Below are 225948 nucleotides of genomic sequence, written 5' to 3'. Positions count from 1 at the left end.
GCGGCATCGGTCTTCACGCCGCTGTGGCGGGCGGTCGGCACCGTCGGAGCCTGGATCACCGGCACCGATCCCGCGCCCGTCGACGTTGCGACAGGTAGCGACCTGGAGTGGGCGTGGCAGTTCCACGCCGGCGCGCTCGTGATCGGCGTGGGCGCGGGCCTGCTGTGGGGCGTCGTCGCGGTGCGCTCCGGCGACCGGGGCGCGGCGGGCGTCGACCGCGCCGCCCGCGTTCTGCGCGCGATCGCGACCGGCGTGCTGGCCGTCGCGATGCTGCTCTACGGCCTGGCGAAGGTGATCCCCGCGCAGATGGGCCACATGAACCTGCCCGCGTACCAGCTGCAGGCCGTGGGCGACACCGAGCCCTTCTCCCTGCTCTGGGGCTACATGGCCGCGTCCACGCCCTACACAGTGGTCACGGGAGCGATCGAACTCACCGCCGGCCTGCTGCTGATCGTGCCCCGCACCCGCCTCGCCGGGGCGTTGCTCTCGATCGTCGCGCTGACGCAGATCGTGCTGCTCAACGTCTTCTACGACGTGCCGGTCAAGCTGCTCGCCGCCGAGCTGCTGGTGATCGCGCTGGTCCTGGTTTTCCCGCACCGCCGGGAGCTGCTGCGCGCCGTGCTCCCCGCCGCGGCCTCGCCCGCCCGGCGGACGGGCACTGTCGTGGCCGGCGTGCTGGCCGCCGTCCTCATCGCCGCGACCGTCGCCGGGAACCTCGCGCGGGTCGACACCATGAACACGCCGCGCGATCCGCGCGACGGGGTGTGGCGGGCCGTCACGCTCACCGTCGACGGTGCGCCCGCCCTCGCGGCGGGCGAGACCGGCCCCGTCTGGACCTCGATCGCGATCACGCTCCGCGGCACCGCGGACCGTCCGGCGCAGGGCTCCGCACAGGACAGCCTCGTCACGCAGGCGCCCGACGGTGCCGTCACCGCCTGGGGCCTGCGCGCGGACGGGGACCGGTTCACGGTGCGCGCCGGCGCCGGGGCCGAGCCCGTCGAGCTGCAGGTCACGACGGTGCCCGACGGCCTGCGCGTGGCGGGCACCGTCGACGGTAGGCGGCTCGAGGCGCAGTACGAGCGGCGCGAGCTGGACCGCCGCTCCGACATCCGTTTCGTGCAGGCCCCCTTCGATCGCACACGCCCACGGCTGTAGTGGCACAGTGGTCTTCCATGGAGCTACGCATCTTCGTCGAACCCCAGCAGGGAGCCACCTACGCCGACCAGCTCGCCGTGGCGCGGACCGCGGAGGCCGCCGGATTCGGCGCCTTCTTCCGGTCGGACCACTACGTCGCGATGAACGTCGACGGGGCGCCCGGCCCCACCGACTCGTGGATCACGCTCGGCGCGATCGGCCGCGAGACCTCCACCATCCGGCTCGGCACGCTGGTCACGTCCGCCACGTTCCGGTTCCCCGGGCCGCTGGCGATCTCCGTCGCGCAGGTCGACGAGATGTCGGGCGGGCGCGTGGAGCTGGGCCTCGGTGCGGGCTGGTTCGAGGAGGAGCACGCCGCCTACGCGATCCCCTTCCCCGACGTGAAGGAGCGCTTCGCGCGTTTCGAGGAGACCCTGGAGATCGTCACCGGTCTCTGGGAGGCACAGGGCCCCTACACCTTCCGCGGCGAGCACTTCTCCCTGGTCGACTCCCCCGCACTGCCCAAGCCGGCGCAGGCGCACGTGCCGATCGTCCTGGGCGGGGCCGGCAAGAAGCGCAGCGCCGCCCTGGCCGCGCGGTTCGCCGACGAGTACAACACGCCCTTCGTGCCGGTCGAGGAGGCCGCCGCGGTGTGGGCGCGCGTCGACGCCGCGGCGACCGCCGCGGGCCGGGATCCGCAGTCGATCATCAAGTCCGCCGCACAGGTCGTCTGCGGCGGTTCCGACGAGGCCACCGTCGCGCGTCGGGCCGCGACGATCGGCCGTGAGCTGCCCGAGCTGCGCGAGAACGGGCTCACCGGCTCCGCGTCGGAGATCGTCGACAAGCTGGGTACCTTCGCCGAGGCCGGTGCCTCGCGGGTGTACCTGCAGGTGCTCGACCAGAGCGACCTCGACCACGTGGAGTGGATCGGCGCCGAGGTGCTGCCGCAGGTCGCCGGCCTGTAGGTGTCAGTGGGTGCGGCTACCGTCGCGCCATGATCGACGACACCGCGTTCGAGACCCCGGACGACGACCCCCTCACCGCTCGCGACACCGACCTGTGGCCCGGCGGGGTGGCCCTGCTGTACCTGGACCGCCCGTCGGGAACGCTCACTCCGGCGCAGACCGCCTTCGTACTCGGCAACGACGAGGAACTCATCGAGCAGCTGATGCTCGGCGAGGAGGACGAGGCCGCGCAGTGGGCGTACGACGCGTACCGCATTCGACTCGGTGATCCCGACCCCGACCTGGTCGCGGCGAGCCGAGACGGTGAGGAAGGGCTCGAGGAGTCCTGCCTCGAACACGCCAGGATCGCCACGATGGACGCGCAGGCGAAGCGGTATGCGCTGAACCATCTCCGCAGCCATCCGCAGGGTCCGCCTGAGTACTCGATCCTCCCGGCGATGGAGCAGGTGCAGAATGCGGCCGAGGCGGTCCACGCCCCGTACTGGAGCTGTGCCCGCTGTCAGGAGCTCGCCGACCCGTGCCCGGGGCACGTCGCGACGGTGGCGGTGGCGGAGGCGGCCCGCGACGCGGCCGTGGCGGCGATGCGTGCCGAAGTGCTCGCCGCCTTCGACGCCTTCACCACTGCGGGGCAGTCTCCCGCGATAGCGAATCGTTCCCGCGATCACGGTGGTGATCGCGGGAACGATTGAGAGTCGCGGGACGCGAGTTCCGTCGGGAATGGGTTCCGCCGAGAACCCGGCGGCGCAGGTCAGGCGTTCGCAGCCAGCAGGTTGGTGGCGGTGCGGCGGGCCAGGGCCATCGTGGTGATCATCGGGTTCACGCCGGAGCAGGTGGGCATGCCGCTGGCGTCGGCGATCCACACACCGCGCGTGTCGTGCAGCTCGCCCGACGGGTTCGCCACGGAGGTCGCGGGATCCGCACCCAGCGGGGCGCTGCACATCTGATGGGCACTGAACACCGGGGTGCCGCCGGGTCCGATCGGGATCGCATTGACCTGCTCGATGAAGGCGTCCAGGTCCTCGCCGCGCTGCCACGGCGCGAACCGCTGCCCGGCCACGTAGATCAGCCGGGCACCGGCGGCCTCCTGCATTCGGATGGACGCGGCGATGCCCTCGCGGAAGTGCTTGCGGTCCAGCTCGTCGTCGAACGGGTAGGCGTGCACCGCCTCGCCGCTCTCGTCGATGGTCACGGTGCCGGTGCCGCGGTCCTTGACCAGCACCACCCAGTCGGCGCGATTGCGGTACTGGACCGTCAGCTCCTTGTGCGCCGCTCCGCCGAGCCAGGGCACCACACTGTTGAACAGGCCCGGCAGGTGCTGCACGCTCTCGATGAGGAAGCCGTAACCCGAATCGGCATCGGCGAACTCGTTCATCACACCCGCCATCGCCGGCCCGAACCAGGGGTCCTGCGGCTCGTCGTAGACGCCGCTGACGAGCGTCGCGGGGTGCAGCCTCAGGCTCTGCCCGACGGCGGGCCCGCCGATACCGGAGCGCAGCAGCAGCGCGGGTGATTCCAGGCTCCCCGCGGAGACCACGACGGTGGGCGCCTCGATGCGGACCGGGATCTGCTGTCCCGTCACCGGATCCGTGTAGGTGCCCTCGACGCCGGTGGCGGCGCGGGCACCGTCGGGGCCGGTGGTGGTGACGACCGAGACCCGCGTGTTCGGCAGGAGGCGGGCGCCCGCGTCGGAGGCGTCCTGGAGGTAGGTGCGCATCGTGCCCTGCTTGGCGCCGGTCTGATCGCCCATGCCGCTGTACGCGCTGCGGACCGGGTCGAACCGGTCGGGGGCCACGTTGAGGTCGACCTTCCGGTACGAGTAGCCCAGGCCCGCGGCGCCTTCCGAGAGCCGCTCGTGCGGCTGGTTCTGCAGCGCGACGTCCTCGTTGCAGCCGAGCCGGGCGAAGACGGCGTTCAGGTGCTCGTCGAACTCGGGGCCGAGGGCGTCGTCGAGGCCGGCGCCCGCCCACTCCTTGCGGACGGTCTCCGGGGTCTTGAGCGAGTTGGACCAGTTCACGGTGCTGCCGCCGCCGACGGTGGCGCCCGCGGCGAGCATGACGTTGCCGTCGGCGGAGGGGAAGAAGCCGCCGCGCAGGAACAGCGTCTGATAGGCGAAGAGCTCGTTCTGCACGAAGTCGGACTCGTTGCGGTAGGAACCGCCCTCGACCACGATCACGTTCTTGCCGGCGCGGGCCAGCTCGGCGGCCGCGACGCCGCCGCCGGAACCCGAGCCGACGATCACCGCGTCGGCGGTGAGGGTCTCGCCGACCGTCGCCGTGATGGCGGTGATCGTCTTCGGCGTCTCGGGCGGGTTGGAGACGGGGCCGGGGTAGCCCATGCCGGCCCACAGCGGGTTGCGACCCTGCTCGTCCATGAGGCCGTAGGCGATCATCGTCGAGAGCTGGCACAGGCTCGCGACGGCGAGGCCGGACTCCGGGGTGATGCCGCCGAGGTTCGCGATGATCACCTCGCGGACGGCCTGCGGCTGGTTCTTCAGGCCCACGAGGGCCGCGGTGTCGAGCAGCTGCGCGAGGCCGGCGAGGCCCTCCTCGGGCAGGTGCGAGAGCAGGTACTGCTCTACCGCGGCGTCGACCATCAGGTCGCTGCCCTTGACGGCCCAGAAGCCGGTCGGATCGTCCTCGCGGGGCACCGAGGCGACGAAGGTGTCGACCACGGCGGTGAGCGTCTTGCGCTGGCGCGCATCGAATTCGAAGATCATGATGGGGTCCTTTCGGGATGAGTGGTCGTGGGTCGGCGCGCGCTCAGGGCAGCTGCATCGACTTGGTCTCGAGGTAGTCGTCGAGGCCCCACGCGCCGAACTCCCGGCCATTGCCCGACTGTTTGTAGCCCCCGAACGGGGCGTTGATGTTGAAGGCACCGTCGTTGATCTGGACCTGCCCGGCCCGGATGCGCCGCCCCACCGCGACCGCGCGTTCCTGATCGGCGGAGAAGACCGCGGCGTTGAGGCCGTACGGGGTGTCGTTGGCGAGCTCGATCGCCTCGTCCTCGGTGTCGTAGGCCTGGATCACGAGGACGGGACCGAAGATCTCCTCGCGGACGATCGCCATGTCGGCGTCGACGTCGGTGAACACCGTCGGGCGCACGAAGTAGCCGCGGTCCAGGCCGTCCGGCGGGGTCGGGCCGCCGGCGACCAGCCGCGCACCGTCGGCGATGCCCTTCTCGATGTACCCGACCACCCGGTCCCGCTGCTGCGCGGAGACGAGCGGGCCGAGGACGGTGTCGGGCTCGAAGGGCCCGCCGACCTTGATCTGCTCGACGCCGGCGGCGGCGATGGCCTCGACCTGCGCCATCGCGGCGCGGGGCACGATCATGCGGGTCAGGGCGATGCAGGTCTGGCCGGAGTTGAGGAAGCAGCCGTTGAGCCCGGCGGAGACCGCCTCGACCAGGTCGGCATCGTCGAGGACGACGAGCGGGGACTTGCCGCCGAGCTCGAGGGCGACCTTCTTGATGGTCTGCGCCGCGACCGCGCCGATGCGGCGGCCGGCGCCGGTGGAGCCGGTGAGCGAGACCATGTCGACCTCCGGGTGGCCGACGAGCGCCTCGCCGACGACCTGCCCGGCGCCGGTCACGACGTTGAAGACGCCCTTCGGCAGGCCGAGCTGATCGAAGATCTCCGCCAGCACGAAGGCGGTGAGCGGCGCGACCTCGCTGGGCTTGAGCACCACGGTGCAGCCCGCGGCCAGGGCCGGCGCGACCTTGGCGACCACCTGGTGCAGCGGGTAGTTCCACGGCGTGATCGCCACGACCACGCCGATCGGCTCGCGCACGACCAGCGAGTTGTAGACCGTCTCCTCGAAGGCGTACGTGCTCGCGATCTCCGCGACCGAGACGAGCGACTGCACCGGCAGGCCCGCCTGCACCACGTTGCTGTACGCGAAGGGCATGCCCACCTCCTGGCTGACCAGGGTGGCGATCTCGGTCTGCCGGGCCTGGAGGGCGCGGGCGGCGCCGAGCAGGAAGTCGATCCGCTCCGCGAGCGGGGTCGCGGACCAGCCCGGGAAGGCGGCGCGGGCGGCGGCGACCGCGGCGTCGGCATCGTCGGCGGTACCGGCGGAAACCTGCGCGATGACCTCCTCGGTGGTCGCGTCGAGGACGTCGATGGTCTCGGTGCCGGCGGACGCGCGCCACTGGCCGTCGATGTAGTGGCTGGTGCGGTCGATCATCGGTGGTTCTCCTACTCGCGGGGATGTGATGTCCGTACCGACGACTCTCCGATGTGACGGTGGTCATATTCTTGGAGCCATGAGCAAGGTTCCGGCCGTCCTTTGTTCCCGCGGACAAATCGCCTGATGACAGACCTCAGTCCCCCGGCGCTGCGATGGCTCACCGATTTCGCGCGCGCCGCCGAGAACGAGGAGGCACTGGACCGGATGGTCCGCGAGGTGGACGCCGCGATCATCGCGGCCCTACCGGACCTGGCGGAACCGGTGCTCCGCGGCGAGCTGGACGCCAGCACGCGCGCGCACTGGCGCGGGGTGCTCGGCACGGCGCTGCGGGAGCAGCTCACCGTCGCCCCGACCGACGAGACGCACGACCTCGCCCGCACGATGGCCCGACGGGGCTTCCCCGTGACCGACCTCATCGCGGTGTATCGCGTGGGGCAGAACGAGGCCTGGAACGTGCTCATCGCGGCACTCGGCAGCGGTATCACCGATCTGGAGGTGCGCGCCGAGGTCCTGTTGTACTTCTGGCCGCGGGTGACCCACTGGCTCGACATCTCGATCGAGGCGATGATCTCGACCTTCACCGCGGAGCGGGAGCAGTGGCAGCAGGGCGCGCTCGCGCGGCGGACCGCCACCATCGACGCCCTCCTCGCCGGGCGGGCCGTCGACGTGGCGGAAGCGACTGCGGCGCTCGGGTATCCGCTCGCGCGTCCGCACGTCGCGTACTCGGTCTGGGTGGACGAGGACGTCCCGGAAGCCGAGGTGCACCGGCTCCTGGAGCGGTCGGCGCAGGCCGTGCACCGGGCTGTGGGCGGCGAGCACCAGTTGACCCAGCGCAGCGGGGCGCGGTCGCTGCGGTGCTGGAGCGCGGGGGCGGAACTCGCGCCCCTCGTCGAGCTGCCCGCGCTGCCCGACGGTGTGCGGTGCGCCGTCGGTACGCCCCACCCGGGTCCGGCGGGCTTCCGCCGTAGCCACGACGAGGCCGCCGCCGCACTGGCCGTCGGCTTCCGGACGGGCCGGCCGCGGGTCGCTTACCGGGACGTCGAGCTGGCGTGTCTGGTCAGCGGCGACGCAGGTCCCGCGGGGGTGGCGACGCTCGTCGACCGCGAGTTGGGTGCGCTGGCCGAACCCGGCGACGGCGCGGCGCGGCTGCGGGAGACACTCCTCGCCTACCTCGAAGCGGGCGGCGATGCCCGCGCCACCGGGAAGGCACTCACGCTGCACCCGAACACCGTGCGGTATCGCGTGCGGCAAGCGGAATCACTGCTGGGGCATCCGATCGACGAACGGCGCGTCTACGTGGAGCTGGCCCTGCACGCGGTGCAGGTGTTCGGGCCTAGTCCGGGAGCAGAGCGCCCTTGAGGTAGGCGGCGGCACCGAGGTGCTGCGCGCAGTCGTCGACGATGCTCACCAGGCGGACCGCGACGGTGACCGGCGGATCCCAGGCTTCGTCGATGACGCGAGTCAATTCCGCCGGTGTGACGCTCGCGAGGTAGCGGGTCGCCATGGCGTCGACGTCGCGGAAGTAGCCGATGAGCAGTGCGTCGCTGCCGTGCACCTGCGCGGCCTCGGCGCGACTGTGACCGTAGCCCGTGGACTCCGGCGGCAGATCGAGGCCGAAACGGCCGTACCAGTCGTTCGCCGTCCAGACCTCCTCGACGCCGGCGATCGGGGCCAGCTGCGCGTCGATGACCCGCGCGCTGTGCCACACCAGCCAGGTGATCGTGTTGGCGTCCGGGACGATCCGACGGTTCGCGATGTCCGGGTCGAGACCGTCCGTCACCTCCTCCGCGTGCTCGCGGATGCGGGCGAACGAGTCGATCAGCAGGTCGCGTGCAGCGGTTCCGTCCATATGTCCGACGGTACGCCGATGCCGCGGCGAGCCGGCCGACTAGGAACCCACGAGAAGGAGAAGGCAGAAGCCCAGGATGAGGAATAACAGCCCCACACAGACCGCCAGAATCACGATCTGCGCGACTTTGAGGCCGTTGACCGGCGGCGGGGGCGGCGGAGTGAAGCTGAATCGGCCCGGCGTCCCGGTGCCGTTCGGGGCGGCGTAGAAGACGGTGACCGTCTGCCCCGCAGTCACGCGGAGCGGAATGCTCGCCGTACCGAACCGCGCACCGACCACCGCACTGCCCGGCGTGCCGGTGAACGCCGCGTATGTCCCGAGCTGCACGCTGAGGACGTGATCGCCCGCCGTGACGGGGAGGATCGATTCTCCCCAGTCAGACATCCGGGCGACGCTGTCCACGAAGGCGCTGACGCTCACGCCGTTCTCGTACTTGATGAACGCGTTCGCCGAACTGCCCGGCACGCAGATCAAACGGATCCATCCCTGCGCAGGTACTGCTGGCAACGCCACATCCACTCCTTCGCCCTCGGCACCGTTCGGTGCGATGGGAACAGGGTGACGCGAACCTCTTTCGCAGCGCTTACCGCGCGCTGAACGTCGCCGCGCCCGAGGGGGAGGTGGCGCGGCGACGTTCCGTGCAGATCAGCCCAGGGAGCGGCCGAGCTGGCGCGCGAGCACCGCGGCGAACTCGGCCGGGTCGGCGACGGCGCCGCCCTCCGCGAGGACGGCGGTCCCGTAGAGGATCTCCGCCGCGTCGCGGAGGTCGTCCGCGGGCTCACCGTCGCCGACCTTCTCACGCAGCGCGAGCACGAGCGCGTTGTCCGGGTTCAGCTCCAGCGTGCGGCGAGTGCGCGGCACCTCCTGGCCGCTGGCCCGGTACATCTGCTCGAGCTGCGGCGTCAGATCGAACTCGCCGCCCACGAGGCACGCGGGCGAGGTGGTCAGTCGCGAGGTGAGCCGCACGCCGGAGACCTTGTCCTCCAGCGTCTTCGCCAGCCACGCGGTGAGCGGCTCGAAGCCCTCCGCCTCCGGCGTCTCGTCGCCGAGGTCCGCCTCCCCCTTGGCGACGGAGACGAACCGCTTACCGTCGAACTCCGCGCCCGTGGTCCACAGCTCGTCGACCTGATCGGTGAGGAGCAGCACCTCGAAGCCCTTGGCGGCGAAGGCCTCCAGGTGCGGGGACGACTCCAGCTGGCGGCGGGACTCGCCTGCGGCGTAGTAGATGACGTCCTGCCCCTCCGGCATGCGGGAGACGTAGTCCGCCAGGCCCGTGGTGCCCTCCTCGCTGAACGTCGACGTGAACGACGCTGCCTTGAGCAGGGTTTCGCGGTTGTCCTGGTCGTCGAGCAGCCCCTCCTTGAGGACGGCACCGAAGGCCGTCCAGAAGGTGTCGTACTTCTCCCGCTCGTTCTCGCGCATCGCGGTGACGGTCTGCAGAACACGCTTGACGAGGCGCTTGCGGATCATCACGAGGTGCCGGTCGTTCTGCAGGATCTCCCGGGAGACGTTGAGCGAGAGGTCCTGTGCGTCCACGACGCCGGTGATGAATCGCAGGTACGGGGGCAGCAGCGCCTCGCAGTGATCCATGATGAACACCCGCTTGACGTAGAGCGCGGGGCCCGGCTTGGTGTTGCGGTAGAACATGTCGAAGGGCGGCATCGTCGGGATGAAGAGCAGCGCCTGGTACTCGAAGGTGCCCTCGGCGCGGACCGCGATCGTCTCGAGCGGCTCGTCGAAGGCGTGGCTGATGTGCCGGTAGAAGTCGGCGTACTCCTCGTCGGAGACCTCGTCCTTCGGGCGGGCCCACAGCGCCTGCATGGAGTTGAGGGTCTCCGGCCCGGACGGTGCGGCGTCGTCGGCCTCGTCGCCGTCGGTGTCCGCGGCCTCGGCGGCGGGGAGGATCAGGCGGATCGGGAAGGCGATGAAGTCGCTGTAGCGCCGGACCACTGTGCGGAGCACGTGCTCGGAGGCGTAGTCGTGGAGGCTGTCGTCGCCGTCCGCGGCGCGCAGGTGCAGGGTGATCGTCGTGCCGTGCTGCGCGGGCACCTCGTCACCCGTCAGGTCGGTGACGGTGTAGGTGCCGTGGCCCTCGGACTCCCAGCGCGTGGCGGTGTCCTCGCCGGCCTTGCGGGTGACGAGGGTGACGCGGTCGGCGACCATGAACGCCGAGTAGAAGCCGATGCCGAACTGGCCGATGAGCTCCGCCGACGCGCCCTGCTCCTTGGCCTGTTTCGCGGCCTCGAGCTTGCGCTTGAGCTCGCCGGTGCCGGACTTGGCCAGGGTGCCGATGAGGTCGACGACGTCGGCGCGGCTCATGCCGATGCCGTTGTCCGCGATGGTCAGCGTGCGGGCCTCGGCGTCGGGGCGCAGCTCGATGTGCAGATCGGAGGCGTCCGCGTCGAGATCCTTGTCCTGGTAGGCCTCCAGCCGCAGCTTGTCCAGCGCGTCCGAGGCGTTGGAGATCAGCTCGCGGAGGAAGACGTCCTTCTCCGAGTACACCGAGTGGATCATCAGCGACAGCAGCTGATCGGTCTCGGCCTGGAACTGAAGGGTCTCTGCGGTCACGTCGTCGCCTTTCTTGTCACTGACGTCTAGAGCATCAATTCTGCCAACCTGCTGAATGCCGCCGTACACCGGTCGGGGGAGCAGCGGGCCAGCCAGCGGCGCGGCTGGGCCACGCGGCGAACGCGGACTCCCGGTCGTCCCGCAGGTCAGCCCTGCACCGTCGGGAGCACGATCATCGAGGCGAGGTTGACGTCTGCGGGGAGCGATGCGCTCCACGCCACCGCGTCGCCGATCGCGGAGGCCGGGATCGGCGGGTTCTCGACGGCGTACCGCCGCAGGATCTCTGCAGCGTCCGCGTCCGTGACTCCGGCGGCGAGTTCCGATTCGACCATGCCGGGCTCGATGAGGCGCACCCGGACGCCGCGCGGCCCGAACTCGTCGCGGAGATGCCGAGCAAGGTGTGCGACGGCCGCCTTGGTAGCGTTGTAGACCGAATAGCCGGGGAGGACCATGTGGGCGCCGATGGAGCCGATCAGGATCAGATCCGCCGGCCCGGACTCGGCGGCGGCCGTGAGGTCGTCGATAGTGGCACGCGCGGTCGCGAGGAGACCGGAGATGTTCGTGGAGACCATCCGATCCCAGTCGTCCACCTCCGCGGTATCGAACGCAGCCGGGAGCATGGCGCCGGCGTTGGCCACCACCAGGTCGAAGGCGCCCACCTCCTCGCGGAGATGGGCGATCGCGGACGTCAGAGAGGCGCGGTCGGTGACGTCGGCGACCGCGTGCGCCGCACCCGTCACCGTGGCGACGGCGGCGAGGCGATCGGCGCGGCGGCCGATGAGCGCCGCCCTGGCGCCGGCGGCGGTCAGGGATGCGGCGGTGGCGGCACCGATGCCACTGCCGGCGCCGGTGATGAGTGCTGTGCGATCAGTCAACGAGGTCATGCCGATCACGGTGCCCGGCGGCGAGCCCGGGTGACAGGCCCCGCGACTGGGGGTAGTCGCACTATCTGGCTGGACCAGGGCGTATGAGTACCGTGGGTCGGGTGGAAGGCAATCTGCTCGGTGAGTTTCTCCGCGCGCGTCGCGAACGGGTGGACCCCGCGACGCTCGGCCTGCGGACGATGGGCGTACGGCGGACACCCGGACTCCGTCGCGAAGAGGTCGCCGCGCAAGCTGGCATCAGCGTCGAATACCTCGTCCGGCTCGAACGCGGGCGGGACCGCCGCCCATCGCCCGCAGTGGTGGCAGCACTCGCGGACGTGCTGCGACTCGATCCCGACGGCGCGGCGCACCTCGCGCAACTCGCCGATCTCCCCGACGGACGCGGCGGCGAGATCGTCGACGAGATGTCCGATGTGGTCCGCCGCCTGCTCGATACGTGGCCGAACCCCACCATCGTCACCAATTCGCTGCTCGACCTGATCGGCACGAACGCGGCCGGCGAGAACCTGCATCGCGGCATCGGACTCGAGGTGGGCGACAACATGGTGCGCTCGCTGTTCCTCGACCCGCGGGCGCCAGAGGTGTACCTGGACTACGACACCGTCGCCCGCGAGAGCGTGGGCAATCTGCGTGCATGGTCCGGACCGAACCCGTCGAATCCCCGCCTCATCGCCCTCGTCGGCGAACTCTCGGTCCGCAGTACACACTTCGCCCGCCTCTGGGGCGAGGGCGAGGTGCAGACGAAGACCAATGGCACCAAGACCATCGCGCACCCGGACCTCGGGGTGCTGGAGCTGGAGTGGACCACACTCGAAGTGGCCGCGGCCCCAGGACAGTTCGTAGTCGCGTATCAGCAGACGACTTCCGCCGCAGCGGGCGACTCCGCTCGCCCCGCGCACTCCGGCGGGGAGCGGCGATACGTCTAGGGTGCTCCCGCAACGTTCCGAGAATCGGGTTCTGCGGCGCGGCAAGGACGAATTTCGCCGCGAGGCATCGGAAAACCCGACTTTCGGAGACGGGGCGGGCCCGGCACCGTCGAAACGACGATGCCGGGCCCGGAATTCCTAGCCGGGTGGCTGGACTTAGAAGTCCATGCCGCCCATGCCGCCGGTCGGATCGACCGGGGCACCGGCCTTCTCCGGCTTGTCGGCGACGACGGCCTCGGTGGTGAGGAACAGCGCCGCGATCGAGGCTGCGTTCTGCAGCGCCGAGCGGGTGACCTTCACCGGGTCGTTGATGCCGGCCGCCAGCAGGTCCTCGTACACACCGGTGGCGGCGTTGAGGCCGGTGCCGGCGGGCGAGTTGCGGACCTTCTCGGCGACGACACCGGGCTCGAGGCCGGCATTGACGGCGATCTGCTTGACGGGAGCGTCCAGCGCGACCTTGACGATGTTCGCGCCGGTGGCCTCGTCACCCTCGAGAGCGAGGCTGTCGAAGACGGTGCCCGACTGCGCGAGAGCAGCGCCACCACCGGCGACGATGCCCTCCTCGACGGCGGCCTTGGCGTTGCGCACGGCATCCTCGATGCGGTGCTTGCGCTCCTTGAGCTCGACCTCGGTGGCGGCACCGGCCTTGATGACGGCGACGCCGCCGGCCAGCTTCGCGAGGCGCTCCTGCAGCTTCTCCCGGTCGTAGTCCGAGTCGCTGTTGTCGATCTCGGCGCGGATCTGCGAAACGCGGCCCTCGATCTGCTCCTTGGAACCGGCACCGTCGACGATGGTGGTCTCGTCCTTGGTGACGACGACCTGGCGCGCCTGGCCCAGGACCTCGAGGCCGGCGGTGTCGAGCGACAGGCCGATCTCCTCGGAGATGACCTGGCCACCGGTGAGGATGGCCATGTCCTGCAGCATCGCCTTGCGACGATCGCCGAAGCCGGGGGCCTTGATGGCGACCGACTTGAAGGTGCCGCGGATCTTGTTGACGATGAGCGTCGACAGGGCCTCGCCCTCGACGTCCTCGGCGATGATCGCGAGCGGCTTGCCCGACTGGATGACCTTCTCCAGCAGCGGCAGCAGGTCCTTCACGGTCGAGATCTTGCCCGAGACGAGCAGCACGTAGGCGTCCTCGAGCACGGCCTCCTGACGCTCGGCGTCGGTGGCGAAGTAGCCCGAGATGAAGCCCTTGTCGAAGCGCATGCCCTCGGTGAGCTCCAGCTGGAGACCGAAGGTGTTGCTCTCCTCGACGGTGATGACGCCTTCCTTGCCGACCTTGTCCATGGCCTCGGCGATCAGCTCGCCGATGGCGGGGTCGCCGGCCGAGATGCCCGCGGTAGCAGCGATCTGCTCCTTGGTCTCGACCTCCTTGGCGGCCTTCAGCAGGTGCTCGGAGACGGCCTCGACGGCCTTCTCGATGCCCCGCTTGAGGCCCAGCGGGTTCGCGCCCGCGGCCACGTTGCGCAGGCCCTCGCGCACGAGCGCCTGGGCCAGAACGGTGGCGGTGGTGGTGCCGTCGCCCGCGACGTCGTCGGTCTTCTTGGCGACCTCCTTGACGAGCTCGGCGCCGATCTTCTCGTAGGGATCCTCGAGCTCGATCTCCTTGGCGATGGAAACACCGTCGTTGGTGATCGTGGGGGCGCCCCACTTCTTCTCCAGCACGACGTTGCGGCCCTTGGGGCCGAGCGTCACCTTGACGGCGTCGGCGAGGGCGTTCAGGCCCCGCTCGAGGCCGCGGCGGGCCTCTTCGTCGAACGCGATGATCTTGGCCATTGCGAAGTGATTCCTCCAGATAGGGGCCGGTTCGGCCCGTACTTTGGACACGTCTTCTAGGTCGATTCGATGCCCGCGACGGACGACCCGGCGTGTCACCTGCGCGGGTTGCGCACAGGGCCCGGTCTCACCTCTTCGACCTAGCACTCACGTAATCCGAGTGCTAAGTCGTTTCTAGCACTCGGCAGGGTCGAGTGCAAGGTCGTTCGCCGCTGGCTGCACGGACCTTTCCTACCCCTGGGTAGGATCCGGTCATGGCAACCCCCGTTCTGGAGTCGAGCGTCGTGATCGACGCGCCCGTGGAGAAGGTCTGGTCGGTCGTGTCCGACCTCGAGGCGATGGGCCGTCGCAGCCCGCAATGCAAGAAGGTGTTCGTGTTCGGCGGCCCGCTCAAGGTGGGCACCCGCATGCTGAACATCAACCGTCAGGGGTGGAAGGTCTGGCCGACCAACACCCAGGTCACCGAGTTCACGCCGAACGAGCGCGTCGCGTTCCGGGTGGCGGAGAACCACACGATCTGGAGCTTCACCCTGGTGCCCGACGGCGACAAGACCACCGTCGTCGAGCGCCGCGAGGCCGCGGGCGGGAAGACCACCGCCGTGAGCAGCATCCTCGTCGGAGCCCTTCTCGGCGGTAACGAGGACTTCGAGCGCGGCCTGCTGGTCGGCATGAAGCAGACCCTCTCGCACATCAAGACCGAGTCCGAGGCGAAGTAGCCTCCCCGAGACCGACGAAGGGGCGCACCCGGCGGGTGCGCCCCTTCTCGTTTCCGTGGATCAGGTGTTGTTCTTGAGGATCAGGTAGGCGGCACCGATCCCCTGGATCGCCTGCTGACGCTGGTCCACGACCACCTCCGCCACGTACCTGCCGACCGCGACCACGCACCAGGTGTTCTTCCGCGTCGAGCCCTCATAGGTCGCGTAGGTCAGGCACAGCGCGCCGGGCGCACCCTTCACCTTCTCCTCCTCGACCTTGGTGAACGCCTTGCGGTTCTCGTCCGCGAACTCGTCGATGACGTGCTGCGCGCCCTTCTCGTCCTTGGCCCGGTAGACGGTGCTGGCACCGCTGCCCACCACGTCGACGCCCGCGTCGGCGAAGGTCTTCGCGGAGCGGGCGACGTCGGTCTGCCGCAACACGGCGGACCGCGCGGGCACCGCGAACCCGCCCTCGCCCTGCGACGGGGCCAAGGTCAGCTTCGCGACGCCCTCCGGGTCGCGCTGCAGAGTGCTCACCTTGTCGAGCGGCGTCGGTTGGAAACCGTCGAGCGCCTTGGTCTGCCGGTCGAAGAAGGTGCGCAGCTGGTCCACGGACAGGTCGCCGAAGGCGCCGATCACGAACTGCTTGTACGCCAGGAAGGCGACGGTCGCCGTGCCCGCGTAGGGGTAGGTCTGGGTGTAGGCGATCGCCGCGTCGTAGCCGGGGACCCTCGTCGCCACCTTCGCCGGTTCGTCCTTGCCCGCCGAATCCTTCTCCGCCGCAAGGAGCCCCGCACCGACGACCGCGGACGCGTCGCCGGCGTTCGCCATCCGCAGCAGAGCGACGGTCTCGCCCCGCTGCTTCTTGTTCGCGTCGTACTTCGTCCCCTGCGCGGTGTCGCCCGCGCCGACCGAGACCCAGACCTCGGGCTTGACGCCCACGGCGTCGGCGGCGGCCTGCCCGAACAGGTTCTTCACGCCGCGCTGGATCGACTCCCGCGCGCCCGTGTTCACGTCGCCGCGGAAGTGCATCGTCTGGTCGATCTCGTAGAGGTACGGGACGACCTCCGACATCCGATAGCCCTCCAGCGCCTCCCCGTCGCTCTGGGACGTCGGCCCGATGGTGCGCGCCGTGGTCGCGAACGAGCCGGTCTCGGGTTTGGGCACGCCGGAGGGGTCCGCGACGGGGGTGCCCGCCACCGTCGACGAACACCCCGCCAGGAACAGGGACGCGGCCGCGAGCGCCGCCAGAGACTTCTTCATCGTTCTCCTCATTTCGCGTCCCGCAGGACCAGATACGCCGCGCCGATCCCCTGCACCGCCAGCCGACGCTGCGACGAGGATATCTCCGTCATGTACCGCCCCACGGCGATCGCGCACCAGGTGGCCCTGGAGTTCGAGCCCTCGTACGGCGCATAGGTCAGGCAGGTCGCGCCCGGCGCTCCCGTCACCTTCTCCGTCTCCACCTCCGTGAACGCCTTGCTGTTCTCGTCGAGGAATTCGGCCAGGACGTGCTGCGCCCCCTCCGCGTCGCGAGCCCGGTAGACGGTGCTCCCGCCGACCCCGAGCACGTCGACGCCCGCAGCGGCGAAGGTCTTCTCCGACCGTGTGACATCCGTCTGGCCGAGCAGGGCGGTCCGGGCGGGGAGGGCGTACCCGCCGTCGCCCTGGGCCGGTGCGAGCGTCAGTCGTGCGACGCCCTCGGCGTCGCGCTGAAGCGTGGTCACCTTCTCCACGGGCGTCGGACGGAACCCGTCGAGCGCCGTGGTCTGTCGATCGAAGTACGTCCGGATCTGGTCGACCGAGAAAGTGCCCTGGACGCCGATCACGTACTGCTTGTACGCCAGGAAAGCACTCCTGAAGTCGCCTGTGAACGGGTAACTCTCGGTGTAGGCGACGGCCGCGTCGTACCCCGGGATCCGGGCCTCGACCTTGTCCACGCCCTCGCCCGTCACTGCCCTCTCGACGGCACGCAGGCCCGGGCCCACGACGGCGCGGGCGTCGTCCGGGCTCGCCATCCGCATGACCGCCACCTGCGCACGGTTCTCGCGGGCCTTGGCGTCGTACTTGGCCCCCTGCACCAGCGACGTCGCCGCGACCGTGACCCAGACCTCGGGCTTCGTGCCGATGACGTCCGCGGCGGCCTTGCCGAAGGCCAGGCCGACGCCCTCCCGGATCGAGGCGCGCGCGGTCGATTTCACCTGCCCCCGGTAGTGCATCGCGGGATCGATCCCGTCGATGCGCGGGATCGTCTCCGCCATCCGGAAGCCCTCAAGAGCCTCCCCGTCGGCCTGGGCCGTCGGGCCGAGGGTGCGCACCGTGGTCCCGAACGAGCCGGTCTCGGGCTTCGGTACGGCGGCGGGATCGGCGACGGGGGTACCGACCACCGTCGTCGAGCATCCCGCCAGAAGAAGGGACGCCGCCGCGAGCGCCGCCAGAGGGTTCGGCCCCGCTTTCATTTCGCCTGCTGCAGGATCAGGTACGAGGCGCCGATCGCCTGCTTGGCCCGCGCGTCCTGGCCGTCGGTCACCTCGGCCAGGTACCGGCCGACGGGCACCACGCAGTAGGTCCTGGTGTCCTTCGAGCTCGTGTAGGTGGGGTACGTCAGGCAACGGCCGCCGGGTACCCCGCGGACCGACGTCTCGGTCGCGCCGGCGTGCATGCTCCGGGTCTGGTCGATGAAACGCCCCGCGAGCAGCGTCGCTCCGGCCGCGTCGCGGGCGCGGGTGACCGTGTTGCCGGCGTTGGCGATGTAGTCCACCCCGGCATCGGCGAAGTCCTTCACCGCGGCGGCGACGTCGGTTTGGGCGTTGATGATGGCCCGGGCCTTGAAGGTGGCCTGATAGACCGTGGGGCTCTCCTCGGCGAGCGTGTACTGCAGCAGGTCGTCGTGGTCGCGCGTGAGGGTGGAGAACTTGTCGGCGGGCGTCGGGACGAAACCCTTGAGGGCGGCGAGCTGCAGATCGAAGAACTTCGCGATCTGCTCGACGGGTCCCCGCGTGTACGCGGCGAGGACGAATCGTCCACTCGCCAGGACCCCGACGATGGACTTCGACCCCCCGTAGGTCTTCGAGTAGGCCTTCGCCGCGGCGTATCGCGGGACCTCGACGGTCTGCTTCGGCGTCGGCGCGGCGCTTCCGCTGCTCTTGTCCTCCGCGAGGACCGCGGGCGATGCGGCGGCGGCCCGCGCGGCGGCCTCGTCCTTGAACCGGAACAGGCCCAGGACCAGGTTGTTGCCCAGCCCCGCAGCGTCGGAGCCGGGCGCCCGGTCCGAGGTCGAGGTGTACACCCCCACCTCGTGGTCGGCGAGCGCGACGCCGACCCCTTCGCCGTACACCGACTTGACGACCGGCGACATCCGCCCGACGCCCGGCGTCCTGCCGTAGCGGACGGCACCGTCGATCTCCGTCGCGAGCGGGATGATCTCCATCATCCGGAAGCCCTCGGCGGCGATCTGCACCTTCTCCGTCATCGGTGCGATCTGGCGCGGGGCGGTCGCGTAGGACCCCGTGTCCGGCTTGGGCACGCCCGACGGGTCGGCGACCGGCGAGCCCGGCACCGTCGTCGAACAGCCCGCGAGCAGCAGCGCGGCCCCCGCCACGCTCAGCGACCTACGCAGCATGGATTGCCTCCTCCAGAGTTCACCTAAGTGAACCACGACCCGCTCGCAGCACACTTAAGCCGCGCTAGGGTGAGCCGATGACCGAGCGCAGCCTGCGGGAGACCGTCGAGAACCTCATGGACAGGGCCAGGTCGGACCTGGCGGAACTGGTGGCGCACCCGTCCGTGCACGACTCCCCCGAGTTCGGCGCCGAGCCCAACACGGCCTCGGCGGCGTGGGTGGCGAAGGCCTTCGCGGACGCGGGGATCGCGGGGATCGAGCAGGTCACCACGTCGGACGGGTCCATCGCGATCGTCGGGCACACGCCCGCCCCCGAAGGCGCCCCGACGGTGCTGCTCTACAGCCACCACGACGTGCAGCCGCCCGGCCCGCGCGAGGCCTGGGACTCCGATCCGTTCACGCTCACCACCCGCCCCGGCGCCGACGGCTCGGAGCGCTGGTACGGCCGCGGATCCGCCGACTGCAAGGGCAACCTCGTCGCGCATCTCACCGCGCTCCGGGCGGTCCGCGGCGCGGACGGCTCCTTCCCCGTGGGCGTGCGGATCATCATCGAGGGCTCCGAGGAGGGCGGCGGCGCGGGCCTCGACGACCTCGTCGCCGAGCGACCGGAACTGGCGCAGGCGGACCTCATCGTCATCGGCGACACCGGCAACGTCGCCGTCGGCCGCCCGACGCTGACCACCTCGCTGCGCGGCGTCGCGAGCGTGCGCGTCGAGCTCGGCACCGGCACCTCCGACCTCCACTCCGGTGCCTTCGGCGGCGCCGCCCCCGACGCCCTCGCCGCCCTGATCGCGCTGCTCGCGACCCTGCGCGACGGCTTCGGCAACACCACGATCGACGGACTCGACAACTCCGCGCGGTGGGCCGGCGAGCCCTACGATCCGGCCCAGTTCGCCGCCGACGCCGCGATCTACGACGACACCGCGATCCTCGGGTCCGGCACCATCGCCGACCAGCTGTGGGCACGGCCCGCGGTCACCGTCATCGGCCTCGACGCACCCGCGACCGCTACCGCCGCCGCCGCGATCCAGCCCCGCGCCGCCGCTCTGCTGAATCTGCGGGTTCCGCCCGGCACCGACCCGCACCGGGCGGGCGAGCTCCTCGTCGCGCACCTGCGGAGCCACGCCCCGTGGGGTGCGCACGTGGACGCCGTCGTCGAATCCGTGGGCGAGCCCTTCGCCGCCGAGACCACGGGCCCCGCCTACCGGGTGCTGCAGGAAGCGCTCGTCGAGGCCTACGACGGTGCGGAGGTCGCCTTCAGCGGCCAGGGCGGCTCGATCCCGCTCTGCACGCAGCTGCGCAGGGCCGCCCCGCAGGCCGAGATCGCGCTCCTCGGCGTCGAGGAGCCGCAGTGCCGGATCCACGCGCCCAACGAGTCCGTCGATCCCGCTGAGCTGCGGCGCACCGCGCTCGCCGAGGCGCTGCTGCTCAGCCGGCTGGGCACCGCGTGAGATCCGTCGACGAGCACCGCGCGGCCGTCGCCGCGCTGGTCCCGCGGCAGCGGGTCGTCGACCTGCCGCCCGAGGGCGCCGTCGGCCTCACCCTCGCGCGCGATGTGGTCGCGCCGCTGTCGCTCCCGCCGTTCACCAACTCCGCGATGGACGGCTACGCGGTGCACGCCGCCGACGCCGCGGCCGGCGCCGTGCTGCCCGTCGCCTTCGACGTGCCCGCCGGCCGGACCGACGTGCCCCCGCTCCCGCCCGGTTCCGCGTGCCGCATCATGACCGGCGCGCCCGTGCCCGACGGCGCCGACGCCGTCGTCCCCGTCGAGCGGACCGACGCCGGTATCGACCGGGTCCGGATCGACGAGGCGCCCGAGCCCGGCCGGTTCTTCCGCGCCGCGGGCAGCGACATCGAGACCGGAGAGGTCGCACTGCGCGGCGGGGAGACCGTGGGCCCGGCCGTCGTCGGGCTGGCGGCGGCCCTGGGCCTGACGGCGGTGCCCGTCTTCGCGCCGCCGCACGTCGCCGTGCTGTCGACCGGCTCCGAGCTGGTGGAACCCGGTACGCCGCTGCGACCGGGGCAGATCTACGAGTCGAACGCTCCGATGCTCGCGAGCGCGATCCGGGAGGCCGGGGCGACCGCGGAGGTGCTGCGCTTCGTCGCCGACCACCCCGACGCGCTGCTGGGCCGCCTCGCCGAGCGGGTGGCCGCCGGCGGCGTCGACCTCGTCGTGACCAGCGGCGGCGTCAGCGCCGGCGCCTACGAGGTGGTCAAGGAGGCCCTGGCCTCGCGCGGTGTCGACTTCGTCAAGGTCGCGATGCAGCCGGGCATGCCGCAGGGCTGCGGCACCGTCGGATTCGACGACGGCGCGCGGGTCCCGTTCGTGACCTTCCCCGGCAACCCGGTGAGCGCCCTGGTCTCCTTCGAGGTGTTCCTACGGCCGGCGCTGCGCGCCGCGATGGGGCTGCCGGACCGCCCGCGACGCACCGCACGGCTCGCCGAGCCCGTCGCCTCGATCCCGGGGAAGCGCCAGTACCTGCGCGGACTCGTCGCCGAGAAGGACGACGGTACCGATTCGGTCTCGGTTCTCGGCGGTCCGGGTTCGCACTACCTACGATGGCTGTCACAGGCGAATTGCCTGCTGGACGTGCCCGCCGAGGTCGAGCATCTGGCCGCGGGCGCCCCGGTGGACTTGATCGTCCTGGATGGCACTCACTAGGAGGCACCACATGATCACCCAGTACGCCGACGCACTCATCGCAGCTTCCTTCACCCCCGACAAGGTCGGGTGGATCGGATGGATCGTCATCGGCGGCCTCGCCGGCTGGATCGCCAGCAAGTTCATGGGCACCGACAAGCAGATGGGCTTCATCCTCAACGTCGTGGTCGGCATCATCGGCGGCGTCGCCGGTGGTTTCATCCTCACCAAGCTGGGGATCGACGTGAAGGGCGGCGGCTACTGGTTCACCTTCTTCACAGCGGTCGCGGGCGCGTGCATCCTGCTGTTCATCGTGAAGCTGGTCACCGGACGCAAGGGATAGCACCGTCGGGTGACAGAATGTCCCCCGACATGAGCACTGCATCGAAGGGACGTTAGGTGGCGCGCCGACCTCGCACGCCGGTCGACGGGCATCTGACCGAGCACTCCACCGGTATCGAGCACATCGCCGAGCTGATCCGGCACACCGTTCCGCCGCTGCACCCCGCGGGGACCCCGTTCATCGCGGGTTCCCTCGGGGTCGCGGCGGTGGGCTATCGCAGGAGCTGGATCCGGGTGCCCGCCCTGCTCACCGCGGCGGCGTGCGCCGGCTTCTTCCGGCACCCCGCCCGCGTGGTGCCCACCACCGAGGGCGCCGCGGTGGCCCCCGCCGACGGCGAGGTGACCCTCGTCGACGAGCACGTGCCGCCGCGCGAGCTCGGCCTGGGCGATCAGCCGCTGCCCCGGGTGTCGATCTTCCTCTCGGTCTTCGACGCGCACGTGCAGCGCGCGCCACTCGCCGGGGTCGTCGATTCCGTGGTGCACACCGACGGCAAGTTCCTTCCGGCCGACCTCCCCGACGCCAGCGACCGGAACGAGCGCACCTCGGTGCGCCTCGCGACCGAGCACGGGCCGGTGGGCGTCGTGCAGATCGCCGGCCTCGTGGCGCGGCGCATCCGCACCGACTGCGCGCCCGGCGACAGCCTGGAGCTCGGCGAGACGTACGGCATCATCCGCTTCGGCTCCCGGGTCGACACCTACTTCCCCGCCGGCACCGAGCTGACCGTCTACAGCGGACAGCGCGCGGTCGCCGCCGAGACCGTGATCGCGCGCCTGCCGTGACCGAGTCCCCCGGCGTCCAGCACCGCCCCGTCGGCGTCATGATCCTGCCGTCGATGCTGACGGTGGCCGCGCTCTGCGCGGGTCTGACGGGCGTGCGGTTCGCCGCGGACGGCAAGGTCGACCTGGCGATCATGCTGGTCGTCATCGCCGCGATCCTCGACGGCCTCGACGGCCGCGTGGCGCGCCTGCTGGGCGCCTCCACCCGGATCGGCGCCGAACTCGACTCGCTCGCCGACGCCATCAACTTCGGCGTCACCCCCGCACTGATCCTCTACTTCGTGTGCTTCCCCGGCTCGCCCGCCGGATGGATCGTGGCGCTGCTGTACGTCGTGGCGATGGTGCTGCGGCTGGCCCGGTTCAACACGCTCGCCGCCGACCCGACGGCCCCCGCGTACACCAAGGACTTCTTCGTCGGCGTCCCCGCGCCCGCCGGGGCGCTACTGGTGATGGCACCGCTGGCCGCCCAGCAGGAGTGGGGCGACGGCTGGTGGGTGAGCACGCCGATGGTCGCGGTGTGGACGCTGTTCGTCGCCGCGCTCACCGTCTCCCGCATCCCGACCTCCAGCTTCAAGACCATGACGGTGCAGCCCGCGAAGGCGGCCGGCGTACTCGTGGCGGTGGCCGGCCTTGCGGCGCTGATCCTCACCTACCCGTACATCGCGCTGCTCCTGGTGATCGCGATCTACCTGCTGCACATCCCCTTCGCCTGGCGGTCCAAGCGGTGGGTGACCGCGCGGCCGGAGGCCTGGGACCGCAAGCCCGCGGAGCGCCGTGCGATGCGGCGCGAGCAGCGCCGGCCGGTGCGGCCGCACCGTCGCGCCGCGACCGCCGGCCGCGGCGGTCGTCGCACCGCCGCCCGGCTCGGCCTGCGCCGGCCGACCCGCGAGGACTGACCGGCTCCCGCCGCACCCCGCCGCCGGGCGGTGCAGCGAACTAGTGTGGATCGGGTGTCGAACCTCTCGCTCACCGTCCGCCTGCAGACCTCTGCCCTCGAGGCGCGGCGAGGCATCGTCCGCATCCACCCCGAGGCCCTCGCGGCGCTCGGCCTGCGCGAGTGGGACGGCGTCGAACTGCTCGGCGCGCGCCGCACGGCCGCGGTCGTCGCCGCCGCGCCCGCCGGTTCCGCCCCGGGGATCGCGCTCCTCGACGAGCTGACGATCGCCAACTGCGGCCTCCGCGAGGACGCGACCGTCGTGATCGCGCCCGCCACCGTCTACGGCGCCAAGCGTGTCCTGTTGCGCGGCAGCGCGCTGACCCGCAATGCGCTCGACGGCGCCGCCCTGCGGCAGGCGTTGCTCGGCAAGGTGATGATGCCCGGCGACAGCGTCTCGCTGCTGCCGCGCGATCTCGGTCCCGGCACGTCGACCGCGGAGGCGGTGCAGCAGCTGTCGCGGCTCGTCGGGATCACCTGGACGAACGAGCTGCTCACGGTGGTCGCGGTCGAACCCTCGCAGGGGCCGGTCTCGGTGCAGCCGAACTCCGCGGTGCTCTGGGCCGACGATCAGGGCGCAGCCGTGCCCGCCGCCGCTCCGGTGGGCTCGTCGTCCGGCGCCGCGTCCGGCGCCGCGGTCGTGACCTTCACGGAGGAGGTGCCCGACGTGGAGACCCCGGCCGTGCGGCCCGTCGGGGACCTGGTCGGCGCCGACGGTGCGGTCCGGCGGCTCACCGAGTGGCTCTCGTTGGCCCTCGACGAGCCGGAGCTCCTCGAGAAGCTGGGCGCGCCCGCCCGCCTCGGCGTGCTCATCACCGGCCCGACCGGCGGCGGCAAGGCCACCGTCGCGCGGTCCGTCGTGGCTCCGCGGCCCCTCGTCGAGCTCGACGGTGCCCTGACCGGCGCGCTCGAGCCGCAGGCGCGGCTGGAGCGGGTGCGCGATGCGGTGGCCCGCGTGCGGGAACACGTCGATGGTTCCGGTGCGGCGCTGCTGGTGCGCGATGTGGAGGCGCTGCTGCCCGCCACCCGCGAGCCGGTGTCGACGATGATCCTCGACGAGCTGCGGCGGGCCGTCGCCACGCCGCGGGTCGCACTGCTCGCGACCACCTCGGCGCCCGGCGAGCTCGACTCGCGGTTGCGCGAGCCCGACCTGGCCGAGCGCACGGTCACCGTCGACCTGCCGGATGCCAAGGAGCGCGAGCAGCTCCTGGAGCTGCTCCTGCGGGAGGCTCCGACCTCGGAGCTGGACCTGCACGAGGTCGCCCTGCGGGCGCCCGGTTTCGTGGCCGCCGACCTCGCGGCGCTGTGCCGCGAGGGTGCGCTACGGGCCGCGGCGCGGGTCGTCGGGACCGACGAGCGGATCGCCATCACCCAGCCCGACCTGCTCGGCGCGCTCGGCGTGATCCGGCCGGTGTCGCGGTCGGCCACGGAGGAGGTCTCCGTCGGGTCAGTCACCCTCGACGACGTGGGTGACATGGTCGAGACCAAGCAGGCCCTCACCGAGACGGTGCTGTGGCCGCTGCGCCACCCCGACACCTTCGCGCGACTGGGCGTCGAGCCGCCGCGCGGCGTGCTGCTCTACGGCCCGCCCGGCTGCGGCAAGACCTTCGTCGTGCGGGCGCTCGCCGCGTCGGGCCAACTGTCGGTGCACGCGGTCAAGGGCGCCGAGCTGATGAACAAGTGGGTCGGCGAGTCGGAGAAGGCCGTCCGCGACCTGTTCGCCCGGGCCCGCGGCAGCGCACCGTCGCTGATCTTCCTCGACGAGGTGGACGCGCTGGCCCCGCGGCGCGGGCAGTCGAGCGACTCAGGGGTGGGCGACAAGGTCGTCGCCGCGCTGCTCACCGAGCTCGACGGTGCCGAGCCCCTGCGCGACGTGGTGGTGCTGGGCGCGACGAACCGCCCCGACCTCGTGGACCCCGCGCTGCTGCGGCCCGGCCGGTTGGAGCGGCTGATCTTCGTGCCGCCGCCGGACGCCGAGGCGCGCGCGGAGATCCTGCGGACCAGCTCGCGGTCGATCCCGCTGGCCGACGACGTAGACCTCCCGGCGCTGGCCGAGCAGTTGGACGGCTATTCCGCCGCGGACTGCAGCGCGCTGCTGCGCGAGGCCGCGCTCACCGCGATGCGGCGCGACCTGGACGCGGCGACCGTCACCGCGGCGGACGTCGAGGCGGCGCGGAAGGCGGTACGGCCGTCGCTGGATCCCGCGCAGGTCGCGGATCTGCAGGCCTACGCGGACCGTCGGGCGACCTAGATCTTGCTGACGGAGTAGAAGACGGCGTTGGGGACGGCGCCGGCCTGGACGGAACTCACCGTGACGACGTAGCCCTTGCCGGAGAACTGTGCGGACTGCGAGGCGTTGTCGGGGGCGCCGGCCCCCGCACCCAGCGCGGTGAACCCGGCGTCGGCCAGCTTCTTCTTCGCGGTGTCGTATCCGCCGTCGCCCGCCTGCACGGTCACGTTGAAGACGGTGACGCCGCCCTGCGAGCGCTCCCCCGCGTCGATGAGGTTGCCGTCGACGATCGGCACCTCGTTCTTCGGGAAGGTGGCGGGGAGGGTGACCGACGCGGCCGGAGTGTCCGCGCCGCCGTCGTCGCAGCCCGCGGCGCCGAGGGCGAGCGCCCCCGCCGCAAGAAGGGCGAACGCGCCCCGGGCGAAGCGCCCCCGCGAAGTGGTCGGACGATCCGTCGACTGGTCCATGCAGCTCCCGACATGCCTACCGGTAGAATTCGACAAGAACGACACCCCGCTCATGAAGGACGGAGTGCCCTTGCTTGTCATCCTTGTCTGTTTGTCACTGGCGACCTTAGCCGCACCCATCGTGGTCGGACGCTTCGGCGCGCGCGGATTCCTGGCGCTCGCGCTGGCCCCGGCCGCTGCGCTGGTCTGGATCATCACCGTCTGGCCGGTCTCCGGCGAGCCCGACCGCACGGAATCGCTGCAATGGATCCCGGCGCTGAACATGAACGTCGACCTGCGGCTCACACCGCTCGCCGCGATCATGTCCGTCCTGGTGCTCGGTGTCGGCGCCGTCATCCTGGTCTACTGCGCCGGCTACTTCACCGGCGTCACCAACACCCGCAAGCTCCCGACCTTCGCGGCCGAGCTGGTCGCCTTCATGGCCGTCATGTTCGGCCTCGTGGTCAGCGACAACATGCTGGTGATGTACGTCTTCTGGGAGCTCACCTCGGTGCTGAGCTTCCTGCTCGTCGGCTATTACGCCGAGCGCGCCACGAGCCGTCGCGCCGCGACGCAGGCGCTGCTGGTCACCACGCTCGGCGGCCTCGCGATGCTGGTCGGCATCATCGAGCTGGGCGAGCACTACGGCACCTACCTGTTCTCCGAGGTCATCGCCCGCGCGGTCGGCGATCCGTCGACGATCTCCATCGGCGTCGAGGTGGGCGTCGTGCTCATCCTCATCGGCGCGATCAGCAAGTCGGCGATCGTGCCCTTCCACTTCTGGCTGCCGGGCGCCATGGCCGCGCCGACGCCCGTCTCCGGCTACCTGCACGCGGCGGCGATGGTCAAGGCCGGTGTCTTCCTGGTCGCGCTGCTCGCGCCGGCCTTCGCGCACCTCACGTCGTGGCGGGTGATCGTGCTGGGCCTCGGCATCCTCACGATGATCCTGGCCGGCTGGCGCGCCCTGCGGGAGTTCGACCTCAAGCTGATCCTGGCCTTCGGCACCGTCAGCCAGCTCGGCATGATGATGGTGCTCGTCGGCACGGGCGAGCGCAACGTCGCGCTCGCGGGGATGACGATGCTCACCGCGCACGCCCTGTTCAAGGCGACGCTGTTCATGGTGGTCGGCATCATCGACCACGCCACCGGTACACGTGACATCCGGCGACTGGCCCGCCTCGGCGACCGGCAGCCCGTGCTCGCGGTGATCGCGGCGCTGGCCGCGGCGTCGATGGCCGGCATCCCGCCGCTGTACGGCTTCGTCGGCAAGGAGGCGGCACTCGAGACGATGCTGCACGCCTCGCTGCCGTCGCCGCTCCCGGTGGTGCTGCTCGTGGGGCTGTGCGTCGGTTCGGCGTTGACGATGGCCTACAGCATCCGCTTCCTCTGGGGCGCCTTCGGCCGCAAAGGGCAGATCAAAGCCACCAGCGCGGTCGAGAACATGCACGGGATCAGCCCCCTCTTCCTGGCCGGTCCCGCGCTGCTCGCCGGGCTCAGCCTGATCGACGGGATCTTCTCGCCGTGGCTCGACCACGTGCTCGCCGAGTACCCGGACCAGTCCTTCCCGCCGGCGGAGGACCCGTACCACCTCGCACTGTGGCACGGCTTCACGCTGCCCCTGCTGCTGACCGCGCTGATCATCGCGACGGGCATCGTCATCGCGCAGCCGCACAGCCCGTTCTCGCGGCTGCGCCGGCGCAACAGCGTGCTGCTCGGCAACGCGGACCGGCTCTACGACGCCACGCTGCGCGGCGCCGACGTGCTGTCGCTGCGCATGACGCAGAGCACCCAGCGCGGTTCGCTGCCGCTCACCCAGGGCACGATCCTGCTCACGCTGGTGCTGCTGCCGGTGCTGGTCCTCGCCTTCGGCACGCGCGCACGGCCCGACCTGCGGGTCGAGGCCTCGCCGCTGTTCCTCGCGATCTCGGTGCTGATGTGCGCCGCGGCGCTCACCGCTGTCGTCTTGCGCAACCGCCTGGCGACGGTGCTCGTCGTCGGCGTCACCGGGTACGGCACGGGCGTGATCTTCGCGATCTACGGCGCCCCCGACCTGGCGCTCACCCAGTTCCTCGTGGAGACCCTGACGCTGGTGGTCTTCGTGCTGGTGCTGCGCAAGCTGCCCGCCGAGGCGCCCATCACCGGCAGTCGCCCGACGCGCGTGGCCCGTGCCCTGCTCGGCATCGCGGTCGCGGCGATGGTGGTCGTGGTGGCGATCGCCGTGCGCGCCGCCAGGGTGGCCGCGCCCGTCGCGGAACGTCTGCCGGAGCAGGCCTACAAGTTCGGCTACGGCCACAACACGGTGAACGTGATCCTGGTCGACGTCCGTGCCTGGGACACCTTCGGTGAGATCTCGGTGCTGCTGGTCGCGGCGACGGGCGTCGCCTCGCTCGTCTTCCGCAACCGTCGCTTCGGCTCGGCGCCGCGGGTGAGCGCCGCTGCAGCGGCCGCGGCCGACGCGGCACCGGGCACCACGTGGCTGCGGGGCAGCGCGCTCCGCGATCCCCGGCACCGCTCGCTGGTCCTCGAGATCACGTCGCGCCTGGCCTTCCCCACGATCATGGTGGTTTCGATCTACTTCTTCTTCGCCGGCCACAACGCGCCGGGCGGCGGCTTCGCCGGCGGCCTGACCGCGGGCCTCGCACTCGTGCTGCGCTACCTCGCGGGCGGCCGGTACGAGATCGGCGAGGCCCTCCCGCTCGACGCGGGCCGGATCCTCGGCACCGGCCTGCTGCTCGCGGCGGGCGGCACCATCGTCTCGCTGCTCGCGGGCGCACCGGCGATGTCGTCGGTCGCCTTCGAATTCACCCTGCCGGTCTTCGGTGACGTCAAGGTGGTGACTGCGCTGATCTTCGACGCCGGCGTGTACCTCATCGTCGTGGGCCTGGTCCTCGACGTCCTGCGCAGCCTGGGCGCGCGACTCGATCTGGAGGGATCCCCCGCCGACATGACCTCGCCCCTGCCGGTTCAGTCGGGGGGTGGCGCGCGATGATCGTCGACATCGGTCTCTTCGCCGCGATCGCCGTCATGGTCGCCACCGGCGTGTACCTGCTGCTCGATCGCAGCCTCACCCGCATGCTGATGGGCATCATCCTGTTCGGCAACGCGGTGAATCTGCTGCTGCTCGCGCTGTCGTCCCCACCCGGGAACCCGCCCATCGTCGGGTACTTCTCGGAGGGCCGGCTCACCGACGCGGATCCCCTCGCGCAGGCGATGATCCTCACCGCCATCGTCATCACGATGGGCATGGCGGCGTTCATCCTCGCGCTCGCCTACCGCTCCTTCACCATCAACACCGACGACGAGGTCGACGACGATCCCGAGGACACGAAGGTCCTCGAGCGCGACGTGGACATCGCGGCCGACGATCCCGACTACGACGCCTCGGACGATCCGATCACGGGCGCACCGTCGGCCCTGGGCGACGCCTACGGCCCCGACGGCGAGTTGCTGTCCGCCGAGGAGCTCAAGCAGGCCCGCGTCGACGTCGTGGACACGGGGGCGCTGCCGCTGCCGAGTGTGCCCCGGGAGAAGCAGCTCCCGCCGAGCGAATCCGACGAGCGAGGGGGCGAGCGATGACCGAATCGACGATGCTCGCCCTGATCCCGCTGCCGACGGTGCTGCCGATCGTGGCGGCGGCCATCACGATGGTGATGGGCCGGCACCCGCGATTGCAGCGCCTGATCTCGTTGTTCTCGCTCACCGCCATCGTCGCGGTCGCGGCGCTGATGCTCTACTACACCGACCGGCACGGCACCGTCGCGCTGCACGTCGGCGGGTGGGGCGATCGCGACGGCAAGGGCAGTCCGCTCGGCGTCACCCTGGTCGCCGACCAGTTGGCGGCGCTGATGGTGCTGGTCTCCGCGATCGTGCTGCTCGGCGTCCTCGTGTACTCGGTGGGCCAGGGCATCCGGGACGGCGACGAGCACCAGCCCGTCTCGATCTTCTACCCCACCTACCTGATCCTCGCGGCGGGCGTGTGCAACGCCTTCCTCGCGGGCGATCTGTTCAACCTGTTCGTCTCCTTCGAGATGCTGCTCGCCGCGAGCTTCGTCCTGCTGACCGTGGGCGGCAGTGCCGACCGCATCCGGGCGGGCGTGTCGTACGTGATGGTCTCGATGGTCTCCTCGGTGATCTTCCTGCTGGGCATCGCCTACGCCTACTTCGCGACCGGCACGCTGAACCTCGCGGACATGGCGATCAGGCTGCAGGACCTGCCGTCCGGCACGCGCACCACGTTGTTCGCGGTGCTGCTGGTGGCCTTCGGGATCAAGGCGGCGGTCTTCCCGCTGTCGACCTGGCTGCCGGACTCCTACCCGACGGCGCCCGCGCCGGTCACCGCGGTCTTCGCGGGCCTGCTCACCAAGGTCGGCGTGTACGCGATCATCCGCGCGCACACGCTGCTCTTCCCGGGCGGTGCCCTCGACGACGTGCTCATGATCGCCGGCCTGCTCACGATGATCGTCGGCATCCTGGGCGCGATCGCGCAGACCGACATCAAGCGGCTGCTCTCGTTCACGCTGGTCAGCCACATCGGCTACATGATCTTCGGCATCGCGCTCTCGACGCCGCTGGGCCTGAGCTCGACGATCTACTACGTGGTGCACCACATCCTCGTGCAGACGACACTGTTCCTCGTGGTGGGCCTCATCGAGCGGCAGGCGGGCGCGGCCTCGCTGCGCCGCCTCGGCGGCCTCGCCGCGGCCAGCCCGGTGCTCGCCATCCTGTTCTTCCTCCCCGCGCTGAACCTAGGTGGCATCCCGCCCTTCTCGGGCTTCGTCGGCAAGGTCGGCCTCATCGAGGCGGGCGTACGGCAGGGTTCGGTCCTGGCGTGGGTGCTGGTCGCCGGCAGCGTGATCACCAGCCTGCTCACCCTGTACGCGGTGATCCGCGTGTGGACGAAGGCCTTCTGGCGCCCCCGTTCGGACGCCCCGGAGGGCGAGCTGGCCGTCGCGCATCCGGAGGCCCTGCTCGACGACGCCGACGTCATCGAGTTCGCCGATCGGGAGGATCCGGGGCGGATGCCGGTGAGCATGGTGGCGCCCACCGCCGGTCTGTTGGGCGTGGGCCTGGTCCTCGCGATCTTCGCGGGGCCGATGTTCACCGTCACCGACCGCGCCGCCGAACAGCTCCTCGGCCGGGCCGACTACATCGAGGCCGTGCTCGGCCCGGAGGCCGTCTCCCGACTGCAACCGCCCGACGGCGGCCCCGCCACCGTCGGCCCCCAGAACCGTCAGGGAGGCGCTCATGGCTAGGCGACTCGTGACGCGGATCCTGCCCGACCTGCGCGACGGTCGCGCCGTGGCGGTCAAGGTCGGCCAACTGATCTGGCTCGACGCGGTGTGGGTCATGCTGTGGGGCAGCGTGACCTGGGGCAACATCGCGGGCGGCCTGCTCGTGGGCCTCGCGATCCTGCTGCTGCTCCCGCTCCCGCCGGTGCCCGTGGAGGGCCGCGTGCACCTGGGCTCGCTGCTCAAGCTGATCGGCGTCTTCATCGTGGAGATGTTCCGCTCGTCGATCGAGGTTGCCTGGCTGGCGATCCGGCCCGGTTCGATGCCGCTGAGCGCGGTCCTGCGGGCGAAGGTCTCGATCAAATCCGACCTGGTGCTCACGCTGCTGGTCGACATGATGAACCTGATCCCGGGCACCATGGTGCTGGACATCGACACCAAGAGGCGGCTGCTCTACGTGCACGTGGTCGACGTGAGCAGCGAGAAGGCGGTGCGGCAGTTCTACCGCAGCACCGCGCGCCTCGAGCGCCTGTTCATCGACGCCTTCGAGCGCGACAACGAGTGGCACGCCAGCCCGATGCACGGCATCGACGACGACGACTTCCATCACGTCACCCCCGGCGCCCGCGGCCTGGCCGGCGACGCGCGCAGGATGGCCGCACCCGAGATCGCGTACCGCAAGGCGCATCCGACCGCCGGGCCGGGACAGCAGGTGCCCGAGGGAGAGGGGAAGGCATGACCGTCGTCTTCGTGATCACCGGCGTCGTCCTCATGACCGCCGCCTTCCTCACCGCCTACCGGCTGCTGCGCGGACCGAACACACTGGACCGGGTCGTCGCGGTGGACGCACTCGTCGCGATCGCCGTGGGCGGGCTCGCGGTGTGGGCGGCGTACAGCCGCAACTCGTCGGTCATCCCCGGGATCGTGGCGCTGTCGCTCATCGGCTTCGTCGGCTCGATCTCGGTGGTGCGGTTCCGGGTGCCCGACGATGCCGGGACGGCCCCGTCGCCGCCCGACGAGACGCCGGACATCGCGCCGCGGAGTGGAGGCCTGCGATGATCGTCGACGTCGTCTCCTCGATCCTGTTCCTCACGGGCGCCGTCTTCGCGGTGACCGCGGCGATCGGCATCATCCGCTTCCCGGACACGCTGACCCGGATGCACGCGGCCACCAAGCCGCAGACCCTGGGCCTGCTCCTGCTGCTGGCCGGCGCGATCGTGCGGATGACGGACTCCGTCGACGTCTGGATGCTGGTGCTGGTGGGCCTGTTCACGATGATCACGGCACCGGCCGTCGCGCACCGGGTGGGGCGCGTGGCCTATCAGGAGCAGCGGCTGCGCGACAGCACGATCGACCCCGATCAGATGGAGACCGGCACCCGGGACTAGCGGTCGCCGGTCCGGGCCGCGGCGTCGGGCGCCGGCGCGCCCGACCAGCGCATCCGCGACCACGGCAGCGCGATCCCGGACGGGTCGTCGACGAGCCGCGGCCGCTCCGGTTCCGTCGCGCCGGCGGGGTCGGCCAATGCGCGGAGGTACCGGTGCCCCGTGTCCGGCAGCACCTGCACGGTGGCGTCCACCGCTGTGCCGCAGTCCTGTTCGTAGACCGCGGCGACGTGCCCGGCCCCGGAGGAGAGGCCCGCGAACAGCGCGTACTCCCGGAGCAGCCGGTGCGTGCCCGCGCGGGCGACCTCGAAGGACACCCAGTGGATAACGTCGTAGAGCCCGTGCCGCACGTTGTCGAACGGGATCGACGAGCCGATCCCGGCGATCAGCATGGCGGGGTCCTCGACGTGCCCGGAGCCGAACGTGACGCTGCCGAAGGGCTGCACCCCGACCAGTTCCACGGCCATGCCCGCCTCCTCGAAGCCGAGCCTCAGGGCCCCGCTGGAGACGCCCGACCCTACGGGCGCCACGAGCCGCACCGATGCGATGCCCTCCGCCGCGAGCTCGGCCGCGGCGCCGCGCGCGATGTCGCGGTAGCCGAGGTAGTGCACCGGATCGTGGTACTGCCGCATCCAGTGCAGCGACGGATCCCGGGCGAGCAGTTCGGTGATGCGGCGGACGCGACGGTCCTGGTCGAGCTTGAGCGACGCCGAGGGCGGCATCTGCTCGAGGTCGACCCCCAACGCGAGGAGTTGGAGCCGTAGCCCCTCGTCGATCGTGGTCGATCCGATGATGCGGCACCGCACACCCGCCTCGTGGCAGGCCAGCGCCAGCGCGTAGGCGTAGATGCCCGACGAGGAGTCGATGACGGTGCCGCCCGGCCGGACCCGTCCCGCGTCGAGGGCGGCTCGGAGCGCGGCCCGGGCCGAGGCGACCTTCATGGACTCGAACCGGAGCAGGTACCGGTCGTCGGCACCGCGCAGGAGCGCGGGCCGGCTCAATGCTTCGGCGATGTGCCCGTCGATCCTCATGCGGCACCGCCGATCGCGATCGGCGTCTCGTCGATGCGGAAACCGGCTGCGCGCACCGCGGTGCACGCGCGTCGCACACGTTCGCGGGGGTGCTCGCGCGCGAAGAGCAGGCCGGCGACGTTCCCGGAGTGGGCCACCTGCACGCCGAGCGCGCCGCCGCGTTCGGCCGCCGCGATGAGGCGGCCCAGTCCGGGTTTGTAGTGGCGGCTCTGGTTGAGCACCGCGCTGCGCGTGGCGACCGCGGCGACCCCGGCCGCGTCCCCGGCGGCGACCGCACACCGCAGCAGTGCGCGCAGATCCTCGTACTCCTCCACGTCCCCGGCACCCGTGGGACGCAGCGCCAGGGTGTCGACGGGACCGCCGAGCACGCACCGCACCAGCAGCATCGGGGGCAGCACCGCGCCGAGCTCCTCGATGACGTGGCCGTGCCTGTGCGCGAACAGGATCGGCCGGTCGGCCCACAGCGGGTCCGAGGCGCCCTCGGCGGCGACGGCGAGTCGCGCGACGGTCTCGGCGTCGAGTTCCGCGCCGGCGCAGTCGGCGACCGCGCGGACCGCGGCGAGCACGTCGGCGGTCGACGAGCCCAGCCCCAGGCCCACGGCCGTCGTGCGCGTCACGCGGAGTTCGCCTCCGGTGCAGCCGAGCACGCCACGGACGCGCAAATGCGCGAGCGTGACCTCGGCGGCGCGGCGCGCCTTGGCGACGTCGCGCGCGGTGCCGACCGCCCGCACGACACCGGAGGTGTCGGGGACGAAGACCGCCACGGACCCGACGGTGCCGATCGGCACCGTCACCAGCCCCGGACACTCGTCGAACACCGGGCAGCGGAAGCGGCCCTGCAGCAGCTCCCCGTGGTGGCCGGTGCTCCGGCCCACACCGCGGCCGCGGGAGGCGTTGCGCGGAGCGCTCATCCGATCCGCTCCTCCGTGCGGGCCCCGTGCAGGGCGCGCCGGGCGAAGACGGCCGCGAGTGCGGTGGCACCACCGAGGACGAGACCGACGCCGGTCCACCCGCCGAGCGCGAGAGCGCCGCCGGCGAGGGAGGCACCCGCGAAGACGCCCACGCTCTGCGCCGCCCCGTTGAGGGAGAGCACGGTGCCGCGCACCGGTCCCGCTCCCCGCACCAGGGTCGTCGTCACCGCGGCGGCGATGACCGCGTGCGAGGCCGAGACGAGAGCCACCATCGGCCACGCGACCGCGACGTGCGGAGCGGTGTAGAGCGCGAGCATCGCGGCGGAGGCGAGGAGGATCGCGGCCAGGACCGTGCCGAGGAGCCGGTCCGCTCCGCGGTCCTGCATCATCCTGCCGCCCAGGAAGTTCCCGAGGAAGAAGGCGAGCCCGGAGGTCGCCCACACCAGCGAGAACCACCCCGTCCCGATGCCGAAACGCTGGCCGAAGGCCGCGGCGATGTAGGCGAGCGAGCCCATGAACGCCAGGGTGCGCAGCAGCGACACGGCCAGTGTGTCCAGGGCGCCCGGGATCGCCCGCACGGTGTGGAACGCCTGGAGGTAGCGCACGGACGTCTCCCCGCCGCGCGGGTCGCGACGCCGGGCGATCAGGAGCGCGACCACGAGCAGCACCACCGCGGTGGCCGCCATGTCCGCGCGCCAGCCCCACACCACGGCGGGCAGCGCGAGGACCGGCGCGGCGAGGACCGCGGTCAGTGTCATCGTGGACGAGACGAGCGTCGCCGCGCGTGCGGACGCCGCCGGGGAGTCGAACCGGTCGGCGGCCATCGCGGACACCGCGGGGTTGAGCACCGCGGTGCCCGCACCGATCAGGAGGCAGAAGACGATCCAGGCGACCGTGCTGCCCTGCAGCGCGAGTCCGCAGCCCAGCGCGAGGACCAGCAGCGCCAGCGCCGCCACCGACGAGCGGGAGAGCCGGTCGAGGAGGGGCGCGGCGGCGACGCCGACCAGCAGGGCCGCCACCCCGCCCAGGCCGCGCAGACCGCCGATCAAGTCGACGCCCGCGTGCGCGTCGGCGGCGATCGCGACGAGGAAGTTCGCCATCACCGTGAACGGCACGAGGCCCAGCGCGGCGGCGGCGAGCATGGGCCAGATCGCGCGGACCAGCACCCGGTCCGGCAGGGGGCGGTCCTCGGCCGCACTCATGCGGGGCCCCGGTACAGGTACATCGGTGAGGCGTCGGCCGAGAACTGCGAGAACGGGAAATGCTCCGCCGAGAGGGCGGTCAGTCCCGCGCCGAGGAAGGCACGCGCGACCGCGGAGCCGCTCTGCGCGTACACCGCCAACGGCACGTCGCGCTCCCGGCACGATGCGAGGATCTCGTCGAAACTGCCGTTGCCCAGGGTCATCCCGGTCGCGAGCACCGCGTCCGCCGCGGCGAGCACCGCGCGGTGATCGTCCGCCACCGGGTCGCCCCAGTGGGTGCGCTGCAGGTTCCGGTCCGCGAGCAGCGGCTCGCCACCGCGCTCGCGAATGGCGGCCACCAGGGGGTTCACCACGCCGATCAGAGCGACCCGCGCGCCCGGCGCGACGGTGAGCAGTTCGGCGACCGCCGCGTCGCGGGCGATCGCGCGGACATCCGGAGTGCCGGTGGGCAGCGTCCGGAGCTCGGCGCGCGGGTCGTCGCGATGCGGCGCCGCGGCACCGAGCGCGGCGTCGGCGGCCGCGATCCGCAGCGGCTGCGCGGGGTGCTCGAGCAACGCGGCGAGGGGCTCGCCCGAGAGGTCGGCGACCTCGGGTGCGAGTTCCCCCTCCTCGAAGGCGCACGCGCCGAAGGAGTCACCGACCCGGACGAGTACGTATCGGTTGCGGTAGCGCTGGTCGCTGCCCGCGAGGCGCGTGCCGTGCGCGACGAAGAAGACGCTGCGGGCCACCTCGTCCTCCGCGACCTCGCGGGCGAGGTCCAGGACGTCGGCGACGGATCCGGGGGCGGAGCCGGGCGCGCTCATCGGGCCGCCCCGCTCTGCTCCAGGTAGTCCGCGAGCGACGCCGCGGCGTCGAGGTTGCGCGGCCCGGCCACCAGCTCGGCGTAGTCCACCACACGGATACGGCTCTCGCGCACCGCCGGAGAGTCCTTGATCGGTGACGACTGTCGCAGATAGTCGATCTTCTGCTGCGCGGGCTGCTTGTCGTAGTCCACGATCACGATCACGTCCGGCTGGGACTGCACCACGGACTCCCAGCCGACCGAGGCCCACCGGCCGTCCACGTCGTGGGTCACCGAGCGACCGCCCGCCAGCGAGACCACCTGGTCGGCGGCGGCCCGGCGGCCCGCGGTGTACGGCTCCGCCGTCCCCGAGTCGTAGACGAACACCGACGGCTTGACGGTTTTGCGGTCGGCCCGCTCCCGCAGCGCCCGCTCGCGGGCCCGCAGATCGTCGACCAGCTTCGCCGCTCGGTCCTGGACGCGGAAGATCGCACCGAGGTTGGTGATGTCGGTGTAGGTGTCCTCCATCGGGTTCGTCGCCCGCGCGGCCGGCTTGTCGCCGTAGTTGTAACAGGTCTCCTCCTGCATGTAGCTGTCGATCCGCAACTTCCCCAACGACTCCGGTGTCACCCCGCGGGCGGGACTGAAGCCGGCCTGCCACCCCGCGAAGACCCAGTCCGCCTTGGCGGCGACGAGCGGTTCCTGCGTGAGCACACCGTCACTGAGGATCGGGACCTTGGCGTACTCGGCGCGGTAGGGGGACTTCGCGATCACCCCGTGCACCGTCTTCGGCAGCACGATGCCCTTGATGCGGTCGGTGAGCCCGAGCGCGAACATCTTCTCGATCGCCGAGACGTCGTAGGGCACCGCGGCGGTGGGTGACCGGTACTGCTGGTGCACACCGCAGTTGGTGACGTCGACGAGGTCTGCCGTGGGTTCGGCGGGGCGCGCGCCGCAGGCGGTGCCGGCGAGCAGGGTGCCCGCCGCGACGGCCGCGGCGAGCAGGGAGCGGGGATGCATCGGTCGATCCTTTCGATCGGTCGGTTCTACAGTTCGAAGCGGATGCGCGGCGGGCCGGAGCGCGCCGCGGACACGACGGGCCGCACACCGTAGACCTCCGCGATGCGTTCCGGGGTGAGCACCGCGGCCGGGGTGCCGGCGGCGACCACCCGTCCGCGGTCGAGGAGCACCAAGCGGTCGCAGCTCTGCGCGGCGAGGTCGATGTCGTGGATGGCGGTGACGGTCGTCTTGGACGTGGCCCGCAGCAGGCGCAGCAGGTCCAGCTGGTGCCGCACGTCGAGGTGGTTGAGCGGCTCGTCGAGCAGCAGAACGGGCGTGTCCTGCGCGAGCGCGCGGGCGATGAGGACGCGCTGGCGCTCACCGCCGGAGAGCCCGAGCACGCTGCGGTGCCGCAGGTGGGTGGCCCCGACCGCGGCGAGGGCCGCATCGCAGGCGCGCGCCGCAGCGGCGCTGCCGGCGTCGCCGTGCGCGAACCGGCCCAGCATGACGGTCTCGCCTGCGGTGAAGCCCAGGTGCCCGGTCTCGCTCTGGGTGACCGCGGAGACGCGGCGCGCACCCTCGCGGCGCCGCAGCGCGCCGAGTTCCTCACCCCCGACGCGCACTGATCCTGCGGTCGGGGTCACGGCGCGGTAGAGGCAGCGCAGCAGCGTCGACTTGCCGCTGCCGTTGGGGCCGATCAGCCCGACGTGTGCGCCCGCGGCGATGTCGAGCGAGACCTCGTGCAGCACACGGGTGCCGCCGAGGTCGACGGTGATCCGGTCCAGTTCCACCCTCACGCCGCACCGCCCAAGAGCCCACCGCGCCGCCGCAGCAGGACGATGAAGACGGGGACGCCGACGAGGGCCGTGACGATGCCGAGCGGCAGCTCGCGCGGCGCCACCACCAGGCGGCTGAGCAGGTCCACCCAGACCAGGAGGAGGGCGCCGACGAGCGGCGCGAGCAGGAGCACCGCCCGGTGCGCCGGGCCGACGATCATCCGGACCGCGTGCGGCACGACGAGGCCGACGAAGCCGACGGTGCCCGCGATCGCGACGAGGACGGAGGTGATGACGACGATGACGAGGAAGAGCATCCGGCGGGCGCGGTGCGGGTCGAGACCGAGTGCGGCGGCGGCCTCGTCGCCCTGCGCGAGGACGTCGAGCACGCCCGCCAGGCGGCCCGTGATCGCGGCGCACAGGGCGACGGTCGCGGCGACCAGCGGCAGCACGGACCATTGCGCGCCGCCGAGCCCGCCCAAGAGCCAGAACATCACCGATCGCGCGGCGTCGCCGACGGGATCGAAGAAGACGATCGCGCCCGCGAGGCCCTGGAAGGCGAAGGCGAGCACGACGCCCGTGAGCACCAGGCGGACCGGGCTGAGTGCACCGTCGGCGGTCCGGCTGAGGAGGTAGACCAGCAGGGAGGCGAGCACCGCCGTCGCGAACGCCGCGCCGGCGGTGCCGGCGATCCCGAGGCCCGCGACGACCCCGGTGGTGACCACGAAGCTGGCGCCGACGGAGGCACCGCTGGAGATGCCCAGGATGAACGGGTCGGCGAGCGGGTTGCGAACGAGCGCCTGGCAGGCGACGCCGGCGATCGCGAGGCCGGCGCCGACCAGGGCGGCGAGGAGCACGCGCGGAACGCGCAGGTCCCAGAGGATGGAATAGGTCGACGCGTCCTCGCGGGCGAGGGCTCCGCCGGTCAGCGCGGCCCAGAGGAGCCGGCGCACGTCGCCGAGCGGCACCGTCGCCGCGCCCTGCGACACCGCGACGGCCATCGACACGACGAGCAGCGTCGCGAGGACTCCGGCGAGGAGGAGCGGGGAGGCGCCGACGCGGCGGCCGGGCGGAGAGGAGGGCACGCGACAAAGTTAACGACAATCATTTTCGTTAACAAAGACGCATGCGTCTATATGGATCCGCGCCGCCGGCGGGCTACCGCACGGGCTACGGCAGGATCAGCTCGTTCGTCACCGATCGCACGACGGTGCGGTAGGCGTCGGGGCTGCACACGCCGTCGGCGACCGCGCGCTGCCGCTGGTACGAGGCACCCTGACGCGGGATGTCGGCGACGGCCGCCAGCTCGCGGGAGCAGCCGAGCCGCCGCGCGACGGGGGCGAGCTGCTCGAGCAGGTCGTCGAGGTCCTCGGTGACCAGGCGCTCGTTGTTGTCGGCGTCCTGGATGATGATGGCGTCGAGCCCGTACCGGGCGGCACGCCACTTGTTCTCCTGGACGTGCCAGGGCGGCAGCGTCGGCAGGGTCTCCCCCGCGTCCAGGCGCGCGTCGAGCCAGACCACCAGGCAGTGGATCAGGGCGACGACCGCCTCGAGCTCCGCGAACGACGACATCCCGTCACAGATCCGGACCTCGATCGTGCCGAGGTGACAGGCGGGGCGGATGTCCCAGCGGATCTCGTTGAGGTGGTCGATGATCCCGGTGGTCTTCTGATCGTGCACGAAGCGCTCGAACTCGCTCCACTGCTCGAACTGGAAGGGCAGGCCCGCGGTGGGCAGCTGCTGGAACATCATGGCGCGGGTACTGGCGTAACCGGTGTCGTGCCCGCCCCACATCGGGGAGCTGGCCGACAGCGCCAGCAGGTGCGGGTAATGGTTGAGCAGCGCCGAGATGATCGGCAGCACCTTGTCGCGGTGGTTCACGCCGACGTGCACGTGCACGCCCCAGATGAGCATCTGCCGGCCCCACCACTGCGTGCGGGCGATCAGCTCGTCGTAGCGCGGATTGTCGGTGAGCTGCTGCGCGTTCCACTGCGCGAACGGGTGCGTGCCAGCCCCGAACAGGTCGACGCCCATCGGGTCCGCGGCGGCGCGCACCGCGCGGATCACCGTCGCCAGGTCGACCATCGCCTCCGCGGTGTTGTCACAGACGCCCGTCACCACCTCGACGGTGTTGCGCAGCATCTCCGAGTGCACCTGCGGCGCGATGTCCGGGTGGCCGGCGCGGATACCGTCGAACAGTTCGCCCGCGCGGCTCACGAGGTCCGCGGTCTCCCGGTCGACGAGGGCGAATTCCCACTCGACGCCGATCGTCGGCCGCGGCGACGCCTCGAAGGCGACGGGCTCGATGACTAACCGACCTTGATCACGCCGCAGGCGATGCGCCCGCCGGCGTCGCCGGTGCTGAGGGTGGTCTCGTCCGGCACGGGCTGGCCCGGCACGACGTTCGTGTACCGCGCCGACGGGATGTTGCCGAAGTTGTCGGGGCCCGCGTGGATCATGAGCGCGTTGCCGTCGGCGTTCTTCTTGATGTCCGCGAGGGTGAAGGCGCCGGTGCTGGTCACCGTCTGGCCGGTGCCGTTGGCGTTGACGTAGATCGAGACGAGGTCACCCGTCATGGGGTGCCCGGAGGCGCCGGCCTTCTGCCAGTGGCCGCCGGCGGAACCGAAGTTGGTCGCGGAACCCGGGGCGCCGTTCTTGGCGACCGAGTTCGGCTCGCACTTGCCCACCTCGTGGATGTGCATGCCGTGGAAGCCTGCGGGGAGGCCGGTGACGCGGACGTCGATCACCACGACGCCGTCCTTCTCCGAGAACGAGGCCTTACCGGCGCTGCTGCCGTCGGGCTTGACGAGCGAGGCCTCGGCGGTGCCGGCCGACGGCGTGCTCTCGCCCGGCTTCTCCTCACCGTGCGCGGCCGGGTCCAGGCTGCGGACCGGGCCCTGGCCGGGCACCGTCGCGCCGGTGACGACCGGCGGGGTCGTGCCGGGCGCGTCCGAGGGCTTCTCGTCCGCGGCGCAGCCCGACAGGGCGAGGGCCACCACCGGAAGGATCGCGATCGGGGCGAGGAACTGACGCTTCGTCATCGATGACTCCTTATGGGACGGCTGACCGGGGCTGGGCCGCCCTGGGGCTGGTGTTGCCCGAAATCATATCGGGACCGCTCTCGCGGCGAAGGACAGGTCCCCGCTGCGCCTGTCGCCGGCTACTTTCTGACGACCGCGACGGCGAGCGCGCCGCTGCACGCCTCGAGCCCGGCGGGGCGTGCCGCGGTCGCGGAGCCGGGGAGGGCGGTGGAAACCGTCTTCGCGGCGTCCTCGCCGCCGTCCTCGAAGTACACGGTGGTGGCGCGGGGCGCGGCGAGCCGGTTCGGCCACGCCGCGGCGGCCTCGCCCTGCACGGTGATCCCGGCCTTCTTCAGCTTGTCGCGCGTGTCGGCGACGGGAGCCCTGGCGACGGAGAGCAGGCACACCGTCGGCTTGTCGGCGGCGGGCTGCGCGGTCTCGGTCGCGCCGGCCTTGATCTTGGCCTCCTGCGCGTTGAGCGCCGCCTGCGGATCGTCGTTGCGGGTCACGAGCCCGTGGACCCCGATGGCCGCAAGAATGATCGCGGCCGAGATCAGGATCATGATGATCGTCCGGATCGGCACGGCCCGGGTGTTCTGAGTGCTCACGACACCCGACTGTATCGGATCACGTGATCTCGAAGCCGAGCTTGCGAGCGGCGCGAGCCTTCTGCCGGCTCGCCCGGACCCGGCGCAGGCGCTTGACGAGCATGGGGTCGGCGGCGAGCGCCTCGGGGGTGTCGACCAGGGCGTTCAGGACCTGATAGTAGCGGGTCGCGGAGAGCCCGAAGAGCTCCTTGATCGCGTCCTCCTTGGCGCCGGCGTACTTCCACCACTGGCGCTCGAAGGCCAGGATGTCGTGCTCGCGCCTGGTCAGGCCGTCCTCGCCCCGCTCGTCGACGGGCTGCGCGTCAGTTCGGTCCGTCTTCTGCGCGGCCGCACCGGCGCCCTCCATGCGTTCCCCTCGCATTCGAAATAACACTTCTGTAGTTCGCGTCAATCTAACCACGGCGGGCGGCGGCGTCACGGGGCTGCGGGCGCGTGTCGCGCACCTCCGCGCGACCGGAGTCCCGTCGCGCCCGGTGCGCCGGTGCGGCCCGCACCGCCCCCGACTACCGTGTACGCCATGTCCGTCCTCCCCATCGTCATCGTCGGCGACCCCGTGCTGCACACCCCCACGACGCCCGTCGAGCTGGACGCGGACGGCAGGCCGTCGGCCGAGATCGTGACCCTGCTCGACGACATGTACGAGACCATGGACGTCGCGAACGGCGTGGGTCTCGCCGGCAATCAGGTGGGCCGCGACCTCCGCCTGTTCGTCTACGACTGCCCCGACGAGGAGACTCGCGAGCGCCGCCGGGGCGAGGTGATCAACCCCGTTCTCACCACCTCGGAGATCCCCGAGACGATGCCGGACCCGGACGACGACTGGGAGGGCTGCCTCTCCGTCCCGGGCGAGTCCTTCCCGACGGGCCGCGCCGACTGGGCCAAGGTCGTCGGCACCGACCGCAACGGCGAGAAGGTCGAGATCGAGGGCACGGGGTTCTTCGCGCGCATGCTGCAGCATGAGACCGGCCACCTCGACGGGTTCCTCTACACCGACGTCCTCACCGGGCGCTACGCCCGGCAGGCGAAGAAGTTCATCAAGAAGCAGGGCTGGAACGTTCCGGGGCTGACCTGGGTGCCGGGCACCGTCGAAGACCCTTTCGGGCACTGACGTGCCGGTTCCCGGCGACCGCGTCGTCGTCCGGCGGCTGCTGCCGTCCGGACGGGCCTCGGATGTCATCGGGACCCTGCTGGCCGACGGCGACGAGCTCCGCGTCCGGGCGGACCGCGACGGCGCGGAGCACCGGATCCCGCGTGCCGAGATCGTCCGGTGGAAGGCGGTGCCGCCCCGACCCGTGCGGACGAGCGAGATCCGGTCCCTGGACCTGGCGCGCGCCCGGTCGTGGTGGTCGGTGGAGCGGGAGTGGGTCGACGGCTGGCTGTGCCGTGCGGCGCCGGGCCTGCCGGGGAATCGCGCGAACGCGGCGGCGCCGCTGCACCCGGACGCCTCGCTCGACCGCCTCGACGGCGTCCGCGCCTGGTACGCCGCCCGGAACCTGCCACTCCGCCTGACGCTCTCCGACCGGCTCCTGCCCGGGGCGTCCGCGCTGGCGCCCGTCGTCCAGCCGACCGAGGTACTGACGGCGCCCGCCGCCGCCGGGGCCGATGATGACGTCCGGTTCGCCGCCGCGCCCGACGCGGCCTGGCTGACCCTCACCGGCACCGCCGAGCCGCTCGTGACCTCGGTCGACGGGACCGTACTGTTCGCGACGCTCGCCGGGCCCGACGGTGCGCCCGCCGCCGCGGGCCGCCTCGCCCTCGCTGCGGACGCCACGGGAACGGTGTGGGGCGGGATCGGCTCGATGTCCGTCGCGCCCGAGCATCGCCGGCGGGGCCTCGCCTCCCGCCTCCTCGGAGCACTGCGGGGGCGCGCGGCGGACGAGGGCGCGCAGCGGGTCTTCCTCGAGGTCACCGCTGAGAACACGGGCGCGCAGGCCCTCTACCTCGGCCTCGGGTTCACCCGCCACCACGGCTACCACTACTGGGCCGCGCCGCGATGACCCGTCCCGCAGCACCGGCCTGGGTCGACGCACCATCGGGCTTCCGGCGCGCCGAGATCGTCACGACCATCGGCCACGGCGACGAGGAATTCGCCCGCGCCGCGCACGACGTCCTGCACTGGGCGGTGAAGACGCGCAGCGGCTTCGCCGTCTCGACCGACGGACCGGTCGAGCCCGGGCAACGGGTCACGGTGACCGCGTGGGTCGCCGGGGTCACGGTCCGGGAACCCGTCGAGGTGGTCGACGTGGTGCGCACCGCCGACCGCGTCGGTTTCTCCTACCGCACGCTCCCCGGGCATCCGGTGCGCGGCGAGGAGGCCTTCGTCGTGCACCGCGACGGCGACGCCGTACTCCTCACGATCCGGTCGCTGACGCGGCCGGCGCCGCGCGGCTTCTGGCGCGCGGTGTACCCCGCGCTCCTCGTCGCGCAGCGGGTGGCGCGCGCCCGGTACGTCCGGGCGCTGGCCACCCCGAGTAGCTAGGTGTGCGCCGCCGAGTCCACGACGTCCTGGTACTGCGGGAACCGGGCGATGAACGACCGGACGTACGTGCATACCGGGATCACGCGACGCCCCCGCGAGCGCAGGTCGTCCAGGACCCCCGACACGAGAGCTCGGGCGAAGCCCTGCCTGCCGAACTTCTCCATGACCACCGTGTGCAGGAGGATCACGTCACCGTGCTCGGTGACCTCGTACCCCTCCACCCCGATGAGCTCATCGCCCGACCAGAGTTCGTACCGGTCGCGCACCGGATTATCGAAGAGACGCAACGACTCCCCCAGTTCCAGCGTGGGCGGGGGAACCTCGACCTTGTCAGCCATGAACACCTCCATGTGATGCGGATCACTCCACCGTACGCCGCGACCCCGACAAGTCGGCGCACACGCGCCCGGTGTTTTCACATCTGTCACATTTCTTGATCGTGAATCCGAGAACGCCGCTACTGTGAAGCGATGACGATGGTCGCCCGCGGACTCACGCGGACCTTCAAGCAGCACGTCGCCGTCGCGGACGCGACCCTCACGCTGACCCCCGGCCGCATCACCGGCCTGGTCGGCCCGAACGGCGCCGGCAAGACGACGCTGCTGCTCATGCTCGCGGGCCTCCTCCGCCCGTCCAGCGGCGTCATCGAACTCGACGGCGCCCCCATCGCACCCGAGGCGCTGCGGACCCGCATCGGCTGGATGCCCGACGTCTTCGGCACATGGGATTCACTGACCCCCATCGAGATCCTGACCACCTTCGCGAAGCTCTACGGCGTCCCGTCGGGCGAGGCACGCGCGCGGGCGCAGGACCTGCTGGCGCGCGTGCACCTGGCGGAGTTCGCCGACCGCCCGGCCCAGGTCCTCTCGCGCGGGCAGAAGCAGCGGCTCGGATTCGCCCGCGCGATGGTGCACCACCCGCCGATCCTGCTGCTCGACGAGCCCGCCTCCGGCATGGACCCGCGGTCGCGGTTCGAGCTGCGCGATTCGCTGCGAGCGCTCGCCGACAGCGGCGTCGCGGTCCTCATCTCCTCGCACATCCTCTCCGAGCTGGGCGAGATGGTCGACGACGTGGTGATGATGTCCCGCGGCCGCACCGAGGCGCCCCCGGAATCCGCCGCGACCCGATGGCGGATCCGCCTGCTCGGCGAGCCACCGAGCGGCGGAACGTATCTCACCTTCGACTCCGAGGCCGACGCCGCCGCGCACCTCGCGCAGCGGATCGCCGACGGTGACGCGGTCGTCGAGTTCGCCCGCGCCACCAACGCCCTCGAGGACTCGTACTTCGCACTGGAGGCTGATCGCACATGAACGGCTTCTCCGGATGGTGGCGCACCGTCGGCGTGCTCACCGGGCTGGAACTGCGCCAGCGCACCCGCGCCACCCGCTGGCGCCTCCTGCTGGGCGCGTTCTTCCTCGTGGTGTCCGCCGTGGTCTTCGGATCGCTGTGGTTTGCCCTGACGACGGGCGGCCGCACGCCGTACCAGGACTGGAGCGAGAATCTCTACCTGATCCTATTCGGTTTCGTCGGCTTCCTCGGGCTGGTGATCGCCCCGACGATGACCGCGACATCGATCAACGGCGACCGCAAGGACGCAACTCTCGCCGTCGTGCAGGCGACGCCCGCCAGCGGCGCGCAGCTCGCCACAGGGAAGCTCCTGGGTGCGTGGATCGCCTCGTGCATGTTGTTACTGGTGTCGAGCCCCTACATCGTGTGGTCGATCGTCGCCGCGAACTACCCTCTGTGGTCGTCACTCCTCGGCGTCGTCGTGATCGCGCTCCTCTTCCTGGCCTACTGCGGCGTCGGCCTCGGCTTCTCAGCACTACTCGCCCGCCCGATCGGGTCGGCCGCTGTCACCCAATTGACGATGCTGTTCCTCCTGATCGGCCTCCCGATCATCGCCGTCATGCTGGTACCCGCCACGGAATCCGAGGTCGACGCTCAGCGGCCGACCTGGACATCGACGGCGTCCGAAACCGAATACGGATGCAGCGTCGTCACCGATTCCGTAACGGTGCAGCACACCGAACGCATCTGGTGGATCATCGCGCCGAATCCCGCAGTGGTGCTGGCCGACGCGGCAGCACAACGGGATGCGGGTCGCAGCAGTGAACAGAGGCGGTACGCGGACTACACCGATGACGACGGCTCTCCACGACGGCGGCCATCGGAGTCCGCGCTCGGCCACCTCGCCGACGGCGTGTCCGAGTTCCGCACGCCGCCCGATACGAACCAGGACCGAGGTTGCCCGCGAGTCCGGGGCGACGTGATCCTGGACGATGTCCCCGACTACGACACGACCCGGTACCTCGGACGCACCTGGTACTGGGGTCTGTTGGCCAACCTTGCGCTCGGCGGCATCGGTCTGGCCTTCGCGGCGCGCCGGCTGCGCGTCCCCGCGGGCACGCTGCCTCGGGGCGTGCGCATCGCCTGACGCCGCGAGGATCGTGCGTTACGCTCGAAAGCGCACACCACACGGGAGCTCACCGCAGTGAGCTGAGAGGACGTCTAGAGCGGGCGTCGACCGTACGAACCTGTCCGGGTAATGCCGGCGTAGGGAAGAGGAGTCCCGCATGTCTGTTTCCGCATCATCACCCGTCTCCACCGTCACCGTCGGCCCGATCGAGGGCTCGGAGAAGCAGTACCGCACCCTCCCGGGAGCCGACGGCGCCGCCGACCTGCAGGTGCCCTACCGGCGCATCGCGCTCACCAACGGCGACCATCACGACGTCTACGACACCTCCGGCCCGTACACGCAGTACACCGCCGAGGACCAGCTGCACGACCTCGCCGAGGGCCTGCTGAAGACCCGGGACGGCTGGAACAGGCCGGCCCCCGTGGACGGCGCGAGCACGCAACTCGCTTGGGCACGTGCGGGAATCATCACCGACGAGATGCGATTCGTCGCGGCCCGCGAGGGATTCGATCCGGAGAAGGTGCGTGAGGAAGTGGCCGCCGGCCGCGCCGTGATCCCCGCGAACCGCAAGCACCCCGAGCTGGAGCCCGCGATCATCGGCAAGGCCTTCGCGGTGAAGATCAACGCGAACATCGGCAACTCGGCCGTGACCAGCTCGATCGCCGAGGAGGTCGAGAAGATGGTCTGGGCAACCCGGTGGGGCGGCGACACCATCATGGACCTCTCCACGGGCAAGGACATCCACGAGACCCGCGAGTGGATCATGCGCAACGCGCCGGTCCCCGTGGGCACCGTGCCGATCTACCAGGCGCTGGAGAAGGTCAAGGGCGACCCGACCAAGCTCACCTGGGAGATCTTCCGGGGCACCGTGATCGAGCAGTGCGAGCAGGGCGTCGACTACATGACCGTGCACGCGGGCGTGCTCCTGCGCTACGTGCCGCTCGCCGCGAACCGGGTGACGGGCATCGTCAGCCGCGGCGGTTCGATCATGGCGGCGTGGTGCCTCGCACACCACGAGGAGTCGTTCCTGTACACGCACTTCCGCGAGCTGTGCGAGATCCTCCGCGAGTACGACGTGACCTTCTCCCTCGGCGACGGCCTGCGGCCGGGATCGATCGCGGATGCGAACGACGAGGCTCAGTTCGCGGAACTGCGCACGCTGGGCGAGCTCACGAAGATCGCGAAATCCCATGGTGTGCAGGTGATGATCGAGGGCCCCGGCCACGTGCCGATGCACAAGATCGTCGAGAACGTGCGGCTCGAGGAGGAGCTGTGCGAGGAGGCGCCGTTCTACACGCTCGGTCCCCTCGCCACGGACATCGCTCCGGCGTACGACCACATCACCTCGGCCATCGGCGCCGCGATCATCGCGCAGGCCGGCACCGCCATGCTCTGTTACGTGACGCCGAAGGAGCACCTGGGCCTGCCCAACCGCGACGACGTCAAGACCGGCGTCATCACCTACAAGATCGCAGCGCACGCCGCGGACCTCGCCAAGGGGCACCCCGGCGCGCAGTCCCGTGATGACGAACTGTCCAAGGCGCGCTTCGAGTTCCGCTGGGTCGACCAGTTCAACCTGTCCCTGGACCCGGACACCGCGCGCGAGTTCCACGACGAGACGCTGCCGGCCGAGCCCGCCAAGACGGCGCACTTCTGCTCGATGTGCGGCCCGAAGTTCTGCTCGATGCGGATCAGCGCCGACGTGCGCGCGTACGCCCAGGAGCACAACCTGGTCACCCAGGAGGACATCGACGCCAAGCTCGCCGCCGACATGGCCGCGAAGTCGCAGGAGTTCGCCGACGCCGGTGGCCGCGTGTACATCCCGCTCGAGACCACGCACGCGTGAGCGATCCTCGGCAGGCCGCGGTCGCCGATCCGACGACGGTGGTGGTCGGCGGACCGTCGCGCCTGCCGACCGCCGCACAGGGGGTCGCGCCGCGCCGCGTTCTGACCATCGCCGGATCGGATTCCGGTGGCGGCGCGGGGATCCAGGCCGATATGCGGACTTTCGCCGTGCTGGGGCTGCACGCGTGCGTCGCGATCACTGCGGTCACCGTGCAGAACAGCGTGGGCGTGCAGGACTTCCGCGGCGTGGAGCCGGCGATCGTGGCGGCCCAGATCCGTTCCGTCGCCGGCGACATCGGCGTGGAGGCGGCGAAGACCGGGATGCTGGCGTCCACCGGGATCATCGAGGCGGTGGCCGCCGCCGCGGACGCGGAGGACATCGGTCGGGGCCGGGCGACGCCGCTCGTCGTGGACCCCGTCGCCGCATCCATGCACGGCGATTCCCTGCTCGCGGCGGAGGCGCTGGACGCACTGCGGTCCGAGCTGATCCCCCGCGCCACGCTGCTCACTCCGAACCTCGACGAGGTCCGGCTGATCACCGGGATCGAGGTGGTGGACGCCGCCTCGCAGCGCGCCGCCGCGGACGCTCTGCTCGCGCTCGGCGCGCAGTGGGCGCTGGTCAAGGGAGGCCACCTGCGCGAGCATCCGGAGAGCCCGGACCTGCTCACCGACGGCACCGAGTCCGTGGAGTTCACCGCACCCCGCGTACCGACGGGTCACGATCACGGCGCGGGCGACACCCTCGCCGCCGCGACGACGGCAGCACTCGCGCACGGCGCGGCCGTGCCGGAGGCGGTCGCCTTCGGTAAGGCCTGGGTGACCGAGGGCCTGCGCTGGGCCTACCCGCTCGGAGCGGGTCACGGCCCCGTCAACCCGCTCTGGGCGGTCGCCGCCCAGGTATGAGGCCGGGAGGCCTCGCGGTCCCGTAGGCGCGTGATCGGCGGCGGTCGTCGCACTCCGCGCAGCAGCGCGCTCGCGGCGCGGACACCCCCGCCGATCCGGCTGTTCCCGGCGGTATCCTCGGCGCATGCGGTTCCTCCCCCTGCCCGATGCCGGCGAGACACCCGTGCGGGTGATGACCATCGCCGGGTCCGATTCGGGCGGCGCCGCGGGCCTCCAGTCGGACCTGCGTACGTTCGCCCTCGCCGGCGTGCACGGCACGAGCGCCGTCACGGCGGTCACGGTGCAGAACAGCTTGGGCGTCACCGGCTTCCACCCGATCCCGCCCGAGACCGTGGCGGGACAGATCCGGGCGGTGGTGGAAGACATCGGGATCGGCGCCGCCAAGACGGGCATGCTGGCGACGGCTGGGATCATCGACGCGATCGCCGATACCGCGGAGGAGCTGGGGATCGGCGCGCGGATCCCGTTCCTGGTCGACCCGGTCTGCGCGTCGCAGCACGGCGACCCGCTGCTCACCCCGGAGGCGCTCGCGACCCTGTTGCGCCGCCTGTTCCCGTTGGCGCACCTGGTGACCCCGAACCTCGACGAGGTGCGGCTCATCACCGGGATCGACGTGGTCGACGAGGCGACGCAACGCGACGCCGCCCGCGCCCTGCACGACCTCGGCCCGCGCTGGGCGCTGGTCAAGGGCGGCCACCTACGGACCGCGGCCACCAGCACGGACGTTCTCTACGACGGTGCCGATTTCCTCGAGTTCGAGGCGCCCCGGTTGGCGACGCGGCACGATCACGGCGCCGGCGACACGCTGGGTGCCGCCACCGTCTGCGCGATGGCGCACGGCTTCGCCGTGCCCGAGGCGGTCGCCTTCGGCAAGGAATGGGTGACCCGCTCGCTCGCGGCGGCCTACCCCGTCGGGGCGGGTCACGGCCCCGTCAACGCGTCGTGGAGACTGCGCGAGTTTCCCTGAGCCCACCCCACCGGTTCATCGCCCCCACCACGAGGGGCAGCGCGAGCACGACGATGATCAGGCGCAGGCTCTGCACCGTGGCGATCAGGGCCATATCCGCATCGGCGCTGCCGGTGGCACTGGCGACGACGGCGTTGATGCCGCCGGGCGTGGTCGCGAGGTAGGCGTCCGACAGCGGCACCCCCGTCATCCACGCCGCGGCCCCCGCCAGGACCGCCACGAGGCCGCACAGGACGACGATGGCGCCCGCGATCGCCGGCAGCAGATGCGCGAGCCGTCGGAGCAGGCGGCGGTCGAACATGAGGCCCACCTCCAGCCCGACCACGATGAGCAGCAACTCCTTGAACGCGCCCTGCGGCGCGAAGCCTCGGGTCAGCTCCGAGCCGCCCATCACGGCCGCCAGGAGCATCGGACCGATCAGCCCGCCCCCGGGCAGCCGGAGTCTGCGGCCGAGCCACATACCCGCCATCGCGAAGACGAAGGCGGTGGACAGGCCGGCCACCTGGTCGCCGCGGCCCACGATCTGCAGGTCGAGCAGCCAGGACTGGGACGAGGCCGTCACACCGCCCGCCAAGCCCACCATGACGAACGGCGCGGTGAGGCTCACCAGCAGCACGCGCGAATACTGCATGACGCCGACGACGTCCTTGCGGGCTCCGAGCTCGTCACAGAGGGTGACCACCGCCGACGAGCCCCCGGCCATGAGGCCGAGCGTCGCCGTGCGCTGGTCGAGCCCCGAGGCCCATCGGCTCAGCACCCACGCGGTCGCGAGGGACAGCAGCACCGTCAGGACGGAGATCGCGAGGAAGGGCGCGAGCACGGGTCCGACGGACCGCATCGCCTCCAGATTCAGGTAGCCGCCGAGCATGACGCCGATGAAGGCCTGGGTCCACCTGCTGACCTCGGCGGGGACGGTGACCTCCCGTCCGATCGCGATGCGCAGCACCGCGCCCAGCAGGAGCGCGGCGAGCAGCGCGGGCGCGGGCACCCCGAACAGTCCCATCGCCTCGGCGAGCAGCCACGCGCCGACCAGTACCGCCAGGTACCGCGGTCCGCGGCGCGCGAAGACCCGCCGGACCGGTCCGGGGGCGGGTTCGCGCACGGAGGAGTCCGGGGTGGTCGGCGGGGCGGCACTGTCGACGCTCACACATTCTGTGTAGCACTGCGAACGATCATCTGCCAGGGTGGACGACGAACGTTCACGCGATGCTTACAATTGCAGTGTGAACTGGGACGATATGGGTGCCGGGTGAGTCAGGCGTCACGTCGCGCGACGAGCGCGGCGCCCCCGAGCCACAGCGCCCCGATCACCACGACGAGGTATACGAAGGACACCGACGCGCCCCACGGGAAGCCCTCGTCGTAGAGCACGCCCATGAAGTTCTGCAGGTTGGACAGCGGTAGGTACGGTCCCGCGGCCCGGGTCTGCGGGATCGATGTGATCACGTTGTCGACCACGAACAGGTATCCCAGCAACAACGTGATGGCACCCGCGCCGTTGCGCAGTGCGCAGCCCACCGCCACGCCCAGGATCGCGGCGAAGGCCGTCCCGACGGGGAAGGCGAGGAAGGAGCCCGCGCCGGAGCGCAGCACCTCGGCGGGGGAGCCGTCCACGATCACCCCGAACAGCAGCACCGCGACCACCATCGCCACGGCGTAGCTCACCGCGCACACCACAGCCACCACGAAGGTCTTGGCCAGCAACGCGATCCACCGGTTCGGCACGGCGAGGAAGGTGGCCCGCAGCGTGTTGTACCGGATCTCGGTGGTCACCGACAGCACGCCGATGACGCCGGCGAAGACGATGCCGATGCCGGGCAGGGCGGCGAAGCCCGAGAGCGGGGCGAGCGCCACCATCCCGATGTCGTCGACGGTCTCGCCGATGTTGCGGACGACGAGCGCGACGATCACGGTGAGCATCAGCGCCGCCGCGGACGAACCGATCAGCAGCCACCTGGTGGCGCGGACCGTCGCGAGTTTGACGAACTCTGCCCGTACCGCACGGACGATCATCCGATCCCTCCCATTCCGCGGTACTCCACCGCTCCCCCGGTCATCCGCATGAACACCTGCTCGAGCGAACTGTTCTGCGGCGCGAGCTCGGCCAGCGGCAGTCCCTCCGCGGCGGCGATCTCCCCCACCGCGTCGCTCGTGGCACCGCGCACCGTCAGGACGGTCCGGCCACCACCGCCCGGCGCGGCCTCCGCCGCCGCATCGACCGCCAGCCCCCGCGAGGTGAGGGCCCGGGCGAGCTCGCGGTCGCGCGGGCTGCGCACCCGGACGGTGCGCTCCGAGTTCTGCTCGATGAAGTCGGCCATGGTGCCGTTCCAGACGAGGTGGCCTCGGCCCACGATCACCACGTCGTCCGCGGTGAGCGCCATCTCGGACAGGAGATGACTCGAGACGAAGACGGTGCGGCCCTGCGCCGCCAAGGATTTCATGAAGGTGCGCACCCACACGATGCCCTCGGGATCGAGACCGTTGACCGGCTCGTCGAACAGCAGCACGCCCGGGTCGCCCAGCAGCGCACCGGCGATGCCCAAGCGCTGGGACATGCCGAGGGAGAAGCCGCCCGCCTTCTTCCGCGCCGCGTCCGTGAGGCCCACGGCGGCGAGACACTCGTCGGCGCGCCCGGCGGGTATGCCGCTGGCCACCGCGAGCCACCGCAGGTGATCGCGCGCAGTCCGGTTGGGATGCACCCACTTCGCGTCGAGGAGCGCGCCCACCTTCGTCATCGGGCGGTCGATCGAGCGGTAGTCGCTGCCGCCGATCGTCGCGCGACCCGCGGTCGGGCGGTCCAGTCCGAGGATGCAGCGCATCGTCGTGGACTTGCCCGCGCCGTTCGGCCCCAGGAACCCGGTGACGCGACCGGGCCGGACCGCGAACGACAGGTCGTTCACCGCCCGCACCGCCCCGTAGGTCTTGGTCAGTCCCGCGACTTCGATCATGGATTCACGCTAACAATTGTTCCGCCGCGCCGCCGTGACGCGCGCACGGCCATAGACTCAGCGGACCGGAACCGCGGAGGGGGCGAGTGATGGGTGGGGACTCGGCGAACGACCGGGCGGGGACGACCTTCGGCCCGTACCGGCTGGTGCGGCTGCTGGGCCGCGGCGGCATGGGCGAGGTGTACCTCGCGCACGACACCGTCAAAGGACGGGACGTCGCGCTCAAACTGCTCCACGCCGGCGCGGCGCAGGATCCCGGCTTCCGGGAGCGGTTCACGCACGAGTCCCGGACCGCGGCCCGCCTCTCCGATCCCCACGTCATCCCGATCCACGACTACGGCGACATCGAGGGCACGCTCTACCTGGACATGCGGCTCGTCGACGGCAGCAATCTCGCGGAGCTCGTCGCCACCGGGCCGCTGCCGCCGGAGCGGGCCGTCGATCTCGTGACGCAGGTCGCCTCCGCCCTCGACTCCGCGCACCTGCAGGGCCTGGTGCACCGCGACGTGAAACCCGCCAACGTGCAGGTCACTCCGTCGGGGTTCGCCTACCTCCTCGACTTCGGCCTCGTCGTGACCGGCGACGCCGACCGGCTCACCTCCGCCGGCCTGTTCGTCGGCTCGCAGGCCTACGCCGCACCGGAGCGCTTCGACGGCGGCGGAGCCACACCCGCGGGCGATGTCTACTCGCTGGCCTGCGTTCTTCACGAGCTGCTCGTCGGCCGGCCACCGTTCGCCGCGGCGTCCCTCTCCGAGATGATGCGGCACCACCTGCTTTCGGCGCCGCCCCGGGCGTCCGCGACCGCGGCCGTCCCCGCCGCGCTGGACGCCGTGATCGCCAAGGGCATGGCGAAGCGCCCGGAGGACCGGTATCCCACCTGCGGCTCCTTCGCTCGAGCGGCCACCGCCGCGCTGCAGGGCACCCCGCAGAGCTGGGGCACCACGACGACGGTGCCGTCGGCGCACCACCCGGCGGGACCCCCGTCCGCACCGCAGCCCACGCAGATCTCCTTCCCGCACAGCGGCTCGAGCGGGCAACCCCGCTACGTGACGCCGAGCTACGCTCCGCCCGCCGCGTACCCGCCGCAGGCCGCGGCGGTGCCCCGGCGGAACCCGGCGCTGTTCCCCGCACTCGCGGTCGGCGCGGTCCTGCTGATCGCCGCGATCGTCGCCGCCGTCGTCCTGCTGCGCGGGAACGGACGCCCGGCGCCGGTCGCGTCCACGACGACCACCGACGCGCCCGCCTCGGCCACCGTCACCAGCACGTCACCGTCGACCACGCCGACGGTGACGAAGGCCGCCCAGCCGCCGAACGTCGAGGTCTGTCCGGAGAGCACCGGCGCGGTCTTCGGCACCGTCGCCGCGGACCGGGGCAGCGGCGTTCCCGGCGAGCCGTACACCTCGTGCGGGTTCGCGAATGCGGTCGCGGCCGCCTACCGAGCGCGGTTCACCGCACCCCAGTCGGGCTCCGTCGCGGCCGTGAGCCCGGTCGCCACCGATCTCGGCGCGATCGCCATGTCGTGCACCGGCACGACGAACATCGTGACGTGCCGGGGAGGGAACAATGCGATCGTCTACATCTACTAGCGCCGCGCTGCTGCTGGTCGCGCTCGCCTCGTCCGCCTGCACGATCGGCGACGCCGGCTCGGCGGGCCCCGCGGCGTCCTCGGCGTCCTCCGCGGCGATCGATCCCGGCGCGCCCGGATCGCCGGCGCCGGCGGCGCCCTCCGCTTCGGCGCCCTCGATCCCGGCCCGCCCGGATCCGTTGCGCACCGCCCTCGACCGGGCCGTCTCGTCGCTCCCGGGGCAGGCGAGCATCGCCGTCGCGGGCGGCGGGCGCGTCGTGGCCGCGGGGAACGTCACCGGCCTCCCCGCCTGGTCCACGTCGAAGGTGCCGCTCGTGATGGCCGCGATGCAGCGCGCCGGGACGACGGAGCCGACCGTCACCGCCGACATGCGCGCCGCGATCACCCGCTCCGACAACGACGCCGCCGAGGCGATCTGGACGTCCCTCGGCACCCCCGCGAAGGCCGGGATCGCGATGCAGCAGGTGCTGCGAGCCGGCGGCGACTCCGAGACGGTCGTGCAGTTCAGCAAGGTGCGCCCGGAGTACTCGGCGTTCGGCCAGACCCGGTGGGAGGACGGTCCCGCGGCGACCTTCGCGGCCGGGCTGCCCTGCACTCCGTCGGGCCGGGCGACCGCCGCGTTGATGCGCGAGGTGGACGCGAACCAGCAATGGGGCGCCTACGGCCTGCGCGGCGCGCAATCGGTGGGCGTCAAGGGCGGGTGGGGTCCGGGTACCGACGGCGCGTACGTGGTTCGGCAGCTCGCCGTCGTACAGACGGCCCGCGGCTACACAGGCGTGATGCTGTCCGCGCGGCCCGCGGACGGCGCTTTCGCGTCCGGCAGGGCCGCTCTCACGCGGCTCGCCGAGACGGTCCGCCAGCAGCTCGGGGTCCTGCCGGCGGGGTCCTGCTGACTCGACGGGTTGTGGTTCCCGTCACATCGCCGAATCGGTCATGCCATGATGAATCACCCGCAGTGAACGCCCGGAGGGAGCGATGACCGTCAGCACGATCGACACCGACGTGACGCGGTCCGCGCTCCGAACCATTCGTACGCGCACAGAACTTCCCGTCGCCTTCGTCGGCCTGGTCGACGAGGACCGGGTGATCCTCAGCGGCGGTGTCGGCCTGCGGACCCCGGCGTTGAACGGACTGCCCGTCGCCCGCGGCGCGGGCCTCGGGGGGCACGTGCTGCGCACCGGGCGCCCCACGGCCGTCGCCGACTACGGCACCGCGGGGATCACGCAGCACTATCACGCCCATGTCCAGGCCGAGGGCCTGCGCTCGATGGTCGCGGTGCCGCTCGCGGTGAGCGGCGTCGTCCGCGCGGTCTTCTACGCCGCGGACCGCCGCCAGTCCACGTTCGGCGACACGATCCTCGGCGCCGTCGCGAACACCGTTCGCGACCTCGCGTACGAGCTGCGCGTGCGCGACGAAGTGGAGCGGCGCATGCAGTTCGCCGAGGCCGCCGCGGCCGAACGCTCCGCCCTCGGCGGCGTCGACCGTGAGCTCCTGCGCGAGGTCTTCTCGGAACTCCGCGCGCTCGCCGGGGAGATCACCGACGGTGCGGTCCGCTCCCGCCTGGAGTCCGCGTGCGGGCGGATCACCGACCTCGGCCGCCCGCTCGATGATGTCGCCCGGCCCGAGCGCCCACTCACCGCGCGCGAGCTGGACGCGCTCGCGCAGGTGGCGCTGGGATGCACGAACGCCGAAGTGGCGCAGCGACTGTCGATCAGCGCTGAGACCGTCAAGGCGTACCTGCGCAGCGCGGGACAGAAGCTGGGCACGCGGACCCGGTTCGAAGCGGTGACGCGCGCCCGGAGCCTCGGCCTGCTGCCCTAGCGACGCGCACCGTCGGCCCCCTACCCCCTTTCGGGGGTAGAGACGATGTGACGGCGATCACTAGCGTTCGGGACGTTCACCGACCCCGAGGAGCACCCGTGAGCGCACCCGAACTCCCGTCCGTCCCGAAGTCCCGGCTCCGCCGGGTCGCGATGGCCAGCTCGATCGGCACCACGATCGAGTTCTACGACTTCTTCATCTACGGCACCGCCGCCGCCCTGGTGTTCCCCACCATCTTCTTCTCGAACATGAGCCCCGGCGTCGCGACGCTGGCCTCGTTCGCGACCTTCGCGGTCGCCTTCTTCGCCCGCCCCGTGGGCGCGATCCTGTTCGGCCACTTCGGTGACCGGATCGGCCGCAAGCGCACGCTGGTGTGGACACTGCTGATCATGGGCGCTGCGACGGTGATGATCGGCCTGCTGCCCGGCAGCGAGACCGGCGTCTTCGGGCTCTTCCCCAACGGCATCGGCACGCTCGCCCCGGTCCTGCTCGTCGTGATGCGGTTCCTGCAGGGCTTCGCGGTCGGCGGCGAGTGGGCCGGCGCGACCCTGCTCACCGCCGAGTACGCCCCCAAGGGCAAGCGCGGCCTGTACGCGATGTTCCCGCAGCTCGGGCCGTCGTTCGCGTTCTTCCTCTCCAGCGGCACGTTCCTGCTGTTCACACTGACCGCCGGCGATACCAAGAACGCCGAGAGCGCCTTCATGACCATCGGCTGGCGCATTCCGTTCCTGATGTCCGCACTGCTGGTGCTGGTCGGCCTGTGGGTGCGGCTGACCGTCGAGGAGACCCCCGTGTTCACCGAGGTCCGCAAGCGTGCGATGAGCGAGATCAACCGCACCAAGCTGCCCTTCCTGGACGCGATCCGGTTCCAGTGGAAGGAGATCCTGATCGCCGCCGGCGCGCTGGCATCGCTGTTCTCGTTGTTCTACATGGGCACCGCGTTCCTCACGAATTACGCGACCAAGAACCTGGGCTTCCCGCGCACCACGGTGCTGGCGATGGGCATGGCGGGCGCCGTCTTCTTCGGGCTCGCGATCGCCGCCTCGGCCGTCTACTCCGACAGGATCGGCCGCCGCAAGGTGATCATGACCTCCTGTGCCCTCGCCGTGGTGTGGTCGCTGGTGCTGTTCCCGATCCTGGACACCAAGAGCCTGCCGATGTACGCCGTCGGCCTGATCGGCACCCTGATCATCTTCGGGATCGCCTACGGGCCCGCCGGGGCCGCGCTCCCCGAGATGTTCCACGAGCGCTACCGCTACACCGGTGCGGGACTGGGCTACAACCTGGCAGGCATCCTCGGCGGCGCCATCCCGCCACTGATCGCCGCGAAGTGGGTCGCCGACGGTCATCAGCTGTGGGTGGGTTTCATGCTCGCCGGGCTGTCCGCGGTGAGCGTGCTGTGCTGCTACCTGATGGTGGAGACCAAGGACCACGACATCGTCGAGTCCGCGCCGTCCGACCGGGACGAGGCACGTCCCGGTGAGGACCTCGCCGCCGTCTGACCGATCAGACCGTCCGGGCCCCGCCGAGAAGCAGATTCGTGACCACACGAGCGCTTCCGGCGGGGCTCGTCACGTCCACGTCGTTCACCATCGCGGCGACGGTGCCGAGCATGTAGCCGAGCCAGACCTCTGCGATATCGCCGATGTCGAGGCTCTCGTGCAGCAGGCCCGCACCGCGGGCGTGGCCGAGGATCGCCGCGAACCGGTCGGTGGCCTCGCGGTACAGCCTCAGGTAGGTGTCGAAGGCCTCGACGTCGACGCCCGGCACCTCGAGCGCGAGGAACCGGAACTCGTCGAGCCGCTCCGCGATGTCGAGCAGGACGCCCAGGTTCAGGCCCAGGATCGCGGCCTGTAGTTCCTCCGCGCTGACCTCCTCGGGCAACGTCCCGACGACGGCGTCCAATCGGTCGAGCACGGCCGTCCGGTTCCGCTCGATGAGCACCGCGAGCATGTGCCGCTTGCTGTCGAAGTAGTTGTAGAACGTGCCGTGGCTGACGCCGGCGCGCTCGGTGATCTCGCGGACCCCGACCGCGGCGTAGCCCTTCTCCACGAACTCGGCGATCGCCGCGTCGATCAGCTCGGCCGAGCGGCCGGCGGTCGGGGCGGGCGGTGCCATCGGCTCCGGGGCCGCCTCGGTGGACGGCGCGAGGGCCGGCAGCGCGGTCCGGGCACCGTCGGACAGGACCCCGCTCGCCGACATCCGGACGGCGGCGCGCACGTAGGCCTGCCGCCGTTCGGGGTCGTCGCCGCCGGTCAACGCCATCACCAGGCCGGGCACGCCGAGCGCGGGGAGCAGGCGGCCGAGTTGCACGGTCTCCTTCTCCGGGTGCTCGGTGCGGGTCACGATCCACCCGCGGTCGCGGGCGTGGCCGAGCGCGCGCCCCATCATCGAGTCGAAGGTCTGGTACAGGCCCTGGATGCGGAACCGGAGCTCCTCGTCGACGGTGCCGGATTGCACCATCACCACCTTGACGATGTCCGGACGCGAGTCGACGAGGTCGAACAGTCGCTCAGCGACGCCCTCCACCATCTTCTCGGTGGCCTCGAGATCGCCGCTCGCGGTCACCTCGACGACCCGATCCGGAGCGATCGCCGTCATCAGTTCGTCGACGCACCGATCGAAGACGAGGTCGAGGAGCTCGCGCTTTCCCTCCACGTACCGGTACAGCGTGCCCTGCCCCATGCCAGCACGCCGGGCGATGTCGGCCACCGAGGCCTGCTCGTAGCCCTGCTCCGCGAAGACCGTGAAGGCGGCGTCCGTCAGCTCCTCGCGGCGGCGCTCGGCGAGGCCGACGGAGGGCGGCCGGCCGCGGCGCGGCCGGGGGGCCTCCGCGACGCGCGACTCCGGTACCGACATGGTTGAAGATTCTATCCTGCGTCGGCTCCGCGCAGGTCCCGCCACTCTGCGATCTCAACACCCATCGTCGTGGCGGGTCCACCGAGACCGAGTACCTCGCACGCGATCGCCCGCCACGGCGCCGTCGCGCGGAGCTCGCCGAGCAGCGCCACGGTCGACATGTCGGTACGGCGGCCGAGAGCGTGCTCGGCCTGCAGCATCTGGCCCTCGAACTTGTCGTAGAAGCCGCCCGCCGGAAGGGCCGCGGCGATCATCGCGCGCCGCGCCGTCCCCGGAGTGATGGTCACCGCGCCGTCGTGCAGGTGCCAGCCGACGACGTTGTCGATGTACTCGGCGAGGTCGTCGGCGCTCATGAGGTCGGGCCGCCCGATGAAGCCCGCCCGGACGGCGAGCGCGTGCACCCGGTCGGACTCGCCCCGCAGCAGCGCCGTGAAGAGCTCGCGCTCGAAGTCGTGCTCCGCGTCCGTCAGATGCACGGTCATCCCGAAGTCGACGAAGCCCGCGCGCCCGTCGGGCAGGATCAGGACGTTGCCCGGGTGCGGGTCCGCACAGAAGCGGCCGGTGCGGTACATCTCGCCGCAGTAGAAGCGGTACACCGCCTCTCCGATCCGGTCCCGCTGCTCGGGGGCCAGGTCCGCGGCCGCCGCGAACGGTGCGCCGTCGAGGAATTCGGTCACCAGGACCCGACCCGTGCACAGCTCGTCGATGGGCTGCGGTACGGCGATGCCCGGGTGCCCGGCGAAGAGCTCGGCGAAGTAGCGGTGATGGCGCAGCTCGGCGACGAAGTCGAGCTCGGCGAGCACCTGCCGCGCGATCTCCTCGGACAGTGCCGCGGCGTTCGTGGCGGGGATGTACTTGCCCAGGACCTTGAGCAGCAGCCGCATGTTCTTGAGGTCCGCCCGGACCATGGCGTCCACCCGCGGGTACTGGATCTTGACGGCGACCTCCCGGCCGTCGTCGAGGACGCCGCGGTAGACCTGCCCGATCGACGCGGAGGCGATCGGCCCGTCGAGCCGGGTGATCCGCCCGCGCCGCGCCCCCAGCTCCCGGTCGAGCACCGCCATCATCGCGGCGTCCGTCCACCGCGGGGCCGCCTGGAACAGCGGTTGCAGCCGCTCCGCGAACGCCTCCCGCGCCGAGGTGCCCGCGATGCCGATGTCGATCACGGCCAGTAACTGCCCCAGCTTCATGGCGGCGCCGCGCATGCCGCCGAGCACCGTCACCAGATCGTCGGCGAGGGCGAGGATCGTCGCGTCCCGGGCGTCGCGGTCGGCCTGCTCGTCGCGGAACCGGGAGGCGGCACGGGCCCCCGCCGTCCGGGCGGCGTGCCGCACCGCGACACCGCCGATCTGCGCGCTGCGGCGGATCCGTCCCGACGGTGCCGCCGACGCCGCGCCGTGCCGTCCGGACGGCCGGGCGGGCGTGGCGGGGTCGCGCCCGGCGGAGTCACTCCCGGCCACGGGATCCCGTCGCACCGGCCATGCGGCCGTCCATCGGCGAGGAGGGCACCGCCCAGCGGCGCTGCGGGATGCGGCCGGCCCCGCGTGCGAGCCTGCCCGCCTCGACCGCGAGTCGCATGGCGGTCGCCATCGCCTCCGGGTCCGCGGCGCGGGTGACAGCGGACGCGAGAAGCACGGCGTCGCAGCCGAGTTCCATCGCGAGCGCGGCGTCGCTCGCGGTACCGATACCGGCGTCGAGGATCACCGGCACGGGGCTCTGCGCCACGATCATCTCGATGTTGTGCGGGTTGAGGATGCCGAGTCCGGTGCCGATGGGTGAGCCGGCGGGCATCACCGCGGCACAGCCCACGTCGGCGAGTCGCCGAGCGAGGATCGGATCGTCGTTGGTGTACGGCAACACGGTGAAGCCGTCGGCGACCAGCTCCTCCGCCGCGTCGACGAGGGCCACCGCGTCGGGTAGCAGCGTCCGCTCGTCACCGATCACTTCGAGCTTGACCCAGTCGGTGTGCAGCGCCTCGCGGGCGAGGCGCGCCGTGAGCACGGCCTCCGCCGCGCCGAGGCAGCCGGCGGTGTTCGGCAAGGGCATGATGCCCAGCTCGCGGATGGTTCCGAGGACGCCGCCGCCCTCTGCGAGGCTGGTGCGCCGCAGCGAGACCGTGGTCACCTCGGTGCCCGACGCGACGAGCGCGGCGCGCAGGTGTTCGAGATTGGCACTGCCGCCGGTGCCGGTGATGAGCCGCGAGCCGAACTCCCGGCCCGCGATGACCAGTGGATCGGTGCGCTCAGCCACCCTGGACCGCCGTGAGCACCTCGATGTCGGCGTAGGCGGGCAGCGCCTCGTCCCATCGCGACCGCGGATGGACGGCGCCGTTCACCGCGATCGCCACGCCTTTGTCCGGGAGTCCGAGCTGGTCGAGCAGCGAGTGCGCCGACGTACCGTCGAGCACCTGCCGGTCGTCGCCGTTCACCGTCAGCTCCATGCCTGCACCTCCTGCTGTAGCACCATATCGGCCGCGCGCGCACCCGTCACCGGGGCGAGCAGCAGCCCGTTCCGTCCGTGTCCCGTCGCCGCGAAGAGGCGGCCGCGCAGCGGCGCGATCACCGGGACGTTCCCCGCCGTCGTGGGCCGCAGTCCCGCCGTCACCTCGGCGAACTCGTACTCACGCAGGAAGGGCAGCACCGTGAAGGCGTCGTCGAGCAGCTCCACCACGGGGCCGATCCGGACGCCCAGGTCGTGGTCGTTCTCGTACTGGGTCGCGCCCACGACCACGCCGTCGGCGCGGGGCACCACGTAGACCTGCCGGCCGCGGACCCGCGCGCGGACCGTCACCTCCGGGGGTGGCAGGCACGTCGGCCCGCGGCGCAGCCGCACCACCTCCCCCTTGACCGGTCGCACCTCGAGCTCCGGCGCCAGCGCCGCGGAATCGGCTCCGGCGCAGAGGATCACCGCGTCGCCGGGGAGATCGTCGACGTCCCCGGAACGGACCGACTCCTCCTGGAACGTCACGCCCGCGGCTCGGCACGCCGCGAGCAGCGCGCCGTGCACGAGCCGGTTGTCGACCGCGATCTCCTGCGGCGCATGCGCCGCCGCCCGGATCCGCGGCGCCGCACCGGGAACGGCGCGCGCCGCCGCCGACGGGCGCAGCGGCCCGAACAGCGCGGGCTCCCCGACCGCCGCGGCGATGGTCTCCAGGTCGGCGGCGTCGCCGTCGTCGACGGCGAGGTGGACCGTGCCCCGCGACGTGATCAGGGGACCGTCGGCGAAGGGCTGGAGGTCGCGCGCGAATCCCTCCCACAGGCCCAGGGATTCGACGCCGAGCCGGTACAGCTCCTCCTCGCCGGGCCACGCCTCGGAGTACGGGGCGATCATGCCGCCCGCCACCCAGGAGGCGCCGGAACCGGGGCACGGGTCGACGACGGTGACGGTGCTCCCCCGCCCTGCCAGCGCCCGGGCGACGCTGAGGCCGATGGTGCCTCCGCCCACGACGGTCACAGTCTTCTTCACGCAGAAATCCTTCCTTCGCCGGCATTACCCGGATCAGGTCTGACGGTCAGGGGCGCGACGTGCCCCACTCTCAGCCCCGCGGCGGGAGCTCCCGTGTGTACGTGCCCCAGCCTACTCCGCCGGGCCTACGCTGGGGCCATGATCTCCCCCCGCGAACGGCTCGCCTCCGCCTCCCTGTACCTGTGCACCGACGCCCGCCGTGAGCACGGCGATCTCGCCGAGTTCGTGGCCGCGGCGCTGCGCGGCGGCGTCGACATCGTGCAGTTGCGCGACAAGGGGTCCGTGGGCGAGCGGGAGTTCGGCGCGATCGAGGCGGCGCAGGAGATCGAGATCGTCGCGCAGCTGCGGGAGATCGCGCACGAGCACGGTGCGCTCGTCGCCGTGAACGACCGCGCCGACATCGCCTACGCCGCGCGCGCCGACGTGCTGCATCTCGGGCAGGACGACCTGCCCGTGTCGGTGGCGAGGGAGATCGTGGGGCCGGACGTGGTCATCGGCCGATCCACGCACGACGGTGCCCAAGCGCACGCGGCCGCGCTCCAGGAGGGCGTCGACTACTTCTGCACCGGCCCGTGCTGGCCCACGCCCACCAAGCCTGGCCGCACCGCGCCGGGCCTGCCGCTCGTGCGGGAGACCGCGGCGGCGGCGCCCGCCCGGAAGTGGTTCGCGATCGGCGGCATCGACCTGCCCCGCGTCCCCGAGGTGACAGCGGCGGGCGCCGAGGCGATCGTCGTGGTCCGCGCCATCACCGCCGCCGACGATCCCGAGGCCGCCGCCCGCGCCCTCAAGGCCGCCCTCGGCTGATCGCCGCCGTCCACCGGCCGCGCTGCGGGTGCTGGAGCCGCGAGCCGGTCCGATACAGCTCGATCAGCACGGGCCGCAGCGCCTTCCCCCACCCCGGGCTCCCTAGCGGGACGCGCATTGCCTGCGCGGGTCGTGCATTCCCTACGTCCATGGACGTAGGGAGGTGGCCGCCCCGCTAGGGAGGGCGCGGCAGCGGAACGCCTACCCCTCCGCGACGAGAGCGCGGACCTGGACCTGGAGGTCCGGCCAGGCGGTGGCGAAGGCGGGGTGCAACTTGCGGTCGGTGACCGAGCCCAGCGACACCCACTCCAGCGCAGTGGACTCCTCGTTCGGCACCAACTCGCGCGGCTCGACGAGACGGGCGAGCACCGTCGTATAGGTCCAGCCGACCTGCGACCGCGCGGTGACCACCTCCGAGAGGACCTCGAGCGAGGTGGGCGGCAGCCCGGTCTCCTCGAAGGCCTCGCGGAGCGCGGCGTCGGCGGCGGACTCGTGCGAATCGCGCGCGCCGCCGGGCAGCGCCCACGTCCCGCCCTGGTGACTCCACCACGCCCGGTGCTGCAGTAACACCCGGCTCTCGTCCGGCGACAGAGCCAACAGACCCGCGGCGCCGAACCGGCCCCAGAACCGGGAGCCGTCCGGGTCGCGGACCCAGCCGTTCCCGTCACCCAACATGGCACCCACCGTAGCCGAACGAAGGACGGATCGGGCGCCGTCTCTGCGCGTCATCCCGTCTGTGGGAGGTCCCCGCGCGATAGGGTCGGAGGCACGATGTCCGCAGTGGCCCGACCCCGGCCGAAGGGTGCGACACAGGGAAGGAGCAGACGGTGACAGCCCAGGCGTCGAAGAACCGGCAGCTGTCGTCACTGCGCCTGAGATCCTTCCCCGAATCCTCGGTTTTCGCGGAACTGCGCGAGTTCTTCACCTCCAGTCCCGGCAAGCTCGTCTCGATGGCGCTCGTGCTCATCACGATGTGCCTGTTCGCCGGCTGGTTCACCTCCGCGGCGCAGCTCTCGCGGACCGAGGTGCTGCAGCAGAACCTCGCCGACTACGAGCCGCGCGCGCACGCGGCACAGGTGCTCTACAGCTCCCTCTCGGCGGCCAACGAGTCCGCCAACGCCGCGTTCGTCGCCGGGGGCCTCCCGTCCGACGAGATCCAGAGCAGCTACAGCATCGCCCTCGCCACGGCGGGGAAGGCCCTCATCACCTCCGCGACGAGCCTGCCCGCCGATGACGGACGCGCCCACGACAACCTCGACACCCTCGCGATGAACCTGCCCGTGTACACGGGGCTGGTCGAGACGGCGCGCACCAACAACCGGCTCGACAACTCGGTGGCGGCGGCCTACCTGGCGACCGCGTCCACGCTCATGCAGGACACACTGCTCCCCGCGGCGGAGAGCTTCTACCGCGAGGAGACGGAGAACCTGCGCCGCACCCACGACCAGTTCGCCGCGCCCCCGTGGGCGATCTACGGCGTGCTCGGCATCGCACTGGCGTCCGTCCTCCTCACCCACCAGTACCTCGCCCGGCGCACGCAGCGCAGGGTGAACCGCGGTCTCGTCGTGGCCGCCGCCGCCCTGACCATTGCGATGACGTGGGTGGTGATCGCGGGCTTCACGTCGTCGACCTACTCCCTGCGCGCCGAGCAGCGCGGCACCGCGGCGGTCGACGCGCTCTCCCAGGCCCGCACCCTGACCCAGAAGGCCCGCTCGATGGAGACGATGGGGCTGGTGCAGCGCGGTGCCGGCCGCGGCGTGCCCGCGTCGGCCTTCGCCGAGACGTTGCAGAGCGCGGAGGAGGACCTCAAGGCGGTCGGCGACTCCGACCCGCAGATCGCCGCGGCCGTCGACGCCGCGCGGGCCGACGCGCAGCGCTGGGTCACCGCGCACCAGCAGATCGCCGCGCGCGAGGCGACCGGCGACTACCTGGGCGCGACCCGCCTCGCCATCGGCACCGACCCCGGCTCCGCGGCCGTCGCCTACCGCTCGCTCGACGGTCACCTCACCGCGGCGATCGACCGCGCCCGCACGCTCTACCGCGACAACGTCAACACCGCCCGGTTCGCGATCGCCTTCTCCGGACCGGGCGCGTTCATCCTCTGCGTCCTCGCCGCCGCCGGGGTCGCAGCCGGCTTCTACCCCCGGGTCAGGGAGTACCGATGATGCGCCGCACACTCAGTGGGATCGCCCTCGGCCTGACGGTCGCGCTCGCGTCGACCGGTTGCGTCGTCTCCGCGCCGGAGGCACCCGGCGACGCGGTCACCGCGGTCGCGCAGCCGATCCCCGGATCGGGCGCCGTGGTCCCGACCGACGCCCCGATCCCGCCGGAGGTGTCGATGTGCACCGCCACCCCGTCCCCGTCGGGCCTGCCCGCGCCCGGGCAGATGGCACCGGGCACGACGATGGCCGACATCCACGACCGCGGCCGGCTCGTCGTGGGCATCGACATCGGGTCGAACCTGCTCTCCTTCCGCGACCCCATCACGGGCGAGATCAAGGGCTTCGACGCCGACATCGCGCATCAGATCGCCGCCGCGATCTTCGGCGACCCCGACCGCATCCACTTCCGGATCCTCTCCACCGCGGAGCGGCAGAAGGCGCTCGAGGAGGGCACCGTCGACGTGGTCGTCAAGACCATGTCGGCCACCTGCGACCGGGCGAAGTCGGTGGCCTTCTCCGCCACCTACTTCATCGCGCAGCAGCGCATCCTCGCGCCGCGCGGCGCACCGATCAACACCGTCGGCGACCTCTCCAGCCGCCGCGTGTGCGAGGTGCGCGGCACCACGTCGCTCGACCGGGTGCGGAGGCTGGTGCCGAGCGCGACCATCATGGCCGCGGACTCCTGGTCGGACTGCCTCGTGATGCTCCAGCAGTCCCAGGTGGACGCCATCTCCACCGACGACGCCATCCTCGCCGGGCTCGAGGATCAGGACCCGAACCTCACCATCACGGGTCCGTCGATGGGACTCGAGTACTACGCCGTGGGGGTCGGGAAGAACAAGACCGACCTCGTGCGTTTCATCAACGGAGTGCTTCTGCGGATGGCCTTCGACGGAACGTGGATGCGCCTGTACAACCAGTGGTTCGCCCCGTCGCTCGGGCAGGTCTGGTCGGCTCCGGCGGCGAGGTACGAGGGGTGATGCACGATGACTGACGACGTCGACGAATCCGAGCACACGCAGGCCCAGGCCGTCGTCTTCGACGACGAGGAGGAGGAGGAGCAGGGCACCGTCGGCGCGCCGATGGTCGACCTGTTCGACGACACCGAGCCGCCGCCCGTCGGAACCCAGGTGACGACGGTGCCGCCGCCCGCTCCCGCCGTGGCCACTGAAGCGACGCCGCGGTTCGGCAACGGACCCGTCCGCACCGCGAGCACCACTCGGGTCGCGGCGCGGCGGCGCGTCGGCGGCGGTCTCGTCGAGATCCCCCGGATCACGGAGGTCGACCCGTCCGAGGCGATCCGCACCAACCCGATCATCGCGGAGGGCAAGCGGTACTGCTGGAACTGCCGCAAGCCCGTCGGCCGCGCCCACGACGGCGAACCGGGTCAGCTGATCGGCACCTGCCCGCACTGCGGGGCCCGGTTCTCCTTCGAGCCGGCGCTCAAGCCGGGCGACATCGTCGCCGACCAGTACGAGATCAAGGGCGCGATCGCGCACGGCGGCATGGGGTGGATCTACCTGGCCACCGACCTCAACGTGGTCGACCGGCCCGTCGTGCTCAAGGGCCTGCTCAACTCGGGCGACGCGCAGGCGCAGGCGGTCGCCGTCTCGGAGCGACGGTTCCTCGCCGAGATGACTCACCCGTCCATCGTGAAGATCTACAACTTCGTCGAGCACCCCGATCCGGACGGCACCCAGATCGGCTACATCGTGATGGAGTACGTGCCGGGCAAGACGGTCAAGGACATCCTGACCGAGGCGGGCGACGACGCCGGCGCCGGCGCCAAGGTGGAGGTGGAGCAGGCGATCGCCTACATCCTCGAGGTGCTGCCCGCGCTCGGCTACCTGCACAGCCTGGGCCTGGCGTACAACGACCTCAAGCCGGACAACATCATGATCAGCGAGGAGGACGTCAAGCTCATCGACCTGGGCGCCGTCGCCCCGCTCGCCGGCTACGGATACATCTACGGCACACCGGGATTCCAGGCACCGGAGATCGGGAAGACCGGGCCGTCGGTCGCCTCCGACGTGTACACGGTCGGCCGCACGCTCGCGGTCCTGGTCGCCAACGTGCCGATGGAGAAGGGCCGGTACGTCGACGGCCTGCCCTCCCCCACCGAGGACGACACCCTCGCGAAGTACAACTCGCTGTACCGGCTGCTGGTGAAGGCGACGGCCGAGGACCCGGAGGAGCGCTTCTCCTCCGCCGCGGAGCTCACCGACCAGCTGCTGGGCGTGCTCCGGGAGTGCTTGTCCACCAAGTCCGGTGAGCCGCGGCCCGGGCTGTCGGTGGTCTTCACGCCGCAGCGCTCCACCTTCGGTGTCGAACTGATGCTGCGGGCCGTCGATCCCGATCCCGAGGTGCACGACGATCGACTGCGCGCACCGGAAGTCCTGGCGGCGCTGCCGATCCCGATCGCCAACCCGTCCGATCCCGCGGCGGGCGTCCTGGCGCTCACCATGCGCAGCGACCCCACGCAGATCCTCGACTCGCTGGCCGAGCTGCGCGAGGCGATGGCGGGCACCGTCGAGATCGACCTGGCCGAGGCCCGCGCGCACCTCGAGCTGGGTGAGGTGGACGCCGCCACCACGCTGCTCGATTCGCTGGCCTCGCGCGAGCCGCACCGCTGGCAGGTCACCTGGTACCGCGCCGAGACGGCGCTCATGCAGGGCGACTACGCAGCGGCCTACGACTACTTCGAGACGGTGACCGATCAGGCGCCCGGCGAGGCCGCCCCCAAGCTGGCCGCCGCCGTCGCCGCCGAATTCTGCTACGTCTCGGGCGAATCCGACCCGGACGGCTGGCTGGACCGAGCGCGCTGCCGGTACGAGAACGTGTGGCGCACCGACCGCGGCATCATCTCGGCGGCCTTCGGCGCCGCGCGCATGCGGCGCGCGGCGGGCGACATCGTGGGCACCGTCGAGATCCTCGACCAGGTGCCGTCGACCAGCCGGCACTACCACAACGCGCTGTGCTCCTCGGTGGTCGCACTCGTCCACGGGCGGGATCTGGCCGAGGTCACGGAGGCGCAGCTGCACGAGGCGGCGCGCCGCGTACGCACCCTGCCGAAGTCCGAGTTCCGCCGGCTGCAGCTGCGCGCCCTGGTACTGGGCGTGGCTCTGGGCTGGGTGCAGCACCGCAACCAGCACGGCCGCCTGGACGGCACCCGTACGCTCCTCGATCACGCGCTCACCGAACGGGGTCTGCGCAAGGCGACGGAGAAGTCGCTGCGCGACATCGCCGCTCTCGCCGAGCGCAAGCGGCAGCGGCACGCACTCGTCGACCTCGCGAACGCGATCCGGCCGCGCACGCTGTTCTAGCGCGGCAGCTCTAGGAGTCGCCGGTCCGGCGGGTGCCGATCGGGATGATGCACGGCCGGCCGGGCGCGACGGGATCGTCGATCACCCTGGAGTGCAGCCCGAAGGTCTCGCGGAGCATCTCCTCGCTGATGACCTCCGACGGAGCGCCCTGGGCGACCACGGCACCGTCGCGCATGGCGATGATGTGGTCGCTGTACCGGATCGCCAGGTTCAGGTCGTGCAGCACCATCACAACGGTCCGCCCCTGGCTGCTGAGCTCGTCGACCAGGTCCAGCACGTCGAGCGCGTGCGAGAGGTCGAGGTAGGTGGTGGGCTCGTCGAGCAGCAGCAGGTCGGTGCCCTGCGCGAGGGTCATCGAGATCCACACGCGCTGGCGCTGGCCGCCGGAGAGCGAGTCGACCGGTCGGTCCGCCAGGTCGCGGACGCCGGTCTGCTCGAGCGCCGCATCGACGACCTCGGCGTCGTCGGAGCTCCACTGCCGCAGCCACGACTGGTGCGGGTGCCGGCCGCGGGCGACGAGGTCGCCCACCGTGAGGCCCTCGGGCGCGAGGGGGCTCTGCGGCAACAGGCCCATCGTGGTGGCGATCTGCTTCGACTTGAGCTTGGCGATATCCGTCCCGTCGAGCACCACGTGCCCGGACGAGGGCTTGATCAACCGGGCGAGGGTGCGCAGCAGCGTCGACTTGCCGCAGCCGTTGGGCCCGATGATCGTCGTGACGACCCCGGTCGGGATGTCCAGGTCCAGGTCGTCGAGGACCGCTACCTGCCCGTACCCGGAGGTGACCTTGCGGGCGCCCAGGCGCGACGGGGCCGCCGTCGCAGTTTCGGTCGTGGTCACGGCCTGATTCATTTGGCCCCCTTGAGGTTCTGGCGGACGAGGAGATAGACGAGGAACGGGCCGCCCACGGCGGCGGTGATGATGCCCACCGGAAGTGCGACGGAGAACAGGGTGCGGGCGGCGAGGTCGGCGCAGGAGAGCAGTGCCGCGCCCATGAGCGCCGACGGGATCAGCGGCGGCGTGGGCAGCCGGGTCAGGCGCATCGCGAGCTGCGGCGAGACGAAGGCGATGAAACCGATCGGCCCGGCCGCGGCGACGGCCGCGGAGGCGAGCAGGACCGAGGCGATGAGCAGGACGGCGCGGTTGCGGCCGAGGCGCACACCGAGGCCGAGGGCGACGTCGTCGCCGAGCTGGACGGCGCGCAGCGGGAAGGCCGCGGCGAGCGCGATGACCGCGGCCGGTACGCCGAGGCCCAGCGCGGTCCACACGTCGGACCAGTCGCGGCTCTCCAGCGAGCCGACCAGCCAGGTCTGCGCGCGGGCCACGTCGCGGATGTCGGCGCGCACCAGCATCCAGTCGACGAGCGCGCGCATCAGGAAGGTGATGGCGATGCCGACCAGGATCAACCGCATACCGTCGACCCCGCCGCGGACGGCCAGGAGGTAGACGAGTCCGCCGGTGGCGAGACCGCCGGCGACCGCGACGACGGGGAGCCCGAAGTCGGTGTTGAGCGTGGCGGCCAGGGTGCCCGTGGAGGTGACAAGGAAGACGGCCGCGACACCCGCGCCCGCGGTCACGCCGAGGATGTCGGGGCTGGCCAGGGGGTTGCGGGCGATCGACTGCACGATGGCGCCGGACATGCCGAGCGCGGCGCCGACCACGAGCCCGACGAGGGCGCGGGGCATCCGCAGCTCCATGACGATGAAGTGCGTCGTCGAATCCCCGGTGCCGACGAGCGCCTGCAGCACCTCGCCGAAGGTCATCGGGAAGGCGCCGAGGCGGATGCTGGCGCAGAAGGCGACGAAGGCCACCAGCGCGAGCACGATCGTGACGGCGACGGGCCAGGGCCGCCAGACGAAGGAGACGACGGTGCCGAACCGCAGGCCGGGCCTGATCGGCGGCTTCTTCTGCTCGTCGACCGTGTCGAGGGTGGTGCTCATACCTTGACCGCCTTCCGCCACCAGACGAGAGCCACGAAGAAGGGCGCGCCGAAGAGCGCCACGACGATGCCGACCTCGAGCTCGCCGGGCCGCGCGACGACCCTGCCCACGATGTCGGCGGCCAGCAGCAGCCAGGCGCCCATGAGGGCCGAGTAGGGCAGCAACCAGCGGTAGTCCGGGCCCGTGAAGTAGCGCACGATGTGCGGCACCATGAGCCCGAGGAAGGAGATGCTGCCGCACGCCGCGGTGGCGCCGCCGACGAGCAGTGTCACCGCCGCGATGCCGACGGTGCGCGCCAGGTTGATGTTCAGGCCCAGGCCCTTCGCGACGTCGTCGCCCATGTTGAGGAGGTTCACCGCGGGGCCGTTGGCGAGCGCGAGGACCAGGCCGACGGCGATGAACGGCGTCACGACGACGATGACGTCGAAGCCGCGGCCGACCACGGCGCCGGCGTTCCAGAACCGGAGGGTCTCGAGCGAGGCGTTGTCGCTGAGTGCGATCGCCGAGGTCATCGAGCCGAGGAACATCGAGACGCCCATGCCGGCGAGCACCAGGGTCAGCGGCGAGCCGACGCCCCGGCCGAGGCTCGAGAGCCCGAAGACGAGGATCGCGGTGAGCGCGGTGCCGAGGAAGGCGAACCACACGTACTGGATCGGGGCGGTGAGGCCGCCGACGAAGGTGGCGCAGACCACGGCGAACGCGGCGCCCTGCGTGAGGCCGAGGAAGCCCGGGTCGGCGACGGGGTTGCGCGTGTGGCCCTGGATCAGCGCGCCGGCCAGAGCCAGCGCGGCGCCCGCGATCAGTGCCAGTAAGGTCCGCGGCACGCGCAGCGTCTGGATGATGATCGCGGCCTGATTGAGCTCGGGGTCCGCGGGGTTCGGTCCCGTCGTGTAGCGGTGCCACAGCCCGTCCCACACCAGCGCGGGCGAGAGGCTGCGCGAGCCGATCGCGAGCGACGCGATCACCGTCACCACCAGCAGTGCGAGCAGCAGGATCAGCCCGAACAGTCGGCGCTTGCGTCGGGCGGCGCCGGACGTCGGCTCCGGCCGCTCGGGCGGGGTGCCCCCGGTGGGGGCCTCCTCGGTCGCAGATAGGGTCACAATCGTAATGATAGGCTGCCCTTCATTCTATGGAAGGGGCGGTATGCGTCTGGTCTCGGCAGTGCTCGCGATTCTGCTCTCGCTCGCCCTCACGGCGTGCGGGTCGGCATCGGATTCGAGCTCGACGAGCGAGGCGCCCCAGGCGCCGCAGCGGGTCGCCTCCCTGGGCCTCGGCGACGTGGACACGCTCCTCGCGCTCGGCGTGGTGCCCGTGGTGGTCGCGCCGTGGGCGCAGGACGCGAAGGAGCCCGTCGGCGAGTGGGCCCGACCACTCCTGCAGGGCAAGAACCCGCAGATGCTGCTCGGCACCGGCACCGAGATGGACACGAAGGCCATCGAGACCCTCGCCGCGTCGAAGCCCGACGTGATAGTCGCGGTGAACTCCGGGTTCGACGATGCCACGTTCGCGCGGCTCGAGGCGATCGCGCCCGTGATCCGACGTCCCGCGCAGTTCGCCGCGTGGGGCGTGCCCTGGGAGGAGCAGGTCCGCGCGATCGCGGGCGGGGTGGGTCGCGCGACGCAGGGCGACGCGCTGATCGCCAAGACACAGGCGACGATCCGCCGCACCCAGGAGCAGCATCCGCAGTACCGGGGTAAGACGGCCGCCACCGTTCTCCCCAAGTCCGACGGCGGCTTCTACGCCTACGCCACCAGCGACGGCCGCGGCCAGGTGCTCACGATGCTCGGCTTCACGCTGCCCGAGACGGTGTCCTCGCTGATCCCGGCCGGGAAGTTCTTCGCCGAGATCCCGGCCGAGCGGGTGAACGTCCTCGACCTCGACGCGCTCGTGTACCTGGACTACGGCACCAAGGTCGACGAGGACACCGCCTTCCGCTCGCTCGCCGTGAGCCGCGATCATCGCGTCACGACCATCGACCGGACCATCGGCAATGCGATGTCGATGCCGAACCCGGTGACCATCGAATGGGTGCTTCAGCAGTTGCCGCCGCGGCTGCCCTCGTTCGCCTGACCCGCGGCGCCGCCGCTCAGTGCTTCGCCAGGAACATCCACGTCGGCTGGTTGCGTCCGCGGAGCACCTCGGTCGGTCCCTCTCGCCACCGCCGCCGCTCGGCGGGCTCGGCCGCGTCGAAGGCCGAGCCGGAGGCCCACGGCACCGTCGGGTCCTCCTTGGCGTAGGTCGACAGCCGCGCGGCCTCGTTGACGGGGTCGCCGATCACGGTGTATTCGAAACGATCCGCGGCGCCGACGTATCCGGCGACGACGGTGCCGTAGGTGACGCCACATCCGGCACGCACCTCCGGCACCTCCCGGGCGAGCCGCCGCATCATCGCCCGGGACGCCGACAGCGCGGCGCCGGCGGGGTCGGTCAGCGGGGCGGGCGCGCCGAAGATCGCGAGCACCGCGTCGCCCTCGAACTTGTTGACCAGGCCGCCGCGGCTGTTCACCTCGGCCACGACAACGCCGCAGAACCGGTTGAGGATCTGGACGACCTCGGCGGCCGGACGCTCGGCGGCCAGCGCCGTGGAACCGACCAGATCGATGAAGATCACCGCGACGGTCTGCTCGACGCCGCCCAGCTCGGGCTCCTGCTCGATCGTCGCGCGGGCGACCTGCTCGCCCACCTGCCGGGCGTACAGGTCGCGCACCCGCTCCCGTTCGCGCAGCCCCGCGGCCATGGCGTTGAACCCGGACTGCAGATCGCCCAGCGAGGTGCCGTCGTAGACCACGACCTCGGTGTCGTACCGCCCCTCGGAGACCCGGCGCATACCGGTCGTCACGCTCTTGACCGGCGCCGAGACGCGCGAGGACGAGAGCAGGTTGAAGGTCATCCCGGCGAAGAAGCCGCCCGCGGCGAGCACGCACATGCTCACGGCGATGCCGCGGACGGTGGCGGCGGGTTCGAAGAGCGCGAACAGCGCCACGGTGATCACGCCGAGGAAGGGCAGGCCCGAACCCAGCAGCCAGAGCCGCAGCGAGCGTCCCTGCAGACTCTGATGGCGCGGCTCGGGGCGGGTCACCTGGAGGGCGATCGCGGTCACCGGGCGGAGGCTGAACTCCGTCAGGACCCGGACGACACCGGAGGTCATCAGCCCGGCACCCAGGACGACCAGCGAGACCTTCGGCACCAGGTTGGGGTCGACCCGGCCGTAGAGCCAGCCGAACAGGATCGCGGCGCACAGCCACGCGGCCATCTCGAACCAGTAGAGGCGGCGCGGCAGCGCCAGGGCGTCGGACGCCTCCTGCTGCGTCGGCGGACCGTCGCCGCCCGTCCACCGCAGCGAACGGTAGACGAGCCAGAACGTGTACAGGTGGCCCAGGACGAGGCCGGCCGCGATGTACGACGGGACGGCCACGGTGTTGACGGTCTGCAGCTCGGGCCGTTGCACCGAGGGCTCGGGGATGCCGACCACGATGAGCATCGCGGCGAAGCCGCCGCCGAGGAGCGTCGCGACCGACGAGCTCACGGAGATCAGCGCGACGGTGCGGGCCCTGCGCTGCCGGGCGCCCTCCGTACGGGTACCGAGGAGCGGCGAGCCGTAATCGGCCCCGTCGTCCTCGATCCCCGCCAGGCGCCCGAGGGGCATCAGAGTGCCGCTGCTTCGCGGGCGATCGCGAGCTCCTCGTTGGTCGGGACCACGAGCACGGCGACGGTCGCGGCGGGGTCGCCGACGAGCGAGATCCGGGTGGGCTCGGTGATGCGGCCGGCGTTGCGCTCCGGGTCGACGACGATGCCGAAGCCCTCCAACCCGGCGAGGGCGTCGGCGCGCACCTGTGCGGCGTTCTCCCCCACACCGGCCGTGAAGGTGATGGCGTCGGCGCCGCCGAGGTCGACGAGATAGGCGCCGATGTACCGGCGGAGGCGGTGGATGTACACGTCGTAGGCGAGTTTCGCGTGCTCGTCGCCCTCGTCGATCAGGGCGCGTAGCGCGCGGAAGTCGTTCTCGCCGGCGAGGCCCTTGAGTCCTGAGCGCCGGTTGAGCAGGTCGTCGATCTGGTCGATGCTCATGCCGAGCGAGCGGCCGAGGTGGAGCACCAGCCCCGGGTCGACGTCGCCGCTGCGGGTGCCCATGACGAGGCCCTCGAGCGGGGTCAGGCCCATCGACGTGTCGACCGCGCGGCCGCCGCGGACCGCCGAGGCGGATGCCCCGTTGCCGAGGTGCAGCACGATCTGGTTCACCTCGGTCGTCGGACGCCCCAGGAACTTCGCGGCCTGTTGCGAGACGTACTCGTGCGAGGTGCCGTGGAAGCCGTAGCGGCGCAAGGCGTGCTCGGCGGCGAGCTCCCGGTCGATCGCGTACGTGGCGGCCGCGGGCGGCAGGTCGAAGAAGAAGGCGGTGTCGAAGACCGCGACCTGCTTCACGCCGGGCAGCAGCTCGCGCGCCACCTCGATGCCCTGCGCGTTGGCCGGGTTGTGCAGCGGCGCCAGCGAACTGAGCCGGCGGATCTCGGCGAGCACGTGATCGTCGATGAGTGTGGGCGCGTGGAAGGACCGGCCGCCGTGCACCACGCGGTGCCCGACGGCGGTGATCCCCGCAGGGGTGCCGGCACCGTCGGTGAGGTCGAGCCCGCGGGCCGCGAACTCCTCGAAGACCTGTCGCAGCGCGGCCTTGTGGTCCGGCACCTCGGTCTCGCCGATCCGCTCGACGATGCCGCCGTGCACCACCTCGCCCGTCTCCGGGTGCAGCAGTTGGTACTTCAGCGACGACGATCCGGAGTTGAGGACCAGGACGGTACCCGCGACGGCGCTCATGCCCGCTCCCCTCCCGCGGCGCGCTCCGCCGCGAAGGCCTGGGCCTGGATGGCCGTGATGGCGACGGTGTTGACGATGTCCTCGACCAGCGCGCCCCGCGAGAGGTCGTTGATCGGGGCGTTGAGGCCCTGCAGCACCGGGCCGATCGCGACGGCGCCCGCCGAGCGCTGCACGGCCTTGTAGGTGTTGTTGCCCGTGTTGAGGTCGGGGAAGACGAGCACCGTCGCCCTGCCCGCCACCGCCGAATCGGGCATCTTCGAGGCGGCGACTCCGGGATCGACGGCCGCGTCGTACTGGATCGGGCCCTCCACCAACAGTTCCGGCGCACGCTCGCGGACCAGCGCGGTGGCGGCGCGCACCTTGTCGACGTCCGCCCCGGTGCCGGACTCCCCCGTGGAGTACGAGAGCATCGCGACCCGAGGGTCGATCCCGAACTGGGACGCGGTCTGCGCCGAGGAGATCGCGATGTCGGCCAGCTGCGTCTCCGACGGATCGGGCACGACGGCGCAGTCGCCGTAGGCGAGCACCTTGTCCGCCAGGCACATCAGGAAGATCGACGACACCGTCGAAACCCCGGGCCTGGTCTTGATGATCTCGAAGGACGGCCGGATGGTGTGCGCAGTGGTGTGCGCGGCGCCGGAGACCATGCCGTCGGCCATGCCGAGGTGCACCATCATCGTGCCGAAGTAGCTGACGTCCACCACGGCCTCGGCGGCGCGCTCGAGCGTCATGCCCTTGTGCTTGCGCAGCTCGTAGTAGGCCTGGGCGAACTTCTCGACCAGGTCGGTCGCGCGCTTGGGATCGATCACATCGGTGTCTCCGAGGTCGACGCCCAGCTCGGCGGCGCGGGCCCGCACCCGCGACTCCTGTCCGAGGATGGTCAGGTCGGCCACCTCGCGCTGCAGCAACCGGCCGGCGGCGCGCAGGATGCGGTCGTCGCCGCCCTCGGGCAGCACGATCCGCTTCCGGTCGGCGCGAGCCCGCGCGATGAGGTTGTACTCGAACATCTGCGGGGTCACGACCCCCGGGTTGGAGACCTGCAGCGCCTCCAGTAGCGCGTCGGAGACCACGTACTTCTCGGTGAGCGCGATGGCGAGGTCCACCTTGCGCTCGGAGCCGGGACCCACGCGGCCGCGGGTCTTCGCCGCCAGCCGTGCGGTCTCGTACGTGCCGTGCTCCACGGCGATGATCGGCACGTTGGGCTTGAGGCCGTCGACCAGCGCCGCGGTCATCGGGTGCGGCATGTACCCGCCGTTGAGGATGATCCCGGCCAGCGAGGGGAAGCCCTTCGCCCGGTGCGCGGTGACCATGGCGAGCAGCACCTCCGAGCGATCGCCCGCGGCGATCACGGCCACCCCCTCGGTGACCCGTTCCAGGCTGTGCTCGGCGGTCATGCCGGCGACCAGCACGGACATCGCCTCGCGGGAGAGCAGTTCCGGGTCGCCCCAGAGCAGCTTGCCGTCCATCGCCTCCATCAGCTCGCCGATCGTGGGCGCGGTGAGAACGGGCTCCTCGGGGAGCACCCAGACGGGCAGCCCGGTGCCGGCCTTGAGCGCCTCGCACACCGCCTCGAGCTGTCGCGGGTCGCACCGGTTCGCGATGATCGAGGCGGTGTGGGCGTGGTTGGCCCGGATCTCGGCCATCGACTGCTCGGCGACGGCGACCACCTGCTCGGGCGTGCGGTCGAGCGCCTTCACCGCGAGCAGGATCGACGAGCCGAGGTTGGCGGCGATCCGGGCGTTGAAGGACAGCTCCGTCGGCGTGGTCACGTCGGTGTAGTCGGAGCCCAGCACCAGCACGAAGTCGCACTTGTCGGCGACGGCGTGGAACCGGTTCACGATCTCGGCGATCGCGGCGTCCGGATCCTCGTGCACCTGCTCGTAGCCGACCCCGACGCACTCCTCGTACTCGAGCTCGGCCGTGGCCTGCTCGATGAGCAGTTCCAGGATGTAGTCGCGCTGCTCACCCGTGGAGCGCGGGATCGGCCGGAAGACGCCGATCGTCCACCCGGTGGACGTGAGCAGGTTCATCGCGCCGAGCGCGATGGTGGACTTGCCGGTGTCGCCCTCCGGGGAGGCGATGTAGATGCTGGTCGTTTTCGGTGCTCGATCCGCGGCCATGGGATTTACTATCGCAGCCGCGGCTCAGCCGAGCGAACGCAGGCGGGGCTCGAGATCACGCCGGAAGTTGTCCAGGAACCGCTGCTGATCGTGTCCGGGGGCGTGGAAGACGAGGTGGTTGAGACCCGCGTCGACGTACTGCTTGACGGCGGCGACGGCCTCGTCGGGGTCGGAGGCGACGATCCAGCGCTTGGCGACCTGCTCGATGGGCAGCTCGTCGGCGAGGCGCTCCATCTCGGCCGAGCTGTTCACCGAGTGCTTCTGCTCCGCGGTGAGGGAGAGCGGCGCCCAGAACCGCGTGTTCTCCAGCGCGAGTTCGGGATCCGGGTCGTAGCTGATCTTGATCTCGATCATCTTGTCGAGCGCACCGAAGTCGCGGCCCGCGATCTCGGAACCCTCCTTCGCGGCGGGGATGAGCTTGTCCGTGTAGAGCTCCATCCCCTTGCCTGAGGTGCAGATCATGCCGTCGCCGGCGCGGCCCGCGTACTTCGCCACCACGGGGCCGCCGGCGGCGATGTAGACCGGTACCGGCTTCTCCGGGATGTCGAACAGGACGGCGTCCTTGGTGTGGTAGTAGTCGCCCTCGAAGTTCGTGATCTCCCCGGACCACAGCTCGCGCATGAGGCGCACCGACTCGCGCAGCCGCGCGAATCGCTCCTTGAACTCGGGCCACTCGCCCTGGAAGCCGGTGGCGTACTCGTTGAGCGCCTCACCCGAACCCACGCCGAGGAAGATGCGGTCGGGGTACATGCACGCCATGCTCGCGAAGGCCTGCGCGATCACCGCGGGGTTGTAGCGGAAGGTCGGCGTCATGACGGACGTACCGATCTTCACGCGCTCGGTGCGTTCGCCGACGGCGGCCATCCACGCGAGGGAGAACGGGGCGTGGCCGCCGTTCACGCGCCACGGCTGGAAGTGGTCGCTCACGGCGACCGAATCCATACCCGCGGCCTCCGCCGCCACCGCGATCTCCACCAACTCGCGCGGACCGAACTGCTCCGCCGATGCCTTGTACCCCAGCTGCAACTTCGCCATGCGACTCACACTACTGCGTCCGATCGCACACCGTCAGTGAGCGCGTCGACCCGGGAGTCCGCCGACCGTAACGGTGTTCGGCCGCCTACCGGGCTGCGGGGTCGTCCGCGCGGGAGGCGCCGTACTCGGTCTCGAAGACGCGGCCGTCCTTGGCCATGACGAGGCCGTAGGTGCTGACGATGACGGCGTCGGTGCGGGGATCCTCCTTGTCGACGCCGCCGTACACCTGCGAGGCCTGTGTGTCGTCGAAGGTCTCGCCGCGCTCGGCGCCGCGGACCAGGACGTAGGACCGTGCCGCGATCGCCTGCGCCTGCAGTGCGGCGACGCCGCCCTGATCGGCCCAGCCGGGCGAGTTCTCGACGGGCACCACGCTGCGGACGTAGTCCTCGATCCCGACCACGTTGAGCACGCCGTCGTCGCGGGAGACGAGCTTCCCGCGGTACCGGGCGTTGTCGCTGCAGAACCGCAGCACCTGGTCGGCGGCGATGCCCTGGTCGGCCGTGAGGGGGCTGATGGTGCGGTCCGCCGCGTCGACCGTGCCGAGCACCTGCCCGCCGCAGCCCTGCCGGATCGTCGCGGTGGTCCCCTGGATGCTGACGGCCTGGCCCGGCGCGACCTGCTTGCCGCCGACGAGGGCTCCGGCGGGCGCGAGCACGTCGACGCTTCTGCGCTCGCTGAGGCGGACCGTGACGGGGAGTCCCGTGTGCACGGTGCCGAGCGAGGTCCCCGGGTAGTAGTAGGCCAGGATGCGCTGGGCGTCCCACCCCTGTTTGGCGTACGTGAGCGCCCCGAGCTGACTCATACCGCGACCGTGCCCGCCGGACGCGCCCGGCGCGACGTCACCCGGGGCGTCGACGAGGGCGGCCTCGGGAAGACCTCCGGTCCCCGCCAGCACCCCACCGACCGCCAGCACGGGCACCGCAGCGACGAGCGCGGCACGCAGGGCGCGGCTGCGCCGCGACCGCCGGGGGCCGCCGTCGATCCACACGGGCATCCTCGGGTCTCCTTCGTCGTCGGCCACGCATCCGTGGGGCTGACGTGACTGTTGTGACTACTGAGACTCAAGTAAAGATCGAGGGTTGTCAAGCGGAACGCGCTCGAACGTCCGATTCCGCCACTCCCGGCAGACGCCTCCGGTCGCCCCGTGAACCGCGTGGGAGCGGAGGTCCTGCCGCCGGCGGCGCAGACTCCCGAGCTGCGAACGTCGGCCGGTCAGTGCCACCGCGCGCCACCTGCCGTCTTCCCGGTTTCGCGTCGAGCGAACGCATTGGACATGAACGTAACTTGAGGTCCTAGCCTTATATGCATGAGCATGGAGTCGGTCGCGTGGAGCACGCTGTATCAAGGGAACCGGTCGCTCGACGCACCGTCGCGGCGACCGAGTGAGACGTTGCGGCGGATGGGCCCGTTCGCCCGCCCGCACCGGTGGCGCCTCACCGCGTTCCTGCTGCTCTCCGTCTTCTCCGCGCTGCTCGCGGTCGCCACTCCCCTGCTCGCGGGCAAGGTCGTGGATCGCATCGTGGGCGGCGGCCCGACGAGCACCGTCGTCGAGATCGCCGCTCTCATCGCCGTGATCGCGATCGTCGGCGCCGGGGTCGATCTGCTCTCCCGCTGGTTCTCCTCCCGAATCGGCGAGGGACTGATCTACCAGCTGCGCACCGCGGTCTTCGACCACGTCCAGACGATGCCGGTGGCCTTCTTCACGCGTACTCGCACGGGCGCGCTGGTGAGCCGTCTCAACAACGACGTGCTCGGCGCGCAGCGCGCCTTCTCGGACACCCTGGCCGGCGTCGTCACCAACCTTGTCACCCTGGCGCTCACGCTGGGCGTCATGCTCAGCATCTCGTGGCAGATCACCCTGCTCGCGCTGATCCTGTTGCCGGTCTTCATCATCCCGTCGCGCAGCATGGGCCGGAGGATCGCCGCGATGTCGCGGCGCGCGGCCCGGCACAACGCGTCCATGAGCGACCAGATGACGGAGCGCTTCTCCGCCCCCGGGGCCACCCTGGTCAAGCTCTACGGCCGCCCGGAGATCGAGTCGCACGAGTTCGCCTGGCGCGCGGGCGCCGTCCGCGACATCGGCGTGCGCACCGCGATGGCCCGGATGACCTTCGTGACCATGCTGACGCTGGTCAGTTCGCTCGCGCTGGCCCTGGTCTACGGCCTCGGCGGCTTCTACGCGATCCGGGGCGACCTGCAGGCCGGCGCCGTCGTCGCGCTCGCACTGCTCCTGACCCGCCTGTACGTGCCGCTCACCGCGCTCGCCAACGCACGGGTCGAGGTGATGACGGCGCTCGTCTCCTTCGAGCGCGTCTTCGAGGTGCTGGACCTCGAGCCGATGGTGCGCGACGCCCCCGACGCGATCGACGTCGCCAAGGGCCCCACCGCGCTCCGGTTCGACGGGGTCGACTTCGCCTACCCCTCCGCGGAAAAGGTCTCGCTGGCATCGCTGGAGGAGGTCGCGCAGCTCGACACCCGCGGCGGCGAGACCGTGCTGCACGGGATCGACTTCACCGCGGCACCCGGATCCATGGTCGCGCTGGTCGGCAGCTCCGGCGCCGGCAAGTCGACGATCGCCCAGCTCGCCACCCGGCTCTACGACCCCGACGCGGGCGCGATCACGCTGAACGGCGTCGACCTGCGCGACATCACGGCCCGGAGCCTGCACAGCACCGTCGGCCTGGTGACCCAGGACGGGCACCTCTTCCACGACAGCATCCGCGCGAACCTGCTGCTCGCGAACCCGGAGGCCACCGAGGCCGAGGTCCACGACGCGCTGCGCCGCGCCCGGCTCGAGGACCTCGTGGAGCATCTTCCGGACGGCCTGGACACCGTCGTCGGCGAGCGCGGCTACCGCCTCTCCGGCGGTGAGCGCCAGCGCCTGACCATTGCGCGCCTGCTCCTGGCCCAACCCTCGGTCGTCATCCTCGACGAGGCCACGGCGCACCTGGATTCGACGTCCGAGGCCGCGGTGCAGGCCGCGCTCGGCGAGGCGCTCGCCGACCGGACGTCGCTCGTGATCGCGCACCGGCTCTCCACGATCCGCGCCGCCGACCAGATCCTCGTGCTCGAGGCGGGGCGCATCGTCGAGCGGGGGACGCACGAGGCCCTGCTCGCGCAGGGCGGGCGGTACGCCGAGCTGTACCGCACGCAGTTCGCCGATCAGGCGGCGTAGGAGTCAGCCCTGGGCGACGCAGAACTCGTTGCCCTCGGGGTCCTGCAGCACCGTCCACTGGACGCCCCACTCGTCGTGCTCGCGCACCGTCGTGGCGCCGAGCCCGACGAGGCGGGCGACCTCCGCCACGCGGTCGTCGGCGTGCAGGTCCAGGTGCATCCGGTTCTTCACCGTCTTACCCTCGGGCACGGCGAGGAACATCATTCGAGGCAGCGCGGGGTTCTGATACCCGACGGTGCGCATGAAGGCGTTGCCGTCGTTCTCGTCGACGGGTACGCCGAGCGCTCGCGACCAGAACTCGGCCTGGCCGGCGACATCGGCGCAGTCCAGGTTGATCATCTGCAGCGTGAGGGTCATGTCAGTTCTCCTTCGTCGGGGCGGCCTCGACGGGCCACCAGATCTCGGTGCGCAGGTCCGCGGGGGTCGCGGCCGCGCAGGGGTCCACGAGGTAGCGCTCGATGATCGACCCGCGCGCATCGGTGGCGTTCCGCGCGACCCACGCGCCGAGCTGCCCGTAGGTCTCGTCGAACCGCTCGTACGAGCCGTGGTGCACGGCGACGGCGCACCGTGCGCGGTCCAGCCGCCTGTTGCGCACGCGCCCCGTCACCGTGCCGGGGCCGGAGACGGGGATCAGTGCGGCGACCCGCTCGACCTCGGCGACCTGTGACGGATATTCGGCGAGCGAGGGACCCGTCACCGTCAGGCCCGCGGCCGCGGCGCACTCCTCGAGCTCGGTGTACGCGGCATTGAGGAATTCGGGGAGGCGGTCGTGCTCGACGTCCGACGCGATCTCGAGCACGTCGATCGCATCGAACTCGCGCAGATGGATCGGGGTGTTCGCGACGGGAGCCGTCGTGTCCTGCAGCGCGACGATGGCACACTCCAGCCCGGCCCGTCGCTCGCGCAGCACGGCCTCGTGCTCCGCGAGGATCTCCCGGGTCACCTCGGGATCACGCGCCTCGAGCACCCGCGCTACCGAGACCAGCGGCAGGTCCAGGTCCCGTAGCCGGGTCAGCACCGCGGCATCGTGCACCTGGGCCGCGTCGTAGAGCCGGTAACCCGTCGCGGGGTCGATCGCGGCGGGCACGAGGACGCCCTGCTCGTGGTACCGCCGCAGCTGCTTGACGGAGAGCAGGGTTGCGCGGGAGAACATCCCGATCGACATGAGGCCCGGCGTGGTCACGGATCGAGTATGGGGTCTCCCCCCGAGGGGAGGGTCAAGACCGGCACGGCGGGCTACGGTCGTGCGATGACCGTCTCCCCGCCCACCACCGCCGATCTGCCCCATCTGCGTCGCTGCGTCGACCTGGCCCGCGCCGCCCTCGACGACGGAGACGAGCCCTTCGGCTCCCTGCTCGTCCACGACGGAGAGGTCGTCTTCGAGGACCGCAACCGGGTCGCCGGTGGCGATGCGACACGGCATCCCGAGTTCGAGATCGCCCGCTGGGCCGCGGGACACCTCACGCCCGAGCAACGCACCGCCGCGGTGACGTACACGTCCGGCGAGCACTGCGCGATGTGCAGCGCCGCGCACGCCTGGGTCGGCCTGGGCCGGATCGTCTACGCGGGCAGCACCGCACAACTGGTCGCCTGGCACACCGAGTGGGGCGTCGCCCCAGGCCCCGTCGTGCCGCTGCCGATCCACGCCGTCGCGCCGACGGTGCCCGTCTCCGGCCCCGAGCCGTCGCTCGCCGACGAGGTGCGCGCACTGCACGCCCGCGCCGCCGGCGTCGCCCCGTGAGACGCCTCGCCGCGGTCGGCGCGGCGATCCTGCTCGCCGGGTGTGCGGCGGAGCAGCCGCCGGCCGCACCGTCGGCTCCGGAGATCGTCCGGTCGAGCGCCGCACCGTCGAGCGGAGGCGCCTCCTCGTCGACGGTGCGCCCCGCCCCGACACCGGAGGCGACCCGGGCACTGGTGCGCGCCGTCACCGACGGGGACCTCGCGGCGACCCGTGCCGCGATCGCCGACGGCGCGGACCTCGAAGCCCGCATCACGCGGGCCCGCACCGCGCTGGTGGCCGCGACGAAGTCCGGGCACACGCAGATCGCGCTGGCACTGCTCGACGCCGGCGCGGATCCGAACGCGAAGGACGACATCCAGGACTCCGCGTACCTGTACGCCGGCGCCGAGGGAATGACCGAGATCCTCGCCTCGACGCTGCGGCACGGCGCCGACGTGCGCAGCCTCAACCGCTATCGCGGGACGGCGCTGATCCCGGCGTGCGAGCACGGGCACGTGGAGAACGTGAAGCTGCTGATCGCGGCCGGCGTCGCCGTCGACCACGTGAACGACTCGGGCTGGACCTGCCTGCTGGAGGCCGTGATCCTCGGCAACGGTGATGCGAACCACGTCGAGACGGTCCGCCTCGTCCTCGACGCGGGAGCGCGGCCCGACCTCGCGGACCGCGACGGCGTCACGGCCCGTCAGCACGCGGTGAACCGGGGCCAGACCGCCGTGGTCGCCGCGATCGACGAGCGCCGGTGACCGGCGATCAGGCCGCTTCGCTGCTCGGCGCCTCCTCCTCCGTGAGGTGGTCGGAGAGGAAGGCGACGGCCGTCTTGTACGCGGCCCACGACTCGGGGGTCAGGCCGGCACTGACGACGAAGGCGTGCACCTGACCGTCGTAGATGTGCACCTCGTTCTCGATCCCGGCCCGGTCGAGCGACGCGTGCAGCTCCATCGAGTCCAGTTCCAGGGCCTCGCGACTCGCGGCGAACAGGATGCTCGGCGGGAAGTAGCGCGCCGTCTCGTCGGTGGTCATGTCCTCCGGGCCGCGCAGCGCCTCGGGCCCGCGGCCCAACACCTTGCGCAGTCCGCGGATCTTGCCGAGCGGGAGCATCGCGTCGTGCCGCGACGTGCGCGCGAGTCCGGCGCTGATGTCGAGGAACGGGGAGAAGCCGGCGAAGGCCGTCGGTCCCTGGATTCCCGCCTCGGCGGCGTACTGGATCACCTTGGCGCACACGAAGCCGCCCGCCGAGTCGCCCGCCACCAGGATCCGGTCGAAGTCGCCCGAATCGAGCAGCTCGCGGTACGCCGCGAAACCGTCGGCGACGGACGTGCCCACGCCGCCGTCGGGGTACTGCCTGTATTCGACGTTGTAGACCGGCACGCGAAGGCCACGGGCCAGCAGCACAGCGATCCTGCGATGGGTGTCGAGGTTGCAGCCGATGAACGCACCGCCGTGGTAGTAGACGAGGGCGGCCCGGGGGTGCGGGTCGGCGTCACCGTCGGGAACGATGCGCTCGGTCGGCACGCCGCCGAGCGTGATCTTCTCGATGCGGACGCCACGCACGGACTGCGGCACCCGGCTCAGGTAGGGCTCCGCGGCACGCAGCAGCGGCAGCGTCCGATCACTCATCGGGAAGACGCGGAAGAGCGTCTTCATGACTATGCGAACGAACCACTGCACGATCACGGCACGCGCACTGCGGCCACGATGGGCGATGACGGCCATGTCGAGCACTCCTTGTTACTGGCCAGTAATCTATGCTTCCAGCTTAGCGCCGCCAGCCCGTGCTGCGGCATTCCTGTGACCTGACACAATCAACGCGAAGTTCTGTGTTCTCTGTCGTGCCCATCTGCATAACCGGAGGAAGTCGGCCACCGTGGTCCCGAACGAGATCCCCCCGCAGTACCTGCTGTCCGCCTCGGCTCCGGAGCCGCGGACCCTGATCGACATCCTCCGGGCGACCGTCGATGCCTACCCCGAGGTCCCCGCCATCGACGACGGTGACGTCGTCCTGACCTACTCCGAGCTGTGGGAGGAGGTGCTCGAAGGCGCCGACTTCCTCGGCCGCAGCGGCGTACAGGCCGGCGACCGGGTCGGCATTCGGATGCCGTCGGGGCACCGCTCCCTCTACGTGGCCATCCTGTCGACCCTCGCCGCGGGTGCCGCGTACGTCCCCGTCGACGCCGACGATCCCCAGGAGCGTGCCGACCTCGTCTTCGGTGAGGCGCACGCCGCCGCGATCTTCACCGGCGACGGGCTGTGGCGCGCACCGTCGACCAAGGAGCGCGCGGCAGCGATCGAGGCGGGCACCGTCGAGCCCGGGAACCGCCTGCCCGTGCCCTACGACGACTCGTGGATCATCTTCACCTCCGGTTCCACCGGCACGCCCAAGGGCGTCGCCGTCACGAACCGCAACTCCGCCGCCTTCGTCGACGCGGAGGCGCGACTGTTCCTGCAGGACGAGCCGCTGCGCCCCGGCGACCGAGTGCTCGCCGGCCTGTCCGTCGCCTTCGACGCCTCCTGCGAGGAGATGTGGCTCGCCTGGCGCCACGGTGCGTGCCTCGTCCCCGCGCCGCGCTCCCTCGTCCGGTCCGGCATGGACCTCGGCCCGTGGCTCGTCTCCCGCGACATCTCCGTGGTGTCGACGGTGCCGACGCTGGCCGCCATGTGGCCCGCCGAGGCCCTCGAAGCCGTCCGCCTGCTGATCTTCGGCGGCGAGGCCTGCCCGCCCGAGCTGGCGCAGCGGCTCGCCGTCGACGGCCGCGAGGTGTGGAACACCTACGGCCCGACCGAGGCGACGGTCGTCGCCTGCGCCGCGCCCCTCGACGGGCGGGGCCCCGTCCGGATCGGCCTGCCGCTGGAGGGCTGGGATCTCGCGGTCGTGGACCCCGCGACGTCGCTGCCCGTGGCCGAGGGCCAGTCCGGCGAACTCGTGATCGGCGGCGTGGGCCTGGCCCGCTACCTCGATCCGGCCAAGGACGCCGAGAAGTACGCGCCGATGGAGACCCTCGGCTGGGAGCGCGCCTACCGGTCCGGCGACCTGGTGCGCCTGGAGCCCGAGGGCCTGCTCTTCGAGGGCCGCGCCGACGATCAGGTGAAGGTCGGCGGCCGACGGATCGAGCTCGGCGAGGTCGACAACGCCCTGCAGAACCTCCCCGGGGTATCGGGCGCCGCGGCCGCCGTGCGGAAGAACTCCGCGGGCACCTCCATGCTGGTCGGCTACCTGGCGTCGACCGACCCCGACTTCGACCTCAAGGCCGCCCGAGAGTTGCTCGCCAAGGAACTGCCGGCCGCGCTGGTGCCCCGGCTCGCGCTCATGGACGAGCTGCCCACGCGGACCTCGGGCAAGGTGGACCGCAATGCGCTGCCGTGGCCCCTGCCGGGCTCCGACGACACCGACACGGGCGATCTCGACGGCACCGCGGCGTGGGTCGCCGAGCGCTGGTCCGGCATCCTCGGTGCCTCGATCACCAGCGAGGACGCCGACTTCTTCGCCGAGGGCGGCGGCTCGCTCAGCGCGGCGCAGCTGGTCACGGCGCTGCGTGAGCAGTACCCCTCGGTCACGGTCGCCGACCTCTACGACCACCCGCGGCTGGGTTCGCTCGCCGCGTACCTCGACTCGCTGCGGCCGGCGGAGGTCGCCGAGCCGCGCGAGGTCCGGCCCACCCCGCGCTCGACGGGGATCGCGCAGATCCTGCTGTCGGTCCCGCTCACCACGCTGACGGGCCTCCAGTGGCTGACCTGGATGGCGATCGCCAACAACGTCTTCGCCTGGGCGACGGGCTCCGTCCTGCTGCCCACTCTGAGCTGGTGGGTGGTTCTGGTCCTGTTCCTGGTGTTCATCACGCCGATCGGCCGGATGGCGCTGTCCGTGATCGCGTGCCGGCTGCTGCTGGGCGGACTGAAGCCCGGCGTCTACCGTCGCGGCGGACCGGAGCACCTGCGGCTGTGGGTCGCGGAGCGCTTCACCGCCGCGTCCGGCGCCGAGAACCTCTCCGGCGCACCGTGGATGATCTACTACGCCCGCGCCCTCGGCGCGACCATCGGCCGGGGCGTCGACCTGCACGCGCTGCCGCCGGTCACGGGCATGCTCGAACTGGGCGACCATGCGTCGGTCGAGCCCGAGGTCGACCTCGCCGGGCACTACTTGGACGGCGACGAACTGCACATCGGCGCGATCAGCATCGGTGAGGAGGCGTCGATCGGGGCGCGCTCGACGCTGCTGCCCGGCGCGAAGATCGGCCGCCGCGCCGAGATCGGGCCCGGCTCCGCGGTCTTCGGGAAGGTCAAAGCGAAGCAGCACTGGGCGGGCTCCCCCGCGGAGAAGATCGGCAAGGCCGAGCACCCGTGGCCCGCCGATCGACCGCCGCGCAAGCCCTACTGGGTGTTCGTCTACGGCGTCAGCTCGATCCTGCTGGCCGGCCTGCCCATGGTCGCGATCGGCGCGGGCCTCGCGCTGATCGGCTGGTTCGTCCGCGACGACGCGTACCTCAAGGAGGCCGCGCTGCACGCGCTGGCGATCCTGCCGATCGCCGTGATCGTCTCGCTCGCCGTGTACGCGCTACTCACGCTCATCGCGGTCCGGTTGCTCGCGATCGGCCTCAAGCCCGGTTACCACGCCGTCCGCAGCCGCGTCGGCTGGCAGGTGTGGGCCACCGAGCGGCTCATGGACGCCGCCCGCACCTTCCTGTTCCCGCTGTACGCCTCGCTGCTGACGCCGATCTGGTTCCGCATGCTGGGCACCACGGTGGGCAAGGACGCCGAGATCTCCACCGCGATGGTGATTCCCAAGTTCACCACGATCGGCGACGGCTCCTTCCTCGCCGACGACACGATGGTCGGCAGCTACGAGCTCGGCGGCGGCTGGATGCGCATCGACGAGGCCAAGATCGGCAAGCGCGCCTTCCTCGGCAACTCCGGGATGACGGGGCCGGGACGACGGGTGCCCAAGGACGGCCTGGTGGCCGTGCTGAGCGCCACCCCGTCGAAGGCGAAGAGCGGCAGCTCCTGGCTCGGCTCTCCCCCGGTCCGGCTGCGCCGCACCGCCGGCAACACCGATTCGACGTTCACCTACAACCCGTCGCTCGGCCTGCGCATGGCGCGCGGCTCCGTCGAGACGGCGCGCCTGCTCGCGGTCTTCGTCAGCTTCGGCCTGGGCCTGGCGACACTGGTCGCGCTGAACTACTTCGCGATCAACGTCGGCTGGTGGCTCGCGGCGCTGCTCTCGGGCGTGACGCTGCTCGTCGCCGGCGCGATCGCGTGCTGTGTCGCCGCCGCGGCGAAGTGGCTGGTGGTCGGCCGGATCGGCCGCGAGGAGCACCCGCTGTGGTCCTCCTTCGTGTGGCGCAACGAGCTCTCCGACGCCTTCGTCGAGTGCGTCGCCGCGCCGTGGTTCGCGCACGCCGCCACCGGCACGCCGATCCTGAACCTGTGGCTGCGCATGCTCGGTGCGAAGATCGGCCGGGGCGTCTGGTGCGAGACGTACTGGCTGCCCGAGGCCGACCTCGTGACCCTCGGCGACGCCGCCACCGTCTCCCGCGGCTGCGTCGTGCAGACGCACCTGTTCCACGACCGGATCATGGCGATGGACACCGTGGTCCTCGGCAAGGGCGCCACACTCGGCCCGCACTGCGTCGCGCTCCCCGCGTCGTCGGTGGGCGACGGTGCCACCGTCGGGCCGGCCTCACTCGTCATGCGCGGCGACTCGGTCCCGGCGAACACCAAGTGGCAGGGCAATCCGATCTCGCCGTGGATCTTCAACCAGGGCAAGCGCAAGCGCGACTAGCCCGACGGTCCGGCCACTAGGGTGGTACCGGACACCTCCGACGAAAGGTCCCCCGTGAGCGACGGGCTCGAGATCACCCCGTTCATGCCGAGCGACGTGGCGGAACTGCTCGTCCTGCAGCGGTGCTGCTGGGTGGAGGAGGCGATCGCCAACGACAGCCTCGCCATCCCGCCGCTGACGGAGACGCACGACGACATCCTGCAGTGGGCCTCGCAGTGGGCGACCTTCGTCATGCGCCTCGACGGTCGCCTGATCGGCGCGGTCCGCGGCCGCGCCGAGGCGGGCCACCGCTGGCACATCGGGCGCGTCATGGTGGCGCCGGACCTCGCGGGTCGCGGGCTCGGCACAGAACTGATCTCGCTCATGGAGTCCCTCGCGCCGCAGGGCACGGAGGAGTTCATCATGTTCACCGGCGCGGGCAGCGAGCGCAACATCCGCACGTACGAGCGCGCCGGCTACGTCGTCTCCGATCCCGAACCCGCGCCGCACGGCGGCGTCGCGACCGTGACGCTGCGCAAGCCGGTAAGGTGAACCCCCGACCCCCGAGCGAGAAGGAAGTGGATCCGTGGTGCGCAAATCGGCCAAGCCGAAGATCGTCGCCGCACCGAATCCGCAGCACGCGCGCGCGGTGGACCCCTACATCCCCGGCCACGGCAATCCCGGCTACCGGGTCTCGCGGTACGACCTCGAGCTGACGTACAAGGTCGAGAGCAACCGCCTCGACGGCAAGGCGGAGATCACCGCCACAGCGAATGAGCCGCTCAAGCGGTTCGCGATCGACCTCTCCGATGCGCTGACCGCGTCCAAGATCGCGGTCAACGGCCGCCGTCCCCAGCGGTACTCCCAACGCGGAGGCAAGCTGGAGCTCACGCTCGCGAACGAGGTCCCCGCCGGCGCGGCGATGACGATCTCCATCCGCTACGCGGGCACCCCGCGTCCGATCCGCTCGACCTGGGGTGAGGTCGGCTGGGAGGAGCTGTCGGAGGGCGTCATCGTCGCCTCGCAGCCGAGCGGCGCACCGTCGTGGTTCCCGTGCGACGACCACCCCGCCTCCAAGGCCTCGTACCGGATCGCGATCACCACCGATTCGCCGTACCGCGTGGTCTCCAACGGCAGACTCGTCTCTCGCAAGGTCTCGGCGGCGCACACCACGTGGGTCTACGAGCAGGCGGCGCCGATGGCCTCGTACCTCGCCACCATCCAGATCGGCAGCTACGACGTGCTCAAGGTCGCCGAGAAGCCGGTGCCGATCCGCGCCGCCGTGCCCGCTCGCCTCACCTCCGACTTCCAGCGCAGCTTCGGCAACCAGGAACGCATCATGCGTGCCTTCACCCGCTGGTTCGGCCCGTACCCGTTCCCCGAGTACACCGTCGTGGTCACCGACGACACCCTGGAGATCCCCGTCGAGGCGCAGACCGTCTCGATCTTCGGGGCCAACCACTGCGACGGCACGCGCGATGCGGAACGGCTCGTCGCGCACGAGCTGGCACACCAGTGGTTCGGCAACTCGCTGACGCTGACGCGGTGGAAGGACATCTGGCTGCACGAGGGATTCGCCTGCTACTCGGAGTGGCTGTGGGCGCAGGAGTGCGGCGAGGCGACCACGCAGCAGATGGCGGCGCGCTACTACGCGAAGCTCGCGGCCTCGCGCGCCGACATCGTGGTCGGCGATCCCGGCCCGGACCTGATGTTCGACGACCGGGTGTACAAACGCGGCGCGCTGACCGTGCACGCGGTCCGCGTCGCCCTCGGCGACCCGGCGTTCTTCTCGATGCTCCACGAGTGGACCGCCGAGTTCGCGCATCAGTCGGTCACGACCGAGGACCTCATCACCCTCGTCGCGAAGTACAGCCCGGAGCCGCTGCGCGACCTCTGGCGGGCCTGGCTGTACGAGGCCGCACTGCCGCCGCTGCCGGTGCTCACCGCTCTCTGACCCGATCCGGCCCGTCCGTCCGCGAGGCGGCGGAGAATTTCTGTGGGGATGGTGTCGAAACGGGGTCGTCCCGTTCGACGCCTGTACGAGACACGCTCACACCACAGAAGAAGGACTGATCGATATGCCTCGTTTCATGGGATTCGTACGGATGGCGGAGGGCCCGGAGGTCGGCGCACCGCCGAAGGCGCTCTTCGACGCGATGGACGTCTACATCGGCGAGCAGGCCGCGGCCGGCCACTTCCTCGACGGTGGCGGCCTGTACGGCACGGAGGACGCCGTGAACTTCGTCGTCCGCAAGGGCGAGATCACCCGGGTCGACGGCCCGTACGCCGAGACGAAGGAGGTCGTCGGCGGCTGGTCGTTGCTGCAGTACGACACCCTCGAGGAGGCGATCGCCGCGTCGGAGGAGTTCGCGCAGTTGCACGCCACCCACTGGCCGGAGCTGAACATGGTCTCCACGCTCCGCCAGATCTCCGACGAGCCGCCCACCCCGTCGGACGCCTGACCGCGGACACCTGACGCCGGCGGTGGTCCCGCCTACGCTGGTCGACGTGCCAGCCGGGACCACCGCCGAAGCGATCACCGCCACCTGGCGGGCCGAATCCACGCGCCTCGTCGGCGCGCTCACCCGCATGACCCGCAGCATCCAGCTCGCGGAGGATCTGGCGCAGGACGCGCTGGTCGCCGCGCTGGAGCAGTGGCCGGAGAAGGGCATCCCCGACAACCCGGCCGCGTGGCTCATGACCACCGCGAAACGGCGCGGCGTCGACTCGATCCGGCGCGCCGAGACCCTGCGCCGCAAGACCGAGGAGATCGGCCGCGGCCTGCGGGAGGACGACGGTATGCCCGACCTCGACGCGCAGGTCGACTTCATCGAAGACGACGCGCTGCGCCTGATCTTCCTGTCCTGCCACCCGGCGCTCACCCCCGAGTCGCGGGCGGCCCTCACGCTCCGCGTGGTCGGCGGGCTCACCACCGCCGAGATCGCCCGCGGCTTCCTGGTCCCCGAGAAGACGATGGGACAGCGCATCTCCCGCGCTAAGAAGACGCTCACCACCGCCCGCGCCGAGTTCGAGCTCCCCACCGGCGAAGAACGCACCCGCCGCCTGGACGACGTCATGGCCGTCGTCTATCTGATCTTCACCGAGGGCTACTCGGCCGCCACCGGCGACGACTGGATGCGACCCGACCTCGCCCGCGAGGGGATCCGGTTGGCCCGCATGCTCGCCGAGCTCGCGCCCGGCGAGCCCGAGACCCACGGCCTACAGGCGCTCGTCGAACTCCAGGGCTCCCGCATCGACGCCCGCACCGATGCCGGCGGCGCCCCGGTGCTCCTCGACGATCAGGACCGGGACCGCTGGGACCGGCTCCTGATCCGACGGGGCCTGGCGGCACTCGGCCGCGCCGAGGAACTGGCCGCCCGGGGTGTCCCGGTGGGCCGGTACTTCCTGCAGGCCGCGATCGCCGCACAGCACGCCCGCGCGGCAACCCCCGCCGACACCGACTGGCCCCGGATCGCCCGCCTTTACGACGCGCTGGCGGAGGCCGCGCCCGGTCCGGTCGTCGAGGTCAACCGTGCTGTGGCGCACGGCCGGGCGTTCGGCCCCGAGGCCGGCCTGACGGTGCTCGACGCCGTCGACCCGGCGGCCCTGGGCGACGCCCCGCTCGTCCCGAGCGTCCGCGGCGACCTGCTCGCCCGGTCCGCGCGACACGCAGCTGCGGCCGAGCAGTTCGACGAGGCCGCCCGTCGCACCCGCAACGACGGCGAGCGCACCCTGCTGGCCCGGCGGGCCGCGGAGAGCCGTGCGGCAGGGGCGGATCCGTCAGCCTAGCCAGCGCGGCAACGCGCCGGCGGCGAGTGCCTCCGCCAGTGATGGTGCCGCCGTGTCCTTCTCGGACAGGATCGGCGCTACATCGTCGGGCCAGGCGATGTTCAGTTCCGCGTCCAGCGGGTCGACCCCGTGTTCGGCCGACGGGTTGTACTCGGAGGAGACGTGATAGGCGACGACGGCGCCGTCCGTGAGCGCGCAGAAGCCGTGGCCCAGACCCTCCGCGAGGTAGACCGTGCGGTGGCCCTCGGAATCGAGGCGCACCGTCTCCACGGCGCCGAACGTGGGCGAACCGACACGCAGATCCACGATCACGTCGAGGACGGCCCCGTGCAGGCACGCGACCAGCTTCGCCTGCCCGGGTGGGACATCGGCGTAGTGGATGCCGCGCACCGCACCCACGCGATTGACCGAGACATTGGTCTGCGCGACGACGAGATCATGGCCGGTGGCCTCGCGGAAGGCAGAGGCCTTGAACAGCTCGAAGAACTCGCCGCGCGGGTCCGGGCGGACGATCGGGTCGAGCACGAAGGCGCCGGCGATCGGCAGCGGCGTGACGTTCACCGGCCCTCCTCGAGCAGACCGTGCAGATAGGCGCCGTACCCCGATTTGCCGAGCCGGTCCGCATGCTCGCGCAGCTGCGCGTCGTCGATGAAGCCGGAGCGCCACGCCACCTCCTCGGGCGCACCGATCTTGGTGCCCTGCCGCTGTTCCACGGCGCGGACGTAGCCGGTGGCGTCCGCGAGGGCGTCGAAGGTGCCGGTGTCGAGCCACGCGGTGCCGCGGGGGAGCACCTCGACCGAGAGCCGACCCTCGCGCAGGTAGTGCTGATTGACGTCGGTGATCTCGTATTCGCCGCGCGCCGAGGGCGTCAGGTTCCGCGCCACCTCGACGACCGACGGGTCGTAGAAGTAGAGTCCGGGCACCGCGTACTGGGACCGCGGCTGCTCCGGCTTCTCCTCGAAGCCGATCGCGCGCCCGGCACCGTCGAACTCGATGACTCCGTAGGCGCGCGGGTCGGCGACCCGGTAGGCGAACACCGCGCCGCCGTCGACACCGTCGAAGCGGCGCAGCTGGGTGCCCAGGCCCGGGCCGTAGAAGATGTTGTCGCCCAGGATGAGCGCCACCGTCTGGTCCCCGATGAAGTCCGCGCCCAGCACGAAGGCCTGCGCCAGACCGTCGGGCCGCTCCTGCACGACGTAGCTGATCTGCACGCCGAATTGCGCGCCGTCACCGAGGAGCCGGCGGAACTGATCGGCGTCCGCGGGGGTCGTGACCACCAGGATCTCGCGGATTCCCGCCAGCATGAGCGTCGACAGGGGGTAATGGATCATCGGCTTGTCGTAGACCGGCAGCAATTGCTTGCTGACACCGACCGTGATCGGGTGCAGCCGGCTTCCGGTCCCGCCGGCCAGGATGATCCCTCGCATGCGCACAACCTTACGTCCCACCCAGGGAGCGCTACCGTGTGCATATGCATATCGTGGTCACCGGCGGCGCCGGCTTCATCGGCGCGAACTTCGTCCGGCGTACGGGCGCGACCCGTCCGGACGTGCGGGTCACGGTCCTCGACGCACTGACCTACGCCGCGAACGAGTCCACGCTGGACGATCTGCGCGAGCGGATCGACTTCGTCAAGGGCTCGATCACGGACCCGTCGGTGGTCGACGAGCTGGTCGCGGGCGCCGATGCGGTGGTGAACTTCGCCGCGGACACGCACAACGACAACTCGCTGAGCGACCCGTGGCCCTTCCTGGACACCAACATCCGCGGCACGGCGGTCCTCCTCGACGCGGTCCGTCGGCACGGGACGCGCCTGCATCACATCTCGACCGACGAGGTCTTCGGCGATCTGCCGCTCGACACCCCGGAGCGATTCACCGAGGACACCCCCTACCGGCCGTCGAGCCCGTACTCGGCGTCCAAGGCGTCGTCGGACCACCTGGTGCGGGCATGGGTCCGCAGCTTCGGCGTGCGGGCCACGATCTCCAACTGTTCCAACAACTACGGCCCGTACCAGCACGTGGAGAAGTTCATCCCGCGGCAGATCACCAACATCCTCGCGGGCGAGCGACCGAAGCTCTACGGCGCGGGCGCCAACGTGCGGGACTGGATCCACGTCGACGACCACAACGACGCCGTGTGGGCGATCCTCGACCGGGGCACGATCGGCGAGACCTACCTGATCGGAGCCGACGGCGAGCGATCCAACCGTGAGGTGCTCCGCACGCTGCTCGCCGTGATGGGTCGCCCGGCGGACGACTTCGACACCGTCCCCGACCGCCCCGGGCACGATCTGCGCTACGCCATCGATTCGTCGAAGCTCCGCCGCGAGCTGGGATGGGCGCCGGCGCACGCCGACCTCGACACCGGGCTGCGCGCCACCGTCGACTGGTACCGGAGCAACCGGGCGTGGTGGGAGCCCGCGAAGGCGGGCGTCGAAGCCGCCTACGCGCGGCGCGAAGGCACGTCCTGACGTCGCGGATCGTGTGATCTTCGACCGAACCGGAGCGGAAAGCACAGGTCCGGCACGAAAACCTGTTTCAATTGTCGCGACATCAACATGCGACCCGACCGTCCGGACACCCGCCGGCGGCCGAAGAGATTCCGAGGTGACCACCCATGCCGCCCGAAGGCACCCCCGCCGCCACCGCCACCGCTCCTTCCCCGACACGGGAGGATCTCGATACCGCGGGCCAGCGGGAGCGGCGCAAGCGCATCATCGACGCCACGCTGGCACTGGCCCGTAAGGGCGGATACGACGCGGTGCAGATGCGGGCGGTGGCGAAGAAGGCCGACGTGGCGCTGGGCACCCTGTATCGATACTTCCCGTCGAAGGTGCATCTGTTGGTCGCGGGCCTGGTGAGCCAGTTCGAGCGCGCGGGTGAGCGGATCGGGAAGGTGCAGATCCCGGGCGATACCGCAGCCGAGCGCCTGATGTTCGTGCTGGACCGCAACACCGAGGCTCTGCAGCGGGCTCCGCTGCTCACCGAGGCGATGGTGCGTGCCTTCATGTTCGCCGACGCCACGGCCGCCGCCGAGGTGGAGCGGGTGGGCCGCCTCCTCGAGGACATGTTCGCGCATGCGCTCGGCGTGGAGGACCCGGACGAGCGGCAGCGCGATACGTTCCACCTCATCGCCGATGTATGGATGGCGAACCTGGTTGCATGGGTGACACACCGCGCATCGGCCACCGAGGTGCAGAAGCGGCTCTCCGTGGCCGTCGATCTCCTCATCAAGGACTGACAACCGCGCAGGTCACGTCGGGTAGACCAAGGAAAAACTGAAACACGTACTAGTTTTGCCCCGGCAGTTGATACGCTCCTCTCGAAAATGAGGAGAGGACACCCGATGGTGGTATTCGGAGGCCCGGCGTGAGGGCCGCGGCGCTGTACCGGTTGTACCGGTTGGCCGCGATCTTCACCAAGAGCCTGTCCACGATCGGACGCTCGGTGGTGCTCGCCGGCGAGATCATCGCGTGGACGTTCCGCGGAGTCCTGAAGCGGAACTTCGCGGTCGGCGAGATGATCACCCAGTCCGTGACCCTGCTGCGGGTCACCACCCTGCCGGCCATCCTGGTGGCGATCCCGTTCGGCGCGGTCGTCTCCGTGCAGGTCGGTGCGCTCGTCGACACGGTCGGAGCGAACTCCCTGGTCGGCGCCGCGTCCGGCATCGGGATCATCCGCCAGGGCGCCCCGCTCGCCACGGGCGTGCTCCTCGGCGGCGTCTGCGCCTCCGCCATCGCCGCCGACCTCGGCTCGCGGACCGTCCGCGAGGAGCTGCAGGCCATGCAGGTCATGGGCGTCGACCCGATCGCCCGCCTCATCGCACCCCGCATGCTCGCGCTGATGATCATCGCGCCGATGCTGCTCGTCGCGATCGTGGCCGTCGCGATGGTCGTGGCCCTCACCGTCTCCGTCTGGCAGTTCGGCCTCAGCTCGGGCGGCTTCTGGTCCTCCTTCGGCGCCTTCTCGGCACCGTCGGACTTGGCCTTCGCCGTACTCAAGGCCGAGACCGGCGCGATGATCGTCGGCCTCGTCGCCGGTCTCCGCGGCCTCGAGGCATCGGGCGGTCCCCGCGGCGTCGCCGACGGCGTGAACTCGTCGGTGGTCCTGTCGATCACCCTGATCTTCCTATCCTTCCTCGGGCTCACCCAGCTGCAGACGATGTTCTTCCCGAGTCAGGTGGCCTGATGACCACCACCAACCCGCCCGCACCGGCGAAGCCGAAGAAGAGTTCCACGCTGGATTCGAAGCCCGCGAGCCTGATCGCGCGGATCGGCGAGGCCGTCGTCTTCGTCGCGCAGTCCATCTACCTCGTGCCCGTGGCCCTGATGAAGTACCGCGGCGAGACCTCCCGGGTCCTCAAGCAGCTCGCATGGGGTCGCGGGTCCGTCGTGGTCGACGGTGGCGTGGTGGTCATGATGGTCATCCTGGGCGCGGCGAGCGGCGCGGCCGTCGCCATCGAGGCCTACGCGGGCCTCAACCTCATCGGCTTCGGCCCGCTCACGGGTGTCATCGGCGGCCTGGCGAACATCCGCGAGATGATCCCGATCTCGGCCGGTATCGGCTTCGCCGCGCAAGCCGGCTGCCGCATGACCGCGCAGATCGGCTCGATGCGGATCGCGGAGGAGATCGACGCCGTCGAGGCGCTCGGCATCCGCTCGATCCCCTACGTCGTGAGCACCCGGCTCATCGCCGGCATCGTCGTGGTGATCCCCGCCTACCTGCTCACGCTGCTGCTCGCGTTCCTCACCTGCAAGCTGATCGTGGTCGTCTTCCACGGCCAGGCGCTGGGCACGTACAACCACTACTTCGAGCAGTTCCTCAGCCCCGGCGACATCGCGCTGTCGACGCTCAAGGCCGTGGTCTTCTGCGCCGCCGTCACGATCATCCACTGCTACTACGGGTTCTTCGCCAAGGGCGGCCCGGAGGGCGTGGGCCTCGCCAGTGGCCGGGCCGTGCGCGCCAGCCTGGTCACGGTGCTCACGCTCGACTTCATCCTGACCATCATGTTCTGGGGCATCACCCCCACGATCATCTTCAAGGGTTAGGGGGACCGATGTACGAACTGCTCGGTGGCACACCCGGTCGCCAACAACGCGTCTTCTTCACCGTCGGCGTCGCGGCGATCGCCGTGATCCTCATCGCGGCCCTCGCCGGGGTGGTGCTCTCCCGCATGCCCGCCTCCGATCCGCGGCTCGCGCTGACCGTCGAATCCGCCGACGTGGGGCCGGGCGTCAAGACCGGCACCCGGGTCACGTTGCGGGGCGTGCCCGTCGGCGAGGTCGAGTCCGTCGTCATTCCGCGCGCCGGGCAGGCCCGCGTGGCCGTCCGCCTCGATCGCGGGAGCCTCCGCGGCCTCACCGACGCGCTGTCCGTGCGGTACCAGCCCGGCAACTACTTCGGCGTCACCGAGATGGCGCTGGTACCCGGGCAGGGCGGCACCGACCTCCGCTCCGGCAGCACGCTGCGCCCGCGTTCGAGCAACGACACGATCTCCGATCTGCTCACGCGCAGCGCGGTGTCGGTGTCGGGCGTCATGACGCCCAAGCTGATCGAGGTCACCCGGAAGGCCACTCAGTACACCCAGGCGATCACGCCGCTGCTGCAGGTGGCGTTCGCCGTCGAACAGCAGAACGCGCGCTCGGTGAAGGTGCCGATCGGGACCACGCTGCGCACCGTCCGCACCACGCTCGACGGTGCGCCGGGCCTAGTCGAGGGGGCTTTCGAGGGCTGGTTCGTGCCGCAGATGCGGGGCGGCGAGGTGGCGGGCACGCTCGACTACACCGTCAACAACTACGACAAGATCGACAAGACCACGACCCTGCTCGGCACCGGATTCTTCACGCCGCTGGCCGACATGTTCGGCTCGCACGAGGCCGAGTTCAAGCCGGGAACCGTCATGCTGCGGGTCATCATGGACAGCACCACCAAGGTGATGCGCACCGTGAGCGTCCCGCGTCAGATCGTCCCGCTGATCACCGGCGTCAACAGCGCCTTCATCACCGTCCCGGAGGGCACCGCACTGCGCATGAACGTCGTCGCCGACCGACTCCCGGGTGCCGCATCGGTCCTGGAAGGGGGTCGATGACATGCGCGCCAAGAACACCCGCGCCACCATCACCCTCGCGATCGCCCTGATCGTCACGCTGGTCATCGCGGCGGGCATCTTCGCCGCGCTGCGCAACCCGGCCGGCGGCGAGACCCGCGACTACGAGGCGCACCTCTCCGACGCCTCGGGCCTCCGCGTGGGCAGCGACGTGCGCCTGCGCGGCGTGCTCATCGGCAAGGTCACGGCCGTCGACGTCCGCGGCACCGCCGACGGGAACGGCAACGAGGCGGTCATCGGCTTCTCGGCGCAGGACGACCACCCCGTCACCTCGACCACCCGGCTCGCGGTCAAGTACCGCAACCTGACCGGCGAACGGTTCATCGAGATCCAGCCCGGCAGTTCGGCCGGCGGCACGCCCACCACGTCGATCCCGATGTCGCGCACCACCCCGTCGTTCGACATCACCACGCTGTTCAACGGTCTCGCCCCGGTGCTCCGTACGCTCAGCCCCGAAGACGTCAACGAGCTGACCCGGAACCTGTTGGGGCTGTTGCAGGGCGACGACACGACCGCCGCGCAGACCTTCGGCGCGATCGACAGGATCACGGCGAACCTCGCGGACCGCCAGACCGTCATCAAGACGCTCATCGACAACGTCACCCGCGTCGCCAACATGATCAACGACTACTCGCCGCAGGTCGTGGAGTTCATCCTCAATTTCGATCTGCTGCTGACGAAGGTGCTCGAGAACCTCGACGAGTTCCGGCGCACCGCCACCTACGGACCCGGGTTCGGCGCCGCGACCAACCGGGTGCTCACCGCGCTCGGCCTGTCCAAGGACCTCGACGTGGAGAAGCTCGTGCGCACCGCCTTCCAGGATCCGGGCGCCGCGGTCCAGGCGATGGGCAAACTGCCCGGCCTGTTCACCGGCGTCGCGGCGCTGCTCGGCGCGCCGCCCACTCCCTGCTCGAAGGGCGAGGCCCCGCTACCGAACAAGGTGACCGTACTGACCGGCGGAACGAATGTGACGGTGTGCCTGAAATGATCTTCACCGGACGCCCGCCCTGGCGCGGGCTCGTCAATCGCAGCACCAAGCTCGGCGCGATCGCCGTGGCGGTGGCCCTCGTCATCACCGCCGTGCTGGCCTTCGTCTACCTGCGACCGCCTGGTCAGAAGGAACTCACCTTCGTCACCCAGGACGCGGCGCTCATCAAGCCCGGCGTGGAGGTGCGCGCCTCCGGCGTGCGCATCGGCTCGGTCTCCTCCGTCGAGCTCCGCAAGGACGACGTGCAGGTGACCACCCGCATCGACGACTCGGTCTTCGTCGGCGACCAGACCTCCGTCGCGGTCCGCATGCTCACGGTCGCGGGCGGCTTCTACGTGGCGGTGACCTCCGCCGGCCGGGCCGCCCTGGGCGACAAGCCGATCCCGCGGGATCGAGTGAGCCTGCCGTACAGCATCGGCGACCTCCTGCAGGACACTCCGGAGAAGCTCGAGCCCGTCGACCGGACGCAGCTCGCCTCCTCGATCAAGGCGCTGAGCACGGGCCTCGACTCGAACCCCGGCTCCGTCGACAACATCGTCGAGGGCGTGAACTCGCTGCTCGGCCAGCTCACGGAGCAGCGTGACCAGGTCGGCCGCATCATCAACGTCAGCACCCAGTACGCGACCGGCTTCGCCGAGCAGCGCGAGACGATCATGAACATGATCCACAAGGCGTCGCTGGCGATCGTCACGCTGGATCAGACCGCCACCAACTTCGGCATCGCCTACCAGGGGCTCGCCGGGATGTTCGGCAAGATCAAGCCCTTCCTCGACCTGTACTGGAAGTACCGCGACACCCTCGGCGACGCCTTCGCGAAGATGGAGACCGCGCTGAAGACCACCGATGTCACGATCCCCGCCATGATCGGCGAGCTGCAGAAGGGGATCGACACGATGCAGAAGACCCTGGAGAAGCAGGGCAAGCCGATGTCGCCCGACACCGTGCTCGCGAGCCGCCTCTGCTTCCCGACGGCGACGGTGAGCTGCTGATGCGCCCGACGAGGATCTCCCTGCTCGCCGCGACCGCCGTGCTCGCGGCGCCGCTGCTGCCCGCCACGGTCGGATCGGCCGCCGCCGCAGCCAGTACCCAGTGCGCCTACCTCGCGGACGGCATCGGCCTCTATCCGGACAACGACGTGACCCAGATGGGCGTGAAGATCGGCTCCGTCCGCAAGGTCGAGCCGTCCGGTGACGGCGTCAAGGTGACCTTCGACGTCTCCGGCCGCACGCTGCCCGCCACGGTGAAGGCCGTGACCCGCTCGACGTCGATCCTCGCGGACCGCTCGCTCGAGCTCGTGGGCAACTACTCCTCGGGGGCCACGCTGAACCCCGGCACCTGCATCACGCGAGAGAACTCCGCCACGCCGAAGTCGATCTCCGAGACCACGTCCGCGGCGACCCGCCTCGTCGACTCGGTGACCGAGGGCGGCGCCTCAGCCGACCTCGGCAAGCTCCTCACCCGCCTGGACACCGAGGTGGGCCCGTCGGTGCCGCCGCAGGCCGCGCGCTCGCTGACGAACCTGCAGACGCTGCTGAGCGACCCCGCCGGCTTCCTCGGCGACGTCACCACCGTGGTCAGCAACGTCCGTCCGCTGATGCAGAGCATGGATCAGCAGTGGGGCGAGCTGCTGCTCACGCTGCAGCACGTGGGGAACGTCCTCGACCAGTACGGCAAGGTGACCTTCCCGGCGGTGTCCGAGATCTTCCAGACGCTGCCCGTCTTCTTCCTGGTGGGCGACGACATGATGCGCCGATACGGCCACATCCTGCGTCCCGGCGGGACGATGGCGGCCGACGCCGTCAAGCTCGCGGCGACCGGCGTCAAGTCCAACGAGGCGCTCGCCCGCATGCTGCCGGTCTTCGGCTCGCAGATCGCGCCGTACCTCCCGCGCGGCGACGAGACGCCGTCCACCGTGGCGGGCGTGCCCGTCACCACCGTCGCCACCCGCGACCCGAACGCCCTGTGCGCGCAGATCAACGCGCAGGCTCCGGGTGCCTGCGCCGTGGTGGCGGGCAAGGCCCAGACCGCCACCGTCGATCTCATGCAACTGCCGTTCCAGGGAGGCCGCTGATGAACCGCACCCGCAGCGCCGTGCGCTGGCTCCCGCGGCGCGTGTCCGCGGCGATCGTCGTCGGCGCCGCCGTCGTCCTCGCCGGCTGCGGCGTCAGCCCCGCGAACATGGACATGCGCAATCCCCTCGGCGACGGCGATCAGTACGAGGTGAAGCTCCAGTTCGCCGACGTGCTGAACCTGCCCATCGGCGCGCGCATCTCGCTCGGCGGCCTGACCGTCGGCCGGGTGAAGGCCGTGGCCCTCGGGGAGGACGCCGCCACGGTGACGGTCCGTGTGGACAAGGCCGTCTCGCTGCCCTCGGACATCCACGCCTCGGTCCTGCAGGACACGCTCCTCGGCGAGGCGTACGTGCGCCTCGAGGCGCCCGAGAAGTCCACCGGCACGGCGGCGCCGCTGCGCGCCGGTGCCGTGCTCCCGCTGAGCCAGACCAGCCCGCCCCGGTCGGTGGAGAGCACCCTCACGATTCTCGCGGACTACTTCGGCAGCGGATCGGTGCAGGACGTCAGCAAGACGATCACGCGCCTGAACACCGCACTGCCCAAGGACCGCCCGCAGTTCGATCTGCTCTCCGCGCAGCTGAACCGAGACGTCACGGGCATCGGCGCCAACACCACGGAGGTGAACCGCCTCCTCGATTCCGCGACCGAGATGGCCGATCGGATCGCCAAGCAGGAGAAGAACTTCAAGGACACCCTCTCGCCGTACCACCTGAAGTACTGGTCGAATCAGGGCAAGCTGATGTCGAACATCGGCGTGCTGCTGCCCGCCGTCGGCGGCATGCTGCAGCAGGGATCCTGGCTGATCCCGCTGATGAACTCGTCGTCCGACCTGTTCGAGTTGCTCACCGCCGACATGGTGTCCCTGGGTTCGGCGATCCACGGCGGCTCGATCCTGGTCAACAAGAACCTGGCCCCGTTCCTGAAGAAGCCGGTGGTGAAGATCGACTCGGTGACCAACACCGCCGGGCAGGACGTCTCCCCCGGCGCGCTCAAGGTCCTGCGACTGATCGGACAGGCCCGATGACCCGCTCCGGAATCGCCTCCACCCTCGGCCTTATCGCGCTCGTCGTGGTCTCTGTGCTGCTCCTGGGGAACCAGGGCGTGCAGTGGTTCTCGCCGTCGGGACAGCGCACCGCGTACATCCGTCTGACCGACGCCAACGGTCTGCAGGAGGGCTCCCGCGTCCTCGACCGCGGCGTCGAGGTCGGCAAGGTCCGCGGCCTCACTGTCGACGCCGACCGTGTCGAGGTGGAGGTCGGATACGACAAGGACACGCGCATCACCGCGGGCGCCAGGGTGCGCGTGCAGAACCTCTCGGGGTTGGGCGAGACCTACCTGACCATCGCCCAGGGCGACGGTGCGGCCGTCCCCGACGGAGCGCGCCTCGAGGGCGTCGTGGACACCGCCGACTCCACCGTCGGCGCCCTGTCGAGCTCCCTGTCGCGCCTCATGAAGCAGCTCGATCCGGCGACCGTGCAACGCCTCCTGGCACGCGCCGACGATGCGTTGCCGGACGGCGCGCAGACGGTGCCGACGATCGATGCCGGCGCGGTCCTCACCGCCACGTCGATCCTGCGACAGCTGCCCGACATCAAGGACCTCCTGCAATCCTTCAACTCGATCACGCCGCGGGCGACCGACGTCGGTGCGCTCCTGCTCAGCCTCGACCAGCCGCTGCGCACCTTCGGCAAGGGCTACGGTGAGATGGCTCCCTACTCCGTCTCGTACATCAGTAAGGGCGACTACCCCAACGTGATCCGGGACGGCATGCTCGAGCTGTTCAAGGTGATTCAGGGGTTCGAGGACGGCGCCGCACCGAGCGTGCAGTACCTGTCCGAGCTGATGCTGCCGTCGGTCCGGGCGATCGCCGAGCCGCTGTCCACCATCAACGGCGGACAGTTGCTCGACACCGCACTCGCCTCGGTCCGCGGGCGCTCCGGCGCCGTCACGCTGCGGATGGCGCCGTCGGGCGCCGGCCCCGCCGCATCGCCGGCCGCGAAGCCCTCGGGCGCACCGTCGTCGAGCACCAAGCCCGCGGCCCCGTCGGGTCGCACCGCACCGTCCAGTACCCCCGCGCAGCCCCGCTGACGCGGGCCGAAGGAGAACCGTGGCCCTCGCGATCACCGATGTCCAATCCGCACTCGCCGAGTCGATCCGCGACTGGGCGGAGCGCGCCCGCCCGGTCGACGCGGTGCGCTCCGGCGATGCGGGCGCCGTCGAGAAGGCCTGGCGCGGGCTGGCGGACATCGGCGTTTTCGGCATCACGCTGAGCGAGGACCTCGGCGGGTTCGGCGGCACGGCCGAGGACGCCGCGGCCGCGGTCGAGGCCGCCGCATCGGTCCTCGCACCCGGTCCCGTCGCGGGCACCGTCGCAGTGGGCGTCCTGCTCGAGCAGTACCTGGGCGGCTCGGACCGACTCGGTGCGGTGCGCGCGGAGCTCGCCGCTGGGGAGGCCCGGGCCGCTTTCGTGGTCGACGGTGACGGTTCCCTCGCGCCCGATGCGACGCCGCAGTCACACCTGTTGATCGAGTCCCCGGCGGGCACCTGGCACCTCCTTCCGCCCGGGGCCGCGGGGGTCACCGTCGAGCCCCTGTCCGGCCTCGACACCTCGCGTCCCCTCGCCCGGATCCGCCTGGAGGCTCCCGACTTCGACGAGGCGACCGAAGTCCCCGGACTCACCGGGGACGACGCCCGCGCGGCACTCGCCGCATTCGCCGCCGCAGAGGCTGCGGGCGTCGCCGCGTGGACTCTGCGCACCGCCGCGGAGTACTCGAAGGTCCGCGTGCAGTTCGGCAGGCCCATCGGCTCATTCCAGGCGATCAAGCAGATCGTCGCCGATATGCTGTGCCGCTCCGAGCAATCGGCTGCGCTGGCGTGGGACGCCGCCCGGTCGGTGGGCGCCGGCGCGGAGCACCGTCTGGCTGCGGCCGTCGCCGCGGCGGGTGCCCTCGACGCCGCGGTGGAGAACGCGAAGGACGCGATCCAGGTACTGGGCGGCATCGGCTTCACCTTCGAGCACGACGCCCACCTCTACCTGCGCCGCGCCACGGCACTCAGAACGCTGCTGGGCGATACTCCCGGATGGCGCACGCGCGCCGCGGAACTCGCTCTCGCCGGGGTCCGTCGCGGCCTCGACTACGAGGTCGAGGGAGATCACCGCGCGGCCGCCGAGGAGGCCGAGCGGATCGCCGCCATGACCGCGGACGATCAGCGCCGCACCCTCGCGCGATCCGGTCTGCTGGTACCGCACTGGGATCCGCCGTACGGGCGGGGTGCGGGTCCCGCGGAACAGCTGGTCATCGACGGCGCGCTCGAAGCCGCCGGCGTCGAGCGCCCGACACTGGTGATCGGCGCCTGGGCCGCACCGACGATCCTGGAACACGGGACGCCGGAACAGGCCGAGCGTTTCGTCTGGCCGACGCTGCTCGGCGAAATCAGCTGGTGCCAACTGTTCAGCGAACCCGAAGCCGGCTCCGACCTCGCCTCCCTGCGGACGAGGGCCACCCGCGTCGAGGGCGGCTGGTCGCTCACCGGACAGAAGGTGTGGACCTCGCTCGCGCACGAGGCCGACTGGGCGATCTGCCTGGCGCGCACCGATCTCGACGCGCCGAAGCACAAGGGCATCACCTACTTCCTGGTCGACATGCTCTCCGACGGCATCGACGTGCGCCCGCTGCGCGAGATCACGGGCGACGTCCGGTTCAACGAGGTCTTCCTCGAGGACGTCTTCGTCCCCGACGACTGCGTCGTCGGCGCGGTGAACGGCGGCTGGCGCCTGGCCCGCACCACCCTCGCCAACGAACGGGTCGCGATGAGCGGTTCGGGCCTGGGTGTGCGCCTCGAGTCCCTGCTCGCCGATCCGGGTCCGTCGCCCGATCTGGCCGCCCTCGGCGGCCTCGTCACCGAAGCCGCCTCGTGCACGCTCCTCGACCTGCGCGCCGTCATCGCGAGCGTCGGTGGGCAGGACCCGGGCGCGGCGTCCAGCGTCCGGAAACTGGTCGGCGTGCAGCACCGTCAGGCGGTGGCGGAGGCCTGCCTGCGGAGCCTCGGGCCCGACGGTGCCCTGGCCGGCCCGGAGGATCCCGCCGATGCGCGGTACGAGTTCCTGCTCTCCCGGTGTCTGTCGATCGCCGGCGGCACCTCGCAGATCCTCCGCAACGTCGCGGCCGAGCAGTTGCTCGGGCTCCCCCGTTCCTGAGTCGTTCCGTACCGCGCGACTGGAACCTGTTCTAGTATTCGAGCATGGACGATTCCGCAGTCTCCGCCGCCGCCGACGCGCTCCTCGGCGCGTACGCCGCGTGCGCGCCGATCGACCCGATCATCGGCATGTTCCCCGAGGCCACGATCACCGACGCCTACCGGATCCAGCAGGAGCAGGTTCGCCGCTGGGAGGCCTCGGGCGATCTCGTCAAGGGCCACAAGGTGGGGCTCGCCTCGCTCGCGATGCAGCGCCAGATGAACGTCTACGAACCCGACTTCGGACACCTGACCGCATCCATGTTCCATCTGGAACAGATGCCGATCGACACCTCGTCGTGGATGCAGCCGCGGATCGAACCCGAGATCGCCTTCGTCCTCGGTCGCGAGCTCCGCGGCCCGGGCGTCACGGTGGCCGACGCGATCCGTGCCGTCGACTTCGTCGTCCCCGCGCTCGAGGTGGTCGATTCCCGGATCAAGGACTGGAACATCTCCATCGTCGACACCGTCGCGGACAACGCCTCGTCGGGCGGCGTGATCCTCGGCAGCCGTCCCACGCGACTGCAGGACGTCGACCTGCGGACCGTCGGATGCACCTTCCGGATCAGCGGCGAGCAGGTGGGCACCGGCGCGGGCGGCGCCGTCCTCGGCTCGCCGATCAACGCCCTCGTCTGGCTGGCGAACACCGTCGGGCCGCTCGGCACCACCCTGGAGCCCGGCCACGTCGTCCTGCCGGGATCGATGACGCGCGCCGAGCCGGTGCGCGCCGGAGACATCATCGTCGCCGACATGGGCCCGCTGGGCTCCGTGACGGCCGTCCTCGCCCCCTAACTCCCCCGGAACGGAGAAGAACATGAAGATCACCATCGGCGAAGCCTGCACCGGATTCGGTGTGTGCGAGGGCATCCGCCCCGACATCTTCGAGGTGAACGACGAGGGCTTCGCGGAGGCCACCGACGAGGGCCTCACGGATGCCGATCGGGAGGACGTCGAGTACGCGGCAAGCCAGTGCCCCACGCAGGCGATCACCGTCGAGTACTGACCCTCGTCCACGGCCCGGCCGTCGAATCCGCGCACGTGCCGCGTGCGCGGGATCCCGCGCGGTATGCGCGGATGAGTGGCCGCGCGCGCGGACAGAACGTCCCTCCGCACACGCGGCCACCGTCCATCAGGCCTTCTGCGCCGCCGACATCTCCACCGCGATGGCGATGATCATGTCCTCCTGACCGCCCACGTAACCGCGGCGGCCGCACTCGTAGAGGATCTCGTGCGCCGGCACGCCGTACCGCTCCGCGGCGCGCTCGGCGTGCAGCAGGAAGCTGGAGTACACGCCGGCGTAGCCCTGGACGATCGAGCTGCGGTCCATCACCGGCAGGCGCGTGATGTACGGCTTGACCACGTCCTCCGCGGCCGCCATCAGCGCGTCCTTATCGGTCCCGGTGCGCACACCGAGGCGTTCGAAGGTCGCGGCGAGGATCTCCGTCGGAGAGTTGCCCGCCCCCGCACCGAGCGCGAGCAGCGAGCCGTCGATCTGCTTCGCGCCGGCGCGGTACGCGAGCACCGAGTTGGCCACGCCGAAGCTGAGGTTCTGGTGCCCGTGGTAGCCGACCTGCGCGTCGTCGCCGAGCTCGGCGACCAGTGCGGCCACCCGGTCACCGGCGTCCTCGAGGATGAGCGCACCCGCCGAGTCCACGACGTACACGCACTGACAGCCGGCGTCGGCCATGATCCGCGCCTGCTTCGCCAGCGCCTCGGGCGTCGACATGTGCGAGAGCATCAAGAAGCCGACCGTCTCCAGGCCCAGTTCCCGTGCGGCGCCGAAGTGCTGGATCGAGACGTCGGCCTCGGTGCAATGGGTCGCGATGCGCAGCGCGCCGGCGCCGAGGTCGGCCGCGACGCGGATGTCCTCGACGGTGCCGAGACCGGGGAGCATGAGGACCGCGATCTTCGCCTGCTGGGCCTCGTCGACCGCGGCGGCGATGAGCTTGCGCTCGTCGACCAGGGAGAAGCCGTAGTTGAACGTGCTGCCGCCGAGTCCGTCACCGTGGGTGACCTCGATGAGCGAGACGCCCGCGTCGTCGAGCGCGCGCACGGTGTCGCGCACGTTCTGCTCGGTGAACTGGTGCGCCATCGCATGGCTGCCGTCGCGCAGCGACGTGTCGACGATGCGCACGTCGCGGTTCGGGTCGTTCCAGAGCTCGCCGTTGATGCCGGTCATGCCTTCACTCCATCCAGGATGCGCTGCGCCAGCAGCTCGCCCGCCCGCGCGGCGGCGGCGGTCATGATGTCGAGGTTGCCCGCGTACGTCGGCAGGTAGTCGCCGTTGCCGGCCACCTCGAGGAAGACCGCGACGCGCGCCTTGCCCTCCCAGCCGGGCCGAGGCTCGTCGTACTGCGGGGCCGCTTTCAATGTGTAACCGGGGACGTAGACCTGCACGTCCGCGACCATCTTCTCGATGGATGCGGTGATCGCGTCCCGGTCCGCGTCCGGATCGATGGCGCAGAACACCGTGTCGCGCATGATCATCGGCGGCTCGACCGGGTTGATGATGATGATCGCCTTGCCCTTGGCCGCGCCGCCGACCTCCTCGATCGCACGGGCCGTGGTCTCGGTGAACTCGTCGATGTTGGCGCGCGTGCCGGGCCCTGCGGAACGCGACGACACCGAGGCGACGATCTCCGCGTAGCTCACCGGGGTGACACGACTGACGGCGTGCACGATCGGAATCGTCGCCTGCCCGCCGCAGGTGATCATGTTGACGTTGGGCGCATCCAACTGGGACTCGAGGTTCACCACCGGACAGGCCAGCGGGCCGACGGCCGCAGGCGTCAGGTCGACCGCGACGATGCCCGCCTCCGCGTACCGGGGAGCGTTGGCGCGGTGCGCCTTCGCCGAGGTCGCCTCGAAGACGATCTGCGGTGGCCGTGGTCGAGCGAGGAGCCACTCCACCCCCTCCGCCGACGTCTCGAGACCGAGTTCGGCGGCGCGTTTCAGGCCGTCCGATTCGGGGTCCACGCCGACCATGTAACGCACGTCCACGTGCTCGCTCCGCCGCAGTTTGGCCAGCAGGTCCGTGCCGATATTGCCCGGGCCGACGATGGCCGCAGTCACCTTCTCCGTCATGCCCCCATGGTCGGTCCTCGCGAGCACGCACGTCCACGTGTCTGTTCCGCTCAGCGGGACGTGATGACGACTCCGCAACCATATTGACGAAACCAGCGGTTCGTCTTAGATTCAAGACGAATATAGCTTGTTGTCTCATCGAGAGGGCGGGACATGCCGACAACCACCTTCGCGCCGCGCTCCGCCGACACCTGGTCCGATCCCTTCCCTCTGTATCGCGATCTCCGTGCTACGGGCGCCGTGCACCGGGCAGGTCCGCTCGACGGCGAGGAGCTCGAGTACTACGTGCTGCCCCGCCACGCCGACGTCTGGCGAGCGCTACGTGAGCCCGGAGAATTCTCGTCCGCGCAGGGGTTGACCCTGCACTACGGCGAGCTGGAGAAGATCGGTCTCCAGGAGAATCCGCCGATGGTGATGCAGGACCCGCCGGTGCACACCGCCTTCCGTCGCCTTGTCGCCCGCGGCTTCACCCCGCGGCAGGTCGCCGCGATCGAACCCGAGGTCCGGGCCTTCGTGATCGAACGCGTCGAGCGCCTCCGCGCGCAGGGCGGTGGCGATATCGTGCGCGAGCTGTTCAAGCCGCTCCCGTCCATGGTCGTCGCGCACTACCTCGGCGTACCCGCCGCGGACCGCGGGCGGTTCGACGACTGGACCGAGAGCATCGTCGCCGCGAACTCCGGCGGTGGCGACCTCGCCTCGGTCGTCGCGACCGCCGCCGACGCCGTCGGTGAGCTGATGGCCTACTTCGCCGACCTCATCGAACGGCGGCGCACGGAGCCGGAGGACGACGTCGTCTCACACCTCGTGGCCGCCGGTGTCGGCGCGGACGACGATGCCGCGGGCGTGGTCTCCATCCTCGGCTTCACGTTCACGATGGTGGCCGGGGGCAACGACACCACGACGGGACTGCTCGGCGGAGCCGTGCAACTGCTCCAACGACGCCCCGACCAACGGCGACTCCTGGTGGAGGACCCGGCACTGATCCCCGGCGCGGTCGAGGAGTTCCTCCGGCTCACCTCGCCGGTGCAGGGGCTCGGGCGCACCACCACCCGCCCGGTGGACATCGACGGCACGGTGATCCCGGCGGACCGACGAGTACTCCTGCTCTACGGCTCCGCCAACCGCGACGAACGGGTCTTCGGCCCGGACGCCGACGAACTCGACGTCGTGCGGAATCCACGCAACATCCTGACCTTCGCGCAGGGCGCCCACCACTGCCTCGGCGCCGCGGCCGCCCGGATGCAGTCGCGCGTGGCCCTTGAGGAACTCCTCGCGCGCATTCCCGGTTTCACGGTCGATATCGGCGGTGTGCGCTGGGCGCCGGGGGCGTACGTGCGCCGCCCGACGGCCGTGCCGATCTCCGTAGGATGACCGCCATGACGTCCGCCGCGAAGAACAGTTGGTCCGAGGCCACCAGGTCCGGCGCGGCGGAGCGCATCCTCGACGCCGCCTCCGGCATGTTCGCGGAGCACGGTGTCGCCGCGGTCGGCATGGACGACATCGCCCGCGCCGCGGGGTGCTCCCGCGCCACGCTCTACCGGTACTTCGCCAACCGCGAGATGCTGCGATCCGCCTACGTGCTCCGCGAGATGTCCAGGGCTCTCGACCATCTCACGACGAGCGGACCTGCCACGGGGGACGCCTCGGAGCGCCTCGTCGCCGTGATCGAGGCGGCCGTCGCCTACGTGCGCGACCGGCCGGAGCTACTCGCCTGGTTCGCCTCGGAGGATTTCGCCGTGGGTCCGGTCCTGGCCGAGAACATCGACGCACTCGCCGCGGCGGCGACGCGCACCCCCGTCGCCGCCGACCTACCGGAGCTCGCCGACCCGCTGGTCTTCGACTGGGTCGTCCGGGTGATCGTCGGTCTGCTCGCGCACCCCGGCGCGAGCGCCGCGTACGAGCACGAGCTCCTGGTCCGGTTCGTCGGGCCGATCGTCCGCGGATAGACCCACGACGAGGACGGGCCCTGGCACACTGGTCGCATGCGTCCCGCTGAGCGGAACGACGGGGCCACCGTCGACCGGATCTCCGCACTGCTGTCGTCGTACCGGCCCGGCGACGGCGGGCTCGGCGTCTCCGAGTTGGCGCGGCGCACCGGGCTGCCCAAGTCGACGGTGCACCGCCTCACGGGGCACCTGGTCTCCGCCGGCCTGTTGGAGCGTTCCGGAACCGATCTGCGGCTGGGCCTGCGACTGTTCGAGATCGGCCAGCTCGCCACCGGCCACCGCGATCTCGTCGACGCGGCGCGTCCGGTGCTCGCGGACCTCCGCTCGGCGACCCGCAACACCGTGCACCTGGCCCGGCTCGAGGGCATCGAGGTCGTCTATTTCGAGGTCCTCCCGGGTCCGGACGCACCGGACCTGCCGTCCCGCGTGGGCGGGCGGATGCCGGCGCATGCGACCGGGGTCGGCAAGGCGATCCTCGCGTTCGCGGACGCGCCCGCACTCGACGCGGTCATCGCGGCCGGGATGCCGCGCCTGAGCACCCGCACCATCACCTCGCCCACGGTCCTGCGCCGCCAGCTCGAGCGCGTCCGCGATGAGGGCGTCGCGTACGAGCGGGAGGAGTCCGGCAACGGCACGGTCTGCGTCGCCTGCCCCATCCTCGACGCAGATGACGCCCCCATTGCAGCGATCTCCGTGGCGGGCTGGAGCAACCGCATGCGCCCGGAACGCGTCGGCCCCGCCGTGCGCGCCGCCGCCCTCACCCTTTCCCGCGTCGCGGGAGCGCGCGACTAGGTCCCCTCCACGTCGATGACGACCTTGCCGAGAACGCCGCCCTCCTCCAACCGACGATGCGCACCGGCGGCATCTGCGAGCGGGTACGTCGCGTCGAGGACCGGTCGCAGCGCTCCGCGGTCGACCATCCGCGCGAGCTCCGCGAGCAGGGCCGGGTCGGGTGCGCCACGGAAGAAACGGATCCGGCGGTCACCGTGGATCGCCGACGCGGCGATCGTCCCCAGGCTTCGAATCGTGCGATCGGTATCGAAACGCACCGTCACCATGCGTCCGCCCGGTGCGAGCAAACGCCGGAAGTCGCTCAGATCGGTTCCGACGGTGTCGATCACGACGTCGAACGTGCCGAGGCCGTCGGGGCCGGTCCGCCGGTAGTCGACGGCCCGATCGGCGCCGAGACCGGACACGAAGTCCAGGGCGCCCGCGCCGGCCAGTCCCGTCACCGGACCCGCACCGAGCGTCTTCGCGACCTGGACGACCGCACTGCCGACACCGCCTGCCGCGCCGCGCACCAGCACGCTCTCGCCCGGGCGCAGGCCCGCCTCGCGACGCAGGGCGAGCAACGCCGTGAGCCCGCCCACCGGGAGGGTCACTGCTTCGACGGGCGACAACGACCGTGGTGCGGCGGCGATCTGATCGGGCCGGACGACGACGTACTCGGCCAGGCTGCGCAGCGCCTGACCCGACGCATCGGGCTTCTCGCTCAGCAGGCCCCACACCCGATCGCCCACAGCGTGTCCGGACGTCGCGGGGCCGGCCGCGGCGACCTCGCCGACGAAGTCCAGCCCGGTGCGCCGGGGGAACGGCCCGCGCATCAGCCACGACGGCAGGCCGCCCGAGCGGACGATGAGCTCGCCACCGTTCACCGAGACGGCGCGCACGCGCACCAGCAGCTCGTCGTCACCGATCGCGGGGATCGGCACCTTGCCCTCGTAGAGCACCTCAGGCGGACCGTAGCGATCGAACAGGGCGGCACGCATGGAGGATTCGTCGTGTGTCATGTCCGGGACAACCGTCGGGCCCCCGTGCGGCTTCCGCCCGCCGATAAACTGAGAGACATGAACGCCGATCGGTCTCATCTCGCCGGGAGCGAACGCATCCTGCGGACCGACGCCCGGCGCAACCGGGAGCGCATCGTGCGCGCCGCCCGCGAGGTGTTCACGGCCCGCGGCATCGACGCTCCGCTCGCCGCGGTCGCGCGACGCGCCGGGGTCGGCGTCGCGACCCTGCACCGCAGGTTCCCCACGCGCGACCAGCTCGTCGCGGAGGCCTTCGGGGAGCAGTTCGGCGCCTGCACGCACGCGCTCGAGAAGGCGATCGACGACCCCGACCCGTGGCGCGGCCTGAGCGCCCTGGTGCACACCGTGTTCGCGCTGCAGGCCGGCGATCGAGGATTCACGCAGGCCTTCCTCGATCGCCATCCCCGCGCAGCGGAATCCACGAAGCTCGACGAAGCGGAGCGCGCCCTGAACGCGCTGGTCGACCGATGCCGCGACGCAGGAATGGTGCGACAGGACGTCACGTCCGCCGACGTCACCCTCGCGTTCCTGGCGAACGCCGGTCTCGTGGCCCGGGGCTCCGTACCGCGGTCCGCCTCCGCGCGCTTGGCCGGGCAGCTCCTGCGCGCCTTCGCCGTCTCCGACGGCTCGCCGCTACCGCCGTCCCCGGCCCTTCCCCTGCGCCCGCTGCTGAGCGGGACCGTCAGAAGTGCAGGGCCAGATCCGGTTCTCCGGCGCCCGTGAAGTCGACGACGGCGAGGCCGCGGCGCGCGCCGTCGTAGACGGTGGCGGTGACCGTCCGGCCGGACGCGAGAACCTTTCCCACCTGTAAGCCGCGCAGGTGGAGCAGGTCGGCGGCCCGTCGACGGCCCCGCCCGCCGACGCCGCGTACCCCGCCGAGGAAGCCCAGCGCGGCACGGGCGCCCAGCGTGCGGAACAGCCGGGGGCCGAGGAGTGCGCCGGCGGCGAGCCCGCGTGGACCGGAGAGCAGGAGCGCGGCGATCATCCCGCGCAGTTCCCAGTGCGCGTACAGGCCGGTGATGGCGGCGCCGCCGGGACCGTCGGTCACGGTGTACCGCAAGTGCATCGGGATGTGCAGCGTGACACCGGTGCTCATGGTGGTGTGCACCGTGAGGTCGCGGATCATCAGGCCCTCCCGCTCACCCGGGAGGATCAGGTCGTGGTCGACCTCGAAGACGATCCGGTTGGGCGCGATGAACATGTCGTAGAACCGCGCGATCGCCGCGGGGTCCGTCTGCGGCGGCGGCCCCACCGGATCGTGGACGGCGCCGCCGGGGGCGAACAGCGCCGTCCAGGCGTCCTTGTCGTGCGCAGCGACGGCGGCGGGCGAGGCCTCGACCACCCGCCGGATCGCTTCCGTGCCGGGCATCTAGAGCTTCAGCGCGTGGGTCGCGGTCGCGCCGCCGTCGGCGACGAACTCGGCGCCCGTGCTGTAACTCGCCTCGTCGGACGCGACGAAGAGCACGAGCGAGGCGATCTCGTCGGCGGTGCCCTGGCGTCCGATCGGCAGACGCTGCTTGAGCCAGTCGGTGGGCGGCTCGTTACCGCCGAGGGCGTCGGCCACCATCGCGGTATCGATCATGCCGGGGTGCACCGAGTTGACGCGGATGCCGTACTGGCCCAGCTCCATCGCCGCGGCCTTCGTCATACCCCGGATCGCGAACTTGCTGGCCGTGTAGGCGGTGAGATAGGGCATGCCGCCCAGCCCCTCGACCGAGGAGGTGTTCACGATCGCCCCGCCGCCGGCCGCCTTCATCGGCTCCACCGCGGCTCGCATACCGAGGAAGCAGCCGAACTGGTTGATCCGGATCACCCGCTCGTAGTCGGCGAGGGCGGTCTGCTCGAGCGCCGAGAAGAACAGCACGCCGGCATTGTTCACCAGCACGTCGAGCCCGCCGAAGCGCTCCTGAACCTCCGCGACCGCGGCGGCCCAGTCGTCCTCGCTCGTCACGTCGAGATGCCGGTACACCGCTGCGTCGCCGAGCCCGGCGGCCAGCGCCTCGCCCTGCTCGTCCAGGACGTCGCCGAGCAGCACCTGCGCGCCCTCGGCGACGAACCGTCGCGCGACGGCCGCGCCCTGCCCGCGTGCGGCGCCCGTGATGAGCGCCCGCTTCCCCTGCAGTCGTGCCATGAGAACTCCTAGCCTTCCAGCTGTGCTGCGACGAACATGCGGTCGTCGCGGTCCGCGAAGTAGCCGCCCACCGCAGCGGCGAGACCGGCCTCGTCCCACTGGCCGCCGTCGGCGTCGAAGCGCGCCTCCAGGCTGGGCGGCGCCATCAGCGCGACCATGCCGCCGTGCACCACGAAGACCTGACCGTTGACCTTCTCGGCCTCCGGCCCGGCGAGGAAGCGTACGAAGCGCGCCACGTGATCGACGGACAGGGGGTCGACGGTGCCGTCGGGGGCGTCCCCGAAGACACCCTCCGTCATGGCGGTCCGCGCACGGGGGCAGATCGCGTTCGCGCGGACGCCGTACCGTCCGAGGCCGCGCGCGGTGGCGATGGTCAGCGCGGCGATGCCGGCCTTCGCCGCGGCGTAGTTGGGTTGGCCGACGGAACCGAAGAGGAAGGCCTCCGAGGACGTGTTGATCACGCGCCCGTAGACCTCGCCGCCCGATGCCTTGGCGGCGTCGCGCCAGTACGCCGAGGCGTTCCGCGAGAGCAGGAAGTGCCCGCGCAGGTGCACGCGGACCACCGAGTCGAACTCCTCGTCGCTCATCGAGAAGATCATCTTGTCGCGGCAGAAGCCGGCATTGTTGACCACGATGTGCAGGCCGCCCAGGCCCTCGGCCGCGGCCATCAGCGCGTCGGCGGTGTCCCGGTCCCCCGAGTCGCCGAGCACCAGCTCGGCGCGCCCGCCGTCGGCCCGGATCTGCGCGACCACCTCCTCCGCCGCCGGCGAGACGTCGCCCACCACGACCGCGGCGCCGCCGCGGGCCAGCGCGAGCGCCTCGGCCCGGCCCAGCCCGGCGCCCGCGCCGGTCACGATCGCCACCTTGCCGTCGAGGCCCGCTACGTCTGCCTGCGTCATGTGCAACCCTTCGATTTCGAGAACGTGTTCACTATGGAGCGTGCGCTCCTCATAGAAGGAAAATACTGCCGAGAGCGCGGTTTCGTTCCGCTTTTCTAGAACTTGTTCTACAGTGGCGCCATGCGGATCGACTATGCGCCGGAACAGCAGCAGCTGCGCGCCGAGCTGCGCGCGTACTTCGCCCAGCTGATGACCCCCGAGCGCCGCGAGGCGCTGCTCGGGCCCGGCGGCGAGTACGGCGACGGGGAGGTCTACAAGGAGATCACCCGCACCCTCGGCAAGGACGGGTGGCTCGCCATCGGCTGGCCCGAGGAGTTCGGCGGCCAGGCCCGCCCCATGCTCGACCAGCTGATCTTCACCGACGAGGCCGCGGTGGCCGGCGTCCCCGTGCCCTTCCTCACCGTGAACACCGTCGGCCCCGCGATCATGGCCGGGGGCACCGAGGAGCAGAAGGCGGAACTGCTGCCCGGGATCGCCGCCGGCGAGACCCACTTCTCCATCGGTTACTCCGAGCCGGAAGCCGGCACCGACCTCGCCTCCCTGCGCACGCGCGCGGTCCGCGACGGCGACGACTTCGTCGTCAACGGCCAGAAGATGTGGACCTCGCTCATCGAGTACGCGGACTACATCTGGCTCGCGGCGCGGACCGACCCCGAGGCGCAGCGCCACCGCGGGATCTCGATCATGGTCGTGCCCACCGACGCCGAGGGCTTCTCCTGGACCAAGGTGCACACCGTCGCGGGCCCCGGCACGTCGGCGACCTACTACCAGGACGTGCGCGTGCCCACGAGTTCCGTCGTGGGCGAGCTGCACGGCGGCTGGAAGCTCATCACGAACCAGCTCAACCACGAGCGGGTGGCGCTGACCTCGGCCGCCCCGCTGCTCGACTCCGAGCGCCAGGTGCGGCACTGGGCGCAGAACACCAAGCTCGCCGACGGCACGCGCGTGATCGACGCCGAGTGGGTGCGCACCCACCTCGCCCGCGTCTACGCCCACGCCCAGTACCTCAAGCTGCGGAACTGGAAGATCGCCTGGGCCGCCGACCACAGCGAACTCGGCCCCGCCGACGCCTCCGCGACCAAGGTCTTCGGCACCGAGTACGCCACCGAGGGCTATCGCCTGCTGATGGAGGTGCTCGGCACTGCGGGCATCGTCCGCGCCACGTCACCGGGCACGCTGCTGCGCGGCAGGATCGAGCGGCTCCACCGCAGTTCGCTGATCCTCACCTTCGGCGGCGGCACCAACGAGATCCAGCGCGACCTGATCGCGGGTGCGGGACTGCACCTGCCCGTGAGCCGCTGAGCGAAGGAGGCAAACCATGGACTTCACCGTTCCCGAGGCGCAGAGCGACCTCGCCGTGCTCACGCGACGCATCGCCGAGGATTGGTCCGAGAAGAACCCCAAGCCCGGCGATTCGGGCTTCCACCGCGACCTGTGGGCCACGCTCGCCCGCTCCGGCGTGCTCGACGCCGCGCTGCCCGCGTCGGTCGGAGGCGGCGGACTGGGCATCACCGCGCACGCCGCGGTGCTCACGGAGCTCGGCCGCACCGTCGCTCCGGCGCCGTACCTGGACACCGTCCTGGTCGGCGCGGAGACCATCGCCGAGTACGGCACCGCGGAGCAGATCGAGAAGTGGGTGGTCCCCGTGCTGCGGGGCGCCGACACCGTCGCCGTCGTCTTCGGCGACGAGCACACCGGCTTCACGGCGACGACCTCCGCCGACGGCTGGCGGCTCAACGGCGCCCAGACCGCCGTCTCGTCCGCAGCGTTCGCCGACACCCTGCTGATCGAGGCGACCACGGCGGAGGGCCCCGCGCTGTTCCTGCTGCCCCGGGACGCCAAGGGCATCAGCATCACCCGACAGAACGTGGTGAACGGCTCCGACACCGCGCTCGTCGAGGCCGCCGCCGTACCGCTCCCGCTCGACGCCCGGCTCGGCGGTGACGGCGCTCCCGCCCGCGCCCGCCGCCTCGCGACCATCGGCTGGTGCGCCCTGCAGGCCGGCATCACCGAACGAGCGCTGGAACTGACCGCCGAATACGCCCGCACTCGCGAGCAGTTCGGCAAGCAGATCGGCAGCTTCCAGGCCGTGCGGCAGCGCCTCGCCGACGCCTACATCGACGTCGAGGCCGTCCGCCTCACGGTGCTGGAGGCGGCATGGCGCGAGTCCGAGGGCCTCGACGCCGACGCGGAGATCGCGACCGCCAAATTCTGGGCCGCCGAGGCGGGCCATCGCGTGGCGCACACCACCGTTCACGTGCACGGCGGCGTCGGCATCGACACCGATCATCCCACCCATCGCTACTTCGTGGCGGCCAAGCGCGCGGAGTTCGCGCTCGGCGGCGCGACGGCCCACCTCCGCGCCCTCGGCGCGACCCTCGCCGGAAGGAACCCCGCATGATCCGCAAGCCGTACAAGACCGCGACCACCGCCGTGTCGCCGAACGACGCCGTCGACTACATCGTCATCGGTTCCGGCAGTGCCGGTTCGGTGGTCGCGGGCCGGCTGGCCGACACGGGTGCGACCGTCGCCCTGCTCGAGGCGGGCCGCAACGACAACACCCGGCTCGCCCAGGTGCCCGGCATGATCTCGATGGTCCACACGGTGCCCCAGCTCAAGTCCCGGGTCGCGTGGAAGCAGTACTCGGTCCCGCAGAAGTTCGCCAACGACCGGCGGATCCCCATGACGCGCGGCAAGATCCTCGGCGGGTCGAGCTCGATCAACGGCATGCTCTTCGTGCGCGGCAACCGCGCGAACTACGACTCCTGGGCCGCCGAGGGCGCAACCGGCTGGGACTACGAGGGCGTCCTCCCCGCGTTCAAGCGCCTCGAGAACTGGGAGGACGGCGCCACCGACCTGCGCGGGGCCGGCGGCCCCATCGAGGTCACGCGCCAGCGCCACCTCACCGCCGCCACCAGGTCCTACATGCAGGCCCTCTCGTCCACACTGGACACACCGGTCATCGAGGACTACAACGGGCCGTCGCAGGAGGGCGTGAGCGTCTTCCAGCAGAGCGCCTCCGGCGGAACGCGATTCAGCTCCGCGCACGGCTATCTCCGCGGCGATCGACCGAACCTGCACGTGCACGTCGGCGCTCACGTCAAGCGCGTAGTGATCGAGAACGGACGCGCCACCGGCGTCGAGGTGCTCGACGGGAACTCCGTCACCACCATTCGCGCCCACCGCGAGGTCATCGTCTCCGGCGGCGTGATCGGCACCCCCCAGATCCTGATGCTCTCCGGCATCGGACCGGGCGCGCACCTGCGCGAGAAGGGGATCGACGTGCACGCCGACCTCCCCGTGGGGCAGAACCTGCACGATCACCTCTTCGTACCGCTGACCTTCCTGATGAAGGACGCGGTGCACAAGGGCACCCCGCCGTACTTCGCGAAGGGCCTGCTCCAGGAGTGGCGCAAGCCCGGGGAGAGCTTCATGGCCAACACCGTCTTCGATGCGGCCGCCTTCGTGCGCACCTCGTACGCGAAGGACATCCCGGACCTGCAGATCCACTGCCTGCCGTGGAACTACCCGACGCCGAACCAGGATGCCGACAAGCTGCACATGGTAGATCCGCGGCCCGGCCTGACGATCCTTCCGACGCTGATCTACCCGCAGAGCCGCGGCGAGCTCCGCCTGAACTCGGCCGATCCACTCGAGCAGCCGCTGATCGACCCCGGTTACCTCTCCGACCCGCAGGACACCGAGGTGCTCATGGAGGGCATCGGCATGGTCCGCGAGGTGATGCGACACCCGTCTGTCGCGCCGATGGTGAGCGAGGAGTTCACCCCGGGCGCCGCATTCATGGATGACGCCGCGTTGCGGCGCGAGCTCCCGAACCGCGTGCACTCCGTGTACCACCCGGTCGGCACCTGCCGGATGGGCACCGACGAGCGTGCGGTGGTCGACCCGCAGTTGCGGGTCAAGGGGATCGAGGGGCTGCGTGTCGCGGACGCGTCGATCATGCCGTCCATCACCGGCGGCAACACGAACGCGCCGTCGTACATGATCGGCGAGATGTGCGCGCGGTTCCTCGGCGCCTGAGATGAGCGACGCCCGCATGCAGGCCCTGCCGACCGTCGCCGACCTGCTGCTGGCCCGCGCCGAGGATCCCGGCGCGGGCCTGCGGGCCGGCGACCGCAGGTGGACCTGGGCGGAGCACGTCGCGGAGTCCTCGGTCCGCGCCGCCGTTCTGCGGGAGCTCCTTCCTCACGGCGTTCCACCACACGTCGGGGTGCTCGCGGACAACGTCCCCGAGTTCTCCTTCCTGCTCGGCGCCGCCGCGCTATCCGGTGCGGTCGTCGTGGGAATCAACCCGACCCGCCGCGGCGAGGCGCTCGCCCGGGACGTCGCGCTGGCGGACTGCGGCGTCGTGCTCACGCAGGGTCGCCACGCCGCGCTTCTCGACGGCCTCGAGCTCAGCGTCCCCGTCATCGATCTCGACGGTCCGTGGTGGGCGGAGCTGCTCGCCGCGCACGCCGGTGCGCCCGTGCCCGTCGCCGAGGTCACCCCGGACAGCCTGCTCGCCCTCGTCTTCACCTCGGGGACGAGCGGTGAGCCGAAGGCGGTGCAGGCGACGCACGGCAAGTTCACCGGAGCCGGCACCATGCTCGCGCAGCGGTTCGGCCTGAACGGCGATGACACCGCCTACATCGCGATGCCGCTCTTCCATTCCAACGCGCTCCTCGCGGGCTGGGCCGTCGCGCTCGCCGCCGGCGCGACCATCGCCCTCGCCGAACGCTTCTCGGCCTCGTGCTTCCTGGCCGATGTACGCAGGTACGGCGCCACCTACGCCAATTACGTGGGTACTCCCCTGTCCTACATCCTCGCCACTCCGGCACTCCCGGACGACGCCGACAATCCGCTGCGCGTCCTGTACGGCAACGAGGGCCGCGCCGAGGACATCGCGGCCTTCGCCCGGCGCTTCGGCTGCCACGTCCAGGACGGCTACGGCTCGTCGGAGAACGGTGTCGCCATCGCCCGCACCCCGGACACCCCGCCCGACGCCCTCGGTCCCCTGCCCGACGGAGTCGCGGTCTGGAAGCCCGGTACGACCCGGGAGTGCCCGCGGGCCGAGGCGGCCCCCGACGGCACGCTGCTCAACGCGGACGAGGCGATCGGGGAACTGGTCAACACCGCGGGCACCGGAGGCTTCTCGGGCTATTACAACGATCCCGCCGCCGACGCAGAACGATCGAAGGGCGGCGTCTACCGCACCGGCGATCTGGCGTACGTCGACGAGGCGGGCTACGTCCATTTCGCCGGCCGAACCGGCGACTGGATGCGCGTGGGCGGCGAGAACCTGGGCGCAGCCCCGATCGAGCGCGTCCTGGTGCGGCATCCCGCGGTCGCGGAGGCCGCGGTCTACGGATTGCCGGACCGCGTCGGTGACCAGGTGGCGGCGGCCCTCGTCCTCGTCCCCGGCGCGGAGCTCGACCCCGAGGAGCTCTCCGCGTTCCTGCGCGCGCAGCCGGACCTCGGCCCGCGCCAGTACCCGCGGCGCTGGCGCGTCGTACCGGAGCTGCCGCGCACTCCGTCGTTCAAGGTGCTCCGGCGCGCCCTCGTCGCCGACGGGATCGACGCCACCGCGCCGCTACCCGGGCAGTAGCGCCCGCACCGCCTCGATGGTGTCCGCCTCGGCGGCGGTCTTGTCCGGTCGGTACCGCAGTACTCGCGCGAACCGCAGCGCGACGCCGCCGGGGTAGCGGCGCGAGACCTGCACGCCGTCGAGTTCGATCTCGACCACGATCTCGGGTCGCAGGTACACGGTGTTCTGATCCCTCTCGCGCTCGTGGCGCGGGAACTCCTCGGTCTGCCACCGCAACAGCGCGTCCGTCAGTCCTTTGAAGGTCTTGCCGACCATGATCGGCTCGCCGCCGTCCGGATCCCGTGCCCCGAGGTGCAGATTCGAGAGCATTCCCGTGCGGCGGCCGTAGCCCCATTCGGCGCCGAGCACCACCAGGTCCACCGTGTGCGTCTGCTTGACCTTCTGCCACGAACGACCCCGGCGGCCCGCTGCGTAGGGCGAGTCCAGCGCCTTCACCATCACCCCCTCGTGCCCCGCGGCGAGCGCCGCCGAGTAGTGGGCCGCGGCCTCGTCCGGCGTGGGCCGGGACAGAGCGGGGATGCGCAGTGCCCCCGCGACCTCCTGCAGCGCATCCAGCCGGACCGACAGCGGCTCGTCGAGCAGGTCGCGACCGTCGAGGTGCAGGCAGTCGAAGAAGTACGGCCGCAGCAGAGTCTCGCGCGACTCGGTGGATCCGAACCGGCTCATCGTCTCCTGGAAGGGGCGCGGCCGCCCGGCGTCGGTCAGGGCGAGCGACTCCCCGTCGAGCACGACGGACCGGCACGGCAACTCGCGCGCCACCGCGACGATCTCCGGCACCGCATCCGTGATGTCGCGCAGCGTCCGGGTGTAGACGCGGACGTCGTCGCCGATCCGGTGGACCTGGATCCGCGCACCGTCCAACTTGAACTCGACGCTGACGTCCGGCCCGAGGTCCGTCATCGCGGACGCCACGTCCTCGGCCGGCGAGGCGAGCATCGGTGCGATGCCGCGCAGGACCTCGAGCCCGAATCCTGCGAGCTCTGCCGCGCCGCCGCGCAGCGCCGCCGCGGCGGTGTCGGGCAGCGACCCCGAGAGCATGGCCGCACGGCGCACGGTCTCCAACGGCACCTCCGCAGCGCGTGCCACCGCGTCGGTGACCACCCCCGCGAGGGCGCCCTGGCGCAGCTCACCGGTGACGAGCCCGATGAGGAACCGCTGCTCCGCCGCCGTCGCGCGCCCGAACATTCCGGTGAGGACGGCGTCCCGTCGGGCGACCGATCCCGCACCGGACGTCCCGGCCAGCTCGTCGAGGGCGGCGGTGACGTCCTCCACGGTCAGGGCCGGCTCCTCCGCGGGTGCCAGGCCGTCGACGGTCCGCGCGACGGTGCGCCAGCCCGCACCGAGGCGGCCCTGCAGCAGCTCACCGGACAGCCAGGCCACCACGGGGCGCACCGCCCCGGGCCCGGCGGCGCGGATGACAGCGGCCAACGCGGCGATCTTCGCGGTGCGGGACCGGGTGCCCGCGACCTCGGCGGAGACGGCGACGACCTCGGCGAACAGCACCCCGTCATTGTGGCGCACACCCCTGACAGGTGCGGCCGGACCGCGGCGACAGACCGCGTCAGCGCCACGACAGCCCCACGACAGCGCGGCGATGCATCGTGATGCCCATGACGATCACACAGATGAGGACCGGCCAGGGCCCGTCCTCCCCCACCGACCTCGCGATCGACGCCCGCGGCCTGGTCAAGCACTTCGGTGCGACCCGCGCGGTCAACGGCGTCGACCTCCAGGTGCCCACCGGCACCGTCTACGGCGTCCTCGGCCCCAACGGCGCCGGCAAGACGACCACCATCAGCATGCTCGCGACGCTGCTCAAGCCCGACGCCGGGAGCGCCCGGGTCTTCGGTCACGACGTCGTGGCCGAGGCGACGACGGTGCGCTCGCTCATCGGCTTGACGGGGCAGTACGCCTCCGTCGACGAGGATCTGACGGCCCGGCAGAACCTGGTGCTCTTCGGCCGGCTGCTGGGCAAGAGCCGCCCCGCCTCCCGCGAGCGCGCCGAGGAGCTGCTGCACGCGTTCGGCCTGGAGGACGCGGCGAACCGTCCGCTCAAGGAGTTCTCCGGCGGCATGCGGCGGCGCCTCGATCTGGCTGCGAGCCTCATCGACACCCCGCCCCTGCTGTTCCTCGACGAGCCGACCACGGGCCTCGATCCGCGCACCCGCTCGCAGATGTGGGACACCATCCGCGATCTCGTGGCGCAGGGCTCGACGGTGCTGCTCACCACGCAGTACCTCGACGAGGCGGATCAGCTCGCCGACCGGATCGCGGTGATCGACCACGGACTGGTCATCGCCGACGGCACCGCCGACGAGCTGAAGGCCTCGGTGGGCTCCTCCACGCTGCAGCTCACCCCCGCCGATCACGCGGACGCGCCGGCCGTCGCGCGCACCGTCGAGCGGATCCTGACCGAAACCGCCGCGCTCAGCCCCGAGGCCTCCCGCGTGACCGCCCCACTGCACCGTCCCGACCTCGTGCCCGACCTGCTCATCGCCCTGCGCGAGGAGGGCGTCGCGATCGAGGAGATCACGGTCTCCAAGCCCAGCCTCGACGAGGTCTTCCTCACCCTCACCGGCCGACCCGACGACAGTCGCGACGGCTCGGCCACCACCGATTCCGCCCAGGAGGCGTCATGACGACCACCCTCACCCGTGCCCCCGGTCGCACGCCCGACCGCGCGGCCCCGAACCACATAGGCCTCGCCGACACCGTCAAGCAGTCCTTCACCATGGGCTGGCGCGGCGTCCTCAAGATCCGGCACAACCCGGAGCAACTCTTCGACGTCGTGCTGCAGCCCGTCGTCTTCACCCTGATGTTCGCGTACATCTTCGGCGGCGCGATCAGCGGCGACGTGCACAGCTACCTGCCGGTCATCATTCCCGGCATCCTCGTGCAGACCGTGATCGTCGCCTCGATCGTCACGGGCACCCAGCTCCGTGAGGACATGAACAAGGGCGTCTTCGACCGCTTCCGGTCGCTGCCGATCGCCCGCATCAGCCCGCTCGCCGGCGCGCTCCTCGCCGACGTCGTGCGTTACCTCATCGCCACGGTCATCACCTTCGTCGTGGGCATCGCGATGGGCTGGCGGCCGGACCCGGTCGGCGTCCTCGCCTCCACCGTGCTGATCCTGTTCTGCAGCTTCGCCGTCTCCTGGATCTTCGCGCTCATGGGGTGCCTGATGCAGAAGGCCACGTCGGTGCAGGGCGTCTCGATGATGATCATGTTCCCCCTGACCTTCCTGTCGAACGCCTTCGTGCCGGTCGAGACCATGCCGGGCTGGCTGCAGGCCTTCGTGAACGTGAACCCGATCAGTCACCTGGTCTCGGCGATCCGCGAACTCTGCAACACCGGACACGCCGGGGTGCACGTGGTGTGGAGCCTGGTCGGCGCGCTGGCGATCATCGCGATCTTCGCGCCGCTCGCCGTGCGGGCCTACATCCGCAACGCCCGCTGACACGGGCGTCCGCGAGTCGCACCACCGGCCGCCGCGCTACGCCCTCCGGCGCAGCGCGGCGGTCGTCTCCCGAAGGAGCCGGACCGCGCGCGACCGGGACAGTCCGTCGATGCGCGCCGACCGCGCGCGCCAGGACTCGGCCGGTGCCGCGTCCGGCGGGTCCGCGAGCCGGCGCACCGTCTCGTGCATCACCGGATAGTCCTGGCGCGCACCGAGCCTGTGGGCCAACGCCACCATGATGGCCGCCTCCTCGGACGTGGGCTCCGTGGCCACCAGGTAGGCGCCGACGGCGAGCGCCATCGTCGCGGCCTGCGGCAGATCCCAGTAGCCCGTGATCCCGAACATCGCCTCGTCGCCGGCGATCAGCGCGGCGACGAGGTCGCCGCCGGTCTCCGGCGCACCGCAGGCCACGACACCGAGGAGGGCGATCGCGACGAGCATCTCACCGCCGGGGTCCCTGCTGCCGTTGGGGATCCGGCGCACCAGGAGCTCGCCGGCGCGGAGGTAGAGCGCCGCGTCGGGCGCGCCCCGCAGACGCGTCAGTTCGGCCGTGCCGATCATCATGGCGGCCACCGCTTCGGGGCCGCCGTCGGGATCCGGATCCGACGGCGACCAGGCGCCCTGCAGACCGCGATGGAGCGCCGCCGCCTCGTCGATCCGGCCCAACGAGCACAGGCTCGCCACCAGGTAGGCCGTCGCCTGCTTGGCGTCCTCGTCCGCGCCGATCGAGGCCAGCTTCTCCGCGGCCGTGCGGTAGCGCACTTCCGCTTCGCCCCAGCGGGCCTGCTGACCGAAGATGCTCGCGGTGCTCATCGCGAGCATCGCCTCCGTCCAGGCGTCGCCGGGCCGGCTGATCGCGCCGATCGCAGCGGAATCCTTGAGGGCGCCGGCGAGATCGCCGCTGTTCTCGCGCAGGTTCATCCGCGCCGCGAGCGCGTGCAGCCGGACGTCGTCCACGGGCGAGGAGACCCCCGCGAGCACGAGACGGAGAAGACCGTTCACCGAGCGTTGCAGGAACGCGGCGCAGAAGTAGTCGACCGCGTCGAGGAGCGTCCGCTCGGGCCGGTGCAGCCGACGGATCATGGTGCGCCCCCGCGCGATGTGCCGCGCCTTCGGATCGGCTCCGGGCGCGGCGCACGCCGCGAGCACGGCGGCCTGCCACAGTCCCCGGTCCTCGTCGGTGAGCCCCGCGGCGAGGGATTCCCGCGGGTCCGGCAGTGCCTCGACGATCCGGATGCCCAGTTCCTGCACCTGGGCGTGCAGGCTGCGCATCGACCACAGGCCGGCGAGCAGGGGGAAGACGCGGATCACGGTCCACACCGCGGCGCGATCACCCGCGACCAGGGCGTCGACGGCGTGGCGGAGCACGAACGCCAGGTTCTCCAGATCGTCGGCGAGGCGGCCGATCACCGCATGTCCTCCGACGGAACGGTATTCGCGCCACATCCCCGCAGCGAGCGTCGCCGCCCACGACGCCATCGCGCGGTCCACCACGACACCCTCCGGCGTCCCGTCCGCCGACGGCGGCGCCTCGATGAGCCGCTCCTCGCCGAACTCGCGCACCGTCTCCAGCATCCGGTACCGGGTGCGGCCCGCGCTCTCCGCGACGTGCAACAGCGACTGATTCGCGAGCGACACCAGCGCATCGTCGAGTGCCACCGCATCCAGCCCCGTCGCCGCTGCCGCCGCGGCGGTGTCGAACCCGGCCGGGAAGCGGCACAGGCGCCGCAGGCTCAGCTGCGCCTCGGGTTCCAGTAGTTCCCAGCTCCATTCGATCACCGCGTGCAATGTGCGGTGCCGGTCGGGCGCGGATCGGTCGGGTGATCGCAGGAGCGCGAAGCGCTGCTCCAACCGTGCTGTGATCTCCTCGACGCCGAGGGTGCGCGCGCGGGCGGCGGCCAGCTCGATCGCCAGCGGTAGTCCGTCCAGGCGGCGACACAGCTCGGCGACCGCGTCCTCCGGGAGCGGCACGTCGGGACGGACGGCGCGGGCGCGCTGCGCGAACAGCTCGACCGCGGCGGACCCCGCTCCGGCGGTCGCGAGGACGGGCAGCGGGTACACCCGCTCGGCCCGGATCTGCAGGGGCGAGCGGCTGGTCGCGAGCACCGTCACGCCGGGCGCACCGGCCACGAGGTCGGCCACGACGTCGGCACAGGCATCGACGACCTGCTCACAGTTGTCCAGCACGACGAGGCAACGCCGGCGGCCCAGGGTCTCCAGCACACGGGCGCCGAGGTCCCGGACCGCCCTGCGCGGCATCCCGTCCGCACCGAGATCGGATTCCGCGAGACCGAGCACGCGGGAGATCGCCGGCAGCACGCCCTCCGCCGAGCGGACCGCGGCGAGCGGCACGTAGTAGACCGCCGTGCCGGCGTCCGCAGCGGCGGCGCCGACCGCCTCCGCGATGCGCGTCTTCCCCACGCCGCCCGGGCCCTGCACGGTGACGACCCTCGCCTCCCCCAACAGGCGGACCAGCTCGGCGACCTCGCCGTCGCGCCCGATCAGCGGAGTGATCTCGGCCGGGAGTCCCACGACGGGCCCGCGTGCGGGTGCCGACGGTGCCGGGGCGCTGCTCTCGAGCAGTTCGCGGTGCAGCCGCGCGGCCTCCTCGCCCGGCTCGGCGCCCAGTTCGGTGATCGAGCTGCGCCGCAGGTCCGCGTACGCGGCGAGCGCCTCCGTGATCCGGCCCGTTCCGGCGAGAGCCCGCATGAGGACGACCCGGGCGGGTTCGTCGAGCGGATCGGCGGCGATCCGGCGCTCGGCGATCGCCCGGGCCCCGTCGAAGTCGCCCGCCCCGAGTGCCGCAGCGGCCACCCGCGCCTCCAGTCGATCGAAGGCGAGCGCGGCGCGGCGGGCGAGCTCGCCCGCCGGACCACCGTCGTCCAGGTCGTCTCCGGGGACGCCGCGCCACAGCCGCACGGCGCGCGCCTCGTTGTCGCCGGTGCGCAGCGCGGCCTCGGCCCGGGCGAGATCGGAATCCGCGTCGAGGCGGTAGCCGCCGGCGACGGCCTCCAGCGGAGCGGGCCGGACCAGCGCGCGCACGCGCGAGATCTGCGTGTGCAGCGCGGCGTGCGGCGACTTGGGCGGATCGTCGCCCCACACGTCGTCGACGAGCCGGTCGGCACTGACCGGGCGGCCGTCGGCGAGCACGAGTGCGACCAGCAGCCGCCGCGCCCGGACTCCGGGCACGGGTCGCCCGCCGGCGACGATCGGGCCGAGGACGCCGATCATCGCCGCATCGTCGGGAGCGCTGCCGTCGTGCACCCGGCCAGCGTAGTCGCGGACGGACCTGCGGACCGCCGTCGCGGTGGCCCGATCAGCGGATGCGCAGCTTGCGCATCCAGCGCAGTACCTGCTTGGTCTGCTGGGCGTACTGCTCGTAGCTCTGCCCCGGGCGCGGGTTGTAGACCTGCTGCTTCAGGGTCGCGAGGTTCGTGGTGTCGGTGTACTTGAGCAGGCCGGCGTCGCCGTGGCGCACGCCCACGCCCGAGGCCTTCCACCCGCCCGACGGCGTGCCCTTGCTCGCGAAGGATGCGGCGAAACCGTCGTTGATGTTGACGTTGCCCGCCTCCAGCTGCGCGCCGATCCGCGCCGCGCGGCGCAGGTCCTTGCCCCACACGCTGGCGTTGAGGCCGTAGCGGGTGTCGTTGGCGAGGCGGATGGCCTCCTCGTCGCTCGAGTAGCGGAACAGCGCGACGACGGGGCCGAAGGTCTCGGCCGAGGCGAGATGCATGTCGGGGGTGACGCCGGTGAGGACGGTCGGCGCGTAGAAGGCGGGGCCGACGTCGGTGCGTTCCCGGCCACCGCACAGCACCGTCGCGCCCTTGGCGCGGGCGTCCTCCACGTGCGCGGCGACGCGCCGCAGCTGGTCGGGCGAGGCCAGCGAGCCCATGTCGGGCCCGTAGTCGTAGGTCGCGCCCAGCTTCAGCGCGCCCGCGGCCGCGACGAACCGGCGGGAGAACTCGTCGAAGATGTTCTCGTGGATGTACATCCGCTCGATGTGCATGCAGGCCTGGCCCGCGTTGGCGAAGACGGCGAAGATCGCCGACGTGATGGCCTCGTCGAGGTCCACGTCGTCGAGCACGATCATCGGATTCTTGCCGCCGAGCTCGAGGCTGCAGCCGATGAGGTTGCGGCCGGCCCGCTCACCGACGGTCGTTCCGGTCGCACTGGAGCCGGTGAACATGACGAAGTCCGACTCGTCGATGAGCGCGGGGCCCACATCGGGCCCCTGCCCACACACCACCTGGAACAGCCCCTCGGGCGCTCCCGCGCGGCGCAGCAGCTCGACGCCGTAGAGCGCGGCGAGCGCGGTCTTGTTGTCGGGCTTGAGTACCACGCCGTTGCCGGCGATGAGGGCGGGGATCGCGTCGGAGAGGGCCATCGCGAAGGGGAAGTTCCACGGCGCGATGACGCCGATGACGCCCTTGGGGCGGTGCAGCTCCACCGAGTTGCTGACCACCGGCACGGGGCCGCCGCGGCGGCGCGAGCGGAGCAGCTTGGGCGCCGTTTTGAGGTAGTGGCTGATCACCATCGGGACGTCGCAGGACTCCTCGAAGGCCATCCGCCGGTTCTTGCCGGTGCCGCTCTGGATGAGGTCGACGAGCAGTTCGTTGTTCTCGAGGATCAACTCGTGCAGACGCCGGAAGACGGCGAGCCGTTCCTCCAGAGTCTTCTGGGCCCACTGCCTCTGCGCCTCCCGCGCGGAGGCGAAGGCGGCGACCACATCGCTCGGCGTGGACTGCGGGAGTGATCCGATGGGCGCACCCGTGAACACCTCGGTCATGGTGAACGGATCGCGACTGCCGTCGGCGACCACCAGCGCGGTGAGGCGCTCGATCAGCTCGTCGGTGACGCGCGCGGGCAGGGTGCTGTCGATCTGCGTGGGCGAAGCCATACCGAACTGTAACCCAAACCCTAGAACTTGTTCTAGATTTGGGGAATGGTCAACGATCTCAATCTGGGCATCAACCTCGGCTACTGGACCCGTGGGCCGGAGGACCACACCGCGGCGGTGGTCGCCGCCGACGAACTCGGCTACGACTACGTCTTCACCGCCGAGGCCTACGGCTCCGACGCCTTCTCCACACTGGCCTGGTACGGATCGCGCACGAAGCGGATCAAGCTCGGCACCGCCGTGGCGCAGATCCCGGCCCGGACGCCCACCGCCACCGCGATGCACGCTCTCACCATCGACGGCCTCTCGGGCGGCCGCATGGTGCTCGGCCTGGGCGCGTCCGGGCCGCAGGTCGCGGAGGGCTGGTACGGGAACCCGTTCCCGAAGCCGCTCGCCCGCACCCGCGAGTACGTCGACATCGTGCGCCAGGTGATCGCCCGCGAGGCGCCCGTGACCAGCGCAGGACCGCATTACCCGCTGCCCTTGCCCGGCGGCACCGGGCTCGGGAAGCCGCTGAAGTCGATCGCGCTGCCGGTGCGGCCGCGCATCCCGATCTTCCTCGGCGCGGAGGGGCCCAAGAACGTGGCGATGTCGACGGAGATCGCCGACGGCTGGCTGCCGCTGTTCGTGGACCCGCAGCAGGTCGACAGCGTCTTCGGCGGGTCCCTCGCGGGGCGCTCCCCCGATTTCGAGATCGCCGCGACCGTCTCCGTGATCGTCTCCGACGATCTCGAGGCCGCCCTCACCCAGGCGAAGATCCCGCTCGCCTTCTACATCGGCGGCATGGGCCACAAGTCGACGAACTTCCACCTCGACCTCATCGGGCGGCTCGGATTCGCCGACGCCGCGGTGGCCGTCCAGGAGAAGTTCCTCGCCGGCGATCGCGCGGGTGCCATCGCCGCGGTCCCCGACGAGCTGGCCGATTCGATCGCGCTCCTCGGTCCGATCGATCGCATCGCCGAGCGGCTCGAGCTGTGGCGGGACTCGCCGGTCACGACGGTGCTGTTCAGCGGTGTGCGCGACGAGCCGACCCTGCGCGCGCTCGCGGAGGCGGCCCGGGGCTGAGCGTCACCGTCGGCCGAAAGTGAAGGCGAGGTCCCACGGGTCGAGGTCCCAGCGGCTGATCGCTTCGATCATCACGGTCGGGGCGGTCGCCACGGTATCGGGATTCGACGGTGCGCTGATCGTCGCCGTCCGATCCCATTCGTCGACGTAGGGCGCCCACAGCTCCGAGTCCCGCGGCGACGGCGCTGTCTCGACGACGGTGACGAAGACGCCCGGCGCCTCGCCGGCCGGCAGGACGGCGAAGAGACAGAAGGGTTCCCTCCCGGCGTCGTGCGCGCCCCGCTCGACCACCAGGTACTCGTCGGTGTCGGCGCAGTGCGCCACCGCTCGCGTGAGCACCTCCCGGAAGTCCTCGAAGGTCGCACGGGAGGCCCGCTTCTCCGGACCGAGCGCGACCACCCGCGCCTCCATCGTGAGGCTCCCGTCCTCCGCCCGCATCGGGACACGGGGCCGCACGCGGAGCGCACCGTCCTTCTCGAAGAGCTCCGCGGCCTCGCGGTACCGGCCCCCCTTGCGGGAGACCCGGCCGATCCGGCCCGTTCCCTGGGCCTCGCGGAGCCAGCCGTCGTCCGGCACCGACCAGAGCCGGGAGGCACCGTCGGACGACCATGTCCGCACGAGACCGCCGACGCACGGGCTGATCTCGACCATCCCCGCGGCGGCGTCCGACTGCGCGTGCGATCCGGGCATCTCCGCCCCTACAGGTACGCCGCGGTGCTTCCGCTGACGGGCATCTCGGGCATGCCGAGCTTGCGGTGATCCCAGCTGCGCACGCGGTTCCCGCGCAGGCGCACGGCGACCCGCTTGTTCATCATCGCGTCGATCGCCGGCTTGAGTTCCTCGGTGTACGGCCCGAAGTAGCGCTCGTAGACCTGCTCGCAGACCGCGCGCACCGTCGCCTCGTCCTCGACGATCTCGGCGACGCCCTCGATGGTGATACCGCGCAGCGAGTCGTACGAATGGCCGGACTCGATCGAGGCGCTCATGATCGGATTGCGGCGCAGATTCACGACCTTCTGCGACTTGGCCTTGGTCTCGATCCAGAGGTCACCGTCGACGACGGCGTACCACATGGCGACGAGGTGGGGCGCCCCGTTCGCGCCGATGGTGGCGATGGTGGCGGTGCGGCTGCGCTCGAGGAACTCCTCGACCTCCGCCTCGGTCATCTGGATCGTGCCGCGCTGATTCGTTCCCATGGGGTCAGCGTGCCAGGTTCAGGCGGTCGACGGCATCCTCGAACTCACCGACCAGCTCCGTCATGATCTCGGCGACCGGCCGTACGGCATTCATCCGGCCCACGATCTGGCCGACCGGCATGGCGACCACCGAGGGATCGCCGGAGGCGTGGATGCGCGTGTGCGCCTCCCCCACCAGCAGGTTCTGCAGGGGCATGGGCAGGGCCGACGGTGCGCCCGGCGCCTCCCACGCCTGGGTCCAGCGGGTCTTGAGCAGGCGGGCCGGCTTCCCGGAGAAGATCCGGGTGCGGACCGTGTCCGCGCTCGTCGCGGCGACGAGGGCGTCCTGCATCGTCTGCGATTTCGTGTGCGTCTCGAGGTACTCCGTGGTGGTGAGCCAGTACGAGCCCATCCACACCCCGTCGGCGCCGAGGGTCAGTGCGGCGGCGATCTGCCGCCCGGACCCGATGCCGCCGGCGGCGACGACCGTGGCGTCCTCGCCCACCTCGTCGACGATCTCGGGGAGCAGCACCATGGACGCGATCTCGCCGGTGTGGCCGCCCGCCTCGTAACCCTGCGCGATGACGATGTCGACGCCGTTGTCGACGTGGGCGCGGGCGTGCTTCGCGCGGCCGGCGAGGGCGGCGACCTTGACGCCGTGCTCGTGCGCCGCGTCGATCACGTCCGCGGGCGGCGAGCCGAGGGCGTTGGCGATCAACGCGATCCGGTGCTTGAGGGCGACGTCGACGTGCGAGCGCGCCACCGAGTGCAGCCAGCCGAGCACGCCGGCGCCGGCGGCACCGTCGGGCAGCTCGGGGACTCCCAGCTCGCGCAGCGTGCGCTCCACGAAGTCCCGGTGCTCCTCGGGGATGAGCTCGGTGAGGTCCGTGGCCGTGCCCTCGGTGGGCACCTTGTTCGGCATGACGATGTCGACGCCGTAGGGCCGGCCGTCGGTGTTGGCGTCCATCCAGTCGAGGACGGCGTCGAGCTCGTCGGGATCGTTGAACCGGACGCAGCCGAGCACGCCGAGGCCGCCGGCCCGGGAGACCGCTGCGGCGACGTGCTCCGACGGGGTGAACGCGATGACCGGGTACTGGATGCCCAGGTCGTCGCACAGTGGTGTGCGCATGATTCCTCCTGAAGACTTCTTTCCTCCAAACTAGAACCTGTTACTGTCCGGGGAAGCGGATTCCCGCAATTGCCGATCCTCGTTTCAGCGAGGGTCCTCGACGACAAGGAGCCTCCGGCATGACCGACGCCCCGCACGCCCTCGTCGAGCAGCGCGGCCACACGCTGCTCATCACCATGAACCGCCCGGAGCGCAAGAACGCGCTCACCGGCGAGATGCTCCAGATCCTCGGCGACGCCTGGGACCGGATCGACGCCGATCCCGTGATCCGCAGCGCCGTGCTCACCGGCGCGGGCGGCGCCTTCTGCGCCGGCGCGGACCTGAAGAACATGGCCAAGTCCGACCCGGGCGAGGCCATGTCCGAGGGCGGAGGCTTCGATCCGGCCCGGATTCCGGGCCTGATCAAGGGGCGCCGGCCCGGCAAGCCCCTCATCGCGGCCGTCGAGGGCGCGGCGATCGCCGGGGGCACGGAGATCCTGCAGGGCACCGACATCCGCGTCGCGGGCGAGAGCGCGCGGTTCGGCGTCTCCGAGGCCAAGTGGAGCCTGTACCCGATGGGCGGTTCCGCCGTGCGCCTGCCGCGCCAGATCCCGTACACGGTCGCGGCCGACCTGCTACTGACGGGCCGGCACATCACCGCGGCCGAGGCGAAGGAGTACGGGCTGATCGGGCACGTCGTCCCCGACGGCACCGCGCTCGACAAGGCCCTCGAGCTGGCCGAGCTGATCAACGCCAACGGCCCCCTGGCCGTGCAGGCGATGCTGCGCACCATGCGCGCGACCGAGGGCATGCACGAGGAGGAGGCCTTCGTCGTCGACGCGAAGGAGGGCCTCCCCGTCTTCCTCTCCCAGGACGCCAAGGAGGGGCCCCGCGCCTTCGCTGAGAAGCGCAAGCCCGTCTTCCGCGGTGTATAGCTATTGAACACCGTTTCTGTACACCGCGACCTGCGGTTTCCCGTACAGAAACGGTGTTCAATCCCGAGGGTCAGGCGTACTGGGCGCGCAGGGCCTTCTTGTCCGGCTTGCCGAGCGGGCTGACCGGGATCGACTCGACGAAGTCCACCGTCTTGGGGGTGTAGACGGCGCCCTTGCGGTCGCGCACCAGATCCCGTAGCTCCTCGACCTCGACGGTCGCGCCGGCGCGCGGGACCACGACAGCCTTCACGGCCTCGCCCCACTTCTCGTCGGGGACGCCGATGACCGCCACCGAGGCGACCGCCGGGTGCGTGGAGATGACGTCCTCGACCTCACGGGGGAAGACGTTGAAGCCGCCCGTGACCACCATGTCCTTCTTCCGGTCGACGATGTACAGGTAGCCCTCGTCGTCGAATCTGCCGACGTCGCCGGTGTGCAACCAGCCGTGTTCGGTGGCCTCGGCGGTCTGCTCCGGCTTGTTCAGGTAGCCCTGCATGACCAGGGGGCCGCGCACGCAGATCTCGCCCGGCGCACCGGGTTCGACGGGGCGTCCGGCATCGTCGAGCAGCGCGACGTGCACCCACGGGACCGGCCGGCCGCAGCTCGCCAGCCGTTCCGGCTTCGACGGATCGTGGTCGCCGCGCCGCAGCACGGCGATGGTCATGGGGCATTCCGCCTGGCCGTAGAACTGGAAGAACTTGGGGCCGATGCGCTCGATGGCCTCGGTGAGCCGGGTCGGCGAGATCGCGGAGGCGCCGTAGAAGACCGTCTCGAGGCTGGAGACGTCGTAGTCGTCGAACTTCGGGTGGTCGAGCAACGCGTAGATCATGGTGGGCACCAACATCGTCGCGGTGATCCGGTACTTCTCGATCGCCGCGAGCACGGCTTCCGGTTCGAACCGGGGTAGTACCACCATCGAGCCGCCGGCCATCGACGTGGGATTCCAGAATGCGCCACCCGCGTGGCTGAGCGGGGCGCACACGAGGAACCGGATCTCCTCCGGCCATTCCCATTCCGTGCGCTGGATGCGCAGCAGCGATGCGCCGCCGGAGTAGCTGAGCATGACGCCCTTGCTCTTGCCGGTGGTGCCGCCGGTGTACGCGAGGCTCGCGGTCGACGACGGGTCGGCGGTGTGCGCCGCCAGCGGGCCGGGCTCGAAGCCGGCCGCCACGGCGGTGAGGTCGACGCCGTGCTCGGTGGGGCCCAGGGAGAGCAACGTCTTCAGCCCGGGCACCCGTTCGCGCAGGTCCGCGGCGCGCTGCTCGTAAAGCCGCGGATCGTAGATCAAGGTCTCGATGCCCGCGTCCTCCATGACGTAGACGTGGTCGTCGAGCGAGCCCATCGGATGCAGCGCGGCGAAGCGGACACCGGTGATGAGGTTGGTGGACTGGGCGATCAGCACCTCGTGGCGGTTGCCGGAGAGCATCGCGACGGGACTCCCGACACCGAGGCCGACGGATGCGTAGGCCTGGGCGTAACGGCTGACCTGGTCGCGCACCTCGGCGTACGTGAGTTCCGAATCACCGTCGGGACCGGTCACGTGGACCGCGACGCGGTCGGGATAGGCGGCGAGGGAGTCGAGCAGGATGTCGCCGGCGAGCGGCTCGCGATGCAGATCGTCCATGGAGCACCTCACAAGTTCGTTGCGGGAATACCTGCGCGGAAAACGCGGTACCAAGTCACCCCACGGTAAGTGCTCGGAGCCGTTTCCGGGATACCCTTGCGCCAAAAAGTTAGAACATGTTTCACTCGTGAGGTGACCGCAGAACCGCAGACCCTCTCGGCGCCCATGAACCTGTCCTTCGACTACACCCGGTCGCTCGGACCGGTACTGGGCGCGTTCATGACGAACCTCCGCGAACGCCGCATCGTCGGCACCCGGGACTCGGCCGGACGGGTGCACGTCCCGCCGCTGGAGTTCGATCCGGACACCACCGCCGCTCTCACCGAGATCGTCCCCGTCTCCGACACCGGCACGGTGACGAGCTGGAGCTGGAACGCGCACCCGGTGGACGGTCAGCCCTTCGACCGGCCCTTCGCGTACGCCCTCATCAGGCTCGACGGTGCCGACACCGCAGTCCTGCACGCGGTCGACGTCGCGGGCCCCCAGGAGATCTCGACGGGGATGCGGGTGCACGCCCGCTGGATCGCGGAGACCACCGGCGCGATCGGCGACATCGCCTGCTTCGTCCCCGGGGAGGGCAACGGAACCCCCGACACCGCCGCGGAGACCGATCCGATCGAGATCCTCACCACCCCCGTCGCGCTGCGGCTCGAGCACTCCGCCTCCGTGCCGGAGACCCGGTACCTGCAGGCACTCGCCGAGGGCAGGCTGCTGGGCCAGCGGTGCGGGAAATGCGGCAACGTCTACGTGCCGCCGCGCAACGCCTGCCCGATCGACGGCATCCCCACCACCGAGGAGGTCGACCTCCCGGATACCGGCGTGGTCACCACGTTCTGCGTGGTCAATGTGCCCTTCCAGGGGCAGCGCATCAAGCCCCCGTACGTCGCCGCCTATGTGCTCATCGACGGTGCCGACATCCCGTTCCTCCACCTCGTCCTCGGCTGCGAGCCGTCCGAGGTACGTATGGGCATGCGGGTGCGGGCCACGTGGAAACCCCGCGAGGAATGGACCGAAAGTCCGGGCAACATCTCGCATTTCGAACCGACCGGTGAGCCGGACGCCCCCTACTCCAGTTACGAGAAGCACCTGTGAGCACACGCACCTGCACCGATCCGGACGGCTCCGTCGCCGTCGTCGGATACGCCGCCACCCCGTGGCTGCGCACCGCCCAGACCACCACCAACGGCGTGGAGATGCTGATCCCGCTGTTCGCCGACGTCTTCGCCCAGACCGGACTCACCAAGTCCGACATCGGTTTCTGGTGCTCCGGGTCGTCGGACTACCTGGCCGGACGGGCCTTCTCGTTCATCGCCGCGATCGACTCCATCGGCGCCGTGCCGCCGATCAACGAGTCGCACGTGGAGATGGACGCCGCCTGGGCACTGTACGAGGCCTGGGTGAAGATCCGCACCGGCGAGGTCGATACGGCTCTCGTCTACGGCTTCGGCAAGTCCTCCGCCGGCGTCCTGCGTCGCACCCTCACCATGCAGTTGGATCCGTACACCGTCGCGCCGCTGTGGCCCGACTCGGTGTCCGTCGCCGCGCTGCAGGCCCGCGCGGGCATCGATTCCGGTGCGTGGACCGAGGCCGACATGGCCGCCGTGGCGGCGCGCAGCCTGGGCGACGCCACCTCGAACCCGGCGGCGCAGTTCTCGCGCACCGTCGATCCCGAGGCGCTCCTGAGCGAACCACTGTGGGCCGATCCGCTGCGGCGCCACGACATCGCGCCCATCACCGACGGTGCCGCGGTCGCGATCCTCGCCTCGGCCGAACGCGCCCGCGAGCTCCGTGAGAACCCCGCCTTCATCACGGGACTCGAGCACCGGATCGACTCCCCCGCTCTGGGCTCGCGTGATCTCACGAAGTCCCCATCGACCGAGGCAGCGGCACGCGCGGCCGGTGCCGACGGCGTCCAGCTCGCCGAGCTGCACGCGCCGTTCACCCACCAGGAACTCATCCTCCGGTCCGCGATCGGACTCGGCGACGACGTGCGGATCAACCCGTCCGGCGGCGCCCTCGTGGGGAACCCGATGTTCTCGGCGGGCCTGGCCCGCATCGGCGAGGCGGCCCGCGCCGTCTGGAACGGGGACGCCGAGCGCGTCCTCGCGCACGCCACCGGCGGACACGCCCTGCAACAGAACCTGATCGCAGTGATGGAGGCCAAGTGATGGGCAAGCCCACCGCCGTACTCGGAACGGGTCAGACCCGTCACCGCGCCAAGCGCACCGACGTCTCGATGGCCGGCATGATCCGCGAGGCCGTCGATGCCGCGCTCACCGATGCCGGCACGACGATGGCGGACATCGATGCGATCGTGATCGGCAAGGCGCCGGACATGTTCGAGGGCGTGATGATGCCCGAGCTGTTCCTCGCCGACGCGCTGGGCGCAGTCGGCAAGCCGCTGCTGCGCGTGCACACCGCCGGTTCGGTCGGTGGATCCACTGCGGCCGTCGCCGCGGCTCTGGTCAAGGCGGGCGTGCACAAACGCGTGCTGACGGTGGCGTGGGAGAAGCAGTCCGAGTCGAACGCCATGTGGGCGCTCTCGATCCCGGTCCCCTTCACCGTGCCCGTCGGCGCGGGCGCGGGCGGCTACTTCGCGCCGCACGTGCGCTCCTACATCCGTCGCTCGGGCGCGCCCGACCACGTCGGCGCGATGGTCGCGGTGAAGGACCGTCGCAACGGCGCCCGCAACCCGCTCGCCCACCTGCATCAGCCCGACATCACGCTGGAGTCGGTCCAGTCGTCCCAGATGCTGTGGGATCCCATCCGATTCGACGAGACCTGCCCATCGTCCGACGGCGCGTGCGCGATCGTCCTGGGCGACGAGGACGCCGCCACGGCCTCGGAGGCCGCCACGGGCAACCGCGTCGGCTGGGTGCTCGCGACCGCCATGCGGACCGAGCCCCTCGCCTACGCGGGCCGCGAGCACGTCAGCCCGCAGGCCGGTCGGGACGCCGCGGCCGCGCTCTGGCGCGACGCCGGCATCACCGACCCGCTGCGGCAGGTCGACGCCGCGGAGATCTACGTGCCCTTCTCCTGGTTCGAGCCGATGTGGCTGGAGAACCTGGGCTTCGTCCCCGAGGGCCAGGGCTGGAAGCTCACCGAGTCCGGGGGCACCGAGATCGGCGGGGAACTGCCCGTGAATCCGTCCGGCGGCGTGCTGTCGTCGAACCCGATCGGCGCGTCGGGCATGATCCGGTTCGCCGAGGCCGCCAAGCAGGTCATGGGACGGGCCGGAGACTACCAGGTCGACGGTGCCCGCACCGCCCTCGGCCACGCCTACGGCGGTGGCTCGCAGTACTTCTCGATGTGGCTGGTCGGGGCGGACAAGCCCGCGTGACGTGAGCGTGCCGTGCGGATGTCAGCGGCGCCCGGACGCCGCTGACATCCGCACCGCGAGCACGCCGGCGAGAGCGACGGCCACCGCAGCGCACCAGGCCGGGCCCGGCGCTCCGGCCGGGCCCAGTGACCACCCGGCGACGATGGGGCCGAGGAGAGCACCCGCGTTGAGCGCGGCGGTCGCGAACGCACCGCCCATGGTGGGCGCGTCCGCCGCCGCGGCGACGATCCGGGCGATGAGCGTTCCTCCCGTCGCGAAGGCGACCACCCCCACCGCAGCCACGGCGGGCAGCAGGACCGCCGGCTCCGTGCCGGCGACGGCGATGACGACCCATCCGACGAGAAGCAGCGGAGCGCAGGTCTCGATGCACCGCTGCGGAGCGGTGTCGGCCCACCGGCCACTGATCCGGATACCCGCGAAGGCACCCACTCCGAACACCATGAGCGCGACGGGCACCCAGAGCTGTCGAAGGCCCCCACCGTCGACGACGACGACGGCCAGGTAGGCGAGGAACCCGAATGTGCCCGCGTTGACGAGAGAGGCGAGCACCAGCAGGGTCCGGACGCGTGGGCGGCGCAAGGCGCCGATCTCGGCACGGAGCTGCGGGGGCGCCTCGGGCGCCTCGGACGGGGCCGGCCTGGTCGCCGCGATCGCCAGTAGGGGCGGGAGGCACAGCGCGGCAACGGCGAGGAAGGTCGACCGCCAGCCGAGGAGATCGCCCACCACGGCTCCCGCCGGGACGCCGGCGACCATGGCCAGCGTCGTGCCCGACAGCAGCACGGCCACCGCGCGTCCGCGCCGTTCCGGGCCCACGACCGCGACCGCCGTAGCCAGCGCGACGGCCAGGAAGCCCGCATTGGCGAACGCGGCAACGACCCGGGACAGCACCAGCACGGAGAACGACGCGGTCAGAGCTGCCACGACGTGCGCCGCCGCGAAGGCCACCAGGAATCCGAGGAGGGAGGAACGGGGCGGCCACCGTCGCGCCAGGGCGGCGGTCAGCGGGGCGCCCAACGCCATCCCGGCGGCGAACGCGGAGATCAGGCCGCCCGCCGCGGCCACGGAGACGTCGAGATCGGCGGCGATGCCCGGCAGCACACCGGAGAGCATGAATTCGGAGGTTCCCATCGCGAAAACGGCGAGGGCGAGGAACAGGACGAGTCGAGGCACGGAGCACTCCTGGGACGCGGAAACGAGGGCATCGTCTCCGGTCGTCACGGCCGACTCGGACCGGGCGGATCAGCGCGCGGAAGCGCGGTTCTGCACGGGGTCGGCGGCGGGACCGGCGACCCCTTCCTCATGCGATTCCGGCGAGCTCACGCCACCACGCTATCCCTCCCGGCGCCACGCGTTCCACCGGATATCGTTCCGACGTCGCGAACACGATCGAAAGCCCCCGGCACCGCCGGGCGCTTCGATCGTCGAGCGGAGCCGACCTACTCGTAGGCGACCTTCCAGTGCTTGATGCCGTTGAGCCAGCCCGAGCGCAGGCGCTGCGGCGGCTCGAGCTCGCGGAGGTTGGGCATCACGTCGGCGATCGCCTTGAACATGAGGTCCATCTCGAGGCGGGCGAGGTTCGCGCCCACGCAGTGGTGGGTGCCGGAGCCGCCGAAGCCGACGTGCGGATTCGGATCGCGCAGGATGTTGAACGTGTACGGATCCTCGAAGGCGTCCTCGTCGAAGTTGGCCGAGGCGTAGAACAGCGCGACGCGCTGCCCCTTCTTGATCGTCTGCTCGCCGAGCTGGACGTCCTCGAGCGCGGTGCGCTGGAACACGGAGACCGGGGTCGCCCAGCGGACGATCTCATCGGGGGCCGTGCGCGGGCGCTGCTCCTTGTAGATCTCCCACTGCTCGGGGTAGTCCACGAAGGCCTTCATGCCGTGGCTGATCGCGTTCCGCGTGGTCTCGTTGCCGGCGACGGCGAGCAGTAGCACGAAGAACGCGAACTCGTCACTGCCGAGCCCGTCGCCGTCGATGTCCGCCTGCACGAGAGTGGTCACGATGTCGTCCATCGGACACTTCCGGCGCTCCTCGGCGAGGTTCCACGAGTAGCCGGTGAACTCGGTCATCGCGGTGAGGTAGTCGCCCTCGAACTCGGGATCGTCGTAGGCCATCATCGAGTTCGACCAGTCGAAGAGTTTCTTGCGGTCCTCCTGGGGCACGCCCAGGAGCTCGGCGATCGCCTGCAGGGGCAACTCGCTGGCGACCTGCTCGACGAAGTCCCCGCCGCCCGCCTTACGGGCCTCGTGCACGATCTGCTCGGCCCGCTCCGCGAGCGCGTCGTGCAGGGACTGCACCGCCTTCGGCGTGAAGCCGCGCGAGATGATGCGACGGGTCTTGGTGTGCTGAGGCGGGTCCATGTTCAGCAGCAGCATGCGCTGCATGTCGATCTGCTCGCGCTCGATCTCCGGGCCGAAGCGGATGATCGCCCCGTTCTCCCAGTTGGAGTACTGCTTCGGGTTGCGCGAGATGGCCTTGATGTCCTCCAGCTTGGACACCACCCAGAAGCCACCGTCGTCGAACCCGGTGGTGCCGGGCGGAATGTCCTGCCACCACACCGGCGCCGATCGCCGCAGCTCGGCGAACTCGGCCTCGGGCCGCCGCTCCGACCACAGGTCGGGACTGGTGAAATCGAACCCCGCGGGGAAGTGCACGCTCACGCCGCCTCCTCAAGCGTCTCCACCCGGTCTCTGGCCAGGCGTATCTGAAACATGTTCTACTCATTGAAGCACAGACGGTCCGCTCGTGAGCTAGATTGCGAAGGACTCTGGTTGCACAGCAGTTACACAGGGACGAACCAGTCGCGGCGCCACCGCACGAAGCTCGACAGAATCTTCAGTGCGCGCCACAATCGAGAACGTGCTCTACCTGTTCGGGCGGAGCCGAGAAATGTGAGGAACGATCGATATGGGCATCCCCGTCATCGTCGAAGCCGTCCGCAGCCCCATCGGCAAGCGCGCCGGCTGGCTCAGCGGCCTCCACCCCGCCGAACTCCTCGGCGCCACGGTCACCGCGCTGATCGACCGCGCGGGGATCGATCCCGCCCGGGTCGAGCAGATCATCGGCGGCAACGTGACCCAGGCCGGCGAGCAGGCCGGCAACATCACCCGCACCGCGTGGCTCAACGCCGGCCTGCCCGAACTGACCGGCGCCACCACCATCGACGCGCAGTGCGGCTCGGCGCAGCAGGCCACGGGCCTCATCGCGGGCCTCATCGCGACCGACGCGATCTCCGCGGGCATCTCCTGCGGCGTCGAGTCGATGAGCCGCATCCCGCTCGGCGCGAACCGCCCGGAGGGACTCGGCAACTCCCGGCCCCCGTCGTGGACCATCGACATGCCCAACCAGTTCCTCGCCGCCGAGCGGATCGCCGAACGTCGCGGCCTCACCCGCGAGGACGTCGACGCCTTCGGCCTCGCCTCGCAGCGCAAGGCTCTGCGGGCGTGGGAGGAGGGGCGCTTCGACCGCGAGGTGGTCACGCTGAAGGCGCCCGCCATGGCCGACGGCGCCCCCACGGGCGAGACGATCGAGGTCTCGCGGGACCAGGGCCCGCGCGAGAGCACTGCCGAGGGCCTCGCCAAGCTCAAGCCCATGCTCGACGGTGGCCGCCACACGGCGGGCACGTCCTCCCAGGTGTCCGACGGTGCCGCCGCCGTCCTGCTCATGGACTCGGACCACGCCGCCGCGCTCGGCCTGACGCCGCGCGCCCGGATCGTTTCGCAGGCGCTGGTCGGCGGCGAGCCCTACTACCACCTCGACGGTCCCATCCGAGCCACGGAGCGGGTCCTGGAGCGCTCCGGTCGATCCCTCGCGGACATCGACCTGTTCGAGGTCAACGAGGCCTTCGCCTCTGTCGTCCTGTCCTGGCAGCAGGTCATCGGGCCGGATCCGGAGAAGGTCAACGTCAACGGCGGCGCGATCGCCCTCGGCCACCCCGTCGGCTCCACCGGAGCCCGCCTCATCACGACGGCGCTGCACGAGCTGGAACGGCGCGACGCGTCGACGGCTCTCATCGCGATGTGCTGCGGCGGCGCGATGGCCACCGGCACGATCATCGAGCGGATCTGACGGCATGCGGGTAGCAGTCACCGGCGCAGCCGGATTCGTCGGCGGGAACCTCCTGCAGCAGCTCGTCGAGCAGGGGCACGAGGTGGTCGCGATCGATCGCGCCTCGTCGCCGCACGCCCCGGACGGGGTGCGCTGGGTGCAGGCGAGCGTTCTCGAGCCCGGGGAGATGCGTGCGGCGCTCGAGGGCGTGGAGGTCGTCTACCACCTGGTCGCCATGATCACGCTCCGAATGCAGGACGAGGCCGCGTGGCGGCTGAACACCGAGGGCGTGCGGGTCGTGGCGCGGGCGGCACTCGAGGCCGGTGCGCGGAAAATGGTGCACCTGAGCTCCATCCACGCCTTCGACCAGGATCTCGTGGACGTGATCGACGAGACCGCACCGCGGTCCGAGCGACCCGAGATCCCGGTCTACGACCGGTCGAAATGGGCCGGCGAGCAGGAGCTGCGCAAGGTCATCGACGACGGCCTGGACGCCACCATCTGCAATCCCACCGGTGTCTGGGGGCCCGCCGACCACGGCGTCGCACTGTCGCGCCTGAACCGGCTGGCATACACCGCGGCCCGGGGCCGGATGCCCGCCTTCGTCTCCAAGGCAGGGTTCGACCTCGTCGACGTGCGCGACGTGGCGACCGGCGTCATGCTCGCGGCGGAGAAGGGCCGCACCGGCGAGAACTACCTACTCGGCGGTGAGTTCGCTCCGATCATCGACGCGATGCGTCTTTCCGCGCAGGCCGCGGGTAAGGCCGGGCCGCGCGTGGCGGTGCCCATCGGGGCGCTCGCGGCGATCATGCCGGTGCTCGAGCCGATCAACGCCCGCCTCGGCTCGGATGTGCTGTCGAAGGCCGCGCTGGGCCCGCTCTTCGCGTCGCCCCTGGTCGATATCAGCAAGGCACGCAACGAACTCGGTTACGCACCGCGCACGATGGCGGCGACCGCCACCGAGCTGGTGCGCTTCTTCGAAGAGTCGGGCCGGCTGAACGCCCGGACCTGACCCCTCAGCTCGGCCGACCCCTCGCCGAGACGCGGCCGGCCGCGCGGAGATCCCCTCCCCGCGCGGCCGGCATCGTCGTCTACGGACGGCTCACGCGCCGTACACGGGCTCGGGGATCGCCGCTTCGTCGAGCAGGCCCCGCACCACGTCGCCCAGCTCCGCAGGCTCCCAGCGCGCGCCCTTGTCGCGCAGCGGCCCGTGCCGCCAGCCCTGCGCGATCGACACCTTTCCGCCCTCGACCTCGAAGACCCGGCCCGTCACCTCTGCGGATGCCGCGCTGCCGAGCCACACCACGAGCGGGGAGATGTTCTCCGGCGCCATCGCATCGAAACCGTCCTCCGGAGCGGCCATGTCGTCCGCGAAGGTCACCTCGGTCATCCGCGTCCGGGCGGCGGGGGCGATCGCGTTCACGGTGATGCCGTAGCGCCCCATCTCGGCGGCTGCCTGGATCGTCATCTCGGCGATGCCCGCCTTCGCCGCGGCGTAGTTGCCCTGCCCGACGCTGCCGAGTAGACCGGCGCCGGAGCTGGTGTTGATCACTCGCGCGTCGGGCTGCCGTCCCGCCTTGGACTCGTCCCGCCAGTACCCGGCGGCGTGCCGCAGCATCGCGAAGTGTCCCTTGAGGTGGACGCGGGTCACCGCGTCCCACTCCGCCTCGGACATGTTCACCAGCATCCGGTCACGGAGGAAGCCCGCGTTGTTCACGAGTACGTCCAACCGGCCGAACTCGTCGATCGCGGTGCGCACCAGTGCCTGCGCGCCGTCCCAATCGGCCACGTCGGAGGCGTTCGCGACAGCGCGCCCGCCGGCCGCGCGGATCTCGTCGACCACCTGCTGCGCCGGGCCGGACGACGCGTCGGCGCCGTCGAGGCCCACGCCGTAGTCGTTGACCACCACCGCCGCACCCTCCGCGGCGAAGGCGAGCGCGTGGGCGCGGCCGATGCCCCGGCCCGCGCCGGTGACGATGACGACGCGACCGTCGACGATTCCTGTCATTGTTCTTCTCCTAGTCGGTAGTTCGTATTTCGCCGGCGGTCGTGCTCAGCCGTCGGCATGCTGCGCGTTCGCGGCGCCCAAGAACGCGGGGCGCTCGCCGCCGCCGTGCACGAGGAGCGTCGACCCGCTGACGTAGGACGCGAGCGGGGAAGCGAGGAAGGCCGCGCACGCGCCCACCTCCTCCGGGTCGGCGAGCCGTCCGAGGGGGATGGTCGCGCCGATCGCCGCGATCCCGGCGTCGTCGCCGTAGTGCTGCTCCGCGGCCTCGGTGCGCACCAAGCCCACGTCGAGGGCGTTCACGCGCACCGCGGGCGCCCACTCCACCGCCAGACTCGTGGTGAGCGAATCGAGCCCGGCCTTCGCCGCGCCGTACGCCGCGGTGCCGGGCGAGGGGCGGGTGGCGCTCACGCTCGAGATGTTGACGATCGCGCCGCGGCCCGCCTCCTGCATGACCGCATTCGCCCTCTGCGCCACCAGGAGTGGGGCGAGCAGGTTGAGGCCGACGACCTTCTCGTGGAACCGAGGCGAGGCCGTGGCCGCATCCGAGTACGGGGCGCCACCCGCGTTGTTGACGAGCACGTCGAGCCGACCGTGCCGCTCGACGATGCCGGCGATCAGCGCGTCCACCTGCTCCGGATCGCGGACGTCGGCGGCGACGAACTCGGCGACGGCGCCGTCGGCCTCCACCGGGCTCTCGGGTTCGCGCCGGGCGCACACCACCACCGTGGCGCCGTACCGGAGGAAGACGCGGGCGATGCCCGCACCGATCCCCCGCACCCCGCCGGTGATCAGGACCACCGCATCGTCGAGCCCGAGGCTCACCGACATCGCTGCGCTCACAAGATTCCCCACTTCCCATTCCGGCTGACCGGGCTTCGGTGGTAGCGTACCAAGCAATTGCTAGGTTTAGATCACGTTCTACCTGTCTACCTCGAAGGAGTCGGTGTGCCTTCACCGATCACGACCACCGTCGACGAGCCCGGGATCCACACGATCACCGTCGACGCACCGCCCGTCAACGCCCTCACCGTGCAGGGCTGGTTCGACCTCGCGAACGCCATCACCGAGGCCGGCCGCGACCCGTCGTGCCACGTGGTCGTGGTGCGCGCCGCGGGCCGCGGGTTCAACGCGGGCGTCGACATCAAGGAGATCGACGCGGCACAGGCCGCGGGCGACGGCTACGGGGCACTGATCGGCGCGAACCACGGCTGCGCCGCCGCCTTCTCCGCGGTCTACGACTGCGCGGTCCCGGTGGTCGTCGCGGTCAACGGCTTCTGCCTGGGCGGAGGCATCGGCCTCGTCGGCAACGCCGACGTCGTGGTCGCGTCGGACGACGCGACCTTCGGCCTCCCCGAGGTGGATCGCGGGGCGCTCGGCGCCGCAACGCATCTGGCCCGCCTGGTGCCCCAGCACCTCATGCGCACGCTGTACTTCACCGCGGGCACCATCACGGCGCAGCAACTGCACCACTTCGGTTCCGTGTACCGCGTGGTGCCGCGCGCCGAGCTCGACGAGGCCGCCCTGGAGGTGGCCCGGGCCATCGCCGCCAAGGACACCCGCGTGATCCGCAAGGCGAAGGAGGCGATCAACGGGATCGACCCCGTCGACGTCCACACCAGCTACCGCTTCGAGCAGGGCTTCACGTTCGAGCTCAACCTCGCGGGCTACTCGGACGACCACCGTCGCGAGTTCGTCGCGACCGGCCGCACCGTGGGCGAGGCGTCCAGCGCCGGGAGCGGAGCGAGCGGGCGACCCGTATCCGACGACGCAGCACAGGAGAAGGCATGACCGACAAGACCATGACCGCCGAGCAGGTGGTCGCCGAACTCGAGGACGGCATGACGCTGGGCATCGGCGGCTGGGGCTCGCGGCGCAAACCGATGGCCCTGGTGCGGGCGATCCTCCGGTCGGACCTCAAGGACCTCACCGTGGTGTCCTACGGCGGACCCGACGTGGGACTCCTGGCCGCGGCGGGGAAGATCCGCAAGCTCGTCTTCGGTTTCGTCACCCTCGACACCGTCCCCATCGACCCGAACTTCGCCCGCGCCCGGCAGGCCGGCGCGATCGAGGTCGCGGAGTGGGACGAGGGCATGTTCGCCGCCGGCCTCAAGGCCGCCGTGCAGCGTCTCCCCTTCCTCCCCATCCGTGCGGGGCTCGGTTCGTCGGTCATGGACGTCAATCCCGGTCTGCGCACGATCGTCTCGCCCTACGCCGACGGCGAGGAACTGGTCGCGGTCCCGGCGCTGCGCCTCGATGCCGCGCTCGTGCACATGAACCGCGCCGACGCCCGCGGCAACGCCCAGTACCTGGGCCCGGACCCGTACTTCGACGACGACTTCGCCCTCGCGGCGGACCGGTGCTATGTCTCCTGCGAGCGGATCGTCCCCACCGCGGAGCTTGTGGCCGGCGGCCCCGTCCAGTCCCTGATCATCAACCGCAGCGCGGTCAACGGCGTCGTCGAGACGCCGAACGGCGCGCACTTCACGACCGCGGTCCCGGATTACGGCCGCGATGAGAAGTTCCAGCGGCACTACGCCGCGAGCGCCAAGGACCCCGAGGCCTGGGCCGCGTTCGAACAGCGCTTCCTCAGCGGCGACGAGGCGCACTACCAGGCTCAGGTCGCCGCCTGGGCAGCCGAGGAGGCGAAATGACCGACATCACCCGCGCCGAGGTCTGCGTGACCGCGATCGCCGATCTGTTCCGGGGCGACGGCGAGATCACCGCCAGCCCGATGGGCCTGATCCCCTCGCTCGGCGGCCGCCTCGCCCGCCTCACCTTCGCCCCCGATCTACTGCTCTCCGACGGCGAGGCCTACCTGATCGCCGATGCCGCGAACCCCGCCGCGGGCATCGAGGGCTGGCAGCCCTTCAAGAAGGTGCTCGACGTGGTGGTGCCGAACGGCAAGCGCCACGTGATCATGGGCGCCAGCCAGATCGACCGGTACGGCAACCAGAACATCTCGGCCATCGGCGAGCACCGGGCACCGTCGCGCCAGCTGCTCGGCGTGCGCGGCGGGCCCGGCAACACCGTGAACAACCGCACGTCGTACTGGATCCCGAAGCACTCGTCGCGCGTCTTCGTCGATGCGGTCGACGTCGTGAGCGGCGTGGGCTACGACCGCGCCCGCGCGGCCGGGCCGGCCGCCTCGCGGTTCCACGACATCCACCGCGTGGTCACCGACCTCGCCGTCCTCGGCTTCGGCGACGACGGTGCCATGACCCTGCTGTCCGTGCACCCCGGCATCACGGAGGCCCAGGTCCGGGAGGCCACCGGCTTCGAGCTCGCGGGCTCCCACGTGCCGGAGACCCGTGTGCCCACCACCGACGAACTCGAGCTCATCCGCACCGTCGTGGACCCGAAGAACCTGCGCAGCAAGGAGGTCCCGGCATGACACTGCGTACCCGGTTCACCGAGCTGGTCGGCATCGAGCATCCCGTCGTGCAGACCGGCATGGGCTGGGTCTCGGGGGCGCACCTGACCTCCGCCACCGCGAACGCGGGCGGCCTGGGCATCCTCGCCTCGGCGACGATGACCTACCCGGAGCTCGAGGCGGCGATCCGGAAGACCAAGGAGCGCACCGACAAACCCTTCGGCGTCAATCTCCGGGCCGACGCCGAGGATGCGCAGCAGCGCGTCGATCTGCTGATCCGCGAGGGCGTGAAGGTCGCTTCCTTCGCGCTCGCCCCGCGCAAGGAGATGATCGCGCAGCTCAAGGACGCCGGACTGGTGGTGATCCCGTCCGTCGGCGCCGCGCGGCACGCGGAGAAGGTGGCCTCGTGGGGCGCCGATGCCGTGGTGGTGCAGGGCGGCGAGGGCGGCGGCCACACCGGTGGCGTCGCGACGACACTGCTGCTCCCGTCGGTGCTCGATGCGGTGGACATCCCGGTCGTCGCCGCCGGCGGCTTCTTCGACGGTCGCGGCCTCGCGGCGGCCCTCGCCTACGGCGCCTCGGGGGTCGCGATGGGTACCCGCTTCCTGCTCACCCGCGACAGCCGGGTGCCCGAATCGGTGAAGTCGGAGTACCTGCAGCGCGGTCTCGGCGACACCGTCGTGACCACGAAGGTCGACGGGATGCCTCACCGCGTCCTGCGGACGGCACTGGTCGATGCCCTCGAACGCTCGCACGGCGTTGCGACATTGGCGCACGCCGCCCTGAACACCGTGCGTTTCCAGGCACTCACGGGCGTCTCCTGGAAGGGGCTCATCAACGAGGGGCTGGCGCTGAAGAAGGGCGGCGACCGCACCTGGAGCCAGCTCATGATGTCGGCCAACACGCCGATGTTGCTGCGCGCCGGCCTCGTCGAAGGCAACACCGACGCCGGCGTGCTCGCCTCGGGCCAGGTCGCCGGAATCATCGACGATCTGCCGACGGTGGCCGAACTGATCGAGCGGATCGTGGCGGAGGCCGAGGAACGCGTGGACGCGCTCTCCGGCCTCCGGTCCTGATCGGATCGCGGGCTACGCGAACCGCATGACCTCGCTGTAGACGGTCTTCATGTCGTCGAAAGCACGCGAGGAGACGGTCAGCGTCGAGTAGGCGACGGCGTCGACGCTGCCGATGCAGCCCTCGATGCTCACGCGCTTCTCACCGAAGCGGACGCCGAAGCTCTCGCCGGGCTTGGGCTTCTGAATCGTCTTGCTACCCACGGGCAGGAAGACGATGGCGCCCGGCGCGGTCTTGATGACCTGGTTCTGGCTCAGGCCGAGGGTGCCGCCCACGCCGGCACCCACGGCGCCGAACGGGCCGGGCGCGCCGCCGACGACGCCGACGCCGCCGCTGACGGACTGGTTCGAGCCGATCCAGGACTCGAAGCCGCCGTCCTTCACACCGCACGCCACGACGTAGCCGACCTCGACGGTCGCCGCCTCGATCTCGCCGGGCGCCTTGGTGATCAGGCCCTCGGCCTTGCCGTCGACGTACGCCAGGCGCGACTTGTTGTCGCCGGCGAGCGGCGGGAAGAGCTTCGCCTTGAGGTCGAACAGCGCGATCTGCGCGTTCACCCCCTCCTTCGACGTGATCGTCTGCTTGCCGCCCTTGACCGGACCCGACGGGTTCTGGGGGGTGATCTGCGCGGAGGCGGTCCCCACCGACATCACCGAAACGGCGCAGGCCGCGACGACTGCAGCCGCCATGCCGATCTTGATTCGACGCACTCTTCGACTCCTCTATCCACGATCTCCATTGAGTATGCAAAGGAAAGCATGTCGCTGAGAATTTGCCAAGTCGAATCGTGGATCGGCTCCGAATTTGCGACTCAGAACACAGTCCGACTCCTCGGGCCGCTCAACCACCCCCTTCAGGCGCACCCTCCGCGGAAGACCGTCAAGGCTCTCCACCTGGAGATATCGACATCCACCCTGGAGAAGAATCAATAACTTATGTGGCGCACAACGGAGCGTCGGTGCGAGTGCACATTATGATGTGTCAAAACAAATACTGAGGCAGGGTCGTTCGATCCCTGCCTCAGCATTCAATATTCTACATTGGTGAAGTTGTTCATCGGCACAGCTCAAGGACGTCGTTCCCGGCGCGGCGAAGCCGTCACGCAGCTCCGCGGGAACGTGCGATCAGAGTCGTTCGATGATGGTGACGTTGGCGGTGCCGCCGCCCTCGCACATCGTCTGCAGGCCGTACCGTCCGTCTCGCCGCTCGAGCTCGTGCAGCAGTGTCGTCATGAGCTTCGCGCCGGTAGCGCCCAGCGGGTGCCCCAGGGCGATGCCGCCGCCGTTCACGTTGACCTTCTCGTGCGGGATGCCCAGCTCATCCATCCACGCCAGCGGCACGGAGGCGAAGGCCTCGTTGCACTCGAAGAGGTCGATGTCGGCGACGGTGAGCCCCGTCTTCTGCAGCGCGTACTGCGTCGCGGGGATAGGCCCGGTGAGCATCCACACCGGGTCCGCGGCACGGACGGAGATGTGGTGGATCCGTGCGCGTGGCCGGAGGCCGTGCCGCTGCACGAAGTCCGCGGAGGCGACCATGACGGCGGCGGCACCGTCGGCGATCTGACTCGCCACGGCCGCGGTGATCGCGGACCCCTCCGCGAGCGGGGCGAGCCCGGCCATCTTCTCGAGAGTGGTTCCGCGGCGAGGTGTCTCATCGACGGCGAAGCCGTCGATCGGCGCGATCTCGGCTTCGAACCTGCCGGAGTCGGTCGCGGCGATCGCCCGCTCGTGGCTGGCGAGCGCGAACTCCTCCATCCGGGTGCGGGAGACGCCCCACTTCGTGGCGATCATGTCGGCACTGGTGAACTGCGAGACCTCCACGTCGCCGTACCGTTCGCGCCACCCGACCGAACCGGAGAACGGATCGTCGAAGCCGTACTCGCGCCCGGCCAGCATGGCTGCACTGATCGGGATCGCGCTCATGTTCTGCACGCCGGCAGCGACCACCGCGTCCGCGGTACCCGAGAGCACGGCCTGGGCGGCGAAGTGCACCGATTGTTGACTGGATCCGCACTGCCGGTCGACGGTGACGCCGGGCACCTGCTCGGGCAGGCCCGCGGCGAGCCACGAAGTGCGGGCGATGTTGCCCGACTGCGGTCCGATGGTGTCGCAGCAGCCCATGATGACGTCGTCGACGAGCTCCGGGTCGACGCCCGAGCGGAGGACCGAGGCGCGCAGGACGTGGGCTCCGAGGTCGGCGGAGTGCACCGTCGCCAGTGATCCGCCGCGCTTGCCGGTGGGCGTGCGCACCGCGTCGAGGATGTACGCGCCGGGCGCGAGATCGGTCATGACTGCTCCTTCTCAGGGCTGGCGATCCCGTGTTCGAGGATCGTGAGGTATTGGTCGGCCACCGTGCTCACGGGCAGCTGGCCGCCCGGCCGGTACCAGCGGACCGCGACCCAGACGGTGTCGCGGAGGAAGCGGTACGTGACGTCGATGTCGAGATCCGCACGGAAGTCGCCGGATTCGATGCCGCGGCTGATGATGCCGCGCCACATGGTCCGGAACTCCTGGAGGAAGTCCGCGATGTAGGCGAACCGGTCCTGTTGTGCGAGTCCGCGGGCCTCGGCCTGATAGATGGCGACGGCGTCCGGATGCGCGTCGATCGCCGCGAAGGAGGCGATCACGCAGCCGCGCAGCTGCTCCCGGGGAGCGTCGACGGCGGCGAGCACTGCTCGGTACTCGCCGAAGAGCCGGTCGAGGAAGTCCCGGAGGATCTCGTCGAGCATCGACTCCTTCGAGTCGAAGTGGTGGTAGAGACTGCCCGACAGGATGCCCGCCGCATCGGCGATGTCGCGCACTGTCGTCGCGCGGTAGCCGTTCTCGGCGAACAGCTTCGCGCTCAGCGCCAGGACCTCCGCGCGCCGGGTGGACGGGTCGGGCTTAGCCATGTCGGCTACCGGCGTCCGCGGTCGGGCCGCCGGGGCCCGGCCTACGCATGCTGACTGCTCACGGAGACCACCTCGCCGGTCATGTAACTCGAGTAGTCGGAGGCGAGGAAGACGATGACGTTCGCGACCTCCCAGGGCTCGGCCGCTCGGCCGAAGACTTCGCGGCGCGCGAGCTCGTCGAGCAGCTCGTCGGAGGTCACCTTGGCGAGGAAGGCGTGCATCGCGATACTCGGCGAGACGGCGTTGATCCGCACGCCGTGCGGCGCGGCGTCGACGGCGGAGCAGCGGGTCAGCGCCATCACGCCGGCCTTGGCCGCGGCGTAGTGCGCCTGCTCGGCCTGGGCGCGCCAGCCGATGACGGAGGCGTTGTTGACGATCACGCCGCCACCGCCCTGCCCGATGAACCGGTTGATCGCCGCGCGGGTGGCGCGGAAGGTGCCGGTCAGGGTCACGTCGAGCACCCGCGACCACTGCTCGTCGGTCATGTCCTGCACCGCTACGCTGCCGCCGAGACCGGCGTTGTTGACCAGCACGTCGATCCGCCCGTAACGCTCCGCGGCACCATCCAGCAGCGCCTGGACCTGCTCCTCGACCGTGACGTCACAGGTGATCGCGTGCACGCGATCACCGAACTCGGCGGCCAGTTCGTCGCGCTTCTCGCCGAGCCGGCGCTCGTGCCAGTCGGAGACCACCACGCTGCCGCCCTCTTCCAGGCAGCGGCGCGCGGTGGCGGAGCCGATGCCGGTTCCCGCGGCGGCGGTGACGACGACGACCTTGTCGTCAAGGAGGTTGCGGCCCTTCGGGTACGGGGGTGCGGGGATCGCGTTCACGGGCGGGCCTCTCGGGGTAGGCCGAGCACGCGCTCGGCGATGATGTTGCGCTGGATCTCGTTGGAGCCGCCGTAGATCGTGTCGGCGCGGGTGAACAGGTAGAGGCGCTGCCAGTCGTCCAGGTCGACGGTGCCGGAGGCGGCGGATCCGGGGCCGCCGGCGAGTAGTCCGGAGGCGCCGCGCACCGTCATCGCGATCTCGCCGAGCCTGCGGTGCCAGTTGGCCCACAGCAGCTTGGCGACCTCGGCGGTGCCGGTCTCGGCGGAGCCGAGGGTGCGCAGCGCGTGCGCCCGCATCACGTCGAGCTCGGTCCACGCGCGACGGAGCGCATCCGCGACGTCGGGTCGGTCGGCGGCGCCGGTGTCGAGAGCGAGATCGGTGAGGTGCTGCAGCTCGCGCCGGAATCCGATCTGCTGGCCCAGGGTGGCGACGCCGCGCTCGAAGGCGAGCGTCCCCATGGCGACCCGCCAGCCGTCGCCGGGCTCGCCGACCACGTTGGCGGCGGCGGTGCGCGCACCGTCGAAGAAGACCTCGTTGAACTCCGAGGTGCCGGTGAGCTGGACGATGGGCCGGACCTCGATGCCCGGCTGGCCCATGGGGACGAGCAGGTAGGACAGGCCCTTGTGGCGCGCGGAGCCGGGCTCGGTGCGCGCCACGACGAAGCACCAGTCGGCGACGTGCGCGAGCGAGGTCCACACCTTCTGTCCGGAGATCACCCACTCGTCGCCCTCGAGACGGGCGGTGGTGCTGACGTTCGCCAAGTCGGAGCCGGCGCCGGGCTCGGAGTAGCCCTGGCACCACAGCTCGCGGACGTCGCGGATCGCGGGCAGGAAGCGGGCCTTCTGTTCCTCGGTACCGAAGGCGATGAGGGTGGGGCCGAGCAGTTCCTGGCCGAGGTGGGAGACCTTGGCGGGCGCTCCCGCGCGGGCGTACTCCTCGTGGAAGATCACCTGCTGCGCGAGACTCGCTCCGCCGCCGCCGTTCTCGGCGGGCCAGCCGATGCAGTTCAGTCCCGCGGCGGCGAGGTGGCGCTCCCAGGCGACGCGCTCGTCGAAGAACTCGTGCTCGCGGCCGGGCCCGCCGGCACCGCGCAGCCCGGCGAACTCGCCGGACAGGTTGATCGCGAGCCAGTCGCGGATCCGCGCCCGGAATTCCGCGTCCGTCTCGCCGCTCGCCGTGGCCACGGCACTCCCTTCGCCATTCCACCAAGCAATTGCTTGGTGGAATCAGGTTACACAGACTCGACTCGCACTGTAACGTGTTCTACCAAGCACTTGCTAGGCAGAAGGGTTTGCGCATGTCACGCACCATCGCAACGGCGCTGCGCGACGCCGCGACGCGGTTCGCGGAACATACCGCCGTGGTCGACGGCGACCTCCGGATCAGCTACGCCGATCTCCACGACCGCGCTCGCGACGTCGCCCGGGCACTCCTCGCGGAGGGGGTCCGGCGGGGCGATCGGGTCGCGGTCTGCGCGCCGAACGGCCACGAGTGGATCGAGGCGGCGCTCGGCGCCGCGTACATCGGCGCTGTGCTGGTCCCCGTCAACACCCGTTACACCGGTCCCGAGATCGTGGACCTCCTGGTGCGGACCCGCGCGCGCGGGTTCGTGGTGGCGGGCCCGTTCCTCGGCGTCGACCGCCTCGACCTGGTGATCGCGACCGCGGGCGGCCTGCCGGAGGACATCGTCGCCGTCCTCCGGCTCCCCGAATGGGACGGCGTGCCGGCCCGGGGCGCGCAGGTCACCGACGCCCGGCTCGACGAGGCCGCCGCCGCGGTCACGCCCGACGACCCGTCGGACATCTTCTTCACCTCCGGCACCTCCGGCCGGAGCAAGGGCGCGACGAGCACGCACGCGCAGACCCTGGCGAACGCGGCGAACTGGGCGGAGCTCGTGGGCGTCACCGACGCCGACCGCTACCTGATCCTGAGCCCGTTCTTCCACATCTTCGGCTACAAGGCCGGCATCCTCGCGGCGCTGCAGAGCGGCGCGGCGATCTACCCGGCGCAGACCTTCGACGTCGCGGCGGCCTTCGAACTCATCCAGCGGGAGCGCATCTCGATCCTTCCCGGAGTGCCGACGGTGCACCAGATGATGCTCGACCATCCGGATCGGGCACAGTACGACCTGTCGAGCCTGCGCGCCGCCACGACGGGCGCGGCCACGATCCCCGTCGTGCTGATCGAGCGGATGCGCGCCGAACTGTACGAACGAGTACTCACCGCGTACGGCCTCTCGGAGGCCCCCGTCGTCACGATGTGCCGGGCCGACGACGCCCCCGAGGTGATCGCCACGACCTCCGGCCGGGCCGTCCGCGACATGGAGGTGCGGGTCGCGGATGACGGCGAGATCCTCGTACGCGGGCCCAACGTGATCGCCGAGTACTTCGAGGATCCCGAGGCCACCGCCAAGGCCTTCGACACCGACGGGTGGTTCCACACCGGCGACGCCGGGTCCATGGACGACGCCGGGAACCTGCGGATCACCGACCGGATCAAGGACATGTTCACCAACGGCGGCTTCAACGTCTACCCCGCCGAGATCGAGCAGGTGATCGCCCGGATCCCCGGCGTCTCGGAGAGCGCCGTCGTCGGCGTGCCCGAGCCCCGCCTCGGCGAGGTGGGCAAAGCCTTCGTCGTCCTCGCCGCGGGCCGCACGGTGAGCGAGGACGCCGTGATCGAGCACTGCCGGCAGTACCTGGCCAACTTCAAAGTCCCCCGCAGCGTGGAGTTCGTGACCGAGCTACCGCGCAACGCGACCGGAAAGGTGCTCAAGCGCGTCCTACGCGGTGAGCCCGACCCTGCAGCAGGAGAGAAGCGATGACCGACAGCACGTCCAGCGCCGATGCGACCGCCGAGGCGGAGGTGGTGACCTACGAGGTGCGCGGCCCCGTCGCCGTGGTCACCATGAACCGGCCCGAGTACCGCAACGCGCAGAACTCGGCCATGACCTACGCCCTCGACGCCGCCTTCGTGCGCGCCGTGGAGGATCCCGCGGTCAAGGTGATCGTGCTCGCCGGCAACGGGAAGCACTTCTCCGCCGGCCACGACATCGGCACGCCCGGCCGGGATGTGGATCAGCACTTCGAGAACAAGGCCGTGCTGTGGTGGGACCACGTGGGCCGCGAGGGCGGCGATCAGCGCTTCGCCCGTGAATCCGAGGTGTACCTCGGCATGTGCCGGCGATGGCGGGAGATCCCGAAGCCCGTGATCGCCTCGGTCCAGGGCGCGTGCATCGCCGGCGCGCTGATGCTGGCGTGGAGCTGCGACCTCATCGTCGCCTCGGACGATGCCTTCTTCTCGGACCCCGTGGTGCGCATGGGCATCCCCGGCGTCGAGTACTTCGCGCACCCGTGGGTCATGGGCCCGCGGGCGGCCAAGGAGTTCCTGTTCACCGGAGACCGCTTCTCGGCGCAACAGGCCAAGGAGTGGGGCATGGTGAACCGGGTCGTGCCCCGCGCGGAGCTCGAGGAGGAGACGCTCGCCCTCGCCGAGCGGATCGCGGACATGCCGACGTTCGGCCTGGCCCTGACGAAGAAGGCCGTCAACCAGTGCGAGGACCTCATGGGCATGCGTGCGGGCATGGATTCTGTGTTCGGCCTGCATCACTTCGCGCACGCGCACAACGCCGAGGTCTCGGGCGGCGATTCGCTGGGCGGGCAGAGCGCCAAGTCGATGGCGTCCGGCGCGCGGAAGGCGGAGTAGGCCGGTGGATCTCGACTTCGACGAGGCGACCGTCGCCTTCCGCGACGAGGTACGCGCCTGGCTCACGGCGAACGTCCCCGCCGAGCCCCTTCCCTCCTTCGACACCGCCGAAGGATTCGCCGCGCACCGCGCCTGGGAGGCGACGCTCGCCGATGCCGGCTACGCCGCGGTCTCCTGGCCCGCCGAGTTCGGCGGCCGCGACGCGACACTGCTGCAGTGGGTGGTCTTCGAGGAGGAGTACTACGCCGCGGGCGCGCCGCTCCGGGTGAACCAGAACGGCCTGTTCATGTTGGCGCCCACGCTGTTCAGCCACGGCACCGACGAACAGCGTGCGCGGATCCTGCCCGCGATGGCGCGGTCGGAACGGGTCTGGGCGCAGGCCTGGTCGGAGCCGGAGGCGGGCAGCGACATCGCCTCGCTGCGCTCCACCGCGACGCGGGTCGACGGCGGCTGGAAGCTCTCGGGCCAGAAGACCTGGAGCTCGCGCGCCGCCTTCGCCGACGGTGCCTTCGGCCTGTTCCGCAGCGAGCCGGGCTCCGAACGGCACCGCGGCCTGACCTACCTGATGTTCGACCTGCGCGCGCCCGGCGTGACGGTCCGCCCGATCCCGCAGCTCGACGGCGAGCCCGGCTTCGCGGAGATCTTCCTCGACGGGGTCTTCGTGCCGGACGCCGACGTGATCGGCGAGCCCGGCCAGGGCTGGCGCGTGGCCATGACGACGGCGAACAACGAGCGCGGTCTGTCGCTGCGCAGCCCCGGGCGATTCCTCACCGCCGCGGACGCCCTCGTCGACCTGTGGGAACGCGAGGACGGCGACACCGGTACTGCGGCCGCGCAGCGCGTCGCCGACGCCTGGATCGGCGCGCGCGCCTACCAGCTGTACACCTTCGGCACTGTCACCCGACTGCAGGACGGGGGCGAACTGGGCCCGGAATCCAGCGTGAACAAGCTGTTCTGGAGCCACCTCGACGTGGCGTTGCACGAGACCGCGCTGGATCTTCTCGGCCCGCTCGGCGAGCTCACCGGCGACACCGCCCCCGATGCGGGTCGCTGGCCCGCGGGATACCTCTTCTCCCTGGCGGGCCCGATCTACGGCGGCACCGACCAGATCCAGCGCAACACCATCGCCGAGCGTCTCCTCGGCCTACCCCGGGGAGCCCGATGAGATTCGCACCGTCGCAGGAGAACGAGGCCTTCGGACAGTCGCTCGACGATCTGCTCGCACGGGCCGGTGTCGTGGCCGCGGCCCGTGCCTGGGCCGACGGCGACAGCGCCCCGGGCCGCAAGATCTGGGCCGCGCTCGCCGACCTCGGCGTGACCGGCCTGGCCATCGCCGAGGAGCACGGCGGCGTCGGCGCCGATGCCACGGACCTGGCCGTCGCCTTCCAGGCGCTCGGGTATCACGGCGTGCCCGGACCGGTCGTCGAGTCGGTCGCGGTCCTCCCCGCGCTCCTCGGCGACGACCCGAGGCTCGAGGCCCTCGCGGGCGGCGCGATCGGCACCGTCGCACTGGCGCCCCGCGCCCCGTTCCTGCTCGACGCCGATGCCGCGGACCTGCGCATCGTCGTGGGCGCCGACGGCACCGCCGGCGAGGTGGACGCACCGTCGACCCCGGTGCGGACCTCGGTGGACCGCACGCGGCGCCTGTTCGACGCGCCCGCGCCCACCGATGGCGTCCCGGCCGACCGCGCCCGCGGCGAGCTGCTGGGCGCCTTCGCGGTGGCCGCGCAGGTACTCGGCGCCGGACGACGGCTGCTCGACGACACCGTCGAGTACGCGAAGGCCCGTGCCCAGTACGGCAGGGCGATCGGCGAGTACCAGGCGATCAAGCACCTCCTCGCGGACGTGGCGACGCGGCTGGAGTTGGCGGCGCCGCTGCTACAGGGCGCGGCGGTGGCGCTGTCCGGGGACGCCTCGCGCGGCGTCGATCTGGATCCCGTCCGCGACGTCGCTGCGGCGCGCGTCGCCGCGGCGGACGCCGCGTACCTCGCCGCCCGCACCGCCCTGCAGGTGCACGGCGCGATCGGCTACACCGCCGAGTACGACCTCGGCCTGTGGATCACCACGGTGCGGGCGCTGCAGTCGGCGTGGGGCACGCAGGCCGAGCACCGCGCGACGGTGCTGGACGCGATCCGGAAGGCGGCGCGATGAGTTCGGAGCTGGACGACCTGGGCGGCGCGGTCCGCAGCGTGATCGAGCGGCGCTGGTCGCCGGCCGCGCTGCGCGCCGCGATCGACGCCCCCGAGGGCTACGACCGCGCGCTGTGGTCGGTCCTGTGCGAGCAGGTCGGCGTGGCCGCGCTGGCCGTCCCCGAGGCGCACGACGGCCTCGGCGCCGGGGTGCGGGCGCTGCAGGTGGTGGCCGAGGAACTGGGCCGCCACCTGATCCCGTCGCCCTTCCTCGGATCCTCCGTGCTCGCGACCGCCCTCCTCGCGGAGACCGACGAGTCCGAGTTGTTGGAGGGCCTCGCGAGCGGCGAGCGGATCGCCGCGGTCGCCTTCGCCGGCCAGGACTTCGCCGCCCGCCCGATCACCGCCGCCGGTGGCGCACTCTCAGGGACCGCGCGCTTCGTGCTCGACGGTGACCTCGCGGACGACCTGCTGGTGATCGCCGGCAACGAGCTGTACCTCGTCGACGGCGCCGCAGCGACGCGGCGCCACACTCCGTCCATGGACCCGACCCGTCGCTTCGCGGAGGTCGTGCTCGACGGTGCGCCGGCGCGACTGCTCCGGGACGGGGCGTCGGAGGCGCTGGCGCGGGCCCTCGACACGACGTGCGCGGTGCTCGCCGCCGAGCAGGCGGGCGCGGCGGCGCGGGCGCTGGAGATCACCGTCGAGTACACCGGTTCCCGCGTGCAGTTCGGCCGGCCGATCGGCTCCTTCCAGGCGCTCAAGCACCGGATGGCCGACCTGTACGTGCTCGTCGAGTCGGCCCGCTCGGCGGCTCTGGCGGCCGGCGAGGCGCTCGATCGCGGCGACGCGGACGCAGCCCTCGCGGTCGCGACGGCGAAGGCCTACTGCTCGGAGGCGTTCAGCACCGTCGCCGCCGAGACGATCCAGCTGCACGGCGGCATCGGCATCACGTGGGAGCACGACGCACACCTGTACTTCAAGCGTGCGCACTCCTCGTCCCAGCTGTTCGGCGATCCGGCGCACCATGTGGCCCGCCGGGAGCTGACGCACTCCTGAAACACGTTCTTGCCGGGCGCCGGTCCCCGCGGTACTTTCGTAGACGAACTACTTGCGAAAGGAAACGCGATGGCGAGCAGCGCACGGACGGACGGCGACACCTGGACGATCACCACGAGCGTGGGGTTCACCGCGCTGCTGGTGGCCGCGGCCCGGGCGGTGGAGACGGAGCGTCCCGACGCCCTCGCCCAGGATCCGTACGCCCGGGTCTTCCTGGAGGCGGCGGGCGATCCGCGCGCCGTCGCCCTGGCCGACGCCGGTGACGGCGAGGGCAATCCGATGGCGGCCACGCGCCACCTCGGCGTCCGCACCCGGTTCTTCGACGACTTCGTCCGGGACGCCGTCGCTGCGGGCACCCGGCAGATCGTGATCCTCGCGGCCGGCCTCGATTCCCGTGCCTACCGCCTCGACCTACCGGCGGGCACCGTCGTCTACGAGCTCGACCAGCCCGAGGTGCTCGCCTTCAAGGAGGAGACGCTGGACGCGCACAGGGCGCGCCCCGCGGCCGGGCTGCGGCACGTCCCCATCGACCTGCGCGACGACTGGCCCACAGCACTGCGGTCCACCGGCTTCGACGGTGCCGCGCCCACTGCCTGGCTGGTCGAGGGCCTGCTCCCCTACCTACCCGCCGCGGCGCAGGCACTGCTCTTCGAACGGATCGTGGAACTCTCCGCGCCGGGGAGCCGCGTCGCCGTCGAGGGCCAGCTCGGACCGCTCGACCTCGACCGCTTCCGCGCGATCACCGAGAAGTACTCGCAGGAGGGGAACCCCCTCGGCGACTTCGACGTGACCTCACTGTTCGTCGCCGACGAGGACCGCGACGATCCGGTCGACTTCCTCACCGCGCAGGGGTGGACCGTCGAGCGGGCGGGGAACCCGGTGGAGCTGGGGCACAGCTACGGCGTGCAGGACACGGTCCCCGCGGACGCGGCCCTCATGGCCGACACGATCGGCTACTTCACCGCGGCTCTGCCCGCCCGCTGAGTCACCGTGCGGCGGTGTGGTACTCCTGATTCGGCCGCATGTCGATCGCCGAGGCCAGCCGGTTGGTCATGTTGAAGAAGGCGGCGGTGTTCGCGATGTCGTAGACGTCGCGATCGGTGAAGCCCGCGTCGCGCAGCCGCTGCCGATCGGCCTCGTCGAGCTTCGACGGTGCCTCGGTGATCTTCTCGGCGAACTCCAGCATCGCGCGCTGCTTCGGCGGCAGATCCGCGGCGCGGAAGTTCATCACCAGCATCTCGCCGAGCACCGGATCGCCGGACAGCTCACGTACCGCGGCGCCGTGCGCGGTGAGGCAGTAGAAGCACTTGTTCACCGAGGAGACGACCACCGCGATCATCTCGCGCTCCAGCTTGGTCAGGCCGGAGTCGCCGAGCATCAGATCGTTGTAGGTGTCACTGAACGCGCGCAGCTTGACCTCGTCGAAGGCGAGCGACTGCAGGACGTTCGGCACCATCCCGAGCTTCTCGCGGCAGATGTCGAAGTACTTCCGCGTCCCCTCGCTCAGCTCTCCCGCGGGAAGATCCAGCGCGGTGATCCGATCGGTCATGTCATCTCCTCGTACGAACGCCAATGCCCTCCCTGACTACCAGGGAGGGCACTGCGCCACGGCGGTTCGATCAGATCCAGTCGTCTCCGACGGGCCAGGTGAGGAACGAGTCGAGCGAGAGGGTGCGGGGCAGCGCCTCGCCGGGGTCGGTCACCGTCTGGGTGTAGCGCCCCTTGTAGAACAGCAGCGGCCGGCCCGCGTTCGGCGCGCTCAACTCGAGCACGCGGCCGATCACGATGTGGTGGTCGCCGCCGTCGTGCACGGTCTCGACGGCGCAGTCGATCCAGCTCAGCGCTCCGTCGAGGAGGGGCGACCCCGTCCGCGAGGGCCTCCAGTCGACGGCCCCGAACTTGTCCGGGTGGCGGGATCCGAAGACCGAGCTGACGTTCTGCTGGCCCTCCCCGAGGACGTTCACGGCGAAGCGACCGGTGCGCTCGATGGTGCGCCACGCGCCCGAAGTCTTCATGGGGCAGAACAGGACCAGGGGCGGATCGAGGGACAGCGCCGAGAACGACTGGCAGGCGAAGCCGACGGGCCCCTCGTCGTCGGCCGCGGTGATGACCGTGACGCCGGTGCAGAAGTGCCCCATGGCCGTCCGGTAGTCGAGGGGTTCGATCGGCCCTACGATCTCCGCTGCCGTCATCACTGCTCCTTGAAGCCGATGGAGAAGTCGTGACCCCAGAGACTGACCGCGGTGGATTCCCGCGCGATCCAGTCGTCGTTCTCGACTTCGAGCCCCTCACAGCCGAACTCGATGTCGAAGCCGCCGGGGGTCTTCATGTAGAAGGACAGCATCTTGTCGTTGATGTGCCGCCCCAGGGTGGCGGACATCTTGACCTTCTTGCGGTTCGCGCGATCGAGGCAGAGTCCGACGTCGTCGGAGTTCTCCACCTCGACCATGAGGTGCACGATCCCCGTCGGATTGGGCAGCGGCAGGAAGGCGAGCGCGTGGTGGCGCGGGTTGCAGCCGTAGAAGCGCAGCCACGCGGGGTCGCCGTCGGCGGGTCGGCCCACCATCTGCGGGGGCAGCCGCATCGAGTCGCGCAGCTTGAAGCCGAGCACGCCCTGGTAGAAGGCCTGGGCCGCAGCGTCGTCCGTGCACGTGAGCACGACGTGGCCGAGTCCCTGCTCGCCGGTGACGAACCTGTGGCCGTACGGGCTGACGAACCGTCGGCCCAGGTACTGCGCGCCGTGGAAGGCCTCGAGCGTGTTGCCCGCAGGGTCCTGGAACCGGATCAGCCCCTCGACGCGCCGCTCGGCCTTCTCGTCCTTGGTGCCCTCCTCGAAGGAGACGCCCGCGGCGGTGAGGGTGTCGCGCAGCTCCTGCAGCCCTGTGGCGTCGGTGACCTCCCAGCCGGACACCAGGAGCCGGTCCTTCTCGCCGGGCACGATCACGAGCCGGGCCGCGAAGTCGTCCATGCGCAGGTAGAGGGAGTCGGGGTCATTGCCCGTGCCCTCCATCATCCCGAGCACCTTGAGCCCGTACTCGCGCCAGGCCGCTATGTCGGTGGCCTCGATGCGCATGTACCCGAGCGCCTTGATCGCCATGTGCTTGTCTTCTCCTTGTCAGCCGGCGAGGAAATCGGCCGTGAGACGGTTGAACTCGTCGAACTTCTCGAGCTGCGCCCAGTGCCCGCACTGCCCGAAGACGTGCAGTTGCGCGCGGGGGATCTGCTTGAGCGCGAGGAGGGCACCGTCGAGCGGATTGACCCGGTCCTCACGTCCCCAGATCATGAGCACGGGCTGGCGGAGCTTGTAGGCGTCGCGCCACAGCATGCCCTTCTCGTAGTCCGCGGAGGCGAAGGACTTGCCCATGGCCTTGAACGCGGCGATCGCCTCGGGATCGAGAGCGAGCTCGAAACGCTCCTCGACGAGCTCGGGGGTGATCATCTTCTGGTCGAAGACCATGATCCGCAGGAAGTCCTCGAGCCGCTCCTTGCTGGGCGCGGCGTAGAACTTCTGCAGCGTGCGCAGCCCCTCCGTGGGGTCGGGCGCGAAGGTGTTCACGCTGAGCCCGCCCGGCCCCATGAGCACGAGCCGGCCCGCGCGATCGGGGAAGTCGAGCGCGAACCGCACCGAGGTGCCGCCGCCCAGCGAATTGCCCACCAGGTGCACGCGCCCGGTGATACCGAGGGTGTCGAGCAGGCCGGCGAGGGCCGTCGCGCTGTGCACGAAGTACTGCGCGTGCTCGGTCGGCTTGTCCGACCGGCCGAAGCCCGGCTGGTCGACGGCCAGCACGTGGAAGCGCTGCGCCAGCACCGGGATGTTGCGCCCGAAGTTGCTCCACGAGGAGACCCCCGGGCCGCTACCGTGCAGCAGGACGACGGTCCCGTTGGCGCGGTTCTCCTCGCCGGCCTCGTGGTAGTGCAGCGTGAGACCCGCTGCGGTGGTGGCGAACTTCCCCTCCTTGAGGACGTCCACATCGGCGCCTGTCACGACTAGACCATCCCGTCCATGACCGGCAGGCCGAACTCGCCGGTGCCGAACATCTTGTAGGCACGCTCCGGATCGTTCGCGGCGTGCACGCGGCCCGCGTGAGCGTCGCGCCAGAACCGCTGGATCGGCGTGCCCTCGGCCAGCGCCCGGCCACCCGAGTTCTCGAACATGCGGTCCACGGCGAAGATGGCGCGCTCGGTACCGCGCACCTGATCGCGACGGACCTTGAGCCGCAGGTTGAACGGGATCTTCTCGCCGGCCTTGACCAGCGCGTACTCCTCGTTGATGTTGGAGATCAGCTGGAGCCAGGCCGCATCGATCTCGCTGCCCGCCTCGGCCACGCGGACCATGGCGAACGGGTCCTCCTTCGCGGACTCGCCGGCGTAGGCGGCGCGCACGCGCTTGCGCTGGTGCTCGACGTGGGCGTCGTAGGCGCCCTGCGCCATGCCGATGATCGGCGCCGTGATGGTGGACGGGTGCACCGAGCCGAAGGGCATCTTGTACAGCGGGCTGGTGTTGACCTCCTGGCCCGGGCCCTTGCACTTGCTGACCAACTGGAAGCTGAGTGCGCGGTGCTCGGGGACGAAGACGTCGTCGACGACGATGTCGTTGCTGCCGGTGCCGCGGAGGCCGACGGTGCGCCAGACGTCGTTGATGGTGTAGTCGCTGATCGGGACGAGGTAGGTCAGGAAGTCGACCGGCTTGCCGTCCTTGAAGGCCGGGCCGCCGAGCAGCGCCCAGGTGCCGTGGTCGCAGCCCGAGGAGAAGCTCCACTTGCCGGAGAGGCGGTAGCCGCCCTCGACGATCTCCGACTTGCCCATCGGGGCGTAGGACGAGGAGATGAGCGTGTCCTGGTCCTCACCCCACACCTCCTGCTGGGCGCGGTCGTCGAACAGCGCGACGTTCCACGGGTGGATACCGAGGATGGAGGAGACCCAGCCGGTGGAGCCGCAGGCGCCGGCCAGCATCTTGACGGCGGTGTAGAACACCTCCGGGTCGGCCTCGAAGCCGCCGTAGCGCTTGGGCTGCAGCAGCCGGAAGAAGCCGCTCTTCTGCAACGCCTTGATGGACTCGGCCGGGATCCGGCGCGCGTCCTCCGTCTCCTGCGCCCGGTCCCGGAGGGTGGGCAGCAGCTCCGCCACTTCCGCCAACACCGCGTCGACGCTCTGATCGCTCATCTTTCCTCACCTTCTGAAGACCATCTGGCGAACACCGAAGTCCGCCGCTGGAATCGATACTAGAACACGTTCTCATTTTCTGACGCGAAACGCTACATCAAAGGTTCGGATCGGCCTATCTTGCCGTTGTAACCGGTTCCGAGACCGCCCGAGGAGAGCCATGCCCGACAGCCGCCGCCCCGTCCCCACCACCGAGGTCCCGGCCTGGGACTTCGAGGCCGACGTCGTGATCGCCGGATACGGGATCGCCGGCGTCTGCGCCGCGATCGAGGCCGCGCGCGCGGGCGCCGACGTGCTGGTGCTCGATCGGACCGGCGGGTGGGGCGGTGCCGCCGCGCTCTCCGGCGGGTGGATCTACCTCGGCGGCGGCACCCCCTTGCAGCGGGCACTGGGCTTCGAGGACAGCGCGGAGAACATGGAGACCTTCATGACCGCTGCGCTCGGGCCCGGCGTGGACGCGGCGAAGATCCACGCGTACGCGCACGGCAGCCTCGAGCACTTCCACTGGCTGACCGACTGCGGCGTCGTCTTCAAGGAGCAGTTCTGGGGCGAGCCCGGGTGGGAGGTGCCGCACGACGAGGGCCTGGGGTACTCCGGCGGCGAGAACGCCGCCCCGTTCAAGGACATCGCCTCCCCGGCGCCGCGCGGCCACGTCCCGCAGATGACGGACAAGCGGACCGGCGTGCGCGGGGCCGGCTACATGCTGATGAAACCCCTGGTCGCGACCGCCGAGGCGCTCGGCGTGCGCGCCGAGTACGACATCCGCGCACAGGCACTGGTGACCGGCCCGGACGGTCGGGTCGAGGGAGTCGTCGCCCGGCGGTTCGGCAAGGACGTGCTCGTGCGTGCCCGACGGGGCGTCGTCCTCGCGACCGGCAGTTTCGCGTACAACACGGAGATGATCGAGACGTACGCGCCGCGGCTCATCGGCCGGCCCGCCGCGGCGATCGAGGAGCACGACGGCGCCGGGATCCTCATGGCGCAGGCCGCGGGCGCCGCACTGGCCCACATGGACGCCACCGAGGTCGCCTTCTTCGGCGATCCGCAGATGCTGGCCCGCGGCATCCTGGTCAACGGCCGCGGCCAGCGTTTCATCGCGGAGGACACCTACGGCGGACGGATCGGCCAGGCGGTCCTGATCCAACAGGACAACGCCGCGTTCCTGATCATGGACATGGACTCGCACGAGGAGGCGCTCGCCACCGAGACCTCCACCCCCTACTTCCGGCAACCACCGACATGGGCTGCGGAGACGGTCGCCGAGCTCGAAGCCGACATGGGCCTGCCCGCCGGGGCGCTGACCGGCACCGTCGACACCTACAACCGGCACGCGGCGGACGGCACCGATCCCCTGCTGCACAAGAAGACGCAGTGGGTGCGGCCCCTGACCGGGCCGGTGGCCGCGTGGGACATGCGCGGCTTCACCGCGGGCTTCACGCTGGGCGGGCTGCGCACCGACGTCGACTCGCGGGTGCTCCACGTCGACGGTGCGCCCATCCCCGGCCTGTACGCCGCCGGCCGCTGCACCTCGGGGGTCTGCGCGGGCGGGTACGCGAGCGGGACGAGCCTGGGAGACGGCAGCTTCTTCGGCCGTCGCGCCGGCGTCTCCGCCGCAACCGGAGAGCTCCTGGATTTGCAGTAACTGGACGGCGCCGGAGGGCTCCACCACCCGGTTTTCGTCACCGCAAAAGCAGAGCGTGGTTCACCTCAGCACACCCAGGACGCGACTCAGAATCCACTGTGCGCCAATCACACTCGACCTCGAGCCTATCGTTCCGAAACCCGGGCCCGGCTGCGAAGATGAGGGCATGATTGCACCAGTGTCCGCCGCACCCGCGACCGACCGAAGCCGGTGGGAGGCATGACCCACCGCGTCCAGAAGTCGGATTCGGCGCGCATCGGCGGCTTCACGGGCAGGGTGCTCGCCATCGCCGCAGCCACCGCGCTCTGCGTCGCCGCGATCGCCGTCACCGTGAGCATGTGCAGCGGCCCGTCGGGCGAGCCGCGCCCCGTCATGGCACCGTCGGGCTCGGCCCCCTCGACCGGACCCGCCCCGAGCACCCCGCCCTCGACGACACCGTCGAGTGCCACGGCCGCGAGCGCCGCTCCGTCGTCGGCAACGACCCCCGCGACGACCACCGTCGCGCCGCCGGCTCCCACGACGACCTCCCCGGCACCCGCGCGCACCGCGCCGCGGGTCACCACGCCCACGCCCCGGTGCACCCCGCAGTCGAAGTGGGTCTTCCGCCCCAGCACGGGCACCTACGAGCGGATCACGATCCCCTGCTGACCGCCTGACGATCACCGCTCCCCGGCGGCGACGCCCACCCGGCGCCGCCCGATCACCACCGAACCCTGGTAAGTGGAACCTGTTCTAGTCTATGCTGCAGTTGTAGCGCGTACCTGCTGCCCATCGGCGCAGGTGAGGCTAGAGAACTTGTTTCATCAACGAGGAGAGTCGATGACGGCGGAGACCACCGAATACGACGTGATCGTGGTGGGGAGCGGCGCAGCGGGCATGACCGCCGCGCTCAAGGCGGCGGACACCGGGCTCAGCGTCCTGGTCGTGGAGAAGGCGGCGCACTACGGCGGGTCGACGGCCCGATCCGGCGGCGGCGTCTGGGTGCCCGGCAACGAGTCGCTCGTGAAGGCCGGGATCAAGGACACCCCCGACGAGGCTCGGAAGTACCTGCACTCCATCATCGGCGATGTGGTGCCGGCGGAGCGGATCGACACCTACATCGATCGCGGCCCCGAGGTGATCTCGATGGTGCACCGGATGAGTCCGCTGGAACTCACCTGGGTGCCGGGCTACTCCGACTACTACCCCGAGGCGCCGGGTGGCCGCGCGCACGGCCGCTCGTGCGAGCCGAAGCCCTTCGACGGCAAGCAGTTGGGCGACGAGCTGAAGAACCTGGAGCCCGACTACACCAAGGCTCCGATGAACCTCGTGGTCACGCAGGCCGACTTCAAGTGGCTCAACCTGATCATGCGGCACCCGAAGGGCATCGTGCGCGCGCTCCGCGTCGGCGGTCGGTTCTACGCCGCCAAGGCCCGCGGCAAGCACCTGCTCGGCCGCGGCCAGGCCCTCATCGCCGCGCTGCGGGTGGGCCTGCAGCGGGCCGGCGTTCCCCTGTGGCTCAACACCTCTCTCGTCGAACTCGTGCAGGAGAACGGCCGCGTCACGGGCGTCACCGTCGAGCGCGACGGTGCGCAGCTGCTGCTCACGGCCCGCCGCGGGGTGATCCTGGCCGCCGGCGGCTTCGAGTCCAGCGAGACGATGCGTGCGCAGTACCAGCGCCAGCCCATCGGTACCGAGTGGACCAACGGCGTCCCCGCGAACACCGGCGACGCGATCCGTGCGGGCGAGGCAGTGGGTGGCGCGCTCGAGTTCATGGACGACGCCTGGTGGGGCCCGTCCATCCAGCTTCCGAAGATGGCCTGGTTCGCCCTGTCCGAGCGCTCGCTGCCCGGCAGTGTCATGGTCAACACCGCGGGTGAGCGGTTCGTCAACGAGTCCGCCCCGTACGTCGAGGCGGTGCACGCCATGTACGGCGGCGAGTACGGCCAGGGCGAGGGCCCGGGCGAGAACGTGCCCTGCTGGCTGGTCTTCGACCAGCGCTACCGCAACCGCTACATGTTCGCCGGCCAGCCGCCGCGGCAGCCGTTGCCCAAGCGCTGGTACGAATCGGGCTGCATGGTCCGCGCGAGCACCCTGGCCGAACTCGCCGAGAAGATGGGCGTCCCCGCGGACTCGCTGACCGCCACCGTCGCGAAGTTCAACGGCTTCGCCCGAGCCGGGCGCGACGAGGACTTCCACCGCGGCGAGAGCGCCTACGACCACTACTACGGCGATCCCCGGAACAAGCCGAATCCCAGCCTCGCCGAATTGACCACCGGGCCGTTCTACGCTGCCCGTATGGTTCCCGGCGATCTCGGCACGAAGGGCGGCCTGCGCACCGACGTCGCGGGCCGGGTCCAGCGCGCCGACGGCACCGTCATCGACGGCCTGTACGCCGCCGGCAACACCAGCTCGCCCGTCATGGGCCACACCTACGCGGGCCCCGGCGCCACCATCGGTCCCGCGATGGTCTTCGCCTATCTCGCCGTCGAGGACATGGCCCGTCAGGAAACAGCCCCCGCGGCGGCAGCCCCCGCCCGCGCGGAAGAGGAGATCTCATGAGCAGCAACACCGAGACGGCAGCCCGTCTCATCGACAGCGGCACGGCCCCCACCCGGTACGCCCGCGGCTGGCACTGCCTGGGCCTGCTGAAGGACTTCGCGGACGGGAAGCCGCACGCCGTCGAGGCCTTCGGCACCAAACTCGTGGTCTTCGCCGGCGAGGACGGCGAGGTCAACGTGCTCGACGGGTACTGCCGGCACATGGGCGGCGACCTCACGCAGGGCACCGTCAAGGGCAACGAGATCGCCTGCCCGTTCCACGACTGGCGCTGGGGTGGCGACGGCAAGTGCAAGGGCATCCCCTACGCCAAGCGCGTGCCGCTGCGGGCCCGCACCCGCACCTGGCCGACCATGATCGAGAACGATCAGCTCTTCATCTGGCACGACGTCGAGAACTCCAAGCCCGGTGAGGAACTCACCATCCCGAAGATCGACGGTGACGTCGACGGGCCCGAGTGGTCGAACTGGGTGTGGAACGAGATCATCATCGAGGGCAGCAACTGCCGCGAGATCGTCGACAACGTGGTCGACATGCCGCACTTCTTCTACATCCACTACGGCCTGCCCACGTACTTCAAGAACGTCTTCGACGGACACATCGCGTCGCAGTACCTGGATACCAAGGGCCGCAACGATGTCACCGACATCGGTCTGTCCGGCGGCGACGACGTGCTGCTCAAGTCCGAGGCGCACTACTTCGGGCCGTCGTACATGATCAACTACCTGCACAACGACTACAAGGGTTTCCAGATCGAGAACATCCTGATCAACTGCCACTACCCGATCGATCAGCATTCGTTCAAGCTGATGTACGGCGTGAAGGTCAAGAAGCTCCCCGGTTTCGACGACGAGAAGTCCGACTACCTGGCCGGCAAGTTCGCCAAGAACGTGGGCCTGGGCTTCCTGCAGGACGTGGAGATCTGGAAGAACAAGACCCGCATCGACAACCCGCTCCTGTGCGAGGAGGACGGACCCGTCTACCAGCTGCGCCGCTGGTACGAGCAGTTCTACGTCGACGCCGCGGACGTCTCGGAGGACATGACGCAGCGCTTCGAGTTCGAGATCGACACCACCCACGCCGTCGAGGCCTGGGAGGCGGAGGTCGCGGAGAACATCGCCCGCCAGGAGTCCGAGAAGGCCTCCGCGCAAGCGTCCTCCGACCAGCCGGCGGAGGCCTGATCGCATGTCCCCCACGGTGACGATGTTCGGCGAGCCGGTCACGGTACCGACCACGGTGTCCGATCGGGAGGGCTTCCTCACCGACGGCTTCACCCCGCTGAACTGCGGCACCTGCGGCGTGGCGGTTCAGGTCCGCAAGAACAGTCGCGAGCAGACCTCGATCCAGTGGTGCGGGTCGGCACGCGAGTGCACCGTCTTCGCGGCCGACGGTGCCGGATCCGCACTGCGCCCCACGTGTCCGCGGCTGATGGAATCGATCACGCGCGCCGCCAAACTCGGCGAGGTACCCGTCCCGACGGACGTTTCCCCGCCGGACACCGACCAGGAGAATCAGAAGAAGTGAGCATCCACCGACTACTCGTCGCCAAGGTGGTCGCGGAGACGCACGACGCGCACTCCATCGAGTTCGAGGTGCCCGCCGAGTTGGCGTCGTCGTTCACCTACAAGCCGGGTCAGTTCCTCACGCTCCGGGTGCCGAGCGAGCAGACCGGTTCGGTGGCGCGGTGCTACTCGCTGTGCAGCGCGCCGCACGACGGCGGCCCGCTGCGTGTGGCGGTCAAACGCACCGCGGACGGCTACGCCTCGAACTGGCTCTGCGACAACGCGACGCCCGGCATGGAGGTCGATGTGCTGGTGCCCGCGGGCATCTTCACGCCGAAGTCCGTGGACGTCGACATGCTGCTCTTCGCGGGTGGCAGCGGGGTCACGCCGATCCTGTCGATCCTGCGCTCGGTCCTGGAGACCGGCTCCGGGTCGGTCGCGCTGATCTACGCCAACCGCGACGCGCAGTCGGTGATCTTCGCCTCCGCCCTCGCCGAGCTCACCCGGACGTACCCGGAGCGGCTCGTCGTCGTGCACTGGCTCGAATCGGTGCAGGGGCTGCCCAGCGCCGCGAACCTCGCCGCGCTCGCTGCGCCGTACGCCTCGCGCGAGGTCTTCGTCTGCGGGCCGGGTCCGTTCATGGACGCCGTCTCGGAGGCGATGACGTCGCTGGGCAAGGGGCGCCGCGAGGTGCACATCGAGAAGTTCCGATCCCTGCCGCGCAATCCCTTCGAGGTGGAGGCCGCGCAGGAGGAGGCGGAGGAGGAGAAGGCCGCGATCGCGGAGGCGGAGGACCTGCCGACCGACTCCCCCGCTGATGGCGCGGCCGGCGCTCCGGCGGACGACGGGGGCACCGTCACCGTCGAACTGGACGGGAAGACCACCGAGCTCGCGTGGCCCGCCGAGAAGAAGCTGCTGGACGTGATGCTGGACGCCGGCATCGAAGCCCCGTACTCGTGCCGCGAGGGGGCGTGCAGCGCGTGCGCGTGCCGCCTCGTCGAGGGGAAGGTCGAGCTCGCCCACAACGAGGTGCTCGATCAGGAGGATCTCGACGACGGACTGATCCTGGCTTGCCAGTCGATGCGCCGCACGCAGTCCGTGCACATCACCTACGAATAGACCATCGAAGACCTACCGCCTAGGGAGACCCATGCCCATCGACCCGTCGGTCGCGATCGGTGCCGACCTCGGCACCGCCGAGTTCTCCTGGAGCACCTCGGACGTGCTGCTCTACCAGCTGGCCCTGGGCGCCGGAGCCGACCCGCTGTCGGCCCGCGAGCTGCGCTACGCCACCGAGCGGCATACCGTCGTGCTGCCGACCTTCGCCACGGTGGCGCAGAACTTCCACGCCACCGAGGCGCCGAAGGTCTCCTTCCCCGGCGTCGAGATCGATCTGGCGAAGGTGGTGCACGGCAGCCAGTCCGTGACGGCGCACCGGCCGCTGCCGACGAGCGGTTCGGCGACGGCGCGCACGCGGATCAGCGACGTGCACGACAAGGGCAAGGCCGCGGTCATCTGGCAGGAGACCGAGGTCGTCGACGATGCCGGCGAGCCCCTGTGGACCGCGCGCTCGTCCATCTTCGCCCGCGGCGAGGGCGGCTTCGGCGGCGAGCGCGGACCGTCGGAGAGGCTCGAACTTCCGGACCGCGAGGCGGATACGACGGTGGACGTTCCGACGCTGCCCCAGCAGGCGCTGCTGTACCGGCTGTGCGGCGACCGGAACCCGCTGCACTCGGACCCGGCGTTCGCGAAGGGCGCCGGCTTCGACGCGCCGATCCTGCACGGGCTCTGCACCTACGGAATCGTCGCCAAGGCCGTGACGGACGCGGTGCTCGAAGGCGATGCATCCGCGGTGGGGTCCTGGTCCGCGAAGTTCGCGGGGATCATGCTGCCGGGCGAGACACTGCGCGTGCGGATCTGGCAGGACGGCGACCGCCACCTGGTGACGGCCGAGTCGGTCGAGCGCGCCGCGCCGGTGCTCGCGGACGCGGTGTTCACCGCACGATAGTGCGGGAAACCGGGCGGATTCTCGGTCCGGACGGTGCATTCGCATCCGGACCGGGAATCCGCCCGGTCTCGGTTGCTCAGGAGCCGACGGGGCGGGCGGTGGCCATCGCGCGGTCGACCTCCCAGAAGGCGCGCAGCGCGACGATCTTCCCCGCGTCGTCCACCTTGTACGTGAAGACGCCCTCGGCGTCGATCACGTGCCCGCCGATCTCGGTGCGGATGAGCCCGGTGAAGGCAACCTCGTTCCCGCAGGCGAAGCCGTCGCCGAACAGGAACTCCAGGGACTCGGCGACGCCGATCGTCTTGTCGTAGAAGGCGGCGATCTCCTCGCGGCCGTGGTGGCCCTTGCCCTCGGGGTCGAAGCCGGACGGGCCGACCGGGTCCTCGACCACGCCGTTCTCGGCGAAGAGATCGAGCCACTCCTCCTTGCGGTGGCCGCTGGCCGCGGCCTGGGAGGCGCGTCCGGCGCGGACGGCGGGGTGATCGTCTTTCATCGCGGTCTCCTCAGTAGTCGGTCGGCGCGCTCAGGCGAACTTGCTGATGACGGAATCGGCGTAGCGCCGCAGGTGATCGATCTTGGGCTGCAAAGGCTCGGTATCGGGACCCAACTGGTAGGGCAGCCGGAAGCCGACGATCACGTCGGTGACGCCCTTGTCCTCGAGCCGCTTGATGCCGTCCACGGTGTAGGCGTCCAGCGAGATCACGTGGATCTCGAACTCCTTCTTGTCGTGTTCGGCGCGCAGCTCGTCGATCCGGGTCAGCATCCGATCCAACTCCTCGCCGTCGCCGCCCGCGTGCATCCAGCCGTCGCACAGTCGCACGGCACGGCGCAGCGCCGCGTCGGCGTGCCCGCCCACCAGGATCGGCAGCGGCTCCGTGGGAACCGGCGCGATCTTGATCGACGGGATGTCGAAGAACTCGCCGTGATACTCGAAGTACTCGCCGGTGCTGAGCCCCTTGATGATCTCGATGCACTCGTCCATCCGCTTGCCGCGGCGCTCGAAGGGCACGCCCATGATCTCGAAGTCCTCGGGCCACGGGCTGATCCCCACGCCGAGCGAGAACCGGTTCCCGCTCATGGACGCGAGCGACGCGGCCTGCTTCGCGACGAGCACGGGCGGGCGGATCGGCAGCTTGAGCACGAAGGGCGTGAACCGCAGGGTCGTCGTGGACGCCGCCAGCGCCGACGCGAGGACGAAGGTCTCGACGAACTCCTTGCCGTCGAGGAACTCGCGGCTGCCGTCCGGGGTGTACGGGTACGTCGAGTCGGAGACCTCCGGATACGCGATGCTGTCGGCCACGCACATGCTGTGATAGCCGGCCTCCTCCGCCGCCTGTGCGAGCGGGACGTAGTACGACGGATCCGTCATCGCCTCGGCGTACGTGAATCGCATGGTCACCCTTTCGTCGAACTGCTTGCGAGCGTTCACTCCACTTGCTAAAAATAGAACACGTTTCACCGTTTGTACGCGGTATCGAGATCAGGAGTGCGCGTGGACTTCCGTCCGGACGAGAACCAGGTGGCCGTCGCCGGCCTCGCGGCCGACGTGCTGGGGCACGCCGCCGCGCGCGAGACCGGAGGCGCCGACACCGGAAGCGGGGACGGCTGGCGCACGACGTGGGCGGACCTCGCTCGGGCCGATCTGCTGGGCCTTGCGGCCCCGGAGAGTCTCGGCGGCGCCGGGCTCGGCGCCGAGGAGGTGGCCGCGGTGCTCACCGAGGCCGGCCGCCTCGCGATCGCGGCACCGGTGCTGTCCGGCCTCGCGCTGGGCATCCTGCCCGTCGCGGCGCACGGCACCGACGAGCAGCGCGCGCAGCTCCTGCCCGCAGCCCTGACCGGCGAGGAACTCATCGTGGGCGCGCTCGGCGAGGCGGGGGCAGCGGTCCCCGTCGTCCCAGGGACCCGCGCCGTGCGGACCGCGAGCGGCTGGGCGCTGACCGGCCGGAAGGTCGCCGTCGGCTACGCGCAGCACGCCACGCACCTGCTCGTGAGCGCCACCACCGACACCGGCGCCGGGAGCGCAGCGAGCGGGCCGGGTGTTGACGGCGCCGCCGTCTTCGTGGTGCCCGCCGACGCCCCCGGCGTCACCGTGACGCCGAGCCCCACGTCCGCCGGGACGCCGGAGGGCACCGTCGACCTGGCCGGCGTCGAGGTGCCGGCCGAGGCCGCGCTCGGTGATTCGACCGACGGGACCGTCGCTCAGGCCGTACGGGAGTGCGGCCTGGCCGGTGCCGCGGCCGTGGCCGACGGTGCGCTCGCCGGCGCCCTGGCGCTCACCGTCGACCACCTGCGCAAACGTGAGCAGTTCGGCCGGCCGCTGGGCGCTTTCCAGGCCGTCGCCCAGCAGATCGCCGACGTCTACATCGCCTCCCGGACCCTGCACCTCGCCGCCGTCTCCGCCGCGTGGCGGGTGAGCACCGGCTCCCCCGCCGACGAGGCCACGGCACTGGCGGCGCACTGGCTGGCGGCGGAGGCACCGTCGGCCGTGCGGACCTGCCACCACCTGCACGGCGGCATCGGCGTGGACGCGACCTACCCGCTGCACCGGTTCTACTCGACGATCAAGGACCTGACGCGGTTCGTGGGCGGCGTCCCGCAGACGGTGCGGGCGCTGGCGGCCGCGCACCGGGACGACGCGGTCGGGGCCGACGAGTCCGGCCGGTTCCTCGCGCTGACCAGCGCGCAGCGGGCGCTGCAGGCCGAGCTGCGCGACTACTTCTCCACGCTGATGACACCCGAGGAGCGGGCCGAGATGCTCGTCCAACGGCACGGCGAGGCCTTCCGGAACGTCGTGCGGCGCATGGGCATCGACGACCGGCTCGGCGTCGGGTGGCCGATCGAATACGGCGGCAAGGGCTTCGGGCCGATCGAGCAGTACCTGTTCGCCAACGAGGCGTCCCGCGCCGACGTGCAGCTGCCGTCGGTCACGCTGCAGACCGTGGGGCCGACACTGCAGGCCTTCGGCACCGAGGAGCAGAAGGCGAAGTTCCTCCCGAAGATCCTGTCGGGCGAGGTGCATTTCGCGATCGGCTACACCGAACCCGAAGCCGGCACCGATCTCGCCTCGTTGCGCACCACCGCGGTCCGCGACGGCGACCACTACGTGGTGAACGGCCAGAAAATCTTCACCACCGGCGGACACGACGCCGACTACGTGTGGATCGCGGTACGCACCGATCCCGATGCGCCCAAGCACAAGGGCATCTCGATCCTCATCCTGGACACCAGCGATCCGGGGTACAGCTGGACGCCGATCATCACCGCGGACGGCGCGCACCACGTGAACGCGACGTATTACAACGACGTCCGCGTCCCGGTGGAGATGCTCGTCGGCGCCGAGAACGAGGGCTGGAAGCTGATCACCACGCAGCTCAACCACGAGCGGGTCATGCTCGGCCCGTCGGGCCGGATCGGCGCGCTGTACGACCGGGTGGACGCGTGGGCCCACGAGCAGGAACTGCTCGGCGAGCCCGACGTCGCGGAGGCACTGGCCCGCGTCCGCGCGGCGGAGCTCATCAACGAGCTGCTCAACTGGCAGGTCGCCGCCGCCGAGGCCGGCGGCCCCGTCGACGTGGCGGACGCCTCCGCCACGAAGGTCTTCGGCTCCGACCGGATCCAGGGCCTGACCGCACTGCTCGAGGAGACCGTCGGCACGCACGGCGACCCGGCCGAGCCCGCCACCGCGGAGCTGTTGCACTGGCTCGACGTGCAGGCCAAGCGCCACCTGGTGCTCACCTTCGGCGGCGGCGTCAACGAGATCCAGCGCGAATTGATCGCCCTCATGGGCCTGCAGCTCCCGCGGGTGCCCCGATGACCGCCCAGGACACGACGGCGGCGGACACGACCGCGGCCGTCCTCGCCGCCGCGGAACGGATCCGGGCCCTCGGCGATTCCGCGCCGCGCGCCGGCCGGGACCCGGTGAACCAGCCGATGATCAACAACTGGACCGAGGCGATCGGCGACACCAACCCGCTGTACTCGGATCCGGAGTTCGCGGCGGCGTCGGTGTTCGGCGGGCCGGTGGCGCCGCCCGCGATGGCGCAGGTGTGGTCGATGCGCGGGCTGCACGGGGAGCGCGCCGGCGACGACCCGCTGGGTCTCATGACGGAGGCCCTCGACGAGCTCGGCTTCACCTCGGTCGTCGCCACCAACTCCGATCAGACCTACCACCGGCACGTCCGGCCCGGCGAGGAGATCACGGCATCGTCGCGCCTGGAGGACGTGGTGGGCCCCAAGAAGACCGGACTCGGCGAGGGCTGGTTCTTCACCACCCGCACGCTCTGGCGCGTGGGCGACGAGGTGGTCGCCGAGATGGTCTTCCGCATCCTCAAGTTCCGGCCGCCCGCGGCCGAGCCGCCCACGCAGGGTGCCGCGCCCACCGAAGGGCCCAGCGGCAGGATCGTGGACGCCTCCGCCTACGCGGGCGGCGTTCTGCGCCCCGTGATCTCCCGCGACACCGCCTTCTACTGGGAGGGCGCGAAGGCCGGCGAGCTGCGCATCCAGCGCTGGGGCGAGACGCTCCGCCACCCGCCCGGGCCGATGGACCCCGGCGGCGATCTGGCGCTCACCCCGGACTACGTGGTCTCCCCCGGCACCGGAAGGGTCTTCAGCTTCGTGGTGCACCACCACCCGAAGGTCCCCGGCAAGCGGCTCCCCTTCGTCGTGGCGCTCGTGGAGCTCGACGAGGGCGTCCGCGTCCTCGGCGAGCTCATCGACGTCGACCCCGCCGAGGTCGAGATCGGCATGCCGGTCCGGAGTGTCTTCCTCCGCGTCGACGACGACCTGACCCTGCCCGCCTGGGAGGCACGATGACCTATCCCGCAACACTCACCGCCGCCGCGGTCACCGTCGGAACGGAGCTGCCGCCCATGACGATCCACGCCACCACGACCTTCGTGGCGACCACGGCCATCGCCACCCGCGACTTCCAGGACGTGCACCACGACCGGGACGCGGCGCACTCCCGCGGCAGCAAGGACATCTTCGTCAACATCCTCACCGACAACGGCCTGGTCCAGAAGTACGTGACCGACTGGGCGGGCCCGGAGGCCTTCGTGCGGACCATCTCCATCCGGCTCGGCGCGCCCTGCTACGCCGGTGACACCCTGCACTTCTCGGGCACGGTCACGGGAGTCGACGGTGCCGCCGTGACGATCGCGGTGACCGCGAAGGACAGTCTGGGCGATCACATCTCGGGTACGGCGACCGTGGTGCTGCCGGCATGAGCGGGCTGAGCGGCAGGGCCGCGATCGCCGGCATCGGGGCCACCGAGTTCTCCAAGGATTCGGGACGCAGCGAGCTGCGCCTGGCGGTGGAGTGCGTGCGCGCGGCACTCGACGACGCCGGACTCACGCCGCAGGACGTCGACGGCCTGGTGACCTTCACGATGGATACCAACTCGGAGATCGCGGTTGCACGGGAGCTGCAGATACCCGAGCTGAAGTTCTTCAGCCGCATCAACTTCGGCGGCGGCGCCGCGGCGGCCACGGTGCAGCAGGCCGCGATGGCCGTGGCGACCGGCGTCACCGACGTGGTCGTCGCCTATCGTGCCTTCAACGAGCGCTCCGGACACCGCTTCGGGCAGGTCTCGGGCGCGGCGGCGCAGCAGGTGAACACCAACGGCATCGACAACGCCTTCCACTACCCCGCCGGCATCGCCACGCCGGCCGCCACCGTCGCGATGGCGGCCCGCCGGTACATGCACGATTTCGGCGCCACGAGCGAGGATTTCGGCCGCGTCGCCGTCATCGACCGCGCGCGGGCCGCGACGAATCCGCAGGCGTGGTTCTTCGGTAAGCCGATCACGCTGGAGGAGCACCAGGCGTCGCGGTACGTCGCCGAACCGCTGCACCTGCTGGACTGCTGCCAGGAGTCGGACGGAGGCGTGGCCCTGGTGATCACGAGCGCCGAGCGCGCACGCGACCTGCAGCGGACGCCGGCCGTGATCGCCGCCGCCGCGCAGGGCAGCGGTCCCGATCAGTACGTGATGACCAGCTACTACCGCGACGGCCTCACCGGCCTGCCCGAGATGGGCGTCGTCGGCGGGCAGCTGTGGGCGCAGGCGGGCATGGCACCGTCGGACATGGACCTGGCGGTGCTCTACGACCACTTCACCCCCTACGTGCTCATGCAGCTCGAGGAGCTCGGCTTCTGCGGGCGGGGCGAGGCGCCGTCGTTCCTGGCGTCCGGGGCCTGCGAGCTCGACGGGGCCCTGCCCCTGAATCCGCACGGTGGACAGCTGGGCGAGGCGTACATCCACGGCATGAACGGCATCGCCGAGGCCGTGCGCCAACTGCGCGGCACGGCGGCCAACCAGGTCACGGGCGCGGAGCGCGCCGTGGTCACCGCCGGGACCGGGGTTCCGACCAGCGGTTTGGTGCTGAGTAAGGTCTGAGGAATGAGCGAGCCGGATTCGGACAAGGTGGACCTGCGGAGCGAGATCCCGCGCTTTCGGCCGGCCACACCCCCGCCCTCGTTCGGTGAGTTCGTCGAGAACATGCGTCGGCTGCTGGACCTCGCCGTGTGCGTCGACGCCACCGACGAGGTGTACGCGCAGGCGCGGGACCGCGCCGCCGACCTGGTGGATCTGCTGGCGCCCTATGCGGCGCGCGAGGGCAAGGGGCCGGCGAACCGCAGCATGGACCTGCCCGGCCGTGGCAGCCTGCTGATGCCGCCCTTCCACGTCGAGAAGTTCGACGAGGAGTCCGTCGTCGCGCGGGGCGTGCTGCGGCGGTACCACCTCGGTGGCGGCGGGGTTGCGCACGGCGGCGTGCTGCCCCTCATCTTCGACGACAACTTCGGCAACGTGGTCTACGCGGCCAAGCGGCCGATCAGCCGGACCGCCTACCTGCACGTCAACTACCGCAAGGTGACGCCGCTCGACGTGCCCCTGATCATCGAGGGCAAGGTCGATCGCGTCGACGGCCGCAAGACCTTCATCACCGCCCGCCTCACCGAGGAGGACGGCACGCTGCTCGCCGACGGCGAGGGCCTCATGGTGCAGTTGCTCCCCGGCCAGCCCTGATCGCCGCCGCGGAGACGACGGAACGGCGCCGCCCGTGAGCCGCGCCGTTCCGCGTGGAGCAGCTATTTGCCGGACAGCGCGGCGTCCATGCCCCGCACGTCGCTGATCTTCCAGTCCTGCTTGGTGTCGATCGTGAGCGTGTAGGTCGCGGTCGACGGGATGCCCTCCGGGCGCTGCGTGCTCTTGGTGATCATGTTCACGAAGACGTTGAGCGTGATCAGGCCGTCCTTGTTGGACGCGACGATGGTCCCCAGGGGTGTGGCCGTGGACTGCCACTGGAGCGGCACGACGACCTGCTCGAACTGCGTGGAGGCCTCGCGGAGCTGGTTCGCGAGCTCGTCCGTGGTGCCGGCCGTGAGCGCGGTGCGCCACGCCGCCAGGTTCTGGTAGTCGATGGTGGCGGCACCGATCGCGTACTTCTTGGCGATGTCCTCCGCGCGCGCGTTCGTCTCCTGGGTCTCCGTGACAGCGGCGAGCTGATCGCGCGCATCGTCACGGTCGGAGGCCGCCGACTGCCACAGGAAACCGAAGGCCGTTGCGGCGACGGCGAGGAGCACGACGACCGCGGAGAGCCCCAGCATGAGCGGCGTGACGACGATGCCGCGCGGCGCCGCCTCGTCCTGGGCCCGCGCCGCGGGGGCCTTCGCGGCCTTGGCCGCGGGCTTCGGCTTCTCGGTGATCTTCTGTGTGGTCTCCTGGTCGTCGGTGACCTGGTCGACCGTCTCGTCGACCTCGGGCTCGGTTACCGCCATGGTGCTACCCCTCTCCCGCAGCGCCGTCGGAAAAGCCCAGGCAGGACAACTCGACGCTCACGGTCTCGTGGGCAGAACTGTAACACGTTCCATTTTTGCGGGAGGCGGGTTCGCGCACGAAAACCGAACCGGGCGCCCCGCGGCGTCGAGCGAAGGCTACCCGGCGCGCTTGTGCTGCGTCGCCGGATCGTCGAAGACCGCCGTGGACTGCGCGGCGGCGATGCGCCAGGCGCCGTCGTCCTTGGACAGGACGTACAGCGGGGCGGCGTCCGGGGCGGCGGGGTGCGGCGCACCGTCGAGCCCGAGCGGCCGCACCCGGACGCTGACCGCGGCCACGTCCGGACGGATGAACAGGACCCGCTCGACGACGTAGTCGGCGGCGCCCCGCGCCATCGAGCCGTGCACCGTGCGCGCGAGGAAGGCGTCGATCGCGGCCCGGCCGTGCAGGCGGCGGCCGTGCGCCGTAGTCCACACCGCGTCGTCGCGGAACAGGGAGCGCACGCGCGGGACGCTGCCCGCGCGCTGCGCCTCGAGCACCTCGGCGACGAAGTCGACGATCGCCGCGGCGTCCGCGGGTGCACCGTCGCCGAGGATGTCCGGAAGGTCGCGGGAGGGCTCCCGCGAGAGGTCGTCAGCCATGCCTCCAGGCTCGCCTATCAACCCCGGTTGAGGTCAAGCCTTCGGTTCAGCGCGATTCGATCGGAAGGCCGTCGGCGCGCCGGTAGTACAGCTCATTGACCAGGCGCATCAGCAGCAGAACGCCCGTCACGATCAGCAGGAAGGTCATGGTTCGAACGCTATGGCCGGCCGGCCTCCTCCGGAAGAGCTGTTGACGGGACCCTGACGCGTCCTTGACATCGCGAAAGAAAAACTGATATCACTTAGATAAGTGATATCAGAATAAGGAGGGGTGATGACAGGCATCGTTCAACCCGAGGACACCCAGGTGGCCATCACGGAGCGAGCGGCGTGGCACGCCGGGGCCGGGGCCGCGGTGGGCGCGTTCTTCGGCTTCCTCGCGCTCGTGGCCGGGGCCGTGGGCCTCGTCGTGGTCTCGATCTCGGCGCAGGCGCCGGTACTCATCGTCATCAGCGTGCTGCTCGGCATCGCGGCGCTCCTGCTCATCAGCATGGTCGTGGTCGTCGCGCCCGGACACACCCTCGTGGTGCAACTCTTCGGCCGGTATGTCGGCACGGTGCGGACCCAGGGCCTGGGACTCGTGCTGCCGCTCACCACCCGGCAGCGGGTCTCGGTGCGCGTGCACAACTTCGAGACCGCCGAGCTCAAGGTCAACGACTCGACCGGCAACCCGGTGAACATCGCGTCGATCATCGTCTGGCAGGTCGCCGACACCGCGCGGGCGACGTTCGCGGTGGAGGACTACGAGGAGTTCATCGTCTCCCAGGCGGAATCCGCACTCCGCCACGTGACCACCAGCCACCCCTACGACGCCGACGACGCCGTCGCCGGCGCGACGTCGCTGCGCGGATCGACCGATCAGGTGGCCGCGGAGCTCGCCGAACAGGTCGCCGCCCGCGTGGAGCTGGCAGGCCTGGAGATCCTCGAGGCCCGCATCTCGTCGCTGGCCTACGCTCCGGAGATCGCCCAGGCGATGCTGCAGCGACAGCAGGCGTCCGCGCTGCTCGCGGCGCGCGAGAAGATCGTCGAGGGCGCGGTGGGCATCGTGGAGAACGCGCTCACGCGGCTGGAGGACAACGGCACCGTCGAACTCGACGACGATCGTCGCGCGGCGATGGTCTCGAACCTGCTCGTGGTGCTGTGCTCCGACAGCCGGACCACGCCCGTCGTGAACACGGGGAGCCTGTACAGCTAGTGGGCTCGACCGACTCCTCCGAGCGCCCCGGCGCGGGCGACCGACCGGAGCGGGGCCGCAAAGCGGTCCCGCTCCGGATCGATCCCTCCGTCTACCAGGCGCTCGCCAAATGGGCCGCGGACGATCTGCGCAGCGTCAACGCGCAGATCGAGTTCCTGCTGCGCCGGGCGCTCGACGACGCGGGCCGGATGCCGCAGAAGGCACGGCCGATGCGGGGCCCAGGACGGCCTCCTGCAAACCCTGACCAGCGCTAATCACTGTTGGCTCCGACGGTAAGGCCAGCGTAACCTTCCCTTGCGATCCCCGCGGTGCCCGCGGGGAGGAAGGAAACCCGGAACCCATGAAGCTCTCCCTCGCGCGCGTGACGCTCGCCGCGCTCACGATCGGCGCGCTCACGGCGTGCGGCAGCGGCGCACCGTCGGACACGACGACCAGCAGCAGCGCCGCCGGCGGCGCGTTCCCGCGGACCGTCGAGCACGCGATGGGCAGCACGACCATCCCGAGCCGGCCGCAGCGCGTCGCCGCGCTGGACGCCTCCTTCACCGACGCGACCCTGATGCTCGACACCAAGGTGGTCGCGTTCACCGAGTACAACACCCTGGGCAGCAAGCTCCCGGACTACCTCGGGGCGTCCGCGACGAACTACGGCGCCGAGGCTGTCAGTGTGGGCAAGCTGGCGGCGCCGTCTCTGGAGAAGATCATCGCGACCAAGCCCGACCTCATCGTGAGCGCCAAGGTGCGGCACGCCAAGGAGTACCAGCAGCTCACCGGCATCGCGCCGACGGTCTTCAGCGAGACCACCGGCCCGACGTGGAAGGACAACATCCGACTGCTGGCGAAGGCCCTCGGCAAGGAGACCCTGGCCGAGCAGCGCCTCGGCGAGTACGAGGCGCAGGCGCGGGCCGTGGGTGCCGCGGTCAAGGCGAAGGCCGGTCCCGACACCACCATCTCCGTCGTCCGCTTCCTCGACGGCCCCACGCGCCTGTACGCGAAGAAGTCCTTCTCGGGCATCGTGCTGCAGGACGCAGGCCTCGCGCGGCCCGCCTCGCAGAACATCGACGAGTTCATGACCGAGATCAGCGCCGAGCGCATCCCCGAGGCCGACGGCACGAAGATCTTCGTGACCACCAACGGTGACAAGGGCGTTGACTCGCTCAACACGTACCGGCAGAACCCGCTGTGGGCGCCGCTCGAGCCCCGGACAGTGGAGGTCAAGGACGCCGAGTGGATGAGCGCCGTGAGCGTGCAGGGCGCGTACCACATCCTCGCGGACATCGCGAAGGCCTTCGACGTGCCCGGTCCCGTGATCCCCGCGTGGATCTCGGGGAAGTAGCCCCCGCTGTCGGGCGGGCATCCCCCCGCCACCCCATGACATCGTGACCGCCCGCGACAGACCGACTTCGGTCCTGCGCGGGCGGTCGTGGTTTCGGGGCCGACTCGGCCCGGGCTGGCGATAGTCTCCCCGGCATGGCACAGCCCACCATCGAGCCGTGCACGCTCGACGCACCGATACGAGAACAGTTCGAGGTCTTCCTCGACGAGCACCGCGCCAGGCTCGCCGCGACGCTCGACGGGCTCACCGAAGAGGAGGCGCGGGCGTCGCTCGTCCCGTCGCGCACCACCTTGCTGGGCCTGGTCAAACACGGTGCGTTCGTCGAAAAGGTATGGTTCGACTGCGCACTCACGGGCCGGACGCGCGCCCAGATCGGCATCCCGGAGACGCCCGACGAGTCGTTCGTCCTCGTCGATGCCGACGACATCGCGTCGGTGCGCGCCACCTACGCCGAAGTGTGCGCCGCATCGCGCCGGACGACCGCGGATCTCTCCCTCGACGACGTCCTCCCCGCACACCGCCTCGGCCCCCTACCGCTGCGCTGGGCGTACCTGCACGTCCTGCGCGAGCTGGCGCAGCACCTCGGGCACGCGGAGATCCTGCGGGAGCAAGTACTGGCGAGGCGCCCCAGCTGAGCGGGGCATTTGGTGGTCGCTGGGGTGGTCAGTACACTTGGTCCTCGGTCACGCGTTCGCGCGGGGCCACGCTGCCTTAGCTCAGTCGGTAGAGCGCTTCACTCGTAATGAAAAGGTCGCGAGTTCGATTCTCGCAGGCAGCTCCGCCAAGGCCGGGTCAGAGACTCCTCTGACCCGGCCTTCGTCGTACCCGCTATAGGGACCGCCGCGTCGCGGGCGGCTCGTACGCCCTGCTCGGCGGCGCCTGCGGATACGCGGCGATGCGGACGAGGCAGGTCTGCGCCGAACTGCCCTGGGCGAGTTCCGACGTCCCGACGTCGAGCGTCAGTACGTTCGGATTGCCCTGCAGGTCCATCGAGCCCGGCTCACCGGGCTGCTCGGGGTCGTACCAGCCGCCCGTAGCCATGACGGCCACCCGGGGCAGGATACCGTCGGTGGTCCGTACGGCGGCGAGGCACGCCCCGCGCTCATTGCTGACCTTCACCACGTCACCGTCGGCGAGGCCCAGCCTGCGGGCGTCGTCGGCGTGCATCGTGATGGGCTCGCGCCCACCGACCTTGGTCGCCCGGCTCGCCGGCGCGAAGTCCACCTGACTGTGCAAACGCCCCTTGGGCTGATGGCTGAGCAGATGGAAGAGCCCCTCGTCCGATCGCGCCTCGGCGCTGCCGAGCCACTCGTCCGGCTCCCGCCAGACCGCGTGACCCGGGCAGTCGTCGTACCCGAATCCGGCGACGGTGTCGGAGAAGATCTCGATCCGCCCCGAGGGCGTGTCCAGCGGATGGGCCGCCGGATCCTCGCGGAGCTCGGCGAAGACGTTGCGCCCCGCCACGAGTGGGACTTCGACGCCGTCTTCGAGCGCCACGAACTCGTCGTAGCTCGGAAGGTCCACACCCCGGCCGGCGAGGCGCGACGTGGTCTCGGCGAAGAGCCTGCGGACCCACCCGTCCGCATTGAGCCCCTCGGTGAACCGGTCGGCGAAGCCGCGGCGTTCGGCGATCTGGGCGAACGCCTGGAAGTCGGTCGGAACCCCGTCGGGTGGGTCCTGGATACGTCGCATCGGGAGCAGCGTCGTATCGCGGCTACCGCCCGCGATGTCCTCCCGTTCGAGGGGCGTCGCCACCGGGATCACGATGTCGGCGTGGCGTGCGACGGGCGTCCACCACGAGTCGTGCACGACGACGGTCTCGGGACCGTTCCAGGCCCGCAGCAGCTTGTTGATGTCCTGCTGATGATGGAAGGGGTTGCCGCCCGCCCAGTAGACGAGACGGATGTCGGGATAGGTGAGGAGTTCGCCGTCGTACCGAAAGCTCTCTCCGGGGTTCAGCAGCATGTCGGAGATCCGGGCGACCGGGATGAAGGCGCGCACCGGGTTCCCGCCCTGCGGCAGGCTCGCGACGCCCATCGATCCGCGATGCAGTCCCAGGCCGTTGGTCATGCTGAGTCCGGCCGCGAAACCGCCACCGGGCCGGCCCATCGAGCCCGTCATCGCGGCCAGGGTGGCGCCCGCCCAGTAGGGCTGCTCGCCGTGCTGGGCGCGCTGGATCGACCACGTCAGCGATACGACCGTGCGCTGCCGGGCGCTCGCCTCGGCGAGTTCACGGGTGGTGGCCGCCGGCACTCCCGAGATCTCCGCCGCCCACTCCGGGGTCTTCGGCACCCCGTCCAGGTCGCCGAGGACGTAGGCGCGGAATCGCTCGTAGCCGGTGCAGCACCGCTCGAGGAAGTCCCGGTCCTCGAGCCCCTCCGACGCCAGGTGATGGGCCATCGCGAGCATCACCGCGGTGTCCGTTCCGGGCCGGATCGGAATCCATTCCGCGCGGAGCTCCGGGGCGAGGTCGGCACGCATCGGGCTGATCAGGACGAACCTCACCCCCGCCTCGGCGCAGGCGCGCTGCGCCTCAGCGGCGCCGTTGCGGCGCATACCGCCCTGATTCACGTGCGTGTTCTTGAGTGGCGCGCCACCGAAACCGAGGAACAGCTCACCGCGTTCGGCGATCTCGGACCACTGCGGGCTCCAGTCGAACATCCCCATCCCCGGGCCGCCGATGACCCGGGGCAGGACGACTTCCTGTGCCCCGACGCTGTAGCTGTTGCGCGACGAGACGTAGCCCCCGTCCATGTTCAGGAATCGATGGATCTGGCTCTGCGCGTGGTGGAACCGCCCTGCGCTGCCCCAACCGTAGGAGCCTCCGAAGATCGCCTCGTCACCGTGGTCGGTACGGATCCGGCCGAGTTCGCCGGCGATGAGGTCGTACGCCTCGCTCCACTCGATCTCGACCATCGGCTCACCGCCGCGACGGTTGTCCCGGGACCGCGGACCGCGTTCGAGCCAGCCCTCCCGCACGTGGGGCCGGGTGATCCGGAGCGGGTGATCTAGCGTCTCATGCAGGCCCGTGGCGAGCGGCTCCCCGAACGGATTGTCCGAGGGCGCAGCGGTGGATCGCGCACGTCCGTCGTGAACGGTGAAGTCGAATGTGCCCCAGTGCGTGGTGGTGCGGCGGATCTCAGTGGACACGGTGACCTCCTGCTCGCGAGGCGTCGGGGGACAGCGGGTACACAACCCCATAGTGGCACCGTTCCCGTCGATCGACCATCATGAGCGGTACTCCCCGAATCACCCCCGCCCCCGTTCGGCCTCGACCTGCTCGAGGGATCGATTGGCGGTCTTGGGCCCGAAGGCGACGACGACCAGCGCCGAGACGATGTAGGCGGCCGCGGCGACGGTGAACACGCCCTCACGATCCCAGCCGAAGACGCCCTTCGGAGCCGGGTAGTACAGGGCGGTGTACAGGATCCCCGTCACCATGGCACCCAGGCGACCGACCCCGAAGATGACCCCGGAGCCGAACCCTCGCGCCTCGGTGGGCACGACCTCCGGGATGTACGCGTAGTACGCCGAGAAGACCACGCCGGACAGTACGAAGCCGACCGTCGCCCCCACGTTGTAGAGCGGGATGCCGCCGTAGGCCGTGGCGAGGATGGCGACGGCACCGGTCACCGACCCCAGCAGGATCACCGTCTTCCGCTCGAACCGGCTGATCAGGAAGTAGGTGAGGACCGGCGTCACCACGTACACACTGGACCAGATCAGATACGACAGGTAGGAGCTGTCGAGGGCGGCGGCCTTGTCCCGCCCCTCGGCGAGGTACATCGAGTACAGCACGGTGACGATGAAGTTGTGGTGCAGGTAGAGCCCCAGAGTCGCTCCGAACCAACCGAATCCGACCACGGCGACGATCTTCAGCAGCCCCTTGTCCGACATCAGTCGACGGAGGGTCATCTTCGCCTCGCGCGCCTCGCCGGCGACGTCGAAGGGAGCGAGCGGCCTGCCGCTCGCGAGTGCCTCGGCCTCCAGGCGCTCGACCAGGCGCTCGGCCTCGTCGGTCCGGCCGTTGGCGATCAACCACCGCGGCGATTCCGGCATCAGCAGCCGGATCGCGGGGACCACCAGCAGGCCGGCGGCGCCGACGAGCGCGAGGATCCGCCACGCCCCCGGCGCGTTCGCGGGCAGGATGAACACCGACAGCGCCGCCAGGAACGGCGCGGTGATGGTGAACGAGATGGTCGAGACCGCGACGAATCTGCCGCGCTTGGCGGACGGGAAGAGCTCGGCCATGTAGGTCACGAGCACCGAGGTCACCGCCTGCACGCCGATGCCCGTGATGAACCGCGAGACCAGCAGGTATTCGTAGTGCGGCAGGGCAGCGGTCATCAACGACGCACACGAGTACAGGACGGTTCCCCAGACGAGGACCGGGCGCCTGCCGTAGCGGTCGGCGAGGCGGCCGCCGACGATGGCGCCGACGATCATGCCCGCGTAGAAGATCGAGAGCACGTTGCCGACCGTCTCCGGCGCGACCCGGGTCTGCGGATCGCGCGGGAGCTCGGTAGCGAGCGGGATGTTCAGGCCGTTGTCGTAGTACTCGATCATCATGTTGATCGCGATGAGCGTGATCCACACGATGTGCGAACGGACGATGGGGAGACGGTCCATCCGGGCCAGGATCTCGAGACCCCGACCGGTGTCGGACTGCGCCGACGCAAGGGAATTGGGCATGACTGAACTCACTTCAGAGGAGCGAAAGGAGGGCGGCCGGGCGACGACGCGGGCCATGAGGCGAAGAACGCCGGCGGGCTGCGGCCGGAGAGGGGGAGCGGAGGTCAGCGTTCGGTCACGTGTGCGAGGACGCGGATCCCGACGAGGAGGCACTCCCTTCGTTCGTGTCGATGTGACGCGGGCCACGTTAGCGAAGCCGAATGATTTGCGCAACGATTGTTATGAAAAATAGCAGAACCTTTTGAACTGCATAAATGCGACAAAAGTGGCCGCGGCGTACTCGCGCGGTGCGCGCGGGCGTCGCCTTCTCCCGGGGGACGCCGCAGCAGATGGACTATCGTCTGGACGCATGTCCAGCTCGACGGACCTCCCCCGCAGGCGGTTGTCCCCCGCCCAGGCCGACACGGTGGCGAAGCTGTGCGCAGCGGTGCCCGCAGCGCTCGCCGAGCACGGCGTCGACGGGTTCACCGTGCGCCTCGCGGCGCGGGCCGCGGGTGTTTCGCCGGCGACGGCGTACACGTACTTCTCGTCGAAGAATCACCTGATCGCGGAGGTCTTCGCGCGACGGGTCGAGGCAGAACTGATCGAGCCGGATCCGAGTGCACCCCCGCGGGAGCGCCTGCTGCAGGTGCTCGACAGCCTCCTCGAACTGGTGCTGATCGACCCCCAGTTCGCGACCGCGGTGAACGCGGCGCTCCTCGGATACGAGGCCGATGCGCAGGCCGTGCGACTCCGGGTCGGCCTGCTCCTGCGCGCCCGGCTGACGGAGGCCCTGGGGCGCGACGCACCGTCGGGCCTGGTGGAGTCCGTCGAGCTCGCGTACTCCGGTGTGCTCGTGCAGGCCGGGATGGGGTATCGCGACGTGGACGCCTCGAAGGCGGCGTTGACCCGTGCCGTCGACCTGATGATGTCGCGCTGACGAACGAGAACGTGTTCCCTTCCGAATGATTCTGGACTACTGTCTGGACACATGTCCAATCCGGTTCTCGACCCGTACTCCTACGCCTTCCACGACGACCCGTACCCGGTCTTCGAGCGGCTACGCGCGGAACAGCCCGTGCACTACAACCCGGAGCGCGACTTCTGGGCGCTGTCCCGGTACGACGACGTGCGCGCCGCGTTCCGCGACACCGAACGCCTCTCCAGCGCATGGGGCGTCACGCTGGAACCCGCGGCGTACTCGCCCGACGCCGAGTACGCGATGAGCTTCCTCGCGATGGACGACCCACGACACCTGCGGATCCGACGGCTGGTCGCGAAGGCGTTCACCCCGAAACGCGTAGCCGCCCTTCGACCGTGGATCGAGGAGCGGGTGCGCGAACACTGGGCGGCGTGCCTCGACCGCACCGAGTTCGACTTCGTCGCCGACTTCGCCGCACTCGTGCCGATGGAGGTGATCTCCGAGATGATGGGCGTCCCCACGGCCGACCGGGGCGAACTGCGCCGCCTCGGTGATGTGCTGATCCACCGCGAGGACGGCGTCTTCGATGTGCCGCAGCCGGCCGCCGAGGCCTTCTTCGGCCTGTACCAGTACTACCTCGACCTCGTGACCGAACGGCGCGCCCGCCCCGCCGACGACCTGATCTCCGCGTTGACCACGGCGCAGTTCGCCGGCGACGACGGACCGGAAACACTCACGGACGCCGAGATCGTCGGCATCCTGATCCTCATGATCGTCGCCGGGAACGAGACGACCACCAAGCTGCTCGGCAACGCGATGTACTGGGGCGCGCGATATCCCGATGAGGTAGCGAAGCCCTTCGGCGCGCCGTCGGCCGTGGCGGACTGGTCGGCGGAGACCCTGCGCTATGACACGTCGACGCAGGTGCTGCTGCGCCGCGCGGCCGTCGACGTGGAGTTCCGGGGAACCGTGATCCCCCAAGGGGATCGGGTGCTGCTCCTGGTCGCGTCCGCGAATCGCGACGCGGGCGTCTTCGACGACGCCGCGGCGTACCGGATCGGCCGCGACACCTCGGCGTCGCTGAGTTTCGGCTTCGGCAGCCACTTCTGCCTCGGCTCGCACCTCGCGAAGCTCGAGGCCGACGTCGCGCTGGGCGAGGTCGTCGCGAGCGTCCGCGATTACGAGGTGGACTTCGAGAACGTCGAGCGGGTGCACTCGCTCAACGTGCGCGGGCTGTCGTCGCTACCTATCCGCGTCGCACGACGGTGAGGGCTCGCTAGTCGATCATGACGAGCCACCAGTCGTCGGACAGCTTCTCGCTCCGTAGCTCTCCGCCGAACTCCGGTGCGCTTCCATCGGGCCGATACTCGAGCGTCGTGACGCTGAAGCCGCCGCCGAAGATCGAGAACGTGACCACGCCGCCGGTCTTGTCCGTCGCGTACACCTCCTGCGTGCCTATCCGCTGGTCGCCGCTGTCATGAAACTCCGTCCGGGGGTCGGCCAGCACCGCTCGGGCCGCCGCGGTGAGCCTGGGCTCGTCGTACGACCATCGCGCCTTCTGCGGCAAGCCGGTGAACGCGACGGCCAACGCCAAGAGGCCGATCACCGGAATCACCAGGAGATGCCGGGCGTACCGCTTCCGCCGCGCCACCCAGATCACAAGGTAGATGAGCCACGCCACAACGAGCACGCTGCCGCTCAGCAGCGAGAAAGCCTGCCACAGCATGTCCGTGCCCAGGGTCTGCCCCCACAGCCACGCGAGCACCTCGATCGCGACGAGCACGGCGAGAACGGCTCCCACCACATCGAGGGGTGTCGGCCGCCGCACGCTCGACTGACCGGAATCCGCATCCATCACGACAGGATAGCGATCGGCGAACCTCGGGCTAGAGGATCAGGCGCGGGATCAACCGGACGAAGAGCACCATCACCACCAGCTCCACGAGCGTCTGCGTCACGACCACCAGCGGCGCCAGGTCGTACGCGCCGGGCAGCGCCAGGACCAGCGGCAGGATCACGAGCGAGTTCCGCGTGACGCCGCTGAAGACGACGCTGCGCCGGCTCGGCACGTCCAGGCCGGCGATGCGTCCGGCCGCAGCCCCGATCGGCGTCATCACCAGCGCGAACAGCACGTACACCGGGATCGTGAGCAGCAGTGACGAGAGCTGATCGCGCACGCCCGCGATCTGCGACGCGACCACCACCGCGAGCGTCAGCACCATGATCGGCACCATCGCGCCCGTCACGACCGACGACACCGTCGCGCCCCACCCCGTTCGGGAGGCCGCCCACTGCGTCGCACCCGCGAGGACCAGCGGCACCACGATCACCCACCCGAACGCCTCGGCGAACGGCCCGTAGTCGACGGTGCGCACCACATCCCCACCCACGAACAGCCACAGGTACAGCGGCAACAGCATCATCTGCACCAGCATCAGCAGGGGCGCGGCGGCGAGCAGCCGGTCCTGCGCGCCGCCGGCGAGTCCGCTGAACACGATCACGTAGTCCACACACGGCGTGAGCAGCACGAACAGCACCCCGACGAGCAGCACCCGGTCGTGCGCGACGATCCGCGACACCGCGAGAACCACGATCGGCACCGCGATGAAATTCACCGCCAGCACGGTGCCGAGGAAGCGCACGTCCCGCAGGGCCTCCCCCATGCGCGCGAACGGGATCCCGAGGAAGGTCGCGTAGAGCAGCAGCGCGAGCACGGGATTGATGACGGCCTCGGCGGGGCCCGCCACCGTCGGGACGGACAGGCCGAGGACGGCCCCGAGAACCAGCCCGGCGAGGTACAGCGGGACCTGATGGGCGTCCGCCCACCCGGCCGCCGCCCGCATTCGCATCACGCGCACACCCTAGTTCGGCCGACGGGTCAGTAGGGTTCCACGCATGGGTGCGCCGACGGAGCAGAACTGGCCCGAGCCCTCGGACCGGGTGAAGGAGCTGATCCGCCGCGCCGCGGAGTTCGCGAGCAACGCGCCCGACGAGTGGGTGACCGCGCTGCAGGACGCCACCCTGACCGGCGTCATCCTGTCCCCGATCGCCTCGGACCCGACCCTGGCCGAGCTGGTCCGCAACTCCGACACCGCCGTGATGCTGCACTGGGCGGCGCACAACCTGGCTCATCCGGGCCGACGAGTGCCGCCCAACATCGACTCCGCCGACGCGCTCGCCGTCGCGCGCGACCTCGTCCGACGGGGCCTCGACCTGCACGGGATCGACACCTACCGCAAAGGCCTCAACACCGCGTGGACGCTGTGGATGAACGTCTGCTTCGAGCTCACCGACGACCCGGCCGAACTGCGCGAGCTCCTGGCCGTCACGTGGGCGTCGATGTCGACGTACGTGGACGACACCATCGACGCCATCACGATCCGCATGGCGGGCGAACGCGAGCAGCTGACCACCGGGACGAACGCGGACCGTCTGGCCGCGGTCTCGCTGATCCTGGAGGGCGCCCCCATCACGCGGCCGCGCGCGGAGCAGCAGCTGGGCTATCGACTGACCGGGCCGCATACCGCGGCGGTCGTCTGGACCACCGGCGCGGTCGGCGATCTCGACGCCGCCGCCCACGCCCTCGCCCGGCGCGCGGGGACACCCCGGCCGCTGACCGTGGTCGCGAGCGCGTCGGCGCTGTGGCTGTGGCTGCCGGGCACCGTCGTCCTCGACTCCGCGGACCTGGCCCGCGAACTGGCCGACCACCCCGAGGTGCGCGTCGCGATCGGACGGCCGGGCGAGGACCTCGACGGGTTCCGTCGCAGCCACCTCGACGCGGGCACCACGCAGCGCGTCATGACGCGGCTGCGCACCCGGCGGCGAGTGGCGGGATACGACGACATCGCGCTGATCTCGCTGGTCACCAGCGACACCGGGAAGGCCGACGAATTCGTCCGCGACACGCTCGGCGACCTGCTGAGCGCCGATCAGGAAACGCGGGAGACCGTCGCGGCGTACGTCGACGAGCAGTTCAACACCTCGCGCACCGCGGAACGCCTCTACACGCACCGCAACACCGTGATCCGGCGTCTCACCAGGGCCGACGAGCTGCTGCCCCGCCCCCTCGCGGACAACCCCACCGGGGTGGCGGTGGCGCTCGACGTGCTGCGCTGGCTGGGCCCCGACGCACCTGCGTGACGATCTGCACCAGACCGGGTGGCAACCGGGTGCACTCTGCGCTGGCCGGACAGGACCGTCGAGCGAGAGAGTGAGTCATCGGTTCTATCACTGAGCCCTCGGACCAGGAGAGACAAGTATGACGAGCACCACGCCCGAGCACCTCGACATCATCGTGATCGGTGCCGGCATCTCCGGCATCGGCGCCGGCCACTACATCACCACCGAGCTGCCCGGGAAGTCCTTCGCGATCCTCGAGGGCCGGTCGACGTTCGGCGGCACGTGGGACCTGTTCAAGTACCCGGGCATCCGCTCCGACTCGGACCTGCACACCTTCGGCTACGAGTTCAAGCCGTGGGAGTCCAAGGACTCCATCGCGGACGCGCACAAGATCCTCGACTACCTGCAGGAGACGATGGTCGAGAACGACCTGGTCGACAAGGTGCGCTACGACCACCGGGTGGTCTCGGCCGACTGGTCGAGCGAGGACGGCCGCTGGACCGTGCAGGTCGACCACGCCGGTGAGCGCATCGCGCTCACCGCGAACTGGGTGCTCTTCGGCAGCGGCTACTACGACTACGAGCAGGGCTTCACGCCCGAGTTCGCGGGCCGCGAGAAGTTCGCCGGGCAGATCATCCACCCGCAGTTCTGGCCCGAGGACCTGGACTACAGCGGCAAGAAGGTCGTGGTCATCGGCTCCGGCGCCACCGCCGTCACCCTGGTCCCGTCGCTCCTGACCAGTGAGAAGCCGGCCGAGCACGTGACCATGCTGCAGCGCACGCCGACGTACATCATGCCGGTGCCCAAGCAGGACCCGGTCACCAACACCCTGCACAAGATCTTCGGCCACAAGATCGGCCACGACCTCTCACGCAAGCGGTTCATCTGGCAGCAGCGCGGCGTGTACGTCTTCGCGCAGCGCTTCCCGGATCTGGCGCGCAAGATCATCCGCAACGAGAACGCCAAGCGCCTGCCCAAGGGCTACCCGGTGGACGTGCACTTCAACCCGCCGTACAACCCGTGGGACCAGCGCCTGTGCGCCGTCCCCGACGGTGACCTGTTCAAGGCCATCCGCTCGGGCAAGGCGGCCGTCGCGACCGACAAGATCGTCACCTTCGACGAGACCGGCATCGAGCTCGCGAGCGGCGAACACCTCGACGCGGACATCATCGTCACCGCGACCGGTCTCAAGCTCAAGCTGCTCGGCGGCGTGACGCTGTCGGTCGACGGCCGCGACGTCGACGTGCCGAACGCCGTCATCCACCGCGGCGCGATGCTCTCCGGCGTCCCGAACGCCGCCCTGGCCATCGGCTACACGAACTCGTCGTGGACGCTGAAGGTCGGCATGCTGTGGAAGTACATCACCAAGCTGATCGGGACGCTGGACGCGAAGGGCCTGGACACCGCCGTCGCCGTCGCCGACCCCGACATGGCGACCCGCCCCGCCCTCGACTTCGAGGCCGGCTACGTCCAGCGCGCGCTCGCCGAGCTGCCCCGCCAGGGCGAGGCCGACGACTGGCGCATGTCGATGAGCTACTTCGAGGACGCCAAGCGGCTGAACAGCGAGCTCTCCTTCGGCGAGGAGTCCGGGCTGCGCCTGAGCTCCAGCAAGGAGGCCAAGGTCACCGTCTGACCTGCGGCGATCACGTTTCCGCCTGTCTACCGCTACCGTTGACTCGGTGCGGTCGACGGGCGGGCGCGTTTCGAGGGAGCGGATGAACGAGCAGCAGATCGCGGGCTACCGGGTGGTCCGCAAGCTCGGCGGCGGCGGGATGGGTGAGGTGTATCTCGTCCAGCATCCGCGCCTGCCGCGGCAGGACGCGCTCAAGCTGCTGCACACGTCCGTGAGCAGCAACCCGCAGTACAAGGCGCGCTTCGACCGCGAGGCCTACGTGCTCGCGCAGCTCAACCACCGCAACATCATCCACCTGTACGACCGCGGCGAAGTCGACGGCCGGTTGTGGATCACGATGGAGTACGTCGCCGGGCCGGACACCTCGCAGATGCTCGCCCAGCGCGGGCCGATGCCGCTGCCGCTCGCGATCGAGATCGCCGACGGTGCCGGTGCCGCCCTCGACTACGCCTACCGGCGGGCGCGGATCACGCACCGCGACGTCAAGCCCGCCAACATCCTCGTCGCCTTCGACTCCGACGGTGCGCCGCAGGTCAAGCTCGCCGACTTCGGTATCGCCAAAGCCGCGGGCGAGGCCGTCGGCGTCACGTCGACGGGGATCACCGTCGGAACCATGGCGTACATGTCGCCCGAGGCCTTCGACAACAAGATCCTCGACAACCGGGCCGATCTGTACTCGCTCGGCTGCACCGTCTTCGAGCTGCTCACCGGCGAGCCGCCCTTCCCGGGCGATTCGCCCGCCGCCGTCATCTCGGCGCACCTGAACCAGCCCGCGCCGCGGATCACCTCCCGCAATCCGTCGCTGCCGGGCCACCTCGACGCGGTCTTCCGCAAGGCCCTCGCCAAGCGCCCCGAGGACCGGTACGCGAGCTGCGCCGAGTTCGTCTCGGGGCTGCGCGGCGAGGCACCGTCATCGCTGCCCGCCGGCACCGCACCCCAGCCCGTTCCCGCCTACACCGGCGAGCACACGGGCGCCCACGCCGGCCCCGGCACCGCGCCCTACCCGGGGCCGCCGACGGGGCAGTACGTCCCGACCGGCGAGTACCCCGGCCCGCACACCGCGGCGCAGCCCGCGCCCACGCGCGCGGAACACCTCCCGGCCTCGGCCCGGCAGGAGGCGCCGGTCGCGCCCGCGCCGGAGAAGCCCCGCAGGTGGGGACGCGCGGTGGCGGCGCTCGCCGCCGTCGTGATCGTCGCGCTCGCCGCGGGGGTGTTCTACCTGGTCAAGCCGTCGATCGGCGGATCCTCCGGGGGCGGCTCGACGGTGACCGCTTCCTCGGTCAAGCTCGTGAACTTCCAGGGCACCAGCGACTCGTCGCCGAACCTCAACAACGTGCTGACCGGTGATTCACCCCCGTGGCGTACCGACCAGTACTTCAGCGGCCCCAAGTTCGGCGGGCTCAAGTCCGGGGTGGGCTTCCTCATCACCCTGGACCGCGAGGCCTCGATCACGTCCGGCACCATCTCCTCACCCAGCGCGGGTTCGACGGTGGAAGTGCGCACGTCGTCGTCGGGCTCGGTGAGCTCGCTGGATCAGACCTCGACGGTGTGGGACGGCGAGCTGAGCAGCGGCGACACCGACTTCACCGCGAGCAATGCAGCGAAAACGCGGTACGTCCTGATCTGGATCACCGGGCTGTCGCAGACCTCCGGCAAGTGGCAGACCACCATCGCGCAGGTGCAGCTCCGCGGGAACTGACGAACGCTGCCGAAACCCGCGAACGCTGCCGACTCCCGGTCGCGTTGGTGGATATCGGCAGCGTTGCTCGGTCCGCGCTAGCGGCGGTGGTCCCGCAGCGCGGACGAGACGCCGGCGGCCATCGCATCGAGCGCGACGACGGGTTTGACGTTGAGATCGATCGCCTCGCGGCACTCCAACACGGACTCGACACAGCGCAGCAGCCCCTCGGGGCGGGCGAAGCCGGCGAGCCGGCGGGTCTGCTCGGCCTCGTCGGGATGCATCAGTATCACCTGCGCGCCCGTACCCTGCACCAGCGCGTCACGGAAGAGCGCCGCGAGGTCGATGAGGGCGCGGTCGAGGGCGTCGCGCACCGCGCGGGTGCCGCGGGCCTTCTGCCGCTTCTCCAGATCCTTGAGCTGCCCGGCGGAGCCGCGCATGACGCCCGCGGTGCCGCGGCCGACGCCGCCGGCCCCGAGCGCCGTCTTGAGGTCCTCGGTCTCCCGCTCGTTGAGATCGGCGTTCAGCTCCTTGGCCGCGCTCTCCGCGTCGCGCAGCAGCTGCTCGACGACGCCGTACACGCCCTCGGACGTGGCCGCCCGCGCCAGGCCCAGCGCCTGCTTGCGCTGCTTCTGCGCCTCCGGGTCGGTGGCGAGGCGCTTGGCCCGCCCGACGTGCCCGCCCGAGACGCCGGCCGCCCACGCCGCGCGTTCCGCGTCGATGCCGTCCTTTTCGAGCACCGCCGCGATCGCGGGCGCCGACGGTGTGACGAGCGGCACGTGGCGACACCGGGACTTCAGCGTGACGGAGATGTCCTCCGGGTCGACGGTCGGCGCGCACAGCAGCACGATGGTCTGCGCCGGCGGCTCCTCGACCATCTTCAACAGGGCGTTGCCGGCCTGCTCGGTGAGCCGGTCGGCGTCCTCGATGAGCACGATCTGCCAGTGCCCGACGGACGGCCGCCGCGACGCATCGGCCACGACCTCACGCATCTGCTTGACGGCGATGGACAGGCCGTCGGGCGCGATGGACCGCACATCGGCATGGGTGCCGGCGAGCACCGTCGTGCAGGCGCGGCAGCGGCCGCAACCGGGCTCGCCGGGATCGTCGCACTGCAGGGCCGCGGCCAGCGCGCGGGCCGCGACCGACCGACCCGAGCCGGGCGGGCCCGTGAACAGCCAGGCGTGCGTCATGGACGAACCCGCCAGGTCGGCGACGGTGCCCCCGCTCGCGACGACCTCCCGTGCGGCGTCCGCGGCCGCCCGCAGGCCCACCACCACCGCTTCCTGCCCCACCAGGCGATCGAACACTGAGCTCACCCCCACACCCTAGCCCTCCCGTCCGACGGCGAGCGCAGGCTAAGTTGGAGCGGTGGCAGCACCGAAGAGCAGACTCAGTCGCGCACTGCGACTGGCGCGGTGGCTCGCCAAGACCCCCTGGCCGATCTTCGCGCTGGACATCCTGCGGTCGAACATCCTGGGCGCGGTCTTCGTCTTCGGTTTCCTGCGGTTCGCGCTGCCCGTGCAGCAGTCGGTGCAGCTCCAGGAGATCAGCGGCGTCAACCTGCTCGTCTTCATCACCTACCTCGTGGCCGCGAGCGTGCTCGGCATGCTGATCGGGCTGCGGCTCGTGCTGCCCGTGCTGCGCTGGCACCGCCGGAGCGCCCCGTACGACCCCGCGATCTCCCGGCGGGCCCTCGCCCTGCCCCTGCGCATGGCGCTCATGCAGGCCATCTTCTGGTTCATCGGCGGCGGCATCTTCGTGGTCATCAACTACAACTCGCCGCGCGGCATCCGGGTGATCGTCGCCCTGACGGTGCTGCTGGGCGCCATCACGACGTGCGCCCTGAGCTACATGCAGACGGAGCGGGTGCTGCGGCCCATCACCGTCGCGGCGCTGGCGCAGGAGCCGCAGGGCTCCGCCGGCCTGTCGGTGACCACCCGCATCCTGCTGAGCTGGGTGCTCGGCACGGCCACGCCGATCGTCGGCATCATCATGGTCGTGCTCTCACAGGAGTCGGGCGTCATCGACCCGGACGCCCCGACGCTGGTCAACCCGGTGCTGCTCCTGTCGGTGGTCGCGCTCGCCGCGGGCCTCCTCGGCACCGTCCGGGCCGCGAAGTCCATCGGCGACCCGATCCGCGACCTGTTCCGCGCGCAGCGCAAGGTGCGCGACGGCGACTTCACCGCCTCGGTGAAGATCTACGACTCCAGCGAGTTGGGCCTGCTGCAGGCCGGCTTCAACGACATGGTGCACGACCTGGCCGAGCGGCAGCGGATGCGCGACATGTTCGGCCGGTACGTCGGCCAGGACGTCGCTCGCCAGGCACTCGAGCACGGCACCCATCTGGGTGGCGAGATCAACGAGGTCAGCGTGCTCTTCGTCGACCTGGTGGGGTCGACGAAGATCGCGGTCACGGAGGAGCCGGCGGCGGTCGTGGACCTGCTCAACGACTTCTTCAAGGTGGTCGTCGACCTCGTCGACCTGCACGGCGGCTTCGTCAACAAGTTCCAGGGCGACGCGGCGCTGGCGATCTTCGGCGCCCCGCTCCCCCATCCGGACGCTGCGGGGGCCGCGCTGGCCGCGGCGCGGGAGATGCGGATCCAGCTCGGCGACGTGCTCGGCGGGACCGGCTTCGGCATCGGCGTCTCCGCCGGCCAGGTGGTGGCCGGGCACATCGGCGCGAAGGCCCGCTTCGAGTACACCGTGATCGGCGACCCGGTGAACGAGGCGGCGCGGATCACCGAGATCGCGAAGTCGGAGCCCTCGTCGTTGCTGGCGGCCGGGCGGGCCGTCGAGGCCGCGACGCCCGCCGAGCAGGCCCTGTGGGTGCTCGGCGAGGCGATCGAACTCCGCGGGCGCGGCCAGCTCACGCGGCTGGCGCGCCCTGTCGACGACTGATCAGACGGTCTCGTCCGCGGGGGCCTCCGCGGCCTTCGCGGGTGCCTTCTTCGCGGCGGTGGTCTTCTTCGCGACCGTCTTCTTGGCCGCCGTCTTCTTCGCCGCGGCCTTCTTGGCGGGTGCCTTCTTGGCCGCCGCCTTCTTCGCGGGCGCCTTCTTCGCCGCCGCCTTCTTGGTGGCCTTCTTCTTCACCGGGCCCCGCGCGCGACGATCCGCGAGCAGCTCGGAGGCGCGCTCGTCGGTGATCGTCGCGACCTCGTCGCCCTTGCGCAGCGAGGCGTTGGTCTCGCCGTCGGTGACGTAGGGACCGAACCGGCCGTCCTTGATGACCATCGCGGCGCCGGACACCGGATCGTTGCCCAGCTCGCGCAGCGGCGGCGCGGCCGCGGCGCCGCGGCCCCGTCGCTTCGGCTCCGCGTACAGCTTGAGCGCCTCCTCGAGGGTCACCGTGAACATCTGCTCCTCGGTGGCCAGCGAGCGCGAGTCGGTGCCCTTCTTCAGGTACGGCCCGTAGCGGCCGTTCTGGGCGGTGATCTCCTCCTTGGACTCGGGATCGACCCCCACGACGCGCGGCAGCGACAGCAGGCGCAGCGCGTCCTCGAGGGTCACGGTCTCGATGTCCATGGTCTTGAGCAGCGAACCGGTGCGCGGCTTCGGCGCGTCGGCCTTCTTCTTGCGGGTCTTCGGCTTGGCCGCCTCGGCGTCCAGGTCCTCCGCGTCGGGGTCCTTCTCGGGCTCCGGCAGGATCTCGGTGACGTAGGGGCCGAAACGGCCCTCCTTGGCGACGATCTCGTGGCCCGTCGCCGGGTCGATGCCCAGCGGGCGGCCGTCCTGCGGGGTCGCGAACAGCTTCTCCGCGACCTCCTCGGTCAGCTCGTCCGGCGTCATCGACGCCAGGATGTTCGCGCGCTGGACCTCCGGCTCACCCTTCTCGCCGGTGACGGTGCGCTCCAGGTACGGACCGTAACGGCCGACGCGCACGTAGACGACGTTGCCGTCGGGATCGGTGTAGAGGGGGATCGAGTTGACCGCGCGGGCGTCGATCGCGTCGAGGTTCGCCGCGACGAGGTTCTTCAGGCCCGGGCTGTCGGGGCCGGGGCCGTCGGCACCGGAGACGGCCGCACTGTCGCCGTCGGGGCCGCCGTCGCCGAAGTAGAACCGGGTGAGCCAGTCGACCCGGCCCTCGCGGCCGCCGGCGATCTCGTCGAGGTCGTCCTCCATCGAGGCCGTGAAGTTGTAGTCGACGAGGCCGCCGAAGTGGCCCTCGAGCAGGCCGATCACGGCGAAGGCCACCCACTGCGGCACGAGGGCGTTGCCCTTCTTCACGACGTAGCCGCGGTCCTGGATGGTCTTGATGATCGACGCGTAGGTCGACGGTCGGCCGATGCCCAGCTCTTCGAGGGTCTTGACCAGCGAGGCCTCGGTGTACCGCGCGGGCGGGCTGGTCACGTGGTCGGCCGCGCTGAGCTCGGCCGCGGTGATGGCCTGGCCCTTGGTGAGCTGCGGGAGCCGGGACTCGGCGTCGTCGGCCTCGCCGCCCGCCTGGTCGTCGACGGTCTCGACGTACGCGGAGAGGAAGCCGGGGAAGGTGATGGTACGGCCCGACGCGGCGAACTCGACGCTCTCGCCCGTCGAGGCGGCGCCGCCGATCCGCAGGCTCAGCGTGGTGCCCTTGACGTCGGCCATCTGCGAGGCGACGGTCCGCTGCCAGATCAGCTCGTAGAGCCGGAACTCGTCGCTGTTGAGCACCGATGCGAGCGCGCCCGGCGTCTGGAAGGTCTCGCCCGCGGGGCGGATCGCCTCGTGCGCCTCCTGCGCGTTCTTGACCTTGCGGGTGTACTGCCGCGGCGTGGCGTGCACGAACTCGGGGCCGTACAGCTGCCGCGCCTGCTCGCGGGCCGCGGCGATGGCGGTCTCCGAGAGCGTCGTCGAGTCGGTACGCATGTACGTGATGTAGCCGCCCTCGTAGAGCCGCTGCGCGATCTGCATGGTGCGGTCGGTGTTGAACCGCAGCTTACGGCTCGCCTCCTGCTGCAGCGTCGACGTCATGAACGGCGCGTAGGGCTTGCGGGTGTAGGGCTTCTCCTCGACGGAGGTCACCGTCAGGCTGGCGCCCTGCAGGCCCTCCACCAGGGCGTTCGCCCGGGCGCCGTCGAGCACGGTGATGCCAGCCGGCTTCTTGAGCTGCCCCTGCGCGTCGAAGTCGCGGCCGGTGGCGACGCGGTCGCCGTCGACGGTCACGAGGCGCGCGCCGAAGGTGCGCGGCGTCGCCTCGGCGCCGGCGTCGAGCTGCGCGGCGATGTCCCAGTACCCGGCGGTGCGGAAGGCGATCCGCTCGCGCTCCCGGTCGACGATGATGCGGGTCGCCACGGACTGCACGCGGCCGGCGGACAGGCCCTGATTGACCTTGCGCCACAGCACGGGGCTGACCTCGTAGCCGTAGAGACGGTCCAGGATGCGGCGGGTCTCCTGCGCGTCGACGAGGTTCATGTCGAGCTCACGCGGCTCGTCCGCGGCGGCGAGGATCGCCTGCTGGGTGATCTCGTGGAAGACCATCCGCTTGACGGGGACCTTCGGCTTGAGCACCTCCTGCAGGTGCCACGCGATGGCCTCGCCCTCGCGGTCACCGTCTGTCGCGAGGTAGAGCTCGTCGGCCTGCTTGAGCAGGGACTTCAGTTCGGAGACGGTGGAACGCTTGCTGGCGGACGTGACGTAGTGGGCCTCGAACTCGTGGTCGACGTCGACACCGAGCCGCGCCCAGGGCTTGCCCTGGTCGGCCTCGGGCAGCGGGTTGTCGCGGCTCGGAAGGTCGCGGATGTGGCCCATCGACGCCCGGACGGTGTAGTTCGGGCCGAGGAAGTCGCCGATCTTCTTGCCCTTGGCCGGGGACTCCACGATCACCAGACGCTGCAGGCCGTCTCCCGCCGCTGCCTTTCCACGTGCCGCCATCGACCCTCCTGATCTGCTCCGGTGGCACCTGCGTCACCACCTCGACCCCTCGCGCCACTTGCGACGTAGGCGGTCACTCCGGTGCTCATTCTGCCGCACCTTTCGCCCCACCTTATATACAGGGTCCACTGCACGCCCCATGGAATTCGCGCAGTCAGCCGGCCTCACCCATCCCGGACACCCGCGCGGTGTGCCGCCGCAGGACGTCCGTGGTCGCGCGCTGGAAGTCGGCGATCGCCTGCTGTTGTTCGGGCGTGAAGCGCTCGTCGAGCATCGCGGCCATGTCCTCGCCGAGGGGACCGAAGACCTCGGCGACGTGGGCATCCAGGGCCGGGTTGGGGGCCAGGGTGACCACGATCCGCCGACGATCCTGCGGGTCCGGTTCACGCACCGCGAATCCTCGCCGCACGAGTCGATCGACGAGGCCGGTGACCGCGCCGGAGGTCAGGCCCGTGTGCTCGACCAGCTGCGACGCCGAGACGGGGCCCAGGCGCCGGAGGACGTCCAGCGTCTTGCGCTCCACGGCCGTCAGCCCCATCGAGCGCCCGACTGCCTCGTGGAACATCACCACCGCGGTGATGAACTCGCGTCCCAGCAGCTCGCCCTGCGTCGGTTCCGACATGGCCCGATGTTATCTCAGCAGATGATCATTTTAGTTGCTAAGTTATATGAGTGACTAAGATTATCAGGAGTCCCGCACTGGCCCTGTACGTCCTCTCCCCGCTCATCGGCGAGTTCTTCCTGGGCGACTTCCCGGTCGTCCTGCTTCCGCTGATCGTGGTGCTCGCGCCCTGGTACGGCGCGGGCGCGCTCCTGATCCGGGAGGTCGCACGACGACGCGGCCGCGGCTGGCCGACGATCGCCCTCCTCGCGCTCGCGTGGGCGCTGGTCGGCGAGGGCCTGCTCGGGCAGTCGCTGTTCAACCCCGGCTACGCGAACGCGCACCTGCTGGACCACGGCTTCCTGCCTGTGCTCGGCCTCGGCGCGACGTGGACGGTGTTCGTGCTCGCGATCCACGTCGCCTTCAGCATCTGCCTGCCGATCGCGATCGTCGAGCTCGGCATGGACGAGCCCCATCGACCTCTGCTGCGCCGCCGCGGAATCCTCGCGTGCACGGCCCTGCTCCTGGTCGGAGCGGTCGTCACCTTCTCGACGGCCTACCGCACGTGGGGACACTTCGTCGCGCCGTGGCCACGGCTCGCCGCGACCGCCCTCATCGCCGTGGCGCTCGTCGTCCTCGCCCTCCGCGTGCCCCCTCGCAGGCCCGACGGTGCGCGGCCGCCCGCGCCCGGCATCATCCTCGGCCTCTTCCTCGCCTGCGGCGCGGCGTTGCTGGGCGGCGTGCGCCTCCCGACAGCGGCGGCGCTGGTGACGATGACGGCAGGCATCGTCGTGGCCGTGATCGCCCTCGCCCGGTGGGCACCGTCGCCGCAGTGGACGGACCGCCACCGCCTGGCCGTGATCACCGCGGGACTGCTCACTTACGGCTGGTCAGCCCCTATCCGGATGTGGGGACACACGCCCGCGGACCACGTCTTGGCGCTGGTCAGCGGGGCCCTGTATCTCGCCGCGGAGATCGCGATCGTGCTGCGGCTGCGCCGGACCCTCCGGCGCCGCGCGGCGGCCTGATCTACGGCTGGGGCCAGTGCGCCGCGGCCTCGGGGTGCGCGGGCGGGTCGCCGATGCTCTCGCGCAGCCGCAGGAGCCGACGGTGTCCGGACACGCGCAGCGCGGGCTTCGTCCCGCGGGTGCCCACCAGGGTGGGCGCGACGCCGGCGCGCATCAACGCGGTCGCGAGGACGGGGGCGCTCTCGGGCGCGTGCGGGTCGAGCGCGAGGAGGTAGTGCACGCCGTCGACATCGCCGCCGGCCAGCGCCCAGGCGCGCAGGGCCCGCGGGCCGGGCACCCAGGTCGACGGTGCCGTCTTCACCGCGCCGCGGGTCCAGGCGACGGCCATCGGCTGCAGTTCCGGCGCCGCGAGGGTCCGGACCAGCGGATTACCCTCCTCGGAGACGTCGAACTGCGCGCGCAGCCCGGCCTCCTCGATCATCACGGCGATCGCGTCGGCCCGCCACTGGTCGGCGACGACGACGGAGACGCGTGCGCTGCCACCCAACTGCACGATCTGCCCCGTCGATGCGAGCAGGCCGGCCAGGTCGCGGGGCGACGGCTCGGTCTGCTCCGCGGAGAAGAGTGACAGTTGGGACACGATATGAGCCTAGTGGGCCGTGGTGCGACGGGGTACCGCCGACACGTCGAACGCCCCCGGGAAATGCACAGCACCCCTCCACCGGGAAGGCGGAGGGGTGCTGCGAGAAACTCTTATCGCGTGGTGCGGGGTTTCTTAGAGAGCGCGGACGCCGGTGGCCTGCGGGCCCTTGGTGCCCTGGCCGACCTCGAACTCCACGAGCTGGTTCTCCTCGAGGGTACGGAAGCCGTTGCCCTGGATCTCCGAGTAGTGGACGAACACGTCATCCGAGCCGTCGGCCGGTGCGATGAAGCCGAAGCCCTTCTCCGCGTTGAACCACTTCACAGTTCCCTGTGCCATTGAGATGTTTCCTAACTTGTCTTTCTACCGGTGTAGGAACCGTTCCCCGAGTGGGGCGCGACTCCTGGCCGGTTCCGGCCGCCATACTTTCTGGAGCCGTTTGCGGAGACCGCACACAAAAACCTTCAGTACCACGCCCGCAACATCGATCCCCCGATGGCCCCTGACGGACCCCCGGCGGGAGCTGCGACCGCATACAGTCAATCACGATTTCCCAGCGAGCAACAGCGGGCGGAGCGATTTCGCCTTCCGTTAACCCGCCGTCCCACCGGACGACGGTCCGTTACGGCCGCCGCTAGACTGGACGATCGGCACGTCCACGGCCCGCCCGGCCGTGCGGACGGCGGGTCGATGCGGGGGCTATCACGGTGGAGCACAACACCTTCGGCAGGGAGCTACTGGCCCGGGTCATGGCCGGTGCCGGGCCCGGCACCGAGAGCCTCACCCATGTGGCGGACATCCCGTCACGCCGAGCCGAATTCGCCCCGTGGCCGGAGTGGGTTCCGTCCCGGGTGCGCGCCGGGCTCGTCGACGAGGGGGTGCGGGAGCCCTGGCGCCATCAGGCGGAGGCGGCGGAGCACGCGCACGCGGGGCGCCACGTGGTGATCTCGACGGGAACCGCGTCGGGCAAGTCCCTCGCCTATCAACTGCCGGTGCTCGCGGCGCTCGCGGACGACCCGCGGGCCACGGTCCTGTACCTGTCGCCGACCAAGGCGCTCGGCACCGATCAGCACCGGGCGGCGGTGCGGCTGACCACCGAGTACGGCCTTGCCGACGCCTCCCCCGCGATGTACGACGGCGACACGTCGCAGGAGATGCGCCGCTGGGCGCGGTCGGACAGCCGCTGGGTGTTCACCAACCCGGACATGCTGCACGTGGGACTGCTTCCGCGGCAAGCGAAGTGGGGACGGTTCCTGCGGGGCCTGCGATACGTCGTGGTCGACGAGTGCCATCACTACCGCGGCGTCTTCGGCTCGCACACCGCCCTCGTCCTGCGCCGGCTGCTCCGCGTCGCCGCGAAGTACGGCGCATCGCCCACGGTCATCTGCGCCTCGGCGACGACCTCGGATCCGGCCGGCGCCGCGTCGCGGCTGATCGGTGCCGAGTGCGTTGCCGTGACCGAGGATTCGTCCCCGCACGGGCCGCGGACCGTCGCCCTGTGGGAACCGCCGCTGCTGCCCGACCTGGAAGGTGAGAACGGCGCGCCCGTGCGCCGCGCCGCCACCACGGAGGCGTCGCGGATGCTCGCCGATCTCGTGGTCGAGGGGGCGCGCACGCTCGCCTTCGTCCGGTCCCGACGGTCCGCCGAGACCGTCGCGCTCTCCGCCCGGCGGATGCTCGCCGAGGCCACCCCCGAACTCGCCGAGCGGATCGCGGCGTACAGGGCCGGATACCTCGCGGACGACCGGCGCGCCCTCGAGCGCGGGCTGAACGACGGTGCGCTCCTGGGCGTCGCCACGACCAACGCGCTCGAGCTGGGTGTGGACATCGCCGGCCTGGACGCCGTGCTCATGGCCGGGTTCCCCGGCACCGTCGCCTCGTTCTGGCAGCAGGCGGGGCGCAGCGGGCGCCGCGGGCAGGGCTCGCTGATCCTGCTCATCGCCCGCGACGATCCGCTGGACACGTACCTGGTGCACCACCCGGAATCGCTGCTCGGACGGCCCGTGGAGGCGACGATCACCGATCCGTGGAATCCGTACGTGCTGGGGCCGCAGTTGCTCTGCGCCGCGAGCGAGATCCCCCTGACCCGGGCCGAAGTCGGCGATCTCGGCGCCGTCGACGTCGTGGGCCGGCTGGTGGCCGACGGCCTCCTGCGCGAGCGGCCCGCGGGCTACTTCCTGGCCGCCGGGATCGATCCCCATGCGGGCGTGAACATCCGGGGCGGAGCGGGCAGCGAGATCCTCATCGTGGAGGAGTCGTCCGGGCGACTGCTCGGCACCGTCGACTTCACCCGCGCGCTGTCCACGGTGCACGAGGGCGCGGTGCACGTGCACCAGGGCGAGTCCTACGTGGTCGACGAGCTGGACCTCGACGACGGCCTCGCGCTCGTGCACGCGGAGGAGCCGGAGTGGACCACCTCGGCACGCGAGGACCTCGACGTGCACGTCACGGCAGTGCATTCGACGGAGGTCCTGGGCGACGTCACGGCGCGGTTCGTGTCCGTGGAGGTGACCAGCCGCGTGGTCGGCTACCTGCGCACCCTCCGCAGCGGCGAGGTGATGGACGCCGTGGAGCTGGACCTGCCGGAGACCACCCTGGCGACCCGCGCGGCGCTGCTCACGATGACGCCGGAGGTGCTCGAATCGGCGGGGCTCGTCCCGGAACGCTGGCCGGGCGCGCTGCACGCGGCCGAGCACGCCGCGATCGGGCTGCTCCCGCTGGTGGCCTCGTGCGACCGCTGGGACATCGGTGGCCTGTCGACGGCGCTGCACGACGACACCGGGCTGCCTTCGGTCTTCGTCTACGACGGCTATCCGGGCGGCGCGGGCTTCGCCGAGCGCGGCTACGAGTCGATCGCCACGTGGCTGGTGGCGACCCGCGACGCCGTCGCGGCGTGCGAGTGCCCGTCGGGCTGCCCGTCGTGCGTGCAGTCGCCCAAGTGCGGCAACGGGAACGACCCGCTCGACAAGGCGGGCGCGGTGATCGTGCTCGACCTGGTGCTCGCCGCGGTGGCCGCGGGCTGAGTCACCTGCGCGGCAGCGACCGCGCGTAGTCGACGGTGCGCCGCACCCACTGCGCTAGTTCGGTGTCCGACGCCGTCGCCTCCCCGTCGAGATCGAGCCAGCCGCGCATCTCCCGGCCCCGCATGACCGTCCGCGTCACGTGCGGGCCGAGCAACCCCTCCGCCGCCTCCGGAGCGAGGTGCACCATCGCCTCGCCCTTGCTGTTGGCGGCGATCGCCATGTGCCCGTCGACGAGGAACGCCAGCCCGCCGAACATGCGCTTCTCCACCACGCCCGCCTCGCCGTCGATCGCATCGCGGATCCGGTCCGCCAGCCCCTCGTCGTACGCCATGGGACCAGTCTGCGCTCATCACCGCCCCGCCGCAGCATGTCGGACTTGATTCGGAATTACGGTGGGCGAGAGAGGAGGAACGATGGCTTGGAACGACGACATCGACGCGGTCTGGGAGCACCTGGGCACCGACGCCCCGGCTGCCTTCCTCGCCCGGATGGAACGCGCCGTCGCGGCCCCCGGGTCCCCGACGGAGTCCGCCGATTCGAAACGGCCGGAGCGCACGACGCGCTCGACCGCCCCGACCTCGCCGTGCCGGGCTACCGAGCGGCGCTGGACGCCGGGCTCGACGACCACCGTGCGCGCCGGGCGACGATCCAGCTCGCGAGCTCGCTGCGCAATCTCGGCGCGCCGGACGAGGGGCTCCGCCTGCTCGCGGCCCTCGACACCGACTGCGAGGACGGATACGATGACGCCGTGGTCGTCTTCCGCGCCCTGATGCTTGCGGACATGGGCCGCGAACGCGAGGCTCTCGCCGCCACGCTGCACGCGCTCGCGAACCACCTGCCCCGCTACCGGATCTCCGCACACCACTACCCCGACGCCCTGATCGAGGGCTGAGCGAACGCCTTCGTCTGCCCGCGAACGACGGCGAGGCCACGACGGAGCCGACCGGCCGGAAAACGAGGCGACAGCGGTCACGGGCGCGCTCTACCGTGGACCAACGATGTCCAGTTCGACCCTTTCCGATGCGCCGCCCTCGGCGCCGCCGAGTCCTCCGATCGGCCCCGAACGCCAGGTGACCTGGCGGCGGCTCCGCAGCCCCGTGGCCCTCGGAGCGATCGCGGCCGTCTGTGTGGCCTCGATCGGAGCCACTGCGGGAACCGTGTTCGCCGGGCGAGTGGCGGAGGATCCGGCGGGCGGGCTGATCGGGGTTCTCGCGCTCTGCCTGCTCGGCTCGGCGGTGATCGAGTCGGCGGGCAAGCTCGCATGGGTCGCGGAAGTGGACCGCGCCGAGGGCCGCCTCCGGGACGACGTGCTGCAGGCGGCGATGCGTCAGCCGCTCGGCGCGCTGACCGAACAGGCCGTCGGCGAGATCCTGGACCGCGTGGACGACGACACCCACGAGATCGGCAATCTGTCCCGCTGGCAACTGTGGAGCCTGTTCCGCACCGTCGCGTCGAGCCTGCCGATGTGGATCGTCGCGGCCGCCTCGTGGTGGCCGGCGGCCTTCCTGTTCCCGGCGCTGGCGCTGGTCACCTGGTTCGCGATCCGCCGGCTGCTCGGGGAGATCGCCCGCCGCAAGGTGATCGAGGAGATCGCGTGGACGGACCAGGCCGCCGCCCTGGAGGAGGGCATCGCGGGCCGCGACGACCTGCGGACCAGCCTCGGGCAGTCGCACGTGACCGCGCGGCTGGCGCGCCTGTCCGCCGTCATCCACGCGCGGTTCCACGCCGTCATCCGCGTGGAATCGCGGCTGGCCCGGCGGGCCGGCGTGCTGCTGCACGCGCTACTGGCCGCGATCGCGGTCGCCGGGGTCGCCCTCACGGTCGACGGTTCGATGTCGGTCGCCCGCCTGGTCACCCTGTTCCTGGTGACCTCGATGTTCGTCGGGCAGGTCGCCCAGCTCGCGGAGCAGCTCCCCGATCTGCAGGCCGGGATGGGTGCCATCATCCGGATCCGGACCATGCTCGCCGCTCCCCCGGAGCCCGAGGGCGGCGACGAGTTCCCCTCCGCTTCGGGCTCGGCATCGGGGGTCGAGATCGACATCCGCGGTCTCGACTTCGCCTACGCGGAGGGAGCGTTCGCACTCCGCGGGATCGACCTCACGATCCCGGCCGGGCACACGGTCGCTCTCGTCGGACGCACCGGATCCGGCAAATCGACGCTGGCATCGCTGCTCTCGCGCGCCGTCGATCCCCCGCCCGGCACCGTCTTCGTCGGCGGGCGGGACATCACGACGATCGATCTGCAGCGTGTGCGGTCGCGGGTCGGTGTGGTCACGCAACGCACCGAGATCCTGATCGGCTCCCTGGCGGACAACATCGCCCTGTTCGACCCGGCGGTCACCCGCGAGCGGATCGATGCCGCGATCGACCGGCTGGGGCTGCGCGGCTGGGTCGACGGCCTGCCCGCCGCACTGGACAGCCGGCTCGGCCCGGGTGGCACCACCCTGTCGGCCGGAGAGGAGCAGTTGGTCGCCTTCTGCCGCCTCATGGTCCGTGAGGTCGACGTGGTGGTGCTCGACGAGGCCACCGCACGGATGGACCCACTCACCGAGCGGCTGGTGATCGCCGCGTCGGACCGCCTGTTGGCGGGCCGCACCGGGATCCTGATCGCGCACCGACTCACGACCATCGAACGGGCGGGGCTGGTAGCGGTGCTCGACGGCGGGCGGATCGTGCAGCAGGGACCGCGCGATGACCTGATCGCGGCGCCCGGACCGTTCGCCACCCTCCTCGCCGCCAGCCGGACCGACGGCGCGGTGCCCGACGGTGCCGTGGCCCCGCCGGTGCCGGCATCCGGATCCGACCACGTCCCGGCCTCGACGCCGACAGCGACACCACCGGGCTCGGCGGTCACCGCGGTCGGCGGTCGGCGCCGGACCGGCCCACCGCCGGCGCTCCGGGAGATCGGCGACGGCCCGTCGCTGACCCGCGGGATCGTGCACGCGCTGCTGGTGGCTCCGGCCTGGGGCGTGCTCGGCGCGATCCTCTTCCTACTCGCGGCCCTGACCGGAGCTCAGGGGGCGATCACCGGCCTGCTGTGGGGCGAGACGGTCCAGGCCGTCGGTGCGGGCGAGCGCCCGGGGTGGCTCCTCCTCGGGGTGGTGATCTCGCTGCTGGTCGCCCCCGTCGCGATAGCGGAGGCCTTCCGCCGTTATCCGCGGTGGTGGATCGAGGTGATGCTGCGGGTGCGGATGGCCGTGCTCCAGGGCCAGACGCACCCGCGCCGGCTCGTGCGGACCCCGGCGGGCGAGGTCGTCGCCCGAGCGATGGACGCCGACCGGTTCGCCCGATACGCGGACCGCTGGGTGGATTTCGGCAACGGCGTCCTGATCGCCGCCGCGACGGCCGTGCTCGGCGGGACGTGGCTCGCGGGTGCCGTGCTCCTCGTCGTCCTGGTCGCGTCGGCGGTGGCATCGAGCGTCGGTCGCCCGATCGCCGGACGGTCCGCCGCCGCCGCGTCGAGCGCGCGGGCCCGGTTCGGGCGGGCGCTGGTCTCGGCCCTGGAGTCGGTGCGGACCGTCAAGCTCGCGGCGACGACCCCGTCCGTGCTCGCCCACCTGCGCCGCGTCGACGCGGGGCGCGTCGACGCAGCGGTGACCGAGCACCGGGTGCAGGCGGTCCTGGAGGGCGTCCCCGTGGTGATGGTCAGCGGCGGTGTGGTCGCCGCCTGGGCGGCGTACTCGGGCGGGCTGTGGGAGCTGTCGACGGCGCTGCTCGTCGCGAACGCGGTCAGTGGGTTCGGATGGTTCGGCCGGGTCGCCGGCAGCGTGGTCACCGAGGCTCCGGGCACTCGGGCGTGGCAGGCGGAGACCAGCCGTTTCGCCGGCGGGGTGGACCTCATGACCATGGCGCCCGGCGTCGACCTGGTCGCCGGCACCGCACCGCGGCCGGCGGATCCGCCCCGGGTTCCGTTGTCCGAGTTGGCATTGCGAGACCTCTCCGCGGTCCACGACGACGGCACGGTCGGTGTCGAGCACGTCGACCTGCGCGTGTCGGCGGGCGAACTGGTCCTGTTGGTGGGCCAGGTCGGCTCCGGGAAGTCGAGCCTGCTGGCGGCGCTCGCCGGCCTCGTCTCCCACCGGGGCGAGATCCTGTGGAACGGCCGGCTCGTGACCGATCCCGAGGTCTTCCTCCGCCCGGGACAGGTGGCGTACATCGCCCAGGTGCCCCGAGTGCTGTCCGGGACCTTCGCCGACAACGTCCGGCTGGGGCACCAGCGGGCCTTCGACGGACCCGTCGCCGACGCCCGGCTCGGATCGGACGTCGCCGCAGCCGGCGGACGCGACGCGGTCGTCGGACACCGCGGAGTCCGGCTCTCCGGCGGGCAGGTGCAGCGGCTCGCCCTCGCCCGCGCGCTGGCGACCGACGCCGAACTGCTGCTCGCCGACGACGTCTCGAGCGCCCTCGACGCCACCACGGAGATCGAGTTGTGGGAGGCGCTGCGCGGTCGGCGCGCCACCGTGATCGGGGCGACGTCGAAGCGGGCGGCACTGGCCCGGGCCGATCGCGTGGCGGTGCTCGTCGACGGGCGGATCGTCGCGGTCGGGCCGTGGGCGGAGTTGGCGCGCGACTGGGGCTCCCTCGCCGGCTGAGATCGCTCACTCCGGGCCGGCTCGGGCGACGGCGACGGCCTCGTCGGACCCGAAGACCGACAGCGAGACCGGGACGCTCACACGCACCGTCACCTCGAATCCGTCCACGCCGCAGGCCCGGAGCGATCCCGCGTTGGCCCGGGCCAGGCGGTCCGCCGCCGCGCACGCCTCCTCCGTGTCGATGGCGCTCGCGGCACCGGCGAGCGCCGCGAGGTCCGCCGCGGACTGGGCGCGGTGGCGTGCGGAGACGGCGGCGCCGACGTCGACGACCATGACCGCCACCGCGACGATCGCGGTGACCATCAGGGCGGCCAGCACCGTGGCCACCCCGTCCTCCCTCCCGCACTTCGGCCGGCCGAGCGGACGCTCGCGCGATCCGACGAGCGGACCGTGGGCCCGCCCGGCGGAGCGGGACCGTGGTCCGGCGCGAGCCGCGCCGGACCGTCCCGGCCGTGCCGCCGTCGTCACGTCGCCTCGCCCGGCTCGACGGCGGCGACCGCTGTCGCGGAGACCGTCAGACCGGGAAGGAGCGTGACCGGAGCCCGGACCCGCACCGTGACCGTGTCGCCATCCCGGTCCACGGAGGACGACGCACCGGGCGGCCCCACCTCGGCGACGGCGCGGGCGGCGCGCGTGTCATCGCCCCGCGCGGCGAGCCGAGCCCCCTCCCGCGCGGCATCCACGCACTGCACGTGCGCTGTCACGCCCACCACCGCGCCCACGCACAGCACCAGCACGGCGATCAGGGCGGCGACCGCGAACGCGGCCTCCACGGTGACGGCGCCCGCGTCGTCGGCTAGCCGGTGGACGTGCCCAACGCCTTGCCGATGATGTCCGTCAGCCCGCTGATGATGTTGTCGCCGGTCACGACGCCGTAGAGCACTGCACCGAAGGCCGCCGCCGCGATGGTGCCGATCGCGTACTCGACGGTCGACATCCCGTCGTCCTCCATCATCAGTTCGGTCATCCTGCACCGCAATCGGATCCACATTCCATCCCCCTTCCGTCGGGCCGCCTACAGCAGCCCCTCCCCGAGCACCTTGCCCGCGAGTCCCATCACCACCGGCACGATGCCCAGGCACACGAAAGCCGGTAGGAAGCACAGTCCGAGCGGTCCCGCGACGGCGACGCCGGCGCGTTCGCCAGCGGCCACCGCGCGGTCCTCCGCCTGCGTGCGCTCGGTGCGTGCGAGGTCCGCCAGGCCCGATGCCGGCGACGAGCCGGCGCGCGCGGACCGTCGCAGCATGCGCGTCAGCCCGACCACCTGTGAGTCCGTCGAATCCGTCCGCCAGGCCGTCTCCGCGTCGGAGCCGAGGGCGAGCAGTTCCGCCGCGCGGGCGAGCACGTCCGCCAGCGCGGGCGGGGCGCCCGTGGCGACGGCACGCGCCGCCTCCGCCGTGGGCATACCCGCGCGCAGGCACACCGCGAACAGGTCGTAGGCCGCGGCCGCCTCGAAGGGGTCGGGCCCCGGCGCGCGACGCGGTAGGCGCGGGATCCGGGTTCCCGCGGGGCCGTCACCGACGATCGCGGTCACCGTCGCGCGGGCCGCGACGGGAAGCACCACGAGCGCCGCCGCGAGCAGCGCCAACGCCAGGGCCAGCGGCGTGTGCCCGCTCACGACCGGCCTCCGGTCCTCGTCCCGGCGGCACCGTCGGCGATGGCGCGCGACCACAGCAGCCCCGCGCAGGTGAGGCACGTTCCGGTCACCAGGAGCGCTCCGCCCGCACCTGTGCCGATCAGCGTGCCGAGCGGATCGGCGCCGATCAGCTGCCCCATTGCGACGCCCAGCACCGGCAGCGCGGCGAGGACCTGCGCCGTGGCACGGGCCCCAGCGAGCGACGAGTGCGCCCGCTGCTCGTAGCGTTCGCGGGCCCGCAGGTCCTCTCGCACGGAGGTGAGGAGCTCGCCCATGCCGATGCCGTGTCGGGTGCCCGTCTCCCACGCGGCGGCGAGCCGCGACCATGCGGCGCTCTCGGCCGCATGCGCGCGCAGCCCCGCCGCGACGTCGCCACCGAGTTCGGCACGACCCGCCATCTCGGCGAAGACGGCGCGCACGTGCGGGTCCTCGGCGTCGCGGCCGGCGGTCGTGCACGCGGCCGCGGGATGCGCGCCCACGGAGAGTTCCGCGACCATCGCGTCCACCCCGGCCAGGATCGCCGTGAGCCGGGCGGCCCGCTGCCGGGCGACTCGGTTCCGCGCCCGCAGATCACGGACGGTGCCCGCCGCGAGCGCCGCGGCAAGCGCCTGGCCCGGCCCGATGAGGAGCGCGCCGATCGGAAGCACCACCGCCAGCCAGCCCCAGCGCAGCGCGATCGGCGCCGCCGCTGGTGCGTGCTCCGCTCGGAGACGGGCGGCGGCGGGGCCGCCGGGCCACGTCAGGGCTGCCGCGGCCAGCAGCAGGATCGCCGCGGTCACGGCACGCCCCGCTCGTCGAGGAGCGCGTGCACGTGGTCGACCGCCGCCGTGAAACCACGGTCGCGCTCCCACGCCGGGAGCACCCGCACGTAGCCGTCGTCGCCGCGGTCCACGACACCGATGCTGCGCAGTCCGCGCCGCCCCGTCGGCCAGCGGTGCACCGCGAAGACCACCTGGAACGCCGCCGCGAGCTGCGCGTGCAGCGCCTCCCGGCCGAGCCCGCCGAGGGCGGCGAGCGCCTCCAGGCGGGCGGGCACCTCCCGCGGCGAGTTGGCGTGGACGGTGCCCGCCCCGCCGTCGTGACCGGTGTTCAGCGCGGTGAGCAGGTCCACGACCTCGGCGCCGCGCACCTCGCCGACGACGATCCGGTCGGGCCGCATCCGCAGCGCCTGACGGACCAGGTCGCGCACCGTGACCGCACCCACGCCCTCGACGTTCGCCCCGCGCGCGAGCAGCGAGACCACGTGCGGGTGCACCGGATCGAGTTCGTGGGCGTCCTCGACGCACAGCACGCGCTCGACCGGATCCACTGCGCCGAGGAGGCCGTTGAGCAGCGTGGTCTTACCGCTCCCTGTCCCGCCGACCACGAGGAAGGCGAGGCGGGCGGCCACGACCCGGCGCACGAGGTGCGCGACCTCCGCCGGCACGGCGCCGCCGTCGACGAGTGAGTCCAGCGTCTGGGTGGCGGGGCGCAGGACGCGCAGCGAGATGCAGGTTCCGCCGTGCGCCAGCGGCGGCAGCACGGCGTGCAGCCGGATCCCGCTGCCGGCGCGACCACCCGGTCCGGCGGGCAGATGCCCGTCGACCCAGGGCTGCGCATCATCGAGGCGGCGACCCGCGGCGAGGGCGAGCCGCGCGGCGAGCCGGCGCACGGCGTCGTCGTCCTCGAAGACGACGTCGGTGCGTTCGAGGCCCGCACCGCGGTCGATCCAGACCCTTCCGGGCCCGCAGACGAGCACGTCCGCGACGGCCGGGTCGGCGAGCAGCGGCTCGAGCCGGCCCGCGCCCACGAGCTCCGTCTCGAGGTAGGCGAGCCCGTCGAGCAGGTCGGTATCGCCCAGCACACCTCCGCATTCGGCGCGCAGCGCCGCGGCCATCACGTCCGGGGTGAGGACCGCGGCGGAGTGCGCGAGCCGTTCCCGCACGCGCGCGAGCAGGTCCGAATCGGGCGTCGTCATGCCGCACCCCGCCGGACGCCGTCCAGCACCCGCCCGGCGGCGAGCGCCAGCGGCGATCCCTTCTTCAGGCGCAGGCCGCCGCCGTCCAGCAGTACGTCGAGGCCCGACTGCGGCCGCATCGACGCGAGGAGGGGCACGCCGACGGCTCGCGCCACGTCGCGCGCGGAGAGGCCGCCGGGCGACGGTCCGCGCACCACCAGCCCGACCTGCCCGGCGCGCCCCGACACCCCGTCGGCCACCGCACGCGCCGCAGCGCACCCGCGGACCGTCGCCGCCGCGACGACGACCACGACATCGGCGACCTCGAGGCACGCGGCGGTGGCCGGATCGTCACGCCGCGGCAAGTCGACGACGGTGACGCCGACGCTGCGGCGACCCGCATCGATGACCGCGAGCAGCCCCTCGACGGGGATGTCCGGCGCTCTTGTCCCGCCCGAAGCCCCGCCCGAGGCCAGGACGGCCACGGCGCCGGCGCGACCCGGGAGCGCCGCGACCAGGGCCTCCGCCGGGACATGGCCGCCGCGCAGGGCGAGGTCGCCCCACCGCAGGCCGGGCATGTCGGCGCAGCCGAGGAGCAAGTCGAGGCCGCCGCCCCACGGGTCCGCATCGACCGCGAGCGCAGTGATCCCGCGGCCCGGTGCGGTGACGGCGATCGCGGCCGCCAGGACCGACGCGCCGGCACCGCCGTGCCCGCCGAGGACGGCGACCACGCGGGAGCGCGCACCGTCGTCCTGCTCGCGCGCCGCGAGGAATCGCGCCAGGTCCCGCACCTGTGCGGGCAGCACGAAGACCTGAGCCGCCCCCACCTCGACGGCCGCCGCCAGCTCCGCCAGCCCGGCCTCGGCCGCGACGATCGCTACCCCGTCCCGGCGTGGGAGGCCGCCCGCCCGCGCTGCCTCCGCCATCGCGGTCGCCGCGGCCACGTCCAAGACCAGGCCCGCCGCGGATGCCCAGCAGGCGCGGGGCCGGCCGCGGTCGATGTCCGTGACCGACCGCGCCGCCGCCGCGGCGGCCCGCCGCACGTCGTCGGCCAGCGCCCCGTCGGCCACCGCCATCCCGATCTCGATCCCCCGCATGGGCACAGCATCGGTCCGGGGCCCGTCCGGTTCGACCGATTCGGTCCCTGCCTGTGGAGGAATCCGTCCGATTCGAGAATCCTGTGGAGGAAACCGGGGTCCGCTCTTGCGCGGTGCGCAGCGGTGTGGCACCGGTAGGCTGATCGTCGTGAGCCCTACCGCGCCCGACGAGGCCCCGGTGCGCCGGGTCGCCGCCTTCTTCGACCTGGACAAGACGATCATCGCGAAATCATCCGCGCTGGCGTTCTCGCGTCCCTTCTTCGACGAGGGGCTGCTCAATCGTCGCGCCGTCCTCAAGTCGAGCTACGCGCAGTTCCTGATGATGTTGACGGCGGCGGACCACGACCAGATGGAGCGCATGCGCGATCACCTCACGCAGATGTGCGAGGGCTGGAACGTCGAGCAGGTGACGTCGATCGTGCGTGAGGCCCTGCACGACGTGGTGAACCCGCTGGTCTTCGCGGAGGCCGCCGAGCTGATCGCCGGTCACCACGCCCGCGGGCACGACGTGGTGATCGTCTCCGCGTCGGGCGAGGAGATGGTGGCGCCGATCGCCGAGATGCTCGGCGCCGACTACTCCGTGGCCTCGAAGATGAAGGTCGAGGACGGCAAGTACGCCGGCGAGGTCGAGTTCTACTGCTACGGCGAGAACAAGGTCGTCGCGATGGAGTCGCTCGCGGCCGAACACGGGTACGACCTCGCGCAGTGCTTCGCGTACTCGGACTCGATCACCGACGTGCCGATGCTGGCCGCCGTGGGGCACCCCACCGCGGTCAATCCCGACCGTGGCCTGCGCAAGGAGGCGGCGGAGCGCGGCTGGCCGGTCGTCTCGTTCTCCAACCCCACACCGTTGCGCGATCGAATCCCCACACCATCGCGGAATTCGGTCCTCGCGAGCGCCGGCCTCGGCGTCGTGGCCGCGGGCGCCGGCGTCGCGACTTATCTTGTGCTGCACCGGAAGAAGCAGTGATACCGGCCAGTAGCAACTCGTCCGAGAAATTTCCCGCCTACCCCTTGATGTGACGGCGCTCACAAGGTAGAAAGGAGTCACGGAGCGGCGCAAAGCCAAACCCCCACCGGAAGAGAAGGTCGAGGGTTCCTGAGCGTCAAGGCTCCCAGCACGGACACCAGGCACCCACGCGGAGCTCGCCACCTATGGCGGAAAGCGCTGTGAGCCTGCGTCGCCGGGGAAATCAGTGGTCAGCACAAGATCTGCGGATAGTGGATCTCTCCACCGGTGCACGCCGAGGCCGTAATACAGCCCACCCTCACGCACGCTTGGTAACCGGGATCCGTGCTAGCGAACGGCGATTCGGACCCGTTCTGAGGAAAGCACCTCGTGTGCATCTTCCTCAGCTCAGGCCGGGTCGCCGTTGCGCATGTCCGGGGTTCGTTCTCCCCGAAGCGGATCCGAGCGGATCAGCGCTCGGCCAGAGCCAGCGCTTCCAACCCGCCGGCCTCCAACGCCTGGCAGCACAGCACCACCCACGCGACCACACCGTCGGGATCGCCCATGCCGAACCCATCCGCGGCGTCGGCGTAGCTGGGCGCGAACTTCAGCCAGGTCGTCTCCGGGATTCCGAGGGCGTGCGGGTCGAGTCCGGAGGCGACGGTGACCAGCCGCGACGCCGCGCGCGCGACGACACCGTCGGCCACCTCGAACGGGCGGAGCGAGAGCAGTTCCCCGTGCACGATCGCCGCGACCACCGGCGCGGGCGCCTGCGTGCCGCCGGTCACGAGCTGCGCGAGGAGCCCGAGCCGCTCGCCGGTCCCGGGCCGGGGCCGGCCGAGCCGGTTGTCGTCGCCGTCGACGAGGTCCGCGGCCGCGAGGGTGTGCAACCGGGCCAGGACCTGCAACGGCGCGCGGCGCCAAACGCCGACGGTCGCGTCCAGCAGGTCACCGTCGATCGCCTGGTAGGCGCGCATCGACCCCGCGAGGACGGGATCGTTGATCAGTTCGTCGCGGCTCAGCGCGACCGCGCCGCCGTCGAGGGCGGCGGACGCGCGGGCACCGCGCAGCGACGATTCCGTGGCGGTGGCCCGCCACTCGCGACGGTTCGCGGGGTGCCGGTGCACCTTGGCGAGCGCCTCCCGTGCGGCGGTGGCCGCCTCCGCGACGGCGGGGACGGCGACGAGCGGGCTCAGCGGGTCGGTCACACGCCCCACCCTAGCCCGCGCGTCGCGCGTCCCCGGGCCGACCCGGACCTAGCCCGCCAACTCGATCGAGCCGCCGGGAATGGCGTCGATCAGCTTGCGCGTGTAGTCCGACGTCGGGTTGTCGTAGACCCGATCCGTCGGCCCCTGCTCCATCACCTTGCCGCCGGACATCACCAGCGTCTGGTGGGCGATCTGCTTGACCACCGCCAGATCGTGGGTGATGAACAGGTAGGTCAGGCCCAGCTCGTTCTGCAGCCCTTCGAGGAGCGTGAGGATCTGCGCCTGGACGAGCACGTCGAGCGCGGAGACCGCCTCGTCGAGCACGATCACCTCCGGATTGAGTGCCAGGGCCCGAGCGATGGCCACGCGCTGACGCTGACCGCCCGACAGCTCGTTCGGGTACCGGTGCATCGTGTCCACCGGGAGCGCGACCATCTCGAGCAGTTCCTTGGCCCGATCCACGCGCGAGGCCTTGTCCCCGATTCCGTGCACCACCAGTGGCTCGGTGATCGCCCGGTAGATCGAGTACATCGGATCCAGGGAACCGTAGGGGTTCTGGAAGACGGGCTGCACCCGGCGCCGGAACTCCTTGGCCTCCGCCCCGCGGATGGTGGTGACGTCCTTGCCGTCGAATTCGACGGTGCCGCTGGTCGGCTCGAGGAGGCCCAGCACCATGCGCGCCACCGTCGACTTGCCCGACCCGGACTCGCCCACCACCGCGGTGGTGGTGCCCCGCAGCATGGTGAAGCTGACGTCGTCGACCGCGCGGAAGTCGCTGCTCTGGAAGGGCAGCGAGCCGCGGATCGGGAAGTCCTTCACCAGGTTCGAGGCCACGACGACCTCCGCGGGCCCCGTCGAGGCGGCGTCACGCAGCCCGTCCCGGACGGTCTCGGCCTCGACCCTTGCCTCCGTGACATCGGTGACGGCGACGGCGACCGGCGGCGTCTCCACACGACGCGCGGACAACGACGGGGCGGCCGCCACCAGACGCTTCGTGTACTCGTGCTGCGGATCCTGCAGGATCTCCAGCGCGGGACCGGATTCCACGACGCGCCCCTTGTACATCACGACGAGGTGGCTGGCACGCTCGGCGGCCAGTCCCAGGTCGTGCGTGATGAGCAGCACCGCGGTACCGAGGTCCGAGGTGAGCGTGTCGAGGTGGTCCAGGATCTGGCGCTGCACCGTCACGTCGAGTGCGGAGGTCGGCTCGTCGGCGATGAGCAGCTTCGGCCGGCAGGCCAGGCCGATCGCGATGAGCGCACGCTGCTTCATGCCGCCCGAGAACTCGTGCGGGTACTGGTTCACCCGCTTGTCGGGATCCTTCATGCCGGCCTCCGCCAGCAGCGCGATCGCCCGCTTCTTGGCGTCGCCCTCCTCGGCGTTGTTGGCCTTGAGGGTCTCCCGGATCTGGAAGCCCACGCGCCACAGCGGATTAAGGTTGGTGTTCGGGTCCTGCGGGACCAGGCCGATACCGTTGCCGCGGATCTTCTGGAAGTCCTTCTCCGAGGCCTTCGACAGGTCCTGACCGTCGAAGACGATCTGCCCGCTCGCGACCCGGCCCGTGCCCTGCAGCAGGCCCATCACGGCCGCGGCCGTGGTGGACTTGCCCGAGCCGGACTCGCCGACGATCGCCACCGTCTGGCCCGGATAGACCGTGAGGTTGGCGCCCCGCACCGCGGGGACCGGCTTGCCCTGCACCTCGAACTCCACGACCAGGTCGCGGATCTCGAGGAGCGGGCCGGGCGATTTGCCGAGGGCCGAAGCGACCTTGTCCTTGATCTTTCCCAGACCGTGCTTGTGCTCGTCGGACATCAGCGCTTCCTCGCCTTCGGATCGAGTGCGTCACTCAGGACGTCACCGAGCATCATGAACGTGAGCACGGTGAGCGCCAGGGCGGCCGCAGGGAAGAACAGGATGGGAGTGCCCTCGCGCAGCAGCGTCTGCCCGTCGGCGATGTCCATGCCCCACGAGACCTCGCTCGCCGGGAGGCCGATGCCCAGGTAGGACAGCGTCGCCTCGGTGACGATGTAGATGCCGAGCGCGACGGTGGCGACGACGATCACCGGACCGAGGCAGTTCGGGATCACGTGCGTGAAGAGCGTCCTGACCTTGGACGCGCCCAGGGACTTCGAGGCGTCGATAAACTCCTCGTTACGGATCGAGATGGCCGCCGATCGCGCGATGCGGGCGATCTGCGGCCAGCTGAAGATCGTCAACACCAGCACCACCGAGTAGACCGTGCGCGAGGTGACCATCTGCATCACCACGACAGCGGCCAGCATGAGCGGGACGCCGAAGAAGATGTCCGACAGGCGCGCGATCAGTGAGTCGAGCCAGCCCCCGTAGAAGCCGGCGGTGGCACCGAGCAGGCCGCCGATCACCACCACAGCGATCGTGGTGAGCACGCCGACCAGGACCGAGGCGCGGGCACCGTAGATCGTGCGCGCGTAGATGTCGTAACCCTGGAGATCGGTGCCGAACCAGTGCTCGCCGCTGGGCGGCAGGAGCGAGCGGTCGAGCGAGGCCTCGTGCGGGTCCTTGCCGAAGGCGAAGACGCCCGGGAAGAGCACCACGAGCAGGATCAGCGTCAGGAGGGCGACGCAGACCCAGAACAGTGGCTTCACCTTGAGCTGGAGCCACGCCGTCTTCCAGAAGCCCGCGGGCTCCACGTCCTTGGCGACGGCGTCGACCGCGCCGACCACGACGTCGTCCGCAGCGGCGACGAAACGTTCCTGTCCGGGGAAGGTGTGATTGTCAGGCATAGCGGATCCTCGGGTCGAGGGCGGCGTAGAGCAGGTCGACCACCACGTTGCAGATCAGGTAGATGACGATGAGCACCGTGACGAAGGAGACGACCGTGGTCGCCTCGCCACGGATGATCGCCTGGTAGATGGTGCCGCCCACGCCGGGGATGTTGAAGATGCCCTCGGTGACGAGCGCACCGCCCATGAGCGCGCCGATGTCCGCACCGAGAAAGGTGACCACCGGAATGAGCGAGTTGCGCAGGACGTGCACGAGGACGACGCGCGAGCGCGGGAGCCCCTTGGCCGTCGCGGTGCGCACGTAGTCGGCGGTGAGGTTCTGCGAAACCTGCGATCGGGTGAGTCGCACGACGTACGCGAAGGACACCAGCCCGAGCACGATGCCCGGCAGCAGCAGGTGATAGAAGTCCAGATTGCCGCCGACGGTGACCGGGAACCACTGCAGCTTCACGCCGAAGATGAACTGGGCGATGAAGCCGAGCACGAAGATCGGCACCGCGATGATGACCAACGAGACGAAGAGGATGGTGGTGTCGAACCACTTGCCCTTCTTCAGACCCGCCAGCACGCCGAAGAAGATGCCGAGCACCGCCTCCACGACCAGCGCGATGAGCGCGAGGTTCACCGTGACCGGGAAGGCCCGCTTCATGACGTCCCACACCGGCTGCCCGGAGAAGGACGTGCCGAAGTCCAACGTGAAGACGCCCCTGATGTAGTACCAGTACTGCACCAGGAAGGGCTGATCGAGGTGGTACTGCGCGCGCAGCCCCTCCACGACCTCCGGGGGCAGAGTCCTATCACCGCCGAGCGCGGCGATGGGATCGGCCGGCACGAGGAAGACGAGTGCGTAGATCAGCAGCGTGGCGCCGAAGAAGACGATCACCAACTGCCCGAGCCTGCTCAGGAGATATCTGGCCATCCCACTACTCCTTCGTGATGTTCGTGAAGTCGAAGCGGCCGTTCCAGGTGATCTCGCCGCGCACACCCTCGCCGACGCCGCCGGCGGCCTTGTAGTCCCACAGCGGGACGACCGGCAGATCCGCCAGCAGGAACGACTGGGCCTCGTTGATGAGGCGCGTCGACTGCGCCGGGTCCAGCGCCTGCTGGGCCTGCGCGATCTTGGCGTCGAACGCCGGGTTGCTGTAGTCGCCGTCGTTGGAGCCGCCGCCGGTCAGGTAGTTCGACTCCAGGAAGTTCAGCTGGGTCGGATAGTCGCCCTGCCAGCCGTTGCGTCCCGCGGACTTCAGTGTCTTCTTGGTCAGCTCGTCGCGGATCTGCTTGAACGTCGCGTAGGGCTTGCCCGCGGCGTCGATGCCCAGCGTGTTCTTGATCTGGTTGGTCACCGCATCGATCCACTGCTTGTGGTCGCCGTCGGAGTTGTAGGCGATCGTGAACGACCCCGTCCACGGTGTGATCGCGTTCGCCTGCGCCCAGCGCTGCTTCGCCAGCTCCGGATTGTGCTTGGTGGTCTCGTTGCCGGGGATGTCCCCGCTCCACCCCGGGATCGATCGAGCCGTGAACTCGACCGACGGGTTCCGGAAGCCCTGGAAGACCACGTCGATGATCTGCTGCCGATCGATCGACATGGAGATGGCCTGGCGACGCAGGCGCCCCTCCTCGTCGTTCCCGAAGTGCTCCAGGAACTGCGGGATCACGAAGGACTGCGTCTGCGCGGTCGGGCGCACGATGGCCTTCTTGCCCAGCGTCTTCTCGAAGGAGCGCAGCGCGCTGTTGGGGATGGTGTCGAGCGCGTCCAGGTTCCCCGAGGTCAGATCGACGTAGGCAGGGTCGTACGACTCGTACATGACGAAGGTGAGCCCGCCGTTCTTCGGCTTGGGACCCTTGTACTCATCGAAGCGGACGGTCTCGAGCTGGACGTTGTGCCGCCATTGCTTCAGCTTGTACGGTCCGTTGCCCACCGGATTCTGGCCGAACTTCTCCTTGCCCTCCGTGAAGAAGACGTCGGGAAGCGGCACGAACGGGACGTAGCCCAGGGCCAGCTTGAAGTCGATGTTCGGTGCAGCGAGGTCGATCGTGAACGTGTAGTCATCGATCACCTTCAGACCGCTCATCTCGGTCTTCGTGGCACCCTTCTCCGACACCTCGTCGAACCCGGCGATCGGAGCGTAGAAGCTCTGCTGCTTCTGGAGGTTGCCGATGGCGGCGCCGAAGTTCCAGGCGCGCACGTAGTTCGATGCCTTGACGGGGGTTCCGTCGTGGAAGGTCCAGTCCCGCTTGAGTTTCACCGTGAAGTGTTTGTTATCGGCGGTCTCGACCGACTCCGCGTTCGCCAGCTGAGGCGTCCCGTCCGCTTGGTACGAGTACAGTCCGGTGAACATCATGTCCAGGACGCGGCCACCCATGTTCTCGTTCGTGTCCGACGGCACCAGGCCGCTCTGCGGCTCGCCGCCGTTCACCCGG

208 protein-coding genes, 1 tRNA gene, 1 pseudogene and 2 riboswitches (2 of these 212 running past the window's edge) are annotated in these 225948 nt (G+C 71.1%); of the genes and pseudogenes, 112 read left to right on the top strand and 98 right to left on the bottom strand.

The window, feature by feature from the left end:
* The 3 genes in view from FK530_RS01580 to FK530_RS01570 are tightly spaced (at most 29 nt apart) and all read left to right on the top strand, a layout consistent with a single transcriptional unit that may run on beyond the window.
* Positions 1-1155, top strand: partial view of a hypothetical protein gene (locus FK530_RS01580; RefSeq protein WP_146485227.1) — the 3' portion only. 129 nt of this gene lie to the left of the window's left edge; only the last 1155 of its 1284 coding nucleotides appear in the window; its start codon lies off the left edge, out of view; it ends in the stop codon at positions 1153-1155.
* A gap of 17 nt (positions 1156-1172) precedes the next feature.
* On the top strand, positions 1173-2099 hold the full coding sequence (locus FK530_RS01575) for an LLM class F420-dependent oxidoreductase (RefSeq protein WP_146485226.1): 927 nt from the start codon (positions 1173-1175) through the stop codon (positions 2097-2099).
* Between the two features lie 29 nt (positions 2100-2128).
* The gene (locus FK530_RS01570) at positions 2129-2788 is read left to right on the top strand and encodes a hypothetical protein (protein ID WP_146485225.1); all 660 of its coding nucleotides are present in this window, start codon (positions 2129-2131) and stop codon (positions 2786-2788) included.
* A 59-nt stretch (positions 2789-2847) separates the two neighbouring features.
* On the opposite strand, the gene FK530_RS01565 is transcribed toward FK530_RS01570, so the two are convergent.
* Together FK530_RS01565 and FK530_RS01560 are read right to left on the bottom strand one after the other, a co-directional pair.
* The gene (locus FK530_RS01565) at positions 2848-4815 is read right to left on the bottom strand and encodes a GMC family oxidoreductase N-terminal domain-containing protein (RefSeq protein ID WP_146485224.1); all 1968 of its coding nucleotides are present in this window, start codon (positions 4813-4815) and stop codon (positions 2848-2850) included.
* A 43-nt stretch (positions 4816-4858) separates the two neighbouring features.
* Entirely contained in the window at positions 4859-6280 is a 1422-nt protein-coding gene (locus FK530_RS01560) for an aldehyde dehydrogenase family protein (RefSeq protein WP_146485223.1), read from the bottom strand.
* Between the two features lie 126 nt (positions 6281-6406).
* On the opposite strand from FK530_RS01560, the gene FK530_RS01555 reads away from it, so the two are divergent.
* Positions 6407-7642 (top strand): PucR family transcriptional regulator, encoded by a 1236-nt coding sequence (locus FK530_RS01555; RefSeq protein WP_146485222.1) that lies wholly within the window; start codon positions 6407-6409, stop codon positions 7640-7642.
* Here the strand turns inward: FK530_RS01555 and FK530_RS01550 are convergent.
* The 4 genes from FK530_RS01550 to FK530_RS01535 all read right to left on the bottom strand — a co-directional run bounded on the left by FK530_RS01550 (position 7617) and on the right by FK530_RS01535 (position 11584).
* Entirely contained in the window at positions 7617-8132 is a 516-nt protein-coding gene (locus FK530_RS01550; protein WP_146485221.1) for a mycothiol transferase, read from the bottom strand. The two genes, FK530_RS01555 and FK530_RS01550, sit on opposite strands and share 26 nt — an antisense overlap.
* A 39-nt stretch (positions 8133-8171) precedes the next feature.
* Positions 8172-8651: a hypothetical protein gene (locus FK530_RS01545; protein WP_146485220.1), complete on the bottom strand. Its 480-nt coding sequence runs from the start codon at positions 8649-8651 to the stop codon at positions 8172-8174.
* Between the two features lie 126 nt (positions 8652-8777).
* Entirely contained in the window at positions 8778-10700 is a 1923-nt protein-coding gene (gene htpG / locus FK530_RS01540; protein ID WP_146485219.1) for a molecular chaperone HtpG, read from the bottom strand.
* A gap of 146 nt (positions 10701-10846) precedes the next feature.
* A complete protein-coding gene (locus tag FK530_RS01535) occupies positions 10847-11584 on the bottom strand; it encodes an SDR family oxidoreductase (protein ID WP_146485218.1) in 738 nt (245 codons plus the stop codon).
* Positions 11585-11685: 101 nt separating this feature from the next.
* Between FK530_RS01535 and FK530_RS01530 the strand changes: the two genes are divergently transcribed.
* A complete protein-coding gene (locus FK530_RS01530) occupies positions 11686-12510 on the top strand; it encodes a helix-turn-helix transcriptional regulator (protein WP_146485217.1) in 825 nt (274 codons plus the stop codon).
* A 156-nt stretch (positions 12511-12666) separates the two neighbouring features.
* Here the strand turns inward: FK530_RS01530 and groL are convergent, their stop codons facing one another.
* On the bottom strand, positions 12667-14289 hold the full coding sequence (gene groL, locus FK530_RS01525) for a chaperonin GroEL (protein WP_146485216.1): 1623 nt from the start codon (positions 14287-14289) through the stop codon (positions 12667-12669).
* A gap of 254 nt (positions 14290-14543) precedes the next feature.
* On the opposite strand from groL, the gene FK530_RS01520 reads away from it, so the two are divergent.
* Positions 14544-15005, top strand: a complete 462-nt coding sequence (locus tag FK530_RS01520; protein ID WP_146485215.1) for an SRPBCC family protein — start codon at positions 14544-14546, stop codon at positions 15003-15005.
* Between the two features lie 60 nt (positions 15006-15065).
* Here FK530_RS01520 and FK530_RS01515 read toward each other — a convergent pair whose 3' ends face one another.
* Genes FK530_RS01515 through FK530_RS25725 form a run of 3 tightly spaced genes read right to left on the bottom strand, consistent with a single transcriptional unit; the run spans position 15066 to position 18606 of the window.
* Positions 15066-16247, bottom strand: a complete 1182-nt coding sequence (locus FK530_RS01515; RefSeq protein ID WP_146485214.1) for a DUF7373 family lipoprotein — start codon at positions 16245-16247, stop codon at positions 15066-15068.
* An 8-nt stretch (positions 16248-16255) separates the two neighbouring features.
* Complete coding sequence (locus tag FK530_RS01510) at positions 16256-17443, bottom strand: DUF7373 family lipoprotein (protein ID WP_146485213.1); 1188 nt, start codon at positions 17441-17443, stop codon at positions 16256-16258.
* Positions 17440-18606: a DUF7373 family lipoprotein gene (locus FK530_RS25725; RefSeq protein ID WP_158645001.1), complete on the bottom strand. Its 1167-nt coding sequence runs from the start codon at positions 18604-18606 to the stop codon at positions 17440-17442. Before FK530_RS25725 ends, FK530_RS01510 begins: the two co-directional genes overlap by 4 nt.
* A 77-nt stretch (positions 18607-18683) precedes the next feature.
* Here FK530_RS25725 and FK530_RS01505 point away from each other — a divergent pair, with 77 nt between their 5' ends.
* The 6 genes from FK530_RS01505 to FK530_RS01480 are packed head-to-tail and all read left to right on the top strand — an operon-like array spanning position 18684 to position 25551.
* A complete protein-coding gene (locus tag FK530_RS01505) occupies positions 18684-20057 on the top strand; it encodes a M20/M25/M40 family metallo-hydrolase (RefSeq protein WP_146485212.1) in 1374 nt (457 codons plus the stop codon).
* Positions 20054-21268, top strand: coding sequence for a molybdopterin molybdotransferase MoeA (locus FK530_RS01500; protein WP_146485211.1), 1215 nt, complete (start codon positions 20054-20056; stop codon positions 21266-21268). The genes FK530_RS01505 and FK530_RS01500 overlap by 4 nt, the downstream gene beginning before the upstream one ends.
* Positions 21269-21278: 10 nt before the next feature.
* Positions 21279-21590: a GlsB/YeaQ/YmgE family stress response membrane protein gene (locus FK530_RS01495; protein ID WP_068533557.1), complete on the top strand. Its 312-nt coding sequence runs from the start codon at positions 21279-21281 to the stop codon at positions 21588-21590.
* Between the two features lie 56 nt (positions 21591-21646).
* Positions 21647-22369 carry a phosphatidylserine decarboxylase gene (locus FK530_RS01490; RefSeq protein ID WP_146485210.1) on the top strand — a complete coding sequence of 241 codons (723 nt, stop codon included), beginning with the start codon at positions 21647-21649 and terminating at the stop codon, positions 22367-22369.
* A 38-nt stretch (positions 22370-22407) separates the two neighbouring features.
* Entirely contained in the window at positions 22408-23262 is an 855-nt protein-coding gene (locus FK530_RS01485; protein ID WP_146485615.1) for a CDP-alcohol phosphatidyltransferase family protein, read from the top strand.
* A gap of 54 nt (positions 23263-23316) precedes the next feature.
* A complete protein-coding gene (locus tag FK530_RS01480) occupies positions 23317-25551 on the top strand; it encodes an AAA family ATPase (protein ID WP_146485209.1) in 2235 nt (744 codons plus the stop codon).
* Here the strand turns inward: FK530_RS01480 and FK530_RS01475 are convergent.
* On the bottom strand, positions 25548-25997 hold the full coding sequence (locus FK530_RS01475) for a hypothetical protein (RefSeq protein WP_146485208.1): 450 nt from the start codon (positions 25995-25997) through the stop codon (positions 25548-25550). The genes FK530_RS01480 and FK530_RS01475 overlap by 4 nt on opposite strands.
* 70 nt (positions 25998-26067) lie before the next feature.
* On the opposite strand from FK530_RS01475, the gene FK530_RS01470 reads away from it, so the two are divergent.
* Genes FK530_RS01470 through mnhG form a run of 6 tightly spaced genes read left to right on the top strand, consistent with a single transcriptional unit; the run spans position 26068 to position 32592 of the window.
* A complete protein-coding gene (locus FK530_RS01470) occupies positions 26068-28965 on the top strand; it encodes a Na+/H+ antiporter subunit A (RefSeq protein WP_146485207.1) in 2898 nt (965 codons plus the stop codon).
* Positions 28962-29552, top strand: a complete 591-nt coding sequence (locus FK530_RS01465) for a Na(+)/H(+) antiporter subunit C (protein ID WP_146485206.1) — start codon at positions 28962-28964, stop codon at positions 29550-29552. The genes FK530_RS01470 and FK530_RS01465 overlap by 4 nt, the downstream gene beginning before the upstream one ends.
* Positions 29553-29563: 11 nt before the next feature.
* Complete coding sequence (locus FK530_RS01460; RefSeq protein WP_166443243.1) at positions 29564-31228, top strand: Na+/H+ antiporter subunit D; 1665 nt, start codon at positions 29564-29566, stop codon at positions 31226-31228.
* Positions 31221-31943 (top strand): Na+/H+ antiporter subunit E, encoded by a 723-nt coding sequence (locus FK530_RS01455; protein WP_146485204.1) that lies wholly within the window; start codon positions 31221-31223, stop codon positions 31941-31943. Before FK530_RS01460 ends, FK530_RS01455 begins: the two co-directional genes overlap by 8 nt.
* Positions 31940-32263 (top strand): monovalent cation/H+ antiporter complex subunit F, encoded by a 324-nt coding sequence (locus FK530_RS01450; protein ID WP_146485203.1) that lies wholly within the window; start codon positions 31940-31942, stop codon positions 32261-32263. The genes FK530_RS01455 and FK530_RS01450 overlap by 4 nt, the downstream gene beginning before the upstream one ends.
* Positions 32260-32592: a monovalent cation/H(+) antiporter subunit G gene (mnhG, locus tag FK530_RS01445; protein WP_146485202.1), complete on the top strand. Its 333-nt coding sequence runs from the start codon at positions 32260-32262 to the stop codon at positions 32590-32592. The genes FK530_RS01450 and mnhG overlap by 4 nt, the downstream gene beginning before the upstream one ends.
* On the opposite strand, the gene FK530_RS01440 is transcribed toward mnhG, so the two are convergent.
* The 11 genes from FK530_RS01440 to napA form a co-directional block, all read right to left on the bottom strand.
* On the bottom strand, positions 32589-33620 hold the full coding sequence (locus FK530_RS01440) for a pyridoxal-phosphate dependent enzyme (RefSeq protein ID WP_146485201.1): 1032 nt from the start codon (positions 33618-33620) through the stop codon (positions 32589-32591). The genes mnhG and FK530_RS01440 overlap by 4 nt on opposite strands.
* Positions 33617-34531 carry a GHMP family kinase ATP-binding protein gene (locus FK530_RS01435; protein ID WP_146485200.1) on the bottom strand — a complete coding sequence of 305 codons (915 nt, stop codon included), beginning with the start codon at positions 34529-34531 and terminating at the stop codon, positions 33617-33619. Before FK530_RS01435 ends, FK530_RS01440 begins: the two co-directional genes overlap by 4 nt.
* Positions 34528-35733 (bottom strand): MFS transporter, encoded by a 1206-nt coding sequence (locus FK530_RS01430; protein WP_146485199.1) that lies wholly within the window; start codon positions 35731-35733, stop codon positions 34528-34530. Before FK530_RS01430 ends, FK530_RS01435 begins: the two co-directional genes overlap by 4 nt.
* Positions 35730-36536 (bottom strand): Rossmann-like domain-containing protein, encoded by an 807-nt coding sequence (locus tag FK530_RS01425; protein WP_146485198.1) that lies wholly within the window; start codon positions 36534-36536, stop codon positions 35730-35732. Before FK530_RS01425 ends, FK530_RS01430 begins: the two co-directional genes overlap by 4 nt.
* The gene (locus tag FK530_RS01420) at positions 36533-37534 is read right to left on the bottom strand and encodes an ABC transporter substrate-binding protein (RefSeq protein ID WP_146485197.1); all 1002 of its coding nucleotides are present in this window, start codon (positions 37532-37534) and stop codon (positions 36533-36535) included. The genes FK530_RS01425 and FK530_RS01420 overlap by 4 nt, the downstream gene beginning before the upstream one ends.
* 26 nt (positions 37535-37560) lie before the next feature.
* Positions 37561-38310, bottom strand: coding sequence for an ABC transporter ATP-binding protein (locus FK530_RS01415; RefSeq protein ID WP_146485196.1), 750 nt, complete (start codon positions 38308-38310; stop codon positions 37561-37563).
* Positions 38307-39374 (bottom strand): FecCD family ABC transporter permease, encoded by a 1068-nt coding sequence (locus FK530_RS01410; protein WP_166443237.1) that lies wholly within the window; start codon positions 39372-39374, stop codon positions 38307-38309. The genes FK530_RS01415 and FK530_RS01410 overlap by 4 nt, the downstream gene beginning before the upstream one ends.
* A gap of 85 nt (positions 39375-39459) precedes the next feature.
* On the bottom strand, positions 39460-40596 hold the full coding sequence (locus FK530_RS01405; RefSeq protein ID WP_146485195.1) for a glutamate--cysteine ligase: 1137 nt from the start codon (positions 40594-40596) through the stop codon (positions 39460-39462).
* 2 nt (positions 40597-40598) lie between these two features.
* Positions 40599-41330 carry a superoxide dismutase[Cu-Zn] gene (gene sodC / locus FK530_RS01400; protein ID WP_146485194.1) on the bottom strand — a complete coding sequence of 244 codons (732 nt, stop codon included), beginning with the start codon at positions 41328-41330 and terminating at the stop codon, positions 40599-40601.
* Positions 41331-41449: 119 nt separating this feature from the next.
* Entirely contained in the window at positions 41450-41917 is a 468-nt protein-coding gene (locus tag FK530_RS01395) for a LytR C-terminal domain-containing protein (RefSeq protein ID WP_146485193.1), read from the bottom strand.
* Between the two features lie 19 nt (positions 41918-41936).
* Positions 41937-42263, bottom strand: a complete 327-nt coding sequence (gene napA, locus FK530_RS01390) for a nucleoid-associated protein NapA (protein WP_146485192.1) — start codon at positions 42261-42263, stop codon at positions 41937-41939.
* A gap of 171 nt (positions 42264-42434) precedes the next feature.
* Between napA and FK530_RS01385 the strand changes: the two genes are divergently transcribed.
* The 3 genes from FK530_RS01385 to FK530_RS01375 are packed head-to-tail and all read left to right on the top strand — an operon-like array spanning position 42435 to position 44396.
* Positions 42435-43025: a peptide deformylase gene (locus FK530_RS01385; protein ID WP_126196193.1), complete on the top strand. Its 591-nt coding sequence runs from the start codon at positions 42435-42437 to the stop codon at positions 43023-43025.
* Position 43026: 1 nt separating this feature from the next.
* Positions 43027-43914, top strand: coding sequence for a GNAT family N-acetyltransferase (locus FK530_RS01380; protein WP_146485191.1), 888 nt, complete (start codon positions 43027-43029; stop codon positions 43912-43914).
* The gene (locus FK530_RS01375) at positions 43911-44396 is read left to right on the top strand and encodes a DUF1990 domain-containing protein (protein WP_146485190.1); all 486 of its coding nucleotides are present in this window, start codon (positions 43911-43913) and stop codon (positions 44394-44396) included. Before FK530_RS01380 ends, FK530_RS01375 begins: the two co-directional genes overlap by 4 nt.
* Here the strand turns inward: FK530_RS01375 and FK530_RS01370 are convergent.
* Positions 44393-44734 carry a GNAT family N-acetyltransferase gene (locus tag FK530_RS01370; protein ID WP_146485189.1) on the bottom strand — a complete coding sequence of 114 codons (342 nt, stop codon included), beginning with the start codon at positions 44732-44734 and terminating at the stop codon, positions 44393-44395. The two genes, FK530_RS01375 and FK530_RS01370, sit on opposite strands and share 4 nt — an antisense overlap.
* A gap of 132 nt (positions 44735-44866) precedes the next feature.
* Between FK530_RS01370 and FK530_RS01365 the strand changes: the two genes are divergently transcribed.
* The 5 genes from FK530_RS01365 (at position 44867) to thiD (FK530_RS01345) (ending at position 50527) form a co-directional block, all read left to right on the top strand.
* Entirely contained in the window at positions 44867-45706 is an 840-nt protein-coding gene (locus tag FK530_RS01365) for an ABC transporter ATP-binding protein (protein WP_146485188.1), read from the top strand.
* Positions 45703-46830, top strand: a complete 1128-nt coding sequence (locus FK530_RS01360; protein WP_146485187.1) for an ABC transporter permease — start codon at positions 45703-45705, stop codon at positions 46828-46830. Before FK530_RS01365 ends, FK530_RS01360 begins: the two co-directional genes overlap by 4 nt.
* Before the next feature lie 31 nt (positions 46831-46861).
* A riboswitch (TPP riboswitch) is annotated at positions 46862-46974 on the top strand.
* On the top strand, positions 46970-48658 hold the full coding sequence (gene thiC / locus FK530_RS01355; RefSeq protein ID WP_146485186.1) for a phosphomethylpyrimidine synthase ThiC: 1689 nt from the start codon (positions 46970-46972) through the stop codon (positions 48656-48658). Its footprint overlaps the riboswitch before it by 5 nt.
* A gap of 41 nt (positions 48659-48699) precedes the next feature.
* Positions 48700-49560, top strand: coding sequence for a bifunctional hydroxymethylpyrimidine kinase/phosphomethylpyrimidine kinase (gene thiD / locus FK530_RS01350; protein ID WP_191834281.1), 861 nt, complete (start codon positions 48700-48702; stop codon positions 49558-49560).
* Positions 49561-49684: 124 nt separating this feature from the next.
* Positions 49685-50527 carry a bifunctional hydroxymethylpyrimidine kinase/phosphomethylpyrimidine kinase gene (gene thiD, locus FK530_RS01345; RefSeq protein ID WP_146485185.1) on the top strand — a complete coding sequence of 281 codons (843 nt, stop codon included), beginning with the start codon at positions 49685-49687 and terminating at the stop codon, positions 50525-50527.
* Here the strand turns inward: thiD (FK530_RS01345) and FK530_RS01340 are convergent.
* The 3 genes from FK530_RS01340 to FK530_RS01330 all read right to left on the bottom strand — a co-directional run bounded on the left by FK530_RS01340 (position 50493) and on the right by FK530_RS01330 (position 53475).
* On the bottom strand, positions 50493-51674 hold the full coding sequence (locus tag FK530_RS01340) for an AbrB family transcriptional regulator (RefSeq protein WP_231706451.1): 1182 nt from the start codon (positions 51672-51674) through the stop codon (positions 50493-50495). The genes thiD (FK530_RS01345) and FK530_RS01340 overlap by 35 nt on opposite strands.
* A gap of 107 nt (positions 51675-51781) precedes the next feature.
* The gene (locus FK530_RS01335; protein ID WP_146485184.1) at positions 51782-52540 is read right to left on the bottom strand and encodes a hypothetical protein; all 759 of its coding nucleotides are present in this window, start codon (positions 52538-52540) and stop codon (positions 51782-51784) included.
* Complete coding sequence (locus FK530_RS01330) at positions 52537-53475, bottom strand: ABC transporter ATP-binding protein (protein WP_146485183.1); 939 nt, start codon at positions 53473-53475, stop codon at positions 52537-52539. The genes FK530_RS01335 and FK530_RS01330 overlap by 4 nt, the downstream gene beginning before the upstream one ends.
* Before the next feature lie 89 nt (positions 53476-53564).
* On the opposite strand from FK530_RS01330, the gene FK530_RS01325 reads away from it, so the two are divergent.
* From FK530_RS01325 to FK530_RS01310, 4 genes are all read left to right on the top strand, one after another.
* A complete protein-coding gene (locus FK530_RS01325) occupies positions 53565-55061 on the top strand; it encodes a serine/threonine-protein kinase (protein ID WP_146485182.1) in 1497 nt (498 codons plus the stop codon).
* The gene (locus tag FK530_RS01320) at positions 55039-55953 is read left to right on the top strand and encodes a serine hydrolase (protein WP_146485181.1); all 915 of its coding nucleotides are present in this window, start codon (positions 55039-55041) and stop codon (positions 55951-55953) included. Before FK530_RS01325 ends, FK530_RS01320 begins: the two co-directional genes overlap by 23 nt.
* 82 nt (positions 55954-56035) lie before the next feature.
* Positions 56036-56881, top strand: coding sequence for a LuxR C-terminal-related transcriptional regulator (locus FK530_RS01315; protein ID WP_146485180.1), 846 nt, complete (start codon positions 56036-56038; stop codon positions 56879-56881).
* A gap of 152 nt (positions 56882-57033) precedes the next feature.
* Entirely contained in the window at positions 57034-58383 is a 1350-nt protein-coding gene (locus FK530_RS01310; RefSeq protein ID WP_223120711.1) for an MFS transporter, read from the top strand.
* A 4-nt stretch (positions 58384-58387) separates the two neighbouring features.
* On the opposite strand, the gene FK530_RS25720 is transcribed toward FK530_RS01310, so the two are convergent.
* From FK530_RS25720 to thiO, 5 genes are all read right to left on the bottom strand, one after another.
* Complete coding sequence (locus FK530_RS25720; RefSeq protein ID WP_158645000.1) at positions 58388-59740, bottom strand: TetR/AcrR family transcriptional regulator; 1353 nt, start codon at positions 59738-59740, stop codon at positions 58388-58390.
* Positions 59741-59751: 11 nt separating this feature from the next.
* Entirely contained in the window at positions 59752-61107 is a 1356-nt protein-coding gene (locus FK530_RS01300; protein ID WP_316250502.1) for an ABC1 kinase family protein, read from the bottom strand.
* A 79-nt stretch (positions 61108-61186) separates the two neighbouring features.
* Positions 61187-61990, bottom strand: coding sequence for a thiazole synthase (locus tag FK530_RS01295; protein WP_146485177.1), 804 nt, complete (start codon positions 61988-61990; stop codon positions 61187-61189).
* Positions 61983-62180: a sulfur carrier protein ThiS gene (gene thiS / locus FK530_RS01290; protein WP_146485176.1), complete on the bottom strand. Its 198-nt coding sequence runs from the start codon at positions 62178-62180 to the stop codon at positions 61983-61985. Before thiS ends, FK530_RS01295 begins: the two co-directional genes overlap by 8 nt.
* Positions 62171-63205, bottom strand: coding sequence for a glycine oxidase ThiO (thiO, locus tag FK530_RS01285; RefSeq protein WP_146485175.1), 1035 nt, complete (start codon positions 63203-63205; stop codon positions 62171-62173). Before thiO ends, thiS begins: the two co-directional genes overlap by 10 nt.
* Positions 63199-63310: riboswitch (TPP riboswitch) on the bottom strand. It overlaps the preceding gene by 7 nt.
* 33 nt (positions 63311-63343) lie before the next feature.
* On the opposite strand from thiO, the gene thiE reads away from it, so the two are divergent.
* On the top strand, positions 63344-64009 hold the full coding sequence (gene thiE, locus FK530_RS01280) for a thiamine phosphate synthase (RefSeq protein WP_146485174.1): 666 nt from the start codon (positions 63344-63346) through the stop codon (positions 64007-64009).
* A gap of 201 nt (positions 64010-64210) precedes the next feature.
* On the opposite strand, the gene FK530_RS01275 is transcribed toward thiE, so the two are convergent.
* Positions 64211-64684, bottom strand: a complete 474-nt coding sequence (locus FK530_RS01275; RefSeq protein WP_146485173.1) for an NUDIX hydrolase — start codon at positions 64682-64684, stop codon at positions 64211-64213.
* A gap of 152 nt (positions 64685-64836) precedes the next feature.
* On the opposite strand from FK530_RS01275, the gene FK530_RS01270 reads away from it, so the two are divergent.
* From FK530_RS01270 to FK530_RS01260, 3 genes are read left to right on the top strand one after another with little or no spacing between them, the layout of a single operon-like run.
* Complete coding sequence (locus FK530_RS01270) at positions 64837-66174, top strand: GlnX family signal transduction membrane protein (RefSeq protein WP_146485172.1); 1338 nt, start codon at positions 64837-64839, stop codon at positions 66172-66174.
* Positions 66171-67151: a glutamate ABC transporter substrate-binding protein gene (locus tag FK530_RS01265; RefSeq protein WP_146485171.1), complete on the top strand. Its 981-nt coding sequence runs from the start codon at positions 66171-66173 to the stop codon at positions 67149-67151. The genes FK530_RS01270 and FK530_RS01265 overlap by 4 nt, the downstream gene beginning before the upstream one ends.
* Positions 67152-67157: 6 nt before the next feature.
* The gene (locus FK530_RS01260; protein ID WP_146485170.1) at positions 67158-69494 is read left to right on the top strand and encodes a serine/threonine-protein kinase; all 2337 of its coding nucleotides are present in this window, start codon (positions 67158-67160) and stop codon (positions 69492-69494) included.
* A gap of 10 nt (positions 69495-69504) precedes the next feature.
* On the opposite strand, the gene FK530_RS01255 is transcribed toward FK530_RS01260, so the two are convergent.
* From FK530_RS01255 to FK530_RS01245, 3 genes are read right to left on the bottom strand one after another with little or no spacing between them, the layout of a single operon-like run.
* Entirely contained in the window at positions 69505-70344 is an 840-nt protein-coding gene (locus FK530_RS01255) for an ABC transporter ATP-binding protein (RefSeq protein WP_146485169.1), read from the bottom strand.
* Positions 70341-71432, bottom strand: a complete 1092-nt coding sequence (locus FK530_RS01250; RefSeq protein WP_146485168.1) for a FecCD family ABC transporter permease — start codon at positions 71430-71432, stop codon at positions 70341-70343. The genes FK530_RS01255 and FK530_RS01250 overlap by 4 nt, the downstream gene beginning before the upstream one ends.
* A complete protein-coding gene (locus tag FK530_RS01245) occupies positions 71429-72532 on the bottom strand; it encodes a FecCD family ABC transporter permease (protein ID WP_146485167.1) in 1104 nt (367 codons plus the stop codon). Before FK530_RS01245 ends, FK530_RS01250 begins: the two co-directional genes overlap by 4 nt.
* A gap of 43 nt (positions 72533-72575) precedes the next feature.
* Here FK530_RS01245 and FK530_RS01240 point away from each other — a divergent pair, with 43 nt between their 5' ends.
* Positions 72576-73502: an ABC transporter substrate-binding protein gene (locus tag FK530_RS01240; protein ID WP_158644999.1), complete on the top strand. Its 927-nt coding sequence runs from the start codon at positions 72576-72578 to the stop codon at positions 73500-73502.
* A 16-nt stretch (positions 73503-73518) separates the two neighbouring features.
* On the opposite strand, the gene FK530_RS01235 is transcribed toward FK530_RS01240, so the two are convergent.
* The 5 genes from FK530_RS01235 to FK530_RS01215 form a co-directional block, all read right to left on the bottom strand.
* Positions 73519-75078, bottom strand: coding sequence for an adenylate/guanylate cyclase domain-containing protein (locus tag FK530_RS01235; protein WP_146485165.1), 1560 nt, complete (start codon positions 75076-75078; stop codon positions 73519-73521).
* Positions 75078-76244, bottom strand: coding sequence for an acetate kinase (locus FK530_RS01230; RefSeq protein WP_146485164.1), 1167 nt, complete (start codon positions 76242-76244; stop codon positions 75078-75080). The genes FK530_RS01235 and FK530_RS01230 overlap by 1 nt, the downstream gene beginning before the upstream one ends.
* Positions 76241-78364, bottom strand: coding sequence for a phosphate acetyltransferase (gene pta, locus FK530_RS01225; RefSeq protein WP_146485163.1), 2124 nt, complete (start codon positions 78362-78364; stop codon positions 76241-76243). Before pta ends, FK530_RS01230 begins: the two co-directional genes overlap by 4 nt.
* Before the next feature lie 24 nt (positions 78365-78388).
* Entirely contained in the window at positions 78389-79399 is a 1011-nt protein-coding gene (gene fgd / locus FK530_RS01220) for a glucose-6-phosphate dehydrogenase (coenzyme-F420) (protein WP_146485162.1), read from the bottom strand.
* Between the two features lie 85 nt (positions 79400-79484).
* Positions 79485-80393 carry a SpoIID/LytB domain-containing protein gene (locus FK530_RS01215; protein WP_146485161.1) on the bottom strand — a complete coding sequence of 303 codons (909 nt, stop codon included), beginning with the start codon at positions 80391-80393 and terminating at the stop codon, positions 79485-79487.
* A 312-nt stretch (positions 80394-80705) separates the two neighbouring features.
* Between FK530_RS01215 and FK530_RS01210 the strand changes: the two genes are divergently transcribed.
* Complete coding sequence (locus tag FK530_RS01210; RefSeq protein WP_146485160.1) at positions 80706-82574, top strand: ABC transporter ATP-binding protein; 1869 nt, start codon at positions 80706-80708, stop codon at positions 82572-82574.
* A gap of 3 nt (positions 82575-82577) precedes the next feature.
* On the opposite strand, the gene FK530_RS01205 is transcribed toward FK530_RS01210, so the two are convergent.
* Both FK530_RS01205 and FK530_RS01200 read right to left on the bottom strand, forming a co-directional pair.
* On the bottom strand, positions 82578-82931 hold the full coding sequence (locus tag FK530_RS01205; RefSeq protein ID WP_146485159.1) for a VOC family protein: 354 nt from the start codon (positions 82929-82931) through the stop codon (positions 82578-82580).
* A gap of 1 nt (position 82932) precedes the next feature.
* Positions 82933-83757, bottom strand: a complete 825-nt coding sequence (locus FK530_RS01200; RefSeq protein WP_158644998.1) for a MerR family transcriptional regulator — start codon at positions 83755-83757, stop codon at positions 82933-82935.
* A gap of 66 nt (positions 83758-83823) precedes the next feature.
* Between FK530_RS01200 and FK530_RS01195 the strand changes: the two genes are divergently transcribed.
* Both FK530_RS01195 and FK530_RS01190 read left to right on the top strand, forming a co-directional pair.
* On the top strand, positions 83824-84315 hold the full coding sequence (locus FK530_RS01195; RefSeq protein WP_146485157.1) for a nucleoside deaminase: 492 nt from the start codon (positions 83824-83826) through the stop codon (positions 84313-84315).
* Positions 84312-85058: an ankyrin repeat domain-containing protein gene (locus tag FK530_RS01190; RefSeq protein ID WP_231706449.1), complete on the top strand. Its 747-nt coding sequence runs from the start codon at positions 84312-84314 to the stop codon at positions 85056-85058. Before FK530_RS01195 ends, FK530_RS01190 begins: the two co-directional genes overlap by 4 nt.
* 7 nt (positions 85059-85065) lie before the next feature.
* On the opposite strand, the gene FK530_RS01185 is transcribed toward FK530_RS01190, so the two are convergent.
* Complete coding sequence (locus FK530_RS01185) at positions 85066-86028, bottom strand: alpha/beta hydrolase (RefSeq protein WP_146485156.1); 963 nt, start codon at positions 86026-86028, stop codon at positions 85066-85068.
* Positions 86029-86179: 151 nt separating this feature from the next.
* Between FK530_RS01185 and FK530_RS01180 the strand changes: the two genes are divergently transcribed.
* From FK530_RS01180 to FK530_RS01160, 5 genes are all read left to right on the top strand, one after another.
* Entirely contained in the window at positions 86180-90088 is a 3909-nt protein-coding gene (locus FK530_RS01180) for a Pls/PosA family non-ribosomal peptide synthetase (RefSeq protein ID WP_191834103.1), read from the top strand.
* Between the two features lie 54 nt (positions 90089-90142).
* Positions 90143-90619, top strand: a complete 477-nt coding sequence (locus FK530_RS01175) for a GNAT family N-acetyltransferase (RefSeq protein WP_146485154.1) — start codon at positions 90143-90145, stop codon at positions 90617-90619.
* A gap of 37 nt (positions 90620-90656) precedes the next feature.
* Entirely contained in the window at positions 90657-92021 is a 1365-nt protein-coding gene (locus FK530_RS01170) for a M1 family metallopeptidase (protein ID WP_166443240.1), read from the top strand.
* Between the two features lie 136 nt (positions 92022-92157).
* On the top strand, positions 92158-92529 hold the full coding sequence (locus FK530_RS01165; RefSeq protein ID WP_231706448.1) for a YciI family protein: 372 nt from the start codon (positions 92158-92160) through the stop codon (positions 92527-92529).
* Between the two features lie 46 nt (positions 92530-92575).
* A complete protein-coding gene (locus FK530_RS01160) occupies positions 92576-93856 on the top strand; it encodes an RNA polymerase sigma factor (protein WP_146485151.1) in 1281 nt (426 codons plus the stop codon).
* On the opposite strand, the gene FK530_RS01155 is transcribed toward FK530_RS01160, so the two are convergent.
* Positions 93848-94417 (bottom strand): dTDP-4-dehydrorhamnose 3,5-epimerase family protein, encoded by a 570-nt coding sequence (locus FK530_RS01155; RefSeq protein ID WP_146485150.1) that lies wholly within the window; start codon positions 94415-94417, stop codon positions 93848-93850. The genes FK530_RS01160 and FK530_RS01155 overlap by 9 nt on opposite strands.
* Positions 94414-95283, bottom strand: coding sequence for a glucose-1-phosphate thymidylyltransferase RfbA (gene rfbA, locus FK530_RS01150; protein ID WP_146485149.1), 870 nt, complete (start codon positions 95281-95283; stop codon positions 94414-94416). Before rfbA ends, FK530_RS01155 begins: the two co-directional genes overlap by 4 nt.
* Before the next feature lie 44 nt (positions 95284-95327).
* Between rfbA and rfbB the strand changes: the two genes are divergently transcribed.
* The 13 genes from rfbB (at position 95328) to FK530_RS01085 (ending at position 108263) form a co-directional block, all read left to right on the top strand.
* Entirely contained in the window at positions 95328-96329 is a 1002-nt protein-coding gene (gene rfbB / locus FK530_RS01145) for a dTDP-glucose 4,6-dehydratase (RefSeq protein ID WP_146485148.1), read from the top strand.
* 146 nt (positions 96330-96475) lie between these two features.
* Positions 96476-97099, top strand: coding sequence for a cholesterol catabolism transcriptional regulator KstR (kstR, locus tag FK530_RS01140; protein ID WP_146485147.1), 624 nt, complete (start codon positions 96476-96478; stop codon positions 97097-97099).
* A gap of 128 nt (positions 97100-97227) precedes the next feature.
* Positions 97228-98046, top strand: coding sequence for an MlaE family ABC transporter permease (locus FK530_RS01135; protein ID WP_146485146.1), 819 nt, complete (start codon positions 97228-97230; stop codon positions 98044-98046).
* The gene (locus FK530_RS01130) at positions 98046-98906 is read left to right on the top strand and encodes an MlaE family ABC transporter permease (protein ID WP_146485145.1); all 861 of its coding nucleotides are present in this window, start codon (positions 98046-98048) and stop codon (positions 98904-98906) included. Before FK530_RS01135 ends, FK530_RS01130 begins: the two co-directional genes overlap by 1 nt.
* An 8-nt stretch (positions 98907-98914) precedes the next feature.
* A complete protein-coding gene (locus tag FK530_RS01125; protein WP_146485144.1) occupies positions 98915-99946 on the top strand; it encodes an MlaD family protein in 1032 nt (343 codons plus the stop codon).
* 1 nt (position 99947) lies between these two features.
* Complete coding sequence (locus FK530_RS01120) at positions 99948-100952, top strand: MlaD family protein (protein WP_146485143.1); 1005 nt, start codon at positions 99948-99950, stop codon at positions 100950-100952.
* Complete coding sequence (locus FK530_RS01115; protein WP_231706485.1) at positions 100949-101941, top strand: MlaD family protein; 993 nt, start codon at positions 100949-100951, stop codon at positions 101939-101941. The genes FK530_RS01120 and FK530_RS01115 overlap by 4 nt, the downstream gene beginning before the upstream one ends.
* Complete coding sequence (locus FK530_RS01110) at positions 101941-103023, top strand: MlaD family protein (protein ID WP_146485141.1); 1083 nt, start codon at positions 101941-101943, stop codon at positions 103021-103023. Before FK530_RS01115 ends, FK530_RS01110 begins: the two co-directional genes overlap by 1 nt.
* Complete coding sequence (locus FK530_RS01105; RefSeq protein ID WP_146485140.1) at positions 103023-104048, top strand: MlaD family protein; 1026 nt, start codon at positions 103023-103025, stop codon at positions 104046-104048. Before FK530_RS01110 ends, FK530_RS01105 begins: the two co-directional genes overlap by 1 nt.
* Positions 104045-105112, top strand: coding sequence for an MlaD family protein (locus tag FK530_RS01100; protein ID WP_146485139.1), 1068 nt, complete (start codon positions 104045-104047; stop codon positions 105110-105112). The genes FK530_RS01105 and FK530_RS01100 overlap by 4 nt, the downstream gene beginning before the upstream one ends.
* A 19-nt stretch (positions 105113-105131) precedes the next feature.
* Complete coding sequence (locus tag FK530_RS01095) at positions 105132-107222, top strand: acyl-CoA dehydrogenase family protein (RefSeq protein WP_146485138.1); 2091 nt, start codon at positions 105132-105134, stop codon at positions 107220-107222.
* Positions 107223-107266: 44 nt separating this feature from the next.
* Positions 107267-108052 carry a 2-keto-4-pentenoate hydratase gene (locus tag FK530_RS01090; protein ID WP_146485137.1) on the top strand — a complete coding sequence of 262 codons (786 nt, stop codon included), beginning with the start codon at positions 107267-107269 and terminating at the stop codon, positions 108050-108052.
* A 22-nt stretch (positions 108053-108074) separates the two neighbouring features.
* A complete protein-coding gene (locus FK530_RS01085; protein WP_146485136.1) occupies positions 108075-108263 on the top strand; it encodes a ferredoxin in 189 nt (62 codons plus the stop codon).
* Between the two features lie 126 nt (positions 108264-108389).
* Here the strand turns inward: FK530_RS01085 and dmpG are convergent, their stop codons facing one another.
* Positions 108390-109439: a 4-hydroxy-2-oxovalerate aldolase gene (dmpG, locus tag FK530_RS01080; RefSeq protein WP_146485135.1), complete on the bottom strand. Its 1050-nt coding sequence runs from the start codon at positions 109437-109439 to the stop codon at positions 108390-108392.
* The gene (locus FK530_RS01075; RefSeq protein ID WP_146485134.1) at positions 109436-110344 is read right to left on the bottom strand and encodes an acetaldehyde dehydrogenase (acetylating); all 909 of its coding nucleotides are present in this window, start codon (positions 110342-110344) and stop codon (positions 109436-109438) included. The genes dmpG and FK530_RS01075 overlap by 4 nt, the downstream gene beginning before the upstream one ends.
* A gap of 153 nt (positions 110345-110497) precedes the next feature.
* Here FK530_RS01075 and FK530_RS01070 point away from each other — a divergent pair, with 153 nt between their 5' ends.
* Genes FK530_RS01070 through FK530_RS01060 form a run of 3 tightly spaced genes read left to right on the top strand, consistent with a single transcriptional unit; the run spans position 110498 to position 113082 of the window.
* Complete coding sequence (locus FK530_RS01070) at positions 110498-111715, top strand: cytochrome P450 (protein ID WP_146485133.1); 1218 nt, start codon at positions 110498-110500, stop codon at positions 111713-111715.
* A 5-nt stretch (positions 111716-111720) separates the two neighbouring features.
* Positions 111721-112290, top strand: coding sequence for a TetR/AcrR family transcriptional regulator (locus FK530_RS26300; protein ID WP_158644997.1), 570 nt, complete (start codon positions 111721-111723; stop codon positions 112288-112290).
* A gap of 36 nt (positions 112291-112326) precedes the next feature.
* Positions 112327-113082: an IclR family transcriptional regulator gene (locus FK530_RS01060; RefSeq protein ID WP_146485131.1), complete on the top strand. Its 756-nt coding sequence runs from the start codon at positions 112327-112329 to the stop codon at positions 113080-113082.
* Here the strand turns inward: FK530_RS01060 and FK530_RS01055 are convergent.
* Entirely contained in the window at positions 113079-114059 is a 981-nt protein-coding gene (locus tag FK530_RS01055) for an NAD(P)-dependent alcohol dehydrogenase (RefSeq protein WP_146485130.1), read from the bottom strand. The genes FK530_RS01060 and FK530_RS01055 overlap by 4 nt on opposite strands.
* Before the next feature lie 78 nt (positions 114060-114137).
* Here FK530_RS01055 and FK530_RS01050 point away from each other — a divergent pair, with 78 nt between their 5' ends.
* Positions 114138-114821, top strand: a complete 684-nt coding sequence (locus FK530_RS01050; protein WP_146485129.1) for a TetR/AcrR family transcriptional regulator — start codon at positions 114138-114140, stop codon at positions 114819-114821.
* Here the strand turns inward: FK530_RS01050 and FK530_RS01045 are convergent.
* Genes FK530_RS01045 through FK530_RS01035 form a run of 3 tightly spaced genes read right to left on the bottom strand, consistent with a single transcriptional unit; the run spans position 114781 to position 117128 of the window.
* Entirely contained in the window at positions 114781-115467 is a 687-nt protein-coding gene (locus FK530_RS01045) for a nuclear transport factor 2 family protein (RefSeq protein ID WP_146485128.1), read from the bottom strand. The two genes, FK530_RS01050 and FK530_RS01045, sit on opposite strands and share 41 nt — an antisense overlap.
* Entirely contained in the window at positions 115468-116229 is a 762-nt protein-coding gene (locus FK530_RS01040; protein ID WP_146485127.1) for a glucose 1-dehydrogenase, read from the bottom strand.
* A gap of 8 nt (positions 116230-116237) precedes the next feature.
* Positions 116238-117128, bottom strand: a complete 891-nt coding sequence (locus tag FK530_RS01035) for a 3-oxoacyl-ACP reductase (protein ID WP_146485126.1) — start codon at positions 117126-117128, stop codon at positions 116238-116240.
* Positions 117129-117248: 120 nt separating this feature from the next.
* Between FK530_RS01035 and FK530_RS01030 the strand changes: the two genes are divergently transcribed.
* Genes FK530_RS01030 through FK530_RS01015 form a run of 4 tightly spaced genes read left to right on the top strand, consistent with a single transcriptional unit; the run spans position 117249 to position 122733 of the window.
* On the top strand, positions 117249-118430 hold the full coding sequence (locus FK530_RS01030) for an acyl-CoA dehydrogenase family protein (protein WP_146485125.1): 1182 nt from the start codon (positions 117249-117251) through the stop codon (positions 118428-118430).
* A gap of 16 nt (positions 118431-118446) precedes the next feature.
* Positions 118447-119529: an acyl-CoA dehydrogenase family protein gene (locus FK530_RS01025; RefSeq protein WP_146485124.1), complete on the top strand. Its 1083-nt coding sequence runs from the start codon at positions 118447-118449 to the stop codon at positions 119527-119529.
* Positions 119526-121169 (top strand): GMC family oxidoreductase, encoded by a 1644-nt coding sequence (locus FK530_RS01020; RefSeq protein WP_146485123.1) that lies wholly within the window; start codon positions 119526-119528, stop codon positions 121167-121169. Before FK530_RS01025 ends, FK530_RS01020 begins: the two co-directional genes overlap by 4 nt.
* A gap of 1 nt (position 121170) precedes the next feature.
* Positions 121171-122733: a long-chain-fatty-acid--CoA ligase gene (locus FK530_RS01015; protein WP_231706447.1), complete on the top strand. Its 1563-nt coding sequence runs from the start codon at positions 121171-121173 to the stop codon at positions 122731-122733.
* On the opposite strand, the gene FK530_RS01010 is transcribed toward FK530_RS01015, so the two are convergent.
* Complete coding sequence (locus FK530_RS01010) at positions 122719-124236, bottom strand: ATP-dependent DNA ligase (protein WP_146485122.1); 1518 nt, start codon at positions 124234-124236, stop codon at positions 122719-122721. The two genes, FK530_RS01015 and FK530_RS01010, sit on opposite strands and share 15 nt — an antisense overlap.
* Positions 124237-124343: 107 nt before the next feature.
* Here FK530_RS01010 and FK530_RS01005 point away from each other — a divergent pair, with 107 nt between their 5' ends.
* Both FK530_RS01005 and FK530_RS01000 read left to right on the top strand, forming a co-directional pair.
* Entirely contained in the window at positions 124344-125372 is a 1029-nt protein-coding gene (locus tag FK530_RS01005) for an ATP-binding cassette domain-containing protein (RefSeq protein ID WP_146485121.1), read from the top strand.
* Positions 125369-126190 (top strand): ABC transporter permease, encoded by an 822-nt coding sequence (locus FK530_RS01000; protein WP_146485120.1) that lies wholly within the window; start codon positions 125369-125371, stop codon positions 126188-126190. Before FK530_RS01005 ends, FK530_RS01000 begins: the two co-directional genes overlap by 4 nt.
* Positions 126191-126226: 36 nt before the next feature.
* On the opposite strand, the gene FK530_RS00995 is transcribed toward FK530_RS01000, so the two are convergent.
* Positions 126227-129454 carry an AfsR/SARP family transcriptional regulator gene (locus FK530_RS00995; RefSeq protein ID WP_231706446.1) on the bottom strand — a complete coding sequence of 1076 codons (3228 nt, stop codon included), beginning with the start codon at positions 129452-129454 and terminating at the stop codon, positions 126227-126229.
* A gap of 52 nt (positions 129455-129506) precedes the next feature.
* Entirely contained in the window at positions 129507-131087 is a 1581-nt protein-coding gene (locus tag FK530_RS00990; RefSeq protein WP_146485119.1) for a succinic semialdehyde dehydrogenase, read from the bottom strand.
* A 45-nt stretch (positions 131088-131132) separates the two neighbouring features.
* Between FK530_RS00990 and FK530_RS00985 the strand changes: the two genes are divergently transcribed.
* Positions 131133-132152 (top strand): LLM class F420-dependent oxidoreductase, encoded by a 1020-nt coding sequence (locus tag FK530_RS00985; RefSeq protein WP_146485118.1) that lies wholly within the window; start codon positions 131133-131135, stop codon positions 132150-132152.
* A gap of 3 nt (positions 132153-132155) precedes the next feature.
* On the opposite strand, the gene FK530_RS00980 is transcribed toward FK530_RS00985, so the two are convergent.
* From FK530_RS00980 to FK530_RS00970, 3 genes are read right to left on the bottom strand one after another with little or no spacing between them, the layout of a single operon-like run.
* Complete coding sequence (locus tag FK530_RS00980; protein WP_146485117.1) at positions 132156-132842, bottom strand: hypothetical protein; 687 nt, start codon at positions 132840-132842, stop codon at positions 132156-132158.
* Between the two features lie 8 nt (positions 132843-132850).
* Positions 132851-133348 (bottom strand): pyridoxamine 5'-phosphate oxidase family protein, encoded by a 498-nt coding sequence (locus tag FK530_RS00975; RefSeq protein WP_146485116.1) that lies wholly within the window; start codon positions 133346-133348, stop codon positions 132851-132853.
* Positions 133349-133352: 4 nt separating this feature from the next.
* Positions 133353-134456: an NAD(P)H-dependent flavin oxidoreductase gene (locus tag FK530_RS00970; protein WP_146485115.1), complete on the bottom strand. Its 1104-nt coding sequence runs from the start codon at positions 134454-134456 to the stop codon at positions 133353-133355.
* Positions 134457-134575: 119 nt separating this feature from the next.
* Here FK530_RS00970 and FK530_RS00965 point away from each other — a divergent pair, with 119 nt between their 5' ends.
* Complete coding sequence (locus FK530_RS00965; RefSeq protein WP_146485114.1) at positions 134576-135370, top strand: crotonase/enoyl-CoA hydratase family protein; 795 nt, start codon at positions 134576-134578, stop codon at positions 135368-135370.
* 70 nt (positions 135371-135440) lie between these two features.
* Here FK530_RS00965 and FK530_RS00960 read toward each other — a convergent pair whose 3' ends face one another.
* Positions 135441-136994, bottom strand: a complete 1554-nt coding sequence (locus FK530_RS00960) for an AMP-binding protein (protein WP_146485113.1) — start codon at positions 136992-136994, stop codon at positions 135441-135443.
* 165 nt (positions 136995-137159) lie between these two features.
* On the opposite strand from FK530_RS00960, the gene FK530_RS00955 reads away from it, so the two are divergent.
* The 3 genes from FK530_RS00955 to FK530_RS00945 are packed head-to-tail and all read left to right on the top strand — an operon-like array spanning position 137160 to position 140334.
* Positions 137160-138086, top strand: coding sequence for a Zn-ribbon domain-containing OB-fold protein (locus tag FK530_RS00955; protein ID WP_146485608.1), 927 nt, complete (start codon positions 137160-137162; stop codon positions 138084-138086).
* Positions 138083-139162, top strand: a complete 1080-nt coding sequence (locus FK530_RS00950) for a thiolase family protein (protein WP_146485112.1) — start codon at positions 138083-138085, stop codon at positions 139160-139162. The genes FK530_RS00955 and FK530_RS00950 overlap by 4 nt, the downstream gene beginning before the upstream one ends.
* Entirely contained in the window at positions 139162-140334 is a 1173-nt protein-coding gene (locus tag FK530_RS00945; protein WP_146485111.1) for a thiolase family protein, read from the top strand. The genes FK530_RS00950 and FK530_RS00945 overlap by 1 nt, the downstream gene beginning before the upstream one ends.
* Positions 140335-140355: 21 nt before the next feature.
* On the opposite strand, the gene FK530_RS00940 is transcribed toward FK530_RS00945, so the two are convergent.
* Positions 140356-141504, bottom strand: a complete 1149-nt coding sequence (locus FK530_RS00940) for a Cmx/CmrA family chloramphenicol efflux MFS transporter (protein ID WP_231706445.1) — start codon at positions 141502-141504, stop codon at positions 140356-140358.
* 266 nt (positions 141505-141770) lie between these two features.
* Positions 141771-142994, bottom strand: coding sequence for a cytochrome P450 (locus tag FK530_RS00935; protein WP_146485110.1), 1224 nt, complete (start codon positions 142992-142994; stop codon positions 141771-141773).
* A 247-nt stretch (positions 142995-143241) separates the two neighbouring features.
* On the opposite strand from FK530_RS00935, the gene FK530_RS00930 reads away from it, so the two are divergent.
* The gene (locus FK530_RS00930) at positions 143242-144402 is read left to right on the top strand and encodes a steroid 3-ketoacyl-CoA thiolase (RefSeq protein ID WP_146485109.1); all 1161 of its coding nucleotides are present in this window, start codon (positions 143242-143244) and stop codon (positions 144400-144402) included.
* Positions 144403-144406: 4 nt separating this feature from the next.
* Complete coding sequence (locus FK530_RS00925; protein WP_146485108.1) at positions 144407-145393, top strand: NAD-dependent epimerase/dehydratase family protein; 987 nt, start codon at positions 144407-144409, stop codon at positions 145391-145393.
* A 90-nt stretch (positions 145394-145483) separates the two neighbouring features.
* Here FK530_RS00925 and FK530_RS00920 read toward each other — a convergent pair whose 3' ends face one another.
* Complete coding sequence (locus tag FK530_RS00920; RefSeq protein ID WP_146485107.1) at positions 145484-146389, bottom strand: SDR family oxidoreductase; 906 nt, start codon at positions 146387-146389, stop codon at positions 145484-145486.
* Positions 146390-146434: 45 nt separating this feature from the next.
* Positions 146435-147211, bottom strand: a complete 777-nt coding sequence (locus tag FK530_RS00915) for an SDR family oxidoreductase (RefSeq protein WP_146485606.1) — start codon at positions 147209-147211, stop codon at positions 146435-146437.
* Positions 147212-147334: 123 nt separating this feature from the next.
* On the opposite strand from FK530_RS00915, the gene FK530_RS00910 reads away from it, so the two are divergent.
* Genes FK530_RS00910 through FK530_RS00895 form a run of 4 tightly spaced genes read left to right on the top strand, consistent with a single transcriptional unit; the run spans position 147335 to position 150835 of the window.
* Positions 147335-148177, top strand: a complete 843-nt coding sequence (locus tag FK530_RS00910) for an enoyl-CoA hydratase family protein (RefSeq protein WP_146485106.1) — start codon at positions 147335-147337, stop codon at positions 148175-148177.
* Entirely contained in the window at positions 148174-149040 is an 867-nt protein-coding gene (locus FK530_RS00905) for a CoA transferase subunit A (RefSeq protein ID WP_146485105.1), read from the top strand. Before FK530_RS00910 ends, FK530_RS00905 begins: the two co-directional genes overlap by 4 nt.
* Positions 149037-149780, top strand: a complete 744-nt coding sequence (locus tag FK530_RS00900) for a CoA-transferase subunit beta (RefSeq protein ID WP_146485104.1) — start codon at positions 149037-149039, stop codon at positions 149778-149780. The genes FK530_RS00905 and FK530_RS00900 overlap by 4 nt, the downstream gene beginning before the upstream one ends.
* Positions 149777-150835: an NAD(P)H-dependent flavin oxidoreductase gene (locus FK530_RS00895; RefSeq protein WP_146485103.1), complete on the top strand. Its 1059-nt coding sequence runs from the start codon at positions 149777-149779 to the stop codon at positions 150833-150835. The genes FK530_RS00900 and FK530_RS00895 overlap by 4 nt, the downstream gene beginning before the upstream one ends.
* Positions 150836-150847: 12 nt before the next feature.
* Here FK530_RS00895 and FK530_RS00890 read toward each other — a convergent pair whose 3' ends face one another.
* The 5 genes from FK530_RS00890 to FK530_RS00870 form a co-directional block, all read right to left on the bottom strand.
* A complete protein-coding gene (locus FK530_RS00890; RefSeq protein ID WP_146485102.1) occupies positions 150848-151543 on the bottom strand; it encodes an MspA family porin in 696 nt (231 codons plus the stop codon).
* Between the two features lie 414 nt (positions 151544-151957).
* Complete coding sequence (locus FK530_RS00885) at positions 151958-153121, bottom strand: acetyl-CoA C-acetyltransferase (protein WP_146485101.1); 1164 nt, start codon at positions 153119-153121, stop codon at positions 151958-151960.
* Positions 153118-153723 carry a TetR/AcrR family transcriptional regulator gene (locus tag FK530_RS00880; protein WP_146485100.1) on the bottom strand — a complete coding sequence of 202 codons (606 nt, stop codon included), beginning with the start codon at positions 153721-153723 and terminating at the stop codon, positions 153118-153120. The genes FK530_RS00885 and FK530_RS00880 overlap by 4 nt, the downstream gene beginning before the upstream one ends.
* 41 nt (positions 153724-153764) lie before the next feature.
* The gene (locus FK530_RS00875; protein WP_205124164.1) at positions 153765-154553 is read right to left on the bottom strand and encodes an SDR family oxidoreductase; all 789 of its coding nucleotides are present in this window, start codon (positions 154551-154553) and stop codon (positions 153765-153767) included.
* Positions 154550-155737 carry an acyl-CoA dehydrogenase family protein gene (locus tag FK530_RS00870; RefSeq protein WP_146485099.1) on the bottom strand — a complete coding sequence of 396 codons (1188 nt, stop codon included), beginning with the start codon at positions 155735-155737 and terminating at the stop codon, positions 154550-154552. Before FK530_RS00870 ends, FK530_RS00875 begins: the two co-directional genes overlap by 4 nt.
* A 113-nt stretch (positions 155738-155850) precedes the next feature.
* Here FK530_RS00870 and FK530_RS00865 point away from each other — a divergent pair, with 113 nt between their 5' ends.
* The 6 genes from FK530_RS00865 (at position 155851) to FK530_RS00840 (ending at position 162430) form a co-directional block, all read left to right on the top strand.
* Positions 155851-157377, top strand: coding sequence for a FadD3 family acyl-CoA ligase (locus FK530_RS00865; RefSeq protein ID WP_146485098.1), 1527 nt, complete (start codon positions 155851-155853; stop codon positions 157375-157377).
* Positions 157374-158258, top strand: coding sequence for an enoyl-CoA hydratase (locus FK530_RS00860; protein ID WP_191834102.1), 885 nt, complete (start codon positions 157374-157376; stop codon positions 158256-158258). Before FK530_RS00865 ends, FK530_RS00860 begins: the two co-directional genes overlap by 4 nt.
* A 4-nt stretch (positions 158259-158262) precedes the next feature.
* The gene (locus FK530_RS00855) at positions 158263-159423 is read left to right on the top strand and encodes an acyl-CoA dehydrogenase family protein (protein ID WP_146485097.1); all 1161 of its coding nucleotides are present in this window, start codon (positions 158263-158265) and stop codon (positions 159421-159423) included.
* Entirely contained in the window at positions 159420-160409 is a 990-nt protein-coding gene (locus tag FK530_RS00850; RefSeq protein WP_146485096.1) for an acyl-CoA dehydrogenase family protein, read from the top strand. Before FK530_RS00855 ends, FK530_RS00850 begins: the two co-directional genes overlap by 4 nt.
* Entirely contained in the window at positions 160406-161446 is a 1041-nt protein-coding gene (locus FK530_RS00845) for an acyl-CoA dehydrogenase family protein (protein ID WP_146485095.1), read from the top strand. The genes FK530_RS00850 and FK530_RS00845 overlap by 4 nt, the downstream gene beginning before the upstream one ends.
* A 69-nt stretch (positions 161447-161515) precedes the next feature.
* Positions 161516-162430, top strand: coding sequence for an SAM-dependent methyltransferase (locus FK530_RS00840; protein WP_146485094.1), 915 nt, complete (start codon positions 161516-161518; stop codon positions 162428-162430).
* Position 162431: 1 nt separating this feature from the next.
* Here the strand turns inward: FK530_RS00840 and FK530_RS00835 are convergent, their stop codons facing one another.
* From FK530_RS00835 to hsaA, 5 genes are all read right to left on the bottom strand, one after another.
* The gene (locus FK530_RS00835) at positions 162432-162995 is read right to left on the bottom strand and encodes a peroxidase-related enzyme (RefSeq protein WP_146485093.1); all 564 of its coding nucleotides are present in this window, start codon (positions 162993-162995) and stop codon (positions 162432-162434) included.
* Positions 162996-163065: 70 nt separating this feature from the next.
* Positions 163066-163638 carry a 3-hydroxy-9,10-secoandrosta-1,3,5(10)-triene-9,17-dione monooxygenase reductase subunit gene (gene hsaB, locus FK530_RS00830; protein ID WP_146485092.1) on the bottom strand — a complete coding sequence of 191 codons (573 nt, stop codon included), beginning with the start codon at positions 163636-163638 and terminating at the stop codon, positions 163066-163068.
* On the bottom strand, positions 163638-164543 hold the full coding sequence (gene hsaC, locus FK530_RS00825) for an iron-dependent extradiol dioxygenase HsaC (RefSeq protein WP_146485091.1): 906 nt from the start codon (positions 164541-164543) through the stop codon (positions 163638-163640). Before hsaC ends, hsaB begins: the two co-directional genes overlap by 1 nt.
* A gap of 18 nt (positions 164544-164561) precedes the next feature.
* Positions 164562-165431 (bottom strand): 4,5:9,10-diseco-3-hydroxy-5,9,17-trioxoandrosta-1(10),2-diene-4-oate hydrolase, encoded by an 870-nt coding sequence (gene hsaD / locus FK530_RS00820; RefSeq protein ID WP_146485090.1) that lies wholly within the window; start codon positions 165429-165431, stop codon positions 164562-164564.
* A gap of 2 nt (positions 165432-165433) precedes the next feature.
* Positions 165434-166609 carry a 3-hydroxy-9,10-secoandrosta-1,3,5(10)-triene-9,17-dione monooxygenase oxygenase subunit gene (gene hsaA / locus FK530_RS00815; RefSeq protein WP_146485089.1) on the bottom strand — a complete coding sequence of 392 codons (1176 nt, stop codon included), beginning with the start codon at positions 166607-166609 and terminating at the stop codon, positions 165434-165436.
* A 160-nt stretch (positions 166610-166769) separates the two neighbouring features.
* On the opposite strand from hsaA, the gene FK530_RS00810 reads away from it, so the two are divergent.
* The 7 genes from FK530_RS00810 (at position 166770) to chsH3 (ending at position 174299) form a co-directional block, all read left to right on the top strand.
* The gene (locus tag FK530_RS00810) at positions 166770-168251 is read left to right on the top strand and encodes an FAD-dependent oxidoreductase (RefSeq protein WP_146485088.1); all 1482 of its coding nucleotides are present in this window, start codon (positions 166770-166772) and stop codon (positions 168249-168251) included.
* 219 nt (positions 168252-168470) lie between these two features.
* Entirely contained in the window at positions 168471-168899 is a 429-nt protein-coding gene (locus tag FK530_RS00805) for a hypothetical protein (RefSeq protein WP_146485087.1), read from the top strand.
* A 171-nt stretch (positions 168900-169070) separates the two neighbouring features.
* Positions 169071-170792 carry a 3-oxosteroid 1-dehydrogenase gene (gene kstD / locus FK530_RS00800; RefSeq protein WP_146485086.1) on the top strand — a complete coding sequence of 574 codons (1722 nt, stop codon included), beginning with the start codon at positions 169071-169073 and terminating at the stop codon, positions 170790-170792.
* Positions 170789-171970, top strand: a complete 1182-nt coding sequence (locus FK530_RS00795) for a 3-ketosteroid-9-alpha-monooxygenase, oxygenase component (protein ID WP_146485085.1) — start codon at positions 170789-170791, stop codon at positions 171968-171970. Before kstD ends, FK530_RS00795 begins: the two co-directional genes overlap by 4 nt.
* Before the next feature lie 4 nt (positions 171971-171974).
* A complete protein-coding gene (locus tag FK530_RS00790) occupies positions 171975-172313 on the top strand; it encodes a hypothetical protein (RefSeq protein WP_205124163.1) in 339 nt (112 codons plus the stop codon).
* Complete coding sequence (locus FK530_RS00785; protein ID WP_146485084.1) at positions 172310-173410, top strand: ferredoxin--NADP reductase; 1101 nt, start codon at positions 172310-172312, stop codon at positions 173408-173410. Before FK530_RS00790 ends, FK530_RS00785 begins: the two co-directional genes overlap by 4 nt.
* Before the next feature lie 31 nt (positions 173411-173441).
* Entirely contained in the window at positions 173442-174299 is an 858-nt protein-coding gene (chsH3, locus tag FK530_RS00780; RefSeq protein ID WP_146485083.1) for an enoyl-CoA hydratase ChsH3, read from the top strand.
* A gap of 76 nt (positions 174300-174375) precedes the next feature.
* Here the strand turns inward: chsH3 and FK530_RS00775 are convergent, their stop codons facing one another.
* On the bottom strand, positions 174376-174792 hold the full coding sequence (locus tag FK530_RS00775) for a nuclear transport factor 2 family protein (RefSeq protein WP_146485082.1): 417 nt from the start codon (positions 174790-174792) through the stop codon (positions 174376-174378).
* Between the two features lie 30 nt (positions 174793-174822).
* Complete coding sequence (locus tag FK530_RS00770) at positions 174823-175692, bottom strand: TIGR03619 family F420-dependent LLM class oxidoreductase (protein WP_146485081.1); 870 nt, start codon at positions 175690-175692, stop codon at positions 174823-174825.
* A gap of 93 nt (positions 175693-175785) precedes the next feature.
* On the opposite strand from FK530_RS00770, the pseudogene FK530_RS26955 reads away from it, so the two are divergent.
* From FK530_RS26955 to FK530_RS00745, 6 genes and pseudogenes are all read left to right on the top strand, one after another.
* Positions 175786-176886: pseudogene (locus tag FK530_RS26955) on the top strand (acyl-CoA dehydrogenase family protein); the annotation flags it as partial.
* A gap of 24 nt (positions 176887-176910) precedes the next feature.
* Positions 176911-178113, top strand: coding sequence for an acyl-CoA dehydrogenase family protein (locus FK530_RS26950; protein ID WP_316250482.1), 1203 nt, complete (start codon positions 176911-176913; stop codon positions 178111-178113).
* Positions 178110-179111: a bifunctional MaoC family dehydratase N-terminal/OB-fold nucleic acid binding domain-containing protein gene (locus FK530_RS00760; RefSeq protein WP_146485079.1), complete on the top strand. Its 1002-nt coding sequence runs from the start codon at positions 178110-178112 to the stop codon at positions 179109-179111. The genes FK530_RS26950 and FK530_RS00760 overlap by 4 nt, the downstream gene beginning before the upstream one ends.
* Entirely contained in the window at positions 179108-179524 is a 417-nt protein-coding gene (locus FK530_RS00755) for a MaoC/PaaZ C-terminal domain-containing protein (RefSeq protein ID WP_146485078.1), read from the top strand. The genes FK530_RS00760 and FK530_RS00755 overlap by 4 nt, the downstream gene beginning before the upstream one ends.
* Positions 179521-180693: a lipid-transfer protein gene (locus FK530_RS00750; protein ID WP_146485077.1), complete on the top strand. Its 1173-nt coding sequence runs from the start codon at positions 179521-179523 to the stop codon at positions 180691-180693. The genes FK530_RS00755 and FK530_RS00750 overlap by 4 nt, the downstream gene beginning before the upstream one ends.
* 3 nt (positions 180694-180696) lie before the next feature.
* Positions 180697-181323, top strand: a complete 627-nt coding sequence (locus FK530_RS00745) for a PaaI family thioesterase (RefSeq protein ID WP_146485076.1) — start codon at positions 180697-180699, stop codon at positions 181321-181323.
* Between the two features lie 62 nt (positions 181324-181385).
* Here the strand turns inward: FK530_RS00745 and FK530_RS00740 are convergent, their stop codons facing one another.
* The gene (locus FK530_RS00740; protein ID WP_146485075.1) at positions 181386-182075 is read right to left on the bottom strand and encodes a hypothetical protein; all 690 of its coding nucleotides are present in this window, start codon (positions 182073-182075) and stop codon (positions 181386-181388) included.
* Between the two features lie 156 nt (positions 182076-182231).
* Positions 182232-182714, bottom strand: coding sequence for an SgcJ/EcaC family oxidoreductase (locus tag FK530_RS00735; protein ID WP_146485074.1), 483 nt, complete (start codon positions 182712-182714; stop codon positions 182232-182234).
* Positions 182715-182988: 274 nt separating this feature from the next.
* Here FK530_RS00735 and FK530_RS00730 point away from each other — a divergent pair, with 274 nt between their 5' ends.
* From FK530_RS00730 to FK530_RS00710, 5 genes are all read left to right on the top strand, one after another.
* Complete coding sequence (locus FK530_RS00730; protein WP_146485073.1) at positions 182989-183909, top strand: SPFH domain-containing protein; 921 nt, start codon at positions 182989-182991, stop codon at positions 183907-183909.
* Positions 183909-184163: a type II toxin-antitoxin system antitoxin gene (locus FK530_RS00725; protein WP_146485072.1), complete on the top strand. Its 255-nt coding sequence runs from the start codon at positions 183909-183911 to the stop codon at positions 184161-184163. The genes FK530_RS00730 and FK530_RS00725 overlap by 1 nt, the downstream gene beginning before the upstream one ends.
* Before the next feature lie 86 nt (positions 184164-184249).
* Entirely contained in the window at positions 184250-185242 is a 993-nt protein-coding gene (locus FK530_RS00720; RefSeq protein WP_146485071.1) for an ABC transporter substrate-binding protein, read from the top strand.
* Positions 185243-185376: 134 nt separating this feature from the next.
* On the top strand, positions 185377-185877 hold the full coding sequence (locus tag FK530_RS00715; protein ID WP_146485070.1) for a DinB family protein: 501 nt from the start codon (positions 185377-185379) through the stop codon (positions 185875-185877).
* 70 nt (positions 185878-185947) lie between these two features.
* Positions 185948-186020, top strand: a tRNA-Thr gene (locus tag FK530_RS00710).
* A gap of 50 nt (positions 186021-186070) precedes the next feature.
* Here FK530_RS00710 and FK530_RS00705 read toward each other — a convergent pair.
* Both FK530_RS00705 and FK530_RS00700 read right to left on the bottom strand, forming a co-directional pair.
* Positions 186071-188392, bottom strand: coding sequence for a molybdopterin-dependent oxidoreductase (locus tag FK530_RS00705; RefSeq protein WP_158644996.1), 2322 nt, complete (start codon positions 188390-188392; stop codon positions 186071-186073).
* Positions 188393-188491: 99 nt separating this feature from the next.
* Positions 188492-189934: an MFS transporter gene (locus tag FK530_RS00700; RefSeq protein ID WP_158644995.1), complete on the bottom strand. Its 1443-nt coding sequence runs from the start codon at positions 189932-189934 to the stop codon at positions 188492-188494.
* A gap of 349 nt (positions 189935-190283) precedes the next feature.
* On the opposite strand from FK530_RS00700, the gene FK530_RS00695 reads away from it, so the two are divergent.
* Together FK530_RS00695 and FK530_RS00690 are read left to right on the top strand one after the other, a co-directional pair.
* Positions 190284-190853, top strand: a complete 570-nt coding sequence (locus tag FK530_RS00695) for a TetR/AcrR family transcriptional regulator (protein WP_146485067.1) — start codon at positions 190284-190286, stop codon at positions 190851-190853.
* Positions 190854-190904: 51 nt separating this feature from the next.
* Positions 190905-192104 carry a cytochrome P450 gene (locus tag FK530_RS00690; RefSeq protein WP_146485066.1) on the top strand — a complete coding sequence of 400 codons (1200 nt, stop codon included), beginning with the start codon at positions 190905-190907 and terminating at the stop codon, positions 192102-192104.
* Between the two features lie 7 nt (positions 192105-192111).
* Here FK530_RS00690 and FK530_RS00685 read toward each other — a convergent pair whose 3' ends face one another.
* On the bottom strand, positions 192112-192690 hold the full coding sequence (locus tag FK530_RS00685) for a hypothetical protein (protein ID WP_146485065.1): 579 nt from the start codon (positions 192688-192690) through the stop codon (positions 192112-192114).
* A 31-nt stretch (positions 192691-192721) separates the two neighbouring features.
* The gene (locus tag FK530_RS00680) at positions 192722-193684 is read right to left on the bottom strand and encodes an arsenic resistance protein (protein WP_223120318.1); all 963 of its coding nucleotides are present in this window, start codon (positions 193682-193684) and stop codon (positions 192722-192724) included.
* A 46-nt stretch (positions 193685-193730) separates the two neighbouring features.
* On the opposite strand from FK530_RS00680, the gene FK530_RS00675 reads away from it, so the two are divergent.
* The 3 genes from FK530_RS00675 to FK530_RS26405 all read left to right on the top strand — a co-directional run bounded on the left by FK530_RS00675 (position 193731) and on the right by FK530_RS26405 (position 198286).
* Entirely contained in the window at positions 193731-194975 is a 1245-nt protein-coding gene (locus FK530_RS00675) for a PucR family transcriptional regulator (protein ID WP_146485064.1), read from the top strand.
* Between the two features lie 118 nt (positions 194976-195093).
* Complete coding sequence (locus tag FK530_RS00670; protein ID WP_146485063.1) at positions 195094-196587, top strand: flavin-containing monooxygenase; 1494 nt, start codon at positions 195094-195096, stop codon at positions 196585-196587.
* A gap of 82 nt (positions 196588-196669) precedes the next feature.
* Positions 196670-198286, top strand: coding sequence for a serine/threonine-protein kinase (locus tag FK530_RS26405; RefSeq protein ID WP_205124162.1), 1617 nt, complete (start codon positions 196670-196672; stop codon positions 198284-198286).
* A 77-nt stretch (positions 198287-198363) separates the two neighbouring features.
* Here the strand turns inward: FK530_RS26405 and FK530_RS00660 are convergent, their stop codons facing one another.
* Positions 198364-199584, bottom strand: a complete 1221-nt coding sequence (locus FK530_RS00660; RefSeq protein ID WP_146485062.1) for a DNA polymerase III subunit delta' — start codon at positions 199582-199584, stop codon at positions 198364-198366.
* A 52-nt stretch (positions 199585-199636) separates the two neighbouring features.
* Between FK530_RS00660 and FK530_RS00655 the strand changes: the two genes are divergently transcribed.
* Complete coding sequence (locus FK530_RS00655) at positions 199637-201166, top strand: adenylate/guanylate cyclase domain-containing protein (protein WP_231706444.1); 1530 nt, start codon at positions 199637-199639, stop codon at positions 201164-201166.
* On the opposite strand, the gene topA is transcribed toward FK530_RS00655, so the two are convergent.
* Together topA and FK530_RS00645 are read right to left on the bottom strand one after the other, a co-directional pair.
* Positions 201167-204115 carry a type I DNA topoisomerase gene (gene topA / locus FK530_RS00650; protein WP_146485061.1) on the bottom strand — a complete coding sequence of 983 codons (2949 nt, stop codon included), beginning with the start codon at positions 204113-204115 and terminating at the stop codon, positions 201167-201169. It lies immediately after the preceding gene.
* 154 nt (positions 204116-204269) lie between these two features.
* Entirely contained in the window at positions 204270-204737 is a 468-nt protein-coding gene (locus FK530_RS00645; protein ID WP_146485060.1) for a MarR family winged helix-turn-helix transcriptional regulator, read from the bottom strand.
* Positions 204738-204787: 50 nt separating this feature from the next.
* Here FK530_RS00645 and FK530_RS00640 point away from each other — a divergent pair, with 50 nt between their 5' ends.
* Positions 204788-205744: a hypothetical protein gene (locus tag FK530_RS00640; protein WP_146485059.1), complete on the top strand. Its 957-nt coding sequence runs from the start codon at positions 204788-204790 to the stop codon at positions 205742-205744.
* 1 nt (position 205745) lies between these two features.
* On the opposite strand, the gene FK530_RS00635 is transcribed toward FK530_RS00640, so the two are convergent.
* Together FK530_RS00635 and FK530_RS00630 are read right to left on the bottom strand one after the other, a co-directional pair.
* Positions 205746-206324: a hypothetical protein gene (locus FK530_RS00635; RefSeq protein ID WP_146485058.1), complete on the bottom strand. Its 579-nt coding sequence runs from the start codon at positions 206322-206324 to the stop codon at positions 205746-205748.
* Between the two features lie 135 nt (positions 206325-206459).
* A complete protein-coding gene (locus FK530_RS00630; RefSeq protein WP_068523077.1) occupies positions 206460-206663 on the bottom strand; it encodes a cold-shock protein in 204 nt (67 codons plus the stop codon).
* Between the two features lie 410 nt (positions 206664-207073).
* Here FK530_RS00630 and FK530_RS00625 point away from each other — a divergent pair, with 410 nt between their 5' ends.
* Positions 207074-209347, top strand: coding sequence for a DEAD/DEAH box helicase (locus tag FK530_RS00625; RefSeq protein WP_146485600.1), 2274 nt, complete (start codon positions 207074-207076; stop codon positions 209345-209347).
* Position 209348: 1 nt separating this feature from the next.
* Here the strand turns inward: FK530_RS00625 and FK530_RS00620 are convergent, their stop codons facing one another.
* Entirely contained in the window at positions 209349-209678 is a 330-nt protein-coding gene (locus tag FK530_RS00620; RefSeq protein WP_146485057.1) for a TfoX/Sxy family protein, read from the bottom strand.
* 36 nt (positions 209679-209714) lie between these two features.
* Here FK530_RS00620 and FK530_RS26825 point away from each other — a divergent pair, with 36 nt between their 5' ends.
* Both FK530_RS26825 and FK530_RS00610 read left to right on the top strand, forming a co-directional pair.
* Positions 209715-210239 carry a tetratricopeptide repeat protein gene (locus FK530_RS26825; protein WP_262406725.1) on the top strand — a complete coding sequence of 175 codons (525 nt, stop codon included), beginning with the start codon at positions 209715-209717 and terminating at the stop codon, positions 210237-210239.
* A 106-nt stretch (positions 210240-210345) separates the two neighbouring features.
* Positions 210346-213939, top strand: a complete 3594-nt coding sequence (locus tag FK530_RS00610) for an ATP-binding cassette domain-containing protein (RefSeq protein WP_146485056.1) — start codon at positions 210346-210348, stop codon at positions 213937-213939.
* A 6-nt stretch (positions 213940-213945) separates the two neighbouring features.
* On the opposite strand, the gene FK530_RS00605 is transcribed toward FK530_RS00610, so the two are convergent.
* The 7 genes from FK530_RS00605 to ssd form a co-directional block, all read right to left on the bottom strand.
* Positions 213946-214266 carry an Rv3654c family TadE-like protein gene (locus FK530_RS00605; protein WP_231706442.1) on the bottom strand — a complete coding sequence of 107 codons (321 nt, stop codon included), beginning with the start codon at positions 214264-214266 and terminating at the stop codon, positions 213946-213948.
* A gap of 137 nt (positions 214267-214403) precedes the next feature.
* The gene (locus FK530_RS00600) at positions 214404-214712 is read right to left on the bottom strand and encodes a TadE family type IV pilus minor pilin (protein ID WP_146485055.1); all 309 of its coding nucleotides are present in this window, start codon (positions 214710-214712) and stop codon (positions 214404-214406) included.
* 23 nt (positions 214713-214735) lie between these two features.
* The gene (locus tag FK530_RS00595; protein ID WP_146485054.1) at positions 214736-214930 is read right to left on the bottom strand and encodes a DUF4244 domain-containing protein; all 195 of its coding nucleotides are present in this window, start codon (positions 214928-214930) and stop codon (positions 214736-214738) included.
* Positions 214931-214954: 24 nt separating this feature from the next.
* Positions 214955-215557 (bottom strand): type II secretion system F family protein, encoded by a 603-nt coding sequence (locus FK530_RS00590; protein WP_146485053.1) that lies wholly within the window; start codon positions 215555-215557, stop codon positions 214955-214957.
* Positions 215554-216354, bottom strand: coding sequence for a type II secretion system F family protein (locus tag FK530_RS00585; protein WP_146485052.1), 801 nt, complete (start codon positions 216352-216354; stop codon positions 215554-215556). The genes FK530_RS00590 and FK530_RS00585 overlap by 4 nt, the downstream gene beginning before the upstream one ends.
* Positions 216351-217532 carry a TadA family conjugal transfer-associated ATPase gene (locus tag FK530_RS00580; RefSeq protein ID WP_146485051.1) on the bottom strand — a complete coding sequence of 394 codons (1182 nt, stop codon included), beginning with the start codon at positions 217530-217532 and terminating at the stop codon, positions 216351-216353. The genes FK530_RS00585 and FK530_RS00580 overlap by 4 nt, the downstream gene beginning before the upstream one ends.
* Positions 217529-218608 (bottom strand): septum site-determining protein Ssd, encoded by a 1080-nt coding sequence (ssd, locus tag FK530_RS00575; protein WP_166443236.1) that lies wholly within the window; start codon positions 218606-218608, stop codon positions 217529-217531. The genes FK530_RS00580 and ssd overlap by 4 nt, the downstream gene beginning before the upstream one ends.
* A gap of 148 nt (positions 218609-218756) precedes the next feature.
* Between ssd and FK530_RS00570 the strand changes: the two genes are divergently transcribed.
* A complete protein-coding gene (locus FK530_RS00570) occupies positions 218757-219578 on the top strand; it encodes an HAD family hydrolase (RefSeq protein WP_146485050.1) in 822 nt (273 codons plus the stop codon).
* A gap of 449 nt (positions 219579-220027) precedes the next feature.
* Here the strand turns inward: FK530_RS00570 and FK530_RS00565 are convergent, their stop codons facing one another.
* The 5 genes in view from FK530_RS00565 to FK530_RS00545 are tightly spaced (at most 48 nt apart) and all read right to left on the bottom strand, a layout consistent with a single transcriptional unit that may run on beyond the window.
* Entirely contained in the window at positions 220028-220765 is a 738-nt protein-coding gene (locus FK530_RS00565; RefSeq protein WP_146485049.1) for a Fic family protein, read from the bottom strand.
* A 48-nt stretch (positions 220766-220813) separates the two neighbouring features.
* A complete protein-coding gene (locus FK530_RS00560) occupies positions 220814-222577 on the bottom strand; it encodes a dipeptide ABC transporter ATP-binding protein (RefSeq protein WP_146485048.1) in 1764 nt (587 codons plus the stop codon).
* Complete coding sequence (locus FK530_RS00555; protein WP_146485047.1) at positions 222577-223527, bottom strand: ABC transporter permease; 951 nt, start codon at positions 223525-223527, stop codon at positions 222577-222579. The genes FK530_RS00560 and FK530_RS00555 overlap by 1 nt, the downstream gene beginning before the upstream one ends.
* The gene (locus FK530_RS00550; RefSeq protein ID WP_146485046.1) at positions 223520-224446 is read right to left on the bottom strand and encodes an ABC transporter permease; all 927 of its coding nucleotides are present in this window, start codon (positions 224444-224446) and stop codon (positions 223520-223522) included. The genes FK530_RS00555 and FK530_RS00550 overlap by 8 nt, the downstream gene beginning before the upstream one ends.
* Before the next feature lie 4 nt (positions 224447-224450).
* On the bottom strand, positions 224451-225948 hold the 3' portion of the coding sequence (locus FK530_RS00545) for a peptide ABC transporter substrate-binding protein (protein ID WP_146485597.1). It continues 47 nt past the right edge of the window; the window shows 1498 of its 1545 coding nt (coding positions 48-1545); its start codon lies off the right edge, out of view; it ends in the stop codon at positions 224451-224453.

The sequence above is a fragment of the Tsukamurella conjunctivitidis genome (assembly GCF_007858475.1).
GTDB classification, from domain to species: Bacteria; Actinomycetota; Actinomycetes; order Mycobacteriales; family Mycobacteriaceae; genus Tsukamurella; species Tsukamurella conjunctivitidis.
This window is presented reverse-complemented; position numbering and strand designations above follow the sequence as displayed.

What these genes read in the sequence shown, in the direction of transcription:
- FK530_RS01575 (WP_146485226.1), top strand. Translation starts at nt 1,173, where the DNA reads ATGGAGCTACGCATCTTCGTCGAACCCCAGCAGGGAGCCACCTACGCC.
- FK530_RS01570 (WP_146485225.1), top strand. Translation starts at nt 2,129, where the DNA reads ATGATCGACGACACCGCGTTCGAGACCCCGGACGACGACCCCCTCACC.
- FK530_RS01565 (WP_146485224.1), bottom strand. Translation starts at nt 4,815, where the DNA reads ATGATCTTCGAATTCGATGCGCGCCAGCGCAAGACGCTCACCGCCGTG.
- FK530_RS01560 (WP_146485223.1), bottom strand. Translation starts at nt 6,280, where the DNA reads ATGATCGACCGCACCAGCCACTACATCGACGGCCAGTGGCGCGCGTCC.
- FK530_RS01555 (WP_146485222.1), top strand. Translation starts at nt 6,407, where the DNA reads ATGACAGACCTCAGTCCCCCGGCGCTGCGATGGCTCACCGATTTCGCG.
- FK530_RS01550 (WP_146485221.1), bottom strand. Translation starts at nt 8,132, where the DNA reads ATGGACGGAACCGCTGCACGCGACCTGCTGATCGACTCGTTCGCCCGC.
- FK530_RS01535 (WP_146485218.1), bottom strand. Translation starts at nt 11,584, where the DNA reads ATGACCTCGTTGACTGATCGCACAGCACTCATCACCGGCGCCGGCAGT.
- groL (WP_146485216.1), bottom strand. Translation starts at nt 14,289, where the DNA reads ATGGCCAAGATCATCGCGTTCGACGAAGAGGCCCGCCGCGGCCTCGAG.
- FK530_RS01520 (WP_146485215.1), top strand. Translation starts at nt 14,544, where the DNA reads ATGGCAACCCCCGTTCTGGAGTCGAGCGTCGTGATCGACGCGCCCGTG.
- FK530_RS01515 (WP_146485214.1), bottom strand. Translation starts at nt 16,247, where the DNA reads ATGAAGAAGTCTCTGGCGGCGCTCGCGGCCGCGTCCCTGTTCCTGGCG.
- FK530_RS01510 (WP_146485213.1), bottom strand. Translation starts at nt 17,443, where the DNA reads ATGAAAGCGGGGCCGAACCCTCTGGCGGCGCTCGCGGCGGCGTCCCTT.
- FK530_RS25725 (WP_158645001.1), bottom strand. Translation starts at nt 18,606, where the DNA reads ATGCTGCGTAGGTCGCTGAGCGTGGCGGGGGCCGCGCTGCTGCTCGCG.
- FK530_RS01505 (WP_146485212.1), top strand. Translation starts at nt 18,684, where the DNA reads ATGACCGAGCGCAGCCTGCGGGAGACCGTCGAGAACCTCATGGACAGG.
- FK530_RS01495 (WP_068533557.1), top strand. Translation starts at nt 21,279, where the DNA reads ATGATCACCCAGTACGCCGACGCACTCATCGCAGCTTCCTTCACCCCC.
- FK530_RS01485 (WP_146485615.1), top strand. Translation starts at nt 22,408, where the DNA reads ATGATCCTGCCGTCGATGCTGACGGTGGCCGCGCTCTGCGCGGGTCTG.
- FK530_RS01475 (WP_146485208.1), bottom strand. Translation starts at nt 25,997, where the DNA reads ATGGACCAGTCGACGGATCGTCCGACCACTTCGCGGGGGCGCTTCGCC.
- FK530_RS01465 (WP_146485206.1), top strand. Translation starts at nt 28,962, where the DNA reads ATGATCGTCGACATCGGTCTCTTCGCCGCGATCGCCGTCATGGTCGCC.
- FK530_RS01460 (WP_166443243.1), top strand. Translation starts at nt 29,564, where the DNA reads ATGCTCGCCCTGATCCCGCTGCCGACGGTGCTGCCGATCGTGGCGGCG.
- FK530_RS01455 (WP_146485204.1), top strand. Translation starts at nt 31,221, where the DNA reads ATGGCTAGGCGACTCGTGACGCGGATCCTGCCCGACCTGCGCGACGGT.
- FK530_RS01450 (WP_146485203.1), top strand. Translation starts at nt 31,940, where the DNA reads ATGACCGTCGTCTTCGTGATCACCGGCGTCGTCCTCATGACCGCCGCC.
- mnhG (WP_146485202.1), top strand. Translation starts at nt 32,260, where the DNA reads ATGATCGTCGACGTCGTCTCCTCGATCCTGTTCCTCACGGGCGCCGTC.
- FK530_RS01440 (WP_146485201.1), bottom strand. Translation starts at nt 33,620, where the DNA reads ATGAGGATCGACGGGCACATCGCCGAAGCATTGAGCCGGCCCGCGCTC.
- FK530_RS01435 (WP_146485200.1), bottom strand. Translation starts at nt 34,531, where the DNA reads ATGAGCGCTCCGCGCAACGCCTCCCGCGGCCGCGGTGTGGGCCGGAGC.
- FK530_RS01430 (WP_146485199.1), bottom strand. Translation starts at nt 35,733, where the DNA reads ATGAGTGCGGCCGAGGACCGCCCCCTGCCGGACCGGGTGCTGGTCCGC.
- FK530_RS01425 (WP_146485198.1), bottom strand. Translation starts at nt 36,536, where the DNA reads ATGAGCGCGCCCGGCTCCGCCCCCGGATCCGTCGCCGACGTCCTGGAC.
- FK530_RS01420 (WP_146485197.1), bottom strand. Translation starts at nt 37,534, where the DNA reads ATGCATCCCCGCTCCCTGCTCGCCGCGGCCGTCGCGGCGGGCACCCTG.
- sodC (WP_146485194.1), bottom strand. Translation starts at nt 41,330, where the DNA reads ATGACGAAGCGTCAGTTCCTCGCCCCGATCGCGATCCTTCCGGTGGTG.
- napA (WP_146485192.1), bottom strand. Translation starts at nt 42,263, where the DNA reads ATGGAGGGCGCCGGTGCGGCCGCGCAGAAGACGGACCGAACTGACGCG.
- FK530_RS01385 (WP_126196193.1), top strand. Translation starts at nt 42,435, where the DNA reads ATGTCCGTCCTCCCCATCGTCATCGTCGGCGACCCCGTGCTGCACACC.
- FK530_RS01375 (WP_146485190.1), top strand. Translation starts at nt 43,911, where the DNA reads ATGACCCGTCCCGCAGCACCGGCCTGGGTCGACGCACCATCGGGCTTC.
- FK530_RS01370 (WP_146485189.1), bottom strand. Translation starts at nt 44,734, where the DNA reads ATGGCTGACAAGGTCGAGGTTCCCCCGCCCACGCTGGAACTGGGGGAG.
- FK530_RS01365 (WP_146485188.1), top strand. Translation starts at nt 44,867, where the DNA reads ATGACGATGGTCGCCCGCGGACTCACGCGGACCTTCAAGCAGCACGTC.
- FK530_RS01360 (WP_146485187.1), top strand. Translation starts at nt 45,703, where the DNA reads ATGAACGGCTTCTCCGGATGGTGGCGCACCGTCGGCGTGCTCACCGGG.
- thiC (WP_146485186.1), top strand. Translation starts at nt 46,970, where the DNA reads ATGTCTGTTTCCGCATCATCACCCGTCTCCACCGTCACCGTCGGCCCG.
- thiD (WP_146485185.1), top strand. Translation starts at nt 49,685, where the DNA reads ATGCGGTTCCTCCCCCTGCCCGATGCCGGCGAGACACCCGTGCGGGTG.
- FK530_RS01335 (WP_146485184.1), bottom strand. Translation starts at nt 52,540, where the DNA reads ATGATCGTCCGTGCGGTACGGGCAGAGTTCGTCAAACTCGCGACGGTC.
- FK530_RS01330 (WP_146485183.1), bottom strand. Translation starts at nt 53,475, where the DNA reads ATGATCGAAGTCGCGGGACTGACCAAGACCTACGGGGCGGTGCGGGCG.
- FK530_RS01325 (WP_146485182.1), top strand. Translation starts at nt 53,565, where the DNA reads ATGGGTGGGGACTCGGCGAACGACCGGGCGGGGACGACCTTCGGCCCG.
- FK530_RS01320 (WP_146485181.1), top strand. Translation starts at nt 55,039, where the DNA reads ATGCGATCGTCTACATCTACTAGCGCCGCGCTGCTGCTGGTCGCGCTC.
- FK530_RS01315 (WP_146485180.1), top strand. Translation starts at nt 56,036, where the DNA reads ATGACCGTCAGCACGATCGACACCGACGTGACGCGGTCCGCGCTCCGA.
- FK530_RS01310 (WP_223120711.1), top strand. Translation starts at nt 57,034, where the DNA reads ATGGCCAGCTCGATCGGCACCACGATCGAGTTCTACGACTTCTTCATC.
- FK530_RS25720 (WP_158645000.1), bottom strand. Translation starts at nt 59,740, where the DNA reads ATGTCGGTACCGGAGTCGCGCGTCGCGGAGGCCCCCCGGCCGCGCCGC.
- thiS (WP_146485176.1), bottom strand. Translation starts at nt 62,180, where the DNA reads ATGGAGCTGACGGTGAACGGCGACGACCGGCAGGTGCTCGACGGTACG.
- thiE (WP_146485174.1), top strand. Translation starts at nt 63,344, where the DNA reads ATGATCTCCCCCCGCGAACGGCTCGCCTCCGCCTCCCTGTACCTGTGC.
- FK530_RS01275 (WP_146485173.1), bottom strand. Translation starts at nt 64,684, where the DNA reads ATGTTGGGTGACGGGAACGGCTGGGTCCGCGACCCGGACGGCTCCCGG.
- FK530_RS01265 (WP_146485171.1), top strand. Translation starts at nt 66,171, where the DNA reads ATGATGCGCCGCACACTCAGTGGGATCGCCCTCGGCCTGACGGTCGCG.
- FK530_RS01260 (WP_146485170.1), top strand. Translation starts at nt 67,158, where the DNA reads ATGACTGACGACGTCGACGAATCCGAGCACACGCAGGCCCAGGCCGTC.
- FK530_RS01255 (WP_146485169.1), bottom strand. Translation starts at nt 70,344, where the DNA reads ATGAATCAGGCCGTGACCACGACCGAAACTGCGACGGCGGCCCCGTCG.
- FK530_RS01250 (WP_146485168.1), bottom strand. Translation starts at nt 71,432, where the DNA reads ATGAGCACCACCCTCGACACGGTCGACGAGCAGAAGAAGCCGCCGATC.
- FK530_RS01240 (WP_158644999.1), top strand. Translation starts at nt 72,576, where the DNA reads ATGCGTCTGGTCTCGGCAGTGCTCGCGATTCTGCTCTCGCTCGCCCTC.
- FK530_RS01235 (WP_146485165.1), bottom strand. Translation starts at nt 75,078, where the DNA reads ATGCCCCTCGGGCGCCTGGCGGGGATCGAGGACGACGGGGCCGATTAC.
- FK530_RS01230 (WP_146485164.1), bottom strand. Translation starts at nt 76,244, where the DNA reads ATGAGCGCCGTCGCGGGTACCGTCCTGGTCCTCAACTCCGGATCGTCG.
- pta (WP_146485163.1), bottom strand. Translation starts at nt 78,364, where the DNA reads ATGGCCGCGGATCGAGCACCGAAAACGACCAGCATCTACATCGCCTCC.
- fgd (WP_146485162.1), bottom strand. Translation starts at nt 79,399, where the DNA reads ATGGCGAAGTTGCAGCTGGGGTACAAGGCATCGGCGGAGCAGTTCGGT.
- FK530_RS01215 (WP_146485161.1), bottom strand. Translation starts at nt 80,393, where the DNA reads ATGCCCGTGTGGATCGACGGCGGCCCCCGGCGGTCGCGGCGCAGCCGC.
- FK530_RS01210 (WP_146485160.1), top strand. Translation starts at nt 80,706, where the DNA reads ATGAGCATGGAGTCGGTCGCGTGGAGCACGCTGTATCAAGGGAACCGG.
- FK530_RS01205 (WP_146485159.1), bottom strand. Translation starts at nt 82,931, where the DNA reads ATGACCCTCACGCTGCAGATGATCAACCTGGACTGCGCCGATGTCGCC.
- FK530_RS01195 (WP_146485157.1), top strand. Translation starts at nt 83,824, where the DNA reads ATGACCGTCTCCCCGCCCACCACCGCCGATCTGCCCCATCTGCGTCGC.
- FK530_RS01185 (WP_146485156.1), bottom strand. Translation starts at nt 86,028, where the DNA reads ATGGCCGTCATCGCCCATCGTGGCCGCAGTGCGCGTGCCGTGATCGTG.
- FK530_RS01165 (WP_231706448.1), top strand. Translation starts at nt 92,158, where the DNA reads ATGGGATTCGTACGGATGGCGGAGGGCCCGGAGGTCGGCGCACCGCCG.
- rfbA (WP_146485149.1), bottom strand. Translation starts at nt 95,283, where the DNA reads ATGCGAGGGATCATCCTGGCCGGCGGGACCGGAAGCCGGCTGCACCCG.
- rfbB (WP_146485148.1), top strand. Translation starts at nt 95,328, where the DNA reads ATGCATATCGTGGTCACCGGCGGCGCCGGCTTCATCGGCGCGAACTTC.
- kstR (WP_146485147.1), top strand. Translation starts at nt 96,476, where the DNA reads ATGCCGCCCGAAGGCACCCCCGCCGCCACCGCCACCGCTCCTTCCCCG.
- FK530_RS01130 (WP_146485145.1), top strand. Translation starts at nt 98,046, where the DNA reads ATGACCACCACCAACCCGCCCGCACCGGCGAAGCCGAAGAAGAGTTCC.
- FK530_RS01125 (WP_146485144.1), top strand. Translation starts at nt 98,915, where the DNA reads ATGTACGAACTGCTCGGTGGCACACCCGGTCGCCAACAACGCGTCTTC.
- FK530_RS01120 (WP_146485143.1), top strand. Translation starts at nt 99,948, where the DNA reads ATGCGCGCCAAGAACACCCGCGCCACCATCACCCTCGCGATCGCCCTG.
- FK530_RS01115 (WP_231706485.1), top strand. Translation starts at nt 100,949, where the DNA reads ATGATCTTCACCGGACGCCCGCCCTGGCGCGGGCTCGTCAATCGCAGC.
- FK530_RS01110 (WP_146485141.1), top strand. Translation starts at nt 101,941, where the DNA reads ATGCGCCCGACGAGGATCTCCCTGCTCGCCGCGACCGCCGTGCTCGCG.
- FK530_RS01105 (WP_146485140.1), top strand. Translation starts at nt 103,023, where the DNA reads ATGAACCGCACCCGCAGCGCCGTGCGCTGGCTCCCGCGGCGCGTGTCC.
- FK530_RS01100 (WP_146485139.1), top strand. Translation starts at nt 104,045, where the DNA reads ATGACCCGCTCCGGAATCGCCTCCACCCTCGGCCTTATCGCGCTCGTC.
- FK530_RS01090 (WP_146485137.1), top strand. Translation starts at nt 107,267, where the DNA reads ATGGACGATTCCGCAGTCTCCGCCGCCGCCGACGCGCTCCTCGGCGCG.
- FK530_RS01085 (WP_146485136.1), top strand. Translation starts at nt 108,075, where the DNA reads ATGAAGATCACCATCGGCGAAGCCTGCACCGGATTCGGTGTGTGCGAG.
- dmpG (WP_146485135.1), bottom strand. Translation starts at nt 109,439, where the DNA reads ATGACCGGCATCAACGGCGAGCTCTGGAACGACCCGAACCGCGACGTG.
- FK530_RS01075 (WP_146485134.1), bottom strand. Translation starts at nt 110,344, where the DNA reads ATGACGGAGAAGGTGACTGCGGCCATCGTCGGCCCGGGCAATATCGGC.
- FK530_RS01070 (WP_146485133.1), top strand. Translation starts at nt 110,498, where the DNA reads ATGCCGACAACCACCTTCGCGCCGCGCTCCGCCGACACCTGGTCCGAT.
- FK530_RS26300 (WP_158644997.1), top strand. Translation starts at nt 111,721, where the DNA reads ATGACGTCCGCCGCGAAGAACAGTTGGTCCGAGGCCACCAGGTCCGGC.
- FK530_RS01060 (WP_146485131.1), top strand. Translation starts at nt 112,327, where the DNA reads ATGCGTCCCGCTGAGCGGAACGACGGGGCCACCGTCGACCGGATCTCC.
- FK530_RS01055 (WP_146485130.1), bottom strand. Translation starts at nt 114,059, where the DNA reads ATGCGTGCCGCCCTGTTCGATCGCTACGGTCCGCCTGAGGTGCTCTAC.
- FK530_RS01050 (WP_146485129.1), top strand. Translation starts at nt 114,138, where the DNA reads ATGAACGCCGATCGGTCTCATCTCGCCGGGAGCGAACGCATCCTGCGG.
- FK530_RS01045 (WP_146485128.1), bottom strand. Translation starts at nt 115,467, where the DNA reads ATGCCCGGCACGGAAGCGATCCGGCGGGTGGTCGAGGCCTCGCCCGCC.
- FK530_RS01040 (WP_146485127.1), bottom strand. Translation starts at nt 116,229, where the DNA reads ATGGCACGACTGCAGGGGAAGCGGGCGCTCATCACGGGCGCCGCACGC.
- FK530_RS01035 (WP_146485126.1), bottom strand. Translation starts at nt 117,128, where the DNA reads ATGACGCAGGCAGACGTAGCGGGCCTCGACGGCAAGGTGGCGATCGTG.
- FK530_RS01030 (WP_146485125.1), top strand. Translation starts at nt 117,249, where the DNA reads ATGCGGATCGACTATGCGCCGGAACAGCAGCAGCTGCGCGCCGAGCTG.
- FK530_RS01025 (WP_146485124.1), top strand. Translation starts at nt 118,447, where the DNA reads ATGGACTTCACCGTTCCCGAGGCGCAGAGCGACCTCGCCGTGCTCACG.
- FK530_RS01020 (WP_146485123.1), top strand. Translation starts at nt 119,526, where the DNA reads ATGATCCGCAAGCCGTACAAGACCGCGACCACCGCCGTGTCGCCGAAC.
- FK530_RS01015 (WP_231706447.1), top strand. Translation starts at nt 121,171, where the DNA reads ATGAGCGACGCCCGCATGCAGGCCCTGCCGACCGTCGCCGACCTGCTG.
- FK530_RS01005 (WP_146485121.1), top strand. Translation starts at nt 124,344, where the DNA reads ATGACGATCACACAGATGAGGACCGGCCAGGGCCCGTCCTCCCCCACC.
- FK530_RS01000 (WP_146485120.1), top strand. Translation starts at nt 125,369, where the DNA reads ATGACGACCACCCTCACCCGTGCCCCCGGTCGCACGCCCGACCGCGCG.
- FK530_RS00990 (WP_146485119.1), bottom strand. Translation starts at nt 131,087, where the DNA reads ATGGCTTCGCCCACGCAGATCGACAGCACCCTGCCCGCGCGCGTCACC.
- FK530_RS00985 (WP_146485118.1), top strand. Translation starts at nt 131,133, where the DNA reads ATGGTCAACGATCTCAATCTGGGCATCAACCTCGGCTACTGGACCCGT.
- FK530_RS00980 (WP_146485117.1), bottom strand. Translation starts at nt 132,842, where the DNA reads ATGCCCGGATCGCACGCGCAGTCGGACGCCGCCGCGGGGATGGTCGAG.
- FK530_RS00975 (WP_146485116.1), bottom strand. Translation starts at nt 133,348, where the DNA reads ATGGGAACGAATCAGCGCGGCACGATCCAGATGACCGAGGCGGAGGTC.
- FK530_RS00970 (WP_146485115.1), bottom strand. Translation starts at nt 134,456, where the DNA reads ATGCGCACACCACTGTGCGACGACCTGGGCATCCAGTACCCGGTCATC.
- FK530_RS00965 (WP_146485114.1), top strand. Translation starts at nt 134,576, where the DNA reads ATGACCGACGCCCCGCACGCCCTCGTCGAGCAGCGCGGCCACACGCTG.
- FK530_RS00960 (WP_146485113.1), bottom strand. Translation starts at nt 136,994, where the DNA reads ATGGACGATCTGCATCGCGAGCCGCTCGCCGGCGACATCCTGCTCGAC.
- FK530_RS00955 (WP_146485608.1), top strand. Translation starts at nt 137,160, where the DNA reads ATGAACCTGTCCTTCGACTACACCCGGTCGCTCGGACCGGTACTGGGC.
- FK530_RS00945 (WP_146485111.1), top strand. Translation starts at nt 139,162, where the DNA reads ATGGGCAAGCCCACCGCCGTACTCGGAACGGGTCAGACCCGTCACCGC.
- FK530_RS00930 (WP_146485109.1), top strand. Translation starts at nt 143,242, where the DNA reads ATGGGCATCCCCGTCATCGTCGAAGCCGTCCGCAGCCCCATCGGCAAG.
- FK530_RS00925 (WP_146485108.1), top strand. Translation starts at nt 144,407, where the DNA reads ATGCGGGTAGCAGTCACCGGCGCAGCCGGATTCGTCGGCGGGAACCTC.
- FK530_RS00920 (WP_146485107.1), bottom strand. Translation starts at nt 146,389, where the DNA reads ATGACAGGAATCGTCGACGGTCGCGTCGTCATCGTCACCGGCGCGGGC.
- FK530_RS00905 (WP_146485105.1), top strand. Translation starts at nt 148,174, where the DNA reads ATGACCGACAAGACCATGACCGCCGAGCAGGTGGTCGCCGAACTCGAG.
- FK530_RS00900 (WP_146485104.1), top strand. Translation starts at nt 149,037, where the DNA reads ATGACCGACATCACCCGCGCCGAGGTCTGCGTGACCGCGATCGCCGAT.
- FK530_RS00895 (WP_146485103.1), top strand. Translation starts at nt 149,777, where the DNA reads ATGACACTGCGTACCCGGTTCACCGAGCTGGTCGGCATCGAGCATCCC.
- FK530_RS00885 (WP_146485101.1), bottom strand. Translation starts at nt 153,121, where the DNA reads ATGACCGATCTCGCGCCCGGCGCGTACATCCTCGACGCGGTGCGCACG.
- FK530_RS00880 (WP_146485100.1), bottom strand. Translation starts at nt 153,723, where the DNA reads ATGGCTAAGCCCGACCCGTCCACCCGGCGCGCGGAGGTCCTGGCGCTG.
- FK530_RS00865 (WP_146485098.1), top strand. Translation starts at nt 155,851, where the DNA reads ATGTCACGCACCATCGCAACGGCGCTGCGCGACGCCGCGACGCGGTTC.
- FK530_RS00860 (WP_191834102.1), top strand. Translation starts at nt 157,374, where the DNA reads ATGACCGACAGCACGTCCAGCGCCGATGCGACCGCCGAGGCGGAGGTG.
- FK530_RS00850 (WP_146485096.1), top strand. Translation starts at nt 159,420, where the DNA reads ATGAGATTCGCACCGTCGCAGGAGAACGAGGCCTTCGGACAGTCGCTC.
- FK530_RS00845 (WP_146485095.1), top strand. Translation starts at nt 160,406, where the DNA reads ATGAGTTCGGAGCTGGACGACCTGGGCGGCGCGGTCCGCAGCGTGATC.
- FK530_RS00840 (WP_146485094.1), top strand. Translation starts at nt 161,516, where the DNA reads ATGGCGAGCAGCGCACGGACGGACGGCGACACCTGGACGATCACCACG.
- FK530_RS00835 (WP_146485093.1), bottom strand. Translation starts at nt 162,995, where the DNA reads ATGACCGATCGGATCACCGCGCTGGATCTTCCCGCGGGAGAGCTGAGC.
- hsaB (WP_146485092.1), bottom strand. Translation starts at nt 163,638, where the DNA reads ATGACGGCAGCGGAGATCGTAGGGCCGATCGAACCCCTCGACTACCGG.
- hsaC (WP_146485091.1), bottom strand. Translation starts at nt 164,543, where the DNA reads ATGGCGATCAAGGCGCTCGGGTACATGCGCATCGAGGCCACCGACATA.
- hsaA (WP_146485089.1), bottom strand. Translation starts at nt 166,609, where the DNA reads ATGAGCGATCAGAGCGTCGACGCGGTGTTGGCGGAAGTGGCGGAGCTG.
- FK530_RS00810 (WP_146485088.1), top strand. Translation starts at nt 166,770, where the DNA reads ATGCCCGACAGCCGCCGCCCCGTCCCCACCACCGAGGTCCCGGCCTGG.
- FK530_RS00805 (WP_146485087.1), top strand. Translation starts at nt 168,471, where the DNA reads ATGACCCACCGCGTCCAGAAGTCGGATTCGGCGCGCATCGGCGGCTTC.
- kstD (WP_146485086.1), top strand. Translation starts at nt 169,071, where the DNA reads ATGACGGCGGAGACCACCGAATACGACGTGATCGTGGTGGGGAGCGGC.
- FK530_RS00795 (WP_146485085.1), top strand. Translation starts at nt 170,789, where the DNA reads ATGAGCAGCAACACCGAGACGGCAGCCCGTCTCATCGACAGCGGCACG.
- FK530_RS00790 (WP_205124163.1), top strand. Translation starts at nt 171,975, where the DNA reads ATGTCCCCCACGGTGACGATGTTCGGCGAGCCGGTCACGGTACCGACC.
- chsH3 (WP_146485083.1), top strand. Translation starts at nt 173,442, where the DNA reads ATGCCCATCGACCCGTCGGTCGCGATCGGTGCCGACCTCGGCACCGCC.
- FK530_RS00775 (WP_146485082.1), bottom strand. Translation starts at nt 174,792, where the DNA reads ATGAAAGACGATCACCCCGCCGTCCGCGCCGGACGCGCCTCCCAGGCC.
- FK530_RS00770 (WP_146485081.1), bottom strand. Translation starts at nt 175,692, where the DNA reads ATGCGATTCACGTACGCCGAGGCGATGACGGATCCGTCGTACTACGTC.
- FK530_RS00760 (WP_146485079.1), top strand. Translation starts at nt 178,110, where the DNA reads ATGACCGCCCAGGACACGACGGCGGCGGACACGACCGCGGCCGTCCTC.
- FK530_RS00755 (WP_146485078.1), top strand. Translation starts at nt 179,108, where the DNA reads ATGACCTATCCCGCAACACTCACCGCCGCCGCGGTCACCGTCGGAACG.
- FK530_RS00750 (WP_146485077.1), top strand. Translation starts at nt 179,521, where the DNA reads ATGAGCGGGCTGAGCGGCAGGGCCGCGATCGCCGGCATCGGGGCCACC.
- FK530_RS00745 (WP_146485076.1), top strand. Translation starts at nt 180,697, where the DNA reads ATGAGCGAGCCGGATTCGGACAAGGTGGACCTGCGGAGCGAGATCCCG.
- FK530_RS00740 (WP_146485075.1), bottom strand. Translation starts at nt 182,075, where the DNA reads ATGGCGGTAACCGAGCCCGAGGTCGACGAGACGGTCGACCAGGTCACC.
- FK530_RS00735 (WP_146485074.1), bottom strand. Translation starts at nt 182,714, where the DNA reads ATGGCTGACGACCTCTCGCGGGAGCCCTCCCGCGACCTTCCGGACATC.
- FK530_RS00730 (WP_146485073.1), top strand. Translation starts at nt 182,989, where the DNA reads ATGACAGGCATCGTTCAACCCGAGGACACCCAGGTGGCCATCACGGAG.
- FK530_RS00720 (WP_146485071.1), top strand. Translation starts at nt 184,250, where the DNA reads ATGAAGCTCTCCCTCGCGCGCGTGACGCTCGCCGCGCTCACGATCGGC.
- FK530_RS00715 (WP_146485070.1), top strand. Translation starts at nt 185,377, where the DNA reads ATGGCACAGCCCACCATCGAGCCGTGCACGCTCGACGCACCGATACGA.
- FK530_RS00700 (WP_158644995.1), bottom strand. Translation starts at nt 189,934, where the DNA reads ATGCCCAATTCCCTTGCGTCGGCGCAGTCCGACACCGGTCGGGGTCTC.
- FK530_RS00695 (WP_146485067.1), top strand. Translation starts at nt 190,284, where the DNA reads ATGTCCAGCTCGACGGACCTCCCCCGCAGGCGGTTGTCCCCCGCCCAG.
- FK530_RS00690 (WP_146485066.1), top strand. Translation starts at nt 190,905, where the DNA reads ATGTCCAATCCGGTTCTCGACCCGTACTCCTACGCCTTCCACGACGAC.
- FK530_RS00685 (WP_146485065.1), bottom strand. Translation starts at nt 192,690, where the DNA reads ATGGATGCGGATTCCGGTCAGTCGAGCGTGCGGCGGCCGACACCCCTC.
- FK530_RS00680 (WP_223120318.1), bottom strand. Translation starts at nt 193,684, where the DNA reads ATGCGAATGCGGGCGGCGGCCGGGTGGGCGGACGCCCATCAGGTCCCG.
- FK530_RS00675 (WP_146485064.1), top strand. Translation starts at nt 193,731, where the DNA reads ATGGGTGCGCCGACGGAGCAGAACTGGCCCGAGCCCTCGGACCGGGTG.
- FK530_RS00670 (WP_146485063.1), top strand. Translation starts at nt 195,094, where the DNA reads ATGACGAGCACCACGCCCGAGCACCTCGACATCATCGTGATCGGTGCC.
- FK530_RS26405 (WP_205124162.1), top strand. Translation starts at nt 196,670, where the DNA reads ATGAACGAGCAGCAGATCGCGGGCTACCGGGTGGTCCGCAAGCTCGGC.
- topA (WP_146485061.1), bottom strand. Translation starts at nt 204,115, where the DNA reads ATGGCGGCACGTGGAAAGGCAGCGGCGGGAGACGGCCTGCAGCGTCTG.
- FK530_RS00645 (WP_146485060.1), bottom strand. Translation starts at nt 204,737, where the DNA reads ATGTCGGAACCGACGCAGGGCGAGCTGCTGGGACGCGAGTTCATCACC.
- FK530_RS00630 (WP_068523077.1), bottom strand. Translation starts at nt 206,663, where the DNA reads ATGGCACAGGGAACTGTGAAGTGGTTCAACGCGGAGAAGGGCTTCGGC.
- FK530_RS00625 (WP_146485600.1), top strand. Translation starts at nt 207,074, where the DNA reads ATGGCCGGTGCCGGGCCCGGCACCGAGAGCCTCACCCATGTGGCGGAC.
- FK530_RS00620 (WP_146485057.1), bottom strand. Translation starts at nt 209,678, where the DNA reads ATGGCGTACGACGAGGGGCTGGCGGACCGGATCCGCGATGCGATCGAC.
- FK530_RS26825 (WP_262406725.1), top strand. Translation starts at nt 209,715, where the DNA reads ATGTCGGACTTGATTCGGAATTACGGTGGGCGAGAGAGGAGGAACGAT.
- FK530_RS00610 (WP_146485056.1), top strand. Translation starts at nt 210,346, where the DNA reads ATGTCCAGTTCGACCCTTTCCGATGCGCCGCCCTCGGCGCCGCCGAGT.
- FK530_RS00595 (WP_146485054.1), bottom strand. Translation starts at nt 214,930, where the DNA reads ATGTGGATCCGATTGCGGTGCAGGATGACCGAACTGATGATGGAGGAC.
- FK530_RS00580 (WP_146485051.1), bottom strand. Translation starts at nt 217,532, where the DNA reads ATGACGACGCCCGATTCGGACCTGCTCGCGCGCGTGCGGGAACGGCTC.
- ssd (WP_166443236.1), bottom strand. Translation starts at nt 218,608, where the DNA reads ATGCGGGGGATCGAGATCGGGATGGCGGTGGCCGACGGGGCGCTGGCC.
- FK530_RS00560 (WP_146485048.1), bottom strand. Translation starts at nt 222,577, where the DNA reads ATGTCCGACGAGCACAAGCACGGTCTGGGAAAGATCAAGGACAAGGTC.
- FK530_RS00555 (WP_146485047.1), bottom strand. Translation starts at nt 223,527, where the DNA reads ATGCCTGACAATCACACCTTCCCCGGACAGGAACGTTTCGTCGCCGCT.
- FK530_RS00550 (WP_146485046.1), bottom strand. Translation starts at nt 224,446, where the DNA reads ATGGCCAGATATCTCCTGAGCAGGCTCGGGCAGTTGGTGATCGTCTTC.